This is a genomic window from Glutamicibacter sp. JL.03c (assembly GCF_025854375.1).
Lineage (GTDB): Bacteria > Actinomycetota > Actinomycetes > Actinomycetales > Micrococcaceae > Glutamicibacter.
In genome coordinates this window covers 3,039,657-3,268,286 of record NZ_CP107575.1, presented here as the reverse complement: position 1 = coordinate 3,268,286, position 228,630 = coordinate 3,039,657, and the positions used below count along the sequence as shown (strand labels likewise).

The following is a 228,630-nucleotide window of genomic DNA, read 5'->3' as shown; positions in this document are numbered from 1 at the left end:
AAATCGACCCGGTCCACGACCTGAAGCGTTTGGCCGTTGATGGACACGGCATCGACCTCGGTGGGGTAGGAGCGCTGGATTTCCTGGACCACCCAGGCCTGCCCCTTCGCAGCGGGCGGCTTGATTTCCACCTGCCCGGTGTTGACATTGACTTCCTGCCCGATGGAGAGCATCGTGTCGAAAGCTGCCGGGTTCACGGAGTCCCCGGTGGGTGCCGCGGCAGCTGCATGATGGTGGGCATGCTCGTCAGCGGAACTGTCCCCAGAAGCAGTCAGATCGGTGCTCACCGAGGGGGTGCCCCAATTCAATGCAGTGCGCACTTCACTCACGTTGGCGCCGCCGTAGGTGGACCAGGTGATCCCGGTGGCCGAGAGGAAGAACGCGCCGAGCAGGACCCAGATCCCCAAGGATCCGTGCCAGCTGGCCAGCCGGCGGTAGCCGGTGGCTTGGGTATTGGGGCGCAGGAGGTCTTTTTTGCGTTTGGTGCGCCTGATCCGCACAATCCACAGACCTACGCCGGCAAGGGCGATGATGCCGAGCCAGGAAGCGGCCAGCTCGCTGTACATGCGCCCGGGTTCCCCCAGCTGCAGATTGCGATGCAGTTGGTCGATCCAGGTGCGTAATGGCAGGGCGCCGCTGGTGCCGTAGGCGGTGAGGTCGCCGCGGATGTCAGCAGTGGCGGGGTCCACGAAGTGTCATGAGTGGTCCTTGGAAGAAGAGAAGCGATGAGGGGCGCTAGCGCGTGAAGAGGGGTTCACCGATGAACCCTCCCTCGGCGCAGCCCGGCGGGATGAGGAACACGGCGGAGCCGATGGGCGTGGTCCACTGGTTCAAGGCGTCCAGTTCGGCCAGCCGCTTCTGCAACGGAATGTATTGGCGTTCCACGCTTTTCTGGTAGGACACGAAAATCAGCCCGGAATCGGAAATCTGCGTTCCGCTGGGCTGCTCATCGTAGTTGTAGCCCCGGCGGAAGATCCGCTCGCTGGTGTTCTCCGAGCGCGCTCGCCGGATGTGGGCCTGGTCAGCGATGACCGGGAAGCCCAGGGCCGTGGTGGCGCCGAAATCCGGTTCGTCATGCTCATTGGTTCCGGTGGTTGGTGCGCCGTTGCCCAGGGTGCGGCCGACGCTGAATTCCCGGCCGGATCGATCCACCTCATCCCAGGTGTCAACGTCCATGTGGATGCGGCGGATCACCATGGTGGTGCTGCCGTCCTCATTCCACACCAGGGACGTGAAATCATCGGTGGCCGGTGCCGGGTTCACGGTCCCGTCGACCTGTCCGAACAGGTTGCGCATCGTCGTCCCGCTGGCCTCCGAGCCCCGCGAGCGTCGGAACCCGGTTTGCACCCATTTCACATCGCAGAAGCTGCGGGCATCCTTTAAGAGCATGCGCTGGGCGTGGGCGAGCGTGAAGGGGTCATCCGAGCCCAGATGCAGCAGCAGATGCCCATCATTCCAGCGCTCCTGCAGCCGATCGATGCTGAACTTAGGCAGCGGCTGAATGTCCGCGGCAGAGGAACCAGCCATCTCCACCAGCTTTGGGCCGAAGCCGAAGGTGACGGTCAAGCGGGCCGGCACCGTCCCCAATTCGGGTTCGGTATCCGCCAGGGCCGCCTCGCCCTGGGTCAGCCGGGCCGCATCGTCGGTGAGCAGCCGCAGCAGGCGCATCAGCCCCTCGCGGTCCACGCCGTCGCGCAACGTAAGCGCCAGATAGACGGCATGGGCCTGCGGCGCGGTAGCAATTCCTGCTTGATGCTGGCCGTAGAAGGGGAACACCTCCTGGCCATGGAGTTCCTCGGAGGCTTGCGCCGTGGTGCCGCGCCCGGCCAGCGATTCCACGCCCAGGGTGGCCACGGCCCCCAGGCCGGCGGCGGCCCCGCCGAACAAGATCCCGCGGCGGCTCGGGCGCAGGGCGGAGTCAGATTCTTTGCGTGCCATCAGTGATCGTGGGTGCTTTCTGCCGGGGCATCGTCCAGATCGCCAGGCTCGCCCCCGTGGTAGTTCTCGTTCGCTCCGGCGAAGTCCTTGACCGGAGCGGAGAATTCGAGGGTGCTCTGATCAGAGAACTGCAGCGTCATGCTGACTTCGCTGCCCGGGGCCAGTGCCTTGGGCAGGTCCATGAGCATGATGTGGCTGCCTCCGGGCTCCAGGTGGAGCTCGCCGTGGGCGGGGATGGTGAAGCCACCGGTCTTCTCGCGCATGAGCATGGCCCCGGATTCGTTGGCCACGGTTTCGTGCAGCTCGAGGTCATCGGAGGCCGGGCTGGTGACAGCAGTGACCGTGACGTCCTGGTCGCCGTTGTTCACGATGGTGCCGAAGCCGGCGGTCATGCCATCGTCCACGGCCTTGAGCCAGGGATCTTTCATGGTGGCTGACGCGCCCTGCGCGGGGGTGCTGGTGTCATCAGCGCCGGTGGCGGCGCATCCGCTCAGTGTGACGGCGGCTGCCGCGCACAGGGCAGCGATACGTAGGGTTAGGGAATTTTTCACGGATCATCCTAGGAAGTCTGGAAGCAGCGAGGGTGCTTCACGTCGGGGGTGCTGGAGCCTTCGCGTGGCGCGTGGTGCCCTTTGCGGGCGCGCGGCAAGCAGGGTGCAGCACGGGGAAGGAACGGCCCGGGATACCGGGGCCGTACAGGGTGAAAGCGCAAGCAGGGCAGGGCAGAGCGAACGGGGTGCAAGGCCCGTAAAAAGGGGTCGGGAAATGGATCTGCTGGCCGTGGGCCAGGGCTGCCGTGTCTTAGGCCGTGGTGAACGCGGGCGGGCCGCGGCGGATCACTGACGTGGTGTCAACGGCCAGCGTGGCTGCTGGGATGTCACGCGATTCAACCGCTGCCACGCGTGGCGTGAACGGATGGAAGACGTAGTTGACAAGCGCCAGGACAAATTTCCAGGTGAGAACATCAACGATGCTCGAGATCCCGATCAAGACCTGTTCGCTGCGGTGCAGGACCAGCACCGTGGCCAAGGCCGCGCCCAGGTGGGCGAGAACCATGGTGCTCTCGCCGTGGCTAGCAGCGGCATGATGCGCCACGGAAGTGACGTCGAGGTTCAGCGGCGTGCCGTGATGCAGGTGAGGCCCGCTGGCGGCGGCCACGGAGCTGCCGGAGCCCATCGAGAACAGGAAATGGAATAGCAGCTGGCTGAAGCCGACCATGACGGCCAGGCGCAACAGGGTGAATTGCTTGCCGCTGAGCAGCATGCACACAAGCAGTGACAGGGACAGCGGCAGGGCGATGTTCAGCAGCGAGGGGACCGGGCCGCCCGCGAGCATATGCGAGGCCAGGGAAACGAACGTCGCGAAGAGCGCGGCGCTCGTGCCTCTGAGAGCGCGTGCTGAGCGGGAAGAAGGGGCCACAGAATTAGTATTCCAGATCGCTGGCAAGAATTCGACATTGCGTAGAATTCGGGTGCCACTGGGCCGTTGCTCGTGCGCCGCCGCTGCGGCCAGGGCTTCTGCCTCCAGCCCTGCGGCAGCTCGGTGCGGGGCTACTGCTGGTCGGCTTCGGGGCGTTCTTGCTTCGGTGCGCGCAACTGCCATAGCCCCAGCGCAGTGACGAAGGCCCCGATCAACAGCTGCACGATTGAGCCCGTTATCGAGGTCGAGGGGGAGCCGGTAGCGTCGGCCAGCCGCAGCACCGACAGCACGAGCACGACCAGGCCCGAACCAACGACGAGTAGCCAGGAGAGCCGGTTGTTCCTTGGGGTGTCCTTCATGGGCTGAGCTCCTTTCAGGTCGGTGAGTATGCGTTCACCCACGAGTCTATGAACTGGCCTGTGCCGATGTCGAGCAGTAGCGGCCACTGGAAGCACCGCACCCTGCTGGTACACAGGTTCGCGATGCAGGTTCCGCGGTTAATCTACGCTGGCTGCATGAACTCCAGCCGCAGCCATGATCAGCCCCAGGACTACCAGCTAGTGCTCTTCCGCGATGACTTGCGCACCGCAGACCATCCGGCGCTGTTGGCGGCCCGCGACGCGGGCCCGGTGGTGGGCCTGTACATCCTGGACGAGGATTCAGCCGGGATCAGGCCGCTGGGCGGCGCGGCGCGCTGGTGGCTGCACCACGCACTGGTGAGCCTGCGCGCCTCGCTCGAGGAACTCGGCATTCCGCTGGTGCTGCGGCGCGGAGCCACGGTGGGGATCCTCCAGGAGGTGGTCGCCGAGGGCGCCGTGGCTGCGGTGCACTGGAACCGGCGCTATGGCCAGGCCGAGCGCGCCGTCGACACCGAGCTCAAGAGCACCTTGGGCGAGGCCGGGATCCCTGCGCACAGCTATGCCGGAACCCTGCTGCACGAACCGTGGGAGCTGCTGACCCAATCAGGCACCGGCTACAAGGTGTTCACCGCATTCCATAAGGCCTTGTGCGCCACCGACATCCGCCCACCCCAGCCCGCGCCGCAGCGGCAGGCCTCGCCGCAGGGAAAGAGGCCGCCCGGCGAAGATCTGGAGAGCTGGGACTTGCTGCCCACCTCGCCGGATTGGTCCACTGGCCTGGCCGAAGCATGGACGCCGGGGGAAGCGGCGGCCCATGAGCGCCTGGAAACGGTGCTCGACGAGATCGCGCGGGATTACCAGGACCTGCATGATCGCCCGGACCGCGATGGGACCTCCGCGCTGTCGCCAGCGCTGCGTTGGGGGCACCTCAGCGCGCACCAGCTGTGGCACGAGCTCAGTACGTTGGCCCAACGCACCCCGGGGGCCGCCGAGGGCGCGTTGGGATTGCGCCGCCAGGTGGCCTGGCGGGATTTCTGCTGGCACCTCTACTACCATCACCCGGAACTGCCCACCGAAAACCTGCGGGCAGAGTTTGATGATTTTGATTGGTCCTGGCCCGAGGATTCGGCCCGGGCGGCGCACCTGGCCACGGCCTGGCAGCGGGGCCGCACCGGATTCGCGTTGGTGGATGCCGGGATGGCCCAGTTGTGGCAGACCGGCTGGATGCATAATCGCGTGCGCATGGTGACGGCCAGCTTACTGGTCAAGAATCTGGGGCTGCATTGGAGGGTCGGCGAGCAATGGTTCTGGGACACCTTGGTGGACGCGGACTTGGCGAGCAATACCGCCAACTGGCAGTGGGTGGCCGGCAGCGGCGCCGACGCCGCACCCTATTTCAGGGTGTTCAATCCAGAACTCCAAGCCAAGAAATTCGATCCCTCGGGCAACTATGTGGCCCGCTATGCGCCGTTGGCCGTTGAACCGCTGGTGGATCTGAAGGAATCGCGGCAGGCGGCGCTCGATGCCTACCAGCACATGAAATCTGCCCAGGGAAAGTGATTCGGGGCCCGGCCGCCGGTTGTCTGCACAAGGCAACGGTGGGCAGCTCCTGCCGCTTAATGGCTGGGAGCTGCCCACGCGATGATGCCGGGGAAGCGCAGTGCTGGCTACTGCACGTCGGCGGTTGCCAAGGCTGGCCGCGATGGCAGCTGGTATCTCTTGCTGGCGGCGCCGGAACTGTGCATGGCGGGACAGGAAGGAATCACGTGGGCCACGGCGGTGTGCTGCCAGAATTTCACGCGGAATTCGGCAATGGTCGCCGATGCGACCCGGTCTAAGAACGCGCCGATGGTGGTGGACGCGGGGGATGGGGCAACAACACGCAGCGCCGATTGCGGGGTGGTGATGTGCAGCATGCGCAGTTCTTCGCTGCGCGGGTCGAGCATGGCGACCAGCGCCGCCCGGCCGTGGACGGAGACCATCGCCATCACGTCATGCAGTGGTTCGCTGGGGCGGGTCATCACGATGGGCATGCCCGGGGCCCAGCCAAAAGAAGCTAGGTGGGACTTGCCCTCACGGGTGGCGAGAAAATCGGCGACCCTGACAGCGGTCTGGGTTCTGGCAATACGGCCTGGCATTGTAGATACTTCCCTTTCTTGCATTCCTCAGTGAATATGGTGCTGCGCGGGGTGCGGTTTAGACGGGCCGGAGCCTCGTCGATCACCCTGTGTGCGTGCAGAGCCAAACGCTCCGCACTGGCCCTGGCGGGCCTAGGCCATGCTCAAATCCGCGGATTTTCCTCCTGTCTCCGGCCGCCAGCCTTGGGTGGGGGTCAGGGTCGGGGTGGAGAAGGGGTCATCCAGCCAATCTGTGGAGGCATCGCCCTTGTCCAGCTCTTCGGGTTGTGACAGGAGATTTTCCCGGCCGGCCACCGCGAACTGCAGGTTCCGCACCTCGAACTGGATGCCCAGCAGCTGCTCCATCTGCGGCAACAGGGTGTCATTGACGTACTGCATGAGCTCGGTGACATGTTCCTCGCCCGTCGCGGTGCAGGCCAAGTTGACAATCAGCTTGTCAGGCGTGCCCTGGATGGTGCAGATCGCAGAATGCACCGTGCTTTTGCTTCTGCACTCCTGGGTGCCGAAGGATGCGATGTTCTGCATCCTTGCGATCCATGCTTCGTGGCCCGTAGTACTCGTATCTGCGGGAACTGCTAAATGCTCTTTCATCCTGCGCTCCGGCACTCTTCGGTGTTTCGTAGTAGAATATCTGTAGACTGGCTAACTATTAGACAGGCTACATTATTTTTTTCAAGAGACGCAAGCTGGAATTTCAGAAGAATCAGTGGAAGGCCGGCAAGGCTCTCGGGTGTTGTGCTCGTATCCGATGAAAGGAGTTCTCATGAGTCGCTATGAGGCCAGTGGATATTGGTATGGTGAGGGCCAATCGGCTCCGGAAGCCGTTGACCTGTTGAACCTCATGCGCCGCTACCGTGACGCAGAGCGGAAAATGCGTGCCCAGACTCGCGGATCCATGGGGATGAACGAGACCGACATGACCGCCCTGCGCTTCCTCTTAAGGGCGCACCGCAAGGGCGAGGTGCCCCGCCAGCGCGATTTCGCCGAGGAGCTCGGCATCTCCAATGCCTCGGTATCAGCGCTGATTGATCGGCTCTGCCGCGACGGGTACGCCGAACGGATCATGCATCCGGCCGACCGCAGATCGGTGGGCATTGTTCCGACCCGGCACAGCGACACCGAGGTGCGCGAGACCCTGCAGCAGATGCATGAGCGGATGATGTCCGCCGTCGATGGGCTCAGCGCAGATGAGCGGCGGGCCGCGGCGAAGTTCCTGCATGCCCTCATTGCCAGCGTGGAATGGAATGAGCATGACCTCGGCCAGTCGGCGCAACGCGATCACGAGCTGCGCGATGTCCCAGGGAGCAATCTGACGTCCTCATGACCTGCCCGCTGGAACCCCGCGCCACCTGAGCGCGACGGTCAGGGCAGCGGGTTGCTGGAAAAAACCTCAAGGCAGATGCCGCAGTGCCGCTGCACGCGTAGGTTGAAGCCAAACGGAAACAGGTGACCTCACACAAGTTAGGGTGATTTGAATGCCGCGCAGGCGCATCGATGTCAGTGTCAGCCACGACGAGTTCGAAGATCTCAATAACGCGCTCGAAGACCACCGTGATGGTTTCACGGATCTTGCGAAGGAAGCAGCCAATGGCTTTGGCCTGGAACCCGAGTACTGGTCGGGCCGGGCCAGCGAGGTGCAAAACCTGCTCGAAAAGGTCCAGGAGCATAGCCGCGAAGAAGCTGACACCGCCGACGAGCCGGCGCAGTCCGCGGAGCCCTCGCAGGGGCTGGAGCGCGGTGGGCAACCGGATCCGCGCGACTAGCGCATGCTTGTGACCCGGTGGCACCCGTGCTGCCGACCGCGGGCCCGCACCCCTGATCAGGTGCGGGCCCGCGGTCGATTCAAGTAATCCCTAGGCCCGCTTGCGGGTCAGCAGCCCCCAGAGGACCAGGACCACGAGCGAACCGCCGATAGCCAGCAGCCAGGTCGAGAGCGACCAGAACTGGTTGATTCCCACACCGAAGACCGCGGAGCCGATCCAGCCGCCCACCAGGGCGCCGACGACGCCCAGCAGCAGCGTGGCGAGCCATCCGCCTCCCTGCTGCCCCGGCTTGATGGCCTTGGCGATAGCCCCGGCGATCAGTCCCAAAACGATCCATCCGATGATGCCCATGGTTTCCCCTTTGCTCGGTTTCATGGTGCCTCGGTAACGGGTACCGGCACCGTCTTCCAAATCAGCAAGCTACTAGATGCGCCCTGGCCGTCGCTGGAAAACTGGGTGCCTCCTGGGAGCCTGGTCTTGGCGGTCGCCGGAAAGTCACCATGCTACTTAGCACAGCCCGGGGCGGGCGCGCAACGGGCCCGGGCGGCCACCACACCCTCCGACGTGCCCGGCTAGGCCGTGCGAAACCCCAGGCCCTTCTGCTCCAAGGCGGAGCCCAGGATCCTGATCGCCTTGGGGCCGACCCCATGAATGGAGAGCAGCTCCTTTTCAGTGCACCGGCTGATCTTTTCCAGGCTGTCCAGTCCGGCGAGCTGCAATTCCCGCGGGGCGGTTTTCCCCAGCTCATGGGGCAGGTCTCCGACGGGACGCACATCCGGTGTGGCCATGGGTTCTCCTCCGGTTGCAAACATGCGGGAACTGGCTTCAGCGTACAGACTCGGGCCGGTGGACACCATCCACGGTACGGAGTCGAGCCGTGAGGTGCAGCTCGAAGCAATGAAGCGCTCGGCAGCGAACCTGCTGGTGTGAAAACGGGTCCGTCACCTAGTCCGGCAACGCCAAGGGCCGGTACCGCGAACGCGGTACCGGCCCTTGGCGCAGTGCAGCCAGGTGCTAGCTGGCGGAGGTGGCCAGGCTCAGGCCGCGCAGGCGTTCCATCTGCGGATCGTACAGCGGATCATCCACCACGGTGGCGGCGATTGGATTGCCGAAGTACTCGATGTCCACCGAATCGCCGGTCTCCACCGAGACTGGCAGCCAGGCGTAGGCGATCGGCTTGCGCACCGTGTACCCGTAGGCGGCGCTGGTGACGTAGCCCGAAGCCTTGCCGTTGACGTATACCGGCTCCTTGCCCATGACCACCGAGACACCGTCATCAACGGTCAGGCAGCGCAGGCGCTTGGTGGCCGCGGCGGCGCGCTCGGCCAGGGCCGACTTGCCGACGAAGTCCACGGTCTTGGCGGCCTTGACCGCGAAGCCCAGCCCGGCCTGCTCCGGTTCGTGCTCGCTGGTCATATCGGTGCCAAAGGAGCGGAAGCCCTTCTCCAGGCGCATGGAGTTGAAGGCCTCGCGGCCGGCAGCGATGATGCCCTGTTCCTGGCCGGCCTCGAAGAGCACGTCCCAGAGCTTGGCGCTGACATCTGCCGAGGCATAGAGCTCCCACCCGAATTCGCCGACGTAGGACAGGCGCATTGCGGTGACCGGGAGGCCGGCAATGGAGATCTGCTTGGTGCGGAAGTACTTCAGGCCCTCGTTGCTCAGATCATCGTCGGTGACCTTGGCCATCACCTCTGGCGCCAGCGGGCCCCAGAGGCCGATGCAGGAGGTGCCGGCGGTGATATCGCGCACCGCCACCCACTTGCCCGGGTTGGCGGCGTTGAACTTCTTGGCTTCGCGGTTCAGGTAGGCGACATCCACATTCGAGTTGATGCCGGCCTGGTAGACCTCGTCGGAGATCCGGGCCACGGTGATATCGCTGGTGATGCCGCCGGCGGCATCGAGCAGCAGGGTGTAGCTGACCATGCCCGGGGCACGCAGCATATTCGCCGTGGTCAATCCCTGCAGCAGGTCGCCGGCACCGGGGCCGGTGACCTCGACGCGCTTGAGCGGGGTCATGTCGAACATGGCCACCGCGGTGCGGGTCTTCCAGGCTTCCACCGCCGCGATCGGGGAGTGGAACTTGTTGGACCAGCTATCGCGGTCCGGTGCGGCCCACTCGGCAGGCAACTGGTCCAGCAGCGCGGCATTGGCCTCGTACCAGTGCGGGCGCTCCCAGCCGGTGCCCTCCAGGAAGAAGGCGCCGAGTTCCTGCTGGCGGGAGTAGAACGGCGAGGTGCGCACGGCGCGCGGCGTGGTGCGCGGCTCCAGCGGGTGGCGCACGTCGTAGATTTCCACGAAGTTCTGCTGCGAGGTCTCGCTGACATACTCCTTGGTTCTCTGCACGTCCTCGAAGCGGTTCAGGTCGCAGTCGGACAAATCGGTGCTCGAGGTGCCGGTGGCGATCAATTCGGCCACGGCCTTGGCGATGCCCGGGGCGTGGGTGACCCAGACGGCCTCGGCCGCGTAGAAGCCATCGACGTCCTTGGACTGGCCGACCAGCGAGCCGCCGTCCGGGGTGAAGGAGAAGATGCCGTTGAAGCCGCGCTGGATCTGGGTGTTGCGCAGATCCGGCAGCAGTTCCTGGGTGGCTTCCCACTCGGCGGCGAAATCCTCCGGGGTGAAGTCCAGCGAGGAGGGCATGCGCTCGTGGGTGATCTCCTCCGGGCGGTAGGACTTGAGGGTATCCAGATCCACCGGCATCGGGCGGTGGGCGTAGGAGCCGATGCCGATCCGGTCGCCCCATTCGCGGTAGTAGAGGTCGCGGTCCTGGTAGCGCAGGATCGGGCGGCTGGCGCCGTTGGGCAGCTCGTTCACGCCCGCCAGCGATGGGGCCGGGGTGGTCCAGGCGAACTGGTGGCCCAATGGCAGCAGCGGAATCGAGGTACCGGCCATTTCGCCGATCTTCGGGCCCCAGAAGCCGGCGCAGGAGACCACGATGTCGGCCTCGAAGCGGTCCTCGCCGCAGATTACCGCGGTGACCTTGCCGCCGGTGACCTCGATGTCGGTGACGATGGTGCGGTCGCGGAATTCCACGCCCGCGGCCTTGGCGCGCTCGATGACCAGCTGCGTGCCCTTGGCGGCCAGGGCCAGGCCGTCGCCCGGGGTGAACAGGCCGCCCAGCACCTTGCCTTCGGCCAGCATCGGGAACTTCTCCAGGCACGCCTCGGCGTCGATGACCTCGGCCTCGACCCCGTAGGAGCGGTTCCAGCCGGCGCGGCGGTGCAGGTCGGCCAGGCGCTCTGCATTGGTCGCGATCTCCAGGCCGCCCACCGGCAGGAAGGAGCTGGTGCCGTCGGGTCCGATCAGCGAGCTGAGCTTCTTGATGGTGTACTGGGCGAACTCGGTCATGGACTTGGACGGGTTGGAGGAGTAGACCAGCCCCGGAGCATGTGAGGTGGAGCCGCCGGGAATGCCCAGCGGCCCCTGCTCGATGACCAGGGTGTTGGCGTGGCCCAGCAGGGCCAGCTCGTCGGCCAGGTTGGCGCCGACAATGCCGGCGCCGATGATGATGACCCGAGGGGAAACGGGGGACATGGTGACTCCTTTTAATACAGGGTGGCTATGGGGTGACGGCTACGCGTCGATGACCAGATCTGATTGGGCGGTGGAACAGCACGGGAGGAACTTGCCGGCGGAGATCTCCCGGGCGCGGATGCCGCCCTGGTGATTCATGGCCACTTCGCCGGAGAGCTTGACGACCTTGCACGAGCCGCACATGCCCTCCTGGCAGTTGGCCCCGATGCGCACCCCGGCGCGCTGGGCCGCACCCAGGATCTTTTCCTCGGGATTGATCTTGACGTTGATCCCGGTGCGCACGAAGCTCATGGTGATGGTGCCTTCGCCCACGGTCTCGAAGCCCGAGGTATCCGGCGGGAGCTGCTCGCCGGCTGGTTCGGCGGCCGGCACCGGAGCGTCGGCGGGCACCGCGATCAGCTCCTGGCCGCTGGCCTCGATGGTGCCGGTTTCGTCGTACTCCGGCTCGTACATGCCCAGCTCTGGCGGCTGGCTCTCGTAGAACTCCTCCACCGACTCGGCCACTTCCTCGGCGATGGACTCGGCGAGCACGATTTCCTTCTGGTATTCCAGCAGGGTCTTGCGGTCGCCCGAGAAGAACTCCATGAAGACGGAGGTGTCATCCACCCCGACCTCGCGCAGCAGCTGCGCGGCCGAGTTCAGGTAGCCTTCCGGTCCGCAGGCGAAGACCTTGCGGCCGTTGGCATCCGGGGCGACCTCGTCGATCATCTTCGCCGAAAGCCTGCCGGCGAAGCCCTTCCAGCTCTTGGGCTTGTCGCGGTCGCCCAAGGAGTAGAACACCTTGATGCGGGTATCGACCTTGGAAATGTATTCCAGCTCCTGCCAGAAGGGGAAGTCCCCGGGCACGGTGCCGTGGCAGAGCACGATCACATCGGCCTGGCCGGGCAGGGAGTGGATGGTGCGCACCATGGACATGATCGGGGTGATCCCGGCCCCGGCGGACAAGAACAGGTAGCGGGCCCGGCGGTCCGAGTCGCCCAGGTGGAAGGCCCCGACCGGTCCGAGCATATCCAGCACCATGCCCGGGCGCAGGTTCTCGTGCGCCCAATTGGAGACCAGGCCCTTGGGGTCGCGCTTGATGCTGACATTGAAGGTCCACGGTACGGTGGGCGCGCTGGAAATGGAGTAGCTGCGGTCCACCGTGTCCTCGCCCTCGCCATAGACCGGGAAGGCGATGTTCAGGTACTGGCCGGCGCGGAAGGCCAGCGGCGCTCCGTCGAGGCGGCGGAAGACGAAGGTCATCAGCCCGCCGGCTTCCTCGATGTTCTGCACGCATTCGGCCAGGAACTCCTGCGGGTGCCAGGGGCCTAGGGCCTTGGCGGCACTGGCTGCCTGGTCCTGGGTGCTGAGCACCCGGTTCCACGGCATTTCCAATCCGCGGATGCGCTGCGCGGTGGAGGTTCCCACGATGGTTGCGCCTTGGCTCATGCCAGGTGCTCCAGCACGCGCTGGGTGTACCAGTTGATGAAGGCCTCGACCTGGTATTCGCTCTTCATGTAGGGGCCGGGCTGGTAGGCGGGGCTGCCCGCGCCGGTCTGGCACAGCTCCACGAAGGCCTTGTCCTGGATGTTGGTCTGCTTCCAGGTGTGGGTCAGCTTCTCCAGGTCGTAGTCGACGCCCTCCACGGCGTCATCGGCCACCAGCCAGGTGGTGCGCACCAGGGTCTGGTGCTCGTTGATCGGGTAGGCGCCGAAGGTGATCACGTGGTCGGACTGGAAGTGGAACCAGGAGTTGGGCTGCAGGTGCATGGAGCAGCGGCCCAGGCGGAAGTCGCGCAGATCGCCCAGCAGCTTCTTGGACAGGCGGCGGCCGTCAGGGGAGAAGGACTCGCCCTCGCCATCCAGGGATTCGCGGGAGATGCGGATGCCGGCGATGCGGGTGTCGAGCTCCTCGATGACCTCGTAGGGCAGCGAGTAGCGGCGGCAGCGCTCTTCCAGCGCCTGCTTGGCAGCCTTGTTGCGCTCCCAGACCTCTTCAAGGTGCGGCGGGACCAGCTCGTCGGTCAGGCCCCAGGTCGGGAACAGCGAGCAGGCCAGTTCCGGGTGCCCATCGCAGTGGTAGCACTCGCGGTTGTTTTCCATCACCAGCTTCCAGTTGCCTTCTTCGATGATGTCCTGCTGGTAGGCGACCTTGGCGCTGCCCAGGTCGTGCGGTGCCAGGTAGGGCTCGAAGATCGCGGAGACCTCGTCGAAGTCGGTGGGCGGTTCGGCGGCGAGGCAGACGAAGATCAGGCCCGCGTGGATGCGGCCGTGGGCGCGCTTGAGGGCGAAGCAGTTCTTGTCGAAGTCGATTTCGCCCGGGGAGGAGGCGTGGATCAGGTTGCCTTCGGAGTCGTAGGTCCACGAGTGGTAGCCGCAGACCAGATTGCCGGTGCTGCCTGAGGCCTCGGTCAGCACGCGGGCGCCGCGGTGGCGGCAGACGTTGTGCAGGACGTTGACCCCGCCATCATCGGTGCGCAGCACGATCAGCGAGTGCGGTCCGTAATCCAGCGTGACGTAGTCGCCGGGCTCGGGCACCTCGGCCACGCTGGCGGCAAAGAGCCAGTGGGTGCCGAAGATGGCTTCCATCTCGACTTTGAAGATCGCTGGGTCGGTGTAGAACGGGGCGTCGAGGGAAAAGCCCTTGCGCCGGTTCTGGAAGAGTTCGGTAATTTCGGCGAGCTGTTGAGTCTCCACAGTCGAAGCGAGCTTGCCACGCGTGCTGCGCGCGGCACTTACCGAAGCGGTCATCTGTTACTCCTAGGAACACAGCGCCTGAGCGCCCTTGAGGTGTGGTGGTGCGGTGAGCTGGATCACGGAAATGATCAACCGCATGAATCGAGACTAGGAATAATTAGTGTCCATGAAAAGCGCAAGATATCGAATGAAATCATGCACAATTAGTGCATGATTGATCCACGCTTGAGCACCCTCCGCGTCTTCTCGTCCACCGGCAATGTGGCGCGCACCGCGGAACTGACCGGATACTCTCCCTCGGCGGTCTCGGCGCAGCTGCGCGAGCTGCAGCGCGGCCTCGGGATCCAGCTGCTGGTCAAGGACGGGCGGGGGGTGCGGCTGACCGCTGCGGGGCGGCACTTTGTGGCGGGCCTGGACTCGATTGTGACGCAGTGGGAGCTGCTGATGGCCTCCTCGCGCACCGCCTCGGGGCAGCTGCAGGCAAGCTTCGGCCTCGGCGGATTTTCCACCGCGGCTGCCGAGCTGCTCGCCCCGCTGGCAGCCAAGCTGCGCACCAGCCGGCCGGAGATGGAAGTGCGGCTCATCGAAGCCCAGCCCCAGCGCTGCCTGGACCTGCTGCTCTCCGAGCGCATCGATCTGGCGGTGATCGTTGCCAGCCAATCGCAGACCGGAACCCTGGTGCAGGCCAGGTTCGAGCAGACGGTCCTGCTCGATGATCCGCTGGATGTGGTGCTGCCCGCCGACCATCGGCTGGCAATGAACAAGTCGGTGTCCCTGGAGCAGCTGGCTGATGATCCGTGGATCACCGAGTCTGAGCAGTCGGTCTATCGCGCGCTCTTCGTGGCCGCTTTCACGTCGTTGGGCATCACCCCGCATGTCGCCCACGAGGCGGTGGAATGGGAAACCATGATTGCGTTCATCGGGGCCGGGCTCGGGGTTGGCTTGCTGCCGCGGCTGGCCACCTTGGGCAGTGTCGAAAATGTGGTGCGCCGTCGCATCAGCGGCGTGGCCAAGCCCTCGCGCCGCATCGTCGCGGTCACCCGCAAGGGGTCGCTGGGTTCTCCGATGATCGAGGAATCCTTGAAAATTTTGCAGGACACGGCCAAGGGGATTATTTCCCAGCGTTCCGCCGAAGAACTGGACTGATGCGCCCGGCGGGCCTTCCGACATCTTCGGCGGATCACCTGCCCGGGCTATTGACATGGATCACACTCATGGGGAGACTTTCCTACATCCGATTAGTATCCAACTGATATTTCATGCGAAAGGTCTGGCATGGGCAACCTAGCAGTAAGTTATGCAGGAGCGGGCAAAGTCGAACTGATCGACACCCCGTACCCGGAGTTCGAATTGAAGGATGGCCCGGGAGTCCACCCGGCCAACATCGGGCGCCAAGTCCACCACGGCGTCATCCTCAAGACCATCGCCACCAACATCTGCGGCTCTGACCAGCACATGGTCCGTGGCCGCACCACCGCACCGGAGGGCCTGGTGCTTGGCCATGAAATCACCGGAGAGGTCGTGGAAGTCGGCCGCGACGTCGAATTCCTCAAGGTCGGCGACGTGGTTTCGGTGCCTTTCAACATCTCCTGCGGCCGCTGCCGCAATTGCAAGACCGGGCAGACCGGCATCTGCCTGAACGTGAACCCGGATCGCCCGGGCTCCGCCTACGGCTACGTGGACATGGGCGGCTGGGTCGGCGGCCAGGCCGAATACGTGCTGGTGCCCTACGCGGACTGGAACGCGCTGAAGTTCCCTGACCGCGACCAGGCCATGGAGAAGATCCTGGACCTGACCATGCTCTCGGACATTTTCCCCACCGGCTTCCATGGGGCAGTGGGTGCCGGTGTCACCGTCGGCTCCACCGTCTACGTGGCTGGCGCCGGTCCGGTGGGCATCGCCGCCGCCACCTCGGCGCAGCTGCTGGGCGCCGCAGTGGTCATCGTCGGCGACCTGAACGAGGACCGCTTGGCCCAGGCTCGCGCCATGGGCTGCGAAACCGTCAACGTGGCGCTGGGCGATCCTGCGGAACAGATCGAGCAGATCCTCGGCGTCCCCGAGGTCGACTGCGCCATTGACGCCGTGGGCTTCGAGGCCCGCGGCCACGGCCACGGCGCAGCCACCGAACAGCCGGCCACCGTGCTGAACTCCATCATGGAGATCACCCGCGCCGGCGGTTCCCTGGGCATCCCGGGCCTGTACGTCACCGGAGACCCGGGCGCAGTCGATGAGGCCGCCAAGGTTGGTTCGCTGTCCATGCGCTTCGGCCTGGGTTGGGCCAAGTCCCACACCTTCGTGACCGGGCAGTGCCCGGTGATGAAATACCACCGCGGCCTGATGCATGCGATCTTGAACGACAAGGTCTCGATCGCCAAGAACGTGAACGCCACGGCGATCTCGCTGGGGGACGCCCCGAAGGGCTACGCCGAGTTCGACAGCGGCGTGGCAAAGAAGTTCGTGCTGGACCCGCACGGTCTGATCGGCGCCTGAGACCCGCGCCCATCTGGACTCGTGGCAGCCACCGGGCTGGAGAGCTGGCGTGCCAGCCCGGTGGCCTGCCAGCGCTTGCCCGGCCCTGGGCCGGCGCACCCTTCTACCCCCCCTCAGCATCATGAAGCCACTCGTGATCTGGACACAGGCCGGCCGCCGCGGACCACACCCAACAGGCGCCCCGCCTCTTCCCCCTCCCTGAAGGACATGCTATGAAGAGCACTGAGCAACCTGTCAAAGACCTCGTCAGCGAGCTGCATTCGGCGCGAAGACGAAGGCCCCGGCGCTACCTGAGCAGCGGCACCGACTACTGGGTCTTCGGCATCGCAGGAATCCTGACCCTCGCCTTCATCGCCTGGGGCTTTGCCTCCCCGGCAGGCCTGGGCAGCGTCGCCTCCAGCGCGCTGGACTGGGTCATCACCAACACCGGCTGGGTCTTCGTGATCGCAGCCACCGTCTTCACCATCTTCGTCCTGGTGGTCGCCGCGCGGAATTTCGGGCGCATCCCGCTGGGCAAGGACGAGGAGAAGCCGCAGTTCAGCACCATCTCGTGGATCTCCATGATGTTCGCCACCGGCATGGGCATCGGCCTGGTGTTCTACGGGGTCGGCGAACCGCTGTACTTCTACATGGTGCCGCCGCCGGAAACCGTAGGCGGGCAAACCTCGGCCGCCGTGGGCACCGCCATGGGCACCACCTTGTTCCACTGGACCTTGTTCCCGTGGGCGATGTACGCCATCGTCGGCCTGGGCATGGCCTACGGCAGCTTCCGGCTGGGCCGCCCGCAGCTGTTCTCCTCGATGTTCTCCTCGATCTTCGGCGACCGCGTGGTCAACGGCTGGGGCGGGAAAACCATCAACATCCTGGCCATCCTGGCCACGCTCTTCGGCTCGGCCTGTTCCCTGGGCCTGGGCGCGCTGCAGATCGGTGGCGGCATCCAATCCGCCGGCATCATGTCCTCGGTGGGTTCCGGGGTGCTGGTGCTGATCATCGCCATCCTCACCGCCCTCTTCGTGGCCTCGGCGGTTTCCGGCATCGAGCGCGGCATCCAATGGCTCTCGAATATCAACATGGTGCTGGCCGTGGCCCTGGCCCTGGTGGTGTTCATCGGCGGCCCGACCCTGTTCATCCTGAACGTGATTCCCAACGCCGTGGGTTCCTTCATCGCGGATTTGCCGCAGATGGCCTCGCGCACCGCATCCTCGGGGGACGCGGACATGGCCAGCTGGCTGTCCTCGTGGACCATCTTCTACTGGGCCTGGTGGGTCTCATGGACCCCGTTTGTGGGCTTGTTCATCGCGCGCATTTCGCGCGGCCGCACCATCCGCCAGTTCGTCACCGGCGTGCTGCTGGTTCCTTCGGCGGTCACCCTGCTGTGGTTCGCGATCTTCGGCGGCGGGGCCATCGGCATCCAGGAACGCGCCGAGCGCGGGGGAGAGATGGGAGCGGCGCTGACCAGGATGGTCGACGGCGCACCGGATATCAACTTCGACTCCATCCTCTTCACCCTGCTGGGCAGCCTGAACTTGCCCGGCTGGATCGCCACGGCCCTGATGGTGCTCACCGTGGTGCTCATCGCGATCTTCTTTGTCACCGGCGCCGACTCGGCCTCCATCGTGATGGGGGCGCTGAGCGAGCGCGGAGCCGAAGAACCCACGAAGAAGTCCGTGATCTTCTGGGGCGTTTCGGTGGGTGCGGTGGCCGCGGTGATGCTGCTGGCCGGCGGGGATCATCCGGCGGCGGCACTGAACGGGCTGAAGAACATCACGATTGTCTCGGCCCTGCCCTTTGTGCTGGTGATGCTGCTGCTATGCGTGGCGCTGTGGAAGGACCTGAGCCGCGACCCGCTGGTGCTCCGAGAAAAGGTGGCCCAGGAAGTCCTGGAGCAGGCCGTGGATGAAGGCATCGACCGCCACGCCGGAGAGCATTTCAGCCTGATGACCTCCGAGCAGCCGATTGTCCAAGCGGCCGGCAGCGATCCGGTGATCCTGCCGGCCGCGGAACCGGCGCAGGCGGCCGGTGGCGCGCTGGATCCGGTGCCGGACCCGGCGCGGGACACCGACCTGGAGCCGGAAGGCGCCGGCAAGTAAATGCGGTGTGCGTGGCGCCCCTGGCTTTCGGGCTAAGGGGCGCTGCGCAGCGCCTGCTCGAAGTGGCTGACGTGCTTGCTCACGAGTTCTGCGGCCAGATCCGCGTCGCCGTCCAGGACCGCGCGCAGCATGGCCGAATGCTCCTTGATGTGCTCGGCAATCGGTGGCATCTGGTCAATGACCAGGCACCAGATGCGGGTGACCAGGTTATCCAGGCGCACCAGGGTCTCTTCCAAATGCTTGTTGCCAGCCGCCTTGTAGATCAACCGGTGCATCTGGATATCCAGCAGCAGCAGCGAACGCTGATCCAAGGTGGGGTCCAGTTCATCGATGCGCTGGAGGTAGTTGGCCAGCTGCTCGCGGATTTCGGGATCCTTGTTGGCGGCGGCATTGCGGGCCGCCAAGGGCTCAAGCGCTTGGCGCATCTCTGAAATGTAGTTCAGTTCATGGAAATCCACCGCAGTGGCGAAGGTGCCGCGGCGCGGGTAGGACACCACCAGGTGGTCGGTTTCCAGGCGCTTGAGCGCCTCGCGCATCGGGGTGCGCCCGACGCCCAGTTCCTCGGCAAGCTGCGGTTCGTGGATCGGGTGGGTCGGAGCGATCTCAAGCAGCATCAGGCGGTCGCGCAGCGCCGTGTAGGCGCGGTCGGCCATTGAGCCTTGCTCCGTAATGGTGCTTGAGAATTCCGTCGTCACTGAGAACTCGCTCTCTTCACTGTTCGCATTGATTGTGCCACTAGATAAAGCGTATCGCTTTAAGGTGCATTGACTGATTTCCAGTCGACGAACAGGCACCTGTGGCGCGTGATTCCGATTCGCCTCCGCGGCTGCGGAAACTCCTCAAAAGTTCTTATTGACGCTGTGCCGGGGCACACATAGTATTGTGATCAGCTATTGATATATCAGTTGTCAACGGGGAGTCCCCGAGGGACCGATCACCACGTAATACCCCTCATTTGTTCTTACACCACCACCACGAGCCATGGCGGAGCTAGCGCTAACTCGGCGAACGCAAGGAGCGGCACGATGACCGAACCGAATAACAAATACGTCCTGACCTTCACCTGCGCCGAACGTGCGGGTATCGTGCATGCGGTCACTGGCCTGCTGTTGACCCATCATGGCAATATCCGGGAACTCAAGCAGCATGATGACCAGCGCTCCGGCACCTATTTCCTGCGCATCGAATTCGAGATCTCTTCCAGCGAAGGCAACGCACTGGATATCGCCGAGCTTGAATCCAGCCTCAAGGACCTGGCGGATGAGCACCAGGCCAGCTGGGGCCTGCGGCCAGCCGGACAGAAGAAGCGCGTGCTGATCATGGTCTCCAAGTTTGGCCACTGCCTGCACGATCTGCTGTTCCGCTCGAGGATCGGTGAGCTCCCAGTGGAAATCGCCGCAGTGGTCTCCAACCACCCGGATCACCGCCAGCAGGTCGAGTGGAACGGCATCCCGTTCTTCCACGTACCAGTCACCGCGGCGACCAAGCCCGAGGCCGAGGACAAGCTGATGGAATTGGTGGACCGTTTCGACGTGGATCTGGTGGTGCTGGCCCGGTACATGCAGATCCTCTCCGATGACCTGACCCGCAAGCTCAGCGGACGAGCCATCAACATCCACCACTCCTTCCTGCCATCCTTCAAGGGCGCGAAGCCCTACCACCAGGCGTTCGAACGCGGCGTGAAAACGGTGGGTGCCACCGCGCATTACGTGAACAGCGAGCTGGATGAGGGCCCGATCATCACCCAGAAGGTACAGGAAGTGGACCACAGCTACGAGCCTGAGCACCTGGTCGCCGCTGGCCGCGACACCGAGTGCAAGGCACTGTCCGATGCAGTGCGCTGGCACTGCGAGGACCGCGTCTTCCTGGACGGTTCGCGCACGGTCGTGCTGCGCTAGTTCAGCCAAGAAGAAGGAAAGCCAATCACGGATGACGGGTGCCGTGATTGGCTTTCTGCGTTAATGACGGCCTTGGCCCTTGGATACTACTTCGCTACGAGGGCAGTGAAGGTTGCCGCGGCCACCTCGGTGGCTGCGCGTTCCCAATCTCCCAGCAGGCCGAGCATATTCTGCCCGTCTTCTCGGCGGGGCTCTAGCTGTCCGGACAGGGTGGAGAGCACCGCAGTGCGCAGCTCGGTATTCAGGTTGACCTTGCCCACCCCGTACGCGATGGTGCGCGAAAGATCAGCTGGGGCGATGCCCGAAGCACCGTGCAACACCAGCGGCACCGTGGATGCTGCCTGTATGGCCTCTAGCACCTCCCAATGGATTTTCGGCTCTCCCTTGTAGCGTCCGTGGACATTGCCAATGGCCACCGCGAGCAGGTCCGCGCCGCTGCCTGCCAGGAATCCGGCCACTTGTGCCGGGTCGGTCAGCTGCGAGGCCATCTGCTCAAAGGCCTTGTCTTCGTTACCGGGAAGTGCGCCCAGCTCCGCTTCCATGACGATGTCCGGCCCGACCAATGAACGCACCTGCTGCACGAAAGCGATATTTGCCTCCAGCGTGCCAGCCGAGCCGTCGGCCAGCACCGCGGTGGCACCAGCGCGCACTGCGCGCACGATCAGCTGCTCGTCACTGGCATGGTCCAGCTGGACCGCCACCGGGATGCTGGCCTGCTCCCCCAGGGCGCGCAGGGCAGTGATCAGCCTCAGGCCCGAGGCGGAGCCTGCAGTTTTCGGCGCGACGTTCAGGATGACCGCGCGCTGCTGCGCTTCGGCCTCGGCCACCATGGCCAGGGCTGTGGTGAAGTCGTAGCAGGTGAACGCGGGAACAGCGTGGCCTGCGGCGATGGCCTCAGCGACCATCTGGTTCATTGGCTTGAGCATGGATCAGGCTCCTGCCGCGGTGACGATGGAGTAGACAAGGGCGGTGAGCGCGAAGCCGGCCACGCCCAGGATGGTGGTCAGCACCGTCCAGGTGCGTAGACCATCAGCCACGGACAGGCCCAGGAAGCGGGTGACGATCCAGAATCCCGAGTCATTCACATGGCTCAAGCCGAAGGCGCCAAAGCCGACCGATGCGAGAATCAGTGCGGTCTGCACGGGGGAGTAATCGCCTGCTTCCACCGCGGAAGCCAGCAGGCCTGTGGTGGTGATGATTGCGACCGTGGCTGAACCTTGCGAAGCACGCAGGATGGAAGCCAGGATGAAGGCCATGACAATGATCGGCAAGCCCGCTGATGCCAGGGATTGCGCCAGCACCGTGCCGATCCCCGATTCGGTGAGCACCTTGCCGAAGACGCCGCCAGCACCGGTCACCAGGATCACGATGGCCGCTGGGGCCAGAGCCGAGTCCATGACCTTGCCGGTCTTTTCGCTGCTCCAGCCGCTGCGCACGCCCAGCAGGTAGTAGGAGACCAGCACGGTGGTCAGCAGGGCGATGGATGGCGAACCGACAAAGCCCAGGATGTTGGCGGCGGTGGATTCCGCGTCAACCAAGGTGGTGCCCACGGTGCCGAACATGATCATCACGATGGGCAGCAGGATCATCGAGATGACCATGCCCGAGGTCGGAGCCTTCGTCTTGGCCAGGGTGCTTCCCTTGCCAGTGTCCGTGCTGGCACCAAAGGATTCGTACTGTTCCTGGGTTTCGGGCAGCATCGGGATCTCGCGGCGGTTGATGCGCTTGGCCACGAAGAAGCCGAGCACGCCCAGCGGGGCGCAGAAAGCCAGGCCCAAGATGGTGGCCCAGCCGATATCCGCGCCGAGGATCTGGGCGCCGCCAACCACGCCCGGATGCGGCGGAACCACCACATGGATAGCCAGCATGATCGCGCCCACGGGCAGGCCGATCTTCACTGGGGAAACGTTCAGCGCCTTGGCGAAGCCGTAGATGATCGGCACCAGCACGATGAATCCGACGTCGAAGAAAACCGGGATGGCCAGCAGGAATGCGGCGGTGGTCAGCGCCGCGATTACCCGGCGCGGGCCGAAGAGCGCGGTGAAACGGGTGGACAGCACTTGGGCGCCGCCAGAGATCTCGATGACCTTGCCGAGCATGGCGCCCAGGCCCACCAGCACGGCCACGCTGCCCAGCGTGCCGCCCATGCCGGTGGTGACCAGGCCGGCCACATCCTGGATGGGGATGCCCGCGGCCAGAGCCACGAGGATGCTGACCAGCAACAGGGTAATGAATGCCGGCATCTTGAATTTGATGACGCCGACCAACAGCAGGGCCACGGCGGCCGCAGCGATCAGCAGGAGCATAATCGGGCTCATGACAGTTTCGTCTCCTTTGACGTTGCCAGCGGGGGTTTAGCCCGCGCGATGATGAGGTTAGTTGCCGGTTTCCGGCGCGACGACCTTGATGAGCGCTGAATCGTCGGCTGCGGCCAGCCCGTGGGCTTCGCCCAGCAGGAAGAGCTGCTCCGCGGCGGAAGCCACCGGGGTAGCCAGATGCAGCGCGCGGGCCGCCGTGGTCACGATCCCCAGGTCCTTCACGAAGATATCCAGCCGTGAAAGCACCTCGGCGCCTTCTTCGGTGTAGGCCTCGAGCATGCGCGGCCCGCGGTTGCCGAGCATGAAGGAGCCGGCGGCGCCGGCCTGCAAGGCATCCAGGGTGGTGGCCTGGTCCAGGCCAAGCTGGTCCGCCAGGGCCAGCGCCTCGGCGGCGGCGGCGATATGCACGCCGCACAGCAGCTGGTTCACGGTCTTCAGCGCCTGGCCATCACCTGGCTTGTCGCCCACGATGCTCAAGGTGGAGGCCAGCTGGTCCAGCACCGGGCGGACCTTGGCCAGCTGTTCAGGTTCGGCGCCGACTACGATCAGCAGGTCGCCTTCGCCAGCGCGCACCGGGCCGCCGGAGAGCGGCGCATCCACCAGGCCCACGCCCAGCTCGCCCAGTCGGGCGGCGGTGGCCGGTACGGCATCCAGCCCAACGGTGGAGGTCAGGATGACCACGGCACCGGACTTCAGGTGCTGGGCCACGCCGTGATCGCCGAAGAGCACGGCGTTCAGTTGCTCGCCATTGCGCACAGCCAGGATCAGCGCGTCGGCGCCGGCCACGGCATCGCGGGCGCTAGTAAAGGTGGCAATGCCGGCTTTGCTGGCCAGCTCCATGCGGTCGGTGCTGATGTCGAAGCCGTGGACGGAAAACTTGGCCGCCAGGCGGGTGGCCATGGGCAGGCCCATGGCTCCCAGGCCCAGAACGGCAACTGCGGTGGTGTTCATTTAATGCTCCAAAAGGTTCGGGTGGTGATTAGAAGGTGGCGCTCAGCTTGCGGGTGACAGCGGTGAGCGAGCTGTCATCGCCCACATTGCCGGCGAAGACGATGTACGGGATGCCGGCGGCCGGTCCATCCACGGATTCCCAGAGCGAGACGATGCCCGGGAGCATGGACCCGCGCACGATTGCATGGCGCATTTCCAGGCCGAAGGCCGCGACGTCCGACGAGGTGATCCCGCCCTTGGCGATCACGAAGCGCGGCGGATTAGCATGCAGGGTCCGGTTGACCACGGCGACCACTGCGGCGCTCACGGTCCGGGCGATATCCAGGGACTGGGCGGCATCCTCGGTCTTCACCAGCGTGCGCGAGGTGTGCACGATGACGTCGCCGGTGGCCAGGGCCTGTCCGATCTGCGCCACCTTGGAGGAGATATAGGCTTCGCTTTCCTCCGCGAGGATGGTGGGCACGTCCAGCTCGAAGACCGTGGCGTTCGAATGCACCGCGGTGAGGTCAGCCAGCTGGCGGGTGGTCACTCCGACGTGGGATCCGACCACGATCAGCCCGCCCGCGGTCCGCTGCTCGGAGCCGTTGTCCGCAAAGATTTCTTCGGCGGTGAGCGGCTCGCGCTGCTCTTGGCCGATGCGCGCACGCATGAAGGGCGGGCCCACACGGCACAGCACCCGGGTGCCAGATGCTTCGGCCAGCTGCAGCCCCTCGGCCAGTGCCAGGAGGTCGTTTTCCGTGACGATATCTGCGGTGGCCACCTGTGCGTTGGATGCCTGGGCCAGTGTGCCGGCGATGGACGAAGCGCCAGCGCGGATGGTGTTCAGATCCAAGACCATCACATCCTCGGCGGCTTTGCGGCCGCCGGTCTTCTCGGCGACGTAGTCCGGCAGGTAGCTGGTGCTGAATCCGAAGGTGGCGTCTTTGGCGAATTCGGTGTCGCTGACCTTGGCCAGCTCGCCCTTGCCGCTGCGCATGTAGTGCTCGCCGGCCACGGTGATCCGGCCGGCTTCGCCGAACGCGGGAACCATCAGGATGGCATCCACTGCTTCGTTGGGATCCACTGCGGCCACGGTCGCGGCCAGGGTGTCGGTTTCCAACGGGAAATGCCCGCGGAGGGTGGAGTCGCTGCGGCTGACGAAGGATACGGAAATTCCCGCTTCGCTGGCAGCTTGCAGGGCGGCGCGGGCTACCTGCTCATTGCGGACGGCGGCATCGGAGGCGTCCAGGGAGCGGGTATTGGTCAGGACGTAGACGGCCAGCGGGCGCTCGCCGTCGAGTTCCAGGCCGAAGGCCCACCGGAAATCTTCGACTTCCCAGGCAGTGAGCACCGGCAGGTTGCTGACCGACTGCGTTCCGGTGGGATCGTCATCGAGGACCACCAGCACTCGTCCGGTGGCACGTGCCGCCGCGGCGATCTGCGCGGGGGCCATGTCTCGCTCCGGAAGGTATCCGGCGAGCAAATCGGACTCAAGCATGAACAAGGACTCCTTTGTCATTGGGCAACCCATCAATTTCACAGGTAAGATGTCAGACATCTGGTGTGCAATTTAGTGTCGCATGGATCACTGTCCGCCGCAAGCCGTTCGGGGACATAGACTGGACAAGTCTCGAAGAGGATGGATCATCCCAAAGCTGGAGGAATCGTGGCGCGGAAATCACTGGTGGTACAGGTCGTCGATAGCGTGCTTGACCGCATCGTCAGCGGGGAGCTATCGGTTGACCAGATGATTCCGGGAGAATTGGAACTTTGCGACACCCTGGAAGTCAGCCGGATGACGGTGCGCGAAGCGATCAAGACCTTGGCCGCCCAGAACATCATTCGCATTGAGCGCGGGCGCGGAACCTATGTGAATCCGATCAACATGTGGAATTCGCTGGAGGCCGTGGTTCGTGCCACCACAGCGGGGGTGGGCGCTGCCGCTGCAGCGGTCCAGCTCATTGAACTGCGCCGCATGCTGGAGACCGGCGCCTGCGAATTGGCTGCGGCACGAATCACCGATGAGCAGCTCGAGCACATGGGCGTACTGCTCGAAACCATGCGCGAGGCTCATGCAGCCGGAGACCTGGACCGATTCGTGGATGCCGATCTGGGGTTCCACGACATCATCTTGCACGCCTCGGGCAATGTTTTCGTCTCTGCGCTCTACGAGCCCTTGGGGCGAGTGCTCTCCTCGCGCCGGCGCGAAACCAGCGCCTTCCCGCAGATCCAGGAACACGCGATTCACGAGCACGAACAAATCCTCCGGGCCCTGTCGCTGCGCAACAGCTCCAGCGCGCGCGAGGCCATGGACGAGCATATGCAACAGACCCTGGATGACCTGAACACCTTTGTGCTTGATCGCTAGCTGACCGTGCCCGGCCGGTGGCCAAGCACGCCACGATCGATAGCCTTGGCGCCTTTCCCAAGTGACGTTGGCCAGAGCCCAAGGCGTGGTGCTGATTGCCGTGCCCGGAGTATTCCTCGGTGGATATGGCAGTGCCATCATCAATAGCAAGGTTGACACGCTCACGACCAAGTTCGGGATGGGCCCGAGTTCGCTAAGCTTGGCGGCGCACCCGAGTTTTCCACCCTGAGTGTGAGAGCCTGGGCCGAAGATCATTCTCCAATGCCATCACCGGCTGGCGGCGGCGGTTCTACAGTTGAAGGCAGAGAAAACTGTTCTTCGGCCAACTTCGCAAAGGACCTTCATGACCAGCTTCGCCACGTCATCCCATACCCGCACTGCCACCCGCATCTCGATCGGCTCGGCTGTCCTGGCGCTCGGTATCGGCCTGGCCGGATGCGGCGCCGTCGAATCCTGGGACAAAGCCACCTCTGATGCCTGGGCTGTGACCTATGAAGTCACCGTCACCGGAGGCACGAGCAACAGCCTGAAGGACGTGTCCTACCTTGAAGCCGAAAAGCGTGGCGAGGATTCCACCTCGGTGACTGAAGAATCCGTCAGTACATCGGAAGCCACAGGCAAGAAAAAGAACAAGGTCTGGTCCATAGAGAGCATGGTCACCGCCCAGAAGGATGCATCGGTCGCCGCGACACCAGATAAGGACGGCACCGCGACCTGCCGGGTTCTCTTGGACGGCGTCAAGGAAATCGCCTCCGCAACCGGCGCCCCAGGTGAACGCGTCCAATGCGATGTCACCACTCCGGCCTTTAAGGAGTAGGCGAATCACTGCGCCCCTTGGCTCTTCGGCTGAATGCTGGCTCCAAGCTATTGTTCAGCGATCTCCAGCATTTTGACGGGCTTTTTGAGACCTCCTCCACAGCCGGAACAGGGCCACCGCGATAGAATGGCAGCTGGTCTTTATTAGCAATTCGCACCACAGGAACGGGATTTACAGCAGGGGGCAGTGGAATGGGTGTTGGTTCAACCGGCCACGATCAATCTGCTCAAATCCAAGGTGATTCCGCTCAGGGCGCCCCGAAGTTCACCGAAATACCAGAGTTCCTTCGCCGTATCTGGCGATTGAGCCATGCACGCGTTTTCCGCTATCTTCTGGTGATCAGCGTCATCCAGCTGGTGAACGGCTTGGGTGTCCTGCCAGCCATTCGGTACCTTTTCGGCCTGGCTCTTGAAACCAGCCACCTTGAGAACGTCACCGACCGGACGTACACCGTGCTGTTGAGCCAGCCCATTTCCGTGCTGTTGCTTGCGGCCATTGCCGTTCTGGCTCTGGCCGCCGTGAGCCTCCAATTTGTCGCACTGATTGTGATGGTCAATCGGCAGCAGTCGGGGCGACCGCCAAACCTCGGCGAGATGCTTGCCGACACCCTGACATGTTTGGGCAGGCTGCTCAGCTATCCGTCACCGCTGCTGATGGTCTATTTCTTCCTCGCGCTGCCGCTAGGCGGGCTGGGCCTTTCTTCGGTGCTGATTCAAGGCGTCGGAATTCCCCCGTTCATCACCCGTGAGTATCTGAAGGTTCCGCTCAGCACTGCCATCTACGTATTGATGATCGGCTCCATTCTCTGGGTGAATCTCCGCCTGGTCCTGACCTTGCCGATGATGGTTGTCGGAGAGAAGAAATCGTTGCCGGCGCTGGTCGGAAGCTTGCGTGCAACGCATAAGAACTTCTTCAGATACCTGGTCCTGGTTGGACTGCCCCTGGGCCTGGCAGCATTGTCCGCCTCGGTGCTGGTTGAAGCCCTGGTCTGGATCTCGGACCTTGCAACCAGCCTGAAGACGGAACGAAGCTCGGCTATGATTGCCAGCGTGTGCATCGGGTTGGGCCACACAGCGGGCTTCATGATCATTGGCGGCGCAACAGTTGTTGCCCTCCAGATATTGGTTGCTTTGACCCGGGATCGGCTCGGTCTCACATCGGAATTTGAAGTCCGGACCAAGGACCATCGAACAGTCCCGGCACGTGCTGCCCGTGCTTCGGCGGGAACGGTGGCCTTCGGGCTTGCCGTGGCCGTGAGCTTCTATGCAATGCCAGCTTCGGGGCAAACCGTTTCCGGTGCGGAAGACACCAGGATTCTGGCGCACCGCGGTTATTCTGCCGGTGGTGTCGAGAATACCCTCGGGGCACTGGATGCGGCCGCCCAGCACCACGCGGATTATGTCGAGGCAGATTTCCAGCAAACCAAAGACGGGCATTTTGTTGCCAGCCACGACACCAACTTGCTCATGGTGTCCGGGGTCAACAAGAACATCTACGAGATGACCTTGGAACAAGTGCGAGATGTAACGGTGCGCGAAGGCGGGTTCACCGATCACATTCCCACCATGCAGGAGTATCTTGAACATGCTGACGAGCTGGGGATCCCGGTCCTGGTCGAGCTCAAGGTGACGGGCCATGAATCCAAGGGGTATCTGGACCGTTTCCTTGAAGATATTGATGCCACGGGGACAACCACCAAGAACATCTACCATTCGTTGAGCCCGACGGCAGTGAATGAAATCAAGCGCGAGCGTCCCGAGCTCCGCGTTGGCCTGACTGTTGCCATGAGCGTAGGCAAGCTTCCGCGAGTGAACTGCGACTTCTACACGTTGGAACAGGCATCCTTCCGTCCAGAGCTCTTGGACCAGGCCCACGAGCAAGGCCAGGATGTCTATGTCTGGACAGTTAATGATGAATCCACCATCCGTGAATTGCTGAGCCTGCCGGTGGACGGGATCGTGACCGATGCGGTGGAACTGGCCATCTCCGACCGCCACATGGTGGCCAGCACTCCCGCCTCGGAGTATCGGGTGGGCTATGCGCTGGCCTATCTGGACGTGTTCCGGTAGCCGCCGCACCCGCTGCTTGTGAATAGGCTGTGCGGATCAGCTGAATCCGGCAAACAATGTACAGTTCAAGCAATTGCCGGCCCGGAATGCGCAATACTTGGAGGAAGCATCAATGGCCGCAGGAAGATACTGCGGCCGGAAGGGAATGATGGACGCTTCAGGCGACAGTAGATCTCATAGGTTTTACCCTCTGCCCGGCAGGAATGCCCGTGCGCACCGGATGGTCAGGGGGTGTAGATAATGCAATGGTTCTCGCTGCTCCTGGCGCTGCTCCTCATTCTGGGCTGCGCACTGTTCGTCGCGGCCGAATTCTCGCTGATCACGGTTAACCGCAACCAGGTGAAAGACGCCGCGCAACGCGGCGACCGCCGTGCGGCCGGCGTGCTCAAGGGCATGGGCACCTTGTCCACCCAGCTCTCCGGAGCCCAGCTGGGCATCACATTGACCAACCTGGGCATCGGCTTCCTGGCCGAACCGGCCATCGCGGCGCTCGTATCCGGACCACTGCAGCAGGCCGGGCTCGGCGAGGCCGCCGCCCGGTCGGTTTCCATCGCCCTGGCATTGGTGCTGGCCACCGTCCTGACCATGGTGTTCGGCGAACTGGTCCCCAAGAACCTGGCCATCGCCAAGCCCTTCGAAACGGCCAAGGCCGTGGTGGGCTTCCAGCGCGGCTTCAGCGCCGCGACCAAGCCCTTCCTCGCCTTCTTCAACGGCAACGCCAACTGGATCATCCGCCGCTTCGGCATCGAGCCGCAGGAAGAGCTGGCCTCGGCCCGCTCCGCCGAGGAACTGGTCGCGCTCGCCGGGCACTCCGCCCGCCAAGGGGTGCTGCCCTCGGAAACCGCCGAGATGCTGCGCCGGACCGTGGCCTTCGGGCACCGCCGCGGGCGGGACGCGATGACCCCTAGAGCCAGGATGGTCACCGTTACAGCGCAGCACTCCGTGCATGAGGTGCTGCAGCTGGCCGCACGCACCGGGCATTCGCGCTTCCCGCTGGTTGACGGGTCGGGACACCAGGTGAGCGGCCTGGTCCATATCCGCAGCCTGTTGCCTGTTCCCCATGAGCAGCGCCGGCACACCCCCGTGGGCGGCTACGCCCAGCGGGCCCGCCTGGTCCCGGACACCATCGAGCTCGATGAGCTGATGGACCAGCTGCGCGGCGACGGGCTGCAGCTGGCGGTGCTGATCGACGAGACCGGGGATGTGGCCGGGATGCTGACCCTGGAGGACCTCGTCGAGGAGATCGTCGGGGAAGTGCGCGACGAGCACGATGCCACCGGCACCCCGGTGCAGCCGCTCTCCGAGAACAGCTGGCGGCTGGACGCGGCCCTGCGCCCGGATGAAGCCGGCGAGGTGCTGGGCTGCCAGATCCCGCAGGGGCCGGACTACGAGACGCTGGCCGGCCTGCTGACCGTGCAGCTCGGTGCCTTCGGCGCAGTCGGCGACGAGATCAGCCTCGTGGTGCCGGGCCTGCCCGGTGCGCCGCGCAAGCAGCTGGTCTTCCGCATCCACGCCACCGAGGGGCAGCGCATCGCCACCGTTGACGTGGCCGTATCCGAACTTGATGAAGGGGAGCTGGCGCGATGAGCGATCTGCTGGGCATCCTTGCCACGATAGTGCTGCTCGCAGCGAACTTCTATTTTGTCGGCGCCGAATTCGCGCTGATCTCCGCGCGCCGAAGCATCATCGAGCCGAAGGCCGTGGCCGGCAGCCGCAGCGCCAAGGCGACGCTGTGGGCCATCGAGAATGTCTCCCTGGTGATGGCCGGTGCGCAGCTGGGCATCACCGTCTGCTCGCTGGCGCTTGGCTATGTCACCAAGCCGCTGGTGAAATACGCGGTGGCCGGTCCCTTCGAGGCCCTGGGTGTCCCCGCGGGCCTGATCGACGCGCTGTCCTACGCCATCGCGCTGGTGCTGGTGACCTACCTGCATGTGGTGCTCGCCGAAATGGTGCCCAAGAACATTGCCCTGGCCGGCCCGGGACGCATGGCGCTGATCCTGGGCCCGAGCATGGTCCTGGTGGTGCGCCTGCTGCGCCCGCTGCTGTGGCTGATGAATGCGATGGGCAATCTGGTGCTGCGGATCTTCGGCGTCGCGCCGAAGAACGAGGTGGCCAGCACGTTCACCCGTGATGAGGTCTCGTCCATGGTGGCCGAATCCCGGGAAGGCGGCATCCTCGATGCCCAGGATGAGCAGTTGCTCTTGGGAGCGCTGCACTTCGATGCGCGCAGCATCGAATCGGTGGCGATCAGCTTCGATGCCGTCCAGACGCTACCCGAGCACTGCACCCCGGAGCAGATCGAGGCGGCGGCCGCCCGCGGCTTCTCGAGGTTCCCGCTGCTCCGGCCCGATCGCACCCCGGTGGGCTATGTCCACGTCAAGGACGTGCTTGGCGTCGAGGCGGCGGAGCGATCCAGGCCGCTGCCGCGCAGCCTGGTCCGCGCGCTGCCCTCCTTCGAGCCGCAGCAGAGCGTGCGCACCGCGTTGCGCGAAATGCAGCTGGGCGGAGCCCACCTGGCCCTGGTGCGCGAGCGCGCCACGGGCGCGGTGCACGGCATGGTGACCCTGGAGGACCTGCTCGCCGAGCTGGTCGGCCAGATCAGGGACGAGCCCGCGGGCACCTAGCGCCCGCGGCGCCGGCGTTATCGCCTGCCGATAATGCGTCTTGGCGGGGCCCGGTGCGCCACGGGAGACTGGCACCAGGCCCTGCTGCCGCAGGGAGAACATGCTGTGGAAGGATACCCTCGTGTACTTCATTGTCGTCAAATTCCATGTGAAATCCGAGGCCGCGGAAGGCTGGGAGGAACTGGTCAGGCCGTTCACCGAGGCCACGCGCAACGAGCCGGGCAACCTGTGGTTCGACTGGTCGCGCAGCCTGCAGGATCCTGACGAGTACGTCCTGGTGGAAGCGTTCGCCGATGATGCCGCGGCGGCGCACGTGAACAGCGCCCACTTCAAGCAGGCGATGCTCGACATGGCCCCGGCGTTGCGGGAGACCCCGCGGATCATCAGCCGGCAGATCGAGGGCGATGCCTGGGACCGCATGGGCGAGCTGGAAATCGACTAGCCCGGCAGCATGGCTGACGCCCTTGACACGGCTCCGGGGCCCGAAACGGGCAGGACACAGGTTGAATCTGCCGGTCCCCGTCGACAAGATGGTGGCATGGGATATAACGATTCGCTCGCCGGCCTGGCCTCGGTGCAGAAGGCCTTCGCCCTGCTCGACGTGGTGGCGGCCCACCGCCGGGGCCTGGCCGCGAAGGAGATTGCCAGCGAACTGGCGATGCCCCTGCCCACCGTCTACCGCCTGCTCAAGACGCTGACGCTCTCCGGGCACGTGGTGCACCTGCGCGAGGAGGGCCTGTACGCGCTGGGCTACAAGCTGCATGCCCTGGATACCTCGCTGCGCCGCCAGGTCGGCACCCCGCCGGCGGTGGCCCGGCTCATCCGCGAATTGCATCAGCGGGCCGATGCGGCCGCCTACTATGCGGTGCACCGCGGCGAGGACATCGTCGTGGCCCATGTGGTCGAATCCCCGAACCGCCCGCGCATCACCCCGATGGGCTTCGGCTTCAATGACGCGGCCCACGCCACGGCCTTCGGCAAGGTGCTGTTGGCGGCCATGGAGGCCGAGCGCCGCCAGGGCTACCTTCAGAAGCACGGCATGCCCTCCATGACTTCGGCGACCATCTGCGACCCGGAGCGTTTCGCCACGGAACTGGCCGCGGTGCGCGCCGAGGGCCTGGCCATCGAGCGCGAGGAGTTCATCCGCGGGGCCTCGTGCCTGGCCGCCCCGGTGACCACCCCGGCCGGCCAGGTCGTCGGGTCGGTGGCCGTGTCCATGGATCCGGCCGAATTCCAGCAGCGCCACCTCGAGGTGGCGCTGCTGCTGCGCGACGTGGCCTCCAGGGTCAGCCGCGCGCTGCGGGGTACCTCGCTGCTCGACGCCGGCGGCGCCGGGTAGCCAGCTGCCCCGCACGGGCCTACAGCCTGCCCTGCGCCATCTGCTCGATGAGGTACTGCGCCTGCCGGATGGCCAGCGCCACGATGGTCAGGGTCGGGTTCGCCGCGGCCCCGGTGGTGAATTGCGAACCGTCGGCGATGAACAGGTTCGGCACATCATGGGCCTGCCCGAACGAGTTGAGCACCCCGTCCTCGGGCCGCTCGCTCATGCGGGCGGTGCCCAGGTTGTGCGTCGAGGGGTAGGGCGGGGTATGGTGCGTGGAGCGCGCCCCCACCGCGTCGAAGAGCAACGAGCCCTGCTGGTAGCCGTGCGCGCGCATGGCCGCGTCGTTGGGGTGGTCGTCAAAATGCACGTTCGGCACCGGCAGCCCCAGGCGGTCGGTGACCGTGGTGTTCAGCGTGATCCGGTTGCCCTCCTGCGGCATGTCCTCCCCGGTGATCCACAGCCCCGCGGTGTTCAGGTAGCCATCGAGCAGCGCGGTGAAGTCCGGGCCCCACCCGCCGGGTTCCACGAAGCTGGCCAGGAAGGCCGGTCCCAGTGCGATCGTTTCCATGTAGTAGCCGCCGCAGAAACCGCGCTCGGGATCATGCCGGGATTCGTCGGCGATCAGCCCGGCCATGGTTTCGCCGCGGTGCATGTTCACCGGCTGGTCGAACTTCGCATACACGCTGCCGGTGGTGTGGCGCATGTAGTTGCGCCCCAAGTGCCCCGAGGAATTCGCCAGCCCGTCGGGGAAGAGCGGGGAGGCCGAGAGCATCAGCAGGCGCGGGGTCTCGATGGAGTTCCCGGCCACCGCCACCACGCGGGCCTTCTGCCGCTGCGCGTTCCCGTCGGCATCAATGTAGATGACCCCGTCGACGAGCCCGGCCGCGGTATGCGTGACCTGGATCGCATGGGATTCGGGGCGCAGATCGAGCAAACCGGTGCGCAGGGACTTCGGGATTTCCGAGACCATCGTGGACCATTTGGACTTGTTCTTGTCGCCCTGGAAATTGAAGCCGTCCTGGATGGAGGCCGGCCGCCCGTCATAGGGTTCGGCATTCGTGGCGTAGGGGCCGGTGGCGTAGTGCCGGTAGCCCACCCGGTCGGCCCCGTTGGCCAGCACCTTGTAGTTGTTGTTCGCCGGCAGGGCCGGGCGACCGTGGCGGTGGGTGCTGCCCATCTTCTTCTCGGCGAGATCATAGTAGGGCGCGAGGTCCTCCAATCCCAGCGGCCAGTCCAGCAGGTTCGCCCCGTCGATGTGGCCGTAGGTGCTGCGGGCCTTGAACTCATGCGCCTTGAAGCGCGGGGTGGCTCCCGACCAGTGCGTGGTGGTGCCGCCGACCGCCTTGACGATCCAGGCCGGCAGGTTGGGGAAGTCGCGGGCGATGCGCCACGACCCGGAGGTGGTGCGCGGATCGAGCCAGGCCATCTGGTTGAAGGCGGCCCACTCGTCCTGGTGGTAATCCTCGTTCTTCAGGTAGGGGCCGGCCTCCAGCAGGACCACCTTGACCCCCTTGGTGACCAGCTCGTGGGCCAGCGTTCCTCCGCCGGCGCCGGAACCGATGACCACGACGACCGAGTCGTCATCCTGGTCGTGGGTTGCTGAGAGTGCTTCGTTGCTCATCGGGTGCTTCCTTCCTGCACGATTCCTGAATCGCCGAGGATGTTCTGAACGGGCGCGGTGGCGGCCTCCGGCGCATAGGCCTGGACGGTGTAGGGCAGCGGGCCCAGATCCGGGACCGGTTCGGCGCTTTCCTCGATGCGCGGCTCGGGCAGCCAGCGAAGATCGTTGAAGCCGCGGTGCAGGTAGCCGCCCTTGGAGAAGGACTCGCCCTCATAGCCCAGGGCCTGCTGGACTTCGGGGTCGTCGTAGAGGTTGAGCACCACGGTGCGGCGGATGAAGGCGAAGAATTCCAGATCCGCGATGCGCTTGAGCACCGCCAGCGCCCGGTCATCGGGAAGGTCCAGGAAATGCTCGTCGCTGAGCGTATCCAGGGTCATCAACCCCTGGGCCAGGGCCATGCGGAACCAGCTGGATTCCGCGGAAGCCTCGATGATCTTCTCGCTCATGCGCTCGTAGGGGCCGTCCGGGAAGCTGGCATGCGGAAAGGACACCCGGATGATCCGGGTGAGTATCTGCCGGGCCTCGTCGGAAAGTTCCAGGGCGTTCAGGGATGAGTATTTCGCGGGGAACACCATTGTTGTCACCTCGATTAGTAGACGGTCTGCTCGGCCTGCCGCCCTTGGATCCGGCCGGATCGGGACGTGGGGCCTTAACAGGATTCTGTAGCGTGCGTCACAGTGCCGCCAGTGCCGTTATCGGCTGGTGAGAATGCCCCGGTGCCCTGCGCCGCATCGCGGAAGCGGGCATTCTCGCTGTGCGAGAACGGGGCTAGGCCCGGTGGCCGGGCCGGGGACAAGCTGGGCAGACCCGGGCGGGCGCACCGCCTGCCGGGATGACCGGGCAACAGCTACCAGGAGGAATCACCATGGCAGGATCCACCGCAGGAGTCGCACTCATCACCGGAGCGGGACGGGGGATCGGCAGGGCTATCGCCGAGCGCCTGGCCGAGGACGGGCAGGACATCATCGTCGCCGACGTTCCCGGCGCCCAGGAGAATATCGCTGCGGTCATCGCCGCCGTCCAGGAGCGCGGGCGCCGCGCGGTCGGGGTCACCGGGGATGTGTCGAACCCCGAGGACGTGCAGCGGATGATCGAGGAAGGCACCCGGGAGCTGGGGGACCTGACGGTGTTCGTTGCCAATGCGGGCATCGCGCAGGTTGATGAAATCCTCGATGTAGCCCCCGAGGCCTTGGACCGCATGCTGGATGTGAACATCAAGGGTGTTTTCTACTCCTACCAGCTGGCGGCCAAGCGCTTCATTGAGCAGGGCACGGCCGGGAAGATCATCGGCGCGGCCTCCATTGTGGCCTTCCGCCCCTTCCCGGTCCTGGCGTCCTATTCCGCCACGAAGTGGGCGGTGCGCGGGCTGACGCAGGCCGCCGCGATGGAATTCGCCAAGCACCGCATCACGGTCAATTCCTACGCCCCGGGAGTGGTGGGGACCGCGATGTGGGATCTGATCGACGAGCGGTTGACCGCCCGGGACGGGACCCCGCGCGGCAGCGCCCTGCGGGCCCAGGTGGACAACATCCTGGCTGGCCGGGTGTCCGAGCCGCAGGACGTGGCGAAGCTGGTGTCCTATCTGGCCGGCCCGGATTCGGATCACATGACGGGGCAAACGGTGCTGATCGACGGGGGCATCAATTTCTCCTGAGTGCACCGTGGCCAGGCCAGGCCCCGTGGAATGCTGCGGCACCGCGGGGCCTGGCCGGCTGGCTGCCTGCATTATGGCCGGTCATGCCACGCGGAGCTCATGCGCGACGGTGTTGCATGCTCGCGGGCAACCAATTCGCCGCCCCGGGGTGGGCGGGTGGGCCGATGCCGCATGAGAGCACCGGACCTGCCAAGACCTGGCAGAAGCGGGGGCAATCGCAACTCGCTTCGGCCACCCTGGCAAGCTCTCGACGCGTAGTCCAACTGGCGCGGTCCCGAGTGAATTCCCGGTGCCTATTGCGCATTGGACCTTGGTCAACTAGCATTGTCAGACAATCTGCAATCGAAAGTTGGTTCTGGTGGTCAAATCAGTCGCGGGCAATCTGCAACCGCAAGCTGGGCTCGAGCCTGTGGCTACGATGTCTCGTCGTGATGCAGCGGTGACAGAAATTCGCCGGGCCATTGTCTTGGGAAGGGTCAAGCCCGGAGAAAAGCTGACTGAAGTGCAGATGTCCGAATGGCTGAATGTCAGCCGACCGACGGTGCGCGAGGCGCTTAATAAGGTGGTCCAAGAAGGGCTGGTCATCCAGGAGCCCTACCGAGGGCTGCGGGTGGCATCCATGGACGATTCCATGCTGATTGATCTGGCCAGGACGCGCATGGCGCTGGATACCTTGGCGATCGACGGGATCCTTGCTGACGAGAGTGGGCAACGCTGGAACAAGGTCGAGGAGGGGTGGCGGCAGTACAAGAAGCACGCTTTCGACCCTGATCCGTTTGTCCAGCACATGGGCCACCTGGCCTTCCATGAATCCATCTGGGCAGGATCCGATAATGCCATGCTGCTCAAGCTCTGGCCCGTGACCAGGGCGCACATGACGATCGCACTCGCGCAGGACCAGGCGATTCGCCAGGATCCAGAGCGCGCCTATCATGTGCACGAAGTGCTGATGGGCGTGCTGCGCTCGGGAGATCGCGAAGCCATACGCGAGGCTCTGGAGGAGCACACCATGCACAGCGTCAAGGAACTGCTGGAACTTTTAACCGACAAGGAGAAAACGTAAGTGCGCATATTAGTTGTTGGAGCTACCGGGCATATTGGCCGCGTCGTCGCTCGTGAGCTGGCGCAACGCCATGAGGTGCTCCAGGTTTCCCGGAGCTCGCAAATCAGTGTGGATCTGACTGATCCAGAGTCCATCGCCGGCATGTATGCCCGAATTGGGACCGTGGACGCAGTGATTTCCTGCACCGGAAAGGCCCCGTTCAAGCCTCTGGACCAGCTGAGCCGTGATGACTTCCTCGGCGGCTTCGCGGACAAGGCGCTGGGCCAGATCGAGTTGGTGCGCCAGGGGCTGGAACACCTGTCCGAAGGTGGATCGTTTACCGTCACCTCTGGAATCTTGGCCAGGGAACCAATACGAACCGGAGTCGCGTCGTCGGCGGCCAATGGAGCGCTGGAATCATTTGTCATGGCGGCCTCGGCTGAGCTGCCACGTGGGCTTCGCATCAACGCGGTGAGCCCCAGTGTGCTGCAAAGCGCCCCGGGCTATCACAGCGCCTTCCCCGGTTTTGAGCAGGTGACCGACGAGCAGGTTGGCCGCGCCTACGTGCGCTCGGTCGAGGGCGTTGAAACGGGGAAGATTTTCACCGTCGGCTGATGCCGCACCTGAGCGGAAAGGGCCACGGTTTACCGTGGCCCTTTTTTGCGCCCGGAAACAATCCGCTCGATGCATGGGTGCCGGGTGCGTGCGCTGCACGGGAGGCTATGCAGCCCGTCCCGGGACCGGACCGGGAGAATTTTCGACTTTCTTTGCGAGGGGCTAGACGTGGCCCAGATCACGAGCTATGCTCGATAGCAACGTCAGATTGTTTGACAATCATTCAATCTGAATGGAAGTGATTTGATTGCCATTGAATGGTCTGGAGTCTGCAAAGATGCAGACGCAATAGCTAGGGATGCAGCTCGTTCGGAATCTTCTGAAGGGTTTTCTGCGTGCCACTGATTTGCCAGGGAAACATCATGACTAAGACAAGCAAAGTCGTACTATCCATCGTGCTGGTGGTCGTCGTCGGCCTGATCGGCGGCTACTTCGGTGCCGGCCTGCGTGGGGGCGGGGGGAGCGTGAGCGGTGCTGCTGCTACCGCCGAAGGCGCCTGGCTGCAGAAGATCCGCGAACGCGGCGAACTGCGCGTGGGCATCGCCTCGGCACCGCCGATGACCGCGGAGCAGCCTGATGGCACCATGGGCGGACCGAACGTGGCGCCGCTGCAGAAGCTCGCCAAGGAAATGGGCGTGAAGTATGTGCCGGTGGCCGCCGAATGGAGCAAGATGGTCGCCGGCCTGCAGGCCGATCGCTTCGATGTGGCCGCCTACCTCGACTCGACGTCCGAGCGGTCCCTGGCTATCCAATTCACCGTCCCGGTCTACCGCTACGAAGGCGCCTGGCTGGTCCGGGAAGATTCGGGCCTGAAAACCACCGACGACATTGTCAAGGCGGGGAAGGTCGCCATGGCCACGGGAACTTCCTATGAACGGGCCGTTACCGCCTTGAAGGTCGAGGTCGTCGGGTCGGAGAGCATTCCGCAGGCGGTCACCGCGATGAAGGCCGGCCGTGCCAACGCGGTCTTCGCAGACCTTCCGACGCTTGCCAACGCGGCCCAGCAGGACAAGTCGCTGAAGATCGTGATGCCGAAGCCGGAGCTGTTCGTCCAGGACTCGAACTACGGGGTCAACGAGAACATCGACGCCCGCTCGCTGCAGGTGCTGAACATTGCCATCCAATCAGCGCAAAACGACGGCACGCTGCGCACTGCCTTCGACCAGGCCGGAGTGATTTCCCCGGAAACCCTCGGCGATCTGGAAATGAAGTAGTCCGGCAACGGGGCTAGGAGAAAGTCATGGACTACAACTTTGACTGGAATGTGGTGACATCCAACTTCCCGCGCTTGCTGGAAGGCCTGGGGCTCACCGTGCAGATCACCGTGATCGTGATCTTGCTGTCGATGATCTTGGCGGTGCCGCTGGCACTGATGCGCATGTCGAACATCGAGGTCGTGCGCTGGGTGGCCCAGCTGTACATCGAGATCTTCCGTTGCACCCCGCTGCTGGTGCAGCTGTTCTGGATGTACTACGCTCTGCCGACGCTGACCGGGATCACCATCCCCGGCATGGTCTCCGCGGTCATCGCACTGACCGCCAATCTCACAGCCTTCATGGCCGAGGCCTACCGCTCCGGGTTCCAGGCGGTCCCCGAGGAGCAGGTGGAGGCAGGGAAGATGCTGCGGCTGAGCCGCATGCAGCAGATCCGCTACATCATCATCCCGCAGGCACTTCGCCAGCAACTGCCGGTGATCATGTCGCTGAACATCTCGATCTTCAAGGACACCGCGCTGGTCTCCACGATCGCGGTCGCCGACCTGATGTTCACCGCGAACAAGATCGCTTCCGAATCGTACCGGGCCCTGGAGATCCTCTCCACCGCGGCGTTGATGTACTTCGTCATCGCTTTCCCGGCTTCGCTGATCCTGAGCAAGATCGAACGCAACATGCTTGAAGGAAACAAGAAGGGCAGCACCAAGAAGACCTTGCTGCGGCCGAAACTGGCGGTTGCCGGAAAGATGGGGGCCTCATCATGAGCGAAACGAGCCTGTCACATACGATCTCCGCCGGCATCGGCGAGGTCCTGGTCTCGGCACGCGGGCTGGAAAAGAGCTTCGGGCCGATCCAGGTCATGCGCAACGTCGATTTCGACATGCATGCCGGAGACATCACCGTGATCATCGGCAAGTCCGGATCCGGAAAGTCGACCCTGCTGCGGGCCCTGGCCGGATTGACCGACCCGGATCAGGGAAGCATTGAATTCGACGGGCAGAGCGTCTTCGAGAACGGCAAGCGCACCGCCGCCTGGAACAAGGTCAACTCCCATGTGGGCATGATCTTCCAGAGCTACACCCTGTGGCCGCACATGGACGTTTTGAACAACCTGGTTCTCGCCCCGCGCAAGAAGCTCGGGCTCTCCGCCGCCGAAGCCAAGGACCGCGCCGAAAAGGCCCTGGCCGAGGTGGGCATGGCCCGGCACCTGCGCTCCAAGCCGATCCAGCTCTCCGGCGGCGAGCGGCAGCGCGTGGCCATCGCCAGGGCGCTGATGATGCAGCCGAAGATGCTGCTCTGCGACGAGATCACCAGTGCCCTGGATCCACCGGTCGCGGCCGAGGTGCTCGACGTGCTGCGCCGGCTGAAGGAAGAAGAAGGCATCGCCATCGCCCTGGTCACCCACGACATGGCATTCGCTTCGAAGGCGGCGGACCGGCTGGTCTTCTTCCACGAGGGCGAGATCGCGGTGAACACCACCCCGGACGAGGCGTTCAACCGCACCGAGAACGAGGAATTGAAGAAATTCGTTGACGCGGTCCGCTTCTAGGCGGAACGCGGCAAGCAAGGCATCCACGGAAGGACATCACCACAGTGCACACCCTAGTCATCGGCGGCGGGATCATCGGCCTGACCCAGGCCTACCATCTTGCCCGTGAAGGCGAACAGGTCACCCTGGTTGACGCCCGGGCCACCGGCCTGGGCGCCAGCGAAGTCAACGCCGGCTGGGTCGTTCCGGCCGAGGCCGCTCCAGTCCCCGGACCCGGAGTGGTGCTGCAATCCATGAAGTGGATGCTGCGCCCGGATTCCCCGCTCTACATCCGCCCCTCCCTGGAGCCGGCCTTCGTCAAGTTCATGCTGGGCATGTGGGGCAAGTCCAACCGCAGCGCGCAACGTGCCGGGTTTGACGGGCACCTGCGCCTGGCCCAGGACACCGTGGAGATCTTCGACGAGTACCAGGCCGACGGCATCAACTTCGAGATGCACTCCGAAGGCCTGCTGATGGCCTTCACCCAGCAGGAAATCCTGGAACACCACCTGGGCAACCTGGACTTGCCACGCTCCTATGGCCTGGATCCGCAGGTACTGCTCGGCGATGACGTGCGCAACCATGAACCTCTGCTGGCCGATGTCATCCGCGGCGGCATCTACTACCCGAAGGAACGCCACTTGGATCCCGGAGCCTTGTGCAGGTCGCTGCACGCCAAGCTCGTGGACCTCGGGGTGGACATCGTGGAGAACGCCCCGCTGCAGTCCGTGCAGCACAGCTCGGGCAAGATCAACTCGGTAACCGCCGGGGGACGCAGGATTAGCGCGGACAACTACGTGCTGGCCGCCGGAGCCTGGACCGGGGAACTGTCCAAGCTCTTCGGGCTGCACCTGCCGGTGCGCCCGGGCAAGGGCTATTCGGTGGAGGTGGACCCGCTGCCACTGCGTGGTGCGACCAACCTCTGGGATGCCAAGGTGGCCATCACGCCCTTCGAATCGAGGCTGCGCATTGCCGGAACCATGGAATTCGGCGGACTGGACGAGGACATCAACCAGGTCCGGGTGGACGCCATCCTGCGCGCCCCGGCCAAGTACCTGCGCGGCTTCACCGTTCCGGAGCACAAGGTGGAAGCCAAGGCGGGCATGCGCCCGATGACCCCGGACGGCTTGCCGATCATGGGCCAGCTGCCCCGCTTCCAGAACGGCTATGTCTCCAGCGGGCACGGCATGCTCGGTGTCACCCTGGCGCCGGCCAGCGCCGAGGCGCTGACCCAGCTGATCCGCACCGGGCACCGCCAGCCGAAACTGAACATCTTCGACCCGGCGCGTTTCGCGCGCTCCCACTGACAGCCAAGAACACTACTGAAGAAAAGGAACACATCGACATGTCGAACCGTGCCAAGAAAGAACTCAAGGGCATCCTGGCCGCCGTCACGACCCCGTTCACCGCTGATGGCAGCGCCGTGGACGAAGCGAACCTGCGCGGCCAAGTCGAGCGCCTGATCGCCGGGGGCATCCACGGCATCGTGCCTACCGGCACCTCCGGAGAATTCCTCTCGCTCAGCGACGAGGAATACCGCCGGGTCATCGAGCTCTACGTGGAAGCGGCCGCCGGGCGTATCCCGGTGATTGCCGGCGTTGGCGCCATGACCAATGCGAAGGCCATTGAGCTGGCACAGCATGCCGAGCGCGTGGGCGCCGATGCCATCATGCTGGTTCCGCCGTTCTACGACCCGATGACCTTCGAGAACCTCAAGGCCTTCCTGAAGGCCGTTGCCGAATCCATTGAGCTGCCGATCGTCTACTACAACGTTCCCGGTGCCACCGGTATTGCCCTGTCTGCTGAGGAAATTGCCGAACTCGGCGAGATCGAGGGCCTGGACTACCTGAAGAACACCAGCGACGACGCCGTGGGCTTGACCGAGTTGCTGGTCAAGCACACGGACAAGATCAAGGCCTTCAACGGCTGGGACACCCTGACCTTCCTGGGGGTCAGCCTCGGTGCCGAAGCCTCGGTCTGGGGCGCTGCCGGCGTGGTGCCAGAACTGGCCGCCCGCTTCTGGGACACCCTGGCCGTGCGCAAGGACCTCGCAGCGGCCCGCGAACAGTGGAAGAGCCTCTGGGAGATCTCCGACTTCCTCGAGTCGGTGCCCTACCCGGCAGGGCTGAAGGCTGGGCTGGAACTGATCGGCCACCCGGCCGGGCCGGTGCGCGCCCCGCTGCAGGAACTCTCGGCCGCCGACAAGGCACGGTTCGAGGCCATCCTTGCCAAGGCCGGCGTCCTGCCTGTATCTGCTTAATCATGGAATATATCGACACTATCGAGGTGCACGCCGAGGGTGAACCCGGCCGCATCATCCTCAACGCCGCGGACCTGGTCAAGGGCGAGACCATGGCCGAAAGGCTGGCCTACTGCAAGGAGCACCTTGACTGGCTGCGCAAGCTGGTGCTCCACGAGCCGCGCGGCTACCCGGCGCTGTGCGCGGTGCTGCTGCTGCCGCCGGTGAACGAGGGCAGCGACTTCGGCATCATCGTTTTGGAGCAGGGCGGGTTCACCCCGATGTCGGGCTCCAACACGATCTGCGCGGTTACCGCGGCGATCGAGGGCGGCCTGGTCGAGGCCCGGGGCGCGCAAACCACGGTAGTGGTCGATACGGCCGTCGGGGTCATCACCGCGCTGGCTGCGGTGCGCCCCGACGGCAAGGTCGAATCGGTCACGGTACTCAACGTCCCATCCTTCGCCGTGCAGATCGACGCGCCGCTGCTGCTGCCGGAGTCCGGCCAGGTGCTGGTGGACGTGGTCTTCGGCGGGCAGTTCTTCGCCCAGCTGGATGTGGCCCAGCTGGGCCTGGGGCTCGACCCGGACCGGGGCAAGGAGCTGGCCCGGCTCGGTGCCATGGTGAAAATGGCCGCCGCGCAGCAGCTGCGCGTAGAGCACCCGCTGTTCCCGCAAATCAACGAGGTGGCCCTGGTGATGCTGCACTCTGGTGCCCCGGCACCGGGCAAGCGCAACCAGAACACCGTGGTGCTCTCCAATGGCGTGCTCGATCCGCAGGACTCCGCCAGCTGGGTGGGCGTGCTGGACCGGTCCCCGTGCGGCACCGGCACCAGCGCCCGCATGGCGGCGCTGCACGCCCGCGGCCAGCTGGCCCTGGGCGAGGACTTCGAGCATTACAGCATCATCGGCTCGAAATTCACCGGACGGCTTGTCGGGACCGAAGAGGTGGCCGGCCGCCAGGCGGTGCGCCCCACCATCACCGGCCGCGGCTGGATCACCGGCCGCGCGCAGTGGAGCGTGCACCCCGAGGACCTCTTCCCGCAGGGCTACACGCTCTCGGATATCTGGGCCCCGCAGGGCAACGCCAACTCCGCTGGGAACCCCCGGCTTCAGAATCAAATGCACCAGTAGAAGCACAAGAAAATGAGGAACAGACCATGAGCGAAACCACGCTCAGCGCCCTGGTTCAGGGCCAGTTCATCAATGGACGCGTGACTGAAGGCAGCAGCGGCCAGTACACATCCGTGACGAATCCGGCCACCGGTGCCGAAATCGCCAGCATCCAGCTGGCCGGCACCGCAGACGTGGATGCGGCAGTGGCCGCGGCCAAAGCCGCCTTCGGCCCGTGGTCCACCACGATCCCTGCCGAGCGCTCCGCGGTTCTCGCCAAGTTCGCCCGGCTTATGGAAGAACGGGCCGAAGACTTCGCGCAGCTCGAATCGGCACAGGCTGGCAAGCCAATACGCCTGGCCAGGGAATTCGATGTGCCCGGCACCATCGACAACATCGATTTCTTCTCGGGCGCAGCTCGCAACTTGGAAGGCAAAGCCACCGGGGAGTACTCGGCCGATCACACCTCGTCGATCCGCCGCGAGGCGATCGGCGTCATCGGCTCCATCTCGCCGTGGAACTATCCGCTGCAGATGGCGGCATGGAAAGTCTTGCCGGCCATCGCGGCGGGAAACACGATTGTCCTGAAGCCGGCGGAGATCACTCCACTGACGACGACCTTGTTTGCCCAAATCGCCGCGCAAGCCGGTCTTCCCGATGGCGTGCTTAACGTGGTCGTGGGCAAGGGATCGATCGTGGGAGACTACCTGCTGCGCCACCCGGATGTGGATATGCTGTCCTTCACCGGATCCACCCCGGTGGGGCGCACCGTGCTGGATGCGGCGGCTACCACCGCCAAGCGCGTGCATCTGGAACTGGGGGGCAAGGCTCCTTTCGTCGTCTTCGAGGATGCCGATCTGGAAGCGGCAATCCACGGTGCGGTAGCCGGTTCGCTCATCAATTCCGGCCAGGACTGCACCGCGGCCACGCGTGCCATTGTGCACCGCAGCCTGTACGAGGAATTCATCGACGGGGTCTCCAAGCTGTACGCGCAGGTGAAGATCGGGGATACCACCGATCCAGCCACCGATATGGGTCCACTGGTTTCCATGGCGCACCGTGAGAAGGTGGCGGAGATGGTCGAGCGCGCCCGCGGCTACGCCCGAGTCATCGGCGGCGGCATCCCGGAAGGAGAGCAATTCGCCAACGGCAGCTACTACCTGCCCACCTTGGTGGCCGACGCGACCCCGGACTCGGAGATCTTCCGCGAGGAGGTCTTCGGCCCGGTCCTGGCCGTCACTCCATTTGACACGGATGAGGAGGCCATCGAGCTGGCCAACGACACCCCCTACGGGCTGGCCGCCAGTGCCTGGACCACCAACGTGTACCGGGCCAACCGGGCCACCCGGGAAATCCGATCGGGCTGTGTCTGGGTCAACGACCACATTCCGATCATCTCCGAAATGCCGCACGGGGGAATGAAGCAGTCCGGCTTCGGCAAGGACATGTCCACCTACTCGCTGGACGAGTACACGGTGATCAAGCACGTGATGTTCGACTTGACTGGCGACGCCAGGAAGGAATGGCACCGCACCATCTTCAGCGTCGACTAGACGCTGACGAATACTGGCTGGGCGCACCGGCACCTCATCACCGGTGCGCGCAGCCGTGTGTTTCCCTGCAACAACCCACCACACCGTCGCCCCTGGAGGACGTGAAGTGAACATTGATGCTTTCCTTGAAGAGAAATTCGGCTCATTCGCAGAATCGTTCTCTGCCATCATCTTTTTCGAGATCCCGCTCTTTGGCACACATATCCCGGTGATTGTCACGTGGATCGTGGTGTGCGGGCTGTTTTTCACCGTGAAGCTGCGGGCCTTGAACCTGAGGGGCATGAAACACGCGTGCGATTTGGTACGCGGAAAGTTCCCGCAGCCCAACGCGCCAGGGGAAGCCACGCATTTCCAGGCATTGGCCACCGCCGTCTCCAGCACAGTCGGATTGGGTACCATCGCAGGAGTGGCCATAGCCATCACCGTTGGGGGGCCGGGCGCTGTGTTCTGGATGTTCATTGCCGGATTCTTCGCAATGAGCACCAAAATGGCTGAATGCCTGCTCGGGGTGGCGTTCCGCCGGATCAGCGACGGGAAGATATCCGGTGGGCCGATGTACTACTTGAAGAGCGGCTTGGCCCATATGGGCCATCGTAAGCTCGGCGCGTTCCTGGCCGCCGGCTGGGCCGCGTGCATGATGATCGCAGCCATGGGCACCAATGCGTTCCAATCCAATCAAGCGACAGCGCAGCTGGTTTCGATCGCTGCGGGGAGCGCCGCCGGGGATTTCCTCGCGTCAAATAAATGGGTGATCGGAGTGGTGTTGGCCGTCTTTGCCGGAGCCGTGATCATCGGCGGTGTGCGCTCGATTGCCAAGGCCGCAGGGGTTCTGGTGCCCTTGATGACCGTCTTCTACTTCATGGCCTGCGCAGTGGTGCTGCTGGTGAACATCACCGAGTTGCCTGGCGCGCTGATGCTGATCCTCTCCGAAGCCTTCAAGATGGATAGTGCAACCGGCGGGGCGATCGGCGCATTGATCATCGGTTTCCAGCGTGCCACCTACGCCAACTCGGCCGGCGTGGGAGATGCTCCCATCGCGCATTCGATCGTGAAGACCAACCGCCCTGCCACCGAGGGCCTGGTTGCCGGTCTGGAACCTTTCGCGGATACGGTGATCCTGTGTTCGATAACAGCGCTGACCATCGTGGTCACCGGGGCTTGGAACGACCCGGCTAACGTCGGCGCTGACGGAGTGGTGATCACTTCCAACGCTTTTGCCTCGGCAGTGTCCTGGTTCCCCTACGTCCTCACTGTGGCGGTCGTGCTCTTCGCCTTTACCACCATCATGTCGAATTCCTACTACGGCATGAAGGCCTTCTGCTACTTTTTCAAGGACAACCCGATAGCTGAAACCGTCTACAAGTGCTTCTTCCTGTGCTTCACCGTGATCGGAGCCGCGGTCTCGCTGGACCCGGTGATCTCCTTCGCCGACTCGATGTTCTTCCTCATGGCGGTCTTCAATGTTATTGGCTTGTACTTGATGTCGGGGCTGATCAAGCGTGAATTCATCGACTATTGGCAGCTCTATACCAGCGGGAAACTCGACTTGGAATCCATGACAGCGCCGAAAGATATCACCGAGATGCTCGACGCCCGCTACGAAGTACCCCTCGAGATCGTGTCCCGCAAATAAACAACATCCAAAGAGCTATCATTTCCACTGCCCTACATGAGAAAGGCATGAAACATAATCATGATCCTGGAAAATATTGAGACCTACGGCGCTCGCCGTTTCGAGGGAAAGACCGCCCTGGTCACCGGTGGTGCCGGTGGCATCGGCGCGGCCATCTGCGCCAGGCTGGCTGTCGAAGGCGCTACAGTAGTCATCGCTGACACGAATCGCGAAGCAGCCGAGACGCTGCAGAACGAGCTGCGTGCTGCCGGTTACCAGGCGGCCACCGCGGTCTTCAACCTCACTGATGCCGAGGCCTGCGCCAGCGCGATCGAGGAAGTCGTCGCAGAGCATAGCCAAATCGACGTGCTGGTGAACAATGCCGGGATCAACCGGCGCGGACCACTGCTTGAACTCAGTGACGAGGACTGGGATTTGTCCTTCGCAGTGAACCTGGACTCCCTGTACCGGCTCTCCAAGCTCGTGGTGCCGCTGATGCAGGCCCAGGGTGGTGGATCCATCGTGAATACCGCCAGCCAATGGGGTATCAGCCCGGCTCCGGGTCACATCGCCTACAACGTGACAAAGGCAGCCGTTGTCTCCTTTACCAAAAATCTTGCCCGCGACTATGCTCCGGACAAGATTCGAGTCAATGCCATCGCCCCGGGCGAGGTGCTGACCCCTATGGTCGAGGCGAATCTGGCGCGCACGGGACGCTCTGTGGAGGACCTGGATTCGCTGGTGCCCTTTGGGCGGGTGGGACGCCCGCACGAGATTGCCGCGCTGGTGGCTTTCCTGGCCAGCGACGAGGCACCGTACCTGTGCGGCAGCGTCGTTGAAATCACCGGCGCCCAGGCGGTGGCCTAAATGGCGGGGCTGCTGGAAGGCAAGGGCCTTGTTATCACCGGTGCCTCGCGCGGCATCGGCCTGGAGATGGTGCGCGCCGCGCATCGAGAAGGTGCGCGCATCGTGGCGCACGCCGGGCGAAGCGCCGCCACGGCCGCCAGCGTGAGCGAAGAATTCGGCGGCAGGGTGACCGCTCTGGCCGCGGACCTGACGGATGCCTCCGCACGTCGCGCGTTCTTCGCTGCCAGCGTGGCCGAATTGGGGCAGGTGGATGTGCTGATCAACAACGCCGGAGCCTGGCTGGATTCGCCGGTGGATGATCCGAAAGCCTGGGCTGAAGGCTGGGCGAAGAATCTGGAGCTGAATCTGCAGGCGCCAGCGGACCTGTGCCGGGAGGCCATCGAGCATTTCCGCGGGCAGGGTGGCGGTGCGATCATCAACGTGACCAGCCGGTCTGCGCACCGGGGCGATGACGCCGAGCATCTGGCCTATGGGGCCGCCAAGGGCGGATTGCAGTCGCTGACCAAGGGCATTGCCCGCGGCTATGCCAAGGAGGGGATCCTCGCCTACGCCATTTCCCCGGGGTGGGTGGCCACCGAGCTCTCCAGCCACCTGGCCGCCGACGACCCGTCGATCACGGCCCTTCCGCTGGGAGAAATGACCCCGGCCAGTGATGTCGCCGAGCTGGCGGTCTTCCTGGCCAGTGGCCGGTCGCGGCACCTGACGGGGGCTACGGTGGACATCACCGGCGCCGACTACGTGCGCTGAGCGGTGATCGCTGTCCTGCGGGAAAGCGCGGACAGGACCTTGGACCAAGAGCAAGAGGAGCAAGCATGAGTGATGACACCAGGCCGGCGGGCGAAACAGCCTTCGGATCGCACCAGCTGCACGGCTTCATTGAACGCTGCATGCAGGCGGTTGGCGCCAGCGCCGAGGACAGCGCCTACATGGCCCGCCACCTGATTGCCTCGGAACTGGCCGGGCATCCTTCGCATGGGTTGCGGAGGCTGCCCGAATATGTGGACCGCTCGGTCGAGGGGATCACCAATGCGGCGGCCCGGAGCACGATTGAGAAGGATCGCGGGGCCCTGGTGACCATGAATGGCCAGCGCGCCCATGGGCACTTTGCCTTGCGCGACGCGACGCAGCTCGCGGTGGAGCGGGCGAAGGAGCATGGTATCAGCGCGGTGACGGTGCGCAATAGCGATTTCGCCGGACGCTTTGCCCCGTTCTGCGAGGATGCCGCCGAGCAAGGTGTCATCACCTTGGTCTTCGGGAACAACAATGGCTCGCTGCAGTCGGTGCTCCCGCCGGGCGGAACCCAGCCACGGCTGTCGACCAACCCCATAGCCGCCGGTGTGCCCCGGGCCAAGGCCCCGCATCTGGTGCTGGACTTCGCTACCAGCGAGGTGGCATCGGGCAGGCTGCATTTCGAAAAGGACAGCACCGGCAGCGCACCGGACACCTGGACAGGTCCCGGCGGGTACCTGAAGGCGTTCGGCGGATTCAAGGGCTTCGGGCTGGGCCTGCTGGTCGAAGCCCTGGGTGGTGCGCTCACTGGATCAGACACGGTATCAGCCCGGCAGAGCGAAGAAGCCCAGGGGACGCTGATCATCGCCTTGGACGTCGCGCAGCTGCGCGACCTGGAGGACTACACGGCCCAGGTCGAGGAATTCATTGCCCACGTCAAGAGCTCCGAGCTGGAACCCGGGGCCCGTGCGATCCGTGCGCCGGGAGAGAACGCTCCGTCGCCCGAGGCAATGGCCGAAGACACGGTAATCCGGCTCAATGCAGTCACCACCGGGCAGTTGCATCGCATTGCCCGGCAGCTGGGCATCGAGCCGCCGGCCAGCAGATAGCGGCAGGTGGCCCAAAGCTGCTAGCGGGCTGGTCCAGTGGTCTCGAATGGCGAGTTCGTGCGGGAAAGCACCATGGTCAAAAGTGCTCCGAGGAGTGCGAACGCCACGGTCAGGGTCCAGGTGGATTTCCATCCTCCGCTGAACGTGGCCAATAAGGCCAGCAGCATCGGGCCGGCGAAATTGCCGATGTTGAAGATCTGCTGGCTCAAGCCCATGGACGCTGGCCCCGAACCTCCGGCAGGGGCCAGATCCACGATGACCCGGGTCATCGTGGTGGGAATGCTCGCGCCGGCAAGCGAGAACAAGCCCACGCAAAGCATCTGGACCCACACCAGCTGCACTGGGTAATCCACAACGAAGGTCAGCATCGACGTCAGGGACATCAACGCGAAACCGGCCAGGAGCAGGGTTCGCCCGTTGATCCCGTGGTGCAGCAGGCCTCCGCAGACAATGGCGCCGACGGCGTTCAGGCCCCCTACCACGGCAGAAGCCAAACCGCCGGCCACCGGCGTGAGGCCGAAATCCTCATAGATTGTGGGCAGGAACCCCACTACTGCCATCCATTGCACCGTATAGCAGCCGAAGATGAGTCCTGAGATCCACACGCGGGAGGAACGGGCGGTGATGGCGATGCGCTGGACGGCCTCGCGCAGGGCCGCCGGTCCCGACGGGCGGTCCGCGGCGACGAACTTCAGGATCAGTGGAATGGGCAGCAAAGTGATGGCCGCGAGGACGGCCCACCACAGGTGCCACGGCATATGCTGCAGGGCCAGTGCGGTGCAGAAGACCCCGAGGAAAGTGGCCATGCCCATGTAGGCGGCCCACCAGCCCACGGCCATGTTCAAGTTCTTGGCGGGCGCATGCAGCCGGACCAGTCCCGGTCCCATGACGGTGGCCATGATGACGCCGGCACCTTCCAGCGCGCGGGTGGCCAGCAGCCATGGGGCGCTGGGCGAGACGGCCCCCAGCGCGCTGCCGGCAACCAGCAGGAGCAGGCCGAGAATCAGCGTGCGGCGTTGCGAGATCACTTCGGCGAGCAGCGAGACCGCCAGGCCTCCGAGCATGCCGGCCACTTGCACCACTCCGAGCAATACGCCGGAGAAGATCAGCGAGAAGCCCAGCTCGTCCTGGATCACGGTCAGCGCCGGGGAGAGCTTCCAGATATGCAGCCCTGCCATAACGCCGGAGGCCACGATGATGATCCAGGCTGTGTTGGTCCGCTGCTGGGACTGCCCCATTCTCGCTTGCACTGCCGCCGTTTCCTCCTTGCTCAAAACGCGCCAGCAGGTGCCCGACGCTACGATCCTCTTCGGATTGTGGCACGCGGGCAGGAAAGATCCTATGCATATGTCAATGAATAAGAATGGGCGCCGTGACCTGGCTGCGTTGCCGTGAACTGTGGGGCAGGTACCAGGCGTGCTGCTATCAGCTAAGGATCACGGTCAGCAAGTGCACGTTGCTCCGGTGGCTGGTCCGCGAGCCACCACGTCTGGCTTCACCTGCCCGATTCAGCTGGCAAGGCGATGCGCAAGCGGGCTTGAGGGTAATTCACGAATTTACCCGCTGAGCTTCCCTGGCATTCACCGCCGCAAGCTCCGCGCGGTTGGAATTGGAGAATTCCATTGCCTGGTCCAGAGTTGCGCGGTCGCCGCTATGCGCGGCTGAGCGCGCCATCGCCAGTGCGGAATCGCGAAGAGTGACGCGGTCGTGGCGCAGCTGGGTGATTCCCCTAGCTGAATAGGCTTTGATCACAACCTTGCCATGATCCGACAAGGTAGGCATTCCGGCCTTTTTGGTAACGGCCGCAAGTTCACAGAGCCCTGCCGGTGATGCTCAGGGCAGCCATACGGGCACTGTATGGACTTCTATCCAGTCTTGCATCACTACGTTGGCGGCCAGCGAAATCCAGTCCCGATGGATTCGAGAAGCCATCTCCACCCTTGCCCAGGGTGATGTGCGCTGAAATACCCGTGCTGCAGGCCCCGTACATGCGGAGCAAAGAGGGTCCTGTTGAAATCTTCGGAATGATTAGGGCGATCAAAAGTTCGGGCGGCTATTCCGATGTGCCGTCTTGATTAGGATGGCTGCCCGTCCTCATTAAATCCCCAGAGCTAGTGCCCGCCGAGCTTTCCTCCCAGGCGCTCGCGCATCTTCGCACTGGCCTGGTTCAGCCCTTCGATCTGGACATTTTTGCCGTACTTCCCGTATTTGCCGGTGATCGAATCCAAGGCAGCGATGGTCGAAGCGTCCCAGAGATGCGAGCTATGCATGTCGATGACAATATTTTGCGGGTCTTGAGCATAGTTGAACTGCGAGTACAGGTCATTGGAGGAGGCGAAGAACAGTTCGCCGTTGACCACGTACTTGGCGATCTTCTCTTCGAAGTGCTCCTCGATGCTGCGGGTGACCGTCACCAGATGGGCCACCCGGTTGGCGAAGAGCACCATGGCGGTGAGCACGCCGACCCCGACGCCGATAGCGAGATTGTGGGTGGCGACGGTGAATGCCACGGTAATGAGCATGACGGTGGTTTCGCTCTTGGGCATCATGCGCAGCGTGGAGGGCCGGATGCTGTGCCAATCGAAAGTGGCGATGGAAACGAAAATCATCACCGCAACCAGCGCGGCCATCGGGATCAACGCCACCACGTCGCCGAGCACGACGACCAGGATGAGCAGGAAGGTGCCGGCCAGGAAGGTGGAGATCCGGGTCCGCGCCCCGGAAGCCTTCACGTTGATCATGGTTTGCCCGATCATCGCGCAGCCGCCCATGCCGCCGAAGAATCCGGTGATGATATTCGCCGCGCCCTGGCCCCAGGATTCCCGGGTCTTGTCCGAGTGGGTGTCGGTGACGTCATCAACCAGCTTGGCGGTCATCAGGGATTCGAGCAGGCCCACGAAGGCCATGGCCAGCGCATAGGAGAAGAGCACCTGCAGGGTTTCGAAGGTCAGCGGCACATGGGGGATGAACAAGCTTGGCAGGGACTCGGGAAGCTGGCCCTTGTCGCCCACGGTGGGCACGGCCACGGAGGCGAGGACGGTGATCCCGGTGAGCACCACAATGGCCACCAACGGGGCTGGGATTGCGGTGGTCAGTTTGGGCAAGCCGAAAACAATCAGCAATCCAAGGCCCACCAGCGGGTAGACCAGCCATGGGACGCCGAGCAGCTCGGGGACCTGGGCCAGGAAGATCAGGATGGCCAGCGCGTTGACGAAACCGACCATCACCTGCCGCGGGATGAAGCGCATCAGCTTGGCCACGCCCAGCAGTGCCAGGATCACCTGGAAGACCCCGGCCATGATGACCGCGGCGATGAAGTAGTCGGTGCCGTGGCTGGCCACCAGGGGCGCGATGACCAGCGCGATCGCGCCGGTGGCGGCCGAGATCATGGCGGGGCGGCCGCCGAAGAAGGAGATGGACACTGCCATGGTGAAGGAGGCGAACAGCCCGATGCGCGGATCCACGCCGGCAATGATGGAGAAGGCAATGGCCTCCGGAATCAGGGCCAGGGCTACTACCAGCCCGCCGAGCACCTCGGTCTTCAGCAGGCGCGGGGATTTCAGCGTGCGCAGCACGGATTGGCGTTCAAGCGGAGCCAAGGCTGACGGCTCCGAACTGGTGATTGGGCTCATTAAAGAGCTCCCTTCGATGCAGGGCGGGCGGGTAAAGACCGGGGAACGCTGGGGTTGCGTAGAATTCTTGGGGGTGCGCGTCATTGCGCCGCGGATGATTCGAAAGGCGCCAGGCTGGCATGAATCATCCCGCTTAACTCTAACCTAACGTAAGGGTAGGGTTTAAATTCAGGACTTGGAGGACGGCATGGACGAATCGGCAACGGGGCACGCAGGCGGCTCGATGCATATCGGGGACATGGTTGAGGCCACCGGGCTTTCGCACCGGACCATCCGCCACTACGACGAGGTGGGGCTGTTGCCGGCCAGCACCCGCAGCGAAGGCGGTTTCCGGATCTACCGCGATTCGGACTTGCAGCGCATGCTGGTGATTCGCTCGATGAAGCCCCTGGGATTCAGCCTCGAAGAGATGGGCGAGCTGCTTGACGCGGTGGACGCGCTCGCCGGTAACCCGCAGGACACCGCGGCGCGGGCCAAGCTCGATGACTACATCCAGCGAGCCAGCGCCAAGCGGGACAAGCTGGAATTGAACCTGCAGCGTGCGGATTCATTCATCGCTGATTTGCGCACCAAGTAGGATCGGTCGGCGGGTAGGGAAGGCTGCGGGGGAGTTGAAGGGCGTAGAAATCCAGATCACCGGCATGGCCGAAAGTCATTGGCAGGATGTCTCGCGCATTTACGGACAGGGGATCGCGACCGGGCTGGCTACCTTTGAATCCCACGTCCCGACCCGGGAGTCATTCTTTGGCGGGAAAATCCCCGCGCTGTCACTGGTCGCGGTGGATCTGGAGGGGCATGTGCTCGGCTGGGCTGCGGCCGCGCCGGTTTCAGCACGCCCTGCCTACCGCGGGGTTATCGAGCATTCAATCTATGTGGATCCGGACTCTGCCGGCCAGGGCATAGGGCGGGCGCTGATGGGAGAGCTCATTGGCAGGGCCATCGCGCAGGGCTATTGGATGCTTCAGTCGGCAATTATCACCCACAATGAGGCCAGCCGGAAACTGCACGTCAAGCTCGGGTTCAGGGAAGTGGGTTTCCGGGAACGGATAGCACAGGTCGCGTCCGGGCCGCTGGCAGGGCAGTGGATGGATACCTGTCTCTACGAGCTGCGCCTCTGAACCTGCAAGGCAAGCCTAGTTTTTGGGCAGCAGTGTGGAGCCCAGTGATTCCAGTGCTCCAGGCACGACAGAAAAATATGCCCACACACCGCGCTTTTCGCGGTGCAGGATTCCGGCATCCACCAGGATTTTCAGGTGGTGGGAGACGGTGGGCTGCTTGAGCCCCAGGGGTCCAGGCAGGTCGCAGACGCAGGTTTCAGCGTCTTGGTTCGAGGAGACGATCGAGAGGATGCGCAGGCGATTGGGGTCGCTCAAAGCCTTGAAGCGAGCGGCCAGCAGTTCGGCTTCCTTGGGCTGCAGCATGCCCTCGCCGTGCGCCGGAACGCAGCACGACGCATCGATGCTTTCGGCCGGCTGTGGAGGTTCATTCAAGTTGTGCGTGCTCATGTCCCGCGCTCTCTGGGGTGCTCCGTTAAGAGATTGACAAACGTCGATATATTTCATCATACTCAAGATATCGATGTTCGTCGATGTCTATCTTTGGAGTGATGAAGTCAGTGACAGCCGCGCCTGTGCCCGATACAGCCCCTGTGGCCCAGAAACTGTCTTTCCTGGACCGCTATCTCGCCCTCTGGATCCTGTTGGCCATGGCCGCCGGACTGGGCCTGGGACGAATCTTCCCGCAGCTCGGCGAGCTACTGGACCGCTTCACCGTCGCCGGTATTTCTGTGCCCATCGCCATCGGCCTGCTGGTGATGATGTACCCCGTGCTGGCCAAGGTCCGCTACAACGAAACCGGTCGCGTGCTGGCCGACAGGAAGCTGATGATCACTTCCTTGGTGATCAACTGGATCCTGGCCCCTGCCTTCATGTTCGTGCTGGCCTGGATCTTCCTGGCAGACCTTCCCGAATACCGCACCGGGCTGATCATTGTGGGCCTGGCCCGCTGCATCGCCATGGTGTTCATCTGGAATGACCTGGCCTGCGGCGACCGCGAGGCGGCCGCCGTGCTGGTGGCCATCAACTCGGTCTTCCAGGTCATCGCCTTCGGCGCGCTGGGCTGGTTCTACCTGCAGGTCCTGCCATCCTGGCTGGGCCTGGAAACCACCAGCGCGCAATTCTCCGTCGCCGCCATCACCGCTTCGGTGCTGGTCTTCCTGGGCATCCCGCTGCTGGCCGGCTTCCTGACTCGAACTTTTGGCGAAAAAGCCAGGGGACGCGAATGGTATGAAGGAAAGTTCCTGCCCAAGATCGGTCCGTGGGCACTGTGCGGGCTGCTGTTCACCATCGTGCTGCTCTTCGCCCTGCAGGGCGATAACATCATCTCCAAGCCGCTGGATGTGCTGCGCATGGCCATCCCGCTGCTCACCTACTTCGTCGTGGTCTTCGGCGCCGGCATGCTCATCGGCCGCGCACTTAATCTCGGCTACCCGCGGACCACCACGTTGGCCTTCACCGCGGCCGGCAACAATTTCGAACTGGCCATCGCCGTGGCTATCGCGACCTTCGGCGCCACCAGCGGCCAGGCCCTCGCCGGGGTAGTGGGCCCACTGATCGAGGTGCCCATCCTGGTTGCTCTGGTCTACGTGGCCCTGTGGTCACGCAAATTCTTCCCCTCCACTCAACTCGCCACCACGTCAGCCTAAGGAACAACATCATCATGACTGATAGGAACAAGCCCTCGGTGCTCTTCGTCTGCATCCACAATGCTGGCCGCTCGCAAATGGCTGCTGCCTACCTTGCGCACCTTTCCGAGGGGCGGATCGAGGTTCGGTCGGCAGGCTCCGCGCCCGCCGATTCCGTCAACCCCGCGGCCGTGCAGGCGATGGCCGAGGAAGGCATCGACATGTCGGCGGAAACTCCGAAGATCCTCACCATCGAAGCGGTCAAGGAATCCGACGTCGTGATCACCATGGGCTGCGGGGACACCTGCCCGATCTTCCCCGGCAAGCGCTACGAAGACTGGAAGCTGGATGATCCGGCAGGCCAGGGCGTTGAAGCGGTGCGCCCGATCCGCGATGAAATTCGCAGCCGGATCGAGTCCTTGATTTCTGAGTTGCTGCCAGCAAACTAGCCATTAACCTCCCATTTCCCAGCCAAGGAGCTTTCCATGAGCCAGTCCCATCCAGTGATTGTCGTCGGTGCCGGGCCTGTCGGCTTGGCCACCGCGGCGCACCTTCGCGAACGCGGGCAGGAAGTCCTGGTTCTGGAGGCGGGGGAGCACGCGGGCGCCGCCATGCAGCAGTGGGCGCACATCAAGCTCTTCTCACCCTGGCGGTACAACATCGACACCGCCTCCCGGCGCCTGCTGGAAAACCCACGCGAAGGATATGCGGGGGACTGGGAAGCGCCTCAGCTCAGCAAGCTGCCCACCGGCGGCGAGCTGGTGCGCGAGTACCTGGAACCACTGGCGGCCCATCCTGAATTGGAACCGCGCATTCGCTACGGACACCGCGTGGTGAAGGTCAGCCGTGTGCTGGAAGATGGCCGAGGCGCCGACAAGGCACGTACCGCTGGACGCAATGACGCGGCCTTCCTGGTGCGCGCGGAAACCGCTGAGGGCCAGATCGACGTCATCGGCAGGGCCGTGGTGGATGCCAGCGGCACCTGGAACCAGCCCAACCCGGTCGGCCGAGCCGGCATCGAGGCCATCGGCGAAGCCGAAGCCCGCGAACGCGGTTTCATCGTGGGCGGCTTGCCGGATCCGCTGGGCGCGGACGAACCGGAATTGGCCGGGAAGTCGCTGCTGGTGCTCGGTGCCGGGCACTCGGCGGCCAACACCATCATCGCCCTGGGCCGCTTGCAGAAGAGATACCCGGACACCACCATCCTGTGGGGACTGCGCGGGACGGCCAACACCATCCGCCTCTATGGAGGCGGAGCCGCTGATCAGCTCCCAGCACGGGGCCAGCTGGGCACCAGCTTGCGCCGACTTGTGGAGAACGGCAACGTGCAGGTGCTGGAAAATGTTGCCGTCGCCTCCGTGACATCGGGGAAGCAACTGGCGGTGACCCTAGGGGATGGCCGCGAGCTGGCCGTAGACCGCATTATCGCGGCGACCGGTTTCCGCCCGGATCTGCAGATGCTCTCCGAGCTGCGCCTGGATCTGGATGAAAGCGTGGAAGCACCGCGCCAGCTGGGGCCGCTGATTGATCCGGAATTCCATAGCTGCGGCACGGTCAGCGCCCACGGTGAAAAGCTGCTGGCGCATCCTGAGAAGGGTTTCTACATCGTAGGAATGAAAAGCTATGGCCGCGCGCCCACCTTCTTGCTGGCTACCGGCTATGAGCAAGTGCGTTCAATCGCCGCCGCGCTCTCCGGGGATGCCCACGCCGCTGACCGGGTCGAGCTGCAACTGCCGGAGACGGGTGTTTGCTCCACGGATCTGGCTGGCTCCTGCGATGCGCCGGAGCCAACGGGTTCCTCGTGCTGCACCAGTGGTCCGCAGCCGGTGGTCCTCGGGGTGCCGACCGGAACGTTGCACGGGAACACGCAGTTGGCCGGGCGGGCCATGAACACGTAGAAGCCACCGGGCCAGCGTGCCGCATTGCAGGGGCCTGCGAGCAGGCCCGGGGCGCCCCCGGATGAGTCGACACACAATTTCTGCGCTCAAGGGTCAACGCTTATCCTGTACCGTACGCAAAATGTCTGCAACAACCCCTGCAGTTTGAACTTTTCCCAAGTGAGGCAGCCATGGCAGAAACACAAGGCCCCCCATTACCGGCGCAGCCGGACCCCCAGAATCCCTCCAACCCCGGGACAGAACCCAAGAGACTTCGATCACGCCACGTTATGATGATCACCCTTGGTGGCATCATCGGCGCAAGCCTGTTTGTCGGTTCGGGCAACGTTATCCGTTCGGTGGGACCCGCCGCCATCATCTCCTACCTCATCGGAGGACTGCTGGTCTTCCTCGCCATGCGCATGCTCGGCGAGATGGCAGCCGCTCGCCCTGCGATCGGTTCCTTCATGGAATATGCCCGCGTGGGGCTCGGCAACTGGGCCGCCTACCTGGTGGGCTGGCTGTACTGGTATTTCTGGGTCGGCGTGCTCGCCTACGAGGCGGTGCTTGGCGGTGAGACCCTGAACTCCTGGTTCGCGTTCCTCCCCGCCTGGACCTGGTCGTTGATCCTGATCTTGATCTTCATCGGCACCAACGCCATCTCGGTGCGCACCTTCGGTGAAGTCGAATTCTGGCTGGCCAGCATCAAGGTCCTGGCCATCGTGGTCTTCCTCGGTGCCGGCCTGCTCTTTGCCTTGGGCCTGTGGCCTGATACCACGATGTCGGTCAGCAACCTGTGGGCGCACGGCGGCTTCGCCCCCAATGGCTTCGGCGTGGCGCTCACCGGTGTGGCACTGGTGATTTTCTCCTACTTCGGCACCGAGATCGCAGTGATGGCCGCCGCCGAGTCGGAGAATCCGGCCAAGGGAATCAAGCAGGCCACCAGCACCGTGGTCTGGCGCATCCTGCTCTTCTTCGTTGGCGCGGTATTGATCATTACCATGGTGATTCCATGGGACGAGCTGCCTGAGCCAGTGAACGTGGCAGCGGCCCCATTCACCAAGGTCTTCGAGCTGCTCGGCCTGCCCGGAGCGGCGATGATCATGCAGCTGGTGATCTTCACCGCGGTGATTTCGGTGCTCAACTCCGGACTGTATTCGGCCTCGCGCATGTTCGCCGCGCTGGCTGACCAGGGCTTCGCCCCCAAGTTCGTGGCCCGACGTTCCAAGAACGGTGTCCCGCTGTGGGCGCTGGTGGCATCCACCTCCGGTGCAGTGATCGCGACCATCGTGAACTTCGCTGCTCCTGATTCCGGAGTCTTCGACTTCATCATGAATTCTGCCGGCCTGGTGGCCTTGTTCGTCTACGTCTTCATTGCGCTGACGCAGATGCGCATGCGCCAGAAGATGACGCCCGAAGAGGTGGCGGGATTGAAGCTGAAGGTCTGGCTGCACCCGTGGCTGAACATTCTGCTGTTTGCCGCCATCGCCGGCGTGCTGGGAGTCATGCTCAGCTCGGAGAGCGGCCGGACCCAGGTGTGGACCAGCCTGCTGGCCACCGCCGTGCTCGTCGCCCTCTGGCCGCTGGTGCGCAAGAACCTGAAGAAGCGCGGCACCCAGGATGATGCTTCCGTGGCCCTGGAACGCAACGAGAGTGAGCGCGTCAGCGAGCACTAGGAGCCATCGCGCAACAAGCCATCGCCCCCAACCATTGATCATGGTTGGGGGCGATTGGCGTTGTGGCCCAGGATGAACTGGCAGGTGCCGCACTTCCTGATGGACACCGGCATTTGGCACGCTTGCAGCGCGGCCGCGGCGGTTTCAGGGAATGCCGGTCACCGTGGAATCCTAGGCTGCGTCAAAGGTCGGGGCGCTGCGCGCTGCGCTCCCTTCCTGGAAGAGGCAACTGAAGTGGTGGGTTCCCGAGCCCACGATGATTGGCTCGGAACCGTCGGGCAGGCAGACTTCCGCGGAGGTTGACGAGGGAACGATGACCTCCAAGGCGAAGCTTTCCCCGTCAAGGGTCCAGGAGGAGGAGGCCACGCCGTAAGGAGTCTCAAGCCGGGTGCGTGCCCAGGACAAGTCCTTGGTCGGCACCGGGGCGATCCGCTGACGGCGGTAGCCCGGAGCGGCAGGGGCCAGTCCGCCGACCCTGCGGTGCAGGAAGTCGGCCACCGCGCCGAAGGCATAGTGGTTGAAGGAAGTCATGCCGCCAGGATTGATCGAGCCGTCGGGCAGCATCGAATTCCAGCGTTCCCAGATGGTTGTAGCCCCCATGGTTACCGGGTAGAGCCACGACGGGCATTCTTCTTGCCGCAGCAACTGCCACATGGTGGCCGCCTGGCCGGTCTGCACCAGAGCGTCGCAAATGTGCGGGGTGCCGAGGAAACCCGACCCGATATGGAATCCGTCTTCCGCGACCTGGGCTGCCAGCAGGGCACCAGCATGCTCCTGCTGCTGCGCAGACAGCAACCCGAATCGGATCGCCAGGGCATAGGCGGTTTGCGAGGGGAAAGCAGCTCTTCCGCTGGGGGTCACATACTCCTGGCGGTAGCGTTCCGCGCAGCGTTCGAATAATTCGGCATAGTAGCGCTCATCCGCGCTGCGCCCCAGGGCTTGCGCGCTGTCACGCATGATCCGCGCCGACTGGGCGAGGTAGGCGGTGGCGACGGCTTGCCACGGCAGGCGTGCCGCCCACGGCTGGTCATCCGGAGCCGCCGAATCAAGCCAGTCGCCAAAGGAGAACCCGCCACTGGCGAAATCGAGCTGATCGCCGGCGCGGCGCAGCATGGCGTGGACCCACCGTTCCATGCTGTCCCATTGGCGTTCGAGGATGCCGATGTCCGCGTATCGCTCGTACAGGGTCCACGGCACGACGGTGGCGGCATCGCCCCACCCCGCTTCAGCATCAAGGGGAGGCATCGAGGGGTCGACGTCCACCCAGGGGATGTAGACCGGCACGTTGCCGTTGGGCAGCTGATCGGCTGCGAGGTCGGCGAGCCAGCCGGAGAGCATCCCGGAGCAGTCGTAGAGGTAGGCGGCGCTGGGAGCAAAGGCCATCAGATCCCCGGTCCACCCGAGCCGTTCGTCCCGTTGCGGGCAATCGGTGGGAACGTCGAGGAAATTTCCGCGCATGCTCCACACCACGTTCTCATGCAGTTTGCTCAGCAATTCATCCGAGCAGTCGAACTCGCCGGTACGGGCCATGTCGGTGTGCAGGACCACGGCTTGCAGCGCGTCGAGGCCCATTTCTCCGGGCCACCCTTCGACTTGGACGTAGCGGAAGCCATGGAAGGTGAATTCGGGTTCCCACTGCGCGGCGTTGCCATCGCTGATGTACTCATCGGTCGCTTGGGCTGAGCGCAGGGGCCGGGTGCCCAGCTCGCCATGTTCCAGTACTTCGGCATGCCGGAAGGTGATTTTCTGCCCGGCGCCCATGGCGGGGATCTGCACCCTCAGCCGGCCGACGAGATTCTGGCCGAAATCCACGATGGTGGATCCAGAGGGGCTAACCAGCCGCGCCACCGGAGCGACGAGCCCGGTTTGCCTGACCGCCGGTCCTTCAGGGGCCACCAGGGTGCTGGTCTCGAGAGCTTGTATCGTTACCGGGGTCCAGGCGCTGTCATCGAATCCTGGTTCGTCCCAGCCGTCGGGCACGCTCCGGGCATCGGTGGTCTGCCCCATGTAGAGGTCCGCTCGGATGACCGGCCCCAGCGTGCTGCGCCAGGAATCATTGGTGCCGAGGATGGACAGTGTTCCGTCGGCATGCCGTACTTCCAGCTGCGCCAAGGCAGCTGTCGTCTCGCCGTAGAGACCACGCAAGCCCCCGAAACCGAGGAAACCGCGGAACCAGCCATCAGCCAGGTGGATGCCCAGCGCGTTGGCACCGTGGCGGAGCTCGGCGGTGACATCCCAGGTGCGGTAGCGCAGGCGCTGGTCATAGCTGCTCCAGCCGGGATTCAGGGCATCCTCGCCGATGACTTGGCCATTAAGATGCACCGTCATGATGCCCCGGGCCGTGGCACGCAGGCGGGCCGAGCGGATTTGCCCGTGTTTTGCGATCCGGGGCGCGAGGTCGATTTCCCCGCGCAACAAGGCCGCGGGTTCGCCGTTGTTGCCCGCGGGAGGCAGGTGCGGGCTGATGGCCGAGGCGCGGAACAGTGCCGGGTCAAGCAGTCCGGTTTCCAGTACCGTTGGCTCGCTCCAGGGCGAGGGATCGTGATCAGCGCCCCAGACTCGCACGCGCACCGCCCGTGCGGCACGCGAGGGAAGCTCTTGGGCGGGCCAAGGGATAAGGATCTGCTGCGGGGAGTCGATGCGCCCGGTGCGCTGCAATTCCCCGGTTTCCTGGTTGCTGATTTCCAGCTCGTACCCCTGCTGGAACCAGCCGCCCAGGGCGGTGTCGGTGATCCAGGACAGCCGCGGCGCGGCCTCCCCGATGCCCAGGGGTTCGCGGTGGTGCTCAATGGTGACGGGGCGTACGCGGACGGTCATGGATGTTCCTTGGGGGGTCGGGGTTCACGAGCAAGGGGGTGTGGGCTGGGATCCTAGAGCGGGCGCTGGAGGTAGCCGTTGATGTAGTCGCGGATCCCTTCGGCCATGTCGACGTCCATGCCTTGCAGCCAGAGGGCTTCCAATCCTTCGGTCATGGCCAGGGTGTTGAGGGCCGCGGCGCGTGGCTCGACTCCGGGCAATAGCCCGTCTTGGAGCAGGACTTCCGAGTAGGACTGCGTGACAGCGTCGGCGATTCTCCTCAGCCGTTCATGGAAGTACTGGTGTGCTGGGTGCGTGCTGTCCACGGCTTCGGTGGACAGGTTGCGGTAGAGCTGGACGACGCCGCGCTGCTGTGCTTGGACGCGGGAGATTTCGACGAGCGCGGCGAGGAAGTCCCTGCCGGTTTTGCCCTGGAGCTTCTCTTCCGCCAAGGCATCTCGTTGCTGGAGCACGGCCGTGAGCAGGGCCAGCTTGCCACCGGCAAAATGATGCAGCACACCGGTCTGGCTGATGCCCACCATGCGCGCTATCTCATTGACGGAACTGGCGGTGTAGCCGTTTTTTGCAAAGAGCGTGAAGGCGGCGTCGAGGATCTGCTCGCGTCGTTGTGCTGTTTTCCGGTAGGTGCCCCTGGTGCCTGTCATACCTGAACTGTATCAGCGATCACACGAAAACATGTAACCCTTTAAGTTTTCGTGTTACAGTGATCTGCATCACCGGCCGTTCGGGAAATGGCGGTGCTTACCGGCCCCATTGCAGTGGCCCCAAAGGTTAAGGAAACCTCACCATGACACACCCAGCCCAAGGGGAATTTCTCTCCCCGCCCACCGATGACGCAGGGCAAGAACACACAGGTCCGATGGCCACGGCAACCCACCGCTCTCGTCGGGTCTTGGTCTTTTTTCTCGTGCTCGCCATGATCGGCGCCGGCGCCGCCCAGATGTCGGCGGCCTTGCTGACGCTCACGCTCAAAGCCACCGAGCTCAACGCCTCGGCCGCGACCACCACGATCTCCATTTCCAGCGCGGTGGCCGGTGTGCTGACCCTGGCCGCGCTGCCCCTGGTGGGGGCGCTCAGCGACCGCTCGCGTTCACGCTGGGGACGGCGCCGGCCCTATCTGCTGCTGTCGGCGCTCGCCTTCACCATCGGTGGCGTGCTGCTGGTGGCAGCCCGGAACGTACCGGTCTTTGTCGCAGCCCACCTGCTGATCACCCTGGGATTCGTGACCGCGAGCGTGACGATCATCGCGTTGCTCACCGACCAGCTTCCCGATGATCGCCGTGGTGCCCCGACCGCGCTGTTGAGCATGGGCACGCCCCTGGGTGCCCTGATCGGCATGGCGGTCGCGGTGCCTTTTGGCGATCACCTGCTTCCGCTGGTGGCGATCCCGACCGCACTGGCCGTCATTGGCGTCCTCAGCCTGGCCTGCATTGTCCGCGACCCGCACCACCCCGAGCATCGCCCGCGCAGCACCCCCGCCCAGCTGCTCGGCATTTTCTGGGTCAATCCAATCCGCCATGCCGATTTCGCCTGGGTCTTCAGCTCGCGGATGCTGGTGTTCTCCGGTGTGGCTGCCCTGAATGGATACCAGGCGATCTACATGCTCCAGCGATTGCATTTGCAGCCCGCATCCCTGGGTACCGCGATCCTTTTGACCGTAGTGCTCAATGCAGGAATCACCATGCTGGTAGCTCCGGTCATTGGCAAGATCAGCGACCGGCTGAACCTGCGCAAGCCCTTCATCCTTGCCGCGGCGGTGATCCTGGGTATCGGATTGGTCCTGGCTTCCTTCGCGCCAAACCTGCCAATGTACTTGATTGCCTGCACTGTCGTCGGCTTGGGCCAAGGCGTCTACTTCGCCGTAGAACTGGTGCTGGCGACTCAAATCCTTCCCGACAAGAAGAATCCAGCCAAGGACCTGGGCATCCTGAAAATCGCGGATAACCTGCCGGTCACCATCGTTTCGGCGGTTGCCCCGTTCCTGCTGGCCATCGGCGCAGGGACAACGGGACCGAACTTCTCGGCACTGTTCATCGCCGGTGCGCTGTCGAGCATACTCGGCGGATTCTGCATCCTGCTGGTGCGCGGTGCGCGCTAGCCGCCGACCACGAAATTCACCACATCACCACGAGCCGAAAGGACATTGGCCCATGACCCACTACCCAGAGAATTTCCTATGGGGCGTTGCTACCGCGGGACATCAGAATGAGGGGAACAATTCGCACAGCGATATCTGGTTCCTGGAGCATCTCCAGCCGACCCTTTTCAGCGAGCCGTCCGGTCGTGCCTGCGGCGCCTATGAGCGCTATGAAGCGGACCTGGACCTGGTCGCCTCGCTGGGGCTCAACGCGTTCCGCTTTTCTATCGAATGGGCGCGGATCGAACCCGAACGCGGAAAGACCATCGGGCGGGAACTGGACCATTATGAAGCGGTGGTCGACGCGGCCCTGCAACGGGGGCTGACCCCGCTGGCGACGTTCAACCACTTTGCGGCGCCCCACTGGTTTTCGGCCGCCGGCTCCTGGCTGGCCAGCGACGCGGCGGAGCGCTTCGCTGACCAAGTCGATCGGGTCATGCAAAGAATCGGAGACCGCCTCGGAGCCGCCGTGACCATCAATGAGCCGAATCTGGAGCAGCTGCTGCAGGCTGGCGGCAAGCTCCCGCCCGAGGCGGAAGCCCTCAAGAGGCAGATGCTCCGGGAGGCAGCTCGCGCCGCGGGAACCGAGAGCTACTATGCGTCCAATGTGATTCCCTCGGATGTCCAAGAAGAGTTCCAAGCGGCCTTCACCGTGGCGCACCGGACAGCAAAATCTGCCATCAAGGCCCAACGCGGCGACTTGCCCGTGGGAGTCTCCATTGCAATCGCCGACGAGCGTGCGCTGCCCGGCGGCGAGGAACGTCGAGATGCCCGCCGCGCCGCGGTCTATGATCATTGGCTGCGCGTGGCCCGCGACGATGACTTCATCGGCGTGCAGAATTATGAAGCCTTCCTGCACGGTCCCGACGGCGAGGTCCCGCAGGAAGGAGTGCGCAATGGCATGGGGTCCGTTGTTGATCCCACCGCCCTCGCCGGTGCCGTGCGCTATGCCCATGAAGTCTCCGGGGTGCCGGTGCTGGTCACCGAGCATGGCATTCAGATTGCCGATGACGCAATCCGTGCGCAGTTCATCCCGCAGTCCTTGGCCGCCCTGGAACAGCAGATCGCCGCAGGCACACTGGTGCTTGGCTACTGCCACTGGACGCTGATGGACAACTTCGAGTGGATCTTCGGCTACGCACCGAAACTGGGCTTATTCGAGGTTGACCGCGACTCATTGGAACGCACCCCCAAGTCCAGCGCCGCGGCCTACGCCACGGTCGTGCACGCAGCGCGTCAGCTGGCAGGGGCCCGCGGCTAGAGCGGCGGGGCAAAGACCCGGGCCCTCGGGCCACAGCCATCGGTGGCCAGCAGGCCCAGCGATGGCTGTCGTCACTTTTATGCTCAGGTCCAAGGATTCGGCGACCTCCTGGGACCGATGCATTGAATTCCTGGAGCATGAAAGCAAGATGCTGTTCTGGCCGGATGACCGTTTCTTGGCGGGCCAGACCCCAGGGCATCCGCCTCCGGAGGCGTGGTCGAGGAAAGCGCTAATCGAGTGCCCTCCAGGTGCTTGCTCAACGCCGTTTCCCTGCGTCGATGCCCGAGAATCGCTCCCGCATTTTCGCGCGCTGTCTGATACGAGGAGGTGGCCCATGAAGAACCTGCCTGATCGCGGCAGCCTGCGCGCTCGTCAGCAGCATGCCGGAGTCCGAGTTCTTCCACAACGATGACATCACGCTATTCGCCGCCGGGTATCCGGTCCACTCCAAGCGGGACCGAATTGGTGCACAAGCAATGGTAGCCGGGTCAACGAGATCTCACGCGTTCGGCTGTGCTTACTAGGCCGGCCAGCGCAGTCAGCCCTGCAACGAGCGCGACCGGCAGCCACACGATACCCGTGATAAGCGCGCCCGCCACCGCCGTGCCTGCGGATCCAGCAGCGATCTTCAGGGCGCCAACCCAGATGAACACCTGCCCGCGGGCCTCGGCCGGCGCATGCTCGCTGCGCGCAGCAAGCGTTGCAGCGAAGAACAAGGAATTCGCGATTCCCGCTATGCCGAAGGACACCAGGACCGATACGAATCCTGGAACCATGAGCACCACGGCCAGACTGGCCGCCACAACAAGGGCAAGCACCGCAGTGAGCCGATCTGATTCTCCCCTCAGCGGCCACGCCATGAGCACCGCGGAACCCGTCAAGCTTCCGACTCCGTAGCCGGCGACCAAGGTGCCAGCCAGCGCGGCGCTTCCGAGGGATGGAGCAACCGCCACCGCGTAAATTGGCAGCACGGCCACCGCGAACGCCACAACGACGGTCAGCGAGAGAGTCCGCCGCAACGGCCCCGATCGCCAGATCACCAGCAGTGTGCGCCCCGGCGAGGGAACGTCCGCGGCGGCAACCTGGGGATCCTGTCGAGGAAGAATGAGCACGCCTCCGGCGCCGGCGATCGCGGCGGCCGCGAGCGCGAGTGTCGCCGTCAGCGGCCCAGGGCCGGCGGCGATCCAGGCGACCGCCGCCGGGCCGAGGGTGCCGCTGAGGCCATAGCTTGCGACATCCCAGCCCTGGGCGCGGCGTTGGCTTCTCTGCGACGGGCCCGCGATCGAAGGCAAGCGGCTGCTGACACCGCCGGTGAGCATCGGCCCGAACAGGCCCGATACGATCAGCAGCACCGCTGGAACAGCAGCCCACGTGACGGGCAGCAGCAGGCCGGCAGCACCCAGCAGCACACCGTGGACTAGTGCGGCGAGGGCGATGACCTTCCGCCCGTCCCGTGCCGTGTCGAGGCGGCGCGCGATGAACGGACCCAGCAGGTGTGGCGCGGTGATCGAAGCGCCGAGCAGCCCCGAGACCCAACCGGGCAGGCCTGAAGCCTGGGCGAGCAAGACGATCGCGACCACCGCGCCGCCATCGGCCGAGCGCACTAGCGTCGAAGCGGCGACGTACCGGGCAAGCGCCCACCCTCGGCCCTTCTCGGCGGGATCAGCGACTTCCTCTGCGCTTTCAGTCGAGGCCGAGTTCATCGACCACCTCGCTCACTCGCACACGCTGCGCCTCGGTGAGTCCCAGAAGAGGCAACGGCAGGCTTCGTGTTGGAGCAAGGCCGAGTTGCTCTGCAATCGCGGCGACTACTCGCAGGCTCCCGCCGAACTCTGCGAACAGCTTGAAGATCGGCGCGAGACGTTCAGAGGCAGCTATGGCATCGTCCGCTCTTCCTTCCTGGGCCGCGCGGGTGATGGCGAGCGACTGCACGGGGAGGGTTCCACCGATGACGGAGTACCAGGCGTCGCAGCCGGCATTCAGGCCCGCCGCGGCGAAGGCATCTCCCGATACGCCGATGGTCAAGTGGGCCGGGACCACGGCACGGATGGCCGCGATGTGCTCGCGGGCCGCTGCCGGGTCGGCTGGAACGCCCGGGATCTTGATCGAGCCGATGCCTGGGAGCTCGGCGATGCGGGCGTAGAGTTCGTTGGTGAAGGAGAAGTGCGTGGTACCCGGATTGTCGTAGACGATCACCGGCAGCTCGGTGCGCTCGGTGACCGTGCGGAACAGCTCGAAGACGTCAACATGCGTCAGAGGCTGGTAGGTCATGGGCGCGAGCAGCACTCCTGCGGCACCGGCCCGCTCGGCGGCTTCGACATTCGCGAGCACCTGCGAGGTGCGCAGGGCACCGACCCCCACGAATACCGGCGTGGATCCCGCGTGCTCGACGGCGAGCCGGGAAACCCGTGCGCGCTCCTCGGCGCTCAAGTAGGCGTACGAGCCAGTCGACCCCAGGGCCGTGATCGAGTCGACACCTGCCGCGGCGAGGCGTTCGACGAGGCCGACGAATGCGCGCTCGTCGATCCGGTCGTCCGAGAGAGGGGTCAGAGGGAAGGCGCTGAGGCCTGTGAAGTTGCTCAATTGTTCTCCTAGTTGGTTGCGGAGGCGGTTAGGGAGGAATGCGATCAGAGGAGCTTCTACGAGTTCCTCACCGGGTGAGCGGTGTCGCTATTGGCGCGGTGTCCGACTTCTTCGCTGACGCCGAGGTAGTGACGGAAGCTATAGATGGTCGGCTGCCACATGCTGGGGTCGATGTGCTGGGTGCCTGGCACGACGATCCGTGGATCGGCGTGGATCCTCAGCACCTCTACCTCGGCCATGCAGTATTCCCCGGCCCCTGGTGTCGCTTTGCACAGCCTGCCCTCGAATTGGAGAGCGCACTCGCGCACACGGGATGGGCCCACGACATCAGACGGCTGAGGCGTGAGGTCTGCCCGGGCGAACTTGTCCGGTTCGTACGTGTAGCGATGACGCTTGGTGGCCGGCACGGGGTCCATTCCCGTGGTGTCGGCGATTGACTCCACCGATTTCCACTTGTCCGGCGAGGGAAAGTTAACGGTGATGTCTGGGCGTTCCAGGAGGTTCTTGATAGTTCTCCCCTGGTTGAGCAGGCCGATCACTATCATGCGCCCGAGCGACCAGTATGACGAGGCCACCGAAAGGTTTGTGGTCCCGTCCGGGTTTTCGGTGCATAGAAGCATGACCGGGGTGCCGACGTACAAGACGCTGGGTTCGACGATGATGTGTTCAGTAAGTTGCAAGGGCTGCACTTTCTGGATTGGCCCCAGTCAGAGAACTCCTGGCGGCGAAATGATTCAGAGCGGGTTGTCGGACAGCCACTGCAACACCTGCAGGGCATGGGTGTTCGGCGGGAAGATCGGGTAAAACACGTGCTCGATCTGTCCATCGCGGATGATGAGGGTCAGCCGGGAATACAGCCGCTCGTGGCCGGAGGCCGCGAAGGTCGGCAAGCGCAGCGAGTCAGCCAGCACCATTTTCTCATCGGAGATCATGCCGAAGGGCAGGCGCAGCCGCTCGACGACTTCCGCCTGGTATGCGGTACTTTGGCTGGACAAGCCGAACACCCGCTCCGCACCGGTGTCTCGCAACTGCTGGAAGTGGTCGCGGAAGTTGCAGGCCTCGGTGGAGCATCCCCGTGCTCCTGGAATGGAGTCCCATCCTTCTGGCAGGTCGACTCCGGGCCGGCCGGTCAGCGGGTACAAGTAGAGGACGGTGCGGCCCGGACCGAGAGCTGAAAGTTCGACAATCTGGCCTTGGGTGCTGGGCAGCTTCAGTTGGGGCACCAATGACCCCGCTAGGTGATCCACCGCCCCGTCGTCCACCGGAACGGGCAGGCCTGGGGGCAGAGTCGTGAACTCGAGCACAGCGTTGAGTTGGGTGAAGGAGCGGCCGGCACTTTTTTCTAGCCGCTGCTGCAGGGCCGCTCGGCGAGTCGAAAGTGCGTCGATCATGCGATCAACCTCGGCGATCGAGTCGCGATAGACCGCCAGGGAGCTCACGCATTCATCCCCGTGATCGTGTCCGAGGTCCAAGCACTCGACGAACGGCCCGGCCTTCAGCGGCGAGATGCCGATTTCACTGAGTTCGCGGATTTCGACCACAGCCCGGACGTGATCGTCGTTAAAGGTCCGATAACCGTTGGGCTCTCGTTCCGCCTCGATCAGGCCAAGTCGTTCGTAGTAGCGGACCGCCTTGATCGACACTCTGGCCCTTTTCGCCAGTTCACTAATGCGCATCCAGCACCTCCTGCAGTACAGGTTAAACCTTGCCCTTGAGGTCAAGGTCAAATCCCTGGTGCTAGCGCATCGAAGGTGGTGCTGGAGCGCCGAGATCCTAACCCTGCCAACGTCGGGGCAGTCATCGAACGTGTGCACGAGGCAGCCCATGGCGCCTGGGAACGACCTGCCGCACCTGCGCTATTGGGTCGGATTCTGCATCGAACCGAGCCTCGTGACGGAGGGGATCGGCCAGGACGGCTTTGCTCCGCGATTGCCAGCCGCCGCAGGGGCGACCATGCGCAGGGCATTGAATTGCACATCGTGTGCGCTGCCGGTCAACGGCGAGTTGCGCCTTGGCGGGCGCAACGACAGGAACACCAAGGGACACGGTGAAAATATGCCGGCTGATCGCAAGAAGAACGCCCATTCAACCACTCGAGCACGAAGATCATCACCGGATCGGTAACTCGGTGCCGCCGTGGGGAGCAATGGGAGATTGCGGAGCGCAGGGCTGTTCTTTGGGCGCGCCGGCCCTACCAGGCCGCGATGTGACTCATGGATGCCAGGCGCTGCCCGGGACAGCCAGACGGGGCGCGTCAGTGTTCACCCCCTAGGGCCATGCTTCAGCCAATGCAGAAGGACCCCTCCATGGGCGGGGAAATTCCGAGGCCGGCGAGCCATTGCCTCGCCGGCCTCGGGCCATCGTTGATCAGGCTGCGCTACTGCCGCGTGCTCACACCAGTGAACCGGTCTTGTTGCCCAGGCACAGACGCAGCGCGTCCATGACTCCGGCGAGGTCATCGCCCTGCCAGCCCACGTGCTGGTCCGGGCGGATCAGCACGGCGGAAGCTGCCCACCGGGATTCTGCCGGGAAAAAGGAAGTGTCGATGACGCGCACGGCCAAGGGGAGGCCGGCCGCGCCAGCCGCGGCCTTGATCTCCTCGATCGCCATGGCACCATCTGCCTCGGCGGCATGCTGGTCAATGAGCAAGGTGAAATCCTGGCCGAGCTGGTCGTACAGGCAGCTGCCCGGTGCCAGCCATGCGTGCGGCAGCAAGCATCCGGGAGCAGTGCTGGGCGTGTAGCTGATCGGATGCGAGGCCGGGGGCTCGCTGCCATCGGCCGCGATGATCGGCGACCCGGCATAGTGGTAGCCCAGTACCAGACCCAGCGAATGGAACTCGCTGGCCTTGACCTGCAGATGGGTTTGCGCCGACGCCCTGGCCGCGTCGGCCTCGGAGCCCGGGGCGTTGAGCAAGGCACTGGCAAAGTCGTAGGCCAGGGACTTGCCATTCTGCGCCGCTTCGGCGATGGTCCGCTCGGCGACTTGGCGCCGTTCCAGCTCATAGGAAGCCAGCAGGGCCGGGGGTGCCCACCCGTGCAGGACGGCCGCCAGTTTCCATGCCAGATTGCTGGCATCGCCAATGCAGGTGTTGAAGCCATGACCGCCCCAGGGCGGATTCAGGTGGGCCGCGTCTCCCACCAGGAAGATTCCGTCGCGGCCATAGGAGCTGGCCAGAAGCATGCGGGCGGTCCACGGGTCGGTGGCCTGGATCTGCAGGTCGATGTCCGCGCCCACCATGGTCCGGATGGAGGAGGCCGCATCAAAGTCCGGATCATTGCCGTCGGCGCCCTGGATGATCGCCCACCACGAATCGGCCAGATCCATCGGACCGATCATTCCGCAGACGCCTTCGGAAAGGACCCAGTACTGCACCGCCGGGTCAAGCTCCACCGTGCGTGCCAGGTCGGAGGAGGTGAACACGGCGCTGACATTGGAGAGCGCGGCGGAACCGCCAACCATGGGGATGCCCATGGATTTGCGCACCACGGAGCTGGCTCCGTCGGCGCCGACGACGAAGTCGGCCCTTATGCTGAGCGTTGTGCCGTGCGCATTCTCGGCAGTGACCTCATGCTGTGGGGAGCCGAAGGCCGTGGTGCCCTCAAGTTGCCTCACGCTGCTGGTCCGATAGCCGAACCAGGTGGTGATCAGCGGGTTCTTGGCGACCGCTGCACGCAGCACCTCTTCGACGAGGGGTTGCGGGATCTGCTGGCCGCATTCGGGCTGCCAGCGGTACGGGCCCTGGGCAAGCTGGAAGGCTTCATGGAATCGGGTGATCTCGTAGCCGGTGAGGGTCGAGCAGAAAATGACATCCTGCGAATAGCTGGTGGGCAACGGGGCAGCTTGACGCAGCGCGTCGGCCAGCCCGAGGCGCCGCAGGTGGGTCATGGTGCGCGCATTGGTGGTCTTGGCCCGCGGGCGAAGCCGGTCGATCTCCTGCCGGGGCTCGATCAGCACGGATTCGATGCCGCGCTGGGCGAGGTCCAAGGCCAGGAACAGGCCGCTGGGACCGCCGCCGCTGATCACCACCGGCGCGCCGGCTGCTCCTGCAGGTCGTTGCTCGTTGTTCGTCATGGGGATTCTCCTAGGATTGCTTGGAAGCTGGCAGCGGTGCTGAGGCCGAGGACGAGTCGTTCGCCAGCCCCCGTGCGGGGCTCACCCGTGGCAGGGTCAGCATCATGATGGCTCCGAAAATCGCCGGGATGGCGAAGGCTATTGCGGCGCCGGCGACGCCGGTTCCGGTGGCGATAATCAGCGCGCCATAGGTGGGACCCGCGATGGCGCCGAGCCGTCCAATGGCCAGCGCCCAGCCCAAGCCGGTGGCCCGCATGGAGGTTGGATAGAACTGCGCGATGTAGTCGTTGATCTGGTTTTGCGTGCCCATGCCCCCGAATCCGGTCAGCGCCACCAGCAGCATCATCAGCGCGGTGGGCGGGTTGGAGGTCATCAGCATCAGGGCCGCTGCGGCCGTGACGAAGCCGGTAACGATCAACGGCTTCACGCCAAGACGCTGGCTGGCCAAGGAAGCAAGCACCGTGCCGAGCATCGCGCCGACGGAATACGCCAGGAGGAATGAGACCGAGGAGCCCAGGCCATATCCCGCGTTGCGCATGATCTGCGGCAGCCACGTGCTGACCCCGAACATCGTGAGCATGGACAGCAATGTCACCAGCCAGATACGCAGTGAACGGGCCCCGAACGCCGCGCCGAACAACTGCCGGGTCGGGCTGGCCGCCACGGAGCTGTTCGAGGTGCGGACGGCGGCGTCGGGCGAGGCCAGGCCGTAGGCGGTGAAGATCTTCTCTGCCTGGGCCGCGCGTCCCACCGTGGTGAGGAAGGCGGGCGATTCCGGAAGATACTTCCAGGCCAGTGCCGCCGCGATGAATCCGAAGGACCCCAGCGCGTAGACCGGACGGAAGGAATAGGTTTCGATCAGCAGCATGGAGCTCAAGGACGCGGCAATGGTTCCCAGGGCCGGACCGGTGAGCACGATCCCCAGTGTCAGGGATTTCTTCTCGGGCACAGCGAATTCGTTGGCCAGCGCCACCGCGGTCGGCAGCAGCCCGCCCACGCCGAAGCAGGCAACAAAGCGCGCGGCCGCGAAGATCTCCCAGGTCGGTGAGAACGCGCAGACCAGCATGAAGCTGGAAAAGAGCAGGACCGAGCCGATCAGGATCTTTCTCCGCCCCAGCTTGTCGGTGAGCATTCCCACCACGAGGGAGCCGGCGAGCATCCCGACCAGGGCCAAGCTGCCCACGGTTCCCGCCTGCGCGGCGGTGACATTGAATGGCTCCTGGCCGATCAGTGCCGGCAAGGTGGTGCCGTAGACGTACAGGTCATACCCATCGGCGATCAAGCTGAGCCAACAGATGAAGTACACGATCGTTCGTGACCGGTGGGTGGAGGATGGTGCGGTCATCATTGACTCCCTTTCCAAGACGGTGGACGCGGGCCCGAAGCGGTGGCCCTGCAAGAATCTTGGTGTTTTTGACAACCCGGCAGGGACAGTGTTTCAATCAATGAAACACAATTTGTGTGCTGAATCACGCTGGGGGTACGCCGATGAAGAGCGCAGGGGGACGGCCGGCCCAGGGCGAGCCCGTGATTGATCGGGCGTTCATGATCCTCGGCGCGTTCCAGGGCACCCGGCGAATCCTGTCGATGTCCGAGATCACGAGATTGACGGGCATTCCCAAGGCGACCACGTGGCGGCTGGTAGGACAGCTGGCCAAGTGGGGCGCGCTGGAAAAAGCCGACGACGGGCGCTATGTCATCGGCGTGCGCATGTGGGAATTGGCATCGCTGGCACCACGCGGGCATGGGGTGCGAGCCATCGCCCTGCCCCACCTCGAGGACTTGTACGCTGCCACGGGCCACCACGTGATCCTGGCGATTCGCGACGGGAGCGAAGCGGTGATGGTGGACCGGCTTTCCTCGCCGCAGGCCCCGGAGGTGGCCTACCGTGTTGGAGGGCGCATGCCCTTGCGGAGCACCGCCGTGGGCCGCGTGCTCCTGGCACATTGCCCGCTGGCCGAGGCGAATGCGATTCTCGCCAGCGCCCAGGACAGCGAAGCGGGCGGCGACACCCTGGATGAAGCCGAGATGCGCCAGGTCTTGGCGCACGTGAAGCGCACCGGGTTCAGCGTGGTGCGCCGGACCCTGCCGAGCAGGACCCTTTCCGTGGCAGCTGCCATCAAGGATGCCAATGGCGCAGTGGCGGCCGCGCTGTCGGTGGTCATCCCCGAGGGGGCGGCGGCCCCGCAGGCGCTGTGGCCCGCCGTGGGCACGGCCGCCAGGACCATTTCCCGGAGCCTGGGATACAGTTCCCCGTCGTCTCCGGGGTACGTTCCGGAGTTCCGGCTATAGCTGCAGGCTCACTGCTGTTGCCACTGGTTCACCCAGGCGCGGCCATAGTCATTGCCGTGCGGCGTCCTCATGACCGTATGCACATGGAAGCGCTGCGGGGTCTGGTAATCGAGGAATACCCCGCAGTGATGGTCCAATTCGACGATGATCACCGGGGATTGAATGCGGTAGTAGAAAACGTCTCCCGGGGCGCTTGCGCCAATCCAGGCAAACCAGGTCTCGTCCAGATGCTCGCGCAGCTCACGCGCCCGCGCAGCCCGGGGGCCGCTGGGCAAAGGGGAGATGAACTCGTCGAGGATCTCGAGCACCAGCTCCCGGGAGCCGACCTCCATGTCAGCCACGCAGATCCCTTCCAGGGGGATGACCCGGTTGTCCTGGAAGGCCCCGGCCAGATGCCGTTCGTCGCCGGGGTGCACCCGGCCTTCGGGCATGGCTGGATCGACCATCTGCTCGTACAGCGTCGCTGCGCTGCGCAGTTCGGGGGACAGCGTGGCCATCAACTCGGTGGCGAGGCCGACGCGCCGGTCGAAAGCCCGCAGCCCGCGGTCCGGCCCTTCATCGATTTCATTGGGTTCTGCCCCGAAGAAGACCGGGCCGAGTGCCATGCGCCCGTCCACCACAAGGCAATTGACCGCGCAGTGATGGCCGTAGAGCTGCCAGCCCCAGGGCTGTGTGGGGTGCGGAGTGCCGTAGAGCGCGAAGTTGTAGCTGAATTCGTTCAAGAGCGATTCCAGGCCAACGGTTTTGCCAAGGAAGCCGTTGATCAGCATCATGCCGTGGGCCAGCTCGTAGCCTTCTGGGCTCAGTGAGGCCGCCATGAGTTCCAGGACCTTGGTGCGCACCGCCGGCGGCTGGAACTCCAGGCGCAGCCCGGTATCGAATTGCATGAATTCCGGGTTGGCCCAGGTCTGCCACTGTGGGGCGTCAACCGGGTGCATCAGCGTGGCCTGGTCTTCGGGGCCCAGTTCTGCAAGCAGTGCCCCGGCGGCCTCAAGCATCGCGCCCAGCGGAGCCGCTTCGCCGGGACGGGCGGGCTCGAGGCGATGAAGCCCTTCCCGCAGTTCGCCCGCTTCGGTGACCCCCTTGAACGGTTGGAGATAGAGCGGAGTCCAGCCCTTGATGAGCTCGCCGGTGAAGCTGCCTTCTTCCCTCGCGGCTTCCCGGTATTGATACGCGTCCAGCTCCTTGATCCGGGCGATGCGGGGGTGGCCTTCGGGGAAAAGGTACTGGCGGAATTCTGCGCTCATGGTTCATTCCTTCGGAATCTATGGGAGGGGGAGACTTAGCCGGACCAGCCTATCGAGTGGTGCGCTGCGGGGATCCCGGGCTGTACACGGACCGGAATCTATGTCATGCTCCAATTCAAGCATAAAAGGTGCGAATCTTTTAGACCTTTTAGAAAATCGTGAATCGTGACGGAGGCAAACGCATGAGAATCATTGGCGTGCAACGCGAGAATGGGCAGATTCAGGTCGCATCCCTGGCCGAGGACGGCGAATCAGTGGAAATCCTGGGCGGATTGGAGGAATTCTGGGCTGCGCCGGCCCGCCATCTGCAGAGCGCCGGCCAGGGGCAGGTCCTGCCAGCCCGAGACCTGCCCTTCGTACCTCCGGTGCTGCCCGGGGCCAGGGTCATCTGCATCGGGCTGAATTACCTCAAGCACGTGGCCGAAGGCTCCTACCGGGATGCCGAACTGCCCCAATACCCCACGCTCTTTGCGCGCTGGACGCAATCGCTCACCGTCGATGGCGCCGAGGTGCCCGTGCCGGCGGGAGAGGCCGGGTTGGATTGGGAAGGGGAAATCGTGGCCTGGATCGGCGATACCCTGGTCGACGCCACCGCAGACGAGGCCTTGAAGGCAGTCCTGGGCTATTCCGCATTCAATGACCTCACCGCCCGGCGGGCGCAGAAACTGACCTCGCAATGGATTCTCGGGAAGAACGCGGATCGCTCCGGTCCCTTGGGCCCCATGGTCCCGGCCGCTGAAGTCGGCGACTTGCGCGACGGGTTGCAGGTTGTCACGAGGGTCAACGGGGAAATCGTGCAAAATGGCAACACCGATGAAATGGTGTACACGCTCGGGGAAACGCTGGCACATATCTCGCAGACCTTCACCCTGAGGCCCGGCGACCTTCTGGCCACCGGAACACCCTCCGGAGTCGGGTATGCCCGCGACCCGCAATGGCTGCTGCAGCCAGGGGATACCGTGGAAGTGGACATCGAACGCCTTGGCACGATCAGCAATACGATCGTGGGCAACGAGGCCCGGCACGCCGTGCGCTCCGAAGTTGCCGCAAATCCCGCGTAATCGGTCGAACCTGGCCAGGCAGCGGCCTATCACCGGCGCTTTGCGCCGGTGATAGGCCGCCCAGTGCTGTACCCCGCCGCTGACGCCAGTGGCACCTAGTCCGGGGAATTGTGCTCCTGGACGATCCCGGGCAGATCCCTCTCGCGGGCGTCGATAATCGATTCAACTAATTTCTCGTGGACCTCCACCCGGCGGCGCCGATACCCGGCGCCCGCAGCCGTATTCTCATCCAGCAGGGCCCCGGCGGAAGACTGCTGAAGGTAGCCCAGGGTCGAGAGGTACACGGCCCGCGCCATTTCGTTGGGGCAGATCGCGGCGATATCCCGATGCAGCGCCCAATTTGCCTGCATGAACGCTTCCCAATCGTGCTGGGCCTCGCGCAGCAGCTGCAACGATCGGCGCAAGCGCAGCACATCGTCATCGGTGCGATGGCGTGCGGCCTGCACCGCAATGAAGAGTTCAAGGGCCTCACGCAGCTCGATGGCCTCCTGCGTCGCGGTGGCTGAGCTTGCGACGTTCAACAGGGTGTGGCGCAATTGCACCACGGGGGTGCGCTGGGCGAGGAAGAGGCCGCCACCGCGGCCCGGCCGGATTTCCAGCATTCCGCGCTCGCGCAACAGCCGCACCGCTTCGCTCACCGTGGACCTGGCCAGCCCGGTTTGCGCGCGGATCTCGTGCAGCGTGCCGACCATGTCTCCGGGAACCAGCTGGCGCTGCCGGATGTCTTCCTCAATGGACAGCGCGAGCTCTTCGGCCCGCGAACGGGGCAGGCTCCGCCGGAGCTGGCTTTCAGAAGTCATCGAGGCAAACTCCGGTTGCTGACGTGGTGCTGGCAGTGGACACTCCGTTCACCGCACTGGGTCGACATCGGAGGATGCATCCACTATATCGGCAGGACCCGCGCTGGCGGCTTCGTCGCGTCCGCAAGCGCGATCCGGGTCCCCGGTGCGGGCGGTGGCGATCCGGAGGAATGATTCAAGCTCGGGGGACAGCTTTTCATCCCGGGTGGCCAGCAGCACCCACACCCGCAGTTCGGTGTCCAGCGGCACAAAACGCACGCCGGGACGAGCATAGGAGGAAATCACGGAGGAGCCAGCGATGTTCATGCCGATGCCGGCCGATACCAGCTCCATGGCTTCGTCGGCCGAATCCACCAGGTGCTTGATGGTGCACTGCTGCGGCAGCCGAGGATCAATGGTTTCGTACCAGTAGCGCCCCGGGGCGTGGCCGGCAGGCTGCGTCTGTGCCGGCCCGATCAGCGTCTCGCCCAGCAAGTCGTCCACGGTGACGCGATCCCGGGCTGCGAAGCGGTGGGCTTCGGGCATCGCCACCACCAGCTCCTCGCCCCACAACACCGAGGTCTTCAGCCCCGGGTAGCTGGCGCCCGGGTTCAGGTCGAAGACGAAGGCGCAGTCCGCCTCGCGGCGCTCCACCGCCTGCAGCCCGCCGGTGAATCCGCTGGGCCGCAATCGCAGGTCCACCCGTGGCATGCGCGCGGTCGCCGCCTGCAGGATGGCCCGCAAACCTGCGCTGGCCGCCGGGGTCCCCAGATGCAGCACGGACTTCTGGGGCGAGCGCGACCAGTCGAGGATTCTTTCGGAAGAGTTCAAAGTCTCGCGGGCCATGGGCACCAGTTCCAGCCCCTTGGCGGTGAGCAGGACGGTGCGCGGGCTGCGCTCGAAGAGCTTGCACTCCAGCTGGCGTTCCAAGGCGGAAATCTGGCCGCTGAGCGTGGAGGGACTCAGATGCAGCAGCCCGGCGGCCCGCGCAAAATGCAGGGTATCGGCCACCGCGATAAAACAACGCAGCTGGTGCAAGGTAAGATCCACGCTTCGACTGTAGCGCATGCGTGGCAGGGAACCGGGCCGTGCCAGCGCCACAGCCCGGCCGGCTGCTTCGGATCTGCCGAACGCCGGTTCGGTTTTTCCTGATGGCCAGCGGCACCATGGACCCCCGAAAATTGACTGCATGACTTCTTCATCGTCAAACCATGCCGTGCGCAGCTATCTTTCCGTTGACTACGCCGGCGCAGAAAGTTCCGCGCTGCTGATGGATCTGCACGTTCCGGCGGACGCGCCGGGCGAAGTCCCGGTGGTCATCTGGCTGCACGGCGGCGGCTGGTTCACCGGCGACCGCACGCTGGCCCCGGACCTCGCAGCCTGTGCCGCACGCACCAAGATGGCCTTTGCCTCCATTGACTACAGGCTCTCGGGCGAGGCCAAATTCCCGGCGCCCCTGGACGACGTGATTACCGCGATCAGGCATCTTCGGGCCCGCGGAGCGCAGTGGGGCATCGACGGGGCGCGCATCGGCGTATGGGGTGCTTCGGCCGGTGCCCACCTGGCCGCCCTGGCAGCGCTGAAGGCCTCGGCACCGGCCCCCGAGGCACCGTCGGACGCGCAGGTCGCCTGCGTGGTGGCCTGCTATCCACCGGTGGACCTGGAAATGATCATTGCCCAACGCCCGGCCGGGCGCAGTTGGGAGCAGACACCCGAAGGGCGCCTGCTGGGCGTGGATCCGGAGACCGGCCCCGGCCAGCTGGTGGCCCAGCAGGCATCCCCCTTGGGCCACGTTTCCGCCCAGGCCCCGGCCTTCTTGATCTGCCACGGGACCGCGGATGAACTGGTGCCGCCGGTGCACTCCCAGATGCTGTTCGAGCGCCTCGAAGCCGAGTCGGTGCCCGCCGAACTGTACCTGCTCCAGGATTATCGCCACGGATTCATCAACCCGCCCGGGCGCCTGGACGTGCAGCTGGCTGCCGTCATGGATGATGGCCGGCTGGAGGCGGAGGTCCGTGCGCCCGCCCTCGCCCGCAATACCCGGCAGCCCGGAACCCGGGACACCACATTCGGATTCGCGGAAATCGAGAATTTCCTTTCCGCGCACCTTCAAGCCGCCAATCCACACCGTCAAACACCACGAGGACACAGCGAATCATGACCCAGATCGATATAGAACGCATGCACCGCTTGGCGCCTGTCATCAACGCCCTGCCCGGGGAACCGGTGCCCTATTACCTGGCATCGGGCGAAGGCGAACGCCATGAAGTCGATGGCCAGCTGGTCACCGTGGTCGCGCGCACCCAGGATACCGGCGGGCTCTTTGAAGCCGCGTTCATCCTGGGCTCGGCCGGTGCGCACAGCACCGGCTCCGCACTGCACGCGGTGCAGCGCTCATTCTTCGTCGTGGACGGCAGCGTGCAGGTCACCGTTGCCGGGACGACCCGCATCCTGGCCCAGGGCGACTCCTTCCATGTGGCGCCGGGCGAGAGCCTGGAATACCGGATGCTGGGCCACATGACCCGACTCTTCTTGTTCAGCGCGCCCGGCGGCGCGCTGGCGGACTTGCTCGCTGGGGCGGAGCGCACCGAACGCCACCTGTTCACCATGGACTCTTTGAACCCCGGGGATCTGCAGCTTCCCGAGGGCATCGGTGCCGCGGCGTCATTGGATTTGCCTGACGGAGGTGGCGGCTACTTCCTCAGCGCCGGGGGAGGCGAGCACCGGGCCTGGCCCGATGCGCTGAACAGCTACCTGGCGCGGCCAGCCAATACCGGCGGCCGCTACTTCGCAGTCAATACGCTGGCCGCGGTGCAGCCCTACATCATCCGCCATTTCCACCGCCTGCACACCGAGAACTTCATTTGCCTCTCCGGACGCGTGTGGCTGTGGGTCAATGGCCACGAGGTGCTCCTGACGGCCGGCGATTTCCTGCACGCTCCGGCCGGGACCGTGCACAGCTTCGCTATCGGTGCGCACAATACCCAGATGCTCGGGCTGCTCACCGGCGGGGTCTTCGAGAAATTCTTCGATGTGACCTCGGAGCCGGCCAAGGCGCCGGTGTATTCCGAGGGGCTGGTTGATCCTTCCACGGTGATTGCCGGCATCCAGGCGAATCCGGATCTCGACCTGCAGGTGGTGGGGCCACCGCCTGAGCGCACCCTCGCGCCCGGGCTGTAGCACCGGCCCGCGAGAACCTGGCGTCCCCGCGGCGTGGCGCGGATCAGAGTCCGCCGGCTACCCGCAGGGTCGCACCGGTGGTGTACGAGGCGTCCTCGGAGAGCAGCCACGCGACCGCGCCAGCAATTTCCTCGGGAACGCCGGGGCGCCCGAGCGGGATGGAAGCAGCCACTTTTGCCGGGCGCTGCGGGTCCTTGTGGAAATCCGTCCACACCGTACCGGGCTCGACGCAATTGACGCGGATGCCATCCTCGGCCAGTTCCTTGGACAGCCCGAGGCTCAGCGCCGCAATGCCGGCCTTGGCCGCAGCATAGTGGACGTACGTGCCGGGACTGCCCAGGGTCGCGGCGCAGGAACCGATGAGCACCAGGGAACCCTGCGTGGCAGCCAGGTACCGGGTGGCTTCCCGAGCCGTCAGGATGGCGCCGTAGAGATTTACTTCGAGATCACCGCGGATCTCCTCGGGATCCAGCTCCTGCAGGGAACCCACTGCTTGGACCGCACCGGCCGAGGCCACGACGCCGCGCAGCGTTCCAAGCCCTTGGCTGGCTGAGAAGAACTGCGACACCGAGCCGGGATCGGTGACATCGAGTTGCAGTGCCATCGCTTGCTGGCCCAGTGCGCGGACCTCCTGCGCCACGTCCTGGGCGGCCTCCTCGTTGCTGCGGTAGCCGATGGCAACATGGTGGCCGGCTTGGGCCACCCGCTGGGCGATCGCCGCGCCGATGCCCCGCGACCCTCCGGTGATGGCGATGACGGACTCAGAAGTATGCATGGGCCCAGTCTAGCCACGGCATCTGCCCCTCGGGCACCCTAGGCCGCCAGAGCGCAGGGATGCTGCCCCGCACGCAATTCCCGCGCCGCCACAGCATGGACCGTGGGGCATCGTCGGCTCCCGAGGGCCTGGAAGGCTTAGGGTTGAGCTGATGCGTATTTCAGAAGCTGAAGCCCGGCCTGGTGTTCCCGCGACCGCCTTGAGGTACGGCGCGCCTGAAGGGCCGCTTACCGCGGGACCCGGAAATAGGAAAGGCCGGGCATGCGGGTACTAATCCACTGGTGGGAGCGCCACCAGGCGCTCCTCTATCTCCTGGCCATCGCCGGGGGTGCGGCCCTCGGCCTGATGTCCCCGCCCGCGGTACCGGTGATGCAAGAGCTCATCGAGCCATCGCTGATGCTCTTGCTCTTTTCCACCTTCATGGCTGTGCCGCTGGCAGAGGCCGGCAAGGGTTTCCGCGACCTGCGTTTTCTGGGAACCGTGCTGGGCGTGAATTTCGCAGTGATGCCGTTGGCGGCGTGGGGACTGTCTCGATTCGTGATGGATGACCAAGGGCTGCTGCTCGGTGTGCTGCTGGTGCTGCTGACCCCCTGCATTGACTACGTCATCGTGTTCACGGGCTTGGCCGGTGGGGCCCAAGCCCGTCTGCTGGCCGCCACGCCATTGCTGATGCTGGTTCAAATCCTGTTGTTGCCCCTCTACCTGTGGTTATTCGCCGGTTCGCAGGCACTGGCGGCAATCCAGATTGCGCCGTTCATTCGAGCATTCATCCTGTTGATCATCATCCCGCTGGCCGCAGCCGCCCTGGTTCAACTGCTGGGCCGGAAAACCCGGGCCGGGCAGGCCATTGGCGAAACCATGGGCGCGGCCATGGTGCCGCTGATGATGGGAACGCTGGCGGCAGTCGTGGGTTCGCAGATCCCCACGGTGGCCACCCAGCTTGCTTCCCTGGCCCGGGTGGTTCCGCTCTACCTGATTTTTGCCGTCATCGCCGTGCTGGTGGGAAGCGGTGCCGGAAAGGCCGCAGGGCTCGATGCCGGTGCCACGCGGGCGGTCATGTTCTCGGCCACCACACGGAATTCGCTGGTGGTCCTGCCCATGGCCCTGGCCCTGCCGGCAACCTTTGCTTTGGCGCCGATGGCAGTGGTGACCCAAACACTCGTTGAACTGGTGATCATGGTGGTGATGATCCGGCTGGTCCCTCGATTGGCCAGGGAAACATGAAACCCGGGGCCTGATGGCCGCACGGCAGCCCCATGGAGAGATCCGGCAGAAGAGCAACTACTTCAAACGCAGTGCATGGATCGGTTCAACCAGACGATGTTCCCAGTACTCGAAAACGGGACAGTGGATGAGAGAAAGTTTTCGAGTCCAAGGAGCGTCACGTCCCTCTTCTTATCCCGTGTCGGAGGGCTCAGTGCCCGTATCAATGGTGATCCGTGCCAGGCGGGTGATGATGCTTACCGTCGTTGCCGGCCATCGGAACTTCAGGAATCCAACGGCCGGGACTTGGAATCCCGGCCGCCGCGTAGTGGTTACTTCGTCGGCTCCCGGGGCAGATCGATGGGTTCCAGCGCCGCCTGCTGCCGGCGCCCACCTCGCTGGGCCCCGGCACCAGCACAGACCACCAAGACGATGCCCAGTACTTGGAACCAGGTTGGCGTCTGGGACAAGACGAGCAGGCCCATCAGCACACCGAAGGCCGGTTCGATGGATAGCAGGGTGCCAAAGGCGCTGTGGGTCATGCGCCGCAGGGCCAGCATCTCCAAGCCGAAGGCGATCACCGGGGTGATCAAGGCGATGCCGGCCGCGGCGGGCAGGACCCACCAGGTGAAATCTCCGTGAAGGGTTTGGGGCAGCCCGACGGGCAGGGTGGCGAGGGCGGCGACCGGGATGGTCAAGGACAGGCCGCTGATTCCTGAGAATCTGTCGCCCACGTGCTGCGTGAGCAGGTTGTACAAGCCCCAGCAGGTCCCGGCCCCCAGAGCGAACAGCACCCCGACGCCGTCGATTTCCCCGTGCCACGGCTCGGTCAGCAGCACCACGCCGATAATGGCGATGACCGGCCAGATCAGCGCCTTGTGGTGCTTGCTCATGAGACCGGCGACGGTCAGCGGCCCCAGGAACTCGATGGACACGGCGGTGCCCAGCGGAATGCGGGCCACCGCCTCGAGGAACAGGGCCGTCATATATCCGGTGACCACGCCCAGGGCGATGAGAGCTGGCACGTCTTGTTTGCGGATGGCCTTGAAATCCGGGCGCGCAATGACCCAGAGGAACACGATGCCAAAGCTCATGCGCAACCATGCGGTACCGCCGGCGCCGACCTGTTCAACCACGGAGACGGACAACGCGTTGGATAACTGGACCGCGAGCATCGCCGCGATGGCCAAGGTCCACGGTGGCAGGCTGTGGATGGAACTGCGTGCTGTCATTGGGCACCTATGATCCGGCGCGAAACCTGTACCGCGGGGCCCAGCGATTCCAGGGCCTGGCCCAAGGCTTCCCCGGCGGCGTCGAGCTCGGCATCGGCCATCGGCTCCAGCGCATCAAGGATGAAGAAGGCCGTGGTGGTGTTGCCCGAGAGCGCGGTGCGCTGGCCTTGGCGCCAATTCCAGCGGCGGCAGGTCACCCCGGTGCCATCGCGCCAGATCACTTCGCCAGCCGCGGGGTGCTCGATGACCGTTTCGCCGGCCGCGCGCGTATCGAAGGCTTCGTCTCCCACCGCGCGGGTGAGGCGGGCCGGACCGTCATACAAGTCAAAATCCTCGCCACCGAGCGGAACCTGGTGGAGCACGCTGATGGCGTTGTAGATATCGGTCAGGGCATTGACCCGAGGCAGGCCATCGGCGGCCCGGCGAGTGAGGGCTTCCAGGCTGTTACGGGTGCGCTGCGGCTTCGCCCCAAAAGCCCGGTAGGCTTCGCGCCACGCGCTGATGTGCGGCAGCTGATCCACCGGCGTAGTGGACAGCAATTCGCTGGCGTGGGCTTCGGCGCGTTGGATCAGGCCATCGGCGAGGGTGGTATGGGCCTGTTGATCCAGTCCCTCAACGACCAGCAGCAAGGCGCGGTAGTCCGGGCGGAGCGCGTAAATGCTGGGATCAACGCTGCAGGCGTAGAGGAATTCGGTGGGGGTGAGATTATGTGGCATCGCTATGCTCCTTCTTGTGTCCGTGGCCTACGCCGGGTTCGTAGACGCAGAGGCTGAACGTGGCGGAGATTTGGCCCTGATTTTCGTAGGAATGATCAACGTCGCTGAAGAACGATAGGGCGTCTCCGGCCTGCAACTGGTGGGACTGGCCGCCGACGTGGACGGTGAGGGAGCCTTGGTGCAGGTGCAGCAGTTCGCGCGTTCCAGCGCTGTGGGCTTCGCTTTCGTGGCGCTCGCCGGCAGCCATCGTCCAGTCCCACAATTCCACGACATCAGGGGCTTCGGTGCCGGCGACCAGGATGCCCTGGCCACCGTTATCCCCGGTCCACAAGGTGGCGCCTTCCCCGGCCCGGGTGAGGCTGGTGGTGCGGGGTTCCGGTGGTTCGACCAAGGCGGGCAGGCCTACTCCGAGGGCATCGGAGAGCCGCAGCAGGATGCTGACGCTGGGGTTGGCCGTTCCCTGCTCGACGTTGACGAGCATGCGCCGGCTGATCCCGGCGAGCTCGGAGAGCTGGTCCAAGGTCCAGCCGTTGTTCTTGCGTTCGCTTTTGACCCGTGCCCCGATGCTTCGGGCGAGCTGTTCCGCGCTGGTTTCCATAAGTGCATCATAATGCACTGAAAGTGCACTGTCTAGAATGCGGTACCCGCATCGGTTCCGGTGAAGACGATAATTCACGACATGTTGGTGCAACCAAGGGATGTGGCATCTATGGTGGGAGCAACGCGCCTCGTACACCACCTCTGGAGTATTCGTGACCGAGCCTGCAGCATCGCCAAGGATGGCTGCATTCACGTCGCTGAATCCCTGGCAGTCCACTGCATGGTGTTTGCGCGTCGAAATCGAGCTTCCGGGAAGGCGCTGAATGAAGATGACCGATGTGCGACTGGCAGAAGCAGGGCACCACGCCGTCCTCACCTGGCGGCCTCTGGCGCTGGCCTACCGGTTTGCGGCTCTCATCCTGATCCTGGCAGGCATTCTGCGGATATCGGGGATCCTGACAAGCGCCCCGGTCTGGAACAGCTTCCTGTTCTACACGGTGCTCAGCAACCTGCTGTGCCTGGCCTGGACGGCGGGGTTGATCATCGCCACCATCAAGGACCTCAGGAGCGCCGGCGTCCGCGGCTGCTCCACGCCGTCAGCGCGCCTGGGCGGGGCGGTCATGCTGGCCATCACCGTCACCTTGCTGATCTACCTGGTTGTCCTCGTGCCGCAAAGCTTCCGGCAAGGCGGGGACTACGTCCCGTTTTCCCTGACCGATAACCTCATCCACATCATCAGCCCTCTGCTGATCATCGTCGACTGGCTGGCCTTTGCTCCCAAGGGCCAGTTCCGCTGGACGGATCCGCTGCTGTGGGCACTGATCCCCTATGGGTACCTGGCCTTCGCCTTTGCCTATGGAGCGTCCGGCGGCGAATTCTATCCGGGCGTGAACTACCCCTACCCATTCATGAATGTGGCAGAACTGGGAGTGGGCGCGGTGGCGTTGTGGATCGTCGGACTGACCGTTTCGCTGCTCGGCGTAGCCTATCTCTACGTTGCCGTGGATCGATGGCTGGGGCGCCAAGCCGGACGGGATGGCGTGCGCACCCAAGTGCGGTAGCAGGCCTTCGGCGCAAGGGCTGCGTCGCAGGCACCCCCTTGAGCCGAGCTGCGCTCCCAACCTGCATGGAGTCCGGGAGTTTGCTGCTGCTGATAGCCAGATTGCCTCCGTGCTGCCTAGGGTGGCAGCACAGCAGGATCAACAGCAGCAGAATGCGAGTCATCAACGATGGACAGTGCCGGTACCCTGAAGCCCCTCGCCACCCCGACCGTGAGACTGGGGCGACTCTTCGATGCGCCCGACCTCCAGATCTTCGCCAAGCTCGATTCGCTGCAACTCTCCGGGAGCACCAAGGAGCGCACGGCAGCCAGCCTGCTCGATGCCTTCATCGCCTCCGGGCGGCTGGCACCCGGCGGCCTGGTCATCGAATCGACCTCCGGGAATCTGGGCATTGCGCTCTCCCGCCAATGCGTCGTGCGCGGCCTGCGATTCATAGCCGTGGTCGACGAGAACGCCAACCGCTCGGCCCTGCAGATCATGCGGGCCTACGGGGCGCGGGTGGATTTGGTGCGCGACCCCTCAGATGGCAACAAGCTGGCGGCCCGGCGCCAGCGGGTCCAGGATCTGCTGGCCGAGCATCCCGGGGCGGTGACCACCAACCAGTATGGTTCGCCGGATAACCCCGCGGCGCACTATTCCTCGACCATGCCGGAAATCATGGACGCCGTCGACGGGCAGCTGGACTACCTCTTGGTCGCCACCAGTACCACCGGCACCTTGCTGGGGTGCCAGAACTATGTGCGGGAGCATCGCCTGCCCACGCAGCTGGTCGCAGTGGACGCTGTGGGCTCGGTGCTCTTCAACGGAGATGCTGCCGTGCGGCGCCTGCCGGGATTGGGTGCCGGTGTGGTTCCCGAGCTGTCCCTGCAGGCGCAGCCGGATCGGGTGATGCGCATCGCGGAGATGGACATGGTCCGGGGCTGCCGGCGGCTGGCCCACCGCGAGGGCATCCTGGCTGGCGCTTCCACCGGGGCCATCGTCGCGGCCATCGAACAGCTGCTGCCGCAGATTCCCGCCGGATCACGACTGGCCTTCCTTGTCCATGACTCGGGGGTGCCCTACCTGCACACCGTGTACGACGATGAGTGGGTCGCGGGGAATCTGGGTGAACTGCAGGAGGCGGGACTCGCCTCGTGACGCGGATTGCCATGATCGGCGGCGGGCCGAAGTGCCTCTTTGCGCTGCTGGAACTGCACGAGCAGCTGCGGGCGCTGCCCGGCGCGGCGGTCGCGGTGGATGTCTATGACCCATACCCTCCGGGAGCCGGACGGGTATGGAATACCGCCCAGCCGCAGGAGCTGCGGCTGAACGTCAATGCCCGCATCATCGACGCATCCTTCAGCCTCGGACCCTGGTCTTTCGACCAGTGGCGGCGCGGGCAGCCGGGTCTGGACAGCGACGACCCCTTCCCGCCGCGCGCGCTGGTGGGCCAGTACCTGCGGGGGCAATTCGAGAGGTTGGCCGAGGGCGGCTTGCTGCGCATCCAGCATCGGGCGAGCATCGCCAAGACCCTGCGGCGCGTTGCCGTCGGCTGGGAAATCAGCACCGGCCAGGGCGCGGAAACCTACGACGAAGTCGTGGTGGCCACCGGCCATGGTGCCACCGGCCAGGACTCCGATCCCTCGTGCGCCATGGGGCTGCCCGCGACCGCGCTGACCGTGCAGCGCTGCGATGCGGCGGATAGGAGCATCGCCGCGGGTCGCACGGTGCTGATCAAGGGGGCCGCGCTGACCGCCTTTGACGTGGTGCTGGCCTTGACCGAAGGCCGCGGCGGCCGTTGGCAGGAAGGCCCAGGCGGTGCAAGCCCGGCACTGCGCTATCTGCCCAGCGGCCACGAGCCTTCCACGATCATCATGACCTCGCGCCAGGGAATCAGCATGGCTCCCAAGCCCCTGGAGTCAGGCCCCGAGGTGCAACGCCAGCTGGAGGCCTATCGCAGTGGCGTGCGCGCCTGGGGCCTGCGGGAGGAAGGCACCCCCAGTCAGCTGCGGGACCTGCTGCTCGATGGCGCACTGGCCATCGCGCGCGTCAGCGGCGCCGATGCCAGCCGTCAGGCCCTGGAGCAAACGGCTCGCCACGGCATCTGCGAGCAGATGGCAGCCTTGGGCAATCCTCTGGAGCAGCTGCGATACAGCGTCGAGGCCAATCGCGGGCTGAAGGCCAAGACCCCGGATTGGGTCTGGGGTGTGCTCTGGTCGGGTCTGTACCCGGAATTGGTATCGGTGCTCTCCCGCTACCCCTGGGATGCCACCAGCCGCAAGGAGTTCACCGCACTGGCCGCCAACCTGGAGCGGCTGGCCTTCGGCCCGCCAGAACCCACGGCACTGAAACTATTGGCCCTGCACGAGGCGGGAATGCTTCGCCACGAGATCGCCGGCAGCCGCAGCGCCGGTGACCTGGGGCGCAACGAGGTGGTCAGGGTGAACGCCGTGACTGTAGCCCCCGGCATCCTCAACGCGCCGGCTCCCGAGGGGGTTCCGTCCAGCAAGCTCTTCGGCGCCCTGCTCGGCCGGGGCGAGATCATGGTCAGGCCCGGGGAGCGGGGAATCTTCACCGACACCGACGGAACCTGCCTCGATGCGCGCGGTCACCGCAACGAGTCCCTGTCCGCACTGGGCCGCCCCACCGAGGACCCCACCCTGGGCCACGACACGCTCAACCGTGCCCTGCACCCCGAATACCGGCGCTGGGCCCGGAGAATCGCGGCCCAGGCGGCCGCCAGCAACCAGAAAGCCATCTCCTCATGCCACCCATGATGCACGGAACCATGCCCCTGACCGCACGGACTGAACAGTGGATGGAGCAGCTCGTGGAGAACCCGCAGCTGTGCCAGGAATTGATCCGCGACTACGGCTCGCCGCTGAACCTGCACGACTACGGCGCCATGGCGCGGAACATCGCCGAATTGCGCGAGGCCGCCACCGGGCACGGCATCGACTTCCAGATCTATCTGGCCCGCAAGGCCAATAAGACCCTGGGCGCCATCGATGCGGCGCGGGCCGAAGGCTGCGGAGTGGATGTGGCAAGTTTCCACGAACTGGAGCAGTGCCTGCAGCGCGGGGTGGCCCCCGAATCCCTGATTGTCACCGCCGCGGTGAAATCCCGCGCCCTGCTCCAGCTGGCGGTGGAGAACCGCGTGGTGCTGAGCCTGGACAATGCCGATGAAGTCCACGAGCTGGGGGAAGTCGCCGGGGCATCGCGGGCCCCGGTGCAGGTCGCGGTGCGGCTGGCCTCCGGGAACCCGCGGATCCCGGTGACCCGGTTCGGTCTCAAGGCGGCGCAATGGCTCGAAGTCCTGGCCCAGCCCGAGAACTCCGGGCTGCTGGAAGTGGTGGGCGTGCACTTCCACCTCAATGGCTACAGCGCCGAACAGCGGGCGATGCTGATCCAGGAGTCCCTGGAGTTCGCCGATGCCTTGCGCTCGCAGGGCCATGCCGTGGAATTCGTGGACATGGGCGGGGGCATCCCCATGTCGTATCTGCCAGAGGCCCAGCAGTGGAACGGATTCTGGCAGGCGCTGGCCGGCCTGCCCGCCGGCGATGAATCCCTGACCTGGAAATCCGACCGCCTGGGGGCCACCGGGACGCAGCCCAGCACCGCGGTGTACCCCTACCACCAGGAAGTGATCCGCGGCCCGTGGCTGCACGGCATCCTCGCAGCCCGAAGCGCCGACGGGACCCGCTCTGTGGCGCAGATGCTCCGGGAACGAGGCATCCAGCTGCGTTGCGAACCGGGACGCTCCCTGCTCGATGGCTGCGGGCTCACCCTGGCCGAAGTCGCCTTCACCAAGCAGCGCAGCGATGCCGTGGCGCTGGTGGGCCTGCACATGAACCGGACCCAATGCCGTTCCACCTCGGCCGATTTCCTGGTCGACCCGATCCTCATCAAGGCCGGCGGGCAGCCGGCGGCCGGCACTGTCGCCCAGAGCGGGTTCCTGGTGGGCGCCTACTGCATCGAGGAAGAGCTGATTCTGCGCCGCCGGTTCGAATTCCCGCACGGTGTGGGCCGCGGCGACATCGTGGCGTTTTTGAACACCGGCGGATATCTCATGCACATTATCGAAAGCGCCTCGCACCAATTGCCGCTGGCCAAGAACCTGCGCCGGGAGCAGGGGCGCTGGGTCCCAGATGGCATCGATGAGGTGCACCTGGGCTGACCACCACGAACGGTTGGAACGCTGGCACCGGGTTAATTGACGGATGCCCGTTTCACGGCAAGAATCAAGATATGACGCGAACCATCACAGCGCCGGGTCGTTTCGATATTGCTTCGTTGGTGCAGGGCCGCTTTTTCATTGCGTTCGTGCTGGTGTTCACCGGGTGGAGTCTGCTGTCCACCGTCTGGGGACTGGACAGGCTGGATAAGGCAACGCTGGCCCCATGGATCCAGGCCCGCAGCTACGCGGGCCAGATCGCCGAGGCCTTCGCCATCATCACCCACCCTGCCCTGGTCTTCGCCGTCATCCTGGCCATGGCATTGTGGTCCTGGCGCCGCCGGATGCGCCGGCTGGCCGGCGCCCTGAGCGCCGCCTCCCTGGTGATCCCGGCGACCGCGGCCATCCAGCTGATGACCCAGCAGCCCAGGCCCGCGTCGCCCTTCGAGGATTCGCTGACCTACCTGTTTTCCGGCTATCCCTCCGCCCACATGGTGGCGGTGACCGTGCTGGCCTGGGTGCTGGCCACCCTGGGCCAAGCCAGGCGGCTGGCCACCAGCTCGGCCCTGCGCTCGCGGAGTGTGGCGGCCTTGCTGGTCTTCCTGGTGCTCGCCGACCAATGGGTGATGCGCACCCAGTCCACTAGCCAGCTCATCGGCGGCATCCTGCTCGGGTTGACCTGGGCCAGCGGGGTGCTGGTGGTCACCGGCGTGGGGCCGATCCTGCAAGGCTGGGCCGGGCTCGGGCTGCCGGCGGAGCAGAATGACAAGCGCGCCGCGGTGATCTACAACCCCACCAAGGTGCTGGACTTCGGCCTGTTCCGGCGCCGGGTGGAGTACGAGCTGCAAGCCGCCGGGTGGAAGCCGCCGCTCTGGCTGGAAACCGAACGCGAGGACCCCGGGGTGAAGATGGCGCAGCAGGCCATCGACGCCAAGGTGGATGTGGTGATCGTGGCCGGAGGCGATGGCACCGTGCGGGTGGTCTGCCAGGAACTGGCCGAACAGGGAATCCCGGTGGCGCTGATTCCTGCCGGCACCGGAAACCTGCTGGCCCGGAACCTCGGTGCTTCGCTCGACGAGAGCGAAGCGATCCGCACCGCGCTGGCCGGCAGGGCGGTGCCGGTGGATTTGATCCGCTGCACCACCGATGCCGGCGAATCGGTGTGCGCGGTCATGGGCGGGCTGGGCTTCGATGCCAAGATCATGGGCAATACGAATGCCGACCTGAAGAAGACCATCAAGGCCGGGGCCTATGTGGTGGCCGCCGCCCAGCAATTCAGCCTGACGCCTTTTGACTGCACCGTGAAAATCGACGGTGAGCCGGTCCAGGATCACTCTTCGATCATGACCCTGGTGGGCAACGTGGGCCGGCTGATGGGCGGCATCAACCTGATCCCCGCGGCGGTGCCCACCGACGGGAAGATCGACGTGATGGTCGCCTCGCCCACCGGCGCCCGGGAACTGGCCTCCCTGGCCCGGGGCATTGTGCTGGGCACCGACGCGAAGTCGCTGGACTACCAGCAGGGACAGGTCATCGAGATCCATGCCGATCAGCCCGTGGCCTGCCAGCTTGATGGGGACTATGCTGGCACCTCGCGGTTCTTCCGTGCCGAGGTGATGCCCGCGGCGCTGGCGATCATGCTCGATGCCGAAGGGCCCCGGCCCTGGCAGGGCTGAGCGGGCGGCCGGGCGCGGGCTAGCCCACGTGCACCCAGGGGCGGCGTTGCAGGTTGGGTTCGGCCTCGCGCAGCACCTCGCGGGTCAGCGGGGCGATCTCGCCCTGGCCCAGGAAGATGAACTTGGCCAGGTTCAGCAGCGGATTGCCCTCGGTCCAGCGGAAGTAGATGTGCGGCATGACCTCGTAGTCATCCCTGATCGCCATGGCGATGGCGGCAATCGCGGTGGACACCGAGGGGGCGGTGGCCTCCAGGATCCACTGGCCGTGCCGGGTGATGCCGCGCACCTCGATATCCTGGGCGAAATCCGAGTAGTCGCTGACCTTGATCTCCAGGAACGCCACCGGTGCCCGCTGGGGGATGTGGCTGGCGAGGACGGCATGCTGGTGCTTGTGGATATAGCGCCGTTTCGAGGTCTTGACCGGTTCGTGGGCGATGAGCCGCAAGAGCCCGGCGCTGCCGGCCTGCCGGATGATCGCCACCGCCGGCTCGTCGAACCTCACCGAGGTGGCGCGCAATTCGGTGGAGCGGCGGAAGCGGGAGAGCAGCGATACCAGCAGCACCGCGGCGATGAAGAAGGCGGCGATCTTCAGCCCGTCGGGACGCTCGACGCAGTTGGCGATGGTCGTATAGGCGAAGACCAGGCTGGTGGCCCCGAAGAGCAGCGCCTTGCCCTTCTCGCCGCGCCGCCGCGCGGAGATGGTCACCGCGATGGCCGCCGAGCTCATCAGGACCAGCACGCCGGTGGCGTAGGCGGCCCCCTGCGCGTCAACGCTGGCCTCGAAGTGGATAGTGATGGCGATCGCGACCAGCAGCAGGACCAGGACCAGCGGGCGCACCGCGCTGGCCCAGGCCGGGGCCATGCCGAAGCGCGGCAGGTACCGGGGGATCAGGTTGAGCATCCCGGCGAGCGCCGAAGCACCGGCGAACCAGAGGATCAGGATGGTGGACAGGTCGTAGGCGGTGCCGAAGGCATCGCCCATCAGGTGATGGGCCAGCCAGGACAGGGCCCGGCCGTTGGCCGCCCCGCCGGGCTGGAACTCCTGGGCGGGAATCAGCACCGTGGTCACGATGGAGGAGAGTACCAGGAAGCCGCTCATGATCAGGGCCGCGGTGGTCAGCAGCTTCTTGGCGCCGCGGATCCGGGCGGCGGGGTTCGCTTCGGTGTCCCCGGGGGCCGAGGCGATCTGCGGCATCACCGCCACCCCGGTCTCGAAGCCCGAAAGGCCCAGGGCCAGCTTGGGGAATACGATCAGGCAGACCAGCAGCATCATCAGCGGATCCCCGTGGGCGGTGAACAGGGAGTCCAGCCAGCGGGTGATGGACACCGGGTTCTCGATGATGCTGGCGGCCGAGACCACGATGATCACCAGGTTCAAGGCCAGGAAGGAGAAGACCAGGGTCACGGCAATCCAGATGACCTCGGTGAAGCCGCGCAGGAACAAGGCCCCGAGCAGGATCAGCAGGACCAGGGTGATGGGCACCTGCTTGCCGGTGAACCATTCGGGGGTGAACGGGTTCTCGATCAGGTGCGCCGAGGCGTCGGCGGCCGAGAGGGTGGCGGTGATCATGAAGTCGGTGGCCGCGAAGCCCAGCAGGACCAGGACGAAGACCTTGCCCTTCCAATGCGGCATGAGCCGTTCGAGCATGGCGATGGACCCCTGGCCGTGCGGGGATTCCGTGGCGACCCGGCGGTAAACCGGCAGGGCGGCGCAGAGCGTGACGGCCACCAGGATCAGCGTGGCCAAGGGCGCCAGGGCTCCGGCGGCCAGCGCGGCGATGGCCGGCTGGTAGCCGAGGGTGGAGAAGTAGTCCAGGCCGGAGAGGCACATGACCTGCCACCAGGTGGCTCCGGCCTTGCCTCCGCTGCTGGAATGTTCCTGGCCGACGGAACCATCGGTCAGCCATTGGCGCAGGCGCGATGGCACCGTGGTTCCAGGTGCCTTCATCGACCCCGGGGCCGACGCAATCTTTGTCTTCACGAAGCAGTACAGTACGCCGATCTTGGACGCTTGGCACCACTTCCCGCAGCGAATTATTCCCCGCCTTGTCAGAGGTGGAATCCGGGAGACTTTGGCGGCTTGGGCGCGGAAGCGGCGGGGCGTGGTGCGTGGCAGAGGGTCGCGTAGGTGACAGCAGGAATGCATGGTGGGAATCGCTAGTGAAATGGGATTTTAAAATCAAGGAGATAGCCTGATTCGCTGGCGCCGGGTCCCGGCCGAAGGGTGCTGTATGGGCGCCAGCCACAGGGTAGGAGCCAGCGGAAAACATGTGTCCTTGGCCATAAAAACGCCCTGGTATCAAGGGCGCATCAAGATTCTTCCGCAGCCCATTAAGCGGGCATTAAGACCGGGGCGGGTCCAGCGGCGCAGGGCGTGCAATGGAACTGTGCCGGCAGCACCCGCCGGTGCGATGATCCATCCGCTCTCGCGTGAAGGTGGCTTGCACCATGTCCTTGAATCTCCAGCGCTCCCCGGGGCGTGGCCAGCCCCTGCGCGTGCTGGCCGGGGGTCTTCACCGCGCCCTGCTGGGCAATCCGGTGCGCCTGGTGCCCCTGGGCTTCCTGGCGGTGATCGCCGTGGGCACCCTGCTCTTGCTGCTGCCGGCGGCACGGGTCCAGCCGGTGGCTGGCGGCTTCATGCCGGCGCTGTTCACCGCGGTGTCCGCGGTGAGCGTGACGGGCCTGGTGACCGTGGACACCGCCACCTACTGGACCCCGCTGGGGCAGGGCATCATCCTGGCGCTGATCCAGGTCGGCGGCTTTGGCATCATGACCCTCAGCTCGCTGCTGGCCCTGCTGGTGCGCAAGCATTTGGGGCTGCGCACCCAGCTCGTGGCCGCCTCGGAGACCCAGGCCATGAACCTCGGCGATGTGCGCCGGGTCCTGCTGTTCGTGGCGAAGACCACCCTGGCCATTGAAGCGGCCGTCGCGGCCGTGCTGTCCGCCCGCTTCTGGGTCATCAACCCGCAGGACCCGGCGGCCGCGCTCTGGAACGGGGTCTTCCACTCGATATCGGCGTTCAACAATGCAGGATTCGCGCTGTTCAGCGACAGCCTGATCAGCCATGCTGGTGATCCGTGGATCATGATCCCGCTGTGCTGCGCGGTGATCCTGGGCGGGCTGGGGTTCCCGGTGATCCATGAGCTCTTGCGCCGGCCACGGAAGAAGTGCTGGTCGGTGCACACCGTGCTGACCCTGTGGGGCACCGTGGGGCTGCTGGTGGTGGGGGCCGTGCTGCTGGGGCTTTTTGAATGGAACCGGCCCGAGACCCTGGGCCACCTGGAGCCCGGGGAGAAGACACTGGGCGTGCTGGGGCTGAGCGTCTTCCCGCGCACCGCCGGATTCAACAATATCGACTACGGGCAGGCCTCCTCCGAGTCCCTGCTGGTGACCGAAGCACTGATGTTCATCGGCGCAGGCAGCGCCAGCACCGCCGGCGGCATCAAGATCAGCACCTTCTTGGTGCTGGCCTTCGCCGTGTGGAGCGAGGCGAGGGGCCACGAGCAGATCACCGTGGGCCGCCGCGCCATCGGGCCGGCAATCCAGCGCCAAGCGCTGTCGGTGGCCCTGCTGGGCCTGGGCGCGGTGGTGGGCGGCTCGTTGCTGTTGCTGCTGCTCACCGAGCATCCACTGGAGAAGATCCTCTTCGAATGCATCTCGGCCTTCGCGACCGTCGGGGTGAGCACCGGGATCACCGCAGCGCTGCCGGCCAGCGCGCAATGGGTGATCATCTGCCTGATGTTCATCGGCAGGGTCGGGATCGTGTCCGCCGCGGCGGCCCTGGCGCTGCGCCACCGGCGGCTGCTGTTCCGCCTTCCCGAGGAGCAGCCGGTCATTGGCTAGGCGATGCGCGGTGCCCGCCCGGGGGTATTCCGGTACGATCGCTTCGTACCGGCCCGGATCACCAACACCAAGGAGCAGCATGGATGTCTCTGACGCGGCGCCGCAGGCCCACCCGCTGCTGATCGTGGCGCTCTCTGGACGCAGCGGCTCCGAAGCACTGCTGCGCCGTGCCTGCCGCGAAGCCTCCAAGATGCCCGGTGCCGAGGTCATGGCGGTCCACGTTCCGCAGCGCGGCGTCGGTTCGCCGCCGGACGCCCTGCAGCCGGAATTGGCGCGGCTGCGCGCGCTGGCCGATGAGGCCGGGGCCAGCTGGCACATGGTGCTGGGCCAGGGCCTGGGCGACGCACTGCTCGGCTTCGCCCGCAGCATCCAGGCCACGCACCTCATCGTCGGAGCACCATGGCCCGATGGCCCGCGGAAGAACCGGGAAGAACCGGTCTGCGTGCAGCTGCTGGAGCAGGCCACCGAGCCCACCGACCCCAGCATCCTGGTCTTTCCCCTCCAGTCCCAGCCCGCAGCGCCAGCCCGCCGCACTCGGCACCGCGCCGGCGGACAGCACCGGCTCGGCGCCGCACGCCGGGTTCTCGGCTGGTTGCTGGCTCTCACCGGCCCGCTGCTGCTCGCTGCCGGGTTCCTCCTCGGCGGGCTGGAAAGCGAGCTGCTGACCCTGAATTTCCTGAGCCAGCTCACCCTCGTGGTCTTCGTGGCGTTGCTCGGAGGCTGGTGGCCGGCACTGACGGCCGCCCTGCTGAGCACCGCGATCCTGAACTGGTTTTTCACCCCGCCCACCGGGCAATGGCATATCCACGAGCCGTTCAACATCCTGGCCCTGGTGCTCTTTCTCGTGGTCGCCGCCGGCGTGGCCCGGGTGGTGGACATCGAGGCGCGGCGCACGGCCGAGGCAGGCCAGGCCCGGCATCAGGCGGACACGCTCTTCGAGCTGTCCGGCGGGGTGATCCGCGAAGGGTTGAGCGTGCCGGCGCTGCTGGAATGGCTCCGCCGCTCCTACCAGCTGCAGGGCGTTGCGCTGGTGCAACGCGGTACCGGCCCCGCGTCTGAGCAGCAACTGGTAGCCTCGGCCGGCGCCCCGCCGGCGGATGCGCAGTCCAGCGACTACACCGTCACCGTGGATGCGGAGCATCTGCTGCTGATCAATGGAAACCCCCGGGAAGCCTCTGACCAGGGAATCTTCGAGGCTTTTGCCGGGCGCATCTCCGCCGTGCTGCAGCAGCGGGCACTGGCCGAGGCGCGCCTGAACGCCCGGGAACTGTCTGCCGGCAATGAAATGCGCACGGCGCTCTTGGCCGCGGTCTCCCATGACCTGCGCACGCCGCTGTCCGGGATCAAGGCCTCGGCCTCCAGCCTGCGCCTGCAGGATGTGGTGCTCAGCGAACAAGACACCGCGGACTTGCTGGCCACCATCGAGGAATCGGCGGACCAGCTCAGCGAACGCATCGAGGATCTGCTGAGCATGAGCCGGATCCAGGCCGGGGAGCTGGTCGTGCATCGCAGCCCCCTGCAGGTCGAGGACCTCGTGGCGTCGGCGCTGCGCGATGTCTCCGGGATCCTGCGTCCGTCGCATATTCAGCTGCACCTTCCCGATGATTGCCCCCGGGTCAGCGCCGACTACGGGCTGGCCGTGCGGGTGCTGGCCAATCTGCTGGAAAATGCTGTGCGCTACGGTGGGGAGCAGCCGCTGCAACTGCGCGCCGTGCCCCTGCGCAAGGCCGTGCAGATCCAGGTCATCGACCATGGGGTCGGTGTGCCCGAGGCCGAGAAGGACCGGATCTTCCGGCCCTTCCAGCGGCATGGCGACCGGAGCAACACCACCGGATTGGGCTTGGGACTGGCCGTGGCCAGGGGACTTGCCGCTGGCATGGATGGGGACGTCCACGCCCAGGACACCGCAGGGGGAGGAGCCACCATGGTGTTCACCCTGCCGATTTTCGAGGAAGCAGCATGAGCACCACCGTGTTGATCGTGGAAGATGACCCGCAGATTGCCCGTGCGCTGCTGGTGAATCTCAAGGCCCGCGGCTACCGCACCTTCCATGCGGCTACCGGACTGCAATGCCTGCAGCTAGCGGCCGATGCGCATCCGGATGTGATCCTGCTGGATCTGGGCTTGCCGGATCTGGAGGGCGGAGATGTCATTGACGGCATTCGCGGCTGGTCCAGCGTGCCCATCATTGTGGTGTCCGCCCGGCATGAATCCCATAGCAAGGTCGACGCCCTGGATCGGGGCGCCGACGATTTCATTACCAAGCCCTTTTCCATGGATGAGCTATTGGCACGTTTGCGTGCCGCGCTGCGCCGGGCGCTGCCGGATCCGGGGCAAGCCGTGGTGGAAACCTCTGACGGGCGACTGCGCATCGACCTCTCCAGCCACCAGGTCACCATTGACGGCGAACCGGTCCGGCTCACCCGCTTGGAATGGCGGGTGCTGGAGGTGCTGGCCAGCAACCCGCATCGCCTGATAGGCGGCACCGAATTGCTCACCACCGTGTGGGGGCCGGAATATGGCGAAGAAGCGAACTACCTGCGGGTGTACATGTCGCAGCTGCGCACCAAGCTGGAACCCGAGCCGTCGAATCCCCGGTATTTCCTGACTGAATTGGGTATGGGGTACCGCTTCACTCCGTAGGGCCTGCGTCCTAGAAGGTTTTGCCCGAGTAGCCGAGCTTACGCGAAATCTGGGCTGCCGTGGAACCCATCACTGACTTCAGCGCCTTCATGCGCTCGTCCGGCATATACGGGTTGGTGGCGGACATGCTGATGGCGGCAATGATCTTCCCGCTGCCATCGCGGATGGGCGCGGCGACACAGCGGATGCCCGGTTCATTGTCTTCCAGATCCAAGGCGATGCCTTCGCGTGCGTAGGTTTGCATCCGGGCCAGGAAGGCTTCCTTGGTTTGCTCCGAAGCTTGTTCCACGGGGGATTCCGCATCAAAGGCTGATTCCCAGCGTTCGGGGGAATCAAGCAGCAGCGCCTTGCCGATGCCGGTGCGGCTCAGCGGCATGCGCTGGCCCACCCGCGAGCGCATCTGTGCCCCGCGGGTACCGAGGACCTTGTCGACGTACAGCACCTGGGCTTCGTCTTCCACCGCGAGGTGGACGGTGTCCTGGTACTTGCGGGCAAGCTCTTCGAGGAGGGGCTTGGCGATTACCGGGACCGGGCTCTGGTACAGGGCGTGGAAGCCGAGCTCGATCAGCGCCGGTCCCAGGCTGAAGTCGGTGCCGTGGGTGCTGCGCAGGAATCCGCGCTGCACCAGAAGCTTGACCATGCGCTGCGCCGCGCTCTTGCCGATGCCCGCGGCGGCGGCGACGTCATTCAAATTGGTGGCCCCGCGGCCGACGGAGTGCAGGATGTCCAGCCCGCGGGCCAGGGTGAGCGTCCCGGGTGGGGGAGCATCTGCCGATTCACCTGCAGTTATTTCAGGTTCTCTGGCCACGCTGTGCTCCTTCGGCAAAATTGATGAATTCCTTTCATCCCACTATATACAACACCTTTTGAACTATTGGGATGAGTCGGTCACTATTCACATGTGAAGAGGCGCACACCGCGAGAACATCGTGCGCTCCACGAAGCGGAAACAGGAGACATGACAAACATCGCCGAAGCCCAGCTGATTGCCTTGGACTGGGGAACCACCTCTGCCCGTGCCTACCTCATGGGCAATGGCGGAAGTGTAGTGGCGGAACGCAGCCTGCCGCTGGGGATCATGCAAGTTGCGGCCACCGCGCAGGCGGAATCTTTGACCCTCGCCCGGGCCTTCGAGGTGACGCTTGGTGAATTGTGCGGGGACTGGCTCGAAGCCTTCCCGACCATCCCGGTCATCGCCTGCGGCATGGTGGGCAGCCAGCAGGGCTGGGTCGAGGCGGCCTACCGGCCGGTGCCGGCAGATCTGGCCGACCCATGCGCGCAATTGGCCACCGTCGAAATCGCGCCAAGCCGGTTGCTGCATATCATCCCCGGAGTCCTGGACAACAAAGAACTTCCCGATGTTATGCGGGGTGAAGAAACCCAGATCCTGGGAGCCATGGAACTTGGTGGCCAGCCTGGACAGGATCCTGAGGATCAAGTCTTCCTGTTGCCCGGGACGCACTCGAAATGGGTCAAGGTTTCCGGCCGGACCATCACCGAGTTCTCCACGTCCATGACGGGGGAAACCTACGCGCTGCTCAGCTCGCAATCCATCCTCTCGAAACTCATTGAACCCTCCAGCACGGTGCAGTGGTCCGCATTCGAGCGGGGTGTGCAGGTGGCGCAGTCGCCGCAGGGCGCAGCCGATCTCATGCTGACCGCATTCTCGGCGCGCACCCTGGTGCTGACCGGTCGCCTGGAGGAAACCGAAGTCAGCGACTATCTTTCGGGCCTGATGATCGGCGCGGAAATCCGCTCCGTACTCGGACTGCCGACGACTGCGACGGCCCCTGCGCTGACCATCTGCGGTAACAAGGAGCTCAGCGCACGCTACACCCGGGCGCTGGGGATTTTTGGAATCGAGCAGGTGCGAGAGCTGCAAGGCACTGCGCCGCGAGGCATCTGGGCCTTGGCCTGCGCCCAGGGACTCGTGCCTTCGGTGTTTGCCTAGGCACCGGAACTGATCACACTTCTCAAGGAAAGGTATTGCCATGCACGACCCGAAGACCACCCTGCACGAAAAGGGACTCGTCGCCATTCTGCGCGGCCTTCAGCCCGCAGAGGCCCAAGCTGTGGGAGAAGTCCTCTACGCCAGCGGCTTCCGTTCCCTGGAGGTGCCGTTGAACTCGCCGCAACCGCTCAAGAGCATCCAGATTCTGCGCAGTGCATTGCCCAACGACGCCGTAGTGGGCGCCGGAACAGTCCTCAGCGTGGAGCAAGTGCGCTCATGCCACGACGCAGGCTCGCAGATTATTGTGTCGCCGAATACCAACGTGCAGGTGATCCGCGAGACGGTGGCGCTGGGAATGGATTCGTTCCCGGGGGCGGCCACGCCGAGCAACGCCTTCGACGCCATCGAGGCCGGAGCGAAGAACGTCAAGATTTTCCCCGCGGAACAGGTGGGCCTCGCAGGCTTCAAAGCCTGGACCGCTGTCATTCCCGCCGGGATCGGCCTGATCCCGGTTGGCGGCATCAATGAGGAAAACATGGGGCAGTGGGTCCAGGCCGGAGCCACCGGTTTTGGCATTGGCTCGTCCCTGTACAAATCCGGCCGAAGCCTCGATGAGCTGAAAACCAGGGCAGACAAGCTTGTATCTGCCTACCGAATGATCCATGAGATGAGGACGCCTGCATGAAAATCACGAAACTGACCACGTACATGGTGCCGCCTCGCTGGCTGTTCCTGAAGATCGAAACCGACGAGGGGATTGTTGGCTGGGGCGAGCCAGTGCTCGAAGGCCGTGCCTCCACGGTCGCTGCAGCCGTTGAAGAGCTCTCGGATTACCTCATCGGCCAGGACCCGCGGAACATCGAAGACCTGTGGACCGTTATGTACCGCGGCGGCTTCTACCGAGGTGGCGGCATCATGATGAGCGCCTTGGCGGGCATCGACCAGGCGCTCTGGGATATCAAGGGCAAAGCCCTGGGAGTCCCGGCCTATGAACTGCTCGGCGGCAAGGTCCGCGACAAGATCCGCGTCTATTCGTGGATTGGCGGCGACCGTCCGTCGGACACGGCTGCCGCGGCGAAGGCAGCGGTTGATCGCGGATTCACCGCGGTGAAGATGAACGGCACCGAGGAACTCCAGTACATCGACACCTGGGACAAGGTGCAAGGATGCTTGGAGAATGTCCAGGCGGTACGCGACGCCGTGGGTGAAAACGTGGGCATCGGCGTCGATTTCCATGGCCGTGTCCACAAGCCGATGGCCAAGGTACTGCTCAAGGAACTTGAACAGTACAAGCTGATGTTCATCGAGGAACCAGTGCTCAGCGAGAATGTGAACTCAATGCTCGAGCCATTGCGCAATTCCAGTACCCCAATCGCCCTGGGCGAGCGTTTGTTCTCGCGCTGGGACTTCAAGGACGTCCTGGCCAGCGGAGCGGTGGACATCATCCAGCCGGATCCTTCGCACTGCGGTGGCATCACCGAGGCGCGCAAGATCGCGGCCATGGCTGAAGCCTATGACGTGGCGGTCGCATTGCACTGCCCACTGGGCCCGATCGCCCTGGCGGCAAACCTGCAGATCGATGCCGGTGCGTATAACGCCTTCATCCAGGAGCAATCCCTGGGAATTCACTACAACAAATCCAACGATCTCCTTGATTATGTCAATGATCCTTCGGTCTTCGCCTATGAGGATGGCATGGTCGCCATTCCTGATGGTCCCGGCCTTGGCATTGATGTCAATGAAGAGTACGTCATTGAACGCGCAGCTGAAGGTCACCGCTGGCGCAACCCAATTTGGCGTCACAAAGATGGTTCTTTCGCAGAATGGTAAATCATATGTCTCAGTCGACAATGTCGTCAGCTGCAGCACTCAAGGGCGCTGACAAAGCTACAAAGATGCGCTACGCCGTAGCGTTCATGTTGTTCCTCACCGTGGTCATCAACTACATGGATCGCTCCAACCTTTCGGTTGCAGCTCCCTTGATCTCTGAAGAATTCGGCCTGGACACAGCCCAGCAGGGGTTGCTGCTCTCAGCCTTTGGCTGGACCTATGCTGCCATGCAGCTGCCCGGCGGCTGGCTAGTAGACCGGGTGCAACCCCGGTTGCTGTACCCCATCTGCTTGGTGCTCTGGTCCCTTGCCACCATCTTCATGGGCATGGCCGGAAGTTTCGTGGCCTTGATTGTCCTGCGCCTGGCCGTAGGCGGCTTTGAAGCGCCGGCCTACCCCATCAACAACAAGGTAGTCACTGCGTGGTTCCCCGAACGTGAACGCGCCACAGCTATCGGTTTCTATACCTCGGGCCAGTTCATCGGCCTGGCATTGCTGACCCCAGTCCTGCTGTGGTTGCAGCATGCCTTGACCTGGCACTGGGTCTTCGTAGTGACCGGTGCCGTCGGTGTCATCTGGGGCCTGATCTGGTTCCTCATGTACCGCAATCCCGTGGATTCCAAGAAAGCCAATGCTGCAGAAGTCGAGTACATCCGCCAAGGCGGGGGATTGGTTGACCTTGGCAGCTCCCAGGCCAAGACCCCCGCGCGAAAGCTGAGCAAATCAGATTTCGCTCTGGTCCTGGGCCGTCGCAAGCTGTGGGGCATCTACATTGGACAGTTCTGCCTGACTTCCACACTGTGGTTCTTCCTGACCTGGTTCCCCACCTACTTGGTGACTTACCGCCACATGGACTACATCAAGACCGGCTTCCTGACGTCGTTGCCATTTATCGCAGCGTTGGCCGGGGTTCTGATCAGTGGTGTGCTCTCCGATTTCATGCTGAAACGCGGAGCCAGCCTCGGCACCTCGCGCAAGCTGCCAATCATCACCGGGCTCCTGCTGTCCATGAGCATGATTGGCGCAATCTTCACCGATAGCACCGCGCTGGTCATCACCTTCATGTCCATTGCCTTCTTCGGCAATGGGCTGGCCTCGATTACCTGGTCCCTGGTGTCCGCGCTGGCACCATCGCACTTGATTGGCTTGACCGGTGGCATGTTCAACTTCATTGGCAACCTCTCATCGATTGCCACTCCAATAGTTATTGGCTTGCTGGTCTCGGCGACCGACTTCGGTCCGGCCTTCATCTATATGACGGTCATTGCCGCGGTCGGCATCCTCTCCTACGTCTTCTTGGTAGGCAAGGTTCAGCGCGTCGAGAGTTAAGACGCACGTTCAATCTGGAGAGGCCACGCTTCGTTTTCTTCCTAGAAGTCGAAGCGTGGTCTTTTCTGTTTATGTGCGCCAACTGGCTATGGAAATTACTCAACGTTTCCGCTCTACTACGCTGTTTTATCCGTCTGCCTGCAAAGTGTCAGTGTTGGCAGATAAGATCACTAGTAACGGTCGTAGTCGATTAATGTAGACGTCAGTGGAGAATTAGGTTGAAGAAGCAAATCAAGGTTGTCGGGGCCGTAATTGTACGAAACGATGAGATTCTTTGCGCGCGTCGCGGATTCGGCGGCAGCCTCGGTGGCATGTGGGAGTTCCCAGGGGGCAAAATCGAAGCCGGCGAAACTCCTCGACAGGCACTTGAACGGGAAATTCAGGAAGAGCTACTCTGCACCATTACGGTGGCCGAAGAAGTTACTAGCACGACTCATGAATATGATTTTGGGATCGTGACTCTGACGACCTTTTATTGCGAATTAGTTGAGGGGGAGCCGCAGCTGACGGAGCACGAAGCTACAAAGTGGCTAAAGCGCGGCGAACTGGACACCTTGGAATGGGCTCCTGCCGATATCCCCGCTGTTGAACTCATTATGGCAGCATGACGTCGTCTAGCCCTGATATCTCATTTACCGGTGGGCTTTCCGGCGATGTCACCTATGGTTTTTTGGACAGTAAGAAACAGTCTCGTCGCCACCATCATCCACGTGTAGTCCTTAACGCGGACGGCAATACGGTTCTACGTATCCTGCGTGAGGAACTGGCGCGATGCGATGAATTCATTTTCTCCGTAGCTTTCGTGACACCTAATGCAATCGCAATGCTCAAGCAGGAACTTCTGGAGTTCTCTGGTCGCGGCACTATCATCACCTCGGATTACCTGGGGTTCAACTCGCCGTCTGCCTTCAGCGAGTTGCTGAACCTGGGAAACCTTGGCATTGACGTGCGAATTCATAGCGCTGATGCTTTCCACCCCAAGGGTTATATTTTTAAGTCGACTGACGTGGTCACAGCTATGATCGGAAGTTCAAACCTTACCGGCAACGCTATTGTCAAAAACCATGAGTGGAATCTGAAGGTAACCGCGGCGAACGACAGCGACTTGGCCGGACAGCTGGCAGACCTTGCTGGAAACCAACTCACGGAGTCTCAATCCCTGAGTCAGGAATGGATTGATCTCTATTCGGCGCAGTACACGCCTCCACCGCCGCGCAAGAGGATCGAGGCTGCCAAGAAACTTGAGCAAGCAGATGAGCAGCTCATCGATGAAGTCGCCGCAGAGCTTTCCGAATCCATCGGCTTAGGCGGCTACACCAATTGGGCTGATCATCTCATGCCGATTCTGCCCAACCAAATGCAGTCTGAAGCCCTCAAGGCATTGGAGAAGGTGCGCCTCAGCGGTGAATCCAAGGCCATTGTCATTTCGGCAACCGGCACAGGCAAAACAATACTGTCGGCGCTTGAGGTGCGAGCTGCCCACCCAGAGCGATTCTTGTTTGTTGTTCATCGCGAACAGATCCTGGATAAGACGATCAAGGAATACCGCCGTGTTATTGGCGGAGATCCAGAACAGTTCGGCAAGCTGGCAGGAGCCTCCAAGCAGAGCGACCGAAAGTATGTTTTCGCGACGGTTCAGACTCTGTCGCTAGATTTGGTGTTGCAGTCGATAGAACCCGACGCCTTTGACTACGTTATTGTCGATGAAGCCCATCGAGTTGGTTCGCCGACCTACAAAAAAGTCCTGTCGCACCTGCAACCGTCGTTTTTGCTCGGACTAACGGCTACTCCGGAACGAAGCGACGGATTCAACGTATTCGAGTTCTTCGACTACAACGTTCCATACGAAATCCGGCTGAATCATGCTTTGGAAGAGAACATGCTCAGCCCGTTCCACTATTACGGGATTGCGGACGTGACCCTTGACGATGAATCGATTCGCGATAGCTCCGCGGATCTCTCGCGCCTGGTGACACCGGATCGTGTGCACCACGTAGTCGATGCGTTGACGAAATACGGGCAAGCCGGCGTTTCGCCCAAGGGCCTGATCTTCTGCTCTCGCAAGGATGAAGCGAACGCACTGTCTGCTGCTTTGAATCAGCAACAGTTACGCGGAAAGCCTCTGCGGACGGTGAGCCTTAGCGGCGAGGACTCGGTTGAACGACGTGAACGAATCGTCGCTCAGCTAGAAGCTGGCGAACTCGACTACATCTTGACAGTGGACATCTTCAATGAAGGTGTGGACATCCCGACTGTGAATCAAGTTGTGATGCTAAGACAAACGCAGTCGGCGATTGTCTTTGTTCAGCAACTAGGCCGAGGGCTTCGCAAAGCACCGAAGAAGGACTACCTGGTAGTCATTGATTTCATTGCCAATTACGCGAACAACTACATGATTCCCATTGCGTTGTTTGGCGACGAGTCTCTAAACAAGGAATCGCTTAAGGAAAAGCTGATCGCCACGGAGCAAGCCGGTGTCATGGCCGGACTGTCGAGCATTCGCTTCGATAAGATTGCTCAGCAACGAGTCCTTGAATCTATTCGCACTACCCCTTTGGACAGTATCCAGAAGCTTCGGGGTTCAATGCAGGCAATGCAGAACCGCGTTGGGCAAGCGCCTCGGCTCTTTGACTTCTATCGTTTTGAATCGGTCGACCCTGTTCTCCTTGCTACAAAGAAGGAGAACTATCCGACGCTCGTGAAAAGTCTGCTCAGGATTGATCACGATCTAAGCAGGGATGAGCTGCGCGCACTGTCTTTGCTATCGCATGAAGTGCTGACGTCCAAACGAATCCACGAGTTTGTCCTGGTTCGAGAGTTGCTTTCTCGAGAGTCAATTACGTTGCTTGAGTTTGAATCGGCACTGCGGGAGCATGGGGAGGAGCCCACTAAACGTCAAATGCTCAGTGTGGTGGAAACTCTCAATCTCGCTAATCACGCGCAAGTCGACCAAACACGGTATGGAATTCAGTTAGCCACCATTTCGAACGAGACAATTTCTGCTGATCGGGGCTTCATTCACGCATACCGTACACACGGTTCTTTCACCGATGAAGTCGACGATATTATCCAAACGGGTATGGCTTTGGTCGATGACCGATATGCCGGAGGGCGCCCATTCCTCGTTGGCGGACAGTATTCTCGTAAAGAGGTCACGCGGCTACTGGGGGTTCCACGAAAATGGACGTCTACCTTATACGGTTACAAAGTCGATATGGATTCAAGGACCTGCCCGATCTTCGTGACGCTCCATAAATCCGATGATGTCTCGGCCAGCACGGCGTACCAAGACGAACTTGTGGACCCGTCTCATCTGCGGTGGTTCACGAGGTCACGTCGTACCTTGCGCAGCGATGAAGTTCGACGCATAGTCAATAATGAGGTTGACCTTCATGTGTTTGTGAAAAAAGACGACGCTGAAGGAACCGAGTTCTTTTATCTAGGCCAAGCGGACTCACGAAACGCAGAACAGACGCGAATGCCTGACAAGGACAACGTGCCGCTGGATGTAGTTACGATGGACCTGCATTTTGAAGAGGCCATCGACAGTGCGCTGTATGACTATCTAAGCCCGAATAGTGACCTTACCTAGCCGCGAGCAAGGCTGCATCGGTGTGTATTTAGCTTGATCATTCGACGAAAGTAGAGGAATGAGTGGCTCTGGTAGGCGATAAAAGTCCGTCTGGAGCAAATGTGTCTATGACACGCTTGCTCATCGATTGTGACACCGGCATCGACGATGCCTTGGCCTTGGCGTATCTGTGCTCGCTCGGTCACGTGCAGTTCGAGGCCGTCACGAGCACCCCAGGCAACGTTGATCTCGAGCAAGTCGAGGCTAATAATCGAGCACTGCTCAAGCTCTGTGGAAAGCCAAAAATCCCGGTTCTAATTGGCGCCCGTGAACCAATTGAGATCCCACTCGTGACAACCCCAGAGACCCATGGTCCTCAGGGGGTAGGCTACGCGACGCTTCCCGATCCAGGCTCAGGCCCTTCGGCAAGCGATGACGCCGTTGACTATTGGATCGAAGCAGCCCGCGCCAACCCCGGTGAGCTTACAGTTCTTTTGACTGCGCCACTAACCAACTTCGCGCTGGCGCTGCGTCGCGAACCGAAGCTGCCGTGGTTGCTCCGCAAAGTCGTCATCATGGGTGGCGCCTTCTACCACCAAGGCAACACCACTCCAACAGCCGAGTGGAACACCCATGTAGACCCGCATGCTGCCAAGGAAGTCTTTGCCGCCTACACCGCAGCGGCTGAACAGGGCCTCGAATCCGAGAAGCTGCCAATCGTGTGCTCTCTGGACACCACCGAACGTTTTGAAATGCAGCCAGAGTTCCTGACGGAACTGGCTGAACAATCAGGATGCGAAGAACCAGAATTGGTTCTAGCCAGTGACCCCGAAGGCACACTCAGCAAAGCGTCCAACCCACTGGTACGCTACCTTTCTGATGCCTTGCGGTTCTACTTTGAATTCCACCGGCACTACGACCAGGGCTACATTGCTCACGTCCACGACTACTTCGCGGCCGGCGTAGCAGCGGGAACCCTGGAATATGAAACCCGTCCCGCCACTATCGATGTCGAGACAGAATCACAATTACTGTTTGGAACCACCGTGGCAGATTTCAGGGGACTCTGGGGCAAACCAGCAAATGCCCATGTGGTCTCCCAAAACGATCCAGAAGCAGGCTTTGAAGAACTGGTTCAACGCCTCGGTGCGCTGGCTCGAAAACTAGACAAGGATTCATAGTCGCCAAGACGAGTGAGCTAGAATCGTCTACCGGGTCGAGGTGACATAGACCCGCAGCTCGCGCGCGCCAGCCTGAACTTTGGTGCGCAGTCATACTCGTACCTCAGGACTGCCTCATCATGTCATCTAATCTTCTGTTGCCCGACGAAACTTCGTCGCAAACACTTCGCCGCCGCCTCATGGCTATCGCTGGAACTGTCATCCTCGTGGCCACCTACATCACCTTGATTACAACTCAGCCCATGGGAATTGTTGAGGGTCTGGGACAGGGCGTTGCTCTGGGCACCTTTGCTGCTTACCTTGTAGCCGCAGTTCTTCTGCTGTTGGCCGTGTTGCCTGATCTTCCGGTCTCCACGTTGACCCTGATTCCGGTGGCTCTGGTCCTGAATATCATCCTCGGCCAGTTTGTCGGCTCGGTGATGATTCCTCTGTACATCGACTCCATCGGTACGGTCATCGTGGGCTTCCTCGCTGGCCGTCGAGCCGGCGCCGCCACCGGTGTATTGAGCACCCTGGTGTGGTCGTTGTTCGCGCCTACCGTTCTGCCGTTCGCCGCCGGCGCTGCACTTGTCGGTTTCCTGGCTGGAACCGCTGCACGATTCGGTGCACTGCGCCGGATCTACTTGGCACCAGTTGCCGGTCTAGTTGCCGGCGTTCTGGTTGGCGTGGTTTCCTCGCCGGTCGCGACTTTCGTTTACGGTGGCACGTCGGGTGTGGGCACCGGCGCCTTGGTGGCCGCCTTTAGCTCCATGGGCGACTCGCTGCTCTCTGCTGTCACCAAGCAGGCATTGATTTCGGATCCCGGGGATAAGGCAGTGGTTTTCCTGGTCGCAGCCCTTCTGGTCTACGCGCTGCCAAAGCGCTTGAGCGGCAGCTTCGCCTTTGTCCGCCGCTACAACGTCTTGGGAAAGCGCGTCGGCAAGTAAGCGACAACCCATGCCCCGCACCATCAAACTTCACCCATTCACCATTCTGGCTATCGCGGTAGCAGTTATCACCATGACGACTGCTGCCAGCCTGTGGTGGTTGAGCTGCGCTGTCATGGCACTGTGCCTGCTCATCGCGGGATGGGCGGGGCACCTGAAAAAGTTGGCAGTTCTCAGCGGTGCCATGCTCCTGCCAACATTCCTTTCCTTGCTGTTGATTCATGGGCTGGTCTCCCGCGATCAGTCACCTGCCATCGCGCAGTGGGGCCCGCTGCGCGTGACCGTTCATGGCCTGGAAGTGGCGTTGTCGCTGGGCCTGAGGACGGCAGTTCTTGTCGTGGTCGGTCTGCTCTGCGGGTTGCTCATCGACAGGCATCAGTTGGTAGCAGCCATTGATCTCTCGCCAGTTCCGCCGCAATTGGGATACCTCTTGGCTGCAACGTTGTTCTTGCTGCCGCAAATGGCCGAGAAGCAACGCCAGATCGGTGAAGCCCAGACTCTGCGCAAAGTGGCAGCAGGGAAGGGCATCGCCGGCTGGTTCCAACGCGTGCGATTACGCGCGGTTCCACTGGTGCTGGCATCCATGCAGGATGCCCAAGACCGCGCGGTTCACCTGTCTGCACGCGGATTCCCAGCCACCAGCGCTCGGACTCGTTTGCGAACCGTGCCTGATTCATCAGCACAGCGTGGCATCCGCTGGACGGCCACGGTGTGCGCCGTGCTAGGTCCGATGCTGATCTTGGTGCTCGCACGCATTGGGGGCCAATAGCCATGGAGCGAAAACTCTCCCACCTGTCCACCTCGGTGCTTGGCTTGAACTTGGGACGCTACACGTACGCGGATACCCAGGATGCTGTCCTGCACAACATCCAGTTGGATGTGCGCCCTGGAACCCTGACCGTCATTTCTGGCGATTCGGGCTCAGGAAAATCAACGCTCGGCGCAATCCTTGCCGGCCTGCTTCCGCGCCATGGCATGGACGAACTAGCCGGATCCATCGAAGTTGGCCACACGAGGATCGAATTCTCTGCGTCGTCGGCCCCACGCGTCGATGTCGCCCAGTGGGCCAAGCATGTAGGCCTCTTGCCGCAGGATGCAGGACACTATCTATCGGGTATCCGGGGGACAGTCGCTGAAGAGCTGGCCTTCTCCTTGGAAAACGCCGGTGTCCCAAGGGAGCAGATGCAGCAGCGAGTCTCCGACCTTGCGCAGAATCTTCATCTTGAACACTTATTAGAGCGCCACCCGCAACAGCTATCCGGGGGCCAAGAACGACTCGTGGCTTTGGGTGCCCTGGCCATGAGTGAGCCTGATGTCCTGGTCCTGGATGAACCGCTGGCCGGGCTAGACAAGCATGCCACCGTCGTCGTTTCCGAGATGATCGAGCTGCTCCGTGCCCGCGGGACGGCACTCGTGGTGCTTGCGGATTCGCCAGGAAGCTGGGCCCGCGAGGCCGATGAGCTGTGGCGCCTGAACCAGGGGACGTTGCACCGTAATCCGGTCGAAGAACCGCTTACGTGCATTAGCCTGCCAACAGGTGGACGGCAGATGGCTGCCAATGCACCAGTCTTGCTGACCATGGACTCTGTACAGCTCGCCTATCCTGGTTCCGCAGCGCCCGCGGTGAACAATCTGAACCTTCGCCTCAGCGCGGGGGAATGTCTGGGCCTGGCCGGGGCAAACGGCTCCGGCAAGACGACGGTCCTCAAGGCCATTGCCGGATTGCTGAAGCCAGAATCCGGAACATTGACGCTGTCCGGAGAGTCCGGCTTGTTGCTGCAGAATTCCTCTGATCAGCTCTTTGAACGGACGGTCCTGCGGGAAGTGGCATTTGGAATTCCCAAGAAGAGTGCACTGCGGCAGCGGGTTCCTGAACTGCTTTCGCGGCTCGGCCTCGAATCCCATGCGCAAACCCATCCCTATGAGTTGCCTGCCTCTGCGCGCAGGCTGGTGGCTCTGGCCACCGTTCTGATCCATGAGCCACAGATCTTGCTGCTTGACGAGCCAACAGAATCCTTGGATGAAGCCGGAGAAGCGTCACTTCAGGAAGTCATCGCTTCGGTGCTGGATCGCGGGGGAGCGGTGGTTCTTTCCACCCATGACGAGCAATTCATGCGCCGAGCAAGCCACCGAGTGCACCATATGCAGTGAACGTGATCTAACAGACAAAGGTTTGATTGACACGTCATCGACTTTTGGGATGGATCGGAGTAGCGTCGAAAACATGAGGCCGACGGAGATCCCGTGACCATCGAAAAACAGAAAGTGAGTGCACTATGGCTCAGTATGATGTGGCAGATCGTTCGGCAGTAGTTACCGGCGCCGGATCAGGTATCGGAGAAGCAATTGCAATTCTCCTGGCCGCCAACGGAACCAAGGTGGTCGTCCAGGATCTGAACGCTGACGCCGCCCAGGGTACCGTGGACACCATCAAGGCCGCCGGCGGAGAAGCCGTAGCTGTCGCGGGAGACGCAAGCTCCTCCGAGGTCATTGACGAAACCATCAAGGCAGCCAACGCCATGGCCCCGCTGAAGATCGGAGTCAACAACGCAGGCATCGGCGGCCGCGCTGCCAAGGTGGGCGAGCTCACCGATGAGGACTGGGACAAGGTCATCTCGATCAACTTGAATGCAGTCTTCCGCGGAACCCGTGCCCAGGCCAACGCCATGAGCCAGAACGGCGGCGGTTCCATCGTGAACATGGCCTCCATCCTCGGCTCCGTGGGGTTCGCCGGCAGCTCCGCCTACGTGTCCACCAAGCACGCCGTGGTGGGCCTGAGCAAGACCGCCGCAGTCGAATACGCCACCGACGGCGTGCGCGTGAACAGCGTGGCTCCCGGATTCATCGAGACCCCGCTGCTGAAGCAGATGCCAAAAGACGCCTATGATGCCCTGGTCTCCAAGCACCCCATTGCCCGCTTGGGCCAGCCAGAGGAAGTCGCTGCGCTCGTAGCCTTCCTGGCCAGTGACGCTGCATCCTTCATCACCGGCAGCTACCACCTGGTTGACGGCGGCTACACCGCAATCTAGCGCAACCGCCTGTCGTGAATGCGGTGCATGCTAGCTCCGCATCCTCGGCGTCGGGCGTTGGGTGCCGTTAGCCAGCTCATATTCTCTGCTGTGGTGGAATAAGTTGTTTGCGACGGTAGTTACGCAATGCAACTACAATTTCCACGTCAGGAGTCCAACCCATGGATCTGTTTTCCCCAGTAGCCCTCGGCGACCTCAAGCTGTCCAACCGCCTGGTCATGGCGCCGCTGACCCGTTCCCGCTCCGGCAAGGACGGCGTTCCCAATGCTGACGTCGTCGAGTACTACCGCCAGCGCGCTTCCCTCGGCCTGATTGTCAGCGAAGGAACCTACCCGAGCTTTGCCGGCCAGGGCTTCGTCCGCCAGCCAGGCCTGGTTACCGAAGAACAGGTTGCCGGGTGGAAGAAAGTCACCGACGCAGTGCACGCCGAAGGCGGACTCATTGTCGCCCAGGTCATGCACGCAGGACGCGTCACCCACCCGGACACCACCGGAGCCGAGCACGTGGAGGCGCCAAGCGCCATCGCCGTTGAGGGCGAGTCCCGCACCTACACCGGCAAGCATGCTTATCCGGTTCCCCACGCACTGGGCACCGAAGAACTTCCAAGGATCATCGAAGAGTTCGTGGCTGCTTCGCGCAACGCCATTGCCGCAGGCTTTGACGGCGTGGAATTGCACGGCGCCAATGGCTACCTGCTGCATGAATTCTTGGCACCATCGGCTAACACCCGCACCGACAATTATGGTGGTTCCCCTGAAAACCGCGCACGCTTTGTCATCGAGGTAGCTACCGCGGTGGCCCACGCTATCGGTGCCGGCAAGACCGCACTGCGCATTTCGCCAGAGCACAATGTCCAGGGCGCTGTGGAAAACGATCGCGCGGATGTATTGGCTACCTACACCGCGCTGCTGGAAGGCATCGCCCCACTTGGTCTGGCCAACTTGAGCATCCTGCACCATGAACCTTCCGGTGAGCTGGTTCAGTCGCTGCGCAAGACCTTCGGCGGACCGGTGCTGCTCAACACTGGCTTCGCAGAAATCACCACTTATGAAGAAGCCGCGCGCGTGGCCGCCGAAGGCTGGGGCGACGCCGTAGTTGTTGGCCGCCCCGCGATCGCCAACCCGGACCTGGTGCGCCGTTGGAAGGAAGAGCTGCCGCTGAATGAACCAGACTTCGCCACCTTCTACACCGAAGGCCCAAAGGGATACATCGATTACCCATTCTGGGAGAACTAGTCTCCGGATGTCGGTCCTGTGATTCAAAGGCTGCCGTCTCCCGCTCGTGAAGTGACCTGAAGACGGTGGCTTTTATCTGGGTTTCCTCGGACATGCTGAGGTTTGCATTTCTGGAGGGATCCCCCAGTCACTGATGATGTCATTCCTCAGGCGGAAGATGTAGGTGCTCGAATACTGACTTGCCGTCTAATCCGGGTTCCGCAAGCCAAGCGCCGATGCCCACCGAGACTTCGTTGAGTCCGCGATCCACGAGTTCCGAGAATGCGCCGATCTCCATCTGAGTGTATGCGAATACGGGAGATAGGATATTTGGAGTCTTCGGAAGAATTGACGCTATGTCTCCTAATCCGAGATGCAGCCAGCCATTTCTAAGCTTTCGGTAACGCTCAGAAATCACCAACTGCAAGTCAGCAGAATTGGAAAGGTCCTGAATGTAGGCTTTAGCGATTGGACCAAGTCTTTCAAGTCGGTTGCCGAGCTGTTGCAAGGAACGAACGGCATGGTGAAGGACAATAAAACGGTGTTTCAGTGAGGCCACCCTACATGGTTGGCAACAATCGGCCCACGCCCATCGTAGAGCGGACTGTATTGTGGAGTGAATACTGACGAGGGCCAAAGCAATTTCGGTTCTTAGTTCGCCACCGAAAGTAGAACGAACTAAGTCTGCAATATCGCCGTCCCACCATGTCACTGTTGGCTCGGGTTGTTTTCCATGTTTCATGAGCTCTTCAACGTTCATGCTTGTTAGGGCGCTCGCCATCTGCCCTATTCCCATTGCGAGCTTGCGAACATGAGGTCCAATCTTGGTCAGGTCGGCGGCACGATTTGGCGGAAGGCCTACCATAAAGTGTCCGGTAACGTTTGTTAACAACACTTCGGATCCATCCGTTACTACAGACAGGTCATCACGAAGGAAATCGAACTCTGGACCACGTCGATCTTCAGGGTAGTACGCTAGCGTTGTGGCTGCGGCAAGAACGCGAAAATCGCTGATTACACTATCGATTTGCGTTTCGCGACCATCAAAGTATTTTCCGCCATGACGGGCGGCAGCTGCGATTTCGTCTTCCCAGTCAAGGTCTAGTCGAGTGTCGTGTACGTCATGCAGATTCTTCTGGGTTTCGAATGCGATCATTGCACCCCATTGCGAGAATGGCCAGGTTCGAGGATGGCTTTTTGAATTCATCAATTGGCCACACACGTAGCGGAGGTCGCTGGTGGCTATCGCCAATGAAAGTTGTTGGTGTGACTCCATGCCACGCGATTCTATATGCATTCACCTACCCATTGGTTTAAACTATTGTCTTGGAAATATTGGACCAGGATTTTCATCAAACAGTATTAAAAGGTTGCTGTGAAATCAAGTGCCCGGTGGAATAATCAGACTTCCTCCCCAGAAATTGGACTGTGAAACTCGGAATGATTTTGGCCTGTTTTCGCTCCGGCTAAGTAATTGTACGAGATTTTGATGAGAACAGGGCTTAATATCTGAATCGCCCGGTGACCTATGCGGTTCCTGCCACACGGTGAAGAGACTTTGAATATTCGTCTAGCACTTTCAGAACCCCATCATGTTGCCAGATCCGGTTCCTACTTCGTCCAGATTTTTCAACTAGCACGCCCCGTTCGGCCAGTTGACCGAGAGCACGCTGGATTGCGGCGTCGCCCAAGGAAAGCTGGCTTTTCAGGTAGCGGGCGTTCACGACAGGTTGAGAAATCAGTCGAGGAAGGATTCTCCACGCGGCGGAGCTTGAACGCAATCCGGCCAACTTTGTGGCCGAATCAGCTAGCTGCGCGGCAAGCGAATCAATTAAGTCCTTGCCGGTGTTTGCTGCAAAAATTGAGGCGTTAATGAAGACGTGGATGATTGGTGCCGCGTTTCCTTCACGGAAGGCTTTTAGCGCATCAAAGTAGGCAGTAGTGTCTCGCAATAATCCAGCGGAAATTGGTGCAGTGGTGTACTGGGTTATACGTCGGTTGCGAAGCACGCTGTGAACTAGGGCTCGGCCAGTTCGCCCATTGCCGTCCACAAATGGATGGATGGTTTCAAATTGCGCATGGGCAATTGCCGCTTGGATTATGGCCGGCAGATCGGTGCGAGCAATGAATTCAGTGAGGTCTTCCAACGCGTCCTGAACCAGACCGTGGTGCGGTGCTACGTAGATGGATCCGCGAGGTCCGGCGGTGTCCGAACCACGGATCCAGACAAGTTCACTACGGAGTTTTCCGGCTTCGTCTTCCATGCCAACTTGTTGCTTCATCAAGCTTTGATGCATGGTGAGGATGCTGTTGAGGTTGATCTCTGAGGCAAGTTCAAGCGCGGATTCCATCGCGTGGACGTTGCCAACAACTGTGCGGGCATTGGCTTTATCGCCTTCATCGATTTCCGCTAGCGCGAGTTGACGTGCTGTTGTAGTCAACTGTTCAATCTGGCTGCTTGAAGAGCTTTCTGTTCGGAGAAGGACGCTGGACATTGGGCCGAGTTCAGGGTTGTCGTTGCCAAGTTTCAGAAGCGAGTAGACGTCGAAATCCTGGAGCGAATGCAGCGCTTCTTCTAGGCCTGGGATCTTCAACGCTTGTGGTTGAGGCGACCAGTCGGCAATGCGGGCGGGCAACGCAGACAAGTAGGGACCGGTTTGCCGCCGAACTTCAGCGTTGGAGAAGATGTGCGGATTCGTTGGCTTCCAGAAGTGTTCCTGATACTCCAGAGACGGGAAACTGATCGCCGGATGGGCGTTATTAGAATCAACCATGGGTGCCTCCGAAGTTATAATAAGGATTATCTTACTATCACTTTCTAAGAAAGTGATAGTAAGGATCCGTCTTGCTATCACTTTCCGTTTGCTGCATTGTGGACCAGACGCTATCGACCGAGCGATGGAAGCCGAACTCTTCATTGGCGAGATTGCATGACCTCGGCCCAGATCGAGCACAAGACCTGATTCAGCCGCTGATAAATCCTCAGAACCTAAGCAAACAAAGCCGCGGTTTTCCGCCCATCTTGCGAGCAGAAAACGGCGGCTTCATCCGATTTTCGAACTTACCCGAACCAAGGCTTTTCTGCGGCTTCCAGCGTTCCATCATGCTTGGCCATGTTCAGCCACTGATTGACGTACTCCTGGAATTCATCATCGCCCAGAGGCAGGAGGTAGGCCTTTTGCGAGAAATTGAACGGCTTGTCCGGGTGAACCGCACAAAGTTCTGGATGCTCGTGGGCCACCCAGCGGGTTTCCGAAGCATCGGTGGTCATGACATCGGCGCGTCCGGCGATGATTTCGTCGAAGATCTTGTTGTTGTCGTCAAAGCGAATGATCTCGCCGTCGGGGTAGTTCGCGTCGGCAAACTTCTCGTTGGTGCCCCCAATGGGAGTGATGGAGCGGACCCCGGGCTGATTGATTTCCTTGATGGTGTCGTACTTGTCCACGTTTTCACACAGGGTAATGGGTGTCTTGCCCTCATCCAGCGTCGCTTCGCTGTAGTAAGCCTGCTGGGAACGTTCAAGGGAAATCGACACCCCGCCCACGGCGATATCGCACTTGGAGGTGAAGTCGGGCATGAGATCTTTCCACGTGGTCTGGATGAACTCGGGTTCCACGTTCAGTGATTGCGCCAGATTCTTGGCCATGTCGATATCGATGCCGGACCACTGGCCAGACTGCGGGTCAAGATAGGTGAACGGGCGGTAATCACCGGTGGTGCAGACCTTGAGCTTCCCTGCCTCGCTGACACTCGTCAGCCGGGATGCTGCCTCTTGATGGGGCTGCTCGCCGCTGTCGGCCTCCTGCGACGGCGCAGAACACCCCGAGACCAATAGGACGGCACCCAACGCAAGCAAGGATGCATGGCGGATAAAGGACGAGATCTTCTTTGAACGCTCAGTCATAGCCTAGAACCTATTAGTTCCATCCCGGCCACACAAGAACATGGCGCTGAGCTTACGCGCCGATGGTCACCGGGAGGCAGCGGAGGCAGCCGTGGCATCCAGTGCGGCGACGAGGTCCTTGCTGTGCTGGTGCTCCGCAGCGGTCAAGAATTCGCCCAGCGGACGGTGCTCTACGAGCCTGCCTTCATAGAAGACTGCGACATCATCGCTGACATAGCGAATCACGTCCATGTCGTGGGAGATCACGACCAGGCTCAGCCCCATGGTGTCGCGCAGCTCAAGCAGCAGATCAAGAATGTGGCGCTGGGCCACCGAGTCCAAGGCCGAGGTGGATTCATCGCAAATCAGCACCTGGGGTTCGGTCAGCAGCGCTCGGGCGATGGCCAAGCGTTGCAGCTGCCCGCCGGAACACTGGCCCGGACGGCGCTGAAGCAGTTCTTCTGGCAAACCGACTTGGGCCATGGCTTGTGCCATGCGCTTGCTCGCCTGGGCTGGGGCCATTTGCTGGACTGCGGCGCCCATGCTGGTGCGGATATCCAGGCGGGGGTCGAAGGACGAATAGGGTTCCTGGGCGATGATCTGCACGCGGGTGGCCACGTCATCGTTGTGCTCGGTGATGATGCGCCCGGTGGTTGGCTGTTCCAATCCAGCCAGCAGCCGCGCAATGGTGCTCTTGCCGGAGCCGGAACGGCCCACAACACCAAGCACCTGCCCGCCGTGGAGGCGCAGGCTGGTGGGTTCCAAGGCGGCAGGTCCCTTGCCGCGGCGCGTGTAATTCTTGCTGGCATCCACGGCCGCGAGCAGGCATCGGGAGTTCTCGGTGCGTGGAGCGCGCGCCGCCGGAAGCGTTGCTTCAACCAGCTCGCGCGTCTTGGCATGCCGGTCCTTGGAGAAAATCTGGGCGGTGGGGCACTGGTCTACGATCTTCCCGTCGCTGACTACCACCACGCGGTCCGCGATGTGCTGGATGCTGGCGATGTCATGGGTGATGAACAGGACGCCCACGCCGCGCTCTTGCTGCTTGCGGCGCAACAGCTGCAGGACTTCCGCCTTGAGAATTGAATCCAGGGAGGAGGTGGGCTCATCGGCCAGAATGAATTCGGGGTCAGCTGCCAGGGCGATGGCCAGCATGGCACGCTGGGCCATGCCGCCGGAGAGCTGGTCCGGCCGCTGGCTGGCGATCTGCGCCGCCGGCGCCAGTCCCACCTCGTCAAGCAGGGCGATCACCCGGTCTTCATGCGCTCGTGCCTTGCCCCAGCCATGGGCGCCCATGGCCTCGAGCAGGTGGGCGCGGATGGTCATCCGCGGATTCATGACGCGCTTGGGCTGCTGGAAGAGCATGCTGATGCGCTGCCCGCGCACCGCGTCCATGGCCTTATCGCCAAGCTGGTCAAGGCGCTGACCGTCAAGCAGGATCTGCCCCTCGGCTCGCAACTGCTCGGGAAGCAATCCCATAATCGCTTTGGTCAACAGGGTCTTGCCCGACCCAGAGCGTCCCACCACCGCCACCAGTTCGCCTGAGCGCAGCGCGCCGCGTGCCTTGGAGAGCAGCAGTTGCTGCCCCGAGCTGACCGACAGGTTGGTGAATTCCAGTTCCTTAGCCACGGGTATCCACCTTCGGTTCACTATCCAGGATGTCGTCTCCGCCCAGGACGTGGGTGATGCGGTTGCCCAGCAGTGTCACGCTGAAGCTGACCAGGAAAATCGCTGCTCCGGGTGCAATCAGGCCCCACGGTGAGCGGATGGCATGCGGTTGCGCCTCGGCGAGCATGGAGCCCCAATCCGACTGCGGCGGCTGGACCCCGATGCCGAGGTAGGACAGCGAGCCGAGCAGGACCAGCAGCAAGCCGAAGCGCAATGCGGCCTGGGCCAGTACCGGGCCGGCCACAAACGGCAGGACGTGGTGGCGCAGGATGAACCAGCGCGATGCGCCCACATGCCGTGAGGCTTCGACATGGTGCGTGGAGAGCGCCTGGGCAGCCATCGAGCGCACCAGCCGCGCGGTGGGTGTCCACGCCACGACTCCCACCGAGAGCACCATGGTGAAGAACCCGGGACCCATCACCGCGATGATCAACAGGGCAATGACGATTTCGGGCAGGGCCAGCAGCAAGTCGTTGATGCGCAGGAAGATTTCATCCACCCAGCCACCACGCAACGCACTGAGCAGCCCCAGCACCGTGCCCACAAGCAGGGAGAACAGGGTGGTGATCAGCGCGACGGACAGGGAGAATTGGCCACCATGAAGCACCCGGCTCAGGGTGTCGCGGCCCAGCGCGTCGGTACCCAGCAGATGCGCCGGGCTGGGGCCCTGCAGCCGGTCAGCCAGGACCTGCGCGTCTGGATCATAGGGCGCAATCCATGGGGCCGCGATGGTCAGGACCACGACCAGCAGCAAGATGAAGGCCGGGGCGGAGCAGAGGATTCTTGATGCTGTGCGCTTAGCCATGTCGAACTCCAATCCGCACGGTGGGGTCGCTGAGCTTGTGGACCAGGTCAATGATCCCGGTGACCAGCACGGCGCAGGTCACCACGACCACCACGCCGCCCTGGGCCACGGGGATGTCGGCATCGGTGATGGCATCGAAGATCAGCCGTCCCATGCCGGGAATGGCGAAGATGACCTCGACAATGACCGAGCCGCCCAAGAGGCCGGCGAACCAGACCCCCACCATGGTCCACAGGGGAAGCAAGCCGTGCGGGACCACGTGCCGCGTGAGCGCCTGGGTGCGGCTCAAGCCGCGGGCGCGAGCCGCCAGCACATGCTCGGAGCCCAGGGCCTGGAGCACGCCCGAGCGCACCGCCACGGTGAAAAAGCTGATGGGGCGCAAGGCCAGGATCAGTACCGGCAGCACCAGCGAGGCCGGGGAATCGTAGCCGGCGGAAGGCAGCAACGACCAGCGGACCGCGAACAGCAGCACCAGCAGCGGCGCCAACGCGTACTCGGGGATGGCGATGAGCGCATGGGTGGCCGAGGTGATCAGCCTATCGGGCCAGCGTCCGGCGCGCGTGGCAGAGACCACGCCGAGAACTACGGCCACAATGATCGCCAGCAGCAGGGCGCTGCCGGCCAGCGAGAGGGTGACACCGATGGCGGGCACCACCTGGTCGGCGACCGGGGTCCCGGAGATGTGCGACAGGCCCATGTCCCCGGTGGCGAAGCGTCCCAGCCACCGGCCGAACTGCACCAGCATGGGATCGTGCAAGCCGAATTGCTCGGCGTAGGCCTGCACCGTGGCCTCATCGGCTTCCCCGAAGTCCATCCGGGCGCGCAGCAAATTGCGGACCGGGTCCCCGGGGGAGACAAACGGCACGAGGAACACCGCGAAGGAGGAAAGCAGAACGGCTGCGCCGAGTCCAATGACTCGGCGCAGCACGGTGGCAAGGGGCGACACGTTACTTGGTTTTCGCCAGGTCCTTGGTCATCACATAGCGGGTCAGCGGATCCTGGACATAGCCCTGGACCTTGGAGCCGACGCCGTCGATGGCCTGCTCATTGACCAGCCACACGTTCGCGGCATCCTCGGCGAGGATGTCGCCGGCCTGGCGGTAGAGATCGTGGCGCTTGGTCTGATCCTTTTCGGCCAGTGCCTGGTCGATCAGCTTGTCGTAGTCCTTGTTGCAGTAGTGGCTCAGGTTGTAGCCACCCTGGCAGGTGTAGTCCGCCTGCAGGAACCCGATGGGGTCGGCAATGTCGATCATGCGGTTGCGCTGGCTAAGGATCATGTCGTACTTGCCGGCCAGCACATCCGGCTCCACCGCGCCGTAGGACTTGGTGACCACGTTGGCCTGCAGGCCAATCTGCTTGAACTGCTCCTGGATGATGGCGGCCACTCCGGCGAATTCGGCGCGTTCGGTGATGGCGATGATCTCCAGCGGCTTGTCCTGCTGGTACCCCGAAGCCTCGACCAGCTTCTTGGCTTCCTCGATGTTCACCTGGGGCACGGCCAGATCCGGGTTGGCCCAGGGCTCGCTCGGGGCGAACGGACCGGTAGCCGGCTGGGCGGCGCCCTCGTAGACGCTGGCGGCCATCGCCGGCAGATCCAGGGCCATGGTGGCGGCCTTGCGCAGATCCACGTTGTCGAAGGGAGCGCGGGAGTTGTTCAGGTACAGCGTCGAGGTGCGTGGCGAATCGGCCTTGAGCACGCTGACCTGGTCATCGGCTTCCAGGGTGGCCAGGCTGGTGGCCGGGATGGACATCGAGATGTCGGCTTCCCCGGTCTGCACCTGGGTGGCCCGGGTGGCGCCCTCGGTGATGTAGCGGATTTCGCCGCCGGCCAGTTTCACCTCTCCGTCCCAGTAGTTTTCGTTGCGGTCCAGGGTCAGGGACTGGCCTGCCTTTTCGGAGACCGGGGCAAAGGGACCGGTGCAGTGATTCATCGGGTCGATGCCCGTCTTGGTGTATGCGGCGGGGGAGAGCACGCCGGCATTCACGCTGGCCATGCGGTAGGGCAGCAGCGGGTCGGCGGCCGGGGTGGTCACCCGCACGGTGTCGGCATCCACTGCGTCAACCTGCTTGATGGTCTTCGGGTTCACAGCGCGGGCCGGCGCGGTGGCCTCCAGCACGTGATTCAGCGACGCGGCCACGGCCTTGGCGTCAAAGGCGGTGCCGTCCTGGAAGGTGACGTTCTTGCGCAATTCGAATTCCCAGACGGTATCCGAGGTCTGCTTCCACGAGGTGGCGAGCATCGGCTCGATCTGCTTGGTGCCCTGGTCGTACTTGGTCAGGGTTTCCAGGCAACCGGCGATGGAGAGCACGTAGGCGTCATCGCTTTCCAGGGCCCAGTTGGAGACCGGGGCGCGGAAGTTGGCGACGACTACTCGTGCCTCGGAGTCCGCGGCGGCCTGTGGGGCGGTGGTGGCGGTGGAGCTGCACGAGGTCAGTGCCAGGGCCGTGGCGGCAAGGCCCGCGGCGACGCTCAATCGTCCAAGTTTCATGGAAGTCCTTCGGCAATACGTGATGAATTGGCATCTTATGGATGAGAGCCTAGGTAAGCTTACCCTAATTCAGTTGTAGTCCGGCCGGGGGAAAAGCCCGGCATCACCGTGCTCGGCGCACTAGGAATCCGTCCCGCGCTGCAACCAGTGCTGAGTAGCGGGAAGTTGGTGGGGGAAGTGGAAGATCTCGTGCAATCCGCCGGAGATGTGCGCTAGCTCATACGTCATGATGCGGTCGCAATCGCAGCGCAACAACGCGCGAGCCCTGCCAGGACGCCAGCAGCAGGGGAATGATCAGCACCAGCCACGGTGCGAAGTCCAGCGCGCTCTGCGAGAGCAGCCAGCCGAAAAGCATGTTGCCAAGAAGCACCGCCACCCCGCCGCAGGTGGAGAGCAAACCGAAATAGGCGCCGGTGGGATGTTTGCCGGCGAACTTCGAAACCAAGCTCAACGCGGTGGGGTGCACGCTCATATGGCCCAAGGTCATCAAGGTGACCGCGCAGAGGATCCTCACCAGGCCGCTCTCATCTCCAAAGAGCGAGGACGGAACGAAGGCCAGCACGCTGAAGCCAAGAGCACTCAAGACATAGCCGCTGCGCAGTGTGGTGGCCGGGCCAATCCTGGCCGCCACCCACGCAAGAGGCAGCTGCAAGCCCAGGGTCATGATGGAGATCCAGGCAAAGATCAGCCCCAGCCATTCGGTAGGCATCTCGTGGCGTTCGAGCTCCAAGGGGATCGCCAAATACAGCTGGTTGTAGGCCAGCAGATCCGAGGCATGCAATGCGCAGAAGCTGACGAACTGGCGGTCCAACAGGGACTGGCGGAAGCTGCCGCGCGGTTTGACGGCCTTGGCATCCGAGACGGTGCCGGCCAGGTGAGTGCTCACCGGCTCGGCCCTGCGCAAAGTCAGAGCCAAGAAGATGCCAATGGCTACGAAGAAGATCGCACCGAATCCAGCCACTGTGGAAAAGCCCCAGCCCCACAGGGCCGAGCCGACCAAGGGGCCGGTGACCGCCCCGATTTCCCCGGTGATGCTCAGCCAGGCGAAGAGCGTTGCCCGGCGCACCTGGTGGTGCTCGCCCTGGTCCCGCGCGGACTGTGCCGCGGCCACCAAGATGTTCAAGCCCGGGGAAAATAGTGCCCCGCCAAATCCGGTGAGCAAGGTGCCCAGGATGAATAGCCACAACACCGGGATGCTGGCCCACAAGGAGGCCGCCAAGGTGAGGAATCCCGCAGCCCGCACGGCGCATCCGATCAGGATCATGGTCCGAGCGCCAAAACGGTCGGCCAGGGTGCCGCCGGCAAGGAACAATCCTTGCTGGGCAAAGGTGCGGATGCCCAGGATCAGTCCGACGGCCGTGGAAGCCACAAGGAAATCATTGGTCAGCACCACCGCGAGGAAGGGCACCACCGCGTAGAAGCCGATATTGAACAGCGTCTGGGTTCCCAGCAAGACCGGGATATTAGATGGCGCCGGCGTGAGGCGCGCAGGGTGTTGAGAACTCATGAACTGTGGCGGGCGATCTGTCGAGGGGAGCCTCTGGGCGATTCCTGCCGGGCAGGAAGAGGTAAGACTGCAATTTTATCCAATGCCGGGGCGATTTTCCCGGTGCCCTGTCCGCCGGCGCCAGATGTCAGCTATTCGTGGTGCTGTTGGGTGGTCCGAGGAATTCGGTGACCGTGCCGAGGACCTGCTCCGCCGAGTCCAGCTCGCACTCCCAGACGGTCAAGGACTGCCAGCCCAGTGCCAGCAAGTCGTTGCGATTGCGCTGGTCCCTGGCTTGGTTCCCGTCCAGCTTCGGATTCCAGTACTCGGTGTTGGACGAGGGGCGGTGGCGTCCGGTGGGGCAATCGTGCCCGTGCCAGAAGCAGCCGTCCACAAAAACGGCCTTGCGCTTGGCTGTGAAGACCAGATCCGGGGAGCCGGGCAGCTTGCCGCCGCGAAGGCGGATCTGCGGATGCTCCTGGCGCAAGGACTGGCTGATACCGGAGGGCAGTGCGCCATGCAGTCGATACCTGTAGCCAGCGGCGTGCAGCAATCGGCGCAGGAACAGCTCGGGGCCGGTGTTCTTGCCCCGGATCCGCGACATGAGCCGCGAGCGCTGTTGCGCCGACATGATGTCCATGCTCCATGGTGCCGCTGGTGTGGCCCGGGAGACAAGCAGTTGCCGGAAGCCCCGGCCGGCTGCTAGGTGCCGGGGGCGAACGGCCGGCCCGGGAGATGGGGCGCGGGCCGCTCGACGGCGATCACGCACAGGGTCATGCCGGCCGCCGCGGCCACCACCGGCAGCACTGAGGGGAGGAACAAACCAGCAGTGATCAGGGCCACCGCGGTGAGGAATGTGGCATTCCGCCCCGGGGAGAGCTGCCGGCGCAGGACCAGCAGCCAGAGGCCCATGGCAAAGAGAGCCACTGGGATATTCAGGGTGGATGCCGCGGCGATGCCGGAAAGTTCTGATGCCCCTCCGGCCACGTCGATAGCTACCTCAACGCCGGCGGAGAAGGCGCCGGCCGCGGCGAAGATGAAGTAGTGGAAGTACCCGTAGGTCAAGGAGGAACGCAGCGAATGGATCAGATGATGGTGGTCGCGGGAGAAATAGATCCACCACATGCCGGCGGCTGTGATCAACCCGCAGACAGCGATGACCATCAGCAACCCGAGGTGCTCGATGGTATGCAGGCTTTCCACTACGGCATTGGCCGAGGCCAGGATCGATTCGCCGAGCAGGATGAGGGTGAACAGCCCGTAGCGCTCGGTGATGTGGTGCGGATGCCATGGGGTGTGGCGATGGGATTCGGCCCAGGCCGGTACGCAGAGTTCCGCGATCACCAGAACGAAAAAGACGATGAAGCCAGCTTCTTCGGGCAGCATCAGGCGGGCTAGCCAGGCGGCCTGCACCACGGTGATCCCTACGGCATAGCGGATGGCGGTGGTGCGCAGCTCTGCGGCGCCCATCGCCACCCTGATCCACTGTGCCACCAGGGCCAGGCGCATGATCGCATAGCCGAGGGTGATCACCAGGAAATCGTGCTCTGCAACAGCCTGGGCCGCGCCCGAGGCAAGGACCAGGACTCCGGCCATCTGGAGGAAGGTGAGCAGCCGATAGAGCCAATCGTCGGTGTCGAAGGACGTTGCCAGCCAGCTGAAGTTCATCCAGGACCACCAAATGGAGAAGAACACCATGAGGTAGCCGATGACCCCGGCACCCAGATGATCCTCCACGGCCATGTGATGCAACTGCACCGAGGCGAAGGACACGGCAACCACGAAGACCAGATCGAAGAACAGTTCCAGCGGGCTGGCCACGCGATGGGGTTCTTTCGGGTCACGGGGCAGCATGGGGCGCAGGAGCCGAGGAGATGTTGAATTCACGATGTCCACTTTCCGTATCGAGCAACGCTGGGGCAGCGGCCAGCGCGGAATGAATCCTGATGCTGATACTAGTGGTTCTGCGCGGCGGATCCGCTTAATGGGCAGGTGGCCAGTTGCACGTAGGTACGGCGTCGATTTCCGGTCAGGAAACCAGCATGCCGGCACCGCCGGTGATGTCCGCGAGCTCCGAACGCGAGCAGGGGGCATCTGCAGCATCGCGGTAGCGCTCGCCGGCTCCGTGGCGGAAAGCAGGGTTGGCCGCTACGTGCCGCCCTGGGTGGTGATGCCCGGGACGAGTGCCGCGATGCCCAGGCGGATGCCTCCAATAACCGCATCGATACCCTCAAGGGGAATAGGCCGCACCGGCTGTGGCATCAGCACCAGCGCCGCCCGGCAGCATAGAAGCGGCCGGCGGGCCGGTTGCGGAATCATCGGGACTGCCCCCAAGGCAGTCCCGATTCCAGAAGTTGCAGGTCCCAGCTGTTCGCCACGCGTCGGGAACGCAGGAACATGGGCACTAGCGTCGTGGCTAGTGGTGGTGTTCTTCCTGCTTCATCTTGTCGATGATGCCTGGGTCAATGTCTTGCGTATGGTGGGCTCCATGCTCGGAATGCGGTACCGCCAGATGCCCCGCGGAGGAGGCGGCCAAACCCGTACTGGCGATCGCGGACACCACCACTGATGCGGCAAATATGCTCCCCACGACTGCAAGACTGCTGGATCGAGCGGGTCCGCGCGTCGATTTGAGTTGCCGCTTTCGCTGCCACATGATGGCTGCCAGCACAGATAGCTCCAGCAGTAGCAGTGAACCAACGGTGAGATCCAGGAATTGCTCTCTTCCCGGGATCCCTGCGAGGCCCAGGGCGATGCTGGCCAGATGCGCTATCGAGACTACCGCCAGGCAGCGAACCGCGAGCTTCGTGGCTGGAGCCGTGCCCTTGCGCAGGCTGGCCACCGCATAGACCAGTGCTAGCAACGCCCAGGCGGCGGACGCTATGGCGCCGAGCCACACCCACCAGGGAGCCGCGGAGGCTCCGAACGATAGCCCTGATGCCAAGCTGGAGGAGGACGCCGCGGCCAGCGCCGCGATGCCCAACCCGGCGATGCCCGCGTAGATGCCGTCGACGGCACCGGAGCCTGCCACCGCATCTTGCCCTTGGGTGGTGGGTTCGATGGCAGGCTCCCCGGCGATCCGGGAATTCATGACCGTGCGGTACGGGCTGCGGGCGCCTTGTCCTGGGACAGGCCTACCGACAGCAGGACAATCGCGCTGGCCAGGTGCAGGACGTTATCGGCACCGTTCAAGGCAATGATATTCAAGGATGTCGATGCCAGGAAGAGCCCCAAGATGCCCACAAGAAGGTAGACGGCGCCCACGGTCGTGTTGGCGAGCTTGGCGGCACTCACGGATCCGAGTCCGGCGATGAGCAGTACTGCGCCAATGGCCAGGTGGATGACGTTATGCAGTGGGTTGACCTCGAATATGATCAACTTGCCACCCTCTGTGGCGAAGAAATCCACGCCGGCGGTGACAAGGAACCCGAGCAAGCCGACGAGGAGATAGACAGCTCCGAAAATCGTTGCGAGCAAGCGGTTAGGTGATGTGCGCATTGCAATCAGTCCTTCCTTGGACACGGAGTGGATTCCGTGTCGGGTTGTGCAGGGTCCGGAGGGAACCCTGTGGGAGTACTTCGGAGAAGGAGCGAGGGCGGATTGGCCGTGGTTGGAATTATTTGCCTTTATTGCTCGCCTGCACGGCCAACGGGCACAGTGGGCTTCGGACGCCGGGCTCAGTCTGGAGGGCGTGGCCGTTCGCCAGCTACGAACATGGCCCGCTATTTGGGAAAAAGGCTATGGTGCGCCCCTGCGAAGTGACAGTGTTGGAGGCAGGCACAACAACTTTGATCAGAAGGAGCAGCATGAGCATGTACGCAGTGACCAATCCAGCCACCGGTGAAGTCGAAGCAGAATTTGCCACAGCCAGCGACGAGCAAATCCAGCAGGCCCTATCGAGCACGGATCAGGCCTATCAGGCATGGTCGGTGTCCGCGCTGGATGACCGGGTGGCCTTGCTCAACCGCGTGGCGGACATCTACGAGGCCCGCGCAGAAGAACTTGCCGCGATCATCACCCGGGAAATGGGCAAGCCGATCAAGCAGTCGCTGGGAGAAATCAGCATCGTGGTGGCCATCTACCGCTACTACGCGAAGAATGGCCCGAAATTCCTGGAGGACGAAGAGCTGGAGATCGCTTCCGGCGGCCGCGCGCTAGTGCGCAAGGAATCCGTGGGCGTGTTGCTGGGGATCATGCCGTGGAACTTCCCGTACTACCAGGTGGCCCGGTTCGCCGCTCCCAACCTGATGAACGGCAACACCATCCTGCTCAAGCATGCCCCGCAGTGCCCGGAATCGGCGCTGGCCATGGAGCAGATCTTCCAGGACGCCGGCGCCCCGCAGGGTGCGTACGTGAATATCTTAGCCACCAATGACCAGGTGGCCGACATCATTGCCGACCGCCGGGTGCAGGGGGTTTCGCTGACCGGTTCGGAGCGAGCCGGTTCGGCGGTGGCGGAAATTGCCGGGCGCCATCTGAAGAAGGTCGTGCTGGAGCTGGGCGGTTCTGACCCGTTCCTGGTGTTCGCGGACGCCGACATCGCCCGCACCGCCAAGCTGGGGATGCGCGCTCGCTTCGGGAACACCGGCCAGGCCTGCAATGCGGCCAAGCGCTTCATCATCGACTCCTCGGTCTACGAGGACTTCTCTGCGGCGCTGGTGGACCAGGTGGCCGGCATCAAACTCGGGGATCCGACCCAGGGGGAGAACTTCCTCGGCCCGTTGTCTTCGGCCGCGGCGCGCGATGGCCTGGCAGCCCAGGTCCAGGATGCCATCGACAAGGGGGCGACGGTGCTGGCCGGCGGCAAGCCGGTCGATGGGCCCGGCGCCTTCTATGAGCCGACCATCCTGGCCGGGGTCACCGAGCAGATGCGTGCCTTCTCCGAGGAGCTCTTCGGCCCGGTGGCGGTCTTGTACAAGGTGGACGGCGAAGATGAAGCCGTGGCACTGGCCAACAACACCGATTACGGGCTGGGCGCCTCCATCCACACCCAGGATCTGGCGCGGGCTGAGCGCATTGCCGGCCAGTTGAGCAGCGGCATGGTGTCGATCAACGAGCCCTCCGCCTCCTCGCCCGAGCTGCCTTTTGGCGGGGTGAAGCGTTCTGGCATCGGCCGTGAGCTGGGCAAGTACGGCATGGATGAATTCATCAATCGCAAGCTGGTCAAAATCGCCGGACGCTAGATCGGGCGATGCGCCGCGGCGCTCCGGTGAAGTGCAGGATACCCCTGCTTCACCGGAGCGCCGCCACGTGGACATCGGTTCTTCGTCCTAGAGGCCGAGCGACTGCCGCAGGCGCGTAACGTGGCCCGTGGCATCCACCCCGTATTCAATCTGGGAAATCTTTCCATGCGGATCGATCACCGCGGTGGAGCGCAGGGTGCCGGCAAAGGTCTTCTCGCCGACCGTCTTTTCGCCGAAGGAACCGTAGGCCTTGGCCACGGCATTGTCCGGGTCCGAGAGCAGCGGGAAGTTCAGGGATTCATCGTCGGCGAAGCTGGCCAGCGCGTCGGGGGCATCGGGGGAGATGCCCAGTACCGCGTAGCCGGCCGCCTGCAGCGAGCCCAAGTTGTCGCGGAAGTCGCAGGCCTCCGTGGTGCAGCCGGGGGTGGCGGCCTTGGGGTAGAAGTAGACGATGACGCTCTGCCCTGCATAGTCAGCCAGCGAGACGGTCTTGCCGTGGGCGTCGTCGAGGCTGAAGGCTGGTGCGGCATCGCCGGGCGCGAGGGCGGGGGTGGACTCGGACATGATCTCCAACTTTCGTATTGCGGGATTTTATTTTCATTCTAAGCCCGGGGTGATGGGTCCGCTAGGTTCCACGCGAACTTTCCTGCAAGGTTGCTGGAGCGGCCTGCGGCGGCCCGGACCACTTCCTAGGGTGGGAGAAGGAACCATTCCAGGAATACAGCGACGATCAGGGGTGCCGATGAACCTGCCAGAATCCCCGGCCAGTGTGGTCGGACTGATAGCCGACCCCGGCACCGCCGATGCCATCGCGCAACGGGTGGCCCCGCGGGTTGAACGGGCCCTGGGCACGGCGCATCCGGGCGCCGGCGCCTGGGATGTGCGCGTCGCGCCGTTCTCGTTGCCGCTGGGCGACTCGGGCACCGTGGATCTGCGGGACAAGGTGCCGCAATTACGCGAAAAGCACGGCTGGGACTACATCATCTACCTCACCGATGCCCCGCACTATGTCCGGCAGCAGCCGGTGCGTTCGGTGATCGCCGCCGACACCGCGTCGGCCGTGCTGTCCCTGCCCAGCCTGGGCCTGGCCCGGACCCGCGCGGTGGCCATAGCCCTGGTCGAGGTGATTGGCGAACTAGCGACCGGCCGCCAGCCTGCCGGCCCGCTCACGCCGTGGGGGCGGGCCCTGAGCGTGCACCACAGCGGACTCTACGACGAAAGCGGGAAGGGCCGGATCTCGAGCATCACCGGGCTGCGCGGCCGGCTGCTGCTCATCGCCGGGATGGTGCGCAGCAATCGGCCGTGGAAGCTGGTCCCGCGGCTCACCTCGGCGATGGCCGGCGCCGTGGCCACCGGCGCCTTCGGCGTGTTCTACACCAGCATCTGGTCCATGGCCGACTACCTGTCCGTGCACCGGCTGTCGCTGATCACCCTCGCCAGCATCACCATCCTCACGCTCTGGCTGCTGCTGCATAACCGCCTGTGGGAAAGCCCCAAGGGCGGGCGGCGGCGCGAACGCCTGCTCGTCTACAACGCCGCCACCGTCTTGACCGTGGGCTACGCCGCCGCCGCGATGTACCTGCTGATGTTCCTGGCCCTGCTGGGCGCCTCGCTGATCGTGATCGACCAGCAGTACCTGGCCTACCAGCTGCGCCACGAGGTCAATTTCTCGGACTACGTGAACCTGGCCTGGCTGGCCTCCTCGCTGGGCACCATGGGAGGCGCCATCGGTTCCAGTTTCGACGATGTCGCAGAAGTCCAGCGGGCCACCTTCAGCCAGCGCGAGTACGAGCGACGCAACATGGACTTGAACATCACCACCGGCGAGGACGAATCGGACTGAGCCCAGGTACTAGGGCTGGTTCTTGCCCCCGTTCACGTGCACCGTGGATCCGAGAATGTAGGACGCCTCGTCACTGGCCAGGAACACATAGGCGGGGGAGACCTCCACCGGCTGCCCGGCACGGCCCAGCCAGGTATCGTGGCCGAACTCCGGCAGTGCCTCGATCGGCTGGCCATCCGAGGGCTGCAGCGGAGTCCAGATGGGGCCGGGCGCCACGGCATTGACCCTGATGCCCTTCTTCGCCGCCTGGGAAGCCAACGACTTGGTGAAGTTGCTGATCGCGCCCTTGGTGGCCGCATAATCCATCAGGTGATCCGAGGGATCAAAGGCCTGGATGGAGGTGGTGTTGATAATCGATCCGCCCTCGGGCAGCACCTTCAGGGCCGCCCGGCTCAGCGCGAACATGGCGAAGATGTTCACGTCGAAGGTCGCCTCGATCTGCTCGTCGCGCAGCTGCTCCAGCGACGGGACGCTGACCTGCTTCCCGGCATTGTTCACCAGGATGTCCAGCCCGCCCAGGGCCTTCGCCGCCTCGTCCACCAGGGAGTCGCGGTAGGAGCGCTCCCGCAGGTCTCCGGGCAGATGCTGCACCTGGACCCCGGCCTCGTCCAGGATCGACGCAATCCGGGTGGCGTCGGGTTTCTCCGCGGGCAGGTAGGCCAAGGCCACGTCGGCCCCTTCGCGGGCGAAGGCGATGGCCACCGCCGCCCCAATGCCCGAATCGCCACCGGTGATCAAGGCCCGCTTCCCGGTCAGCCGTCCCCGGCCGCGGTAGCTGCGCTCGCCGTGATCGGCGCCCGGTTCAAGGTGCTGATCCAGCCCGGGTTCGGGCTGGCGTTGTTCCGGCGGGCTGATGCGTTCCTTGCCGGCGCGCTGCGTATCCTGCGATCGGTGCTCGGACATGTGCTTCCTCCTGAACTGGCGATGGGACGCCCGGGTGCCTGGGCTGATGGCGTCCGTCGTTGCCCAGTGTTCCGCCGCCCGGATAGCAACTGAACACGCAACCGGGGTTTTAGCGTGAATGGCCAGCTTGCATCCGGCGTTAATTCAGCTTCCTGCCGGGTTCCGGGAATCGTGCTAGGGACCGAGTCTGGGATTTGGCGCAAAGACTTGGGGGTCTGCTATCAACCGGGCGGCATATTGCCTACGGTGGAGATCCAACCCAGGGCGAGGAGGAGAAGCATGGCCAGCAATTCGCAGAGCAGCATCAAGGACGAGGAACTGTATGAGGAACTGCGCGAAGAAGGCAACTCCAAGCAGAAGTCCGCACGCATCGCCAATGCCGCGGCCCGCGATGGGCGTTCGGCCGTCGGAAAGCGGGGCGGGAAATCCGGTGATTACGAAGACTGGACCGTGCAGGAGCTTCAGAAACGAGCCAAGGAGGTTGGCATCGAAGGACGATCGAAAATGCGGAAGTCAGAACTGATCGACGCGTTGCGCAACTCCTGAACCACCCACCGGTCGAAAGGCAGGGACATGGCCGAACGAGACGACGCTGAGCCTGAGGATCGTGAACAGCGCCAAGAGCAAGTAGTCCGCGGCAAAAAGATCAACGACGCCGCGGAGCAACCAGCAGATGAAGATGAGGACCGCTTTGATGCGGGATAAGCCGAAGAACGCGTGAAAGGAACTGGCATGCAGGAAAACCAGGCAGGGAAGAGCAGCCACCGTCCGGGACTATGGCTCATGGTCGTCGGCGGGCTCCTGGCAGTGGGATTCGCTATTTACGCGGTGCTGGCAGCACCGGACAGCACTTCCGGTCCGCTGTGGATCGTGGTGGGCTGGGGCGCACTGGTGTTCCTCTATGGCCTGTATCGGATGATCCGCGGCCGGAGCAGCATCGATCACCGTGCCGGAGGCACGGACGCGAACGGAATGTAGCGCGGCCAGCCGATAGCGGGTTGTTGCCGTAGCCTCACCACGGAAAGGAAGAAGATCATGGGAATCCTGGACAAAGCCAAAGACCTCATCTCCCACGCCACCGACCGGATCAAGGACCCGGACAAGGACGTAGTGGAGAAGACCTGGCCGGCGGGCCAGCCCGATGACGAGCATCTGCCCGGTGGCGAGGCCGACTCGGGCACGGACGTCGATAACGGCGACGGGCAGCCTGTCCAGCCGCCGCAGCCCACGCAACCGGTGAACGGTGCCGATCCCGAGCTGGATGATTCGATTGAGGACCAATACGATCCGGGCTTGGACGACGAGCACCTGTAGCCGGGCGCCGGGGCGGACTCCCCGTCCCGGCGACCACCGCATCAGCACGCCATGCCAACGAAATGGGGAACCGCATGACCTTGAATAATTCGGAATTCGATCAGGTACGCCAGGATCTGGACGTCGATGAGCCGCTCGATGGGCGCGATGGGCAGCCGGTCGAGGGCTCCTCGGATGAACCCTCGGCACTGGACGCCGAGGATCCGCTGCACGGGGTGGAGCAGATCATCGAGGAGAACGACACCGCGGTGCTGGCTACGGATGAGGCGACGGCCGCTGAACCAGCGCAGGGCATCGACCCGGAACAGCCCTGAGGGCAACGGGCCGCCCCGGGCCCAGGGACCTGCGTCGGCTTCGCGTAGTTCAGCGCGAGCGCAGCGGAAAGCCAGTAGTGCCAGCAAGTTGGCGATGGCGCGTAGCGGGCCATCCTGTGCGTTTGGGCCAGATGCTTGAGCTTGCTGGCGCACAGTGCCAGTGTGGATGAAGGAGGGATAGAACATGAGTACCCAGGACGTTCTCGACAAGCAGCAAATCAGCGAGTATCTGAAGGACCTTCCGCACTGGCGCGAAGTGCCCGGAGCCATCGCGGCGGTCTACCAATCCACCACGGCAGCGCAATCCATCGAGCTCTTGAGCGAGATCGCCGGGGCCGCCGAGCTGGATCAGCACCACCCCGACGTGGACTGGCGGTATAACAAGATCTTTGTCACCACCACTTCCCATGATGCCGGTGGCAGGGTCACCACCCGGGATATTGCCTTGGCCGCAAAGATCTCCGAGCGGGCCGAGGCGCTGGGCATCAGTGCGCAGCCGGAGCTCATCGGGGTCGTTGAAATCGCCATCGACACCGCGGACCGGAAAGCCATCGGTGCCCAGTGGGCCGCGGGCCTGGGGTACAAGGAGGCCAGTGACGGCAGCCTGGTGGACCCCAACCATCGCCTGCCGTCCATCTGGTTCCAGGAAACCTCCACGCCGAACCCGAATCGGCTGCACATGGATATCTGGGTTCCGCATTCGGCCAGCGGCACGGTGCTCGACGCCCTGAAGGGCGCTGGGGCGGAACTGGATGGGGAATCCGCCCCGAGCTTCACCGTGGCCACGGACAGCCAGGGCAACCGGTTCTGCGTCTGCACCGAACAGGATCGGTGAGCCGGCCTCCCAGCAGGTGAGTTCAGGGTTGGCGCAAATCAATCGCGAGGATGATTCTACTTGTCGGTGGTGGACACTAGACTGGCAATCGTCCTTCAATCAGCGCGCCCTTAATCCGAAGCGGCGCGGTGCCGGAGGGCCTGATGCCAGCGAGGATTAACCACATGCTTCTCAAGCTCATCTTGAAACATTCCAGGCCCTACACGGGCTGGATCATTGCCGTAGTCATCTTGCAGTTGGCCACCACCATGGCCACGCTCTACCTTCCCAGCCTGAACGCGAAAATCATCGACGTGGGCGTCGTGACTGCCGATGTCGACTACATCTGGCGCACCGGCGGCCTGATGCTCATCGTGGCCCTCATCCAGGTGGCCACCGCCGTGGCCGCCGTGTACTTCGGGGCCAAGACCGCGATGAGCGTGGGCCGGGACATCCGCCAGTCCGTCTTCGAGAAGGTCTCCACCTTCTCGGCCCAAGATGTCAACAAGTTCGGTGCCGCCACCCTGATCACCCGCGGCACCAATGACGTGCAGCAGATCCAGATGCTGACCTTGATGGCCCTGAACTTCATGATCAATGCCCCCATCATGTCCATCGGCGGCGTGGTGATGGCCATCCGCGAAGACCCGGGATTGTCCTGGCTGGTCTGGGTTTCGGTCCCGCTGGTACTGATCGTTGTCGGCCTGCTGGTCATCAAGCTCATGCCGCTATTCCGTGACATGCAGGTGCGCATTGACGGAATCAACGGGGTGCTGCGCGAGCAGATCACCGGTATCCGCGTGGTGCGTGCCTTCGTCCGCGAAGAACACGAAACCCAGCGCTACGACGAGGCCAACCAGAAACTGACCGACCTCGGTGTCAAGGTCGGCAACCTGTTTGTCTTGATGTTCCCCGCCATCACCATGATCCTGCACCTGTCCACCGCCGCGGTGCTCTGGTTCGGCGGCCACCGTGTGGATAACGGCCAGGTGGAAGTAGGCGCGCTTACCGCCTTCTTGCAGTACCTGCTGCAGATCCTGATGGCCGTCATGATGGGCACCTTCATGGCCATGATGATTCCCCGCGCGATGGTGTCGGCCGACCGCATCTGCGAGGTCCTGGACAGCGAGCCGTCCATGCAGGATGCCGCAGACCGCGAGGTCCTGCTTCCAGAACCGGGCACCGTGGAATTCAAGAATGTGACGTTCGGATACCCGGGCGCCGAGGCCCCGGTGCTCTCCGGCATTTCCTTCACCGCCAAGCCGGGGCAGACCACCGCCATTATCGGTTCCACCGGTGCGGGCAAGACCACCTTGCTGAATCTCATTCCACGGCTCTACGACGCTACGGAAGGCGAAATTCTCATTGGCGGTGTGCCGCTGAAGGAACTGGGGCGCGAGGCGATCTCGAAGAACATCTCCGCCGTTCCCCAGCGCCCGTACCTGTTCTCCGGAACCATCGAGTCCAACTTGCGCTTTGGCGCCCAGGACGCCGAGGACGAGGAGCTGTGGCAGGCCCTGCGGATCGCGCAAGCCGATGGCTTTGTCGCCGAGCGCGAAGGGCAGCTGGCATCGAAGATCTCCCAGGGCGGCACCAATGTGTCGGGTGGCCAGCGCCAGCGCCTGTGCATCGCACGGGCCTTGGCCGCCAAGCCCAAGACCTATCTCTTCGATGACTCGTTCTCGGCGCTCGACGTGAGCACCGATGCGAAATTGCGGGCGGCCCTGGCCGAACCGACCAAGGACGCCGCCGTGATCATCGTGGCCCAGCGCGTCTCGACCATCACCGAGGCCGACCAGATCCTGGTCTTGGACCATGGGGAAATCGTGGCCCGGGGTACCCACGAAGAACTGCTGGAATCCTCGGAAACCTACCAGGAAATCGTGACGTCCCAGCTGAGCGTGGAGGAGGTGGCCTAAGTGGCGAAGAAACAGAAAAATGCGCAGCCGGAGCAGCTTGATAGCGAGCTGGCTGCCATTGATGAATTTGAAGTAGCCGCTGGTGCCGATGACTGGAGCGGTGGTGCTCCAGCGCGCAAGGCTGAGCACTTCTGGCCATCGGCCAAACGCCTCGTTGGCCTGATGTCGCCCTACAAGTGGGGCATGGTTCTGGTCTTCGCGCTGATCACCGTGTACGTAGTGCTATCGGTGGTTGCTCCCCGGGTTCTGGGCAAGGCCATGGACGTGATCTTCGCCGGCCTGATCGGCAAGAACATTCCTGCTGGCACGCCGGCCGATGTTGTCATCCAGCAGCTGCGGGATTCTGGCCAGGGCACCCAGGCGGACATGCTCTCCAAGGTGAATTTTGTCCCCGGGCAGGGGATCGACTTCACCCAGCTCTCGCAGTTCATCCTGATTGTGCTCTCGATGTATTTCGTGGCCTCGCTCTTCTCCTGGGCCTCCGGATGGCTGCTCAATAGGCTGGTCATGCGCGTGGTCTACAACCTGCGCAAGGATGTCGAGGACAAGCTCAACCGCCTGCCGTTGAATTATTTCGATACCCGCCAGCGTGGGGATGTGCTCTCCCGTGTGACCAATGACGTGGACAATATCCAGAATGCCCTGCAGCAGGCACTGAGCCAGCTGGTGCAGTCCATCATGACGGTCATCGGCATCGTCATCATGATGTTCGTCGTCTCCTGGCAGATGGCGCTGATCGCATTGGTGGCGCTGCCGCTGTCCGGCGTTGCCGCCGGGGTGATCGGTTCCAAGGCGCAGAAGCTATTCACCGCGCAGTGGAAGAACACCGGTGCCCTCAACGGGCAGATCGAGGAGTCCTTCTCTGGCCACGAGTTGATGAAGGTCTTCGGCCGCGAAGAAGACATGGTGGATCGCTTCACCTCCCGCAACGAAGAGCTGTACAAGGCCAGCTTCGGTGCGCAGTTCGTTTCGGGCATGATCATGCCGGTGATGAACTTCGTTTCCTACCTCTCCTACGTCGGCATCGCCGTGGTGGGCGGCCTGCGCGTGGCTTCGGGCGCGATGAGCCTTGGCGATGCCACCGCTTTCATCCAGTACTCGCGCGAGTTCACCCAGCCGCTGGGCCAGATCGCCGGCGTGGCGAATATGCTGCAGTCCGGTGTGGCCTCGGCCGAGCGGACCTTCGAGCTGCTGGACGCCGAGGAGCAGGACCCTGAGGATGCCCAGGCCACCTTGCCCGAGCGCACGGATGGGCATGTCTCCTTCCAGAATGTCTCCTTCTCCTACACCGCGGAGAAGCCGCTGATCGAGGACCTGTCCTTTGACGCGGATCCGGGCCATACCGTCGCCATTGTCGGACCGACCGGGGCCGGCAAGACCACCCTGGTGAATTTGGTGATGCGCTTCTACGAGCTGAACTCCGGGAAGATCATGGTGGACAACCATGACATAACCCAGCTCTCGCGTGCTGATCTGCGGTCCAAGGTGGGCATGGTGCTCCAGGATGCGTGGCTCTTTGGCGGCACCATCATGGAGAACATCCGCTACGGACGGCTGGATGCGACCGATGAGGAAGTCATCCAGGCCGCCAAGGCGACCTTCGTGGACCGCTTCGTGCGTGCTTTGCCCGATGGCTATGACACGATCATCGATGAGGAAGGCACCAACGTGTCGGCCGGCGAGAAGCAGCTGATCACGATCGCCCGCGCATTCGTGGCCAACCCCTCGCTGCTGATCCTCGATGAGGCCACCAGCTCGGTGGGCACCCGCACCGAATTGCTGGTGCAGCAGGCAATGGCTGCCCTGCGCAGCGATCGCACGAGCTTCGTGATTGCCCACCGGCTCTCCACGATCCGCGATGCCGACACCATTCTGGTGATGGAAGCGGGCAAGATCGTAGAGCAGGGCAACCATGAGCATCTGCTGAAGACCCAGGGCGCGTACTACCGCTTGTACCAGTCGCAATTTGCCGGGCCGGCCGAGGACGTCGATGCGAATCCGGACACCGCAGCCGTGGCCTCAGTGACGGCCGGCGTGCCGATCGTCGCTGACCTGGCTCCGAACGCGCAGGAGGACACTGAATAGGCGTTGGCCCACCGAAGGCCCCGGCGCCGGCAGACCTGAACTGGGTCCCGGCGCCGGGGCCTTCGGCCTTGCCCGGCAAGGCCCGCCGGAGAGGCCCGTACTAGGGCCGGCGGTCATCGATGACCGCCGCCGGCAGCGATAGTGGTGCAATAGGATCATGATGCTTAGGCAGTTGGAATATCTTGTGGCGCTGGCCGGGGAGCAGCACTTCGCGCGCGCCGCCGAGCTGTGCGCCGTCTCGCAACCGGCATTATCCGAGGGGATCCGGAAGTTGGAGCGGGAGCTGGGCGTGCCGCTGGTCCGTCGCGGCCATGCGTTCCAGGGGTTGACCGTCGAGGGCGACACCGTGCTCCGATGGGCGCGAAAGCTCCTCAAGGACCACGAATCGCTGAAGCAGGAGGTCCTTTTCCATCGCGATGGGCTGAACGGCACCCTGCGTGTGGGTACCGTGCCGGCAGCGTCCTCGACGGTGGTGACCCTGACCGATGCCTTTGCCCGGGAACACCCCGAGGTGAGCATCAAGATCAAGGGCAGCCTGCACTCCTCGGAGATCATCCGGCAGATCAGGAACTACGAGTTGGATGCCGGGCTGATCTACACCGAGCCCGATGACGTTGCAGGGCTGCGCATTCATCGGCTGTATGTCGAAGAGCATGTGCTGATCACCGCGCCGGGGATGCTGGGGCGCAGGACCAGCAGGTCGTGGGCCTCTGCGGTGGACTTGCCATTGTGCTTGCTGGACTCGTCGCTGCGTGGGCGCCAGGTTCTGGATCATGCGCTGGCCGAACATGGCTTGAAGGTCACCCCGAGAATCGAATGCGACTCCGTTGTTACGCTCCTGGCCCATGTCTCCACGGGGCATTGGGCCAGCATCGTTCCACGCCAATGGCTGCCGCCCATTGGCGCTCTTCCCGGGCTGGAAATAACCCGCCTGGATAACCCGGAAGTGACCTCGCAGATTTCGTTGGTGATGGAAGATGTCAGTCCGTTAAGTTTGATGTCAGTAGCGTTAAGCGAGCTAATTTTGGAAAAATTCCCTCAGTCTAAAATCCTCTGAGTTGGGATGATAATTATTATTTATGAACCGATATGGTGCGATTCTTTGAATTGATCAACCCTGACGCTGGAAGCTGGTAGCAGTCTTGGCCAGCAGGAAGCCCGGACATGTCCACACGTGCGAGGAGTTTCCAATGGGTGCAAAGAACGTCAATGCCGTTGAGGAATCCGTGTAATGCACACAACGCCCCCAACGGCTCAGGGCCTTGTGCCACGACTCAGGTCGAGGGTGGACTCGCTGGTCTCCTGGCGGCTGCTGGTGGTGGCCCATAGCCCGGAAATCCGTCCGGCCCTGCGCGTGGGCATCGGTCTGGGCATACCGGGTACGGCACTGCTGCTCACCGACCGCATCGACTTGCTGGCCTATGCCGTCTTTGGTTCTGTCGTCGGGATGTACGGTCGCGACCCGCACCGGTGGCAACGGTTCAAGAACCAGCTGCTCGGAGCGGGGTTGATGCTCTGCGCGGGAATCTGCGGAATTGCGCTCGCGCCGGTCGGATTGCGCGGGTGGTCCCTGCTGGCCGGTGGCATTCTTTGCGCGGTGCTCAGCTCGATGGTTGCCGACCGCCACGGCCTGAAACCCGGTGGCGCGTTCTTTCCACTTTTCGCCTTCGGGGCACTGGGCACGCTGCCGGTCGGCGAAACCCTGGCCCTCGACGGACTGATCGCCTTCGTCGCCACCGCTCTCTTCAGCATCCTGCTCGGGCAAATGGCACGCTTTGGACCCGCTGCCGAACACGGAATCCAAACACAGGCCTTGCCGTGGCCGAATATCCTGCGCAGAGCCGGCACCTATCTGGTCGTCATCGCCGCGGCCGGAAGCATTGGCATCGGGTTGCAGGTGGAACACCTGCAGTGGACCATGGCCGGCGCCGCTGTGCCCTTGGCTGCTGGCAATGCCCGGGGAATGATCAAGCGCGGCACCCATCGCATCATGGGGACCCTGGCCGGCATCGGCGTGCTGCTCGCCCTGCAGCTGATGGAACCCAGCGAATTCTTCATCGGCTGCTGCATCATCGGGCTGATCTTCCCCACCGAGGCCTATATGGTGCGCAACTACGGTCTGGCGCTGAGCTTCTTCACGCCGCTGATCCTGCTCATGCTTCAATTGGCCAATCCGCGCATCGGGGCCCAAATGGTGTGGGACTGCGCCATGGGCAACCTGCTGGGCGTGCTGGTCGGGATCCTCATTGCCGGCGCCATCGAGCGAACGCCTCGCTTGCAGTATTCCAGCGGAGACGTGGGGTGAATTTTCACCCTGTGCCGGCACCCCGGGAGACCACGGTGTCCACCGGAGGGTGCGCGGTTCCGGTCATCCAAGCGGGGCTTCGCAGCGCCAGCCTGCAACCAAGAAAGCCTTGCTGGGGAATCCCACGAAAGATGAAACGGGATTACTTAGCCAGAAAATGGTGCTCGCCAGAAAGTAAATAAATGATTAAATCCCTATTCTTTTTCCCTTCAGCCAACATAAGCTGGCCGTGAACTCGCATTTTTCATCGAGGAAAGGAAAAGGGAAGCATGTCAGATACATCCGTGCCTACTGCGGGCGCAAAACTTTCGGCAGAATTCTTGGGCACTTTCGTGCTGGTCTTCGGTGGCTGTGGTTCGGCCATCTTCGCGGCAAAAGTCATCGCGGATCACACCATCAACATGGGCATCGGATTTGTCGGTGTATCCCTGGCCTTCGGCTTGACCGTTCTGGTCATGGCCTTCGCCGTTGGCCATATTTCCGGTGGGCACTTCAACCCGGCGGTGACCTTGGGGACCGCATTTGCCGGACGCACCCCCTGGAAGGACGTCGGGCCATACATCGTCACCCAGGTGGTGGCCGCCTCCGCCGCTGGTGCTGTGCTGCTGTGGATTGCCTCGGGCAAGGAAGGCTTCAATGCCGTTGAATCGGGATTCGCCTCCAACGGCTATGGCGACCGCTCCCCGGATGGCTATTCGCTCGCCGCCGCACTGGTTGCCGAAATCGTCCTCACGGCGATCTTCCTCTACGTGATCCTGGGATCCACCGATGAACGTGCGCCCAAGGGTTTTGCGCCGATTGCCATCGGCCTGTCGCTGACCCTGATCCACCTGGTCTCGATCCCGATCACCAATACGTCGGTGAACCCGGCTCGTTCGCTGGGTGTCGCCTGGTTCGCCGGTGCCGAAGCCTTGGGTCAGGTATGGCTATTCATCCTCGCTCCGGTCATCGGCGCGGCCATTGCCGGACTCACCTACAAGTTGCTCTTCCCGGCCTTTGCCGACAAGGCGCGGGAAGGTTTCGACCGCAACTAGGCTCCGAATTTCCCGTTGCACCCAGGCAGTTTCCGGGCCCGGATGGCATCACTGATGGCATCCGGGCTTTGCCGTGCATGCTCCCTGCCGCGACGGTGATCTACGTCTGCTCGCTCACTGTTGAGGGATTTCCACAGCTCAGGCCATTAGGCTTGTACCATGCAACAATGGCCAGAGCACCCAGTTCAGTACATGGCGGTAAGGCCTCGGCAGCGGGTATTCAATGCCGGAAAGTTCAGCAAAGGCGACGTGTTCACCGCCATTGCCTACGTCATCTTCTTCATCGGGGGCGCCGCTGGCCTGATTGCGTTGATCCCGGGTTACATGTCAGCCTTCCCCACCCAGGACCAGGCGCTGTTCGGCATCAACCTCATCTTGTACGTCAGCTTTTTCATCCTGGCGATGATCCAGTGCGGAGCGCAGTTCTTCGAATCCTTCAAGACCATGCGCTACCACCCGTGGGCCAAATGGCTGATGCTGCCCGGTGGGTGGCTGCTGACCATCATGGCCAATGCAGTGATCGCGGGTTTGACCGGGCAGGTGGTCACCAGCGAGAACCAGGCGGCCCTGGAGGACATGGCCACCTCGGTGCCACTGCCGGTCATGCTGGTGGTGACCGCGCTCTTCGGCCCGTTTGTCGAAGAATACTTCTTCCGCCACCTGCTCATCGGCAAGCTTTCACGCAAACTCAATGTCTGGCTCTGCCTGCTGATTTCCACCGTCCTGTTCGCTGGCATTCACTTCGTCGGGGCCGGCGTGGGCTCATGGCTTGAAGTGGTGCCCTATTTCATGCTCGGCATCTCCATGGGCCTGGCCTACATTCTCAGCGGCAAGTCGATGGCCTACTCCTACCTGCTGCACGTGCTGAATAATACCGTCGCGCTCCTAGTGGTCTACCTGCTCTATCCGCTACTTCCTGCAGGAGTCTAAACCGGTGCCGTTCGCAGGACATGAACCACGCACCCCTGCCTATAGGGGCATGCTGCTGGCGCTCTTCGCCAGCGGCGTAGCCACCTTCTCGCAGCTCTATGCCGTGCAGGGGTTGCTGCCAGTGATCTCCAGCTACTTCCAGATCACTTCGTCCCAAGCCGCGCTGGCGGTCTCTTCGGCGACCTTGGGGCTGGCCCTTGCGGTGACGCCATGGGCCATTATCTCGGATCGGATTGGCCGGCGCAGGGTCATTTGTGCGGCGCTGGTCGCCTCGGTACTGCTGGGACTGCTCAGCACCCAGTCGCCGACATTCGAGTCGCTCGTCGTCATCCGGTTCTTTGAAGGCATTGCCCTGGCCGGGGTGCCCGGATCTGCCCTGGCATTCCTCGTGGATGAGGTCAGCCCCAGGGCCGTGGCCGTAGCCAGCGGCACCTACATCTCGGGAACCACCTTGGGCGGGCTGGCTGGACGTCTGGTGGCCAGTTTCGTCGGAGAGCCCGCGGGGTGGCGGTGGGGGATCGCCGCGGTGAGCATCATGGCCGGACTGGCCACGCTGTTCTTCTTGTTCAAAGCTCCCGCGGCCCAAGGCTTCGCGCCCATTCGGGACCAGAACCTCAAGGCGATCGCCGCGAAGTTCGGCCAAGCGCTGCGCGGGAAGATGATCCTGGTCTATGCCCAGGGCTTCTTGCTCATGGGCGGTTTCGTCGCGGTCTACAACTATCTGGCGTTCCGGCTGGAAGCGCCTCCCTATCTCATCCCATCATCCCTTGCGGCCCTGGTGTTCTTGGCGTATCTGTCGGGAACCTACACCTCGGTGGCCAGCGGGAAGGTGGTGGCCAGAATTGGGCGCCGCAATACGCTGCGCCTGAGCATCGTGTGCAGCGCCGCGGGGCTGGCCTTGACCCTTGCGGGCCATCTCATCGTCATTGTTGCCGGGCTGCTGGTCTTCACCGCGGGCTTCTTCGCGGCCCATGCGGTGGCCAGCGGCTGGGTTCCGGTGCTCGCCTCAGGCGCGCGAGCGCAGGCCTCGAGCCTCTACAACCTGTTGTACTACGTCGGATCCTCGGTGCTGGGCTGGCTCATCGGCATCCCATTCATGCACTACGGGTGGGGCAGCGTCGTGCTCTCGGTGGTCGCGCTGCAGGCGGTGGCGATGGTCTTGGCCTCGTTCCTTTCCAAGCGCGATCCGTCATTAGGCAAAGACTAGATATTCCTCAAGGGGAATATCCAAGTTCCCCGTCAGATCAGGTCAGATGATCGAATTCTCCCGACACCCAGCGGGCGTAGCGATCCGCGGAAAACTGGACAATCCGCTGCGCATCCGAGCGGACGCAACTGGCGAAGTTGTTGTAGAGGCGGTCAAATTCGAGCTCTTCCAAGCTCTTGGCCATGCGGCGGACCACCGGCGCCGAAAGCGGAATCCGGTTGGGGTAGCTGCGCAGAAAAGTCACGTTGCCATCAGCCACCGGGAAGACGGCATCTCCAGCCAAGAGCACACCACGCCCATCGGCGCCGGCCTGCCAGCAGGCGACGGTGCTGCCCGGGAAGTGCCCGCCCAATTGCTTCAGCGTGATGCCGGGCAGGACTTCAAAGGCATCCTGCCAGAGCTTGACCGCCGAAGATGAATACTGGACCCACTGGGCATCCGCCTGTGCCACGTAGATCGGGACGCCGCCAAATGCCTGGCTGTACTGCTGCTGCACCCCGTACATGTGCGGATGGCTGGCAACGATCCCGGCCAACCCGCCACAGGACTGCAGCCAGGCGATGATCTGCTCGGTGATCAGCCCCGGAACATCGAAGAGCAGATTGCCGCCGGTGGTCTGAACCAGCAAGGCGCTTTGCCCGATGCCGATTTCCGGGGACGCGATGGCCGTCAGCCCGGGTTCAAGTTCCGTGAGGGTCAGCTCGTGGCCGCCCGCCACCAGATCACCGGTCCGAATCCAGCGTTGGGTGCCTCCGGGAAGGTATTGGCGCTCGTCGGCGCAGATCGGGCACAGCCCCTCAGGCTGCGGGCCCGGAGGGAACTCCACGGCGCATCCTGCGCACTGCCACTGATCGAGGTGCTCTTGGCTCATGGGCTCGGCTGCTCTTTCTGGCCGCGTCCCCACGGCCTCTTGGGTTGCTTCCAACCTAGTGCGTTTCCACTCCATCCGGTAGACGGCATCTGCCTGAGGCATCTCGCCCAGCGATATTAAATGGTGAAAGGGCGCGGCGCTTCGTAGAGTGGTGTGCGTGAGTTCCTCAACCCCCACCGATTCCCCGAAGAACATTTCCCGGCAGATCCTGGCCCTGGCAGTTCCTGCCCTGGGCGCGCTGATCGCCGAGCCGCTCTTCCTGCTCGCTGATTCGGCCATCGTCGGCCATCTTGGCGTGGATGAATTGGCCGGTGCTGCCCTGGGCACCACGGTCCTGCAGACCGCGGTGGGGCTGATGATCTTCCTGGCCTATGCCACCACCCCTGCGGTGGCGCGCGCGATCGGTGCGGGGCGTCCCGGGCAGGCGATGGCCGCCGGACGCGATGGCATGTGGTTCGCGGTGGTCCTAGGCGTGGTGCTCTCAGTGCTGGGATACCTCACCGCCAGGCCCCTGGTGCAGGCCATGGGTTCTGTGGGGCCGGCCATGGATTTTGCGGTGGACTACATCCACTATTCGCTGCCGGGGCTGACCGCGATGCTGCTGGTATTGGCTGCCACCGGCGTCTTGCGCGGAATGCAGGATACCAAGACCCCGCTGGTGGTTGCCACCGCCGGTTTCGGCTTGAATATCGTCCTGAACTTCGCCCTGGTCTACGGGGCAAACATGTCCGTGGCCGGTGCCGCCCTGGGCACATCCATCGCCCAGTGGATCATGGCAGCGGTCTACCTGTGGATGCTCTTGCCTCGGATTCGCCAGCAAGGTATCCCGCTGGCGCCCAGCTGGGCCGGTTTCATTTCCACCGGGCAGGTCGGCTCCTGGCTGATGCTGCGCAACCTGACCATGCGCGCGGCCTTGCTGTTGACTGTCTTCGTCGCCACCAGCTCCGGAACCCAGACCCTGGCAGCACACCAACTGGTCTTCACCATCTTCAGCTTCCTGGCTTTTGCGCTGGATGCGCTGGCCATTGCGGCCCAGGCGATGATTGGCCAGGAGCTGGGGCGCGGGGATGCGGTGCGGGTCCGCAAGCTCACCGGCGTCATGAGCCGCTGGGGGATCTGGTTCGGGGTGGCTACCGGCCTGCTGCTGCTTGCCACGTCATGGGTTTTCCCGATGATGTTCACCCCCGATGAGCAGATCCGCGAGCTGACCACGGTGGGACTGTGGGTGCTGGCCTTGTCCCAGCCGCTGTGCGGACTGGTCTTCGTGCTCGATGGGGTCCTGATCGGCGCCGGGGATGCCCGCTACCTGGGCCTGGCCGGCGTGGTGAACCTGCTCGTCTACGCCCCGATGCTCTGGGCGGTCTTGGCCTTCACCAGCGATCCGCGCTCGGCCATCTGGTGGATCTGGGTCGCCTTTGCGCTGGGATTCATGGCCTCCCGCGGCATCACCTTGTGGGTGCGGGCGCGCGGCACCGCGTGGATGCGCCTAGGGCACTAGCCAGGGGGCTGCCATCACCTCGCCACAATCACGGCGGCATTGCATGAGCTGAATCGGGCCACACACCCTGCTGATGAACGGATCGCCCTGCAGGGCGGCGCTGCGGCCGCCCTGGGAGCGGCGAACAAGTGCAGCGCAGCCAACTGCCGCTACATCGACCCGCCAGTATGAGCCGGTCCGGGGAAGAATCTGGCTAATCCGTAGAGCAGCTCCGGATTCCACCATGACCAGTCATGCCCGCCGCTCAGCGACTCGAAGTCCACTTGGCCTGCCGGCGGAAATTCGCGGAGGTGTTCAATCAGGCGCAGACACCCTTCATGGATATCCGTTTCATAACAGCCAGCCTGGATCAGCACCGTGCTGTGTTCCGGCAGCGCCGTGATGCTCTCGGTGAGGTCGGTATGCCAGAGGGAAGGAGACTGGGCGAGCGCGCAACCCACCAGATCAGGGTAGCGGCAGAGCATCAACAGGGCCGCAAGACCACCAAAGGAAGCACCATTAATTAGCACGTCGTCGCGGCGTAGCGAGATCCGGTAGCGGCTTCGTGCCCACGGCAGGAACTGCTCCGCAATCGACCTGGTAGTTCCCCCGAGCACGGGGAGTTCCTCGCCCCGGATCTGGACGGTGGTGCTGTCGATGAACAGCACATGCAGCGGGGCAAGCTCTCCGGAGGCAATGGCCGCATCCAGCGATTGAGCGGCCGCAAGGAACCGGGCGTAGGTGGCACCGTCGTGCACAATGGCCAGTGGCGTCGGCCCGTCCGCCTGGGTCGGCACGTACATCCACAGATCTCGGGGACGCTGGCAATTTTCATCATAAAGTTCGTGATGATGCAGCCGGGGGTGCTTGATTCCAGGTCCTTGTCCCGGCTCTCCCCAGCCCCCGACCGCAGGACCAGGGCGGTGCCAGTCCGGCGTCGCAGTCGCCAGCGAGCCCGGAATCCGGCTGGCAGGGGCATAGGCCAAGGACAACGGGGCGCCATTCATGCTTGCCCCCACCAACTGGTTGAGTTCATCAATTCCTCCGGCATCGGCGGCCAGCCGGATAGGCCGGCGTTCGGTCGCGAGGCGCCATGCAGGCAGACCGGCGCCACGGTGCGTGGTGATGCGGTAGCCAGCCCGCCAATCGGCGGGAACCTGCAAGGTCACAGCCCACAAGCCTTCCGCGATTTTCTCAAATTCGCTGGCGTCGAGATCACGGTGATCCACCAGCGCATTGGCGGACAAGATTGCTGCGGTCAGCGGTGCAGGCTGCCCATCATCAGCCAACAGGAAATGGGCATACACCAGGGCAGGATCTGCCGTTGCTTCAAAGACCGGGGTGTGCAGCTCGCCGTTGCGCAGCGCGTGCTTCCATGCGCCTAGTTCTCCTGCTGACCGAGTGTCACGCAGGTAGCCATAATGGCGCAGGGACCCCGGTGCGGTGCCGGGCCTAGTGCGCATGTTCTTCATGGCCGGGGCGTTCGTAGGCCATCTCATCGGCGACGCGGTCATGGTCCGAATCATGGGCATAGGACACCTCATCGAGGGTCCGATGCCAATAGCCGATAATCAGGCGGTTCGCCTTGGGTATTTCGGCCTGTGCGGCCCAGGAGCGGGCAAAACGGACCACCTCGGATTCGGCCGACACCCACAGGTGGATCTGCTGCGGATGTGCTACCTGATAGCTTTCCATGGCGTTAATCAGGTGATGGGTACTGCCCGCTGGGGCGCCGGCACGCGATAGCCAGGTGATGCGCATTCCTGCCGGCGCGCGCAGCTCGTGGATCTCCTGGGCGTCGGCCACCTCGATGAACACCTCGCCTTCCTGGTTCTCTGGCATCTGCTCAAGGGTGTCGCTGATCGCCGGCAGCGCAGTTTCATCGCCGAACATCAGAGCTGTGCCCCCGGGCTTGAGCACCCGTCCGCCGCCGCCAAAAGCGCCGAGCCTGCTTCCCGCACTGATCCTCTCCACCCATGCGCTGGCCAGTCCTTCGTCGCCGTGGCGGACGAAGTCGATGGCCATCCGCGAGGTTTCGGCATCAAGCCAGCGAACCGTGTAGGTCCTCACCCGCGAGCGCTGGTCTCCGGCAAAGGCCCACCGGCCGGTACTGGCATCACGCTGGGGGAAATCCAATTCTTGCCCGGGACGGGGGAAGTAGATCTTGATATTGGGGACAGCTGGCCCGTCGGCGGCATAGTCGCGTACGCCCTTCCCGTGGAAGACGACTCGGCGCATCCGCGGGGTGTAGTCCAGAATTTCTTCGACGATCAAGGTATGGGCACTCACAGGGAAGACTCCTCTCGGGGTAATGAATATTGGGGATTGCTAGCGCCGTGCAGGAGCCCGGGTCAGCAGGAAGAGCAGGTAGAGGCCGCCGCCGAGTGCAGTGGCCATGCCGATGGGCATTTGCCACTGCATGGGCAGCTGCTGCAGCGCCACGTCACAGCCGAGCAGCAAGACGGCGCCGGTGAGCGCCGCGGGCACAATGGGTACGTTGCGCGAACCGATCAACTGGCGAATAATCGCTCCCGAAGCCAAGGCGACGAAGGCTACCGGTCCGGCGGCCGCGGTGGCCGCGGCACTGAGGCAGACCGCGGTGAAGATGGTTACGCGGCGCACGGTTTCGGCCCCCACGCCCAGGGCGCGCGCAGCGTCGTCGCCCATTTCCAGCAGGGTCATCCCGGTGGAATGCCACAGCAGCACCGGCAGGAGGAAAGCCAGGGCCAGCAGGACCAGCAGCGCATCGGACCAGCTGCGTCCGCCCAGTGAACCGGTGAGCCAGAGGTTGGCCTGGGCCGCCAGCTCTGCGTCTCCCTTGGCCAGGAGCAGCGTATTGGCAGCCGAGAGCATGGCGCTGACCCCGATGCCGACGATGACCAGGCGCTGGCCCCCGGTACGCGCTCCGGCGTAGGACAGCAAGTAGACCAGCCCCGCGGTGAGCAGCCCGCAGGCCATCGCCGCACCCGCCGTGGCCAGGGCACCGGCATTGAACACGACGATCTGCGCCACCGCGCCGGTGGCGGCCCCGGTGGTGAAGCCGATGATATCGGGGCTGCCCAACGGGTTGCGGGCGATGGATTGGAAACTCGCTCCGGCCGCGCCCAGGGCAGCGCCCACGCCGATCGCGGTCAGCACGCGCGGTGCGCGGATGGAGCCAATGACCAGCAGATCCCGTTGGCTGCCGCGTCCGGTCAGGGCGTGCAGGACCTCTGGAGGCGAGAGCCTGATGGTTCCGGTGCCCAGCGCCACGATGGCCAAGACGCACAAGAGCACCCCCAGGGTGATCATTACCGCATGTTGGCGAGCTTTCGTGTAGCGGCTTCGTGCCATTAGCTGCCTGCCTTGAGCATGCGTCGGGCCAGGAGGATGAACAGTGGTGCGCCGATCAGCGCACTCATGGCCCCGGCACCGACTTCATCGGGCCTGACGAGTATTCGGCCGAGGATATCGGCAATGAGCAATGCGAGTGCTCCCAGGGCCATGGACAAGGGAAGCAGTCGTTGATGGCCGGCTCCTACCAACATGCGCGCGGCGTGCGGGGCGGCCAGGCCGATAAAGCTGATGGGTCCGGCCGCCGCGGTGGCGGCTCCGGAGAGCAGGACTATGCCCAGCAGCCCGAGAGCCCAGGCGCGCTGCGTGCTGATGCCCAGGGCCTTGGCCGAATCCTCGCCCAAGGACAGTGCATCAAGGGTGCGCGACATGCCCAGGGCCAGCACTGAACCTATCAGGATCACGACCAGAGTGGCCGGCAGGACATCGTAGCCGCGTCCCTGCAGTGAACCGGTGGCCCAGGAAGCGTATTTGGTTTGGTTTTGCGAAGTTCCGCCGATGATCAAGATGGTGGTGGCCGCCGCGAGCATGACCGAGAGTCCGGCTCCGGCCAGGACCATGCGGGAGAGGTCATTTCCCCGGGTGCTGCGCTGGCCGAGCACAAAGACGGCGATGGCGCTGGCACCGGCGCCGATAAAGGCAAAGAGCATCAGCACCGCCGGCTGGATCACTCCGAGGGTGATCGCGATGGCCACCGCAAAGGCGGCTCCTGAATTGACGCCGAGCAACCCCGGCTCGGCCAACGGATTGCGAGTGAGCGATTGCATGAGCGCTCCGGACAGCCCCAGTCCCGCGCCGACCAGCATGGCCAGGAAGGTACGGGGAATGCGCAGCTCATGCACGAGCAGATGCTCGGTATTGGAGGGGTCGAAGTCGGTGATGGCACGCAATGATTCGCGCAGCCCGATGGACGCGGAGCCGACAGCAAAGGAACAGGCGATCAGGATGCAGAGCATGGCCAAGGCCGCCGCCCACCACAGCAGTGGTGCGCGGCGTCCGGGTGTGGGGCGCGGTTGGAACACGTGGCCTTACTTTGCCAAGGAAGGGAAGTCGTTCTCGAAGTAGTCCAGGATCTGGTTGGATGAGTAGTAGTCCAGGCGGAAGGAGTTGGCCAGCGGGAAGACATTCTTGCTCTTGACCGAAGGCAAGTTGGCCAAGGTGGGATCCGCAAGGAAGCTCTTGGCGGTGTCCTCGGTGGCCGCAATCAGGAAGGTCGCATCGCCGGTGGCCGACTTGGCCAGGCCCTCGTAGGAGGTGAAGACGAAGTCATCACGCTTCTGCGGGTTGGTGTTGTACTCTTCCGGGGGCTCGACGACGTCAAATCCCAGGGCCGAGATCAGCCGGGAGTGCGGACCGGTGGTCTTGCCCACCGGGGATGCTGAGCCCTTGTTGTAGGACACGATGGAGGCCGTGGTGCCAGCAGGAATTGCCAGCTTTTCCTTGACCTGTGCTGCGCGTTCGTCGAATTCAGAGATGATCTTCTCGGCTTCAGCCTCGTGCCCGGTGGCCTCAGCCAGTTGGCGGGTCAGTTCTGGCCAGTCCTTGTTGGAGTAGTTCACCACGATGGTGGGGGCGATCTCCTTGAGCTGGTCGTAGTGGTCCATCACCGAGTCGGCACCGGATGTCGAGACCACAATCAGGTCCGGGTCCTGGGCGATGATCGATTCCAGATCGAAGTTGCCGATCTTGTACAGAGGCTGCACGTTGGCGGCGGTGGCCGCTTCACCCCACTGGGTGAAGAAGCCATGGGAATCGGCTTCGGGACCTGGGGTGGTGATGGTCGTGGCCACCACCGGAGCATCGATGGCCAGCAGGGAACCGGTGGCGGACATCGCGGTGTTCACGATGCGCTGGGGCTGCTCCTCGAGGGTCACCGAACCTTTTTCATCGGTGATGGTGCGTGGCCATTGTCCCTGCGCAGCGGCCGGGGACTGGGTTTGGCTGGGGGCGGTTGTCGCGGAGCTGCTGGCGGTGCAGGCCCCGAGGCCCAGCATCAGGGCCGCGGCTACCGCGCTCGAAGCAATCGTTCGAAGGTTGAAACGCACCTGGAGGCTCTCCTTAGGCGTCGTGCCCGTGGTGGATCCTGAGTGGTTCCGCGGGGCAAGGGGCGAGTAATAACGAGACAGAACAATATCGTTAGCAAGTTAGGTTCCCCATACACCGGATTGCGGCTTCGCCGGGCAAATTCCGTGCTTCCGGCGCGCAGAAACCGCGGTGCCCCCCACAGCAAAGTTGTCGTTAAATGATATTTCGCTGTCCGGAATCCGGATGCGGACGTACAGCACCGGGTCTCAGTCCGCGGGCTCGGTGCAAGGCGCGGGAAAAGTTCGAGACATGTTCATAGCCCACGCAGCGGGCGACAAAGGCCAGCGGGAGGCCGGCGGCCAGCATCCCCTCAGCACGCTGCAGGCGATAGGCCCTCCACCATCCGGCGGGTGAATCGCCGGCGGCATCACGCCAGGCGCGTTGCAATTGGCGCAGGCTCATTCCGTGCGTGGCGGCCAGGTCGGCCAGCTGCCCCCGTGCTGCCAAGTCGCGGGTCAGCTGCTGCGCAATAGCGCTCAAATCGTCGCGTTCAGGCCAGCGCAAGCCGGGGAAGCCACCCAGGGTTTCAAGCAATCGGAAGACGGCGCGCCGCTCGAAGTGGGGCGGACGCAGGGCGGTGATGTGTGCAATTGCTTCACGCAGCAGCAGCGGTTCGTACTGTGCCGGCACGCGCAGCGGCAGGCGCAACGTGGTGCAGTGATCCTCCGGCGACAGCGGCATGCTCAACGGGAAGAACAGTGCGCCGGAGTCGATAGCCAGTCGCACAGAAAACCCATCCGGGATGATCAGCAGTTCGCCAGCCTCCATGCGCTGGCTATGGACGCGAGTCCCGGCCTCCCCAGGCTCGGCCAGGCTGATGGTGCCCCGGCCCTGATAAGCCCACACCGCATAGCGCTGATGGGGAAAGCGCATCCACCGGGTGGACAGCGCTGGGACTGGACGCCAGCGCCCTCCATCGCCAGCTGGCGGGTTGCCCACGGCGATCCGGCGACGGACCTCCCGGTAGCCCACGCCGTATGCGGCGCTCAGGTGGCGGCGCAGTGTGCGCGGCGAGAGGCCAACAAGTGCCGCCAGCTCGTCGAGGGTGCGTGTCGGGTCCTGCCCCAGCAATGTTTGGACCCTGGCCAAGGCAGGGCGCTGGACGGCAGGGGCGAGGGTGGCCGGAACACGAAACCGGTCAACCAGGAAATGCTCCACATGATCCACGATGCGAGCGATGGGCACCTGCCCGCGATGCAGCGGGGACAAGGTGAGCAGCATGAAGTAGAACATCCACCCCGTGTGCCCGGGCGGGACTTCGATTCGCCGTAGCGCATCCCCGGCCCGCCGGGTGTGCCGGGCCGGTATCAAGATGGCCACCGCCAGGCTGTCGGCAGCATGTTCGACCATGTGCGCCCGGCGGCGCGGAATCCACAGCGCTTGGCCCCGCTGCAACTCGATCACTTCATCCTCGAGATGGACTTGCGCGGTGCCCTGATGCACCCAGACCACGATGGAATAATCCAGATTGCACTTCCATGGGACCTGCACCGGCAACGTGGGCCAGGCATAGGCCACCGGGCTGTGCTGCATGGGAGGACTCCTGGGGACGGCGGGCGGTCTACCCATAGTGTATCGGCGGCATGCGGGGCTATACTCTGCGGTATGCAGCTCCCAGAGATCAATTACCTCGCCGTTATCGCGGCCACCGTTGCGAGCATGATTGTTGGCTTTGTCTTCTACCACCCCAAGGTGTTGGGCACCGCGTGGATGCGCGCGGTGGGGCATGATGAGCGCACCGTCGAGGGCGGCTCGCCCTGGATCTACGCGGTGCCGCTGGCCGGCAGCTTCCTGACCGCGTGGGTGCTCGCCGGGGCGGCCTGGCTGTCGTTCTCGTTCTATGGGGGATCGTTCTTCGGCAACGCCATGATCGGTTCGATCATCCTCTTCGCCGGGCTCACCGCGGCCCGCATTGTGGTGCATGATGCCTTTGATCCGCGGAAGTTCGCGGCGACGGGCTACACCCTGCTCAATGAGGCGCTCACCATCCTGGCCATGGCCCTGGTCATCGGCCTGTGGCCGCCGGCCTGAGCGGGGCGCTTGCGCAGTGCCCGTGGCTTGCCACGTGCAGCCGCAAAATCACCGAACGTCATCTGGGACCCGGAACCCGGCACACAGGCCACCAACCACTAGGCTGGAAGCACTGACCGTTGCGGGCCGGCCCAGTGCGCGATGCCCGGAGCCCCATCGAAGGAGCGAGGTTGCCCATGGGACATCTGGAACGCCGCAGGCCGAACCCTGCCGAACTGGCCAGCCTCATCAGATTCAGGGCCCCGACGTTCAAGCGCCGTGCTGCCCGGCTGAAGGCCGCCGCTGACATCTGGGACCTGCGGGCCATCGCCAAGCGGCGCACGCCCGCCGCGGCCTTCGACTATGTGGACGGGGCCGCGGGCCGGGAGATCACCGCCCGGCGGGCCCGCCAGGTCTTCGACTCGGTCGAGCTGATTCCGCGGATACTGCATGGAACGGCCCAGTCGGACATGGCCACCACCATTGCCGGGGCGCCGTCCAGGCTCCCCTTTGGCATCGCCCCCACGGGCTTCACCCGCTTCATGCAGTCCGAAGGCGAGATCGCAGGATCGCGGGCGGCACAGCAGGCGGGGATCCCCTTCAGCCTCTCTACCATGGGCACGCGCTCAATTGAAGAGGTCGCGGCCGCCGCGCCCGAGGGCCGCAACTGGTTCCAGCTGTACCTGTGGAAGGACCGGGAGAAGTCCAAGGCCCTTCTCCAGCGGGCCGCCGCGGCAGGTTTCGACACCTTGCTGGTCACCGTGGATACCCCCGTTGCCGGCCAGCGCCACCGTGATACGCGCAATGGCATGACGATTCCCCCGGAACTGACACTGAAGACCCTCGTGGACGCGTCGTATCGCCCGGAATGGTGGTTCAACTTCCTGACTACCGATTCGCTGAAGTTCGCCTCGCTGTCCGACTCCTCGGCGGACTTGCCCACCATCATCAATTCCATGTTCGACTCCTCCTTGGACTTCGATGACCTGAAATGGATCCGCGCCTTGTGGAAGGGGAAGCTCTTCGTCAAGGGCGTGCTCACCGCCGAGGATGCGGCCAAGGCCGCAGCCGCCGGCGCCGACGGCCTGGTGGTCTCCAATCATGGTGGCCGCCAGCTGGACCGCGCCCCGGTCGCCTTTGAGGCGCTGGCCGAGGTGCGCGCCGAAGTCGGCGAGGGACTGGAGATCATCCTGGATTCGGGCATCATGTCCGGGGCGGACATCGTCGCCTCGCTCTGCGCGGGGGCCGACTTCGTGCTGATTGGCCGGGCCTACCTCTATGGGCTGATGGCCGGAGGGCAAGAGGGAGTCACCCGAGCGATCGAATTGCTGGCCAAGGAAGTGGAAGTGGCCATGCAGCTGATGGGCGCCGCCTCGATCAAGGACCTCGGTGAGTCATCGATCCGCAGGCGGCATGCTTGCCAGGACACGGCGTGGGTTCGCCCCAGCGCCCAGACAGGAGCGTAGCGGCATGTGGAAGACCTCGGCATCACGGGCCACCTTGATATCGCTGGCGGTTCTTGTGGCGGCGGTCGGGCTGTGGAATCTCGCGGCCCACGAGCTGCTGGCAGGTGTGGCCTTCCTGCTCATGGCCCTGGTTTACCTGCTCTACGCGGCATCACGAGCCCGCAGGAATTCCCGGCCCGGTCGGACGACGAAGCATCAGGGACCGTAGCCGCCGAACGCATGGGGCGCTTGCTGAACTGGCGGTTAGTTCTATGCACGGTAGAATAGAAATTGTGCCTGCACCAAAAACCACCCCCACCCAAGCCCAAGAAGTTTTCCGCCCGGTCTTCCTGCGTGGACTGACCGCCCTGGCCTACGCGCTGCTCTCCATTTTCTGGATTGGAGCTGACGAGAAGGCGCTGGCCTATTCGACGGCCGGCTTCCTCGTCGTCACCGGCGTATTCATGTGGCAATACGTGACGGTGGGCAGTGCCCCGGAGAAGTCCCGTGGCGCCTACGCGGCCGGGGCAGGGTTGATGCTGCTGGCCGGCATCGCCACCATCTTTGTCACCTCGGTGGCCTGGATCGGGTACATCGCGGCCTTCGCTTTCCTGGTGAGCGGCATTGCCGAGCTGTATGTTTTCGCCAAGCTGCGAGAAGCCTTCCCGCCGTTCAGGAACCAGTTGATTACCGGTGCGGTCGGCGTGATCTTGGCCATTGCCCTGTGCTTCAGTGGCGGCATGGACGCGCACGCGCTCTTCGGGCTGATTGGCGGCGGAACCATTGTCCTTGCGGTCTTCGAGCTGATTGCCGGATTCGGCCATCGCCACGAAATGAAGGCGGAAGCCGCGCCTGCGGCTGATACGCCGGAGCAAGAAAACAACTAGTCTTGAAGTCTGCAGGAAAAGTAGAAACGGAGGTCCTGGTGGGAAACAACAAGAAGAAGCAGCCGTGGAGCCAGTCGATCAAGGGCCCACTGAGTTTCTCGCTGATCTTGGCGATCATTGCAGGAGTCGTCGGCCTGATCAGTTCCACCGGCGGATCCCAGAATCCCCTCCGATTCGATATCGGACTGGCCTGCTTCGGCATTACCTTCATCGCCTGCCTGCTGATCATCTCGGTGATGACCATGGCAGGCAAGGAAAATGATCCAGACCTGGGCAAGGGGACCGGAGTGAATCGGTCCTCAGCCAATCCGGACAAGAAGTTTGAAGACTGAGCATAAAGAATAACCACGCAATAGCGCGCCGGGACTGTCCCTTATCGATAGTCCTGGCGCGTTCTTGTTGGCGACAACACGCATCAAGGATTCCCCGTGAGTAGTACCAGCACCACCCCGACGCCAGGCTCCACCCCGCTGGGCCAGCAGCTGCGCCGACGCAAATCCATCAACGCGATGGCCAAGGACGCGGCCAGCAACGCCGGGCTCGGGTCGCTGAAGCGCTCGCTGGGCGTGATGCAGCTGGTGATGATCTCGGTGGGCGCCACCCTGGGCACCGGCATTCTGGTCATCCTCGGTTCAGCGGTTCCGGTCGCCGGTCCTGCCATCTGGATTGCCTTCGTGCTGGCCGGGATCACTGCGCTGCTCTCCGCGGTATCCTACGCCGAAATGGCTGGCATGGTGCCGGTCTCCGGATCCAGCTACTCCTATTCCTACGCCACCCTGGGCGAAGGGGTGGCCTGGATCTGCGGCTGGTGCCTGGTCTTGGAATACGCGGTGTCCGCCGCCGCGGTGGCCGTCGGCGCCGGGGCCTACGTCAACCAGACCCTGCAGATCTTCGGGCTCTCGCTGCCCGAGTCCCTGGCCGGCGGGCCGGCCGATGGCGGGGTGATCAATCTTCCGGCGTTGCTCGTGGTGGTGCTGGCCACCGCGCTGCTGGTGCGCGGCGCCCGGGAATCCGCGATGGCCAATACCATCATGGTGCTGGTGAAGATCGCGATCCTGGTCTTCTTCGTGATCGTTGCCTTCACCGCCTTTGACGCCGGGAACTTCGCCCCGCTGCTGCCGATGGGCGCAGCCGGGGTCACCGGGGCCGCCTCGATGGTCTTCTTCTCCTACATCGGTTTTGATGCGGCCTCCACGGCCGGGGAGGAAGCGAAGAACCCGCAGAAGGACCTGCCACGCGCCATCATGATCGCGATGCTCCTGGTCACGGCGATCTACGTGCTGGTGGCGGTGGCCGCGATTGGCGCCCGCGAGTGGGACTGGTTCGCCGATTCCGAGGCGGCCCTGGTGCAGATCGTCGCGGAGATCACCGGGCAGCGCTGGCTGGTGCTGGCCTTCGCGCTGGCTTCGGTCATCGCCATCGTCTCGGTGGTGCTCACCACCCTGTACGGACAGACGCGCATCTTGCTGTCCATGGGGCGCGATGGCCTGGTTCCGCGCTTTTTCGCCAAGGTCTCGCCCAAGACGCACACCCCGGTGATCGGCACCTGCGTCACGGGCCTGTTGGTCGCCATTGCCGCATCGTTGATTCCCTTGGGCCAGTTGGCCGAGGCCACCAGCATCGGCACACTGTTCGCCTTCGCGCTGGTCGGCGTTTCGGTGATGTATCTGCGCAGGACCCAGCCGGATACTCCCCGCACCTTCCGCGTGCCGCTGTATCCGGTGACACCGATCCTGGGCATTGCCGCCTGCCTGTTCTTGATGTTCAACCTGGCCGGAATCACCTGGGTGGTCTTCGGGCTGTGGATGATCGTCGGCGCCGGCATCTACCTTGGCTATGGGCGCCGCCACTCACGCTTGGGTTCCCTGGACGCCGCGGCCTACCACAAGGAGCTGGAGCTCTAGAGTTTGTGAAATCGACCTGGCAGCACGGGGAATCAATGAGCGTATTGTTCTTTTTGGCGAGTGACAGGTACTTGTGATCGGCTAAATTACGGATCGTTCGCCCATGATCGGGCGCTCATGGATATGCTGTGTGCTGGAAGACCATCGCAGATTCAAAGGAGCATCATGCAGCAGGATCCGATCAGCACCGCAGACCTGTACGACCAGCACGGTGAAGCCCTGCAATCCATCTCGGCGCAATTCCAGGACTTCGGCGGACGGCTATCTTTCCACGGCCCGGCACGCACCGTGAAGTGCCATGAAGACAACGGGCTGATCAAGGAGATCCTGAGCTTCCCGGGTAACGGCGCGGTCCTGGTTGTCGATGGCGGAGGGTCGCTGCGCTACGCGTTGATGGGCGACATGATTGCTGCCAGCGCAGAAGCCAACGGCTGGGCCGGAGTGATCATCTACGGTGCCGTGCGCGACCGCGCGGCCTTGGCGGAACTGGAACTGGGCATCAAGGCCTTGGGAAGCAATCCACGCAAAACCGTCAAGCGCTCGCATGGCGCCGTGGATGAAGTGCTGAGCATCGGCGACGTAAAGGTACGCCCCGGTGCCATGGTCTACGCGGATATCGACGGAATCCTCGTCGAACACTAACCGTGCCGGATTCTTAGCGTTCCCGGTCTGCTGCCGGTTCCCATTCGGCGCGGAACTCCTCGGTGCTCAGGTTCTCGAGGTCCTCGCGGATCTGCACAATCAGGCGTTCGGCCTCTTCCAAGCTGGAGGTGGTGATGCGCAGCATCACCGAATCATCAGCGCGGGAATGGACCACGACCTGGGGTTCATTGGCTTCGAACTCGCCATCGCCCAAAGTTGCCGACGCCAGCGCGACCACCCAGCGTCCGGCCGCCATCAGCGGGTTGCTGTGAGCAGCTTCCAGCCGTGCCTCGTAGTCGTCTGAAGCGTGTGTTTCCTGAGTCATGACCTGCCCTTTCAACTGCTGCACCACCGATGTGCCGGTGGTGTGTTCATCATAGGGTGCTGATGGGGTTTAATGCGAGAACGCGCCGTGGCGTTCGCCAGCAGTTGAGCTCTACCAGGAAGACTTGCCGGCCTTGCGGGCTCGGTAGGCGCGAACGTGCTCGCGGTTGGCGCAGTTGCCGATATCGCAATAGAGTTTCGAGCGGTTGCGCGAGAGATCCAGCAGGGCATTCCGGCAGTCGGCAGAAGCGCAGATCCGCAGCCGCTCAATGCCGCCAGAGCGGATGACTTCGGCCAGCGCCATGGCGGCATCCACCGCCAAGCGGTCGTACAACGGCGTGCTGGTGGTGGTCGCATGCAGGTGATATCCGAGCTTTTCGCTCTTGACCAGCTGCGGCTGGGCATTGGCGTTGCGCAGGATTTGGTTGACCTTGAATACGGCCTCTTCCTCGCTGCCGGTCCAGACGCCCTTGAGCTGGGAGCGCAGCTGGCGGATGGAACGCAGCTCCGCCTGGTTGTGCGCGCGGGACCCCTCGAAGTTTTCGGCATCGAGGAATTCGTCCAGATCAGCGACGGTGGAGAGCATGTCGACGATCTGCACCTCGGTATTCAAGAGGTTCACGACGCTCTTCAGCGAAGCGACGATATCGGGGGCAAAGGTCATAATTCGTTCCTGGGCGAGGGGTGGATTGACTGCCTCTCAAGCCTAACCGTATCGTCATGCCCATAGGCATTGTTGCCCCTTGTGCGGGGCTTTGAATTCTTCGTGAAAGACATCCACACCCATGAGCGAAACCACCGGCTCGCAGTTGCCTGCAGGCGCCCGGGAACTACCAGCGCACGGCGGCAGCCAAGCCAGGGGAATCTGGATTGCCTTGGCCTCCTCAGCGGCCTTTGGAATTTCCGGTTCCTTTGCCAGGGGCCTGTTCGAAGCAGGCTGGAGCCCGACCGCAGCGGTCGCCGCGCGCATGGCCGGGGCAGCAGTAGTGCTGGCCATCCCGGCTGTTCTGGCGATGCGTGGACGATGGGTGCTGGTGCGCACCAATTGGCTGTCGATTCTGCTCTTTGGCCTCTTTGGCGTGGGAGCCTGCCAGTTGTGCTACTTCTTGGCCGTGCAGCGGCTGGATGTGGGTGTGGCACTGTTGCTTGAGTATCTGGCTCCGGTGCTTATCGTCCTGGTGCTGTGGGTGCGGCATCAGAAGCGGCCCTCGGCAGCCACCATAGCCGGGACGCTGTTGTCCCTGCTGGGCTTGATCGCTGTGCTGGATCTGACCGGAACTTCAAAAATTGATCCGATTGGAGTCCTCTGGGGTCTCGGGGCGGCCGTCGGGCTGACCGTCTACTTCTTCATCAGCGCCAAGGTCGACGGGGCGCTGCCGCCGATCATGCTCTCCGCAGGCGGCATGGCCGTAGGGGCCATCACGATGCTGCTGGTAGGCGCCTCGGGAATCCTCCCGATGACCTTTGCCGCAGGCAGCGGATCCTTCGCCGGATTCCAGACTCCTTGGTGGGCTGCCCTGGTCGGGCTGATCATGATCGCCACGGTGTTCTCCTACACCACCGGGGTGATGGCGGCACGGGCATTGGGCTCCAAGGTGGCCAGTTTCATCTCGCTGACCGAGGTATTGTTCGCGGTGCTCTGGGCGTGGTTGCTGCTCTCGGAATTGCCGGGACTGGTGCAGCTCTTTGGCGGCCTGCTGATTGTCGCTGGCGTGGTGCTGGTGCGTGTTGACGAACTGCGGGCCTTGCGCAAAGGGCAGTGATCACCGCGGCGTCCTGTGCGCTCGATGGCAATGACGCTGCACGCAATGGCAATATTCTTCCTGTGATCCACGGCACACTGAATCCTAGGATTCGCGGTCCACACCGAGGCGGGCCGCCGGAAATAGGGGAAGCAGGTTTGCCGTGGGCAAGGTATCTGTCATTGTGGTCGGTGCTGGTTCGGCAGGATCGGTGGTTGCCCGCCGGTTGATCGATGCCGGCGCCGATGTGACCGTGTTCGAGGCCGGGGGAGAAGACACCAATCCCGCCATCCACGACCTGTCCCGGCTGGGCGAATTGTGGCACAGCCCGGACGACTGGGACTACTACACCACGCCCATGGAGGGCACCGCTGGCAAGAAGGTGCACCTGCCGCGCGGCAAGGTCCTGGGCGGTTCCCATGCCTTGAACGCGACCATCTGGGTTCGATGCGCGCAGCAGGACTTCGATGGCTGGGCCCAGGACTGCGGTCCTGAGTGGGCGTGGGACAAGGTCTTGCCGGTCTACCGGGACATCGAGGATTTCTCCGGAGGCGGCAGCGCTGTCCACGGTACCGGCGGGCCCATCCCGGTGGACAATGACTACCAGCTCGATGAGATCCACGCCTCGATTATCAAGGCGGCCGAAGAATCCGGTGTTCCCTTCAATCCCGACTACAACTCCGGGACGCTCGATGGCGTCTCCAAGGAGCAGGTCAATATCGTTGACGGGCAGCGGATCAATACCTGGAAGGCGTACCTGAAGCCGGTGCGCGGGCAAGCCACCATTATTACCGGGGCAGAAGTGCACTCGGTGATAGTCGAGGACGGCGCGGTCACCGGGGTCAACTACCGGCAAGATGGGCAGATGCACCAGCTGACCGCGGATCATGTGGTGCTCAGCGCAGGCGCCTTGGGTTCCCCGCAGATCCTGTTGCGTTCGGGTATCGGCCCGGCGGCCGAACTGCAGGAAGCCGGAGTGCAGGCCGTTCATGATCTGCCGGGCGTGGGCAAGAATCTGCACGATCACCTTTTGGCCCCGGTGATCGCCACAACGACCACGCGGGATATCCCGGCCCCGCGCCAAGGTGTCTCGGTTTCGCAGTCGCACCTCTTTGCGAAGTCCCGGGAGGATCTCGAGATTCCTGATACCCAGCCGATCTTCTTCGCCGTGCCAATGTATTCGCCGGGCATGGAACCGGTTGATGGCACCGCATTCACCTTGCATTCGGGAATTGTCACCCCGTATAGCCGAGGCGAACTCACGCTCAGCGGACCGGGCCTGGATGATCCAGTGAATATCGATTTGAACGCCCTGGCCGACCGGCGCGACATGGAAGCGTTCCTTTTCTCCATCAAGCAGTGCCGCCAGATGGTCCAGCAGGATGCCCTTGCCGGAGCCTGGGGCGCGCAGGAAATCTATCCCGGGCCTGAAGTCCAGGATGATGCGCAGCTGGAAGAGTACATTCGCAATAACGCGGTGACCTACCACCATCAGGTCGGTACCTGTGCCATGGGAATCGATGGGAAAGCCGTGGTGGATCCCGAGCTCAAGGTGCGCGGTCTTCGTGGGCTGCGGGTCATTGATGCCTCGATCATGCCGAAGATTACTACCGGCAACACCAACGCGCCGTCCATCTTGATCGGTGAGCAAGGGGCCAGGTTCATGCTCAATGATCTCGAATTGGAGCAAACCCTGAACGCTACTTCGGTGTGAGTTGCGCCAAAAAATGACTCCGTAGGAAATTGTTTCCCCATGAATTGATATTTTGGAGGGATGAGCGACTTCTTGATTCCGCAGTTCCAATGGAACTCCCTGAGCTATCTGACATCCCGTGCCGGACGCATCGGCACCCGGGAGCTGACCGAACTCATGGAATCGGAGTCCTTGACCCGCAACCACTTCATGGTTGTCTGCGCACTGGCCGAATTCGGGCCGATGGCGCAACATGAACTGGCCAAACGCTCCCAGCTGAACCGCGGCCACCTCGTGGCCTACCTTGATGAGCTCGCCGACCGGCAGATCCTCGAGCGCAGCGTCGACCGGCTGGATCGCCGCCGCAAGATCATCAGCCTGACCGAGGCGGGCAAGGAATTCACCGCCCGGGCCACGGCCGCGGCCGAACGCAGCGAGGCAGAGGTCTTTGGTGCGCTGGATGCCCAGCAGCAGCAGGCCCTGCGCTCGCTGCTCCAGCTGGTCGCCACCCAGGAAGGCCGGGCGGGCGCATGAAACGGCATGTCCAAGAGGTGCTCACCCGGGCCGTGGTGGTGGCCCCGCCGCGGCCTTCGGTGATTCCGGCCGCCAAGTCCGCTATCGCCCTCGGTGTTCCGCTGGTGCTGGTCGCCGTCGGCGGCCACCTGGACTGGGCGATGTATGCGGCCTTTGGAGCTTTCGGTGCGGTCTTCGGGCGCTACTCTGCTTACGCGCCACGATTCTGGCAGCAGCTTTCGGTAGGGCTGGTGCAGGTGGCCTCCATGCTGCTGGGAACCTATTTCTCGATGATCCATGCGCCCTTCATCATCTGCGCGCTGGTGCTCGGGGCGATTGGGTTCGGTGCGAACTACGTTTCGCAGGCCGCCGGCTGGATGCCCCCTGGCCCGACTTTTGCGGTCTTCGCCGGGGGCGCCTGCATCACCATCCCGGCCACAAGCTCGTCCTTCCTCGGGGTGCTGCTCGTGGGCGGCGGAACGATGCTCTTCAGCCTGGTGTTCATGCTGGGGCTCTCGCTACGCCGGGCCAATCTCGGCCACACGCTGCGCGCGGGCTTCACCTGGGCGCCCGGGCCCCGGGCCGTGAGCGCCTCGGTGCACATGGCAGTGGGCGTGCTGCTGGCCGGGATGGCCGCCGCACTGCTCGGCGACGGCCATTGGTACTGGGCCAGCCTCGGGGCAATAGCGGCCGTAACGGGAGTCGATGCCTATGCCCGGGTGGCCCGGGGACTGCAGCGCAGCGTCGGCACGTGTGTCGGTGTGCTGCTGGCCGCAAGCGTGCTGGTGTTCGATCCGCCGATTTGGGTCATCCTGGTGGCGGCGATTGCCTGCCAGGTCTGCATCGAGCTGGTGATCTTGCGCAATTACGCCCTCGGGATGGTTTTCGTGACCGTCACCGCCTTGTCCATGGTCCATCTGGTCAGTCCTGAACCCGTTGCCAGCCTGCTCGTTGACCGCGTGGCCATGACCGCGCTGGGCGCCGGGGTGGGGGCGGTGCAGAGCATCCTCATCGGGGCGCTGGCCTCACGCCGGTGTGAGCGCTGAAACCACGCCCGGCTGCTGACTCCACGACCCAGGCGGCAGCGCGCAGGAGGGAGTCACACAGATCAGCAGGCAAACGGCAGACGCCTGCCGGATGTGCCGGACGCGGAGGCTGATCTGGGCCCAGCGGCACTCGAGCTGGCTGCCTTCCAGGAGGATGGCGTGGCGCATGGCAACTTACTTTGCCAAGAGCGACTGATCCGCCGTGCCCCGGAAAGGCAAGGCCAGCTCGTTGCGCTGGGACCGATGGCCACCCATGCAGCTTGGTGATCTGCGAAGCGACCAGAGAGCTGCTGCTTGAACCCGACTACTGGGCCAAGCCTGTTCCTGCGTCGCCAGTCCATGGCGAGGGCGGGTCTCGCCCTTCGCGCACTCATGGTGACCTCCATCACATTATGCGCAGAAGGTTCGATGTGATGCAAATCGCACGCGCAGAAATGGCGTGGACACGAGAACTGGTTCTCGTGTCCACGCCATTTCTGCGCTGGTTCATCGCCGGGAGGGCTGGCAGCTACCTGCCAAAGCTGCGAAGGCGCAGCGAATTGGCGACGACCAAGACCGAGCTGGCCGCCATGGCGGCGCCAGCAATCATCGGATTGAGCAAACCCAAGGCCGCGATCGGGATGCCGGCGGTGTTGTAGGCGAAAGCCCAGAAGAGGTTCATCTTGATCGTGGCCAAGGTCTTGGCCGAGAGATCAATGGCGGCGCTGACCTGATGCAGGTCATTGCCCATCAACGTGATGTCGGCGGCCTCGATCGCCACGTCGGTGCCTGACCCCATGGCGATGCCCAGATCGGCCTGGGCCAGGGCGGGAGCGTCGTTGACGCCATCGCCCACCATGGCCACCACCTTGCCCTGATCCTGCAGGGAGGAAATGGCCTTGGCCTTATCTGCGGGGAAGACCCCGGCGAACACATCCTGCGGATCGATGCCGACCTTGGCCGCCACCTTCGTTGCCACCGACAGGTTATCCCCGGTCAGCAGGACCACCCGCAGGCCGCGTTCCTGCAACTGGGCAATGGCCGCCGCGGACGAGTCCTTGATCTGGTCCGCAACCGAAATGACGGCCTGGAACTGCTGGTCAACGGAGACCAGAATCGCCGTGGCTCCGGCCGCCTCGGCCTCCGACAAGAGCGCGTGCGCCCCGGAATCCAGTACCGTTCCCGAGGATTCCAGCCAGCTGGGCCGGCCGACAACGACTTTCTTGCCATCAACGGCACCCATGACGCCGCCGCCGGGTTCCGAACGGAAATCGGTGGCCTCAGCCAGCGGGCCGCGCTGGGCGCCGGCCCGGGCAATGGCCTGGGCGATCGGGTGTTCCGAGTGGTGCTCGACGGCAGCTGCCAATGCGAGAATTCCATCGGCATCAACCCCAGCGGCCGGGAAGGTCCCCACGTGGGCCATGACGCCGGTGGTCACGGTGCCGGTCTTATCCAGGACAATGGTGTCCAGCTTGCGGGTGTCCTCCAGGACCTGCGGACCGCGGATCAAGATGCCCAGCTGGGCGCCCCGTCCGGTGCCGACCAGCAGGCCGATTGGAGTCGCCAATCCCAAGGCGCAAGGGCAGGCGATGACCAGCACGGCGACCGCGGCGCTGAACGCCTGATACGGATCCGAGCTCGCCAGCCACCAGATCACGAAGGTGAGCAGCGCGATGGCCAGAACAATTGGCACGAAGACAGCGGAAATCCGGTCCGCCAGCCGGGCGATGGGAGCCTTGCCGGATTGCGCCTCGGAGACCAGCTTGCCCATCTGCGCCAGGGTCGTTGCGGAGCCGACGCGCTGGGCCTCGACCACCAGCCGCCCCGAGGTATTCAAGGTGGCGCCGGTGACTTCGGAGCCGGCCTTGACCTCCTGCGGCACCGATTCGCCGGTGAGCAGCGAGGTATCCACGGCGCTGGAACCTTCAACCACGGTGCCGTCGGTGGCGATCTTCTCGCCCGGGCGCACCACGAAGTGTTCGCCGACCTGCAGCTGGGCTGCCGGAATCTTGACCTCTTGGCCATCACGCAGCACCACCGCATCCTTGGCCCCCAGGTTGAGCAGGGACTTCAGCGCATCCGAGGCCGAAGACTTGGCGCGATGCTCCAGATAACGGCCGAGCAGCAGCAAGGTGGCCACGACGCCGGCGGTTTCGAAGTACAGCGCGTGCTCGCTCATCGCCATGCCGGTGTGTGCGGTCATCTGCGGATCAAGGATCAGCTGGATGGCCGAGAACAGGTAAGCGGCCAGCACGCCCAGGGAGACCAGGGTGTCCATGGTGGACGAGAGGTGCCGGGCATTGATCGCCGCGGCCTTGTGGAACGGCCAGGCACCGTAGAAGACTACCGGCGTCGCCAGCGCGAAGGCTACCCAGCCCCAGTGCGGGAACTGGGCTGCCGGGATCATGGAGATCACGAACAGCGGGATGCTGAATGCCGCGGAAATGATCAGACGCAGCAACAGGTGGTTGGGGACCAGATGCTCATGCCCGGCATGCTCGCCATGGTCCTCGTGTCCATGGGCCGCGGGCTGTTTCAGCGTGGCGGTGTAGCCGGCGGCCTCTACGGTGCTGATCAGCGTCTGGTCGCTGACCTCGCGCGGCACCTGGACCTTGGCGGTCTCCAGGGGGAGGTTGACCGAGGCGGTGACCCCGGGCAGCTTGCCGAGTTTGCGTTCAACCCGGTTCACGCACGATGCGCAGGTCATGCCCTGGATATCCAGGTCGACGGTGCGTGATTCGGGCAGCGCGTGTTCTGGCGCGTGGGAAGACATTGTTCTACCTTGCACTTTCCTGCCACTGGTTGGTGGCTTGGCGCCTGGCTGGTGGAGCTAGGCGTTGATGGCTTCGACGGTGTAACCGGCCTCGTCGATGGCTTCGCGGATGCTCGATTCGCTGAGCTTCTCGGTTGCGGTGACGGTGGCGGTGGAAACGCCCTGGGCGTCGAGGATGACGTCGACGTGCTGCACGCCGGCCAATTCCTTGAGCTCTTCGGTGACCGAAGAGACGCAGTGGCCGCAGGTCATGCCGGAGATCTTGATCTCCGTCTGGGTGGTGAGCGCGGTGGCCTGATCACGCGTGGTGATCTGCAATCCCCGGGTAGCGCTGGTGCTGTTCTCGGAAGAGCATCCGCAGTTGCAGTTGTGGCTCATGATCTTGCTCTCTTTCGATGAATTTTGTGTGAATCTGACTTCGGGGTCCGGGCGCTCTCAGCGCACCAGTCGGGAGATCGCAGCTGTGGCCTCGGCGATCTTGTCCTGGACGATGCTCGGGTCTCCGGTTTCGATGGAGGACTTCGCGGCATCAACAACGCAATGGCCGATGTGGTCATCGATGAGTTGCACGCTGACCTTGTGCAATGCCGCGTTGATGGCAGAAATCTGGGTCAGGATGTCGATGCAGTATTTGTCTTCGTCGACCATCTTGGCGACGCCGCGCACCTGGCCCTCGATGCGCTTGAGGCGACGTTCCAGTGCGGACTTGTCCGCGTGATAACCGTGATGCTGTGCCTGGGCATCCGGATTCTGGGTGGTATCCATACTTCGATAATACCCCTAGGGGGTATAAAGTCAAGTACCCCCAGGGGGTATCTTATCTCCCCGCACAAGCAGGGGAAGCACGATAGGATTTCACACGTGAGCCACAACGACCTGCACGTGCGTCCGATTTCCAGCGCCGAACACTCAGCCTTTCTTGAAACCGCCCGCGACGTCAGCTTCCTGCAGCGTCCTGAATGGGCCCGCGTCAAGGGCGGCTGGCGTGGCGAATCCCTCGGATTCTTCGACCAGGACGAGCTGGTCGGCACCGCGCTGGTGCTGCACCGCGCAGCCCCGGTCATCAAGAAGACCCTGGCCTACGTCCCCGACGGCCCGGTCATCGATTTCCAGGCCCACCCCGCAGAAAATGTTATCCGCCCGCTGGCTGCCTACCTCAAGAACCGTGGCGCCTTCCAGCTGAAAATGGGACCGGGCCGCGAAGTGCGCACCTGGGCCGCGTCGGCAGTACGCAAGAACCTCGGCAAAGAAGGCTTCGCGCAGCTGGCCGACCTGGACCTGAAGAGCAGCTCCGAGCAAGCCTTGGCGCTGAACGACGCCCTGCTGGACCTGGGCTTCACCAAGGAAGACGTCGGACTGGACTTCGGCGCAGGCCAGCCGGAATACGTGGCCCGCGTTGCCCTGCAGGATGAAGAAGGCAACCAGCTGGACGTGGATCAGGTGATGGCCAGCTACTCGGCCACTACCCGCAACGAGACCCGCAAGGCCCTGAAGAGCACCCTGGAAATCGAGGTGGGGGACACCGCGGACATGGCCCGCTTCCATGCCCTGTACAACCACACCGCAGACCGCCAGGAATTCACCGGCCGACCGCTGAGCTACTTCGAGACCATGCATCGTGTGCTCAACGAAGCGGTGCCAGGATCCTGCACCCTCTACATCGCCAGCAACGAAGGCGTGGATCTCGCGGCCTCCATCGTGATCCGATCCTCCAATCTGGCCTGGTACCTCTACGGCGCTTCCTCCTCGGAGCAGCGCAAGATCTTCGCACCCAAGGCCATCATGAACCGCATGGTGGAAGATTCCATCGCCGCCGGCTGCCGCTACCTGGACCAGGGCGGTGTGAGCGCCACCCTGGACAAGGAACACCACCTTTCGGGCCTGACCAAGTTCAAGACCAATACCGGATGCGACATCGTGCAGACCAACGGGGAGTGGGACCTGGCGCTGAACAAGCCACTGGCCTGGGCCTTCGAAAAGTACATGAACTGGCGCAAGAAGTAGGGAATCCAGCACTGTGGCAATTGATCCAACCCAGCCATTCGTCCCCGTCATCCTCGGCGGCGATATCGGCACCTACACCCTGGCCCGCGAATTCTACGAGGCCTACGGCGTGCGTTCGGTCGTGCTCCCTGCCGCCGGCAACGGGGTCATCGAGCATTCGGTAGCCATCGAACTGCGCCCCATCGGTTCCATGGCTGACGAGACCCGCGTCGTGGCGGCGCTGCGGGATCTGGCCACCGAGCTGAAGGCAGAATCCGGGCGCCCGCTGATGCTCTTCGGATCGCTGGACTTCCACATCATGCTCATTGCCAAGCACCGCGGGCAGCTCGAAGCCCAGTACGTGATTCCCTACCCGGAATTGGAGACCATCGAAGCGGCCGCGTTGAAGGAGAACTTCTACGCCCTGGCCGAGAAGCTGGACATCGCCCACCCGCGCACCGCCGTGTACTATCCGGGCTCCGATCTGGAAAGCATGGCCAAGGACCTCACCTATCCGGTGATCGGCAAGCCTTCCAGCTCGGGGGACTGGATCGCGGCGAAGTTCGAGGGCAAGCAGAAGATCCACACCATCAACTCCCGCGCCGAGCTGGAAACCCTGCTGGGCAAAATCGATGGCAGCGGCTACAGTTCCGGCTACATCCTGCAGGAATATGTCCCCGGCGGGGACGACGCCATGCGCCTATGCACCTACTTCGCCACCCAGGACGGCAAGGTCATCTTTGCCGGCTACGGTGAAGTGGTCATCGAGGAGCATGCGCCGCTGGTACTGGGCAACTCGGCCGCAATCGTGACCGGGCAGAACGACCAGATGGCCGCCGATGGCGCCCGCATGCTCGAAGAACTGGGCTGGCGCGGCATCGCGATGATCGATGCGAAGCATGACCGCCGGGATGGGAAGATCAAGTTCTTCGAAATCAACCCGCGCCTGGGCCGGAACCACTTCTACCTCACCGCTGCTGGCGTGAACCCGGCGCGTTTCTACGTCACCGAGTTCCTCGGCGCCGACTTCGATGCTGCTGATCCGCACACCGACGCCGTCATGGAAACCGCGGCCGGGATACTGCAGCTACGCCGAGAGCAGCTCTTCACCGTTCTGCCTCATCACCTGTTGCGCCGATTCCTCGACAGCGAGACCGGCAAGAAGGCCGCCGCGCTTCTCAAGGCGGGCAAGGTATCCAACCCGCTGAAGTACTCGGCGGAAAACAACCCACGCCGCAAGCTCTACCTGGTACTGAATGCGGTCAACCATTACCGCAAGTACAAGAAGTTCCCGCCGCGCGCCCAGTAATCCTGGGCTCAGGGACGTTCTCGTGACGGTTGCTGGCCGACAGCACTGGGAACCGGCCAGCCATCGAGGGCCTGGAGCCAGGGGCTTTGGTCGACTTGGCCGCCGTCGAGGATATCCAGGCTCACGGGCGAATCACCCTGCCTTGGAGTAAGCTCCACCGTCCCGAAACCTGTCCTCGCCGCAACGCTCAGCATGGTCGTTTCATCCGGGTCATTGGCGGTGGACATGGCCTTCCACTTCAGGGCCGACAAGACGCTGTCGCCCGCGGGGATCACCACGCGCTGGGCCCTGATGTCTGCCATCGGTTCGATAGCCATGTCCTTCTGCTGCTCTCCTTGGGCGTTGCGGAATTCTATCCGCGGGTATCCCTGGATTGCGCAGGATCCAGTGGAGATGTTCTTGGCATACAAAGCCATGTATCTGGAGCCCACCGCGGCATCCGGAGCACCGAGGGACAGCTCCACATCATCTGCGGCGCAGGCTGGGGCCGAAGGATCCTTCGGCCACGGTGCCACGCCATCGGGCAACCGGGCGGGGCGGGCGATGAGGGATTCAGGCAGCTTGCCGCCAACCCAGCCTTCGGTCACCTTCGCATAACCTGCGCTGCTGAGGGTAAACGCGACCGGTTCATCCAGCGGCGCATGCTGGGACAACCAGTCTTTGAGCCTGCCGGTTTTTTGGGAATCTTCTTCTTGATTTGTGTGCAGCGATAGCCCACCGGAATCAAAGACCACGCTGTCCACCCCATCGAGGCCGGCTGCTTCCAGAGCCAGATCAAACTCGGCGGTATTCAAACGCTGATCCGAGCTGTACCTCAGCGAAGAGTCTTCGAGCGCCAGGGTGACGGGCATTTCCTGCTGGGCAGCGTAATCGCCCAGGATCTCAAGCGTCGGCAGGTCCCTTGCCACGGCGGAACCTTGTCCCACGCTGTGGGCTCCGAGCTTGAGCAGGGAAAAGGCTTGGATAATGCGTTCTTTGACCTCGTCACTGTCGGTGACATCGAGCGGGTACAGCACGAGATCCGGGATAGCTGAATCTTGCGGCTCCCCGGCGACAAAACGGAGCGAACTGTGCGCCTTGGACTGCTCGCTGGCAAGTGTCCGTATCCGGGATGAAGCCCACTGCGCTATCTCGCCGGCTTGTTCTGCATCGAGGCTTTCATCGAGTTCCACGGTCCATGACGCCAGTGAAGAGTTTCCGTCTTTGGCATCGATGGCGGTGGTTTCAAAACCGACCTCAGCCGAGTCGATGCCTTCCCGGTGCTCCAGCTCCGAAGCCAGAACGCAGTACTCCTCGGGCGCACTACAGGGCTGGAGCACATCCCATGGCTTCCAGAGAAGCACGACGGCCACTGCGAGAACGAGTATCGCGATGATCGTGCCAAGCCGCAGTGGTTTCATCTAGCTACCGTACCAAAGCGGGAAAGAATCAGAGCTGCCAGCGGGTAGAGTTTCAACCACACGTACTTTGAAAGCGAGACCCCCATGAGTTTGAAAGATCGACTGCGCGAAGACAGCATCGTCCACCTGAAGGCAGGAAACGAGCTGGAGAAAACCACCCTGCGCAATATCCTCAGCGCCATTGGCACCAGGGAGAAGTCGGGCAAGAACCCCAGCGAACTCAACGACCAGGACGTCGAGAACCTGTTGCGCAAGGAAGTGGGCAATCGCGAGGAAACCGCGGCGCTGGCTGCCAAGGACGGTCGTGCGGATCTTGCGGAACGGGAGCTGGCCGAGGCGGCGTTCATCTCGACTTACCTGCCGAAAATGCTTGATGAGGCAGAAGCCCAGGGCATCGTGGACAAGGTCATGGCTGAGCTCGCGGCGGATCATGAGCTGACCATGAAGGATATGGGCCAGGCGATGAAATTGGTTGGCGCCGAAATTGCTGGCCGTTTTGATGGCAAGGCTGTCTCGCAGATGGTTCGCGCCAAGCTGGGCTAATCTCCGGCTGGCATGAAGGGTCGTTCTTCGGGACGGCCCTTTGCCGTACCTCTACCTTTCACGGGCGAGCCCGTTGAGACCTATCCACCGAAAATTCCCACTTAGAGAATCTAACTCGGAATTTTGGGGTAAAATTTAGAGTAAGAAATCCTAACTCGAAAAATTTTTCAGGGAGAACCATGAATTGGCCGGCTCATGAAGAAGAGACCCGAGCATGGTCCCCCGCCGGTAGAGTGCCACGCGAAGACCGGATGGTCGACGAGATCAAGGTAGCTATCCCGCCAAAAATCGCTTCGTTGGACTATGCGCCGACAATGGAAGTGATTCTGGAATCGGAGAAGGCGACTGCCAAGATTGCGTCGCTCAACAATGAATCTGGGCATCAGCTGGCAGCTGTTAGTGGGTTTCTTCTGAGGAGTGAAGCGGTCTCATCCTCCAAAATCGAACATGTTAATGCCGAACGTAATGACTTCGCAAAGGCCACTGCTGGGCTCAAGGCAAGCAAAGAAGCCCATTCAATAGTCGCAGCCACGATGGCTATTCAAAAGATGATTGAGCGTGCTAGCGACGGAGCTATTTCTCTGGACTCGGTGCTTGAAGCGCACCGCATCCTCATGAAAGATGACCCAGTCGACGCCAGATACGCCGGCAAAATTCGTGACGTACAGAACTGGATAGGCGGTTCAGACTACTCGCCGCGTGGCGCAGTACATGTCCCACCTCCTTACGAGATGGTGCCGGAATTGCTTGAGGATTTGCTTCAGTACGCAAATCGTGACGACGTTCCCGTTATGGTCCAAGCTGCGGTAGCTCACGCCCAGTTTGAATCTATTCACCCATTTACCGACGGAAACGGTCGAATAGGTCGCGCTCTCATAGGAGCCATTCTGAGAAGACGGAATCTGACAACGGGTCCTGTCATCCCAATTGCTTCAGCAATGGTGGCAAACGTAAGTCGGTACTTTGAACTCGTCAACAATTACAGACGTGGAGAAGTGACCGAATTTGTTCTCTACCTGTGCCGGTCAGCTATCCACGCAGTTGAATCCTCGAATGAATCCATCGAAGCCCTACGCGCCTTGCCCGATGAATGGCGCGCGCTTGCTGGCACTAGCCGGAATAGCGCGGCGGATAAGATCATTGGAAAGTTGCTAGATTATCCCGTGATCGACTCGTACCAGGCCTCGGTTTTTGCTGGCGTCAAAGAAACATCTGTCTACTATGCGTTGGACCAACTCGTGGAGTGCGGGGTGCTCACTCTTGTTTCACAGAGCAAACGTTATCGTGCTTGGGCGGCTGTGGACGTCTTGGACGAGGTGGATCGGCTGAACGCACGCCTTCAAAATCCGTAGACGCCCTGCGTGCTAGCTGGCTACTTCTCCCGCGGTCCCGTTGAATTCGACGTCTTTTCCAAAACCAAGATCGGCTCGGCTGCCGGCGACCCGGCCAGCTAAAGCAGCGTTCAAACTGCCGGTGGCGGCGCGGTTTCGGCTGCGGCGAAGAAACGGGTATTTTTCGCTGACAAAGTCATCGACCTGCTCTTTGCGACTCACCAGGACCAATTCGGTGCCGCTGCCGCTGTGCTGGCTTTCTTCCTGGTAGAGCCCGCGGATGCGTTCGGCCACCTGCAGGTAGAAACTGCGCTGGAACTCGCGGCGCTCGATGACCTTTTCGGAATCGGTCCGATCCCATGCCAGATATTTGCCTTCTTCGCTCCACCAATGGCTCATCGCCACGCTGGCCTGGATCACCAATGAAGAGAAGAGATTTTTCACGGTGCTCACGTCGGACTCGTGGCCGATGATGTACAAACGGCAGAAGTTCGAATAGTTCGTCTGCAACATCGTGACGGTCCTGAAGGCATGGCCAACGGAGGACAGCCCGTCGCGTTGGCCCAGCCGGTAGGTGCCGCGCATATCGAAGTGCTCTTCAACGATTGGTTCCTTCTTCTTGCCAGGACCAATGGGCTGGGCATCCAATTCGGCGCGCCCAATTCCATAACGGACCATGAGCCGTTCGGCGTGTTCCTGGAAGGTCTGGGCCTCTGCCGGGAAGTTGGTGTTTTCCGCCTTGTTCAACAGCAGCGCGATGCGTTCTTTCAGTCGCTGAAGCTTTTGTTCAGAGGTGCTCATGACGTCTTCTTTCCGGGGCGTACGAAGGGTAGCGAAGCGGCTTGTGCTGGGGCACGGCACCAGTGTCGCAGGTCATCAGTAATGCTGCTTGCCGGGGTGTGGGTAACTGTTTGGAATCGACTCTAGCCGGTGATGCGATCCGCGCGTAGAGTGTAGGCACCAAGCAGGTCCAGCATGCCCCGGATCCTTGATCCGAGGCTGGTTTAGGAGAGGTTCTGATGGGTGATTTTCGGACATACACGATGGAAGAGCGGGCCACCTACCTGGCTCCTTCATGCGAGCGGTGCGGTCAGCATCGTCACGTTGTGTGGGAAAAGGTCGAAGGGACGGAAACCTACAAGCCGCGTGATGCCGGATGCTCCAATGAAGCCTGCACCGCGTAGGCGATAAACCAGTACAACCCATCGCTCAGGTATTTACTTCAGCCGGATTCCCAGAGCAGCAGAGATGCGCTCGGCGGCTGTGGCGAGTACCTGGGCGATATGGTTTTCATCCAATTCCAGCGGCGGGTAGATCACCGCAATGGCCGCCGGCTTGCCCTGCGGCAACAGCAGCGGTACGGCGATGGAATGAAGCCCCGGGATCACCTCGTCGTGGCTGAACTCAAAGGCCTTGGCCGGATACTGCTCCGGGTTGAGCTGCGAGCGGATGACCCGTCCCGGCGCTCCATTATCAATGGGGTGACGTGTTCCCGGACGCTGTGCCACCGTGGCATCGGCCATGCGAGGCTCGGCGGTGCTCAAGGTGACGGCAGCTTCGCCGTCGAAGACTACGAGCAGCGCGGTCATTCGAAGTTCATCGGATACCGAGGCCAAATGCGGGGCCGCTGCCGACTGCAGGGACTTGGCCACATTGCGGGCCAGAGCGCCAAGGCGTGCGCCGAGTTCCAAATCACCGGAGGGCATGCGCTCAACAAAGCCGTACTGTTCAAAGGTCTTGACCAGGCGGTAGGCCATGGAACGGTGGATCCCCAATTGGGCAGCCAGTTCGGCCACGCTGATGGGTGCCGCCGATTCGCCAATGAGGGTCAGGGCTTCGAGCCCGCGGCCCAAGGTCTGGGATCCGCCTTCGGTGGATTTGGTCATTGCTTCATCATTTCATCCCGCCCGCCGTTGGCCCGGCAAGGTACTTCTGGCAGTGTTCATTTTCTTGCTCACAGCCTAGCTCACTGCGGGAATGCGGAATTTCATATCGGTCGTTTAAGAAACACTGGAGGCTGGCTACGTCGTTTAGCCTGCCTCTAGTGGAGATTGATCATTTCGAACCGGGGTCCTGAATTAGCGGATCGGTGGATCAGCCGGCAGCAGGTGCTCGCCGGTGCGGTCGGTGGCCAGGGCCAGCGAGGAGATGTACTGCTTCTCCCCGTTAGGGCCGGGCACTGCGGAGGCCAGCATGTCCGGGCGTTCGAAGCGCAGGCCGGTCACGCAGCAGGTGTACAGCTTATCGCTCGGGTTGCCGTCGGCATCCAGGAGCGGGCTGTCGATGCCGTCATCGCCGCGGCGCAGGTAGTAGCGGCCCTTGGTGATGATGGCCAGCACCGGTGGCAGCAGCAGTGCCAGGCCGACGGCCACCAGCGGGCTGAAAGGCTGGATCTGCGGGCCAAGCAGCCCGAAGAACACTGCAATGGAGGCGATGGCGGAGACGAGCATCGAAATGAAGCCCACCGGGTTCACCGCGTAGAGCATGCCGCGGCGGAACTCCGGAACCTTGGGGGAGAGCTTGAGCAGGTACTTGTTGATGGCGATGTCGCTGGCTACCGTGACCACCCATGCCATGGCGCAGTTCGCGTAGAAGCCGAGCACGGTGTTCAGGAAATCGAACATGTTTGATTCCATGAGAATCAGTGCGATCCCTAGGTTCACCAGCACGAACACCATGCGGCCCGGGTAGGTCTTGGTGACGCGGGTAAAGGAGTTGGTCCATGCCAGCGAACCGGAGTAGGCGTTGGTGACGTTGATCTTGATCTGCGAGATGACCACGAGGATCACGGCCAGGCTCATGGCCAGCCAGGCTGGCATCATTTCCCGATACACGCCGAGGAACTGGTGGACCGGTTCATTGGCGGTGGCCGAAGCTTGCGGGTCCAGCGTGGCGATCAGGTAGACGGCGATGAACATGCCGGTGATCTGCTTGATGGCACCGAAGATGACCCAGCCCGGGCCGCCGAGGATCACGGCGGTCCACCAGCTGCGGGCGTTGGCGGCGGTCTTGGGCGGCATGAAGCGCAGGTAGTCGATCTGCTCGGCGATCTGCGCCATCAGGGAAAGGCAAACGCCTGCGGCGAGCATGGCCGAAGCGAAGTTCACGCCCTGGCCATTGCCCTGCTCGCCGGCGTAGTTCACGAAGGTATCGACGGATTCCGGGTGGGTGGCGACGAGGTAGACCATGGGGACAACCATCAGGATCAGCCACAGTGGCGTGGTCCAGACCTGCAGCTTGGCCAGGGTTTTCATGCCGTAAATGACCAGCGGGATGACCATGAGGGTTGAAATCGCATAGCCCAGCGGTTTCGGTATGCCCAGGCCCAGTTCCAGCCCCTGGGCCATGATGGCGCCTTCGAGGGCGAAGAAGATGAAGGTGAAGGTGGCGAAAATGACGTTGGTGACGATTGAACCGTAGTAGCCGAAACCGGAACCGCGGGTGATCAGATCCAGATCAAGGTTGTAGCGGGCCGCGTAGTAGGCCAGCGGGAAGCCGGTTACGAAGATGATCACCGCGGCGATCAGCACGCCGGTGACTGCGCTCGCCGTGCCGTGGGCCAGAGCGATGTTCGCGCCGATGGAGAAGTCGGCTAGGTAGGCGATGCCGCCCAGGGCGCTGGTGGCCACCACCGACGGAACCCATCGGCGGTAGGAACGTGGGGCGAATCGAAGCGTGTAGTCCTCCAGGGATTCCTTGGCGGCGTTCAGTTGCCCCTGACTGGTTCCGCCGGAAGTGATGGCCGGTGCCTGCTGTTGTTCATTCGTCGCTGTCATGTGCCTGAGCTTATGGAGCCGATGTTTCGCCGGGTTCGGCGCTTCTGTGTCCGGCACGTAAATTACGTCGGCCCCGCGTGAACCCTTGGTTACGTGGGCGGCTTGCCGGTGCTGTGCTCAAAACAGGCATGGTCAGGGGTGGCTTCGCGGAAAAGAGTGGCGGAGCATGGTGTAAGAGGTCACATTCGCGCTACACTTGTATCTATAGTTAGAACAGTGTCGCAACTATAGAGACAATGAAGTTGTTGTGGCACGGAACTAGGAGTCACACCATGCAGATTCACCACCGGGGATATGTCTCGGGAGATCCACGCGTCAAAGAAGCCGCAGGCTACGGAATTAACCGGGCAACAGAAATCCCGGACGAAATGGACGTGCTGATTGTCGGCACCGGACCGGCAGCCTCCGTGGTGACAGCACAGCTCTCCCGTTTCCCCAGCATCAACGTGCGCGCCATCGAAATGCGACCGGGACGTTTGGCAGTCGGCCAGGCTGACGGCATCCAGGCCCGCTCGGTGGAGACCTTCCAGGCCTTCGGCTTCGCCAACGAAGTCATCGAAGAGGCCTACCGCAATGTGGAGATGTGCTTCTGGACCCCGGACCCCGAAAACCCGCAGAACATCAAGCGCCATTCGCGGGCAGCCGATGATTCCACCGGCATGAGCGAATTCCCCCACATCTACGTGAACCAGTCGCGCATCCTGGACTACTTCCTGCGCGATGCCGAACGCGCCCCCGGCAAGGTCACCCCGGACTATGGGGTGGAATACCTGGGCTGCGAGATCGACCCGGACGCCGACTACCCGGTTACCGCGCACATCAAGTATGTTGCCGGAGAACGCGCTGGCGAAGAGCGCACCGTGAAGGCCAAGTACCTGGTCGGCGGCGACGGCGCCCGCAGCCAGGTGCGCCGCTCGCTGGGCCACAAGCTCCACGGCGATTCCGCCCTGCATGCCTGGGGTGTCATGGATGTGATGGTCAATACCGATTTCCCGGACATCCAGGTCAAATGCTCCATCCAGTCCCACGACGCGGGCAATATCCTGTTGATCCCGCGCGAAGGAGGCTACCTGGTCCGCTTCTACGTGGACCTCGGCGAGCTCACCGCGGAGGACGCCGGGGCCATCCGCAATACTCCGGTCGAAGACATCGTGGCCACCGCCAACCGCATCATCCACCCGTACACCATGGACGTGAAGAACGTCGCGTGGTTCTCGGTCTACGAAGTAGCCCACCGCATCACCGACGGCTTTGATGACGTGTCCGATGAAGAACGCGGCACCCGTAGCCCACATGCCTTCATCATGGGCGATGCCTGCCATACCCACTCGGCCAAGGCCGGCCAGGGCATGAACGTCTCGATCCAGGACGGCTTCAACCTCGGTTGGAAACTCGCCGCGGTGCTCGAAGGCCGCGCCCCGGAAACGCTGCTGGATACCTATGCCGAAGAGCGCAAGGTCATTGCCCAGAACCTCATCGACTTCGACAAGGAATGGTCCTCGCTGATGGCCAAGTCCGTAGACGACTGGGAGGACCCGGACGAACTGGAGAAGTACTACACCAAGACCATGGAGTTCCCAGCTGGCTTCATGACCCAGTACACTGAATCGGCCATTACCACCGGTCTGGAGCACCAGGATCTGGCCGCAGGATTCCCGGTAGGCAAGAGGTTCAAATCCGCCGAGGTGATCCGCCGTTCCGATAACCGCTGGCGCCACCTGGGCCACCTGCAAGAGGCCGATGGACGCTGGCGCATTTACGCCTTCGCCGATGCCGCGGCTCCGGCCTTGGAAGGCACCGCCATGGCAGAGTTCGCCACCTGGTGGGAGAAGGACTCCGCCTCGCCGCGCAACCTCTACACTCCGGTTGATGGGGATCAAGACGCGGTCTTCGATACCAAGGCCATCTACCAGCAGGACTACACCGAGGTGGAATTGCATGATGTGCCGAAGATCTTCCAGCCGCTGAAGGTTCCCTACGGACTGCATGACATTAACCAGGTATTCGCCGCAGGTCATGGACGGTACATCTTCGAAGAACGCGAAGTCAGCCGGAGCGGCGCCATCGTCGTGGTCCGTCCGGATCAGTATGTTGCTGGCATCTTCCCGCTGGATGCCCGCAAGGAAATCAGCGAGTTCTTCGCCCGGAACATGTTGCCGATCGGCGGTTAGAATTCCTGAGCTGACTCAAAGATCCGGCTTATCCCTGTAGCGTTCAATGTTGCTTGCTCAATACGAAGTCCGGGGTGAGTAGTGCGCCGAATCGGAAGGCTCATTTGTAGGTAGATGAGATTGCGCAAGGCAATATCGAGCAACCGGTGTTCTGTCCACAAGTGACTTCAAATTCTCATTCACGTTGTTTTTGGCAGTACGCTCTGGGATATGTCAGAGAATGATGAGCTGATCCCTGTGGGATATTCACAGTTTCTGGGTGATCTAAAAACAAGGGTTTTCGCGGCCCAACGGTAGGTCCAGCGAGCAGTGAACAGTGCACTGATTGATCTCTATTGGAGTATTGGTCAGCGAATTTTGGAAGAACAGGAACGTCAGGGGTGGGGCAACGCCGTCATCGCACGACTAGCGGACGACTTGCGCCGAGCATTTCCCGAAATGACCGGTCTGTCGCGTAGCAACCTGCAGTACATGGGAGCCTTTGTCGCGCGTTGGCCTCAGTGGGATGGAAATGTCCCACAGTCTGTGGGACATTTCCATCCCACTGAGAACATGAATTAAAAGCAGAATCCCGGCCGTTTGATCAGTCTTTTGCAAAGACTACAGGGACGGTTCCGGGATGTTCCCTTCGATTATAGTCGAGGTGGATATTGTTGGGCAGTCTACATTCCTGGGACTTTTTGCGAGTTTCATTTAGGGGCAGCGCGCCTCAGGCACTATCTACTTGAGTGCCATGAAGATCAAAACCGCGCGATGCTCCTTTATGAATGGAACTCTGCTATATCCGCGGCGTTCTGGGCGTCTCTGGGCGATTTGGAAGTGGGGCTGAGAAATGCCATTGACCGGCAGATGAACTTGCGGGATGAGGCCAAAGGACGAGCAGGAAATTGGATCTTCGATGAGTCACGGGAGCTAGGTCGTGACTCCGGCAGAGGACATCGGACTCATGGATATCCATACGCCGACATTGACATAGCGATTTCTCGGGTGCGTAGAAATCGTATGCCTTTGGACCCAGGCCAGATCATCTCTGAGATCTCGTTCGGGTTTTGGCACCAGATGGTTTCAATAAGTCAGATGTTCCTCTGGCCAGACCTCGTTGCGGCGTTCCCATATATGAAAGGACGTAATCAACTTCTGGGAAGCACAAAAGTTGGTGCGCTACGCGAATTACGAAACAGGATAGGTCATCATCACCGAATCTGGGCTTCAGATCTGAATCAAAGATTTGAAGACCTCGTAGCCTTGGCAAATTATATAGATCCCGAATTCGGTCAATGGATCAAAACTGAAAGCCAAGTGCCGCTTCTTTTGTCGAAGCGGCCTAGGTGAATTTGGCCAAGCCCAAACTGCAGGCATGGCACGCACCCAACCCTTACCTTCATTCGCCTGACGCCAACGCGCAGCTAGTGCCACCTACAACTCGTCCTGTCGTACGCGGCTGATAATGTCTGGGCATGAACGCGTTCTTTGATTCATTGCCGGTGCGCCGAATCGCGGAGCATCCCAAAGCACCCATGGACCGCACCGATTGGGCGGCCCAGATCCCCGCGGTGCGCCAGATCCTGGATGAAGGCCTGGAATTGGGGCAGCTGACCGTGCTGGTCGGGGAAAACGGTGCCGGCAAATCTACGCTGGTTGAAGGCATCGCCGGCGCCTTCGGTTTAAATCCCGAGGGTGGAACGCAAAACTCCATGCACCAAACCCAATTGACCGAATCAGGGCTGTCATCGCATCTGACACTGGAACGCGGCGCCGGCGCTTCCAAGGCCGGCGTCTTCCTGCGGGCCGAAACCATGCACGGACTCTTCGCCTATCTGGGGTCCATCGGCTCACGCGGCAAGCACAACTTCCAAAGCCACGGCGAATCCTTCATTGAATTCTTCACCCAGCGCTCCAGCGTCAACGGGCTCTGGGTTTTCGACGAAGCCGAATCAGCGCTTTCCTTCAATGGCTGCCTGATGTTGCTCTCGCACATCTCAGACCTCTTGCGCAGCGGATCCCAAGTCATCCTTTCCACCCACTCGCCGATCCTCGCCTCCTTGCCGACTGCGACAATCTACGAAATCGGCCAGTGGGGGATCCGCGCGGCCAGTTATGACGAACTGGAAATGGTCAGCAACTGGCGGCTGTTCCTCGATGCGCCGGGCCGGTTTCTGCGGCACTTCGACGCCTAGGTTCATTAAAGCATCCCTCGGTTATTGAGCCGCGCGCTCTTCCCCTAAGCTTTTAAGCAAAGGACGATGAAGGGGACGCACCATGGCACAGAAGCGCTCAATTTGGGCTCGGATTTTCGGAATCGGCAAGGCGAATGCCAATGCGGCACTGGATGCCCTCGAAGATCCAAAGAAGATGCTGGACCAGACGGTCCGCGACTACACCAATAACATTGCCCAGGCCGAGCAGGCCGTGGCCCAGACCATCGGCAATCTGCGCATGGCCGAGGATGACCTGGCCAAGCTGCAGCAGGAAGCCACCGAATGGGGCGCCAAGGCCGTGGCGGCTTCCAACAAGGCCGACGAATACGCTGCCGCGCAGGACGCTGCCAACCAGCAGAAGTTCAACCAGCTGGCCACCGTCGCGATCCAGCGCCAGATGTCGGCGGAAAAGAAGGCGGTCTCGCTGCAGTCCACCGTGAGCAGCCAGCGCGAAGTGGTCGACAAGCTCAAGACCGGGCTGAACACCATGCAGTCCAAGCGCCAGGAACTGGTCGCCAAGCGTGATGAACTGGTGGCTCGCGCCCGCAACGCCAAGACGCAGTCCCAGATGATGGACACCTTGAAGGCCCTGGACGTCTCTGATCCTTCCAGCGAGATCAGCCGTTTTGAGCAGAAGATCCGCCAGGATGAGGCCAAGGTCCGTGGCGCCCAGGAACTGGCCGCCTCATCGCTGGACGCGCAGTTCGCGCAGCTCGAAGATCTGGGCGCAGCCACCGAGGTTGATGCGCGGCTGGCCGCGCTGAAGGCGAGCAACAATCCCGAAGATGTCATCGAGCAGGCGCCGGCAGGCCCAGAGCTGGAGGCAGCGGCCCCGGACCTGTCCGAGGTCGAAGCGCGTCTGGCCGCGTTGAAGAACAAGCAGGCCTAGCCGCTGCAACAACCAACAACAGCGCGAGCCGCCAAGGATTCACAATCCTTGGCGGCTCGCGCTGTTGCCAGGTGGAGGCTAGTGCTCCCACGGGCTGAGGCCCGAATCCTGCGGGTAGAAGGCCGCCCGGCCCGCCGAGACATCCACCGAGATCTTGTTCGGCGAATCCATGTCCGTGGCCAGCAGGTTGCTCACGTCACCGGCCTCGACATTCTGGCGCAGATCGTAGGTGCCATCGGGCAGCTCCAGTTCCAAGGCTCCGGCACTCACGTTCGCGGTGATGTCCTGTGGCGCCGTGCCCGAGAGGCTACCGCTCAAATGACCGGCGGAAATATCGAATTCGGCCTGCTTGACATCTTCCAGCGACACCTCGGCCCGGCCGGCGCCCAAATGGACCTTGGCGCTCTGCGCGGTGCCGGACATATCCAGCTGGCCGGCGCCCACCTCGATGGCCAGGTTCTTGTAGGAGCCCACGGCGGTGAAGTCCCCGGCGGCCAGTTCGAAGGAGGCGTCCAGGCTGCCGTCATTCATCGACTCGGGCAGGGTCAGCACGGCGGTATTCTCGTAGGAACCGCAGCCGAAGAAGCACCAGTTATCCCAGGAATCCGGCGAATCCACCACGAGCCTGCTGCCTTCGCGCTTCAGTTCCCAGTCCCGGGAATTGGAGCTGTCCACCTCCAGCGTGGCCTCATCGACCTGTGCGAAACGCAGGTCAAAGCTGCCCGAGCCGGCCGTGATCTGCAGGCCGCTGACCCCCTCGACGCTGGCGTTCTGGGTGGTGCTATCCCGATTGAGGGCAGCGAAGGCGCTGCGCGCGGAGCTGATCAGCAGGGTCAGGATCACCAGGCCGCCGATCACGGCCAGGGTGATATTCAATGCCGTGCCGTTGCCGCGCGGATTGCCTTCGGGCGTCGGCGGAAGCGGTGGCATCTCGGTGGTGTGCGTGTCGGTCATGATCCGTTCCTCTCTGTGCTGTTGCTGCCCAGGTTTTGTATATGCGCCAGGGCTGCCAGCACACGCCGGTTGCCCGTTCCATCGGCTTCGAGGCCGAGCTTCTGGAAGATGGAGGTGATGTATTTTTCGACGCTGGCTTCCGAAAGGAACAGCAGCGCGGCGATTGCCTGATTGGATTTTCCTTCGGCCACCGCGGCCAGGACGCTGCGTTCCCGATCGGTCAGCCGCTGCATCCGCTCCTCGTGGTTGCGACGGGTCAAGAGCTGCGCGACGACTTCCTGGTCCAGGATGGTTCCTCCCGCGGCGATCTGTTCCAAGGAGGCGAGGAACTCGTTGACGTCGGCGACCCGGTCCTTGAGCAGGTAGCCGATGGATCCGGATTGCGTGGAGATCAATTCCGAGGCGTAGCGTTCCTCGACATATTGGGAGAGCACCAGCAGCGGCAGATCCGGGTACTTGGCCCGCACCTGCAAGGCCGCGCGGATCCCCTCATCGGTGTAGCTCGGCGGCAATCGCACATCCAGGATGGCGATCTGCGGGAAGTCCGCTTCGGACGCCGTGCCCAAAAAGCCCATCAGCCCGGTGGCATCGGGCAGGTCGGCGACCACGCGGTGCCCGCTGTGATCCAGCAAGCGCACCAGCCCTTCGCGCAGCAGGACCGAGTCCTCGCAAATCAGTACACGCATGGCACGCTCACTTCCAGTGTTGTTGGTCCGCCGGCCGGGCTGTCGAGCTGCAGGGTTCCACCGGCAGCCACCACCCGGTTGTTGATGCCATCCAGCCCGCCGCCGGGGGTGATGCGGGCCGAGCCCACGCCGTTGTCTTCAACCCGCGCCCACAAGTGCTCTTGCCCGCTGTGCCCGCGTACCCGCACGGTGACCTGGCAGCGCTGGGCCCGCGAATGCTTGGCCGCATTGGTCAGCGCTTCGGCGATGGCGAAGTACATGGCCGCCTCCGCCACCCGCGGGTAGCGCCCTTCAAGCTGCACATCGAGCTGGACCGGTATGCGGGAGCGTCCGGCCACCGCGGACAGCGCCGCATCCAGGCCGCGGTCATCGAGCACGGAGGCGTAGATGCCGCGGGTAAGCTGGCGCAGCTCGGTGATGGCCGACTTGGTGGAGGCATGGGCCTCCGCCACCAATTCCTTGGCCTGCTGCGGGTTGCTGTCGATCTGCTGATGGGCCAGGCCCAGGGTCATCGCCACCGAAACCAGCCGGGGCTGGACGCCGTCGTGCAGGTCGCGTTCGATCCGGGTGCGCTCCACCTCGGCGGCGCGTACCGCTCCCTGACGCTGCACCGTGGTGCTGCGCACCTGTTCGGTCAACTGGGTTTCGCGGGCCAAGGACCCGATGATGCCCACGGTGACGCTGCGGTGCAGGAACGCGGTGCCGATCACGATGCCGGCGCCTGCGATCGCCAGCAGCATCAGCCAGGGTGCCTGGGCGGCCGGGGTCTGCAGGGAAAAGGGCCCGGCGACCGTGTCCACAGTGGTGAGCGGGGCGAAGGAGATGATGGCCAGGTGCACTGTCCATTGCAATACACCGAGCATGATCGTGCCGAGGATGCAGGAGAGCACCAGGCTGCCCAGCGAGGCCCACATGCGCCCATCGGCCAAGGCCCGGCCCAGGGTTTTCACGTACCCGCCAAAGCCGGGACCGCGGCGTGCCGGCCAGCCCAGCGGGATCGCGTCGATGCCGTAGAGCCCGCTGATGCGCAGGATCTCGGTGCGGGCCACCGCGAACAATGCGTAGAGCAGGCCCACCAATACCAGCAGGCCGATGCCCAGCAGCGGGGTCAGCCCGATGCCCATCGCCAGCCAGGCGATCAGCAGCGAAAGCCCGATGGTGCCGAAGGTGCCGAGCACCGCCAAATGCAGCAGTGTGAAGCCTAATTTCAGTGGCGGGCGTCCGGTTCTGGCGCCCGGCAGAGCCCAAGGTGTCGAAGTCATAATTCAACAGTAGATTGCGCGTCGTGGCGCGGGTACCGAGGGAACCGGAGAAGTTCGGTAGGGAAAACCCGAACTTTTCAGCCGGGGCCTCTGGCGATGGATCGTGTTTGAGCGCAAGATGATGGCATGGATACCGTCCAATCCCTGAGAATCGAACCGCTGACCGAGTCGCGGATGGAAGACTTTGCCGCGGTGGTGAATCCGAATCATCGGCAGAAGCACTGCTGGTGCTTGTCCCACCGGCTCAGTGCCCGGGAAATCCGGGAACGCGGCGGAGAAGACCGCTATGAAGCGATGTGCTCGCTGGCCCGAGAGGAGATCGCCCCGGGAGTCATCGCCTATCTTGAGGACCAGCCGGTGGGGTGGTGCAGCATCTCGCCGCGGGCGCAGATCCCCAGGCTGGAGAACTCGAAGCTGATCCGGCCCGTGGATGAGCTGAAGGTGTGGAGCATCATCTGCATGGTGGTGCGCGCCGGCTACAGGCGCAGGGGAGTGAACCGCCAGATGGTGCTCGGTGCGCTGGGCTACGCCAAGAGCCTGGGCGCTCCTGCGGTGGAAGCCTACCCTGTGGACCCCGAAGGCCGGATGGATTTGACCATGGCCTTTGTCGGGACCCGCACAATGTTCGAGGAAGCCGGCTTCGAAGTGGTGGGCATCAGCGATGCGGTGGCCAGCCGAATGCCGCGGTTGATCATGCGCAAGATGCTGTGACCTGCCGATGCCGATGCCGATGGAGGACCGGCGGCTACCGTTTTTCGGTGAGGGCCTGCACGCCTAGCAGTCCTTGCTCATCCAAGCTCTTGCGGAAGTAGGAGGAGATCGCAGTTTTGGCCGCGTCGCCCGCTGCGACCGGATCACCGGCTTCGATGGCATCGAATATGGCGCGGTCCAGGGAGACGACTTTTTTCATTGCCCGCGTCTCGTTATCGGCATGGCTCATTTGATCGTTCATGACCTGCAGGATCGCGCCGGCCACTGCCTCGCCGCAGATCCGCAGGATGCTGTTGTGGCTGGCTTCCCATACCGCGGCGTGGAAATCCAGATCGGCCCGGTTGAATGAATCGGAACCGGTGCTGGATTCGACTTCCATGCGTTCGACGGCGTCGCGCATCGCGGCCAGCTGCTCATCGTTGTGCATCACGGCGGCGAGCTGGCAGGCGGAGCTTTCCAAAACGATGCGGAATTGCACCAGCTCGTCGAGCGACAGTGAAGTGATCCGGGTGAGGTTGGCGAAGGATCGTCCCAGGTGATCCGTGGATACCGGCAGGACGACCGGACCGCTGCGTCCACCGGGTTTGGATGCGATCAGCCCCTGGCTCTGAAGAACTCGCAGTGCCTCGCGCACCGTGGGACGGCTGACCGAGAACTGCGTCATCAGCTCGCGTTCGCTGGGCAGATGCTGCCCCGGCTTGATCTCCTTGGACAGGATCGCTTCTTCGATCTGCTGGACAACTCGCTCGTAGGTCAGCGTTGGCACGGCCGGCGTAAAAGTCAGCTTGCTCATGTGGAGCCTTCCTTGGATCGAAAACACTCGGTTGAGGACAAAGATATCCCAGCTGTCGCTTCAAGAACATGCAAAATCGAAAACTTCTCAAACTGGTAAGACCAGAAAACTTAGTAGAAATATCAGCATGGATGGTGTTTCATGGATCACATCACTCATTGGCACGTTGAACGATGGAGAATCATGAGCTCGAAGAAAAACCTCTGCCGGTTGGTTACCACAGCACTAGTTGGCACGCTGGCCTTGAGCGCGTGCTCTGCCGGATCAAGCTCGACCGCGACCGACGACGCTAGCCAGAAGACTTCGGTCACAGTGGCATTGACTGGAGAGCCGGTCAACCTCGATTTCACCACGACCGCGGGCGCAGCTATTCCCCAGGCGCTCATGTCCAATGTCTACGAAGGACTGGTCGAGATCGACCAGGAAGGCAAGATCCAGCCCCTGCTGGCAGAATCGTGGGAACTGAGCAACGGCAACAAGACCTACACGTTCAAACTTCGAGACGGCGTCACGTTTTCCAACGGCGAAGCATTCACCGCCGATGACGTCAAATTCAGCATCGACAGGGTCAAATCCGATGCCTGGGTCTCCAGCCTGAAAGCCAAGATGGACATCGTCGATTCGGTGAAAGTCGTCAGCGACACCGAAGTGGCGGTCACCCTCAAGAAGCCGAGCAATGCCTGGCTCTTCGACATGGGAACACTGGTCGGAGCCATGTTCGACCCGAGCGGCGTGGACGACTTGGCCAGCACCGCCATCGGCACCGGCCCTTATGAAATCGAGGCATGGAACCGCGGCCAGTCCATCGACTTCGCCACGCGCGAGGACTACTGGGGCGAAAAGCCAGCAGTCGAGAAGGCGACGCTGCGCTATTTCGCGGACGCGGTGGCGACCACCAACGCCTTGCAATCCGGTGACGTGGACGTCGTCTACAACATGCAGTCCCCGGAACTGCTTTCCTCCTTTGAATCCAATGACCAGTTCCAGGTGCTGGAGGGAACCTCCAACGGAGAAATCGTGTTGTCGATGAACAACAAGAAAGCCCCATTTGATGACAAGCGAGTCCGCCAAGCGGTCATGCATGCCATCGATCGCCAGGCCGTCGTCGATACGGCGTGGAATGGCTATGGAACCGTCGTCGGCGGGCCAGTGCCGACCACTGATCCGTACTACGAAGACCTCAATGACGTTTACCCCTACGATCCCGAGAAAGCCAAGAAGCTTTTGAAGGAAGCGGGGGCAGAAGACCTCAGCGTGACGTTCACCGTGCCGACCCGTCCTTACGCCACCGCGGTGTCCGAAATCGTCGTCTCCCAGCTGGCCGATGTGGGCATCAAGGCAAGTATCGAATCCGCCGAATTCCCTGCGGTATGGCTGGACCAGGTCTTCACCAAAAAGGATTACCAGATGTCGGTAGTCCTGGCGGTGGAAAGCCGCGATGTCCTGGCCATGTTCAATAATCCGGACTACTACCTGGGCTACGACAACTCGAAGATCAAGGACCTGGCGGCCACAGCCGATGCGGCCGATGAAGGCGGCTACGTTGACGGGATGAAGCAGGTCGTACGCACCATCGTCGACGACGCTGCCGCGGACACCCTGTTCATCTTCCCGAACATCGTTGTCGCCAAGTCGGGAGTCACTGGAATTCCAGAAAACTCCGTCACCGAAGCGCTGGACCTGACCGAAATCGGCTGGAACTGACAAGCTGCCGATGCCTGAGGGGAATCGCTGATGGGACTTCGAATACTGATTAATGTGGCGAGATTCGCCGTCACGTATGTGGTGGCTACCGTGGCGGTGTTCTTCTTCATGAGAGCCATCCCCGGTGATCCTGCCCAGATCGCCTTGGGCGTGAATGCGACGCCAGAGCTGTTGGCCAAGACCCGCGCGGAATTCGGCACGGACCGTCCGCTGATCGTCCAGTACTTCGACTGGGCGCTGGGTCTGCCGTTTGGCGACTTCGGCACCTCGTATGTCACGCGGCAAGATATCAGTCCGCTGATCCTGGACCGGGTGCAGGTGAGCCTGATCCTTGTCGTCTTGGCGATGATCGTGGCCTTGGCTATTGCGGTGCCCTTCGGAACCTACGCGGCGGTCAAACACCGCAACCCCAGCGGCATCGTAATTAGCGGAATCAGCCAGCTGGGAGTCGCCGTTCCCAACTTCCTCGCCGGAATTCTGCTGGTCGTGGTGTTCGCGGTGGGACTGGGCTGGCTGCCGGCCAACGGGTGGACCCCGCCCGGCGTTGATTTTGCCGATTTCCTGGCGCGCGTGATCTTGCCGGTGCTCGCCCTGGCCTCGGTCCAGGGTGCCATCCTCACCCGGTATGTCCGTTCGGCAGTCATGGAAGTCATGAGCGAAGACTATCTGCGCACCGCCCGGTCCAAAGGGCTGGGCAAGCTGCAGGCCCTGGTCAAGCACGGCCTGCGCAATGCCTCGATTCCGGTGCTGACCGTCACCAGCGTGCAGCTGGCGGCATTGATCATCGGAGCCGTCGTCATTGAACGGGTCTTCGTCATTCCCGGTTTGGGATCCATGCTGCTCGATGCCGTCGGAAACCGCGATCTGCTCACCGTCCAATCGGTAGTCATGGTGCTCGTAGCCATCACGCTGATCATCAATCTGCTCGTCGACGTGCTCTACACGATCCTTGATCCGCGCATCAGAAAGGGAGCGTAATGACACAGGAACAAGTGGTGGCCAAGCCTGCCAAGCGCAAGCTGTCATCGACGTTGATCGTGGGCGGCACGCTCGTCGCCCTGGTGCTGATCGCGGCCCTGGTCTCCTTTATCTGGACCCCCTATGATCCTGTCCAAGCGGTCCCCGCCGACCGTTTGCAAGGTGCAAGCGCCCAGCATCTGATGGGCACCGATCGATATGGCCGTGACGTGTTTTCAGGGGTGCTCTACGGGGCACGCATCACCTTGCTGGTCGGCCTCGTCGCAGTCGGCATTGCCTTGCTGATCGGCACCCCGCTGGGCATCCTGGCCGGGATGCGCGGTGGGGTGACCGAGGAAATCACCATGCGCGGCGCCGATATCCTGCTGGCTTTTCCGGCGCTGCTGGTAGCCATCATGTTCGGCGCGGTGTTCGGGGCCAGCACCCTGACCGCCATGCTGGCCATCGGCATCGGATCGATACCTGGCTTCGCCCGCGTTGCCCGCAGCGGAACACTGCAGGTGATGAGCACCGAATACATCATGGCGGCCAAGGCAGCGAGCCAAAGCAGCTGGAGGATCGCCAGGCGCCACGTCTTGCCCAATATCATCGGCATGGTTGTCGTCCAGTGCTCCGTCTCCTTTGCCATCGCTGTACTGGCTGAAGCGGCATTGTCCTTCCTCGGGCTGGGCACCCCGCCACCGGTCCCATCCTGGGGACGCATGCTCCAGGAATCGCAGCAGTTCCTCGGCACCTACCCGATGCTGGCGGTCTGGCCAGGTATCGCGATCGCAACGGCTGTTTTGGGCTTCACCCTGCTGGGCGACGGCTTGCGTGACCGGTTCGACCCCAAACTGAACGGAGAGCGCTAACCATGGCAGACAACGACGCGCGCTCTAATCTGCTGGAGGTCTCCAGCCTGACGATCAAGACCAAGACCCGCACCTTGGTCACGGACTTCAACCTGAGCATGAAACGCGGGGACCGGGTCGGCCTGATCGGCGAATCCGGTTCCGGCAAGTCGATGACCACTTCTGCGTTGATGGGCCTGTTGCCCGAGGGAGTCAGCGCCCAGGGGTCGATCCAATTGGCCGGCCATTCCGGAAACCTGTTGGAGGCCAGTGACAAGGAACTGCAGAAGATCCGTGGCAAGGACATGGCCATGGTATTCCAGGAACCGCTGACCGCTTTGAACCCCTTGATGAAGGTGGGGAAGCAGGTCGCGGAGATCATGAGCACGCACAAGAGCGTGGGCAGCAAGGCTGAAGCGCGCCAACGTGCCATTGAACTGCTGGCTTCGGTCAAATTGCCGGATCCTGAACGCGCCGCCCGGTCTTATCCGCATCAGCTTTCGGGCGGCCAGCGGCAACGCGCCATGCTCGCCATGGCGCTGGCCAATGATCCGGGGCTGCTGCTGTGCGATGAGCCGACGACAGCACTGGATGTGACGGTGCAACGCCAGGTGTTGGATTTGATCCAGGAATCCGTGGCCGAACGCGGCACCGGATTGCTGTTCATCACCCATGACTTGTCTGTGGTGGCCAATGTCTGCGACCGGGTTCTGGTGATGAACAATGGGTACATTGTCGAAGAGGGAAGCACCGAAGAAGTCTTCAGCAACCCGCAGCATCCCTATACGCGCGGCCTGCTGGCAGCCTCGGATTTGAATGCCACCGATGCCGATGGACGGCTATTCACGGTGGCCTCGGCCGCGGCCTATGTGCCGCCATCGCTGGATGATCCGCTGCCAGAAGCCATCGCCGAAACCAGGGTTTGGGAGCCAGATCAGCAAGTTGCCGCTGGCGGCAAGGAACCGGTGATCAGCGTCAAGGATCTTGTCCGCACCTACCCGGTGGGCCGCACGTCGCTCTTTGGCAAGCCGGGCGAAGTGCAAGCGCTGCGAGGCATTTCCTTCGACGTGGCCGCAGGCCAACGATTTGGCGTCGTGGGCGAATCGGGATCCGGGAAGTCAACCCTGCTGCGAATTCTCGCCGGGCTCGACCAGCCGACCTCAGGCAGTGTGCAAGTGGCCGGCAACCAAATCGCTGGTGCCAAGGAAAAAAACCTGCTGCAACTGCGCCAGCAATTGCAGATCGTTTTCCAGGATCCCATGGGGTCCCTGGATCCACGCATGAAAGTCCGGGACATCATTGCCGAGCCTTTGCTGGCTCCGGGGCAAAAGGTCGACAGCGCCAAGCTCCGGAAACAGGTGGCTGACATGCTCGGTGCGGTGGGGCTGCCGGCCGATGCCGCTGAACGCTTCCCGCACCAGTTCTCCGGCGGGCAGCGCCAGAGGATCTCCATTGCCCGGGCATTGATCTGCGAGCCCAAGGTGCTCGTCGCTGATGAGCCTGTGAGCGCGCTGGATGTCTCGGTCAGGGCCCAGGTGCTCAACCTGCTCTCCGATCTGGTCGATGACTATCAGCTGACCTTGGTCTTCGTCTCCCATGACCTCTCTGTCGTGCGCTATATCTGCGACAACGTTGTGGTGATGAACCACGGAGAGATCGTCGAGAGCGGAACCACCGGGCAAATCTATGACAATCCGCAGCACAGCTACACCCGTACGTTGGTGAATTCATCAATGTCGCTTCGCGAGGAACTAGCGACTCGCTAGGAACACCGCGTACATCGAGAGGTTCACATGTCACAAATATCAGAGCATTCCACAGCGCTGCACCAGCTCTCGGCTCGAGAACTCGGTGCCGCCTACGCCGCGCGCGAACTATCACCCGTGGAGGTCGCCCGCTCGGTGATCAGCCGTGTCGAGGAACGCGAGCCGGTTCTCAACGCGCTGTACAAGTTCGACCCCCAGGATGTGCTGCGCCAAGCCGAGCAGAGCGGGCAACGCTGGGCCAGCGGAGCACCCCGAGGTGCCTTGGATGGAGTGCCGGTCACGGTCAAGGAGAATATTGCCCGGAAGGGTATTCCGATGCCCTCGGGAACCGCGCTGGCCAACCCCAAGGTGCCCGCGCAGAACGCTCCGATCACCGATCGGATTCTGGAAGCCGGAGCGGTCATCGTCGGCTCCACCACCATGCCGGACTGGGGCATGCTCTCCTCCGGAGTATCCAGCCTGCACGGTATTACCCGCAGCGCGTGGAATCCGGATTGGACCACCGGCGGATCCAGTGCCGGGGCCGGGGCCGCGGCAGCTGCAGGCTACGGGCCATTGCATGTCGGCACGGATATTGGAGGCTCGATCCGGCTGCCGGGCGGATGGCAGGCGTTGGCCACGCTCAAGCCGAGCGCCGGCCTGATACCGCTGGATATTCCGTATATCGGCAGGGCCGCGGGGCCGATGGGCCGCAGCGTCGCCGATATCGCCCTGTTCATGTCGATTCTCGCTCAACCCGATCTTCGGGATTATACGACCAGGCCTTATCCGGCCATGGACTGGACGGCGGAACCTATCGACGTGCGGGGCCTGAAAGTCGCCGTCCACCTCGATGCCAACGCCGGCGCGGCCGTCGAGCCGGAAATCGTTGCGGCCGTTTCCACTGTCGCTGATCTCTTCGCATCTTCCGGGGCACAGGTGGAAGTGCTCAATCCCTTCATTGATCAACAGATGCTTGACCGGCTGGATGGTTTTTGGCGGACACGATCGCTGGCGGACTACCGGGAGCTTCCAGCAACAGAACAGTCCAAGGTGCTGGACTATATCGTCGCGTGGTGCACCGATGGCGGGAAGTATGATGGCGCGGATACCATCAGGAACTTCGGGGCCATTGACCAGATGCAGAAGGCGACGATTGCCGCCACCAACGCATTCGACATCGTGATTTCTCCGGTGTCCCCGATGGCGGCCTTCCCTGCCGAGCAACCCATGCCGCATCCTGATCCTCACGCCACGATGAGCCACATCGGCTTTACCGTTCCCTACAACATGTCCGGGCAGCCAGCTGCAACAGTGAACTGCGGATTCACCAGTGACGGAAAGCCCATCGGCGTGCAGCTCTCCGGGCGGGTAGGAGCAGATGGCCAGGTGCTGAAGGCTGCCAGTTGGTACGAATCGCAGCGGCCTGCAACCGCTGTACCCAATTGGCTGGAGCTGGAGTAGTTCTCGGCAGTCCTGCTATCCGGTGGTGCTGCCGAAGGAGGCAAGAGCGGACAAGGCGGTTCGTTCTTCCTCCGCCAGCAGATGTCCGTAATACTCGAAGAGGCTGCTACGCGCCAAGTGCTCCGCCAAGTGGGCATTCTGGTCGCGGATTGCCTGGAATACCCGGGCATGGTGGTCAATGGTGCGTTGCATCAGCGCGTGATCATCTGCGCTCTGCTCAATGTTTGTGGCAATGAGCTGCTCAATGGAGTCGCGTACGGCTTGCGCAGAAATACGCAAGAGCGCGTGGCCGCTGGCGTTGGCCACAACATCATGGAAATCCAAGTCTGCATTGCTGAAGGATTCCTGGCCTTGTGTCCGGGCCGCGCGCATCCGGGCCATGGCCTTTTCGAGCTGCAGCAGGTCGGCTTCGGTACGCCTCGTGGCGGCCAGCGAGTTGGCAGATGACTCCAGGGTCATGCGGTAGATCAGCAGATCAGCGAGGCTTGAGGCCGAGGTTGCGGCCAGCCTGCTGATCATTTTCCGCAACGGGACGGAGGTCGGCGCCATGATCACTGCCCCGCGGGGATCGCCTGGACGAGAGGCTATCATCCCGTTGCTTTCCAGCACGCGCATGGCTTCGCGAACCGAGGAGCGGCTGACCTGGAAGGTCGTCACCAGTTCGCGTTCGCCCGGAAGGTGCTCGCCGGCTTTGAGCTCGCCGGAGAGCACCTGTTGCTCGATGTGGTTCACGATGGCTTCGAATGCCCGTGCTTTGGGGGCATCTGCCGACTGGGGTAGCTGTGCCATGGGCTGTTTCCTCCCTGATCCGGATCAGTTCGGCGGTGTGAAACGTCCGTCGATGGCGGTCCAGCCGCCATCAACGCTGAGCACGGAACCGGTCACGAAGCTCGAAGCGTCGGAAGCCAAGTAGACGATGGCGCCAGCCATTTCCTCTGGTTTGGCCCACCGCCCAAGGGCGCTCTTATTGGCGTAGGCGTTGTACCATTCTTCATTGGCCTTGATTTGCGCGGTCAGCGGGGTTTCAACTACGCCCGGGGCGATGACATTCACGCGTACCGCGTGCTCGCCGAATTCTGCGGCTGCTGTACGGACCAGCTGCACGAGTGCGGCCTTGGTTGCCGAGTAGACGCTCTGTCCGGGCTCTACAACGGAAGCGCGGATTGAAGCCACGCCGATGATGGACCCGCCGCCATTGGCTGCCAGGCGGGGAGCGAAGGCCTGGATCAGCGAGAACGAGGCGCGCAGATTCAAGTTCACGACTTTGTCGAATTCATCCATGGTGTAATCGACAATGCGCTTGCGCACGTTCATCGCGGCGGTGAACACCAGAGCGGAGATGTCTTGGTACTTTTCTGCGGCTGCTTGGACTGCTTCCTGGTCCAGGACGTTGAGCTTGATGGCCGTCGCGGTGTCGCCTAGCATGCTTGCTGTCTCTTGAGCTGCTTCTTCGTTGAGATCTGCGCAGATGACCTGGGCATTGTGGGCGTTGAGGGCAAGGGCTGCTTCGCGTCCGATGCCGCTGCCGGCTCCGATTACCAGAACGCGGCGTGAGGAGAACTGGAATAACTGTGTGTAGTCCACGAGGGCTTCTTTCTGTGCAGGTGTTTAGGGACGAATCAGGGCCATGCGCGTGACCGTGAATTCCTCGATGGCGAAGCGAGGGCCTTCACGGCCGATGCCGGAATCCTTGACTCCTCCATATGGCATGATGTCGGACCTGAAACCGGGGATCTCATTGACAACCACTCCGCCGACCTTGAGCGTGTCGATAGCGCGGAAAGCTGTGTTGAGCGAGCTGCTGTAGATGGCGGCCTGCAATCCATACCGGGAGTCGTTGAGCACTTCAAAAGCCGTATCAAGATCGGGAACCGTTTCCAGGCAGACAACCGGTCCGAAGATCTCTTCGCTCCATAACGCCAGGTCCCTCGGGACGTCGCGAACCACGGTCGGCTGAAGGGACCGTCCTTCGAGTGCGCCACCTGCCAGCACTTGAGCGCCTCGTTCTACGGCATCGTTGAGCCAGCCCAGAATCCGTTGGGTTGACGCCTCATTGATGACCGGCGCTACCCGGGTGTCTGCGGCGCGCGGGTCACCTACAACAACTTCCTTGATCCGCGCCAGAAGATGGGTCTGGAACTCCTGGGCTATTTCCTGGTCCAGCAATACACGCTGGATGGAGATGCAGGCCTGGCCGTTGGCATAGAACCCACCGCGGAGCACAGCGTCTACGGCATCTGGAATGCTGGCATCCGCCGCGACGATGAACCCGGTATTGGAGCCAAGCTCGAGCACGGTTTTACGTGGTGCGGCATTCCTGGCGATCTGATGTCCGACGGCGGCGGAACCGGTGAAGGAAACCACCGCCGAGCGTGGATCGCCCACCAGCCGCTCGCCCACATCGATGCCGCCGGTGACAAGCTGGACTGCGCTACGGCCAACGCCGTATTCAGCCAGGACCTCGCGGATGATGTGCACGGCCCATAATGTGGCGAGCGGAGTATTGGGCGCCGGCTTGAGGATGATCGGGCATCCAGCGGCGATGGCCGGTGCCAGCTTGTGGCTTGCCAGCAGCAGCGGGTAGTTGAAGCCCGCGATGCCTATGACAATTCCTGCCGGTTTGCGAACCCAGAAGCCCATCATGCCTTCGCCTGCGGGCTGCAGATCCAGCGGCACCGTCTCGCCATGAATGTGGGCGACTTCTTCGGCCGCCGAAGACCAAGTGGTGAGGGTTCGAGCTACTTCCACCCGGCAGTCAACCAATGGCTTCCCGGTTTCCAGGACCAGAAGGTTCTCCAGTTCGCCGCGATGCTCCGCCAGCCGATCATGCACGGATGACAAAATGGCACGGCGCGTACCAGTGCTCAGGTGTTCGACCTCGGCCGCAACTTGCTCGGCGGCATTCAAGGCGTGCTCGGCATCTTCCACGCTTCCCACCGGTGCTGTGGCAACCACCGAGGAGTCGTAGGGGAAGACAATATCAACGCCCTCTCCACACGGAACCCACTGGTTGCCGATTGGCAGGCCTTCGGGATAAGCATTCAGATAAGTCGACACCATTCCTACTTTCGAGACGCCGTTAGTGGAAGTTTTACTGGTCAGACCAGTAGGTGATTCAAGCTAACCTGTGATCTAGCTCGCAGTCAATGAATTTGCTCAATTTTACGCCAAAGACGGCCAGAATCGTCGAAATCATTGACAACCGGACGGGGTGCTGGAACAGAATTGGTCAACAAGATGCCTCTGGATACCAAGCCAGATATGGGCAAGAATCCGATGCCGGGCGGTGCAGATGTCAACGAAGTGGCGCAGCAGCATCTCTTTGGCGGCTGAAACCGCGGGCCTGATCAGTGAACGCATTTTCTCCGGGTGGTACGAGCAAGGGGAACAGCTGCGGCAAGCATCCTTGTCGGAGCAATTGGAAGTGAGCAGAACCCCCTTGCGGGATGCGTTGAACCTGCTGGAAAACGACGGGCTGATCAAGTTCGATGAATCTGGCCGAGCCACCGTGAAAGCAATGACGTCTCGTGCCCTCAAGGATGCAATGCACTACCGGCGAATGATCGAAACAGGGGCGTGCGACCTCTTGCAGCGCAATGACGCAGCCGTACAGCTTGCCGATTTCCAGAAGTCTTTGGCAAGCCTGGCTAGCGACCCATCGCCTCGAAACCGGTCAAGATTTCACACAGAGCTGCTCGAATGCACGCGCAATGATCACCTGCGCCGCGGCGTGCCGATGGTGCGGCTGACAGAGGAGGTCTGGCTGCCCGCCCGACCCTGGTATCGGGAATTCGAGAACCAGCTATTTCGATTTACCGAGGTGGCCAGTGAAGCGATCGTGCACGGTTCGGTGCCCGATGCGCGCCGCGAGATCAAGAACTACTTCGACCAACTGCTCCAACTTATCGAGAACAATGAAAGGACCACGCTATGAACAGCTACTCCATCGCAGTAGTACCCGGAGACGGAATTGGTCCCGAGGTCATGGATGGCGCGCTAAAAGTGCTGGCGGCCGCAGAAGAGACGTTCGGCATCGGCCTGGAATACCACCGCTACGCAGCGGGGGCGCAACATTATCTGGCCACTGGAGAACTATGGAACCGCGACCTTGAACAACAACTTCGAACGCACGATGCCGTGCTCTTCGGGGCCATGGGAGACCCGTCGGTGCAGCCGGGAATCCTGGAACGAGGATTCATCCTCGCGATGCGGCAGGCCTTCGAGCAAGCGGTCAACCTGCGCCCGGTCAAGCTCTATCCCGGCGTAGCGACTCCGATCGCTGGCCTCACGCCGGAACGCTGCGATGTGGTCATCGTGCGTGAAAACACCGAAGGAGCCTACGTCGGCCAGGGGTCGACGATCCATGCCAATACGGCCAATACCGTTGCTGTGCAGGAGTCGGTCAATACCAGGGCAGGCATCGAGCGAGTCGTCGAATATTCCTTCAAGCTCGCCATGAGCCGCCGCCGGAAACTGACGCTCTGCCACAAGAAAAACATCCTCATCGAAGCCGGAAAACTCTGGCAAGAAGTCGTTGATTCCGTGGCAGCACGATACCCCGAAGTCCAGGTGGACTACGTCCACGTTGATGCCATGTGCTTCCACCTTCCCATTGCGCCGGAAAAGTTCGACGTCGTGGTCACGGATAACCTGTTTGGCGATATCATCACGGATTTGGGCGCTGTCATCCAAGGTGGCCTAGGTGTTGCCGCTAGCGGGAACCTGAACCTTGATGGCTCGGCTCCGAGCATGTTCGAAGCGATTCACGGATCAGCGCCGGACATTGCCGGCAAAGGCTGGGCGAATCCGGTAGGCGCGATTCTCTCAGCGGCGATGATGCTGGCCCATCTCGGGGAAAAGACCGCAGCGCAGGCCATCGAAACCGCAGCGGTGACCGTGCTGAAGGATTTGCCGGAACTGGCCGGTCCGGGAATGGGAATGACTACCAATGAGGTTGCCGCAGCAATTTCCTCGCAGGTCCGCGCTGATTTCACCAAGGTGGAAGGGCTCTCGGTGATGGAAAGCCTGGCAAATAGCCGCTGATGCCTGCGTGCTGATGGAACCCGGCCGTTGGTTCAATGTCCACTTGCCGGTGCCCCGGCGTTTGCCAGCTATCAATCAGGTCTTCAGCCAGTGCCGATAGCGTCCCTACCATGGGACGGCTATTCATGGCGCTAGGGGACTCCTTCACCGAAGGCGTGGGGGACTGGGAGCCTCGGCTGCCCAATGGCGTGCGTGGCTGGGCCGATCGCGTGGCCAAGCAGCTATCCAAGGCCGATCCGCAATGGCAGTACGTGAACCTGGGCATCCGCAGCCGCCGGCTGGAGCAGATCGTCAAGGAGCAGATTCCGGTCGCGTTGGCCCTGAAGCCGGAAGTGATCACCTTCTACGCTGGCGGCAACGACATCTTGGAGTTCCGCAAGGATATGAAGCTTTTCCTTGAACGCTACTCCCAAGCCGTCGCCGACCTGGTATCCACCGGGGCCAAAGTCCTGCTATTCACCGGCTTTGATATCCCGGTGCATCCGGTCTTGGCCCCGTTCAAGAGGCGGAACTGGCGCTTCAACGAGTGCGTGCGCGAGTTGGCGCTCAGGTATCCCGAGAACGTGGTGCTCGTGGATTACTGGCAGTGGGATGTCTACCGCGACAAGCGCATGTGGGATACCGACAAGTTGCATATGAACCGTGCCGGCCACCGCTACATGGCGATCCGCATTCTGGAGATCCTCGGCTCGGAACACCACCTGGAATTCGATCCGCTCGGGGAGTGCCAGCGGGTGGGTTTCTGGCAGGCGACCCAGCGTGATGTCGAATGGCTCAGGCAGTGGGTGCTGCCGATGTTCGGACGACGGATGCGGGGAGTGACCTTGGGTGATGAGCTTCAGCCGAGGTGGCCGGAACCGGTGTACCCGTCCAAGGGGATGAAAAAGCAATTCCGCAAACGCCGCGCGGTTTCATCCGCACGGCATTTGCGGAATTCAGAAGTGTCCTAGCCTGGCCGCGGCTCTAGCCTGCGGAGGCTTCCATGGACTGCAAGGCTTCGGGGCTCATCCACGAGATTTCCCAGACGTGGCCGTCGGGATCCTGGACAGCGGCCTGGTACATTCCGGGGAAGGGCTCGTCGGCCGGGCGGTAGATGCTGCCGCCGCCGGCCTGGGCGCGGGTGACAAAATCGTCCACGCCTTCGCGGGTATCAGAGGACAGCGCGTTGAGCGCTTCGCGCTGGCCGGTGCCAAGTCCGGGCTTGTCCCCGTTGACCAGGAAGCTGGCGAAGAATTCCTGCTGCAGGCTCATGACGAAGATGTTCTCATCGATGATCCACGAGGTGGCATTCTCGTCGGAGAAGGCAGGATTCTTGGCGAATCCCAGTGCCTCATAGAACTTGTCTGCTGTGGCTAGATCCGCGGTTGGTAGGTTGACAAAAATCATCTGGCCCATGGTGGTGGCTCGCTCCTGTCGAGGCGGGTGCTGCTTGATGGCAACTACTACTTTGCGTCATGCATCCTGCCAGATCAAGAGCATCGGGCGGACTGCAGCGAACAAACAACGAGGCCCCGAGCTGTACACCAGGACGGTGCGACAGCGCGAGGCCTCGGGAATACCCTGGCTGCAGTGCGGGCTGAGGGCAATGGGAGTGAAAGGCTAGATCAGCGACTTGGTGATTTCCAGCGGAATGCGGTCACGGGTGTAGGTGATGTGGTCGTAGCCGTGAGGCTCAGGCTGGCCATCTTCGCCGATGTTGACGAACACGATCTTTTCGATGGTGAGAATCGATTCCTGGGTGAAGATGTTGCGGACTTCTGCTCGCAGGGAGATCGAGGTTCGACCGAAGTCGATGGCGGTCAGGCCCATCTCGATGAGGTCGCCTTCTTTGGCGGAGGCGATGAAGTTGATCTCGGACATGAACTTGGTGACAACATGCTTGTTGCCCAACTGGATGATGGAGTAGATCGCTGCTTCCTCATCGATCCAGCGCAGAAGGCTGCCACCGAACAGCGTGCCATTTGCGTTCAGATCTTCTGGGCGAACCCACTTGCGCGTATGAAATGTAATACCCTTAGCCATGCTCAAAATGCTAAGTCAGGCAGGGGTGGATGCGCTGTAAGTTGCTCCACATTGTCACCCAAAACACAAAGTCTCGCCAATGGGCGCAGCGCTGTGCTACCGGCCACGGACCGTCGATGGGTGTTCGATGATGCCAAGTGGTGTTGCTGTTGGTAGTCTCATGTCAGGCAAGTCCAGATCGTCGTTGGAAGCAGCATGGGAGGGTGAGCGTGAACTATCCGTCGGAGGGCAGCAACGAGACCATCCCAACTGACTTCGACGACGTGGTTCAGCAGGTATCTACTGGTGCGCTGGAACATGATCGGATCGATCAGCTGCTTAACGAAGCCCATGAGCGCTATGCCGATGTTGATGAGGGGCTGCTGGCCCACTACATCCCGGTTCTCGGCCAGGCCGACCCGAATCTCTTTGGCATTGCCATGTCGCATGTCGGTGGTTCGGTGCATTCGGTGGGTGATTGCGGATACCGGTTCTCCATCCAGTCCATTTCCAAGATGTTTGTCTATGCCCTGGTCCTGCAGGAGCACGGGCGTGAACTGGTCCGCGAACGCATCGGCGTGAACAATACCGGCATGTCGTTCAACTCGGTCATGGCCTTCGAGCTGAACAACGGGAACCCGATGAACCCGATGGTCAATGCTGGCGCCATTGCGACGACTTCACTGATTCCGGGAAGAACTGCGGCCAAGAAGTGGGAGAACGTCCGTGAAGGGCTGTCGGCTTTTGCCGGTCGTTCACTAAGCCTGGATGACGAGGTGTACCACTCCGAATCGCTGGCCAATGAACGCAACAAGGCCCTGGGCTACTTGCTCAAGAGCAATGGCCGGCTCGATGATGATCCAACGGACGCCGTGGACGTGTACACCAAGCAATGCTCGTTGAACGTCACCGCCCACGACCTTGCCATCATGGGTGCCACCTTGGCTGATGGCGGGGTGAACCCGGTGACCGGCCAGCGGGTAGTGGACGCGGATGTTTGCCGCGATACCTTGGCGGTCGTGGCCACCAGCGGACTCTATGAACGTTCGGGCGAGTGGCTCTTTGAAATTGGCATCCCCGCGAAGTCGGGAGTGTCCGGCGGCATCGTGGCCGTGGCCCCCGGCAAGGGTGCCATCGGCGCGTTTTCGCCGCCGTTGGATATGGCGGGGAATTCCGTGCGGGCCCAATTGGCTATCGGCCAGCTATCCAGGGCGATGGGCCTGAACCTCTTCGCCTCGGCTCCCAGCCGGCTCGGCTAGCAATTATTCGCTCGCTTACGGTTTATTCTTCGTCTTTCGACCGCCTGATCGGATGTAATAATTGGCCGATCGGCAGTAGATCTTGGCCATCTGTCACGGAGCCGCCCCTTGGCGCCTTCTTGTCATCATTGTTCTTCATAAAGAGACTAGTCAATAGCGATATTTTGGCTATCTGCAATCGAGCTTCGCGAGTCCGTGACGAAGGTATTCCGCGGCCCTGGTTCTTCCTTCCCAGTCCTCGATGGGGTGGCGGACCTGAGAGGGGTTGTGGATTTCAATAGACAAGCTTTACTTAAAGTGCGAGTAGTCATGCAGCTTGACCTTTGAGGACGGAAATTCATGAAGAAGGTAACCAAAGCCACCATTGCCGCCGTCGCCGCCGGAGCGCTGCTACTGGGCGGAGCCGGAACCATCGCGCGCTGGCAGGCGCAGCAGACCATTGACGCCGGCACAGTGGAAACTGGCCACTTGAACTTGACCACTGGCGGACAGGGCGTCTGGCAGGACATCAGCGATCCCGCGGCCCCCGAGGCGTTCGACCCGGATGCACACCAGCTGGTCCCCGGGGATGTGGTGGCCTTCAGCCAGACCGCAACGATCGATGCTGAAGGCAAGAACATTGCTGGCCGGCTGACCGTGGACCAGGCCGCAACAGGACTGGGAGCCCTGGAAGGGTACGTCACCGTTTCCTTGCAGGTGGATGCCTCGGCAGACGGAATTACCGAGGAACCCGATGGAACGCTCAGTTTTGCCGAGCCGGGGAGCTATTCAGTGCCATTCCTGATTACCGTCACCTTCGCTGAGGGCGGAGACGGAGACACCCCGCCGACAACCTACGACCAAACCCTGGACCTGGAAGCCTTGACCCTGACGCTGGATCAAGTGCGCGCCTAATCATGGAATGCGGATCGGTTGGAGTATGCCCAAGCCCTTGAAATTCACGGTGTTCGCCCTGGTGCTGCTGATGCTGGGCATCAGCGCCCAAAGCACGGCGGCAAGCTGGCGTGCCGAAAGCATCGTGGATCCACCGGCGCTCAAAACTGGTTCACTGTCCTTGCTGGCTGGCGGCAGCGTGGACTATCCCTTCGCAACTCTCTCTGGCAGCGGGCTGGTGCCTGGATCGTTCACGCAGGCACCGCTGGTGATCAGCAATGCCGGTTCTGTCGACTTGGCATACAGGTTGAATGGGGCCGTCAATACCCTGCCCTCGCCCAGTGCTTCGGATCAAGCGCTATTCGGTTCCCTGCAGTTGAGTGTTTATTCCGGGATGGATTCGGCGGCCTGCGAGGCTGACCAGGCGTTGGCCGGGGTCCAGCTCTACCGTGGGGCAGTGGGGGCTAATGCGTCATTCGCCACCGCCAGGGTGCTGCGCGCCGAGCCCGCGGCCGCCTCGGAAACCCTGTGCGTGCGACTCTCGTTGCCAGCGGGAGCAACACAGGGCGCGGCCGGCGGGAAAGCCGCCGTCACGCTGACCTTCGCGGGGCAGCAGGGATGAATCGGCGACCACGGGCAAGGCCTCGGAGCACGCCGGAACGAACGGGGTTCTTCTGGTGGTGCGCCCAGGTGCTGTCGTGGCTGGCGCTATTTGCCGTCCTGGCTCTGGTTGCGGTGATGGTCATCGTGCCGCGATTGGGTGGAGCCACAGCCTATACGGTGCTCACCGGCTCGATGCGTCCGCAATTCCCGCCCGGGGCATTGGTGGTGGTGAAACCGGTCGACCCGCAGCACCTGCGGACCGGTGATGTAGCCACCTATCAACTGGAATCCGGTCGACCGGAGGTTGTGACGCATCGCGTGGTAGCGGTCGCTTCAACCTTGGATGGCCAGCAGCAGATCATATTCCGCGGGGACGCAAACAATGCCAATGACGACCCGGTCCGCGCCGAGCAGATTCGAGGCAAGCTCTGGTACTCGGTTCCACTCCTGGGGCATGTGAACAGTGCCTTGTCCTTGCAGCAAAGGACCTGGCTGACGTGGATCGTGGCGGGCGGCCTGATGGCCTATTCGCTGTCCATGTTTGCCGGGGCATGGCGTGATCGGCAGCGGGAGCACGCATGAAAAGGCGGGAGCGGGTGGCCATCTGCATGGCGTGTCTGGCGGCAATGCTCTGTGCCGGGTGGCACCTGGCGGCCCCGGCCACGGCGGAGGACACCGCCCCGGGGCTGAGTTTCAGCCTCGATGGCCAGGACTTCTCCCCGGTTCCACCACCAGTTTTCGGCGGCGGCGACATATTGGCGCCGGGGGGAGAATCCACCGGTTCCTTCCAGGTGCGCAACGATCGCGACAGCGCTGTCGAGGTCAGCATCCGGCCCATCGCGCCCGATGCTTCAACGCAGCTGTACTTCGTGGCCGCCGGGAGCAAGGTGATGGTCCTGGATCCACTAGAGGTCGCAGAGTTCGAATTGAAGCTGGGTCTGCCCGAGTCGGCGAGCAACGCCTCGCAGGATCGGAAAGTTCCTTCGCTTAAGGTCGAGGTGACTGCCGCGGAACTCGATGCCGGCGGTGAACCGCGGCCGCCAGATGGCCCCGAGCACCTGGTTGATACCGGGTTCAGCGGTTCCCTGATCGGTGCGGCCGCTGGTGCGGCGGTGGTCGGCTTGTTGCTGCGGGGAGCCGCGCGGAAAAATACGGACAAGGCCACGGCAAGGGGGCGGAACGATGAATGAGCGATCATTGCGGATCAAGGCACTGTTATCCCTGGGCATCCTGGTGGGGTTCGGTACGGTCTCGACCCTGGCCTCGTGGACAGGTCAGGCCACGGCCACCGCGAATGTGAGTACCGCAACCGTGGCGCTGGGTGTTGGTGCTTCCGCGGGAACGGCCACGTCAACCAGTTACCAGATGCCCATCACCGGCAGCAGCCTGTTCCCCGGGGCGAGTTCGGGTTCCACGGTCACCGTGAAGAACACCGGTTCAATTGCCGCGCCCTATGCCTTCCAAGGCCGAGTCATCGAATCCGGGTCCGGGACCCTGGGTGCTGGGCTGGGCGTCATCGTGAAAACCGGGGCAACGCTCAGCGGCACCGGATCGAGCGTGACGTGCTCGGGCGGTACCACGCTGCTCACCAAGAATGCGGGGGCTGCCTTCGGCGGCGCCACCACTGCCCGGCCGTTGGCTTCCGGGGCCAGTGAAACCTTGTGCGTGCAATACTCGCTGCCACTGAGCGCAGCGAACGCCTTGCAGGGCGCCTCGACCACCATCGAATTAGAATTCACGTCAACCGTGGGGTCATGACATGGATACAGGACGAATCACCGGGGTTACGGGCACCGCGCTGGCGCGGTTTCAGCGGCTGGTGCTCAATGCCTGTGCCGTCGCGGGCACCCTGTGCCTGCTGATGGCGTTGCTTGCCCTCGTGTTCGGAATCAAGCCGCTGGTCTTCGTGTCCGGATCCATGGGGCCCGGCATCCCGAGCGGCTCCCTGGGGCTCGCGATTCCCACTCAGGTTGCCGATATCAGTCCGGGAGATGTGGTCTCAGTCGTCAACAGCGAGGGCCAGCGCATCACCCATCGCGTCGTGGAGAATATTCCGCAGGGGCTCGTGCTCAAGGGTGATGCCAACCCCGTTCCGGATCTGCAGCCCTACCCGGTTTCCTCGGTCGACAAGTTGATTTTCAGTGCTCCGCTGCTGGGCTATGCGGTCAATTGGATGAGCCAGCCGTGGGCCTATTTCCTGGGTGGGGTGCTCTGCGCGTACCTGTTGTATCTGGCCTTTATCGCGCCTGGGAAAACATCGGATCCGCCGAGCGGCCAGGGAAGGAGCCGCCGAGGCGCAAGACGCCGGCGAGGAACCGGACCGAAGGCGCCTGACGATGCCGGCACCGCCATGAGGATAGGACTCAGGAATGCCGTGCTGATCGGTGTGGTCGCAGCCTGCCTGCTCGGCCTGGGGATGAAAGCCCCGGCCCCGGTGGTGACGGACGCCGCATTTCTCGGCAGCGCCAGGGCCACGGCCTCCCAGCAGGCCGCCACGCTCGCCCCGCCAGCGAATACGACCTGCACGAATAATGCGGGCAACAACCAGAACATCAGATTCAACTGGCAGACGGCGGGAATCGCTCCCACCGGATTCCTGGTGACGGCAAAACTCAATGGGGGCACGGAAGTCAAAAGCGAGGCCTTGGGAGCGTCGGCGCGAAGCTACACCACGGGCATCGCGTCCAGCAACGGCCTGCTCGGGTCGCTGCTGGACCTGCTCGTGGGGTTCGACCGCACGTTCACCGTCTCCATCTACGCGCAGTACAATTCCTGGCAGTCGGTGCCGGTGAGCTTCACCCAGGTGCACGCCACTGCGGGGCTTTTGGGTGCTAACAAGCAGTTGACCTGCACGCTTCACTAGGCGCGGGGTACCGAGCGCAGTCCTTCGAGAATGACGTCCAGGCCCAGCAGGAAGGTGGACTGGGCGCGCTGTGCGCTGGGGAGCCCTGCGTCCAGTGCCTCTGTGAACTGCGGGCTGGAGCTGTCATCGGGCTCCCATACCTGTTGCGGTGCGGCGGCGTCGAGGGCGGAGCCAAGCACGAAGGAATCGATGATCGTAATTGCCTGCAGGCGCCGTGTTGCCTCGAACCCTGCCTGGCTGAAGGCCTCGGCCAGTGCATCGTAGACCCGCAGGGTCGTGCGATCGCGCACGGTGTGGCTGGTCAGCAGCGGAATCAGTCGAGGGTGCTTCGAGTATGAACTCCAATAGGCGGTGGCGATCAGCCGCACAGTCTGCTGCCAGCTTTCCGGTTGGCTTTCGGGCAAATCAATGACCGCCATGGCCCGGCCTCGCATGAGCTCCACGATCTCATCCTTGCCTTGCACGTGGTTGTAGAGCGAGGATGCGCTGACCGAGAGCGACGTGGCGAGCTGGGGGAGGGTGAATTCCCCGTGCTTGTCGACCAGTGCCAACGCGGCCTCGGCGATGACCTCGGGATTGAGCTTCGGCTTTGAGGGGCGTGCCATGGTGAAAGCGACCTTCCTGGAATTGCGTCTTATCAGAGCATACCGAATTTAAACGAAAAAGATTCGTTTTAGCCTTGCGGGTTCCGCCGGCAACTGCCTATAGTTTAAACGAATAGCATTCGTTTAATTGCTGGGAGAGCAACCATGAAGGAAATACTCGCACTTGACGCCCCTGCCTCGCCGGCCCGCGCCACCGCTCCTGAGCGCGGAGAAATCACCGTGGCTCTGGTCCAGCACCGCTGGCAGGAAGACCCGCAAGCGCTGCGCGATGAACTGGAGGACGGCATCGCCCGCGCCGCATCCCACGGCGCGCAGATCGTCTACCTGCCAGAAGTCACCCTGAGCAAGTATCCGGCCTTCGTGATCCCGGATCCCGAAGCCGCCGACGAGACCGCCGAGGATCTCGAGACCGGCCCGACCCTGGTCTTTGCCCGCGCGATGAGCGCCAAGTATAACCTGCATGTGCACATTTCGCTGTTCCGCAAGGCCCCGTCCGACGATGGCCTGGGCCTGAACACCGCCGTGGTCGTCTCGCCGGAGGGCGAGATCGTCGCGCTGACCAACAAGCTGCACATTCCGCGCACCGCCGGATACTACGAAGACAAGTACTTCCGCGAGGGACCGGCAGAAGATCCCTACCCGGTGCACCGCGTGCCCGCGCTCGGCGATCTGGCTATGGGCCTGCCCACCTGCTGGGACGAGTGGTTCAGCGAACCGCCGCGCATCTACTCGCTGGCTGGCGCCGACCTGCTGGCCTACCCCACGGCCATCGGCTCGGAGCCTGACCACCCGGACTTCGACACCGAGCCGCTGTGGCGCCAGACCATCATCGGCAACGGCATCGCCAACGGCCTGTTCATGGTGGTGCCCAACCGCTGGGGCGATGAGGGAGCGCTCACCTTCTACGGCTCCTCCTTCATCTCCGATCCCTACGGCCGCATCCTCGCCCGCGCCCCACGCGATGAATCCGCGGTGCTGGTCGCCACCCTGGACCTGGACGCCCGCCGCGACTGGCTCACGCTCTTCCCGTTCCTGCGCACCCGCCGCCCCGAGACCTACGGCGCGATGACCCGGCAGCGCAATGACTTGGCCCTGGGCGAGCAGGAGGAAGGCGCGCATGTCTAAGCTCTTCATGCCTGCTGAAACCGAGGCGCATCAGCGCATCTACATGGCCTTTCCCTCCGGCGGCTACACCCTGGGGGACACCGAGGAAGAGGCCGAGGCCGCCCGCGCCACCTGGGCCAACGTGGCCCGCGCGGTGGCGGGATTCACCCCGGTGACCATGGTGGTCGACCCGTCGGCCGAGGTGGACGCCCGCCGCCACCTGGGTGACACCGTCGACTATGCGATCCATGAGCTCGACGACGCGTGGATGCGCGATATCGGCCCGACCTTCGTGCGCGACGAAGAGGGCACGTTGTCGGCCATCGACTGGAATTTCAATGGCTGGGGTGCCCAGTCCTGGGCCGCCTGGGGCAAGGACTCGAAGATCGCCGCCGCGCTGGCGCAGCGCGAAGGCGTTGTGCGCGTGCCATCGACGATCACCAACGAAGGCGGCGGCATCCACGTGGATGGTGAGGGCACCATCCTGGCCACCCGCAGCGTGCAACTGGATCCGGGGCGCAATCCCGGCGCCACCGAGGCTGGCATCGAAGCGGAATTCGCCCAGCAGCTCGGCGTCTCCAAGGTCATCTGGCTGGATCGCGGGCTGACCCGCGACAACGAGGAATTCGGCACCCGCGGGCACGTGGATATCGTCGCCTGCTTCGCCGCCCCGGGCGTCGTGCTCTACCACGACCAGCAAAACCCGGAGCACCCGGACTTCCTGATCTCCCGGGAAGTCCGCGAGCGGCTGGAAGCATCCACGGATGCCCAGGGGCGCAAGCTCCAGCTGATCGGGGTCCCGGCGCCACGGATCCTGCGCGACGCGCACGGCTGGGTGGACTACTCCTACATCAACCACCTGGTCACCAATGGGGGTGTCATCGCCTGCGCCTTCAATGACGAAAATGATGCCGAGGCAGCCCGGATCCTCGCTGAGGCCTACCCGGGCCTGAAGGTTGTGGCGGTGGATGCCACCGAGCTCTACGCACGCGGTGGGGGAATCCACTGCATCACCCAGCAGGTCCCTGCCCGCTAGCTGCCAGGTGCGCCTTGCCGTGTACGAAGTCCCCGGGCGCCAGCGCCCGGGGACTTCGTGCCTCTATATATTTTGAGGCAGGATGCGCGCCGCGCACCCCAAAGCGGTGGTGGGATGGCCGTTTCGTGCCCCGTGCGGCTGCCGGGGCGGCGTTGGGCCAGGACGATATATGAAACTTATTCATTTTTCCCTTGCCTGAGAGCTGGATCACTCCCTATCATCTTAAATGAATTTGATTCGTTTTATGATCTGGAGGGTTCACGATGAACGCACTCGCACGCGGCACCGAAGACAAGGCGCCGGTGATATGAACGGCGGAGGCAAAACCAGCACCTTGAGCACCAGCCCGGTCACCGAAACGGGCAAGGGATTGACCGCCGGGCAGATCGGCCTGTTCACCGCGATCATCATCGGAGTCTCCACCATCGCCCCGAGCTATGTCGTGGCCAGCACCCTCGGTCCCACCGCCGAGGCGGTGGGCACCCACCTCCCGGCAATTTTCATCCTCGGCTTCATCCCGATGTTCCTGGTGGCCCTGGGCTATCGCGAACTGAATCGCGCGATGCCGGATAACGGCACCACCTTCACCTGGGTGTGGCGGGCCTTCGGGCCACGCGCCGGCTGGATGGGCGGCTGGGGCATGCTCGCGGCAAATATCATCGTGCTCTCGAACCTGGCCGGGGTGGCGGTGGACTTCTTCTACTTGTTCCTCGCCCAGCTCACCGGCAATGATTCACTGGCCGACCTGGCATCCAACCCGTGGATCAACGTGGCTACCTGTCTGGTGTTCATGTTCGGGGCGACCTGGGTCTCGGTGCGCGGCCTGCATGCGGCCTCGCTGGTGCAGTACCTGCTGGTCGGATTCCAAGTTGTGCTGCTGTTGTGGTTCTCCATCGCGGCCTTCGCGAAAGCCGCACCAGCCGTGGAATTCTCGCCTGAATGGTTCAACCCCATGGGCATCGATTCCTTCTCCGCCATGGCCATCGGACTGAGCTTGTCGATTTTTGCCTTCTGGGGCTGGGACGTCTGCCTGTCCATGAACGAGGAAACCAAGAATGGCGAGCGGACTTCCGGACTGGCCGCCGGATTCACCGCGGTGATCGTGCTGGGGATCTACCTGCTGACCTCCGTGGCGGCCACCGTCTATGCGGGCGTGGGGGACACCGGGCTCGGCTTGGCCAACCCGGAGGGAATCGGCAATGTATTCGCCTCGCTGGGCGGGCCGGTGCTGGGCCCGGCCGCGATCCTGCTCTCGCTGGCCACCTTGGCTTCCTGCGCCGCCTCGTTGCAGTCCACGATGATTTCGCCAGCCCGTTCAATGCTGGCCATGGGCCATCATGGCGCACTGCCCGCGGCCTTCACTCGGATCCACCCGAAGTTCGGTACTCCCGCTTTCTCCACGATCGTCGCCGCGGTGATCTCCACCGTGTTCTACGCGCTGATGCGCTTCGTCTCCACGAACGTGCTCAACGATACGATCCTGGCACTGGGGATGATGATCTGCTTCTACTACGGCATCACCGCCTTCGCCTGCGTCTGGTACTTCAGGCATACCCTGCTCCACTCGGCGCGCAATCTCTTCACGCGCGGACTGGCTCCGCTGCTGGGCGGCATCGCCCTGGTGGCCGTCTTTGCGCAGACCATCATCGATTCGCTGGATCCGGCCTACGGCTCCGGCACCGAGATCGGCGGGGTGGGCCTGGTGTTCCTGGTCGGGGCCGGCATTCTGGTGCTCGGTGCCGCGTTCCTGGTCGGCGCGCGCAAGCGCCGCGCGGGCTTCTACACCTCACGGCCCGAAACCAGGTACGTGAAGGTGCAAGACCACTCCTAGCAGACGCCTCGTCCCGCATTTGCCGCAGGCAGCTTCGGCAGGTGCGGGACGCTCAGGCTTCAGGCCAACCCGGCCTGCGCCCTGCGCTCGAGGAACACCGGGGCCCCGATCGTGCGCGCCGCGCTGAAGGCGGGGATGGGTGCGGTCCGGCCGCTGGCCAGCTGTGCGAGATGTTCGCCGATGGCCGGCACGAATTTGAAGCCATGCCCGCTGAAACCGGCACCGACGGTGACCGGACCGAGCCTGTCGAGGATGAAATCCTCGTCCTCGGTGTTGGCATAGGTGCAGGAGATCGCTGCGAAGTCCTGCGGATTCACGCCGGGCAGCCACCGCTGCGCATACTGCTGCAAGGCAACCAGCTGGTCTTCGATCACCAGGTGCGGGCGCTGCTCGGGATCGATGATGCGTCCCGAACCGTGCCAGCCGACCTTGATGCCCGCCCCCGGGGTGTGCATGCCATAGACGGGGCCGAAGACCGGGGAGCCGATGTCGCGACCGCTGTGCAGGCTGTGATTGAACCCGGGGAAATTGCCCGGCTCCGCGCGCAGGGCAAAATGCACCGGATGCTCCTCGGTGACATGGATGGCAGGCAGCGGCAAGGATCCTCCCAGCTGCCGGGTCCAGGCTCCTGCGGTGAGCACGACGTGCCGGGCGAGCACCCGCTGCTCGCCCTGCGTGGTGCGCACCGCCACTGCCACCTGGTCCTCGCTGAGAACTTCGAAGCCGGTGACCTGCTGCGAATGCCTGATGCTGGCCCCGGCTTCGGCGGCCAGCCGTTGCAGGGCCGCCACCGTCGCATCGGCATTGATCTGCCCGCCAGCTGGAATGTGCAGCACCTCGGTTTCGAACCTCATGCCGCTAAAGCGTTCCTCGGCCTCCTCGATGCCCAGCAGCTCGCTGCTGAAGCCGGCCGAGGCCAGCACCTGGTGCATGTGGCGCTGTTCGGCAACGATGCCGTGGTTCACCAGGCCGGTGCGGTGCAGCAGCTCGGTGCCGGCCTGCGTGGAGAGTTCGTCCCACAAGATGTTGGCCCGCTGCAGCAAGCGCAGGTACTCGGGCCTGGCGTAGGCAGGGTTGAAGTTCCGTGTGGTTCCATGCGACGCGCCGTTGAGGTGCCCGGGTTCGAAGCGTTCCAGCAGCAGCACTTCGTGGCCGAGCTGTGCCAGCGAGAGGGCGGTGGCACTGCCCATGGCCCCGCCGCCAATGATTAAGAATTCTACGTCGTTGCTCACTTCTCCAGCCTAGGACCCTGGTCAGCTCGCCGTCAGGTCAACGGACACATTGGCAGTGCACTAACGTAATAGTTGAGGAACAACAATGATGTGGGGGCAGTGTGGAGCAAGGCGTGCAACTGGCGGCGGTGATCTCGCTGGCGGCAGCGGTGTTCGTTGGAGCGTCCACCCAACGCATCTCTGGAATGGGCTTCGCCCTGGTGGCCTCGCCATTCCTCGTGCTCATTCTCGGACCGCACGCGGGAATCACGCTGGTCAATCTGCTCGGAGCCTGCAGCAGCCTGATGATTTTCGTGCAGGTCTTCCGCCAGGTCGAGTACGGGAAAGTCGCGCTGCTGCTGCTTCCGGCGATGCTCATGACCCTCCCCGGCGCTTGGGTTGCAGCGCGAGTGGAAGGGCCATGGCTGTCCATCGGCATCGCGGTCATGGTGATTCTCGCCCTGGTTTCCAGCTTCCTGGTGCGCAACCTGCCTGCGGCCCAGGGCAAGCCGATGGCCATTGGCGCGGGCGCGATTTCCGGTTTCATGTCGGTGACCGCCGGGGTTTCCGGGCCGGCCATCGCAGGATACGCTGTGGCCAGCCGGTGGCCGCAAGCGAAGTTCGCGATCTCGGTCCAGTTGTATTTTCTGGTGTTGTCCAGCACCTCGCTGCTGGCCAAGGGCGGATTGCCGCACCTGCAGTGGAGCCAGTGGGCCGCCTGCTTTGGGGCGATGCTTATCGGGATCCTGTTGGGGAACTATCTGGCCCCGAAGATCCCGGCCAAGTACAGCCGGGCCTTCGTGGTGCTCATCGCCTTTGCCGGAGCCATCAGCCTCATGGCCGAAGGCGTCGTGGCGCTCGCCGGCCACTAGGCCACGGGGCCAATGAGAGAATGGGGTCCGTGCCATACCTGTATCCCGATGCCGCCGTGACCCACCGAATCACCGAACTCGACATTGAACGCCGGGCTTTGTGGGCCGGCCTGATCTGCTCTGTTTTCGGGCTCACCGCAGGGCTCATCTTTTTCGCCGGCGAGAATCCTGCGCTTTTCGGACGCTGGTCGGTGGGATGGGTGTCAGCGGTGTGCGGCGCGACCGCGGCGGCCGCCATGAGCGCCTATGCTTTCCGCTCTATCCTCCGGCACCGCGAACCCTGGCTGCGGCATATTCCGGTGTGGCGGCAATTGGTGACCGGGACGGGGCTGATCCTGGTGCATGCGGCCAGCTCGGTGATGACCATCCTGGTGGTCTTCCACCTGTTCCAGCAGGCCTTCTTCGGACTGCACTTTGACGTGCTGGCTGGTGCCCTGGCGGTTAGCGCGGTGACCGGGCTGACTGCCTACCTGTGCCTGGTGGCCACGGCCCGGACCAGTGCCGAAACCCTGTCGGTGGTGCTCGGGATGTTCATGGCGGCCGGGGTGCTGATCAGCATGCTGCTGGCCGAGGAGCAGGGCTGGTGGCGCAGCATGTTCTCCTTCTTGGGCACCACGCAGGCGGGCCGAGGCTCGTTCTGGACCTTCAACCTGACCCTGGTGATTTCGGGTTTGGTGCTGGCGGCCTTCACCGAATTCTTGACCCGTGATCTGGTGCTGCTCTCGAAAACCTACCGTTGCCGGCCGGCCTTGCGCAGGTACAAGCTGGCCAGGAGCCTTCGTCCGCGCCCCCGGGTGGTGCGGTGGTGCCTGGTCGTGGTGGCCACGGCCATTATCGGCATCGGCCTGGTGCCGGTGAATGTGTCGATGCAGGTGCATTCGGGCTTTGTCCAGTTGGCTTCGGTGGCCATGATCATCCTGCTGATGGGTACCGTCGTGCTCCTGCCGGGTTATCCTGCGGTCTTCCACATGATGTCCTATGCCGCGGTCGGAGCCCTCTGGGCGGCCTTCATCCTGTGGCACGAGTGGTCGTACTACAATTTGACGGGTTTCGAGCTGGCGGTCGTGGCCATCATGTTCTCCTGGATTTCGGTGTTCATCCGGACCACCGCGGCCATGACCCGCGACGGAAAGGAGCCCCAGCACCCCGGAGCGTCACAATATCCGTCAAAAGACTGAGGACGTGGGTGCTGCTGGATCGGTAGCCTGTAGGCATGCTGATCACGGAAAAGCTCTACTTGCTGATGGCCAATAACCACCCCAAGCCCGAAGCGGTCATGTCGCAGGCGCGGTACGGAATGAATGCCGCGGTGCTGTCGGACTTGATGATCGCGGGCAGGATCGCCTTCAGCGAGGATCCGGATTCGCGGATCAAGTTCATTGGCGCCGGCCCCTGCCCCGATCCGGTGCTGGCAGAACCGCTGGAAAAGCTGGAGCGGAAGTCCATCACCTCCCTTGGTGCCGCGGTGAAGGTCCCCTCCCTGTGCAATGTGCGGCGGGTGACGGATTCGCTGGCCAAGCAGGGCATCCTCGAATACGGTTCCAAGACAATGCTCGGCCTGGGCAAGGAACGCGTTCACGTGCTCAATGAGCAGATCGAACGGCAGATTCGCCACGATCTTGCCGCTGAAATCCAGGGCGAGAGGATCCCTGGCGTCATCGATTGCGCGGTGCTTTCGATCCTGCACGCTACCGGAACCACGCAACAGGTTCTGGCCGATGAGCTTACTTCGATGAGCGGACCCCAGGCACGCGAACGCATTGTCGAAATCGCCCAGGACTCCCCGGCAGCCGATTCTGCGCAACGCGCCGTGGCAACGATGAACGTCATGATCACCAATGAGCGCATCATTCCGGCTGCGGCGAAATCCAGCTGATGCCCATGCAACGGCGGTAAGCTGGTCCGGCATCGATGGCGGCCTCTACGGCAGGCGGTGGCACAGGCACAATCATCCGTGCCCTAACTCACCGCCAAACCTGCGCGGATACGTGAAACAATGGGTAGTAATGACTTCCAGCGATTCCACCACACTGACCGCCGTTGAGCGCAAGGCACTGCGTACCGAGCAGGCCGCTGCTCAGCGTGCCCAGCAGCTGCGCATTTCCAAATCCCGCGCCGAAGCCGAAGGCCGTTCGCAGGTTATCCCCACCGCCGAAGGCTGGAAGCAGGAGATGGGCGCCGATGGCCGCCCGGAACTGCAGTTCTCGACCAAGCGCCGCGTCTCCCAGCCGCCAACGCACCTGGCCGACCTCACCCTTGCCGAGCGCCAGGCCGAGCTGAAGGCCCTGGGCTTGCCGGCCTTCCGCGCCAAGCAGCTCTCCGTGCATTACTTCCAGCACTACACCACCGATCCGGAGAAGATGAGCGATCTTCCCAAGGAGCGCCGCGAGGAACTGGTCAACGCCATGTTCCCGAAGCTGCTCACCGAGGTCAAGCGCCTGGAGACCGACGATGGCAAGACCATCAAGTTCCTGTGGCGCCTCTTCGACGGTTCACTCGTCGAGTCCGTGCTGATGCGCTACCCGAACCGCATTACCCTGTGCATCTCCTCGCAGTGCGGCTGCGGCATGAACTGCCCGTTCTGCGCCACCGGCCAGGCAGGCCTGACCCGCAACATGTCCACCGCGGAGATCCTGGACCAGATCGTCCAGGCCAACCGCGTGATCGCCGAAGGCGGCCTGGGCGGCCAGAAGCACCCTGATGAGCGCGTTGGCAACATCGTGTTCATGGGCATGGGCGAGCCGCTGGCCAACTACAAGCGCGTCATGAACGCCGTGCACCGCATGGTTGCCGAAGCGCCTGAGGGCCTGGGCATGAGCGCCCGCGGCATCACCGTGTCCACCGTGGGCCTGGTTCCAGCCATCCGCAAGCTGGCCGACGAGAACGTCCCGGTGACCTTCGCGCTGTCCCTGCATGCGCCGGATGACGAACTGCGCGACGAGCTGATCCCGGTCAACTCGCGCTGGAAGGTCGACGAAGCACTGGATGCCGCGTACGACTACTACGTGAAGACCGGTCGCCGTGTCTCCATCGAGTACGCGCTGATCAAGGACATGAACGATCACGAGTGGCGTGCCGAAATGCTGGCCAAGAAGCTCAACGCCCGCGGACGCGGCTGGGCCCACGTGAACCCGATTCCGCTGAACCCGGTTCCCGGTTCCATCTGGACCCGCAGCGAGCCGGATATCACCTCGAAGTTCGTTCGCCGGCTCGATGAGCTCGGCGTGCCAACCACGTTGCGTGATACCCGCGGCAAGGAAATCGACGGCGCTTGCGGCCAGCTGGCGGCCGACGGCGACAAGTAGCGCATCACAGGAATCGGGGCCTCACGGCCCCGATTCCTGCTTAAGCGAGGCTTGCTGCACGCGCCTACAGTTTTTCCTGCGCATCGGTGCCGCGCACTGCCGCGGTATAGCGCCGCTCGAATTCCGCGGCGCTGACCATTTCCCGTTCGACCCGGAACGAGGATTCGGGGATTCCCAGCACCGCGGCAATCAGGGTTCGGGTGTAGCTGGCGATCTTGCGCGATTTCCGGGTGCAAGTCACCTGGTCGATTTCTGGGACCCAGATGTTCCACCATCCGCCCTCTTTGCCGACTACTGCTTCAAATACTCTGTCTTTGCTCACTGATCGTCCTTAGAATTCCGGTGCCGGCGCTGCTGGCGGCCGGCGTCCGCCAGAAACCAGCAGCTGCCGATCGCTCTCTGGTACCAGTCTCCAGAAATTCCGCGTCACCCACAATGACTTGGAGCGATATTTGTCCGCCGTTGGTCAGGGATGTTACCGACGTGAAAACTATTTTGCGCACCTCCGCAAAACTGTTGACGCAAACTATTTACCCGAATACCTTTGATGTGATACTGATATATCAGGTACGTTGTTAGCTTCGTCACAAGGGGTCCATGTGGGTAGTCAAACCTCATCGCAAGAACTTTCGGCCGTCGGAACCAAGGGGAGAATGCTGCGCATCCTCACCTACGCCGGCGCAATCATCGCCTTCCTCATCGGTTCGGGATTCGCCACGGGCCAAGAGATCTTGCAGTATTTCAGTTCCTACGGATACGCAGGCATATTTGGCACAGGTCTGCTGGTGCTGATACTCATGGGCTACGTGGCCGTTGAGTTCTTCATCGTGGGGCAAGCCCGGAAGTTCGAGAAGCCATCAAGGATCTTCCACTACTACTGCGGTAAATACCTGGGCACCTTCTTCGACTACTTCTCCATCCTTTTCGTCTTCCTGAGCTTCACCGTCATGGTGGCCGGTGCCGGTGCGGTATTCGAGGAGCATTACGGACTGTCCAAATACTTTGGAGGCATTGGGCTGGCGGTCGTGGTAGGCCTGAGTGTCTGGTTCGGCCTGAAGAACCTGGTGGACGTCATCGGCAAGATCGGCCCGTTGATCGTGGTGGTGGCCATCAGCCTGGGGCTGCTGGGCATCCTGCGCAATCCCAGTGGAATCGCCGAAGGCCAGGCCCTGTTGCCAACCCTTGAGCTGACACAAGCCTCAACCAACTGGTTCATGTCCGGGCTGTCCTACGTGGGCTTTTGCATGCTGTGGCTGGCTGCGTTCCTGACCGCGCTGGGCAAGACCGCGCGCAATCGCAAGGAAGCCGTCGCAGGTGCGCTGACCGGTTCAACCGTCTTCTCACTGGCTTGCGTCATCGTAGGCCTGGGATTGCTGGCTAACATCACGCGGGTCGGGGGAACGGAAATTCCGATGCTGGTCCTGGCCTCCGATATCAATCCGGTGCTTGCCGCGGGCATTTCAGTCATGATCCTGGCGGGAATCTACACCACCGCGGTACCCCTGCTCTGGACAGTTTCTTCTCGTTTCTATGCAGACAAGACGACCGGCTTCAAATACCTCACCGTCGGGCTGGCCTTGCTGGGCACCATCATCGGCCTGCTGCTGTCGTTTTCGCAGATGGTCAATCTGGTGTATGTCGTCAATGGCTACGTGGGAATCCTGCTGCTGGTATTGATGCTGGCCAAGACCGTGACACGGGCGGTGCGCCGCCAGCCGGTATAGCCACCAGCTGGCCGCCGGGATAGCCAAGGTAGCATGGACTGCTGGAGTAGCCATGCGGAGCGATCCGCGCCACCAACTCGTGAGGACGCTATAGTGCAGGTATCCCGGCGTGCCCAGGTCGCACCCTTTGAAGTGATGCAGATCGTCGAACAGGTCAGCCAGATGCGACAGGCCGGCTACGACGTGATCTCCCTGTGCGTCGGCGAACCTGGCGGCGGAGCGCCGGCCGCGGTCAACCAGCTTGCGGCGCAGCTGCATGGCGAGCAGGCCGACTTCGGCTATACCTCCACGGCAGGGCTGGCCGTAACCCGCGAAGCCCTCGCCGAGCACTATCACCGCCGATACGGCGTGCAGATCCCGGCGAAGAATTTCGTGATGACCACCGGATCCTCCGGCGCCTTCCAGCTGGCTTTCCTTGCCGCTTTCGACGCGGGGGATGTGGTGGCGCTGGCCCGACCCGGTTATCCGGCCTATGCCAATATTCTTCGCGCCCTGGGCCTGGCGGTGGTGGATCTGCCGACTACTGCGGAGCAACGCTTCCAGCCGACCATCGCGAATCTTGAACAGGTCCTGGCGGAGCACGGACGCCTTGACGGGCTGGTGGTGGCTTCGCCGAATAACCCCACCGGCACGATGTTCAGCGCCCAGGAACTGCAACTGCTGGCCCAATGGTGCCAAGCACATGATGTCCGGCTGATCAGCGACGAAATCTACCACGGCATAGAATTCGATCCCCAGCGCCAGGGACACACCTCATGGGAGTTTTCCCAGACCTCATTGGTGGTCTCGTCCTTCTCCAAGTACTGGGGCATGACCGGATGGCGCCTGGGCTGGATGATCGTTCCCGACGATCTGCTGCCCGCCGTGGATGCGCTGGCCTCCAACCTGGCACTCTGCGCGCCCGCCCCGGCCCAGCGTGCCGCGGTCGCCGCCTTCACCCCGCAGAGCCTGGACGAGGCCGACGCGCGGGTCAGGGAATTCGCGCGGACCCGCCAGCTGGTGCTGGGGAATTTCGAGAAGCTGGGTATCGAACAGGCTGCGCCTGCAGACGGGGCGTTCTACCTTTATGGCAAGCTCGCCCCAGAGATACTGGATCATTTTGGTTCGGCGTCCGGCTACTGCCAGGAAGTTTTGGACAATGCGCACGTTGCCCTGACTCCGGGCGGGGACTTTGACCCCTTCGAAGGCCACCTGTTCATCCGGCTGTCCTTCGCCGCCGGCTATGAGCGCGTGGCCGAGGCCTTGGAACGGGTGGATGCTTTCCTGCGGCGGAGCCTCGCGGCGAGCTAGATGTTCACAGTTCGTGGACCATGATGGTGCGGGGCGACTTCGGCGTTGGACAGTAGTGGCGAGAGCGGTGAAGGCACCGCCCTCGCCACTACAGCGCTAAGGAGTTCAGATGTCCGAATTGCCCAGGCCAGTGATCCACGAATGCTTGCCGTGCTACCTCTATCGGGTGGCCTCGGATGTGGCCTGCGATGGAAGCTTGCGGATGCTCAGTTTTTATCGTGATGAATGCGCTCCGAGAGCCTGCGCGCTGGAGAAGAAAATGCGTGTGCTCGGTGGATATTGCGATTGCGAAGTCCTGCTGAACGTGGTGCGCCCGGCGACCACTGAAGCGATGCGCCTGATCGATGCGGGCGAGGACCTGGTCTGCAAAGGGGTACGCCGCGGCACCATTCAACCTTGCGAAAATTGGTTGATGCGCCACGGCGTACAGTGGGGTGGCGGCCGTTTTGGCCGCCGAAGTGCTTAGAAACTAGTCTTCGATCTTCTTGTGTGGCTTGCGGGCCTTGAGCAATTCGATGCCAATGGGGATCACCGAGATGAGAACAATCAGGATGAAGATGATGTCAATGTTCTCTTCGATCCACGTGAACTGGCCCAGCCAGTAACCCAGCAGGGTCACGCCGATACCCCAGAGCGCGGCGCCAATCAGATTGAAGCTGACGAAAGTCTTGTGATCCATCTTCGCGACACCAGCGATGACCGGGACAAAGGTGCGAACCACGGGGACAAAGCGTGCCAGAATGACCGCGCGTCCGCCGTACTTCTCGAAGAATTGGTGGGCTCGCTCAACATTCTTCTGCGAAAAGAAACGCGAATCGGGCCTCTTGAAAATGGCCGGGCCGGACTTCCGGCCGATGATGTAGCCGGTTTGGTCGCCGGCGAACGCGCAGACGAAGATTGCCAGGGCAAAGAGCCACAATGGCACGTGGATGGTGCCGGTGGCGATGAGCATGCCTACGGTGAAGAGCATCGAGTCGCCAGGCAGGAAGAAACCCACGAGCAACCCGGTCTCGGCGAAGACAATGGCGCAGACCAGCAAGACAACCCACGGCCCGAGTTCCGGGTTATTCAGGAAGACCGCCGGGTTCAGCCAATCTGGCAGGAACGCGGCGCCGATGGTCGGCTGGGCGTAATCCGTCACGAAAGAAAGAAAAGATGATTGATCTAGCACAGGAAAAATCCTACGGGATGCCGCTGTGAGTTTCCCATAGGGCTATCCGGAAGATCGCAGGCCGGATTCCCTGATCGCCAAGGGGATATCGGCATTTTGTTCGTTGACCCGTACCGATGCATCTTGAACCGCTCTTGAACAAGGCCGGGATGACGTTACCAAAATCACAGGGAAGATAAACCTTCAGGCCAGATGGTTGTTTTGTTGCAACTTTCTTTCCCGACCCATGACATCGGTCATGGGCAGAACATGACAATCCGCTCTTCTGGAAGCCGATGATGACACCGAGAATTGAATTATGGAAACACGAACGCAAGCCGAGGCCATATCGCTGTCGGCGGTGAGGAAGACCTTTGTCTCCCAGCACGGCAGAGTCGAAGCAGTTAAAGGCATCAGTCTTCAAATTGCCCAGGGCCACATCGTCGCATTGCTCGGACCCAACGGGGCAGGCAAGACGACGACGGTGGACATGATCCTCGGGCTCACCGAACCCACCGATGGCACAGTTCACGTCATGGGGCGTCCACCCCGCCAGGCGATCACTGCCGGCCAAGTTTCAGCAGTCCTGCAAACCGGAGGCTTGCTGCGCGACCTGACCGTGCAGGAAACCGTGAAAGTCATCGGCAAGATGCATGCCAGGGCCGACCGCGTCCAGGAGGTCATGGAGCGGGCCGGTCTGGCAAAAATCGCTCAACGCAAGGTGGGCAAGTGCTCCGGCGGCGAGCAACAACGAATCAAATTCGCACTGGCACTGCTGCCGGATCCCGACGTGTTGATCCTTGACGAGCCCACGGCCGGAATGGACGTGATGGCGCGCCGCGAGTTCTGGCAAACCATGCGCAGTGAAGCTACCGACGGTCGAACCATCATTTTCGCCACGCACTACTTAGAAGAGGCGCAGGCCTTCGCCGAGCGTACCGTGCTGATGAGCCAAGGGAACATCGTGGCCGATGGCGCCACCGAGGAATTGCGCCAGCTCATCTCCGGCAGATCCATTAGCGCGACGTTCCCCTCGGAATCTGAGGCCCAGTTGGCCCTTGGATTCGATGAGTCGGTGTCCTTGAATGAACGCCATGGCCTGCGCTACCACTTCCACTGCGCCGACTCCGACCAGTTCGCGCTGGCCTTGTTGCAGCAGTATCGGGCCAGGGACATCGAGATTGCTTCCCCGAGCCTGGAAGACGCATTTATCCAACTCACCCAGGACGCATCATGATGGCAACGTATATCCGGGTCGAATTCGCCCGGCACTTTCGCGACGGCTACAACCTTATTTTCGCGTTGCTGCTACCGGCCGCCATGTATATTCTTTTCGGCAATATACCCAGCTACACCGAATCGGACCTCGGCGCCGGCAACGTCAAGTTCTATCTCATGATCTCCATGGCCGCCTATGGGGCTGCGGTGAGCACCGTGTCCATCGCCGGGACTGTGGCCACGGAGATCATGCAGGGTTGGGGGCGGCAAATAGCCTTGACCAAAATGCCGCCCGCAGCATTCGTCGGCAGCAAGATGATCGTCGCCGCCACGGTAGCCGCGGTCTCAGCGGCGATCGTTTTTGCCTTGGGGGCCATCACCGGGGCGAGAGTGAACGAGTCGTGGATTTGGGGCATCAGCTATCTGATCACCTTGATCGGAGCGATGATGTTCGCTTGCTACGGCATTGGTGTGGGCATGATGTTCAAATCAGAATCTGCCCTGGGCCTGGCCTCCGGGCTCATGGTGTTCTTCGCATTCTTCGGCAACGTGTTCATGCCCTTGGAAGGGGCCATGCTTGATGCGGCCCGGTTTACCCCGATGTTTGGCTACGTCGCATTGGCGCGGTACCCGCTGCTCAAGGATATTCCTGACGGTGTGCCCATGGCACCGGACCCATTATGGATGATGGCCACTAACCTAGTGCTATGGGCAATGATCTTCGCCGTCTTCGCGGTATTCGCCACGCGCAGGTCCAAGGCGCGCCAATGAGCCCGGGGCAAGAGAACGCACTCGAAGATGAACAGCAGTTCTGGAAGCGCCGGGGCTGGCTCATCTCCGGTGTGTGGGTCGTCTTCTTGATCTTCCCGATTCTGGATCTGGTCAATACGCCGTACCCGATGCCGGTGAGGGTCATCGGGCTGGCGCTCGTGGGCGTATTTGCCGCGGTGTACCTGCACGCTTACGCCAAGTACTCATGGGTGGTCGGGCAAGGCGGGACCAGGGATTCCATGGCCTTGGCGAGCTTCACCATCCTGGCGCTGATCCTTGTGCTGGCGATTCCTGTCGCCGGGGTCAGCTCACTGGGCCTGATGCCTTTTGTCACGTCCTATGCCGCGTTCCTGCTGACCAAGAAATGGACCATTGCGACCTACACCGTGGCGGCGCTGATCTGCTTGATCCTGCCGTTGGTCCTGCGACAGTTCAGGGACTCGTTGTTCCTGATCGGACTGAATCTGGTCATGATGGTTGTGTACGCGATCACCGTGGCAGCCATTACCCGGGCGGTGGCAGCCGAAGAGATGCGTGCCGACTATCTGGTGGTTGCCGAGCAGGAGCGTGTCGCACGGGATGTTCATGACGGAATCGGCCACTCGCTCACCGCGCTCAATCTCAAGGCGCAGCTGGCGATGCGGTTGCTGGATGCCCAGCAGTACGAGGGGGCTCGCGCCGAAATGCAGCAGCTGTCCGATCTGGCAGTGCAGGCCCTGGACTCTGTGCGCACCACGGTGCAGGGGCTGAACCGGCAGGATCTGCACGCCGAACTGGCCCAGCTGCGCCAAGCCTGCCAGGACAACGGCCTGAGCTTCACAGTGGTCGGCAATCCAGACGTGATCCCGCTGCGATTCAGATCGCACACGGCCTGGATCCTGCGCGAAGCCCTGACCAATGTCCTGCGGCATGCGCACGCCAGTGCCCTGCGCATCCACTTTGGCGCAGACCACGTGAGCGTGGATGATGACGGGGATGGCCTGGGCGCCAGCGTTGCCGGCCACGGTATTCGAGGCATGCAGGAGCGGGCCCGGCAGATCGGGGCCACCGCCCTAGTGGAAGCCTCGGGCATGGGTGGCACACTGGTGCAATTGACCTTTCACCACAGCAGCCAGGAGACCGCATGATCAGGGTATTAATCGCTGATGACCAGCACCTGGTGCGTGGGGCCCTCGCGGCCCTGCTGAACCTGGAAGCCGACCTTGAGGTGGTCGCGGAATGCGCCGACGGCGATCAGGTGCCGGGGGCCCTGGCTTCGCACCCGGTGGATGTGGCCCTGCTTGATATCCAGATGCCCCGGCTTGATGGCCTGAGCCTGGCGGCGACGTTGCAGCGGACGCACCCCGAAGTCAAGGTGCTGATCCTGACCACTTTTGATCGTCCCGGATACTTTCGGCAGGCCTTTGAAGCCGGAGCCAGCGGGTTTCTTGTCAAGGATGCGCCACCGGCCGAATTGGCCGCGGCCATCCGCAAGGTGCATGCCGGGGATAAGATCATCGATCCGCAACGGGCGATGCTCAGTGTTGAGGCCCGGCGCAACCCGCTCACCGAGCGTGAACGGGAAATACTGGCCCACGCGGCCAGCGGGGCACCGGTCTCGCAGATCGCTGCGCTGGTGCACCTCTCCGCCGGGACGGTGCGCAACCACCTGTCCAACGCCATCGGCAAGACCCAGACGGCGAATCGGATTGAAGCGGCCCGCACGGCTCACGAGCAGGGGTGGATCTAGCGGGTCGCGAAGTGGGCAATCAGGCCGATGACCCAGATGGACGAGGCCAGCAGCACGCAGCCGAACTCCACCACGATCCCCAATCCCATGGCCTTCAGCGCCGCCCACGAGGAGCTGAACGCACCGGAGACTTCGCGGCGACGCACGCTTTCCCCGGCGAAGAGCCCCACCGCAAAACCGATGAACAGCCCCAGCACCGGGATGATGAAGGCGCCGGCAATGGCGCCGATGACCGCAAAGAGGATCGAGCCCTTGGGGACCTGATGCTCTTTGAGCTTTTTGCCGGTGAGCACCGCCGAGGCCGACCAGCCCAGCACCGCGATGGCCATGCCCAGGCCGGCAGCCCACCAGGAGGCCGGCGAACCGAGCAGCCAGCCCCACCCCAGCAGGGTGCCGATGGTTAGCAGGGAACCGGGCAGTACCGGGAAGATCGTGCCAAAGGCCGAAATGACCAGCAAGATTCCAGCAAGAATTGTGTAAATAATCTGTGTATCCACCCACCCAGTGTGGCACGGTGGGAAGTGGATCAGCGCGCGAACGCGGGAGGACTCGATGGCACAGGCAGGACGCATCACGGTGGGCATCGAGAATTCGAATGCCACCGTCATGCTGGATAACCCCGCACAGTACAACGCGCTGACCAAGGACATGTGCCTGCAGCTGGTGGGCGCCTTCGCCACCCTGGCTGCCGATCCGGCGGTGCGCACCATCGTGCTGCGTGGCGTGGGCTCCAGCTTCTGCTCCGGGATCGCCATCGACCAGATGGATCGGGTGCTCTTTGATCCCGATGAGCAAAGCGCGCTCATTAACCACTTTGATCTGGTGGACCGCAGTATCCAGGCCTGCGGCAAAGCCACCATCGCGGTGGTGGAAGGCAACTGCTATGGCGGCGGATGGCAGCTCGCCTCGGCCTGCGACATCCAGCTGGCCAGCGACCAGGTGCGCCTGGCGATCACCCCGGCCAAGATCGGGCTGCTCTTCCCGCGCCCGGGGATCGAAAGGCTGGTGCGCACCGTGGGGGAGCACCGAGCCAAGTACCTCTTGTTTTCCGGCGCCCGGCTGCCGGCGGGGGACATCACCAGCTGGGGCCTGTTCACGCGGGTGGTTCCGCAGGCCGATCTCGAAACCCAGCTGGCGCAGCTGCTGGAAGAACTGCACGCCAACTCGCAGTACTCGATCGAGCGAACCAAGGAAGCTATCGCCCTGGCGGTCGCTGGCGAGGGAAGCGATGGCTGGTGGGACGCCGTGTGGGAAGAGAATGCGGGCAACGCGGATTTGGCTGAGGGGCGCGCGGCCTTTCTGGCGCACCGCGCCCCGAAGTTCTCCTCCTAACCCGCTAGTCTCCCTTGAACTGCGCGACCAGCTCGCGCTTGAGGATCTTGCCCGAGGGGCCCAGCGGGAACCGCTCGACGATCTGGATATGCCGCGGGTACTTGTAGGCAGCCATCTGCTCCTGGGCCCAGGCGCCTAGCTGCTCGGGGCTCAGCGAAGACCCGGCCTTGAGCGTCACCGAGGCGACGATCTCCTGGCCATGCTTCTCATCTGGCACCCCGTAGACCGCCGCATTGGAAATCTCCGGGTGGCTGGTGAGCACCTCTTCGACTTCGCGAGGGTACACGTTGTAGCCATTGCGCAGGATCATGTCCTTGGTGCGATCCAGGATCCGCAGGTAGCCGTCCTCGTCCTTGGTGCCCAGATCCCCGGTGCGGAACCAGCCATCCACCACGGCTTGTGCGGTGGCGTCGGGGCGGTTGAGGTAGCCGGCGAAGAGGTTGTGCCCGCGCACCACCAATTCGCCCAGTTCCCCGCGGGGCAGCAGGCGGATTTCATCGGGGTAGGCCGGATCGGCGATCTCCACGTCGACGCCCCACACCGGGGTGCCCACGGTGCCCGGCCGCGGTTCGCGCCCCACATGGTTGAAGCAGGCCACCGGGGAGGTTTCGGTCAGCCCGTAGCCCTCGTAGATCCGCGAACCGAAGCGCTGCTCGAAGGCGGTGAGCACCGACAGCGGCAGCGAGGCGCCGCCCGAGATGGCATACCGCAGCCTCTTCGGAGTGCCTTCGCGCTGGGCACCGGCCTCCAGCAGGGCCACATACATGGTCGGAACGCCGAAGAACACGTCGATGTCCGCCTCCAGCACCAGGTCCAGGGCCGCTTCGGCGGTGAACTTGGGCAGCAGCATCACCTCGGCGCCGATGCGCAGGCCGGTGTTCAGCACGCAGGTCTGGCCGAAGGTGTGGAACAGCGGCAGGCCGCCGAAGAGCTTGTCGCCCTGGCGGATGTCCATGGTGTTCAGCAGCGTGGAGTGGGTCTGCTCGATCAAGGCCAGGTGGGTGCCCAGGGCGCCCTTGGGCTTGCCGGTGGTGCCCGAGGTATAGAGGATCGTGGCAATGTCCTCGGCCCGGCGCGGCAGGTAGGTGGTGATCGGGGTTGCCTGGGCGGCAAAATCTTCAAGCCGGTTCCCGGCGCTGGCATCCGGGTCCATGACGGACATCAGACGGACCCCGGAGTGCTGCGCGCCCTTGGCGCCTTCGCCCAGCAGCCCGGCGGCGCAGATCAGCAGCTTCGCTTCGGCGTCTTCGAGCACGTAGGAGATTTCGCGGGCCTTGAGCAGCGCGTGGATCGGCACCACGGTGGCGCCCAGGGACAGGATGGCGTAGTAGGTCCGGGCAAAATCGGTGACGTTCGGAATGAGCACCGCGACCCGGTCGCCCTCGGATATGCCCTGCTCTTTCAGCGCTCCGGCGTAGGCCCGGGTTTCATCCCAGAGTTCCCGGTAGGTGGTGCTCTGCCCATTCATGGTGATGGCGTTCAAGCCGGGATAGCGGGTGGCGCCCTCGGCGAGGATTGCAGCCACCGAGAGGGTGATATTGGAAGTGCTCATTGACGTCTCCTCGTTGCGGGCGAAATCGGCATGTGTCTCGCGTCACAAACCAGCGTAATGGAACTGCGGTTCAAATCAAGATATCCGGTTTCGTAATAATCCCTATTTATGCTTCGAATCCGTTGCTGATCTGCAGGGAGCAGGAATAGACTCAGCCCATCGAGCTGGATTGATCGCGGAATGGGGTAGCGATGCCGGGAGCCAGGGAACCGCGGGCCGAACCTTGCTGGGCGGATCTGCTCACCAGCGATCTGGGCAGTGCCGTCGAATTCTATTCACGCCTCTTCGGCTGGCGCTTTATCGATGGCCCCGAGGCCCGCGCGGAAGGATACCTGCCGGCCTACCTCGAAGACCAGCTGGTTTCCGGCCTCGTGCACAACGAGAGGGACTCGGGTGCGCACGATGTCTGGACCACCTATCTGAATGTGGCCGACGTCCATGCGGCCACCTTCGCCGCGCGGCTGCATGGCGGCACGGTCCACCTCAAGCCGCTGGAGATCCCCGAGCAGGGGACGCTGGCGATGATCAGCGACCCCGAGGGCATGGGCGTTGGCCTGTTCCAGGCTTTTGATGCCGGCGAACTGCACTCCGCGAGGCGCCACGGCACCCGCATCTGGAGCGAGCTGCACACCAAGCATTTCGACGCGGTGGCGCGCTTCTATCGCGAGGCCCTGGGCTGGGAGCTGAGCACGGTTTCCGATGCGCCAGAGTTCCGCTATTGCACCCTGGGCCAGGGCTCGGAGGCGCTGGCCGGAATTTTTGACATCGCGGGCCAGGGCCCGGAAGCGCACGCCGGATGGCGGACCTATTTTGCGGTCGATGACGCGGATTCGAGCGTGGCGCTCGCCGAGTCCCTGGGAGGGGCGGTCATCCGGGAGCCGCAGGATTCCTTCTTCGGGCGCATGGCCGTGCTGCAGGATGCCACCGGCGCCGAGTTCTCGATCATCCAGCCAACGCAATACCGGACCTGAGCACCGTGCGGTCGCGCGCAGCCGCCGCGTCCGTGTATGTGAAACCGTGGGCGAATGCAAGTGTTGAACTGCGCTGGGGGCTGCACCATAATTGGCTCGGAAAGCGGTTTCCAATGACGGGAATCGCGTTGATCTTGCATGGAAGGGATCATCGTGTCATCAATTTCAAAGAAGCTCCCAGTACTCTCGGGTGCGGTCGCCGCACTGGCCCTGGCCGCAACGGGAGCTCAAGGCGCCGTGGCGCAACCCGCCCAGCCAGCGGAAGCCAGCGTTTTCATGACCACCGACCAAGCCCCGGGCTGGGCCTCGCAGAACGGCGGCACCACCGGCGGCGCCGGCGCCGACGAGCGGTCCACCTACACCGTGGCCAACCGCCAGGAGCTGATGGCGGCCCTGGATAACCACGGGGAGCGCGACCAGCCGAAGGTCATCTACGTTTCCGGGAGAATCCAGGGCAACCAGGCCGCCGACGGCACCTTGCTCGGGGAGCAGGACTACGCACCGGGCTACGACGTGTCCAAGTACCTGAGCTGCTTCGGCGAGGACGGGACCTGGAGCGACCAGAGCCACGAGTACTGCGGCCAGCAGCGCCGCGCCAGGGTCACCGGCAGCAATGCGCTCAAGCGCCAGGCGGAGATCTCCATTCCGAGCAACACGACCCTGGTGGGCTTGGGCGGGGATGCCGGCTTCGTCCAGTCCAACCTCATGCTGCACCTGGCCCACAACGTCGTGCTGCGCAACCTGTCTCTGGAAGCCCCGGTCGACTACTTCTCCTCCTGGGATCCATGGGACGGCGAGGATGGCGCCTGGAATGCCCGTTTCGATGCGATCTCCTCGGTC

215 protein-coding genes (2 of these 215 running past the window's edge) are annotated in these 228,630 nt (G+C 63.2%); 130 read left to right on the top strand and 85 right to left on the bottom strand.

Annotated features, from left to right (window positions below; translation table 11 throughout):
- From OF385_RS15150 to OF385_RS15130, 5 genes are all read right to left on the bottom strand, one after another.
- A protein-coding gene (locus tag OF385_RS15150; RefSeq protein WP_319019149.1) for a PepSY-associated TM helix domain-containing protein crosses the window boundary here: on the bottom strand, positions 1–689 show its 5' portion. The gene continues 373 nt to the left of window position 1, outside the view; the window shows 689 of its 1,062 coding nt (coding positions 1–689); its start codon is at positions 687–689; its stop codon lies off the left edge, out of view.
- A 46-nt stretch (positions 690–735) separates the two neighbouring features.
- Complete coding sequence (locus OF385_RS15145) at positions 736–1,938, bottom strand: Dyp-type peroxidase (RefSeq protein ID WP_264276134.1); 1,203 nt, start codon at positions 1,936–1,938, stop codon at positions 736–738.
- Positions 1,938–2,489: a copper chaperone PCu(A)C gene (locus tag OF385_RS15140; protein WP_264276133.1), complete on the bottom strand. Its 552-nt coding sequence runs from the start codon at positions 2,487–2,489 to the stop codon at positions 1,938–1,940. The genes OF385_RS15145 and OF385_RS15140 overlap by 1 nt, the downstream gene beginning before the upstream one ends.
- Positions 2,490–2,739: 250 nt before the next feature.
- Entirely contained in the window at positions 2,740–3,357 is a 618-nt protein-coding gene (locus OF385_RS15135) for a hypothetical protein (RefSeq protein WP_264276132.1), read from the bottom strand.
- Between the two features lie 131 nt (positions 3,358–3,488).
- Positions 3,489–3,716, bottom strand: coding sequence for a hypothetical protein (locus tag OF385_RS15130; RefSeq protein WP_264276131.1), 228 nt, complete (start codon positions 3,714–3,716; stop codon positions 3,489–3,491).
- Between the two features lie 156 nt (positions 3,717–3,872).
- Between OF385_RS15130 and OF385_RS15125 the strand changes: the two genes are divergently transcribed.
- Positions 3,873–5,276 (top strand): cryptochrome/photolyase family protein, encoded by a 1,404-nt coding sequence (locus OF385_RS15125; RefSeq protein ID WP_264277949.1) that lies wholly within the window; start codon positions 3,873–3,875, stop codon positions 5,274–5,276.
- Between the two features lie 107 nt (positions 5,277–5,383).
- On the opposite strand, the gene OF385_RS15120 is transcribed toward OF385_RS15125, so the two are convergent.
- Together OF385_RS15120 and OF385_RS15115 are read right to left on the bottom strand one after the other, a co-directional pair.
- The gene (locus tag OF385_RS15120) at positions 5,384–5,854 is read right to left on the bottom strand and encodes a hypothetical protein (RefSeq protein WP_264276130.1); all 471 of its coding nucleotides are present in this window, start codon (positions 5,852–5,854) and stop codon (positions 5,384–5,386) included.
- Between the two features lie 132 nt (positions 5,855–5,986).
- Positions 5,987–6,379 carry a hypothetical protein gene (locus OF385_RS15115; protein WP_264276129.1) on the bottom strand — a complete coding sequence of 131 codons (393 nt, stop codon included), beginning with the start codon at positions 6,377–6,379 and terminating at the stop codon, positions 5,987–5,989.
- 238 nt (positions 6,380–6,617) lie between these two features.
- Between OF385_RS15115 and OF385_RS15110 the strand changes: the two genes are divergently transcribed.
- Positions 6,618–7,178: a MarR family winged helix-turn-helix transcriptional regulator gene (locus OF385_RS15110; protein WP_264276128.1), complete on the top strand. Its 561-nt coding sequence runs from the start codon at positions 6,618–6,620 to the stop codon at positions 7,176–7,178.
- Positions 7,179–7,329: 151 nt separating this feature from the next.
- Positions 7,330–7,617 (top strand): hypothetical protein, encoded by a 288-nt coding sequence (locus OF385_RS15105; RefSeq protein WP_264276127.1) that lies wholly within the window; start codon positions 7,330–7,332, stop codon positions 7,615–7,617.
- 90 nt (positions 7,618–7,707) lie between these two features.
- Here OF385_RS15105 and OF385_RS15100 read toward each other — a convergent pair whose 3' ends face one another.
- The 5 genes from OF385_RS15100 to OF385_RS15080 all read right to left on the bottom strand — a co-directional run bounded on the left by OF385_RS15100 (position 7,708) and on the right by OF385_RS15080 (position 13,880).
- Positions 7,708–7,968, bottom strand: a complete 261-nt coding sequence (locus OF385_RS15100) for a GlsB/YeaQ/YmgE family stress response membrane protein (RefSeq protein ID WP_264277948.1) — start codon at positions 7,966–7,968, stop codon at positions 7,708–7,710.
- Between the two features lie 221 nt (positions 7,969–8,189).
- Complete coding sequence (locus tag OF385_RS15095) at positions 8,190–8,405, bottom strand: hypothetical protein (RefSeq protein WP_264276126.1); 216 nt, start codon at positions 8,403–8,405, stop codon at positions 8,190–8,192.
- 226 nt (positions 8,406–8,631) lie between these two features.
- Entirely contained in the window at positions 8,632–11,151 is a 2,520-nt protein-coding gene (locus OF385_RS15090) for a GcvT family protein (protein WP_264276125.1), read from the bottom strand.
- 39 nt (positions 11,152–11,190) lie between these two features.
- Positions 11,191–12,579, bottom strand: coding sequence for a flavin reductase family protein (locus OF385_RS15085; protein ID WP_264276124.1), 1,389 nt, complete (start codon positions 12,577–12,579; stop codon positions 11,191–11,193).
- Complete coding sequence (locus OF385_RS15080; protein WP_264276123.1) at positions 12,576–13,880, bottom strand: aromatic ring-hydroxylating oxygenase subunit alpha; 1,305 nt, start codon at positions 13,878–13,880, stop codon at positions 12,576–12,578. The genes OF385_RS15085 and OF385_RS15080 overlap by 4 nt, the downstream gene beginning before the upstream one ends.
- Before the next feature lie 156 nt (positions 13,881–14,036).
- Between OF385_RS15080 and OF385_RS15075 the strand changes: the two genes are divergently transcribed.
- The 3 genes from OF385_RS15075 (at position 14,037) to OF385_RS15065 (ending at position 18,406) form a co-directional block, all read left to right on the top strand.
- Complete coding sequence (locus OF385_RS15075) at positions 14,037–14,972, top strand: LysR family transcriptional regulator (protein WP_264276122.1); 936 nt, start codon at positions 14,037–14,039, stop codon at positions 14,970–14,972.
- Positions 14,973–15,101: 129 nt separating this feature from the next.
- Positions 15,102–16,316 carry a formaldehyde dehydrogenase, glutathione-independent gene (fdhA, locus tag OF385_RS15070; protein WP_264276121.1) on the top strand — a complete coding sequence of 405 codons (1,215 nt, stop codon included), beginning with the start codon at positions 15,102–15,104 and terminating at the stop codon, positions 16,314–16,316.
- Positions 16,317–16,528: 212 nt separating this feature from the next.
- The gene (locus OF385_RS15065; RefSeq protein WP_264276120.1) at positions 16,529–18,406 is read left to right on the top strand and encodes a BCCT family transporter; all 1,878 of its coding nucleotides are present in this window, start codon (positions 16,529–16,531) and stop codon (positions 18,404–18,406) included.
- A 32-nt stretch (positions 18,407–18,438) separates the two neighbouring features.
- Here the strand turns inward: OF385_RS15065 and OF385_RS15060 are convergent, their stop codons facing one another.
- The gene (locus OF385_RS15060) at positions 18,439–19,059 is read right to left on the bottom strand and encodes a GntR family transcriptional regulator (RefSeq protein ID WP_264277947.1); all 621 of its coding nucleotides are present in this window, start codon (positions 19,057–19,059) and stop codon (positions 18,439–18,441) included.
- Positions 19,060–19,431: 372 nt separating this feature from the next.
- Between OF385_RS15060 and purU the strand changes: the two genes are divergently transcribed.
- Complete coding sequence (gene purU, locus OF385_RS15055) at positions 19,432–20,304, top strand: formyltetrahydrofolate deformylase (RefSeq protein ID WP_264276119.1); 873 nt, start codon at positions 19,432–19,434, stop codon at positions 20,302–20,304.
- A gap of 86 nt (positions 20,305–20,390) precedes the next feature.
- Here purU and OF385_RS15050 read toward each other — a convergent pair whose 3' ends face one another.
- Genes OF385_RS15050 through OF385_RS15035 form a run of 4 tightly spaced genes read right to left on the bottom strand, consistent with a single transcriptional unit; the run spans position 20,391 to position 25,050 of the window.
- A complete protein-coding gene (locus tag OF385_RS15050) occupies positions 20,391–21,230 on the bottom strand; it encodes a class II fructose-bisphosphate aldolase (RefSeq protein WP_264276118.1) in 840 nt (279 codons plus the stop codon).
- A gap of 3 nt (positions 21,231–21,233) precedes the next feature.
- On the bottom strand, positions 21,234–22,622 hold the full coding sequence (locus OF385_RS15045; protein ID WP_264276117.1) for a GntP family transporter: 1,389 nt from the start codon (positions 22,620–22,622) through the stop codon (positions 21,234–21,236).
- 57 nt (positions 22,623–22,679) lie between these two features.
- The gene (locus OF385_RS15040; protein WP_264276116.1) at positions 22,680–23,573 is read right to left on the bottom strand and encodes an NAD(P)-dependent oxidoreductase; all 894 of its coding nucleotides are present in this window, start codon (positions 23,571–23,573) and stop codon (positions 22,680–22,682) included.
- A gap of 28 nt (positions 23,574–23,601) precedes the next feature.
- Positions 23,602–25,050, bottom strand: a complete 1,449-nt coding sequence (locus OF385_RS15035; RefSeq protein WP_264276115.1) for a four-carbon acid sugar kinase family protein — start codon at positions 25,048–25,050, stop codon at positions 23,602–23,604.
- A 168-nt stretch (positions 25,051–25,218) separates the two neighbouring features.
- Between OF385_RS15035 and OF385_RS15030 the strand changes: the two genes are divergently transcribed.
- From OF385_RS15030 to OF385_RS15000, 7 genes are all read left to right on the top strand, one after another.
- Positions 25,219–25,920 (top strand): FadR/GntR family transcriptional regulator, encoded by a 702-nt coding sequence (locus tag OF385_RS15030; protein ID WP_264276114.1) that lies wholly within the window; start codon positions 25,219–25,221, stop codon positions 25,918–25,920.
- Positions 25,921–26,263: 343 nt separating this feature from the next.
- Positions 26,264–26,737, top strand: a complete 474-nt coding sequence (locus OF385_RS15025) for a hypothetical protein (protein WP_264276113.1) — start codon at positions 26,264–26,266, stop codon at positions 26,735–26,737.
- 302 nt (positions 26,738–27,039) lie between these two features.
- Positions 27,040–28,806: a glycerophosphodiester phosphodiesterase gene (locus OF385_RS15020; protein WP_264276112.1), complete on the top strand. Its 1,767-nt coding sequence runs from the start codon at positions 27,040–27,042 to the stop codon at positions 28,804–28,806.
- A gap of 240 nt (positions 28,807–29,046) precedes the next feature.
- Complete coding sequence (locus OF385_RS15015) at positions 29,047–30,393, top strand: hemolysin family protein (RefSeq protein ID WP_264276111.1); 1,347 nt, start codon at positions 29,047–29,049, stop codon at positions 30,391–30,393.
- Complete coding sequence (locus OF385_RS15010; protein ID WP_264276110.1) at positions 30,390–31,430, top strand: hemolysin family protein; 1,041 nt, start codon at positions 30,390–30,392, stop codon at positions 31,428–31,430. Before OF385_RS15015 ends, OF385_RS15010 begins: the two co-directional genes overlap by 4 nt.
- Before the next feature lie 121 nt (positions 31,431–31,551).
- Positions 31,552–31,872 carry a putative quinol monooxygenase gene (locus OF385_RS15005; protein WP_264277946.1) on the top strand — a complete coding sequence of 107 codons (321 nt, stop codon included), beginning with the start codon at positions 31,552–31,554 and terminating at the stop codon, positions 31,870–31,872.
- A 96-nt stretch (positions 31,873–31,968) separates the two neighbouring features.
- Positions 31,969–32,769, top strand: a complete 801-nt coding sequence (locus OF385_RS15000) for an IclR family transcriptional regulator (RefSeq protein ID WP_264276109.1) — start codon at positions 31,969–31,971, stop codon at positions 32,767–32,769.
- 19 nt (positions 32,770–32,788) lie between these two features.
- On the opposite strand, the gene OF385_RS14995 is transcribed toward OF385_RS15000, so the two are convergent.
- Both OF385_RS14995 and OF385_RS14990 read right to left on the bottom strand, forming a co-directional pair.
- Positions 32,789–34,375, bottom strand: coding sequence for a GMC family oxidoreductase (locus OF385_RS14995; RefSeq protein ID WP_264276108.1), 1,587 nt, complete (start codon positions 34,373–34,375; stop codon positions 32,789–32,791).
- The gene (locus tag OF385_RS14990; protein ID WP_264276107.1) at positions 34,372–34,950 is read right to left on the bottom strand and encodes a hypothetical protein; all 579 of its coding nucleotides are present in this window, start codon (positions 34,948–34,950) and stop codon (positions 34,372–34,374) included. The genes OF385_RS14995 and OF385_RS14990 overlap by 4 nt, the downstream gene beginning before the upstream one ends.
- Before the next feature lie 290 nt (positions 34,951–35,240).
- On the opposite strand from OF385_RS14990, the gene OF385_RS14985 reads away from it, so the two are divergent.
- The 14 genes from OF385_RS14985 (at position 35,241) to OF385_RS14920 (ending at position 49,646) form a co-directional block, all read left to right on the top strand.
- Positions 35,241–36,029, top strand: coding sequence for an SDR family NAD(P)-dependent oxidoreductase (locus tag OF385_RS14985; RefSeq protein ID WP_264276106.1), 789 nt, complete (start codon positions 35,241–35,243; stop codon positions 36,027–36,029).
- A 418-nt stretch (positions 36,030–36,447) separates the two neighbouring features.
- Positions 36,448–37,092, top strand: a complete 645-nt coding sequence (locus OF385_RS14980) for a GntR family transcriptional regulator (RefSeq protein ID WP_264276105.1) — start codon at positions 36,448–36,450, stop codon at positions 37,090–37,092.
- Positions 37,093–37,686, top strand: coding sequence for a short chain dehydrogenase (locus OF385_RS14975; protein WP_264276104.1), 594 nt, complete (start codon positions 37,093–37,095; stop codon positions 37,684–37,686).
- A gap of 362 nt (positions 37,687–38,048) precedes the next feature.
- Positions 38,049–38,900, top strand: coding sequence for a substrate-binding periplasmic protein (locus OF385_RS14970; protein WP_264276103.1), 852 nt, complete (start codon positions 38,049–38,051; stop codon positions 38,898–38,900).
- 26 nt (positions 38,901–38,926) lie between these two features.
- Positions 38,927–39,664 carry an amino acid ABC transporter permease gene (locus tag OF385_RS14965; RefSeq protein ID WP_264276102.1) on the top strand — a complete coding sequence of 246 codons (738 nt, stop codon included), beginning with the start codon at positions 38,927–38,929 and terminating at the stop codon, positions 39,662–39,664.
- Positions 39,661–40,449 (top strand): amino acid ABC transporter ATP-binding protein, encoded by a 789-nt coding sequence (locus OF385_RS14960; protein ID WP_264276101.1) that lies wholly within the window; start codon positions 39,661–39,663, stop codon positions 40,447–40,449. Before OF385_RS14965 ends, OF385_RS14960 begins: the two co-directional genes overlap by 4 nt.
- Positions 40,450–40,493: 44 nt before the next feature.
- Positions 40,494–41,735: an NAD(P)/FAD-dependent oxidoreductase gene (locus OF385_RS14955; RefSeq protein ID WP_264276100.1), complete on the top strand. Its 1,242-nt coding sequence runs from the start codon at positions 40,494–40,496 to the stop codon at positions 41,733–41,735.
- Between the two features lie 38 nt (positions 41,736–41,773).
- On the top strand, positions 41,774–42,688 hold the full coding sequence (locus tag OF385_RS14950) for a dihydrodipicolinate synthase family protein (protein WP_264276099.1): 915 nt from the start codon (positions 41,774–41,776) through the stop codon (positions 42,686–42,688).
- Positions 42,689–42,690: 2 nt separating this feature from the next.
- Positions 42,691–43,797, top strand: a complete 1,107-nt coding sequence (locus OF385_RS14945; protein ID WP_264276098.1) for a proline racemase family protein — start codon at positions 42,691–42,693, stop codon at positions 43,795–43,797.
- 26 nt (positions 43,798–43,823) lie between these two features.
- Positions 43,824–45,329, top strand: a complete 1,506-nt coding sequence (locus tag OF385_RS14940; protein ID WP_264276097.1) for a gamma-aminobutyraldehyde dehydrogenase — start codon at positions 43,824–43,826, stop codon at positions 45,327–45,329.
- A gap of 106 nt (positions 45,330–45,435) precedes the next feature.
- Positions 45,436–46,962 carry an alanine/glycine:cation symporter family protein gene (locus OF385_RS14935; protein WP_264276096.1) on the top strand — a complete coding sequence of 509 codons (1,527 nt, stop codon included), beginning with the start codon at positions 45,436–45,438 and terminating at the stop codon, positions 46,960–46,962.
- A gap of 60 nt (positions 46,963–47,022) precedes the next feature.
- Positions 47,023–47,808, top strand: coding sequence for an SDR family NAD(P)-dependent oxidoreductase (locus OF385_RS14930; RefSeq protein ID WP_264276095.1), 786 nt, complete (start codon positions 47,023–47,025; stop codon positions 47,806–47,808).
- Complete coding sequence (locus tag OF385_RS14925) at positions 47,809–48,555, top strand: SDR family NAD(P)-dependent oxidoreductase (protein WP_264276094.1); 747 nt, start codon at positions 47,809–47,811, stop codon at positions 48,553–48,555.
- A gap of 65 nt (positions 48,556–48,620) precedes the next feature.
- Complete coding sequence (locus tag OF385_RS14920) at positions 48,621–49,646, top strand: Ldh family oxidoreductase (protein ID WP_264276093.1); 1,026 nt, start codon at positions 48,621–48,623, stop codon at positions 49,644–49,646.
- A 20-nt stretch (positions 49,647–49,666) separates the two neighbouring features.
- Here OF385_RS14920 and OF385_RS14915 read toward each other — a convergent pair whose 3' ends face one another.
- The 3 genes from OF385_RS14915 to OF385_RS14905 form a co-directional block, all read right to left on the bottom strand.
- Positions 49,667–50,896, bottom strand: coding sequence for a CynX/NimT family MFS transporter (locus OF385_RS14915; protein WP_264276092.1), 1,230 nt, complete (start codon positions 50,894–50,896; stop codon positions 49,667–49,669).
- A gap of 298 nt (positions 50,897–51,194) precedes the next feature.
- Positions 51,195–51,428, bottom strand: a complete 234-nt coding sequence (locus tag OF385_RS14910) for a hypothetical protein (RefSeq protein WP_264276091.1) — start codon at positions 51,426–51,428, stop codon at positions 51,195–51,197.
- Positions 51,429–51,757: 329 nt separating this feature from the next.
- The gene (locus OF385_RS14905; protein ID WP_264276090.1) at positions 51,758–53,278 is read right to left on the bottom strand and encodes a SulP family inorganic anion transporter; all 1,521 of its coding nucleotides are present in this window, start codon (positions 53,276–53,278) and stop codon (positions 51,758–51,760) included.
- Between the two features lie 187 nt (positions 53,279–53,465).
- Between OF385_RS14905 and OF385_RS14900 the strand changes: the two genes are divergently transcribed.
- Together OF385_RS14900 and OF385_RS14895 are read left to right on the top strand one after the other, a co-directional pair.
- Positions 53,466–53,855: a MerR family transcriptional regulator gene (locus OF385_RS14900; protein WP_244652218.1), complete on the top strand. Its 390-nt coding sequence runs from the start codon at positions 53,466–53,468 to the stop codon at positions 53,853–53,855.
- Between the two features lie 34 nt (positions 53,856–53,889).
- Complete coding sequence (locus tag OF385_RS14895) at positions 53,890–54,396, top strand: GNAT family N-acetyltransferase (protein WP_264276089.1); 507 nt, start codon at positions 53,890–53,892, stop codon at positions 54,394–54,396.
- 15 nt (positions 54,397–54,411) lie between these two features.
- On the opposite strand, the gene OF385_RS14890 is transcribed toward OF385_RS14895, so the two are convergent.
- Positions 54,412–54,783, bottom strand: coding sequence for an ArsR/SmtB family transcription factor (locus OF385_RS14890; protein WP_264276088.1), 372 nt, complete (start codon positions 54,781–54,783; stop codon positions 54,412–54,414).
- A 101-nt stretch (positions 54,784–54,884) separates the two neighbouring features.
- On the opposite strand from OF385_RS14890, the gene arsB reads away from it, so the two are divergent.
- The 4 genes from arsB to OF385_RS14870 all read left to right on the top strand — a co-directional run bounded on the left by arsB (position 54,885) and on the right by OF385_RS14870 (position 59,514).
- Positions 54,885–55,982 carry an ACR3 family arsenite efflux transporter gene (arsB, locus tag OF385_RS14885; protein ID WP_264276087.1) on the top strand — a complete coding sequence of 366 codons (1,098 nt, stop codon included), beginning with the start codon at positions 54,885–54,887 and terminating at the stop codon, positions 55,980–55,982.
- A gap of 14 nt (positions 55,983–55,996) precedes the next feature.
- Positions 55,997–56,410, top strand: coding sequence for an arsenate reductase ArsC (locus tag OF385_RS14880; RefSeq protein ID WP_264276086.1), 414 nt, complete (start codon positions 55,997–55,999; stop codon positions 56,408–56,410).
- Between the two features lie 36 nt (positions 56,411–56,446).
- Positions 56,447–57,859 (top strand): FAD-dependent oxidoreductase, encoded by a 1,413-nt coding sequence (locus OF385_RS14875; RefSeq protein WP_264276085.1) that lies wholly within the window; start codon positions 56,447–56,449, stop codon positions 57,857–57,859.
- 269 nt (positions 57,860–58,128) lie between these two features.
- Positions 58,129–59,514, top strand: coding sequence for an amino acid permease (locus OF385_RS14870; RefSeq protein WP_264276084.1), 1,386 nt, complete (start codon positions 58,129–58,131; stop codon positions 59,512–59,514).
- A 171-nt stretch (positions 59,515–59,685) separates the two neighbouring features.
- On the opposite strand, the gene OF385_RS14865 is transcribed toward OF385_RS14870, so the two are convergent.
- Positions 59,686–62,331, bottom strand: a complete 2,646-nt coding sequence (locus OF385_RS14865; RefSeq protein ID WP_264276083.1) for a glycoside hydrolase family 78 protein — start codon at positions 62,329–62,331, stop codon at positions 59,686–59,688.
- A 53-nt stretch (positions 62,332–62,384) separates the two neighbouring features.
- Positions 62,385–62,975: a TetR/AcrR family transcriptional regulator gene (locus OF385_RS14860; protein ID WP_264276082.1), complete on the bottom strand. Its 591-nt coding sequence runs from the start codon at positions 62,973–62,975 to the stop codon at positions 62,385–62,387.
- 143 nt (positions 62,976–63,118) lie between these two features.
- Between OF385_RS14860 and OF385_RS14855 the strand changes: the two genes are divergently transcribed.
- Together OF385_RS14855 and OF385_RS14850 are read left to right on the top strand one after the other, a co-directional pair.
- On the top strand, positions 63,119–64,429 hold the full coding sequence (locus OF385_RS14855; protein ID WP_264276081.1) for an MFS transporter: 1,311 nt from the start codon (positions 63,119–63,121) through the stop codon (positions 64,427–64,429).
- Positions 64,430–64,481: 52 nt separating this feature from the next.
- Positions 64,482–65,729, top strand: a complete 1,248-nt coding sequence (locus OF385_RS14850; RefSeq protein WP_264276080.1) for a family 1 glycosylhydrolase — start codon at positions 64,482–64,484, stop codon at positions 65,727–65,729.
- A gap of 488 nt (positions 65,730–66,217) precedes the next feature.
- Here the strand turns inward: OF385_RS14850 and OF385_RS14845 are convergent, their stop codons facing one another.
- The 6 genes from OF385_RS14845 to OF385_RS14820 all read right to left on the bottom strand — a co-directional run bounded on the left by OF385_RS14845 (position 66,218) and on the right by OF385_RS14820 (position 73,734).
- The gene (locus OF385_RS14845) at positions 66,218–67,432 is read right to left on the bottom strand and encodes a YbfB/YjiJ family MFS transporter (RefSeq protein ID WP_264276079.1); all 1,215 of its coding nucleotides are present in this window, start codon (positions 67,430–67,432) and stop codon (positions 66,218–66,220) included.
- Complete coding sequence (locus tag OF385_RS14840; protein ID WP_264276078.1) at positions 67,413–68,312, bottom strand: dihydrodipicolinate synthase family protein; 900 nt, start codon at positions 68,310–68,312, stop codon at positions 67,413–67,415. Before OF385_RS14840 ends, OF385_RS14845 begins: the two co-directional genes overlap by 20 nt.
- A 56-nt stretch (positions 68,313–68,368) precedes the next feature.
- On the bottom strand, positions 68,369–68,992 hold the full coding sequence (locus tag OF385_RS14835; protein WP_264276077.1) for a flavin reductase family protein: 624 nt from the start codon (positions 68,990–68,992) through the stop codon (positions 68,369–68,371).
- A gap of 54 nt (positions 68,993–69,046) precedes the next feature.
- A complete protein-coding gene (locus OF385_RS14830; RefSeq protein WP_264276076.1) occupies positions 69,047–69,988 on the bottom strand; it encodes a MerR family DNA-binding transcriptional regulator in 942 nt (313 codons plus the stop codon).
- Between the two features lie 715 nt (positions 69,989–70,703).
- Entirely contained in the window at positions 70,704–72,386 is a 1,683-nt protein-coding gene (locus tag OF385_RS14825) for an FAD-dependent monooxygenase (protein WP_264276075.1), read from the bottom strand.
- 10 nt (positions 72,387–72,396) lie between these two features.
- The gene (locus OF385_RS14820; RefSeq protein ID WP_264276074.1) at positions 72,397–73,734 is read right to left on the bottom strand and encodes an MFS transporter; all 1,338 of its coding nucleotides are present in this window, start codon (positions 73,732–73,734) and stop codon (positions 72,397–72,399) included.
- 140 nt (positions 73,735–73,874) lie between these two features.
- Between OF385_RS14820 and OF385_RS14815 the strand changes: the two genes are divergently transcribed.
- Positions 73,875–74,678 carry an IclR family transcriptional regulator gene (locus OF385_RS14815; RefSeq protein WP_264276073.1) on the top strand — a complete coding sequence of 268 codons (804 nt, stop codon included), beginning with the start codon at positions 73,875–73,877 and terminating at the stop codon, positions 74,676–74,678.
- An 8-nt stretch (positions 74,679–74,686) separates the two neighbouring features.
- On the opposite strand, the gene OF385_RS14810 is transcribed toward OF385_RS14815, so the two are convergent.
- Positions 74,687–75,925, bottom strand: coding sequence for a DUF3500 domain-containing protein (locus OF385_RS14810; RefSeq protein WP_264276072.1), 1,239 nt, complete (start codon positions 75,923–75,925; stop codon positions 74,687–74,689).
- 182 nt (positions 75,926–76,107) lie between these two features.
- Between OF385_RS14810 and OF385_RS14805 the strand changes: the two genes are divergently transcribed.
- Positions 76,108–76,986 carry a fumarylacetoacetate hydrolase family protein gene (locus OF385_RS14805; protein ID WP_264276071.1) on the top strand — a complete coding sequence of 293 codons (879 nt, stop codon included), beginning with the start codon at positions 76,108–76,110 and terminating at the stop codon, positions 76,984–76,986.
- A gap of 95 nt (positions 76,987–77,081) precedes the next feature.
- Here OF385_RS14805 and OF385_RS14800 read toward each other — a convergent pair whose 3' ends face one another.
- Complete coding sequence (locus OF385_RS14800; protein WP_264276070.1) at positions 77,082–77,786, bottom strand: FadR/GntR family transcriptional regulator; 705 nt, start codon at positions 77,784–77,786, stop codon at positions 77,082–77,084.
- 48 nt (positions 77,787–77,834) lie between these two features.
- Positions 77,835–78,815, bottom strand: a complete 981-nt coding sequence (locus OF385_RS14795) for a LysR family transcriptional regulator (protein ID WP_264276069.1) — start codon at positions 78,813–78,815, stop codon at positions 77,835–77,837.
- A 139-nt stretch (positions 78,816–78,954) separates the two neighbouring features.
- Here OF385_RS14795 and OF385_RS14790 point away from each other — a divergent pair, with 139 nt between their 5' ends.
- Entirely contained in the window at positions 78,955–79,926 is a 972-nt protein-coding gene (locus OF385_RS14790; protein WP_264276068.1) for an alpha/beta hydrolase, read from the top strand.
- Positions 79,923–80,945, top strand: a complete 1,023-nt coding sequence (locus tag OF385_RS14785) for a cupin domain-containing protein (RefSeq protein WP_264276067.1) — start codon at positions 79,923–79,925, stop codon at positions 80,943–80,945. Before OF385_RS14790 ends, OF385_RS14785 begins: the two co-directional genes overlap by 4 nt.
- Positions 80,946–80,988: 43 nt before the next feature.
- Here the strand turns inward: OF385_RS14785 and OF385_RS14780 are convergent, their stop codons facing one another.
- Positions 80,989–81,720 carry an SDR family NAD(P)-dependent oxidoreductase gene (locus tag OF385_RS14780; RefSeq protein ID WP_264276066.1) on the bottom strand — a complete coding sequence of 244 codons (732 nt, stop codon included), beginning with the start codon at positions 81,718–81,720 and terminating at the stop codon, positions 80,989–80,991.
- Positions 81,721–81,981: 261 nt separating this feature from the next.
- On the opposite strand from OF385_RS14780, the gene OF385_RS14775 reads away from it, so the two are divergent.
- On the top strand, positions 81,982–82,944 hold the full coding sequence (locus OF385_RS14775) for an arsenic resistance protein (RefSeq protein ID WP_264276065.1): 963 nt from the start codon (positions 81,982–81,984) through the stop codon (positions 82,942–82,944).
- 311 nt (positions 82,945–83,255) lie between these two features.
- Here OF385_RS14775 and OF385_RS14770 read toward each other — a convergent pair whose 3' ends face one another.
- The 3 genes from OF385_RS14770 to OF385_RS14760 are packed head-to-tail and all read right to left on the bottom strand — an operon-like array spanning position 83,256 to position 85,469.
- Positions 83,256–84,155 carry an EamA family transporter gene (locus tag OF385_RS14770; RefSeq protein WP_264276064.1) on the bottom strand — a complete coding sequence of 300 codons (900 nt, stop codon included), beginning with the start codon at positions 84,153–84,155 and terminating at the stop codon, positions 83,256–83,258.
- Positions 84,152–84,871: a B3/4 domain-containing protein gene (locus tag OF385_RS14765; protein ID WP_264276063.1), complete on the bottom strand. Its 720-nt coding sequence runs from the start codon at positions 84,869–84,871 to the stop codon at positions 84,152–84,154. Before OF385_RS14765 ends, OF385_RS14770 begins: the two co-directional genes overlap by 4 nt.
- Positions 84,861–85,469, bottom strand: a complete 609-nt coding sequence (locus OF385_RS14760; RefSeq protein WP_264276062.1) for a helix-turn-helix domain-containing protein — start codon at positions 85,467–85,469, stop codon at positions 84,861–84,863. The genes OF385_RS14765 and OF385_RS14760 overlap by 11 nt, the downstream gene beginning before the upstream one ends.
- A 271-nt stretch (positions 85,470–85,740) precedes the next feature.
- Here OF385_RS14760 and OF385_RS14755 point away from each other — a divergent pair, with 271 nt between their 5' ends.
- The 5 genes from OF385_RS14755 to OF385_RS14735 all read left to right on the top strand — a co-directional run bounded on the left by OF385_RS14755 (position 85,741) and on the right by OF385_RS14735 (position 92,301).
- Positions 85,741–86,472: a Pr6Pr family membrane protein gene (locus OF385_RS14755; protein WP_264276061.1), complete on the top strand. Its 732-nt coding sequence runs from the start codon at positions 85,741–85,743 to the stop codon at positions 86,470–86,472.
- Between the two features lie 168 nt (positions 86,473–86,640).
- Positions 86,641–87,609, top strand: coding sequence for a pyridoxal-phosphate dependent enzyme (locus OF385_RS14750; RefSeq protein ID WP_264276060.1), 969 nt, complete (start codon positions 86,641–86,643; stop codon positions 87,607–87,609).
- Complete coding sequence (locus OF385_RS14745; protein ID WP_264276059.1) at positions 87,606–89,228, top strand: FAD/NAD(P)-binding protein; 1,623 nt, start codon at positions 87,606–87,608, stop codon at positions 89,226–89,228. Before OF385_RS14750 ends, OF385_RS14745 begins: the two co-directional genes overlap by 4 nt.
- Entirely contained in the window at positions 89,216–90,628 is a 1,413-nt protein-coding gene (locus OF385_RS14740; RefSeq protein ID WP_264276058.1) for an alanine racemase, read from the top strand. The genes OF385_RS14745 and OF385_RS14740 overlap by 13 nt, the downstream gene beginning before the upstream one ends.
- A gap of 71 nt (positions 90,629–90,699) precedes the next feature.
- Entirely contained in the window at positions 90,700–92,301 is a 1,602-nt protein-coding gene (locus OF385_RS14735) for a bifunctional phosphatase PAP2/diacylglycerol kinase family protein (RefSeq protein ID WP_264276057.1), read from the top strand.
- A 19-nt stretch (positions 92,302–92,320) separates the two neighbouring features.
- Here OF385_RS14735 and OF385_RS14730 read toward each other — a convergent pair whose 3' ends face one another.
- The gene (locus tag OF385_RS14730; protein ID WP_413468165.1) at positions 92,321–94,249 is read right to left on the bottom strand and encodes an amino acid transporter; all 1,929 of its coding nucleotides are present in this window, start codon (positions 94,247–94,249) and stop codon (positions 92,321–92,323) included.
- A gap of 500 nt (positions 94,250–94,749) precedes the next feature.
- Here OF385_RS14730 and OF385_RS14725 point away from each other — a divergent pair, with 500 nt between their 5' ends.
- The 3 genes from OF385_RS14725 (at position 94,750) to OF385_RS14715 (ending at position 98,787) form a co-directional block, all read left to right on the top strand.
- Positions 94,750–96,144: a TrkH family potassium uptake protein gene (locus OF385_RS14725; protein ID WP_264276056.1), complete on the top strand. Its 1,395-nt coding sequence runs from the start codon at positions 94,750–94,752 to the stop codon at positions 96,142–96,144.
- 79 nt (positions 96,145–96,223) lie between these two features.
- Positions 96,224–98,107, top strand: a complete 1,884-nt coding sequence (locus OF385_RS14720) for an ATP-binding protein (protein WP_264276055.1) — start codon at positions 96,224–96,226, stop codon at positions 98,105–98,107.
- On the top strand, positions 98,104–98,787 hold the full coding sequence (locus OF385_RS14715; protein ID WP_264276054.1) for a response regulator: 684 nt from the start codon (positions 98,104–98,106) through the stop codon (positions 98,785–98,787). The genes OF385_RS14720 and OF385_RS14715 overlap by 4 nt, the downstream gene beginning before the upstream one ends.
- Before the next feature lie 10 nt (positions 98,788–98,797).
- Here the strand turns inward: OF385_RS14715 and OF385_RS14710 are convergent, their stop codons facing one another.
- Complete coding sequence (locus OF385_RS14710; protein ID WP_264276053.1) at positions 98,798–99,595, bottom strand: IclR family transcriptional regulator; 798 nt, start codon at positions 99,593–99,595, stop codon at positions 98,798–98,800.
- 150 nt (positions 99,596–99,745) lie between these two features.
- Between OF385_RS14710 and OF385_RS14705 the strand changes: the two genes are divergently transcribed.
- The 12 genes from OF385_RS14705 (at position 99,746) to OF385_RS14650 (ending at position 113,838) form a co-directional block, all read left to right on the top strand.
- Entirely contained in the window at positions 99,746–100,738 is a 993-nt protein-coding gene (locus OF385_RS14705; protein ID WP_264276052.1) for a 2-dehydro-3-deoxygalactonokinase, read from the top strand.
- A gap of 40 nt (positions 100,739–100,778) precedes the next feature.
- Positions 100,779–101,423, top strand: a complete 645-nt coding sequence (locus OF385_RS14700) for a 2-dehydro-3-deoxy-6-phosphogalactonate aldolase (RefSeq protein WP_264276051.1) — start codon at positions 100,779–100,781, stop codon at positions 101,421–101,423.
- Positions 101,420–102,568, top strand: coding sequence for a galactonate dehydratase (dgoD, locus tag OF385_RS14695; protein WP_264276050.1), 1,149 nt, complete (start codon positions 101,420–101,422; stop codon positions 102,566–102,568). The genes OF385_RS14700 and dgoD overlap by 4 nt, the downstream gene beginning before the upstream one ends.
- 65 nt (positions 102,569–102,633) lie before the next feature.
- The gene (locus OF385_RS14690) at positions 102,634–103,896 is read left to right on the top strand and encodes an MFS transporter (protein WP_264276049.1); all 1,263 of its coding nucleotides are present in this window, start codon (positions 102,634–102,636) and stop codon (positions 103,894–103,896) included.
- 218 nt (positions 103,897–104,114) lie between these two features.
- Positions 104,115–104,504 carry a (deoxy)nucleoside triphosphate pyrophosphohydrolase gene (locus OF385_RS14685; RefSeq protein WP_264276048.1) on the top strand — a complete coding sequence of 130 codons (390 nt, stop codon included), beginning with the start codon at positions 104,115–104,117 and terminating at the stop codon, positions 104,502–104,504.
- Positions 104,501–107,488, top strand: coding sequence for a DUF3427 domain-containing protein (locus OF385_RS14680; protein WP_264276047.1), 2,988 nt, complete (start codon positions 104,501–104,503; stop codon positions 107,486–107,488). The genes OF385_RS14685 and OF385_RS14680 overlap by 4 nt, the downstream gene beginning before the upstream one ends.
- A gap of 107 nt (positions 107,489–107,595) precedes the next feature.
- A complete protein-coding gene (locus OF385_RS14675; RefSeq protein ID WP_264277944.1) occupies positions 107,596–108,648 on the top strand; it encodes a nucleoside hydrolase in 1,053 nt (350 codons plus the stop codon).
- 119 nt (positions 108,649–108,767) lie between these two features.
- The gene (locus OF385_RS14670) at positions 108,768–109,574 is read left to right on the top strand and encodes an ECF transporter S component (protein WP_264276046.1); all 807 of its coding nucleotides are present in this window, start codon (positions 108,768–108,770) and stop codon (positions 109,572–109,574) included.
- A gap of 10 nt (positions 109,575–109,584) precedes the next feature.
- A complete protein-coding gene (locus tag OF385_RS14665) occupies positions 109,585–110,343 on the top strand; it encodes an energy-coupling factor transporter transmembrane component T family protein (RefSeq protein ID WP_264276045.1) in 759 nt (252 codons plus the stop codon).
- Between the two features lie 2 nt (positions 110,344–110,345).
- Positions 110,346–111,725, top strand: coding sequence for an ABC transporter ATP-binding protein (locus tag OF385_RS14660; protein WP_264276044.1), 1,380 nt, complete (start codon positions 110,346–110,348; stop codon positions 111,723–111,725).
- Positions 111,726–111,850: 125 nt separating this feature from the next.
- Positions 111,851–112,603, top strand: a complete 753-nt coding sequence (locus tag OF385_RS14655) for an SDR family NAD(P)-dependent oxidoreductase (RefSeq protein ID WP_264276043.1) — start codon at positions 111,851–111,853, stop codon at positions 112,601–112,603.
- 161 nt (positions 112,604–112,764) lie between these two features.
- Complete coding sequence (locus OF385_RS14650) at positions 112,765–113,838, top strand: alkene reductase (RefSeq protein ID WP_264276042.1); 1,074 nt, start codon at positions 112,765–112,767, stop codon at positions 113,836–113,838.
- 139 nt (positions 113,839–113,977) lie between these two features.
- Here the strand turns inward: OF385_RS14650 and OF385_RS14645 are convergent, their stop codons facing one another.
- The 12 genes from OF385_RS14645 to OF385_RS14590 form a co-directional block, all read right to left on the bottom strand.
- Entirely contained in the window at positions 113,978–115,093 is a 1,116-nt protein-coding gene (locus OF385_RS14645; protein ID WP_264276041.1) for a hypothetical protein, read from the bottom strand.
- Positions 115,094–115,343: 250 nt separating this feature from the next.
- Positions 115,344–116,591 carry a Fic family protein gene (locus OF385_RS14640; RefSeq protein ID WP_264276040.1) on the bottom strand — a complete coding sequence of 416 codons (1,248 nt, stop codon included), beginning with the start codon at positions 116,589–116,591 and terminating at the stop codon, positions 115,344–115,346.
- A 287-nt stretch (positions 116,592–116,878) separates the two neighbouring features.
- Positions 116,879–117,721: a transporter substrate-binding domain-containing protein gene (locus tag OF385_RS14635; protein WP_264276039.1), complete on the bottom strand. Its 843-nt coding sequence runs from the start codon at positions 117,719–117,721 to the stop codon at positions 116,879–116,881.
- A 66-nt stretch (positions 117,722–117,787) separates the two neighbouring features.
- Positions 117,788–119,326, bottom strand: a complete 1,539-nt coding sequence (locus OF385_RS14630; protein WP_264276038.1) for an ABC transporter ATP-binding protein — start codon at positions 119,324–119,326, stop codon at positions 117,788–117,790.
- Entirely contained in the window at positions 119,319–120,170 is an 852-nt protein-coding gene (locus OF385_RS14625; protein WP_264276037.1) for an ABC transporter permease, read from the bottom strand. Before OF385_RS14625 ends, OF385_RS14630 begins: the two co-directional genes overlap by 8 nt.
- Positions 120,163–121,116 (bottom strand): ABC transporter permease, encoded by a 954-nt coding sequence (locus OF385_RS14620; protein ID WP_264276036.1) that lies wholly within the window; start codon positions 121,114–121,116, stop codon positions 120,163–120,165. The genes OF385_RS14625 and OF385_RS14620 overlap by 8 nt, the downstream gene beginning before the upstream one ends.
- Position 121,117: 1 nt before the next feature.
- Positions 121,118–122,659, bottom strand: a complete 1,542-nt coding sequence (locus OF385_RS14615; protein ID WP_264276035.1) for an ABC transporter substrate-binding protein — start codon at positions 122,657–122,659, stop codon at positions 121,118–121,120.
- A 217-nt stretch (positions 122,660–122,876) separates the two neighbouring features.
- Complete coding sequence (locus tag OF385_RS14610; protein ID WP_264276034.1) at positions 122,877–124,166, bottom strand: MFS transporter; 1,290 nt, start codon at positions 124,164–124,166, stop codon at positions 122,877–122,879.
- Between the two features lie 127 nt (positions 124,167–124,293).
- A complete protein-coding gene (locus tag OF385_RS14605) occupies positions 124,294–124,776 on the bottom strand; it encodes a very short patch repair endonuclease (protein WP_264276033.1) in 483 nt (160 codons plus the stop codon).
- A 71-nt stretch (positions 124,777–124,847) separates the two neighbouring features.
- Positions 124,848–126,032 (bottom strand): low temperature requirement protein A, encoded by a 1,185-nt coding sequence (locus OF385_RS14600; RefSeq protein WP_264276032.1) that lies wholly within the window; start codon positions 126,030–126,032, stop codon positions 124,848–124,850.
- A gap of 529 nt (positions 126,033–126,561) precedes the next feature.
- A complete protein-coding gene (locus OF385_RS14595) occupies positions 126,562–127,236 on the bottom strand; it encodes a hypothetical protein (RefSeq protein WP_264276031.1) in 675 nt (224 codons plus the stop codon).
- On the bottom strand, positions 127,233–127,643 hold the full coding sequence (locus OF385_RS14590) for a DUF4383 domain-containing protein (protein WP_264276030.1): 411 nt from the start codon (positions 127,641–127,643) through the stop codon (positions 127,233–127,235). The genes OF385_RS14595 and OF385_RS14590 overlap by 4 nt, the downstream gene beginning before the upstream one ends.
- 308 nt (positions 127,644–127,951) lie before the next feature.
- Here OF385_RS14590 and OF385_RS14585 point away from each other — a divergent pair, with 308 nt between their 5' ends.
- Positions 127,952–129,328, top strand: a complete 1,377-nt coding sequence (locus tag OF385_RS14585) for an NAD-dependent succinate-semialdehyde dehydrogenase (RefSeq protein ID WP_264276029.1) — start codon at positions 127,952–127,954, stop codon at positions 129,326–129,328.
- 87 nt (positions 129,329–129,415) lie between these two features.
- On the opposite strand, the gene bcp is transcribed toward OF385_RS14585, so the two are convergent.
- Positions 129,416–129,892: a thioredoxin-dependent thiol peroxidase gene (bcp, locus tag OF385_RS14580; protein ID WP_264276028.1), complete on the bottom strand. Its 477-nt coding sequence runs from the start codon at positions 129,890–129,892 to the stop codon at positions 129,416–129,418.
- 178 nt (positions 129,893–130,070) lie between these two features.
- On the opposite strand from bcp, the gene OF385_RS14575 reads away from it, so the two are divergent.
- The gene (locus tag OF385_RS14575) at positions 130,071–131,171 is read left to right on the top strand and encodes a hypothetical protein (protein ID WP_264276027.1); all 1,101 of its coding nucleotides are present in this window, start codon (positions 130,071–130,073) and stop codon (positions 131,169–131,171) included.
- Between the two features lie 9 nt (positions 131,172–131,180).
- On the opposite strand, the gene OF385_RS14570 is transcribed toward OF385_RS14575, so the two are convergent.
- Complete coding sequence (locus tag OF385_RS14570) at positions 131,181–132,074, bottom strand: SDR family oxidoreductase (protein ID WP_264276026.1); 894 nt, start codon at positions 132,072–132,074, stop codon at positions 131,181–131,183.
- Between the two features lie 279 nt (positions 132,075–132,353).
- On the opposite strand from OF385_RS14570, the gene OF385_RS14565 reads away from it, so the two are divergent.
- From OF385_RS14565 to OF385_RS14500, 13 genes are all read left to right on the top strand, one after another.
- Positions 132,354–132,620 carry a Rho termination factor N-terminal domain-containing protein gene (locus tag OF385_RS14565; protein WP_264276025.1) on the top strand — a complete coding sequence of 89 codons (267 nt, stop codon included), beginning with the start codon at positions 132,354–132,356 and terminating at the stop codon, positions 132,618–132,620.
- A 27-nt stretch (positions 132,621–132,647) separates the two neighbouring features.
- Entirely contained in the window at positions 132,648–132,779 is a 132-nt protein-coding gene (locus OF385_RS14560; protein ID WP_264276024.1) for a hypothetical protein, read from the top strand.
- Positions 132,780–132,806: 27 nt separating this feature from the next.
- The gene (locus tag OF385_RS14555) at positions 132,807–133,052 is read left to right on the top strand and encodes a hypothetical protein (RefSeq protein WP_264276023.1); all 246 of its coding nucleotides are present in this window, start codon (positions 132,807–132,809) and stop codon (positions 133,050–133,052) included.
- A 57-nt stretch (positions 133,053–133,109) separates the two neighbouring features.
- Complete coding sequence (locus OF385_RS14550) at positions 133,110–133,388, top strand: hypothetical protein (RefSeq protein ID WP_264276022.1); 279 nt, start codon at positions 133,110–133,112, stop codon at positions 133,386–133,388.
- Positions 133,389–133,462: 74 nt separating this feature from the next.
- A complete protein-coding gene (locus tag OF385_RS14545) occupies positions 133,463–133,702 on the top strand; it encodes a hypothetical protein (RefSeq protein WP_264276021.1) in 240 nt (79 codons plus the stop codon).
- Positions 133,703–133,886: 184 nt separating this feature from the next.
- Positions 133,887–134,537, top strand: coding sequence for a 4a-hydroxytetrahydrobiopterin dehydratase (locus OF385_RS14540; protein ID WP_264276020.1), 651 nt, complete (start codon positions 133,887–133,889; stop codon positions 134,535–134,537).
- Between the two features lie 164 nt (positions 134,538–134,701).
- Positions 134,702–136,435, top strand: coding sequence for an ABC transporter ATP-binding protein (locus OF385_RS14535; protein ID WP_264276019.1), 1,734 nt, complete (start codon positions 134,702–134,704; stop codon positions 136,433–136,435).
- Complete coding sequence (locus OF385_RS14530; protein ID WP_413468027.1) at positions 136,436–138,520, top strand: ABC transporter ATP-binding protein; 2,085 nt, start codon at positions 136,436–136,438, stop codon at positions 138,518–138,520.
- A 157-nt stretch (positions 138,521–138,677) separates the two neighbouring features.
- Positions 138,678–139,577, top strand: coding sequence for a LysR family transcriptional regulator (locus OF385_RS14520; RefSeq protein WP_319019145.1), 900 nt, complete (start codon positions 138,678–138,680; stop codon positions 139,575–139,577).
- A 174-nt stretch (positions 139,578–139,751) separates the two neighbouring features.
- Complete coding sequence (locus OF385_RS14515) at positions 139,752–140,825, top strand: FUSC family protein (RefSeq protein WP_264276018.1); 1,074 nt, start codon at positions 139,752–139,754, stop codon at positions 140,823–140,825.
- Between the two features lie 269 nt (positions 140,826–141,094).
- Positions 141,095–141,859, top strand: a complete 765-nt coding sequence (aqpZ, locus tag OF385_RS14510; protein ID WP_264276017.1) for an aquaporin Z — start codon at positions 141,095–141,097, stop codon at positions 141,857–141,859.
- A gap of 159 nt (positions 141,860–142,018) precedes the next feature.
- On the top strand, positions 142,019–142,789 hold the full coding sequence (locus OF385_RS14505) for a CPBP family intramembrane glutamic endopeptidase (RefSeq protein ID WP_264276016.1): 771 nt from the start codon (positions 142,019–142,021) through the stop codon (positions 142,787–142,789).
- 4 nt (positions 142,790–142,793) lie between these two features.
- Positions 142,794–143,996, top strand: coding sequence for an MFS transporter (locus tag OF385_RS14500; RefSeq protein ID WP_264276015.1), 1,203 nt, complete (start codon positions 142,794–142,796; stop codon positions 143,994–143,996).
- A gap of 37 nt (positions 143,997–144,033) precedes the next feature.
- On the opposite strand, the gene OF385_RS14495 is transcribed toward OF385_RS14500, so the two are convergent.
- Positions 144,034–144,867, bottom strand: a complete 834-nt coding sequence (locus OF385_RS14495; RefSeq protein ID WP_264276014.1) for an MBL fold metallo-hydrolase — start codon at positions 144,865–144,867, stop codon at positions 144,034–144,036.
- Positions 144,868–145,024: 157 nt separating this feature from the next.
- On the opposite strand from OF385_RS14495, the gene OF385_RS14490 reads away from it, so the two are divergent.
- Positions 145,025–146,365, top strand: a complete 1,341-nt coding sequence (locus OF385_RS14490) for an MATE family efflux transporter (RefSeq protein WP_264276013.1) — start codon at positions 145,025–145,027, stop codon at positions 146,363–146,365.
- Between the two features lie 149 nt (positions 146,366–146,514).
- Here the strand turns inward: OF385_RS14490 and OF385_RS14485 are convergent, their stop codons facing one another.
- The 6 genes from OF385_RS14485 to OF385_RS16760 all read right to left on the bottom strand — a co-directional run bounded on the left by OF385_RS14485 (position 146,515) and on the right by OF385_RS16760 (position 152,164).
- The gene (locus tag OF385_RS14485) at positions 146,515–147,807 is read right to left on the bottom strand and encodes an alpha/beta hydrolase-fold protein (RefSeq protein ID WP_264276012.1); all 1,293 of its coding nucleotides are present in this window, start codon (positions 147,805–147,807) and stop codon (positions 146,515–146,517) included.
- Positions 147,797–148,633, bottom strand: coding sequence for a siderophore-interacting protein (locus OF385_RS14480; RefSeq protein ID WP_264276011.1), 837 nt, complete (start codon positions 148,631–148,633; stop codon positions 147,797–147,799). The genes OF385_RS14485 and OF385_RS14480 overlap by 11 nt, the downstream gene beginning before the upstream one ends.
- 39 nt (positions 148,634–148,672) lie before the next feature.
- Entirely contained in the window at positions 148,673–149,635 is a 963-nt protein-coding gene (locus tag OF385_RS14475) for a FecCD family ABC transporter permease (protein WP_264276010.1), read from the bottom strand.
- Positions 149,636–149,676: 41 nt separating this feature from the next.
- Positions 149,677–150,699 carry a FecCD family ABC transporter permease gene (locus OF385_RS14470; RefSeq protein WP_264276009.1) on the bottom strand — a complete coding sequence of 341 codons (1,023 nt, stop codon included), beginning with the start codon at positions 150,697–150,699 and terminating at the stop codon, positions 149,677–149,679.
- Between the two features lie 6 nt (positions 150,700–150,705).
- Complete coding sequence (gene fepB, locus OF385_RS14465) at positions 150,706–151,722, bottom strand: Fe2+-enterobactin ABC transporter substrate-binding protein (RefSeq protein ID WP_264276008.1); 1,017 nt, start codon at positions 151,720–151,722, stop codon at positions 150,706–150,708.
- Positions 151,723–151,915: 193 nt separating this feature from the next.
- Positions 151,916–152,164 carry a helix-turn-helix domain-containing protein gene (locus OF385_RS16760; protein ID WP_413468164.1) on the bottom strand — a complete coding sequence of 83 codons (249 nt, stop codon included), beginning with the start codon at positions 152,162–152,164 and terminating at the stop codon, positions 151,916–151,918.
- 1,203 nt (positions 152,165–153,367) lie between these two features.
- On the opposite strand from OF385_RS16760, the gene OF385_RS14455 reads away from it, so the two are divergent.
- The 7 genes from OF385_RS14455 (at position 153,368) to rraA (ending at position 158,650) form a co-directional block, all read left to right on the top strand.
- Entirely contained in the window at positions 153,368–153,793 is a 426-nt protein-coding gene (locus OF385_RS14455) for a DUF1761 domain-containing protein (protein ID WP_264276006.1), read from the top strand.
- A 176-nt stretch (positions 153,794–153,969) separates the two neighbouring features.
- Positions 153,970–155,238 (top strand): alpha-hydroxy acid oxidase, encoded by a 1,269-nt coding sequence (locus OF385_RS14450; protein WP_264276005.1) that lies wholly within the window; start codon positions 153,970–153,972, stop codon positions 155,236–155,238.
- 4 nt (positions 155,239–155,242) lie between these two features.
- A complete protein-coding gene (locus tag OF385_RS14445) occupies positions 155,243–155,446 on the top strand; it encodes a hypothetical protein (RefSeq protein WP_264276004.1) in 204 nt (67 codons plus the stop codon).
- A 64-nt stretch (positions 155,447–155,510) separates the two neighbouring features.
- A complete protein-coding gene (locus OF385_RS14440) occupies positions 155,511–156,104 on the top strand; it encodes an HdeD family acid-resistance protein (RefSeq protein WP_264276003.1) in 594 nt (197 codons plus the stop codon).
- A 38-nt stretch (positions 156,105–156,142) separates the two neighbouring features.
- Entirely contained in the window at positions 156,143–156,436 is a 294-nt protein-coding gene (locus tag OF385_RS14435; RefSeq protein WP_264276002.1) for a hypothetical protein, read from the top strand.
- 96 nt (positions 156,437–156,532) lie between these two features.
- Positions 156,533–158,008 carry an amino acid permease gene (locus tag OF385_RS14430; RefSeq protein WP_413468026.1) on the top strand — a complete coding sequence of 492 codons (1,476 nt, stop codon included), beginning with the start codon at positions 156,533–156,535 and terminating at the stop codon, positions 158,006–158,008.
- Between the two features lie 165 nt (positions 158,009–158,173).
- On the top strand, positions 158,174–158,650 hold the full coding sequence (gene rraA, locus OF385_RS14425; RefSeq protein WP_264276001.1) for a ribonuclease E activity regulator RraA: 477 nt from the start codon (positions 158,174–158,176) through the stop codon (positions 158,648–158,650).
- A 13-nt stretch (positions 158,651–158,663) separates the two neighbouring features.
- On the opposite strand, the gene OF385_RS14420 is transcribed toward rraA, so the two are convergent.
- Both OF385_RS14420 and OF385_RS14415 read right to left on the bottom strand, forming a co-directional pair.
- On the bottom strand, positions 158,664–158,975 hold the full coding sequence (locus OF385_RS14420) for a hypothetical protein (RefSeq protein ID WP_264276000.1): 312 nt from the start codon (positions 158,973–158,975) through the stop codon (positions 158,664–158,666).
- A 111-nt stretch (positions 158,976–159,086) separates the two neighbouring features.
- Positions 159,087–159,638, bottom strand: coding sequence for a CGNR zinc finger domain-containing protein (locus OF385_RS14415; protein ID WP_264275999.1), 552 nt, complete (start codon positions 159,636–159,638; stop codon positions 159,087–159,089).
- A gap of 121 nt (positions 159,639–159,759) precedes the next feature.
- Here OF385_RS14415 and OF385_RS14410 point away from each other — a divergent pair, with 121 nt between their 5' ends.
- The 4 genes from OF385_RS14410 (at position 159,760) to OF385_RS14395 (ending at position 163,968) form a co-directional block, all read left to right on the top strand.
- Positions 159,760–160,737 carry an EamA family transporter gene (locus tag OF385_RS14410; RefSeq protein WP_264275998.1) on the top strand — a complete coding sequence of 326 codons (978 nt, stop codon included), beginning with the start codon at positions 159,760–159,762 and terminating at the stop codon, positions 160,735–160,737.
- Positions 160,738–160,879: 142 nt separating this feature from the next.
- The gene (locus tag OF385_RS14405; protein WP_264275997.1) at positions 160,880–162,430 is read left to right on the top strand and encodes a GMC family oxidoreductase; all 1,551 of its coding nucleotides are present in this window, start codon (positions 160,880–160,882) and stop codon (positions 162,428–162,430) included.
- A 60-nt stretch (positions 162,431–162,490) separates the two neighbouring features.
- Positions 162,491–162,943, top strand: a complete 453-nt coding sequence (locus OF385_RS14400) for a MarR family winged helix-turn-helix transcriptional regulator (protein WP_264275996.1) — start codon at positions 162,491–162,493, stop codon at positions 162,941–162,943.
- Positions 162,940–163,968, top strand: coding sequence for an FUSC family protein (locus OF385_RS14395; RefSeq protein WP_264275995.1), 1,029 nt, complete (start codon positions 162,940–162,942; stop codon positions 163,966–163,968). Before OF385_RS14400 ends, OF385_RS14395 begins: the two co-directional genes overlap by 4 nt.
- A 508-nt stretch (positions 163,969–164,476) precedes the next feature.
- Here OF385_RS14395 and OF385_RS14390 read toward each other — a convergent pair.
- From OF385_RS14390 to OF385_RS14380, 3 genes are read right to left on the bottom strand one after another with little or no spacing between them, the layout of a single operon-like run.
- The gene (locus OF385_RS14390; protein WP_264275994.1) at positions 164,477–166,720 is read right to left on the bottom strand and encodes a heavy metal translocating P-type ATPase; all 2,244 of its coding nucleotides are present in this window, start codon (positions 166,718–166,720) and stop codon (positions 164,477–164,479) included.
- A 57-nt stretch (positions 166,721–166,777) separates the two neighbouring features.
- Entirely contained in the window at positions 166,778–167,098 is a 321-nt protein-coding gene (locus OF385_RS16655) for a heavy-metal-associated domain-containing protein (protein WP_319019141.1), read from the bottom strand.
- A gap of 57 nt (positions 167,099–167,155) precedes the next feature.
- Complete coding sequence (locus OF385_RS14380) at positions 167,156–167,485, bottom strand: metal-sensitive transcriptional regulator (protein WP_264275993.1); 330 nt, start codon at positions 167,483–167,485, stop codon at positions 167,156–167,158.
- Between the two features lie 96 nt (positions 167,486–167,581).
- Here OF385_RS14380 and OF385_RS14375 point away from each other — a divergent pair, with 96 nt between their 5' ends.
- Both OF385_RS14375 and OF385_RS14370 read left to right on the top strand, forming a co-directional pair.
- Positions 167,582–168,724, top strand: a complete 1,143-nt coding sequence (locus OF385_RS14375; protein WP_264275992.1) for a lipid II:glycine glycyltransferase FemX — start codon at positions 167,582–167,584, stop codon at positions 168,722–168,724.
- Positions 168,725–168,737: 13 nt separating this feature from the next.
- Entirely contained in the window at positions 168,738–170,012 is a 1,275-nt protein-coding gene (locus OF385_RS14370) for a carbamoyl-phosphate synthase (RefSeq protein ID WP_264275991.1), read from the top strand.
- A gap of 8 nt (positions 170,013–170,020) precedes the next feature.
- Here OF385_RS14370 and OF385_RS14365 read toward each other — a convergent pair whose 3' ends face one another.
- A complete protein-coding gene (locus tag OF385_RS14365) occupies positions 170,021–171,412 on the bottom strand; it encodes a DUF4232 domain-containing protein (protein ID WP_264275990.1) in 1,392 nt (463 codons plus the stop codon).
- Positions 171,413–171,496: 84 nt separating this feature from the next.
- Between OF385_RS14365 and OF385_RS14360 the strand changes: the two genes are divergently transcribed.
- A complete protein-coding gene (locus tag OF385_RS14360) occupies positions 171,497–171,955 on the top strand; it encodes a GatB/YqeY domain-containing protein (protein ID WP_264275989.1) in 459 nt (152 codons plus the stop codon).
- Between the two features lie 251 nt (positions 171,956–172,206).
- On the top strand, positions 172,207–173,307 hold the full coding sequence (locus OF385_RS14355; RefSeq protein ID WP_264275988.1) for a Fic family protein: 1,101 nt from the start codon (positions 172,207–172,209) through the stop codon (positions 173,305–173,307).
- A gap of 12 nt (positions 173,308–173,319) precedes the next feature.
- On the opposite strand, the gene OF385_RS14350 is transcribed toward OF385_RS14355, so the two are convergent.
- The 3 genes from OF385_RS14350 to OF385_RS14340 form a co-directional block, all read right to left on the bottom strand.
- Positions 173,320–174,087, bottom strand: a complete 768-nt coding sequence (locus OF385_RS14350) for a DUF2786 domain-containing protein (RefSeq protein ID WP_264275987.1) — start codon at positions 174,085–174,087, stop codon at positions 173,320–173,322.
- 416 nt (positions 174,088–174,503) lie between these two features.
- On the bottom strand, positions 174,504–175,172 hold the full coding sequence (locus tag OF385_RS14345) for an IclR family transcriptional regulator (protein WP_264275986.1): 669 nt from the start codon (positions 175,170–175,172) through the stop codon (positions 174,504–174,506).
- Positions 175,173–175,364: 192 nt separating this feature from the next.
- Positions 175,365–177,062, bottom strand: coding sequence for a purine-cytosine permease family protein (locus OF385_RS14340; RefSeq protein ID WP_264275985.1), 1,698 nt, complete (start codon positions 177,060–177,062; stop codon positions 175,365–175,367).
- Between the two features lie 272 nt (positions 177,063–177,334).
- On the opposite strand from OF385_RS14340, the gene OF385_RS14335 reads away from it, so the two are divergent.
- From OF385_RS14335 to OF385_RS14320, 4 genes are all read left to right on the top strand, one after another.
- On the top strand, positions 177,335–179,233 hold the full coding sequence (locus OF385_RS14335; RefSeq protein WP_264275984.1) for an FAD-dependent monooxygenase: 1,899 nt from the start codon (positions 177,335–177,337) through the stop codon (positions 179,231–179,233).
- A gap of 309 nt (positions 179,234–179,542) precedes the next feature.
- Entirely contained in the window at positions 179,543–179,794 is a 252-nt protein-coding gene (locus OF385_RS14330) for a DUF1016 N-terminal domain-containing protein (RefSeq protein ID WP_264275983.1), read from the top strand.
- 896 nt (positions 179,795–180,690) lie between these two features.
- Positions 180,691–181,410 carry an AAA family ATPase gene (locus OF385_RS14325; protein ID WP_264275982.1) on the top strand — a complete coding sequence of 240 codons (720 nt, stop codon included), beginning with the start codon at positions 180,691–180,693 and terminating at the stop codon, positions 181,408–181,410.
- 82 nt (positions 181,411–181,492) lie between these two features.
- The gene (locus tag OF385_RS14320) at positions 181,493–182,320 is read left to right on the top strand and encodes a PspA/IM30 family protein (protein ID WP_264275981.1); all 828 of its coding nucleotides are present in this window, start codon (positions 181,493–181,495) and stop codon (positions 182,318–182,320) included.
- A 78-nt stretch (positions 182,321–182,398) separates the two neighbouring features.
- On the opposite strand, the gene OF385_RS14315 is transcribed toward OF385_RS14320, so the two are convergent.
- The 3 genes from OF385_RS14315 to OF385_RS14305 are packed head-to-tail and all read right to left on the bottom strand — an operon-like array spanning position 182,399 to position 185,222.
- A complete protein-coding gene (locus OF385_RS14315) occupies positions 182,399–183,274 on the bottom strand; it encodes a DUF4097 family beta strand repeat-containing protein (protein ID WP_264275980.1) in 876 nt (291 codons plus the stop codon).
- Positions 183,271–183,960: a response regulator transcription factor gene (locus tag OF385_RS14310; RefSeq protein WP_264275979.1), complete on the bottom strand. Its 690-nt coding sequence runs from the start codon at positions 183,958–183,960 to the stop codon at positions 183,271–183,273. Before OF385_RS14310 ends, OF385_RS14315 begins: the two co-directional genes overlap by 4 nt.
- The gene (locus OF385_RS14305; protein ID WP_264275978.1) at positions 183,948–185,222 is read right to left on the bottom strand and encodes a sensor histidine kinase; all 1,275 of its coding nucleotides are present in this window, start codon (positions 185,220–185,222) and stop codon (positions 183,948–183,950) included. Before OF385_RS14305 ends, OF385_RS14310 begins: the two co-directional genes overlap by 13 nt.
- A 126-nt stretch (positions 185,223–185,348) precedes the next feature.
- Here OF385_RS14305 and OF385_RS14300 point away from each other — a divergent pair, with 126 nt between their 5' ends.
- Positions 185,349–185,933, top strand: a complete 585-nt coding sequence (locus tag OF385_RS14300; protein WP_264275977.1) for a GNAT family N-acetyltransferase — start codon at positions 185,349–185,351, stop codon at positions 185,931–185,933.
- A gap of 34 nt (positions 185,934–185,967) precedes the next feature.
- On the opposite strand, the gene OF385_RS14295 is transcribed toward OF385_RS14300, so the two are convergent.
- Positions 185,968–186,726 carry a FadR/GntR family transcriptional regulator gene (locus OF385_RS14295; RefSeq protein ID WP_264275976.1) on the bottom strand — a complete coding sequence of 253 codons (759 nt, stop codon included), beginning with the start codon at positions 186,724–186,726 and terminating at the stop codon, positions 185,968–185,970.
- 183 nt (positions 186,727–186,909) lie between these two features.
- Here OF385_RS14295 and OF385_RS14290 point away from each other — a divergent pair, with 183 nt between their 5' ends.
- Genes OF385_RS14290 through OF385_RS14270 form a run of 5 tightly spaced genes read left to right on the top strand, consistent with a single transcriptional unit; the run spans position 186,910 to position 193,447 of the window.
- Complete coding sequence (locus OF385_RS14290; protein WP_264275975.1) at positions 186,910–188,430, top strand: ABC transporter substrate-binding protein; 1,521 nt, start codon at positions 186,910–186,912, stop codon at positions 188,428–188,430.
- Positions 188,431–188,460: 30 nt separating this feature from the next.
- Positions 188,461–189,408: an ABC transporter permease gene (locus OF385_RS14285; protein WP_264275974.1), complete on the top strand. Its 948-nt coding sequence runs from the start codon at positions 188,461–188,463 to the stop codon at positions 189,406–189,408.
- Complete coding sequence (locus OF385_RS14280; protein ID WP_264275973.1) at positions 189,408–190,259, top strand: ABC transporter permease; 852 nt, start codon at positions 189,408–189,410, stop codon at positions 190,257–190,259. The genes OF385_RS14285 and OF385_RS14280 overlap by 1 nt, the downstream gene beginning before the upstream one ends.
- A gap of 2 nt (positions 190,260–190,261) precedes the next feature.
- On the top strand, positions 190,262–192,004 hold the full coding sequence (locus OF385_RS14275; protein WP_264275972.1) for a dipeptide ABC transporter ATP-binding protein: 1,743 nt from the start codon (positions 190,262–190,264) through the stop codon (positions 192,002–192,004).
- Between the two features lie 27 nt (positions 192,005–192,031).
- Positions 192,032–193,447 carry an amidase gene (locus OF385_RS14270; protein WP_264275971.1) on the top strand — a complete coding sequence of 472 codons (1,416 nt, stop codon included), beginning with the start codon at positions 192,032–192,034 and terminating at the stop codon, positions 193,445–193,447.
- Between the two features lie 15 nt (positions 193,448–193,462).
- Here the strand turns inward: OF385_RS14270 and OF385_RS14265 are convergent, their stop codons facing one another.
- Genes OF385_RS14265 through OF385_RS14255 form a run of 3 tightly spaced genes read right to left on the bottom strand, consistent with a single transcriptional unit; the run spans position 193,463 to position 196,507 of the window.
- Positions 193,463–194,236 (bottom strand): FadR/GntR family transcriptional regulator, encoded by a 774-nt coding sequence (locus OF385_RS14265; RefSeq protein WP_264275970.1) that lies wholly within the window; start codon positions 194,234–194,236, stop codon positions 193,463–193,465.
- Positions 194,237–194,260: 24 nt separating this feature from the next.
- On the bottom strand, positions 194,261–195,031 hold the full coding sequence (locus OF385_RS14260; RefSeq protein WP_264275969.1) for an SDR family NAD(P)-dependent oxidoreductase: 771 nt from the start codon (positions 195,029–195,031) through the stop codon (positions 194,261–194,263).
- A 24-nt stretch (positions 195,032–195,055) separates the two neighbouring features.
- Complete coding sequence (locus tag OF385_RS14255; protein WP_264275968.1) at positions 195,056–196,507, bottom strand: aldehyde dehydrogenase family protein; 1,452 nt, start codon at positions 196,505–196,507, stop codon at positions 195,056–195,058.
- A 135-nt stretch (positions 196,508–196,642) separates the two neighbouring features.
- Here OF385_RS14255 and OF385_RS14250 point away from each other — a divergent pair, with 135 nt between their 5' ends.
- The 4 genes from OF385_RS14250 (at position 196,643) to OF385_RS14235 (ending at position 199,440) form a co-directional block, all read left to right on the top strand.
- On the top strand, positions 196,643–196,780 hold the full coding sequence (locus tag OF385_RS14250) for a hypothetical protein (protein ID WP_264275967.1): 138 nt from the start codon (positions 196,643–196,645) through the stop codon (positions 196,778–196,780).
- Complete coding sequence (locus OF385_RS14245; protein ID WP_264275966.1) at positions 196,770–197,381, top strand: GntR family transcriptional regulator; 612 nt, start codon at positions 196,770–196,772, stop codon at positions 197,379–197,381. Before OF385_RS14250 ends, OF385_RS14245 begins: the two co-directional genes overlap by 11 nt.
- Positions 197,378–198,490: a 3-isopropylmalate dehydrogenase gene (locus tag OF385_RS14240; protein WP_264275965.1), complete on the top strand. Its 1,113-nt coding sequence runs from the start codon at positions 197,378–197,380 to the stop codon at positions 198,488–198,490. Before OF385_RS14245 ends, OF385_RS14240 begins: the two co-directional genes overlap by 4 nt.
- Positions 198,491–198,600: 110 nt before the next feature.
- On the top strand, positions 198,601–199,440 hold the full coding sequence (locus tag OF385_RS14235; RefSeq protein WP_264275964.1) for an SGNH/GDSL hydrolase family protein: 840 nt from the start codon (positions 198,601–198,603) through the stop codon (positions 199,438–199,440).
- 13 nt (positions 199,441–199,453) lie between these two features.
- Here the strand turns inward: OF385_RS14235 and OF385_RS14230 are convergent, their stop codons facing one another.
- Both OF385_RS14230 and OF385_RS14225 read right to left on the bottom strand, forming a co-directional pair.
- A complete protein-coding gene (locus OF385_RS14230; protein ID WP_264275963.1) occupies positions 199,454–199,885 on the bottom strand; it encodes a VOC family protein in 432 nt (143 codons plus the stop codon).
- Positions 199,886–200,089: 204 nt separating this feature from the next.
- Positions 200,090–200,512 (bottom strand): acyl-CoA thioesterase, encoded by a 423-nt coding sequence (locus OF385_RS14225; protein ID WP_264275962.1) that lies wholly within the window; start codon positions 200,510–200,512, stop codon positions 200,090–200,092.
- Positions 200,513–200,721: 209 nt separating this feature from the next.
- Here OF385_RS14225 and glsA point away from each other — a divergent pair, with 209 nt between their 5' ends.
- From glsA to OF385_RS14190, 7 genes are all read left to right on the top strand, one after another.
- On the top strand, positions 200,722–201,750 hold the full coding sequence (gene glsA / locus OF385_RS14220; RefSeq protein ID WP_264275961.1) for a glutaminase A: 1,029 nt from the start codon (positions 200,722–200,724) through the stop codon (positions 201,748–201,750).
- Between the two features lie 339 nt (positions 201,751–202,089).
- Positions 202,090–202,644 carry an alternate-type signal peptide domain-containing protein gene (locus OF385_RS14215; RefSeq protein ID WP_264275960.1) on the top strand — a complete coding sequence of 185 codons (555 nt, stop codon included), beginning with the start codon at positions 202,090–202,092 and terminating at the stop codon, positions 202,642–202,644.
- Between the two features lie 25 nt (positions 202,645–202,669).
- On the top strand, positions 202,670–203,245 hold the full coding sequence (locus OF385_RS14210) for a hypothetical protein (protein ID WP_264275959.1): 576 nt from the start codon (positions 202,670–202,672) through the stop codon (positions 203,243–203,245).
- A gap of 68 nt (positions 203,246–203,313) precedes the next feature.
- Complete coding sequence (locus OF385_RS14205; RefSeq protein WP_264275958.1) at positions 203,314–203,808, top strand: signal peptidase I; 495 nt, start codon at positions 203,314–203,316, stop codon at positions 203,806–203,808.
- The gene (locus tag OF385_RS14200) at positions 203,805–204,416 is read left to right on the top strand and encodes a hypothetical protein (RefSeq protein ID WP_264275957.1); all 612 of its coding nucleotides are present in this window, start codon (positions 203,805–203,807) and stop codon (positions 204,414–204,416) included. The genes OF385_RS14205 and OF385_RS14200 overlap by 4 nt, the downstream gene beginning before the upstream one ends.
- Positions 204,409–204,984: a hypothetical protein gene (locus tag OF385_RS14195; protein WP_264275956.1), complete on the top strand. Its 576-nt coding sequence runs from the start codon at positions 204,409–204,411 to the stop codon at positions 204,982–204,984. The genes OF385_RS14200 and OF385_RS14195 overlap by 8 nt, the downstream gene beginning before the upstream one ends.
- A gap of 1 nt (position 204,985) precedes the next feature.
- Positions 204,986–206,089, top strand: coding sequence for a signal peptidase I (locus tag OF385_RS14190; protein WP_264275955.1), 1,104 nt, complete (start codon positions 204,986–204,988; stop codon positions 206,087–206,089).
- Here the strand turns inward: OF385_RS14190 and OF385_RS14185 are convergent.
- On the bottom strand, positions 206,086–206,694 hold the full coding sequence (locus tag OF385_RS14185; RefSeq protein WP_264275954.1) for a TetR/AcrR family transcriptional regulator C-terminal domain-containing protein: 609 nt from the start codon (positions 206,692–206,694) through the stop codon (positions 206,086–206,088). The two genes, OF385_RS14190 and OF385_RS14185, sit on opposite strands and share 4 nt — an antisense overlap.
- Positions 206,695–206,838: 144 nt before the next feature.
- On the opposite strand from OF385_RS14185, the gene OF385_RS14180 reads away from it, so the two are divergent.
- The 3 genes from OF385_RS14180 to OF385_RS14170 all read left to right on the top strand — a co-directional run bounded on the left by OF385_RS14180 (position 206,839) and on the right by OF385_RS14170 (position 210,665).
- Positions 206,839–207,819 (top strand): nitrilase-related carbon-nitrogen hydrolase, encoded by a 981-nt coding sequence (locus OF385_RS14180; protein ID WP_264275953.1) that lies wholly within the window; start codon positions 206,839–206,841, stop codon positions 207,817–207,819.
- The gene (locus tag OF385_RS14175; protein ID WP_264275952.1) at positions 207,812–208,834 is read left to right on the top strand and encodes an agmatine/peptidylarginine deiminase; all 1,023 of its coding nucleotides are present in this window, start codon (positions 207,812–207,814) and stop codon (positions 208,832–208,834) included. Before OF385_RS14180 ends, OF385_RS14175 begins: the two co-directional genes overlap by 8 nt.
- Before the next feature lie 307 nt (positions 208,835–209,141).
- Entirely contained in the window at positions 209,142–210,665 is a 1,524-nt protein-coding gene (locus OF385_RS14170; RefSeq protein ID WP_264275951.1) for an APC family permease, read from the top strand.
- A gap of 59 nt (positions 210,666–210,724) precedes the next feature.
- Here OF385_RS14170 and OF385_RS14165 read toward each other — a convergent pair whose 3' ends face one another.
- Positions 210,725–211,897: an FAD-dependent oxidoreductase gene (locus OF385_RS14165; protein WP_264275950.1), complete on the bottom strand. Its 1,173-nt coding sequence runs from the start codon at positions 211,895–211,897 to the stop codon at positions 210,725–210,727.
- A 113-nt stretch (positions 211,898–212,010) separates the two neighbouring features.
- Between OF385_RS14165 and OF385_RS14160 the strand changes: the two genes are divergently transcribed.
- The 4 genes from OF385_RS14160 to rlmN all read left to right on the top strand — a co-directional run bounded on the left by OF385_RS14160 (position 212,011) and on the right by rlmN (position 216,053).
- The gene (locus OF385_RS14160) at positions 212,011–212,748 is read left to right on the top strand and encodes a sulfite exporter TauE/SafE family protein (RefSeq protein WP_264275949.1); all 738 of its coding nucleotides are present in this window, start codon (positions 212,011–212,013) and stop codon (positions 212,746–212,748) included.
- 29 nt (positions 212,749–212,777) lie between these two features.
- Positions 212,778–213,926: a hypothetical protein gene (locus OF385_RS14155; RefSeq protein ID WP_264275948.1), complete on the top strand. Its 1,149-nt coding sequence runs from the start codon at positions 212,778–212,780 to the stop codon at positions 213,924–213,926.
- Between the two features lie 35 nt (positions 213,927–213,961).
- Positions 213,962–214,624, top strand: coding sequence for a GOLPH3/VPS74 family protein (locus OF385_RS14150; protein ID WP_264275947.1), 663 nt, complete (start codon positions 213,962–213,964; stop codon positions 214,622–214,624).
- A gap of 130 nt (positions 214,625–214,754) precedes the next feature.
- Positions 214,755–216,053, top strand: coding sequence for a 23S rRNA (adenine(2503)-C(2))-methyltransferase RlmN (gene rlmN, locus OF385_RS14145; RefSeq protein ID WP_264275946.1), 1,299 nt, complete (start codon positions 214,755–214,757; stop codon positions 216,051–216,053).
- 64 nt (positions 216,054–216,117) lie between these two features.
- Here rlmN and OF385_RS14140 read toward each other — a convergent pair whose 3' ends face one another.
- Positions 216,118–216,375 (bottom strand): hypothetical protein, encoded by a 258-nt coding sequence (locus OF385_RS14140; RefSeq protein WP_264275945.1) that lies wholly within the window; start codon positions 216,373–216,375, stop codon positions 216,118–216,120.
- A gap of 331 nt (positions 216,376–216,706) precedes the next feature.
- Here OF385_RS14140 and OF385_RS14135 point away from each other — a divergent pair, with 331 nt between their 5' ends.
- From OF385_RS14135 to OF385_RS14125, 3 genes are all read left to right on the top strand, one after another.
- Positions 216,707–217,777, top strand: a complete 1,071-nt coding sequence (locus OF385_RS14135) for a hypothetical protein (RefSeq protein WP_264277939.1) — start codon at positions 216,707–216,709, stop codon at positions 217,775–217,777.
- Positions 217,778–217,870: 93 nt separating this feature from the next.
- Positions 217,871–219,067 (top strand): pyridoxal phosphate-dependent aminotransferase, encoded by a 1,197-nt coding sequence (locus OF385_RS14130; protein WP_264275944.1) that lies wholly within the window; start codon positions 217,871–217,873, stop codon positions 219,065–219,067.
- 109 nt (positions 219,068–219,176) lie between these two features.
- On the top strand, positions 219,177–219,533 hold the full coding sequence (locus OF385_RS14125) for a DUF2695 domain-containing protein (RefSeq protein WP_264275943.1): 357 nt from the start codon (positions 219,177–219,179) through the stop codon (positions 219,531–219,533).
- A 3-nt stretch (positions 219,534–219,536) separates the two neighbouring features.
- On the opposite strand, the gene OF385_RS14120 is transcribed toward OF385_RS14125, so the two are convergent.
- A complete protein-coding gene (locus OF385_RS14120; protein WP_264275942.1) occupies positions 219,537–220,208 on the bottom strand; it encodes a DedA family protein in 672 nt (223 codons plus the stop codon).
- Between the two features lie 328 nt (positions 220,209–220,536).
- Between OF385_RS14120 and OF385_RS14115 the strand changes: the two genes are divergently transcribed.
- From OF385_RS14115 to OF385_RS14100, 4 genes are read left to right on the top strand one after another with little or no spacing between them, the layout of a single operon-like run.
- Entirely contained in the window at positions 220,537–221,454 is a 918-nt protein-coding gene (locus OF385_RS14115; RefSeq protein WP_264275941.1) for an ABC transporter ATP-binding protein, read from the top strand.
- Complete coding sequence (locus tag OF385_RS14110; protein ID WP_264275940.1) at positions 221,451–222,206, top strand: ABC transporter permease; 756 nt, start codon at positions 221,451–221,453, stop codon at positions 222,204–222,206. The genes OF385_RS14115 and OF385_RS14110 overlap by 4 nt, the downstream gene beginning before the upstream one ends.
- Positions 222,143–223,333 carry a sensor histidine kinase gene (locus OF385_RS14105; protein ID WP_264275939.1) on the top strand — a complete coding sequence of 397 codons (1,191 nt, stop codon included), beginning with the start codon at positions 222,143–222,145 and terminating at the stop codon, positions 223,331–223,333. The genes OF385_RS14110 and OF385_RS14105 overlap by 64 nt, the downstream gene beginning before the upstream one ends.
- Positions 223,330–223,935 (top strand): response regulator transcription factor, encoded by a 606-nt coding sequence (locus tag OF385_RS14100; RefSeq protein ID WP_264275938.1) that lies wholly within the window; start codon positions 223,330–223,332, stop codon positions 223,933–223,935. Before OF385_RS14105 ends, OF385_RS14100 begins: the two co-directional genes overlap by 4 nt.
- On the opposite strand, the gene OF385_RS14095 is transcribed toward OF385_RS14100, so the two are convergent.
- Positions 223,932–224,432: a DUF456 domain-containing protein gene (locus OF385_RS14095; protein ID WP_264275937.1), complete on the bottom strand. Its 501-nt coding sequence runs from the start codon at positions 224,430–224,432 to the stop codon at positions 223,932–223,934. The genes OF385_RS14100 and OF385_RS14095 overlap by 4 nt on opposite strands.
- Positions 224,433–224,487: 55 nt before the next feature.
- On the opposite strand from OF385_RS14095, the gene OF385_RS14090 reads away from it, so the two are divergent.
- Positions 224,488–225,267: an enoyl-CoA hydratase/isomerase family protein gene (locus OF385_RS14090; protein WP_264275936.1), complete on the top strand. Its 780-nt coding sequence runs from the start codon at positions 224,488–224,490 to the stop codon at positions 225,265–225,267.
- A 4-nt stretch (positions 225,268–225,271) separates the two neighbouring features.
- Here OF385_RS14090 and OF385_RS14085 read toward each other — a convergent pair whose 3' ends face one another.
- Positions 225,272–226,819 (bottom strand): long-chain-fatty-acid--CoA ligase, encoded by a 1,548-nt coding sequence (locus tag OF385_RS14085; protein ID WP_264275935.1) that lies wholly within the window; start codon positions 226,817–226,819, stop codon positions 225,272–225,274.
- A gap of 191 nt (positions 226,820–227,010) precedes the next feature.
- Here OF385_RS14085 and OF385_RS14080 point away from each other — a divergent pair, with 191 nt between their 5' ends.
- Together OF385_RS14080 and OF385_RS14075 are read left to right on the top strand one after the other, a co-directional pair.
- The gene (locus OF385_RS14080; RefSeq protein ID WP_264275934.1) at positions 227,011–227,790 is read left to right on the top strand and encodes a VOC family protein; all 780 of its coding nucleotides are present in this window, start codon (positions 227,011–227,013) and stop codon (positions 227,788–227,790) included.
- Between the two features lie 153 nt (positions 227,791–227,943).
- Positions 227,944–228,630: the start of a polysaccharide lyase family 1 protein gene (locus tag OF385_RS14075; protein ID WP_264275933.1), read on the top strand. The gene runs 747 nt beyond the window's last position; 687 of the gene's 1,434 nt are visible here — the first part of the coding sequence; the start codon lies at positions 227,944–227,946; its stop codon lies off the right edge, out of view.

What these genes read in the sequence shown, in the direction of transcription:
- OF385_RS15145 (WP_264276134.1), bottom strand. Translation starts at nt 1,938, where the DNA reads ATGGCACGCAAAGAATCTGACTCCGCCCTGCGCCCGAGCCGCCGCGGG.
- OF385_RS15130 (WP_264276131.1), bottom strand. Translation starts at nt 3,716, where the DNA reads ATGAAGGACACCCCAAGGAACAACCGGCTCTCCTGGCTACTCGTCGTT.
- OF385_RS15125 (WP_264277949.1), top strand. Translation starts at nt 3,873, where the DNA reads ATGAACTCCAGCCGCAGCCATGATCAGCCCCAGGACTACCAGCTAGTG.
- OF385_RS15120 (WP_264276130.1), bottom strand. Translation starts at nt 5,854, where the DNA reads ATGCCAGGCCGTATTGCCAGAACCCAGACCGCTGTCAGGGTCGCCGAT.
- OF385_RS15115 (WP_264276129.1), bottom strand. Translation starts at nt 6,379, where the DNA reads ATGCAGAACATCGCATCCTTCGGCACCCAGGAGTGCAGAAGCAAAAGC.
- OF385_RS15110 (WP_264276128.1), top strand. Translation starts at nt 6,618, where the DNA reads ATGAGTCGCTATGAGGCCAGTGGATATTGGTATGGTGAGGGCCAATCG.
- OF385_RS15105 (WP_264276127.1), top strand. Translation starts at nt 7,330, where the DNA reads ATGCCGCGCAGGCGCATCGATGTCAGTGTCAGCCACGACGAGTTCGAA.
- OF385_RS15100 (WP_264277948.1), bottom strand. Translation starts at nt 7,968, where the DNA reads ATGGGCATCATCGGATGGATCGTTTTGGGACTGATCGCCGGGGCTATC.
- OF385_RS15095 (WP_264276126.1), bottom strand. Translation starts at nt 8,405, where the DNA reads ATGGCCACACCGGATGTGCGTCCCGTCGGAGACCTGCCCCATGAGCTG.
- OF385_RS15090 (WP_264276125.1), bottom strand. Translation starts at nt 11,151, where the DNA reads ATGTCCCCCGTTTCCCCTCGGGTCATCATCATCGGCGCCGGCATTGTC.
- OF385_RS15085 (WP_264276124.1), bottom strand. Translation starts at nt 12,579, where the DNA reads ATGAGCCAAGGCGCAACCATCGTGGGAACCTCCACCGCGCAGCGCATC.
- OF385_RS15080 (WP_264276123.1), bottom strand. Translation starts at nt 13,880, where the DNA reads ATGACCGCTTCGGTAAGTGCCGCGCGCAGCACGCGTGGCAAGCTCGCT.
- OF385_RS15075 (WP_264276122.1), top strand. Translation starts at nt 14,037, where the DNA reads ATGATTGATCCACGCTTGAGCACCCTCCGCGTCTTCTCGTCCACCGGC.
- fdhA (WP_264276121.1), top strand. Translation starts at nt 15,102, where the DNA reads ATGGGCAACCTAGCAGTAAGTTATGCAGGAGCGGGCAAAGTCGAACTG.
- OF385_RS15065 (WP_264276120.1), top strand. Translation starts at nt 16,529, where the DNA reads ATGAAGAGCACTGAGCAACCTGTCAAAGACCTCGTCAGCGAGCTGCAT.
- OF385_RS15060 (WP_264277947.1), bottom strand. Translation starts at nt 19,059, where the DNA reads ATGGCCGACCGCGCCTACACGGCGCTGCGCGACCGCCTGATGCTGCTT.
- purU (WP_264276119.1), top strand. Translation starts at nt 19,432, where the DNA reads ATGACCGAACCGAATAACAAATACGTCCTGACCTTCACCTGCGCCGAA.
- OF385_RS15050 (WP_264276118.1), bottom strand. Translation starts at nt 21,230, where the DNA reads ATGCTCAAGCCAATGAACCAGATGGTCGCTGAGGCCATCGCCGCAGGC.
- OF385_RS15045 (WP_264276117.1), bottom strand. Translation starts at nt 22,622, where the DNA reads ATGAGCCCGATTATGCTCCTGCTGATCGCTGCGGCCGCCGTGGCCCTG.
- OF385_RS15040 (WP_264276116.1), bottom strand. Translation starts at nt 23,573, where the DNA reads ATGAACACCACCGCAGTTGCCGTTCTGGGCCTGGGAGCCATGGGCCTG.
- OF385_RS15035 (WP_264276115.1), bottom strand. Translation starts at nt 25,050, where the DNA reads ATGCTTGAGTCCGATTTGCTCGCCGGATACCTTCCGGAGCGAGACATG.
- OF385_RS15025 (WP_264276113.1), top strand. Translation starts at nt 26,264, where the DNA reads ATGACCAGCTTCGCCACGTCATCCCATACCCGCACTGCCACCCGCATC.
- OF385_RS15015 (WP_264276111.1), top strand. Translation starts at nt 29,047, where the DNA reads ATGCAATGGTTCTCGCTGCTCCTGGCGCTGCTCCTCATTCTGGGCTGC.
- OF385_RS15010 (WP_264276110.1), top strand. Translation starts at nt 30,390, where the DNA reads ATGAGCGATCTGCTGGGCATCCTTGCCACGATAGTGCTGCTCGCAGCG.
- OF385_RS15000 (WP_264276109.1), top strand. Translation starts at nt 31,969, where the DNA reads ATGGGATATAACGATTCGCTCGCCGGCCTGGCCTCGGTGCAGAAGGCC.
- OF385_RS14995 (WP_264276108.1), bottom strand. Translation starts at nt 34,375, where the DNA reads ATGAGCAACGAAGCACTCTCAGCAACCCACGACCAGGATGACGACTCG.
- OF385_RS14990 (WP_264276107.1), bottom strand. Translation starts at nt 34,950, where the DNA reads ATGGTGTTCCCCGCGAAATACTCATCCCTGAACGCCCTGGAACTTTCC.
- OF385_RS14985 (WP_264276106.1), top strand. Translation starts at nt 35,241, where the DNA reads ATGGCAGGATCCACCGCAGGAGTCGCACTCATCACCGGAGCGGGACGG.
- OF385_RS14980 (WP_264276105.1), top strand. Translation starts at nt 36,448, where the DNA reads ATGTCTCGTCGTGATGCAGCGGTGACAGAAATTCGCCGGGCCATTGTC.
- OF385_RS14970 (WP_264276103.1), top strand. Translation starts at nt 38,049, where the DNA reads ATGACTAAGACAAGCAAAGTCGTACTATCCATCGTGCTGGTGGTCGTC.
- OF385_RS14965 (WP_264276102.1), top strand. Translation starts at nt 38,927, where the DNA reads ATGGACTACAACTTTGACTGGAATGTGGTGACATCCAACTTCCCGCGC.
- OF385_RS14960 (WP_264276101.1), top strand. Translation starts at nt 39,661, where the DNA reads ATGAGCGAAACGAGCCTGTCACATACGATCTCCGCCGGCATCGGCGAG.
- OF385_RS14950 (WP_264276099.1), top strand. Translation starts at nt 41,774, where the DNA reads ATGTCGAACCGTGCCAAGAAAGAACTCAAGGGCATCCTGGCCGCCGTC.
- OF385_RS14945 (WP_264276098.1), top strand. Translation starts at nt 42,691, where the DNA reads ATGGAATATATCGACACTATCGAGGTGCACGCCGAGGGTGAACCCGGC.
- OF385_RS14940 (WP_264276097.1), top strand. Translation starts at nt 43,824, where the DNA reads ATGAGCGAAACCACGCTCAGCGCCCTGGTTCAGGGCCAGTTCATCAAT.
- OF385_RS14930 (WP_264276095.1), top strand. Translation starts at nt 47,023, where the DNA reads ATGATCCTGGAAAATATTGAGACCTACGGCGCTCGCCGTTTCGAGGGA.
- OF385_RS14925 (WP_264276094.1), top strand. Translation starts at nt 47,809, where the DNA reads ATGGCGGGGCTGCTGGAAGGCAAGGGCCTTGTTATCACCGGTGCCTCG.
- OF385_RS14920 (WP_264276093.1), top strand. Translation starts at nt 48,621, where the DNA reads ATGAGTGATGACACCAGGCCGGCGGGCGAAACAGCCTTCGGATCGCAC.
- OF385_RS14910 (WP_264276091.1), bottom strand. Translation starts at nt 51,428, where the DNA reads ATGCCTACCTTGTCGGATCATGGCAAGGTTGTGATCAAAGCCTATTCA.
- OF385_RS14905 (WP_264276090.1), bottom strand. Translation starts at nt 53,278, where the DNA reads ATGAGCCCAATCACCAGTTCGGAGCCGTCAGCCTTGGCTCCGCTTGAA.
- OF385_RS14900 (WP_244652218.1), top strand. Translation starts at nt 53,466, where the DNA reads ATGGACGAATCGGCAACGGGGCACGCAGGCGGCTCGATGCATATCGGG.
- OF385_RS14890 (WP_264276088.1), bottom strand. Translation starts at nt 54,783, where the DNA reads ATGAGCACGCACAACTTGAATGAACCTCCACAGCCGGCCGAAAGCATC.
- arsB (WP_264276087.1), top strand. Translation starts at nt 54,885, where the DNA reads ATGAAGTCAGTGACAGCCGCGCCTGTGCCCGATACAGCCCCTGTGGCC.
- OF385_RS14880 (WP_264276086.1), top strand. Translation starts at nt 55,997, where the DNA reads ATGACTGATAGGAACAAGCCCTCGGTGCTCTTCGTCTGCATCCACAAT.
- OF385_RS14875 (WP_264276085.1), top strand. Translation starts at nt 56,447, where the DNA reads ATGAGCCAGTCCCATCCAGTGATTGTCGTCGGTGCCGGGCCTGTCGGC.
- OF385_RS14870 (WP_264276084.1), top strand. Translation starts at nt 58,129, where the DNA reads ATGATGATCACCCTTGGTGGCATCATCGGCGCAAGCCTGTTTGTCGGT.
- OF385_RS14865 (WP_264276083.1), bottom strand. Translation starts at nt 62,331, where the DNA reads ATGACCGTCCGCGTACGCCCCGTCACCATTGAGCACCACCGCGAACCC.
- OF385_RS14860 (WP_264276082.1), bottom strand. Translation starts at nt 62,975, where the DNA reads ATGACAGGCACCAGGGGCACCTACCGGAAAACAGCACAACGACGCGAG.
- OF385_RS14855 (WP_264276081.1), top strand. Translation starts at nt 63,119, where the DNA reads ATGACACACCCAGCCCAAGGGGAATTTCTCTCCCCGCCCACCGATGAC.
- OF385_RS14850 (WP_264276080.1), top strand. Translation starts at nt 64,482, where the DNA reads ATGACCCACTACCCAGAGAATTTCCTATGGGGCGTTGCTACCGCGGGA.
- OF385_RS14845 (WP_264276079.1), bottom strand. Translation starts at nt 67,432, where the DNA reads ATGAACTCGGCCTCGACTGAAAGCGCAGAGGAAGTCGCTGATCCCGCC.
- OF385_RS14830 (WP_264276076.1), bottom strand. Translation starts at nt 69,988, where the DNA reads ATGCGCATTAGTGAACTGGCGAAAAGGGCCAGAGTGTCGATCAAGGCG.
- OF385_RS14825 (WP_264276075.1), bottom strand. Translation starts at nt 72,386, where the DNA reads ATGACGAACAACGAGCAACGACCTGCAGGAGCAGCCGGCGCGCCGGTG.
- OF385_RS14820 (WP_264276074.1), bottom strand. Translation starts at nt 73,734, where the DNA reads ATGATGACCGCACCATCCTCCACCCACCGGTCACGAACGATCGTGTAC.
- OF385_RS14815 (WP_264276073.1), top strand. Translation starts at nt 73,875, where the DNA reads ATGAAGAGCGCAGGGGGACGGCCGGCCCAGGGCGAGCCCGTGATTGAT.
- OF385_RS14810 (WP_264276072.1), bottom strand. Translation starts at nt 75,925, where the DNA reads ATGAGCGCAGAATTCCGCCAGTACCTTTTCCCCGAAGGCCACCCCCGC.
- OF385_RS14805 (WP_264276071.1), top strand. Translation starts at nt 76,108, where the DNA reads ATGAGAATCATTGGCGTGCAACGCGAGAATGGGCAGATTCAGGTCGCA.
- OF385_RS14800 (WP_264276070.1), bottom strand. Translation starts at nt 77,786, where the DNA reads ATGACTTCTGAAAGCCAGCTCCGGCGGAGCCTGCCCCGTTCGCGGGCC.
- OF385_RS14790 (WP_264276068.1), top strand. Translation starts at nt 78,955, where the DNA reads ATGACTTCTTCATCGTCAAACCATGCCGTGCGCAGCTATCTTTCCGTT.
- OF385_RS14785 (WP_264276067.1), top strand. Translation starts at nt 79,923, where the DNA reads ATGACCCAGATCGATATAGAACGCATGCACCGCTTGGCGCCTGTCATC.
- OF385_RS14780 (WP_264276066.1), bottom strand. Translation starts at nt 81,720, where the DNA reads ATGCATACTTCTGAGTCCGTCATCGCCATCACCGGAGGGTCGCGGGGC.
- OF385_RS14775 (WP_264276065.1), top strand. Translation starts at nt 81,982, where the DNA reads ATGCGGGTACTAATCCACTGGTGGGAGCGCCACCAGGCGCTCCTCTAT.
- OF385_RS14770 (WP_264276064.1), bottom strand. Translation starts at nt 84,155, where the DNA reads ATGACAGCACGCAGTTCCATCCACAGCCTGCCACCGTGGACCTTGGCC.
- OF385_RS14765 (WP_264276063.1), bottom strand. Translation starts at nt 84,871, where the DNA reads ATGCCACATAATCTCACCCCCACCGAATTCCTCTACGCCTGCAGCGTT.
- OF385_RS14760 (WP_264276062.1), bottom strand. Translation starts at nt 85,469, where the DNA reads ATGGAAACCAGCGCGGAACAGCTCGCCCGAAGCATCGGGGCACGGGTC.
- OF385_RS14755 (WP_264276061.1), top strand. Translation starts at nt 85,741, where the DNA reads ATGACCGATGTGCGACTGGCAGAAGCAGGGCACCACGCCGTCCTCACC.
- OF385_RS14750 (WP_264276060.1), top strand. Translation starts at nt 86,641, where the DNA reads ATGGACAGTGCCGGTACCCTGAAGCCCCTCGCCACCCCGACCGTGAGA.
- OF385_RS14740 (WP_264276058.1), top strand. Translation starts at nt 89,216, where the DNA reads ATGCCACCCATGATGCACGGAACCATGCCCCTGACCGCACGGACTGAA.
- OF385_RS14735 (WP_264276057.1), top strand. Translation starts at nt 90,700, where the DNA reads ATGACGCGAACCATCACAGCGCCGGGTCGTTTCGATATTGCTTCGTTG.
- OF385_RS14730 (WP_413468165.1), bottom strand. Translation starts at nt 94,249, where the DNA reads ATGAAGGCACCTGGAACCACGGTGCCATCGCGCCTGCGCCAATGGCTG.
- OF385_RS14725 (WP_264276056.1), top strand. Translation starts at nt 94,750, where the DNA reads ATGTCCTTGAATCTCCAGCGCTCCCCGGGGCGTGGCCAGCCCCTGCGC.
- OF385_RS14720 (WP_264276055.1), top strand. Translation starts at nt 96,224, where the DNA reads ATGGATGTCTCTGACGCGGCGCCGCAGGCCCACCCGCTGCTGATCGTG.
- OF385_RS14715 (WP_264276054.1), top strand. Translation starts at nt 98,104, where the DNA reads ATGAGCACCACCGTGTTGATCGTGGAAGATGACCCGCAGATTGCCCGT.
- OF385_RS14705 (WP_264276052.1), top strand. Translation starts at nt 99,746, where the DNA reads ATGACAAACATCGCCGAAGCCCAGCTGATTGCCTTGGACTGGGGAACC.
- OF385_RS14700 (WP_264276051.1), top strand. Translation starts at nt 100,779, where the DNA reads ATGCACGACCCGAAGACCACCCTGCACGAAAAGGGACTCGTCGCCATT.
- dgoD (WP_264276050.1), top strand. Translation starts at nt 101,420, where the DNA reads ATGAAAATCACGAAACTGACCACGTACATGGTGCCGCCTCGCTGGCTG.
- OF385_RS14690 (WP_264276049.1), top strand. Translation starts at nt 102,634, where the DNA reads ATGCGCTACGCCGTAGCGTTCATGTTGTTCCTCACCGTGGTCATCAAC.
- OF385_RS14680 (WP_264276047.1), top strand. Translation starts at nt 104,501, where the DNA reads ATGACGTCGTCTAGCCCTGATATCTCATTTACCGGTGGGCTTTCCGGC.
- OF385_RS14675 (WP_264277944.1), top strand. Translation starts at nt 107,596, where the DNA reads ATGACACGCTTGCTCATCGATTGTGACACCGGCATCGACGATGCCTTG.
- OF385_RS14670 (WP_264276046.1), top strand. Translation starts at nt 108,768, where the DNA reads ATGTCATCTAATCTTCTGTTGCCCGACGAAACTTCGTCGCAAACACTT.
- OF385_RS14665 (WP_264276045.1), top strand. Translation starts at nt 109,585, where the DNA reads ATGCCCCGCACCATCAAACTTCACCCATTCACCATTCTGGCTATCGCG.
- OF385_RS14660 (WP_264276044.1), top strand. Translation starts at nt 110,346, where the DNA reads ATGGAGCGAAAACTCTCCCACCTGTCCACCTCGGTGCTTGGCTTGAAC.
- OF385_RS14655 (WP_264276043.1), top strand. Translation starts at nt 111,851, where the DNA reads ATGGCTCAGTATGATGTGGCAGATCGTTCGGCAGTAGTTACCGGCGCC.
- OF385_RS14650 (WP_264276042.1), top strand. Translation starts at nt 112,765, where the DNA reads ATGGATCTGTTTTCCCCAGTAGCCCTCGGCGACCTCAAGCTGTCCAAC.
- OF385_RS14645 (WP_264276041.1), bottom strand. Translation starts at nt 115,093, where the DNA reads ATGGAGTCACACCAACAACTTTCATTGGCGATAGCCACCAGCGACCTC.
- OF385_RS14640 (WP_264276040.1), bottom strand. Translation starts at nt 116,591, where the DNA reads ATGGTTGATTCTAATAACGCCCATCCGGCGATCAGTTTCCCGTCTCTG.
- OF385_RS14635 (WP_264276039.1), bottom strand. Translation starts at nt 117,721, where the DNA reads ATGACTGAGCGTTCAAAGAAGATCTCGTCCTTTATCCGCCATGCATCC.
- OF385_RS14625 (WP_264276037.1), bottom strand. Translation starts at nt 120,170, where the DNA reads ATGGCTAAGCGCACAGCATCAAGAATCCTCTGCTCCGCCCCGGCCTTC.
- OF385_RS14615 (WP_264276035.1), bottom strand. Translation starts at nt 122,659, where the DNA reads ATGAAACTTGGACGATTGAGCGTCGCCGCGGGCCTTGCCGCCACGGCC.
- OF385_RS14610 (WP_264276034.1), bottom strand. Translation starts at nt 124,166, where the DNA reads ATGAGTTCTCAACACCCTGCGCGCCTCACGCCGGCGCCATCTAATATC.
- OF385_RS14605 (WP_264276033.1), bottom strand. Translation starts at nt 124,776, where the DNA reads ATGTCGGCGCAACAGCGCTCGCGGCTCATGTCGCGGATCCGGGGCAAG.
- OF385_RS14595 (WP_264276031.1), bottom strand. Translation starts at nt 127,236, where the DNA reads ATGAATTCCCGGATCGCCGGGGAGCCTGCCATCGAACCCACCACCCAA.
- OF385_RS14590 (WP_264276030.1), bottom strand. Translation starts at nt 127,643, where the DNA reads ATGCGCACATCACCTAACCGCTTGCTCGCAACGATTTTCGGAGCTGTC.
- OF385_RS14585 (WP_264276029.1), top strand. Translation starts at nt 127,952, where the DNA reads ATGAGCATGTACGCAGTGACCAATCCAGCCACCGGTGAAGTCGAAGCA.
- bcp (WP_264276028.1), bottom strand. Translation starts at nt 129,892, where the DNA reads ATGTCCGAGTCCACCCCCGCCCTCGCGCCCGGCGATGCCGCACCAGCC.
- OF385_RS14575 (WP_264276027.1), top strand. Translation starts at nt 130,071, where the DNA reads ATGAACCTGCCAGAATCCCCGGCCAGTGTGGTCGGACTGATAGCCGAC.
- OF385_RS14570 (WP_264276026.1), bottom strand. Translation starts at nt 132,074, where the DNA reads ATGTCCGAGCACCGATCGCAGGATACGCAGCGCGCCGGCAAGGAACGC.
- OF385_RS14565 (WP_264276025.1), top strand. Translation starts at nt 132,354, where the DNA reads ATGGCCAGCAATTCGCAGAGCAGCATCAAGGACGAGGAACTGTATGAG.
- OF385_RS14560 (WP_264276024.1), top strand. Translation starts at nt 132,648, where the DNA reads ATGGCCGAACGAGACGACGCTGAGCCTGAGGATCGTGAACAGCGCCAA.
- OF385_RS14555 (WP_264276023.1), top strand. Translation starts at nt 132,807, where the DNA reads ATGCAGGAAAACCAGGCAGGGAAGAGCAGCCACCGTCCGGGACTATGG.
- OF385_RS14550 (WP_264276022.1), top strand. Translation starts at nt 133,110, where the DNA reads ATGGGAATCCTGGACAAAGCCAAAGACCTCATCTCCCACGCCACCGAC.
- OF385_RS14545 (WP_264276021.1), top strand. Translation starts at nt 133,463, where the DNA reads ATGACCTTGAATAATTCGGAATTCGATCAGGTACGCCAGGATCTGGAC.
- OF385_RS14540 (WP_264276020.1), top strand. Translation starts at nt 133,887, where the DNA reads ATGAGTACCCAGGACGTTCTCGACAAGCAGCAAATCAGCGAGTATCTG.
- OF385_RS14535 (WP_264276019.1), top strand. Translation starts at nt 134,702, where the DNA reads ATGCTTCTCAAGCTCATCTTGAAACATTCCAGGCCCTACACGGGCTGG.
- OF385_RS14520 (WP_319019145.1), top strand. Translation starts at nt 138,678, where the DNA reads ATGATGCTTAGGCAGTTGGAATATCTTGTGGCGCTGGCCGGGGAGCAG.
- OF385_RS14515 (WP_264276018.1), top strand. Translation starts at nt 139,752, where the DNA reads ATGCACACAACGCCCCCAACGGCTCAGGGCCTTGTGCCACGACTCAGG.
- aqpZ (WP_264276017.1), top strand. Translation starts at nt 141,095, where the DNA reads ATGTCAGATACATCCGTGCCTACTGCGGGCGCAAAACTTTCGGCAGAA.
- OF385_RS14505 (WP_264276016.1), top strand. Translation starts at nt 142,019, where the DNA reads ATGCAACAATGGCCAGAGCACCCAGTTCAGTACATGGCGGTAAGGCCT.
- OF385_RS14495 (WP_264276014.1), bottom strand. Translation starts at nt 144,867, where the DNA reads ATGAGCCAAGAGCACCTCGATCAGTGGCAGTGCGCAGGATGCGCCGTG.
- OF385_RS14485 (WP_264276012.1), bottom strand. Translation starts at nt 147,807, where the DNA reads ATGCGCACTAGGCCCGGCACCGCACCGGGGTCCCTGCGCCATTATGGC.
- OF385_RS14475 (WP_264276010.1), bottom strand. Translation starts at nt 149,635, where the DNA reads ATGATCACCCTGGGGGTGCTCTTGTGCGTCTTGGCCATCGTGGCGCTG.
- OF385_RS16760 (WP_413468164.1), bottom strand. Translation starts at nt 152,164, where the DNA reads ATGAGCCTGCGCCAATTGCAACGCGCCTGGCGTGATGCCGCCGGCGAT.
- OF385_RS14455 (WP_264276006.1), top strand. Translation starts at nt 153,368, where the DNA reads ATGCAGCTCCCAGAGATCAATTACCTCGCCGTTATCGCGGCCACCGTT.
- OF385_RS14450 (WP_264276005.1), top strand. Translation starts at nt 153,970, where the DNA reads ATGGGACATCTGGAACGCCGCAGGCCGAACCCTGCCGAACTGGCCAGC.
- OF385_RS14445 (WP_264276004.1), top strand. Translation starts at nt 155,243, where the DNA reads ATGTGGAAGACCTCGGCATCACGGGCCACCTTGATATCGCTGGCGGTT.
- rraA (WP_264276001.1), top strand. Translation starts at nt 158,174, where the DNA reads ATGCAGCAGGATCCGATCAGCACCGCAGACCTGTACGACCAGCACGGT.
- OF385_RS14420 (WP_264276000.1), bottom strand. Translation starts at nt 158,975, where the DNA reads ATGACTCAGGAAACACACGCTTCAGACGACTACGAGGCACGGCTGGAA.
- OF385_RS14415 (WP_264275999.1), bottom strand. Translation starts at nt 159,638, where the DNA reads ATGACCTTTGCCCCCGATATCGTCGCTTCGCTGAAGAGCGTCGTGAAC.
- OF385_RS14410 (WP_264275998.1), top strand. Translation starts at nt 159,760, where the DNA reads ATGAGCGAAACCACCGGCTCGCAGTTGCCTGCAGGCGCCCGGGAACTA.
- OF385_RS14400 (WP_264275996.1), top strand. Translation starts at nt 162,491, where the DNA reads ATGAGCGACTTCTTGATTCCGCAGTTCCAATGGAACTCCCTGAGCTAT.
- OF385_RS14395 (WP_264275995.1), top strand. Translation starts at nt 162,940, where the DNA reads ATGAAACGGCATGTCCAAGAGGTGCTCACCCGGGCCGTGGTGGTGGCC.
- OF385_RS14390 (WP_264275994.1), bottom strand. Translation starts at nt 166,720, where the DNA reads ATGTCTTCCCACGCGCCAGAACACGCGCTGCCCGAATCACGCACCGTC.
- OF385_RS16655 (WP_319019141.1), bottom strand. Translation starts at nt 167,098, where the DNA reads ATGAGCCACAACTGCAACTGCGGATGCTCTTCCGAGAACAGCACCAGC.
- OF385_RS14380 (WP_264275993.1), bottom strand. Translation starts at nt 167,485, where the DNA reads ATGGATACCACCCAGAATCCGGATGCCCAGGCACAGCATCACGGTTAT.
- OF385_RS14365 (WP_264275990.1), bottom strand. Translation starts at nt 171,412, where the DNA reads ATGAAACCACTGCGGCTTGGCACGATCATCGCGATACTCGTTCTCGCA.
- OF385_RS14360 (WP_264275989.1), top strand. Translation starts at nt 171,497, where the DNA reads ATGAGTTTGAAAGATCGACTGCGCGAAGACAGCATCGTCCACCTGAAG.
- OF385_RS14355 (WP_264275988.1), top strand. Translation starts at nt 172,207, where the DNA reads ATGGTCGACGAGATCAAGGTAGCTATCCCGCCAAAAATCGCTTCGTTG.
- OF385_RS14350 (WP_264275987.1), bottom strand. Translation starts at nt 174,087, where the DNA reads ATGAGCACCTCTGAACAAAAGCTTCAGCGACTGAAAGAACGCATCGCG.
- OF385_RS14345 (WP_264275986.1), bottom strand. Translation starts at nt 175,172, where the DNA reads ATGACCAAATCCACCGAAGGCGGATCCCAGACCTTGGGCCGCGGGCTC.
- OF385_RS14340 (WP_264275985.1), bottom strand. Translation starts at nt 177,062, where the DNA reads ATGACAGCGACGAATGAACAACAGCAGGCACCGGCCATCACTTCCGGC.
- OF385_RS14335 (WP_264275984.1), top strand. Translation starts at nt 177,335, where the DNA reads ATGCAGATTCACCACCGGGGATATGTCTCGGGAGATCCACGCGTCAAA.
- OF385_RS14325 (WP_264275982.1), top strand. Translation starts at nt 180,691, where the DNA reads ATGAACGCGTTCTTTGATTCATTGCCGGTGCGCCGAATCGCGGAGCAT.
- OF385_RS14320 (WP_264275981.1), top strand. Translation starts at nt 181,493, where the DNA reads ATGGCACAGAAGCGCTCAATTTGGGCTCGGATTTTCGGAATCGGCAAG.
- OF385_RS14315 (WP_264275980.1), bottom strand. Translation starts at nt 183,274, where the DNA reads ATGACCGACACGCACACCACCGAGATGCCACCGCTTCCGCCGACGCCC.
- OF385_RS14310 (WP_264275979.1), bottom strand. Translation starts at nt 183,960, where the DNA reads ATGCGTGTACTGATTTGCGAGGACTCGGTCCTGCTGCGCGAAGGGCTG.
- OF385_RS14305 (WP_264275978.1), bottom strand. Translation starts at nt 185,222, where the DNA reads ATGACTTCGACACCTTGGGCTCTGCCGGGCGCCAGAACCGGACGCCCG.
- OF385_RS14300 (WP_264275977.1), top strand. Translation starts at nt 185,349, where the DNA reads ATGGATACCGTCCAATCCCTGAGAATCGAACCGCTGACCGAGTCGCGG.
- OF385_RS14295 (WP_264275976.1), bottom strand. Translation starts at nt 186,726, where the DNA reads ATGAGCAAGCTGACTTTTACGCCGGCCGTGCCAACGCTGACCTACGAG.
- OF385_RS14290 (WP_264275975.1), top strand. Translation starts at nt 186,910, where the DNA reads ATGAGCTCGAAGAAAAACCTCTGCCGGTTGGTTACCACAGCACTAGTT.
- OF385_RS14285 (WP_264275974.1), top strand. Translation starts at nt 188,461, where the DNA reads ATGGGACTTCGAATACTGATTAATGTGGCGAGATTCGCCGTCACGTAT.
- OF385_RS14280 (WP_264275973.1), top strand. Translation starts at nt 189,408, where the DNA reads ATGACACAGGAACAAGTGGTGGCCAAGCCTGCCAAGCGCAAGCTGTCA.
- OF385_RS14275 (WP_264275972.1), top strand. Translation starts at nt 190,262, where the DNA reads ATGGCAGACAACGACGCGCGCTCTAATCTGCTGGAGGTCTCCAGCCTG.
- OF385_RS14270 (WP_264275971.1), top strand. Translation starts at nt 192,032, where the DNA reads ATGTCACAAATATCAGAGCATTCCACAGCGCTGCACCAGCTCTCGGCT.
- OF385_RS14265 (WP_264275970.1), bottom strand. Translation starts at nt 194,236, where the DNA reads ATGGCACAGCTACCCCAGTCGGCAGATGCCCCCAAAGCACGGGCATTC.
- OF385_RS14255 (WP_264275968.1), bottom strand. Translation starts at nt 196,507, where the DNA reads ATGGTGTCGACTTATCTGAATGCTTATCCCGAAGGCCTGCCAATCGGC.
- OF385_RS14240 (WP_264275965.1), top strand. Translation starts at nt 197,378, where the DNA reads ATGAACAGCTACTCCATCGCAGTAGTACCCGGAGACGGAATTGGTCCC.
- OF385_RS14235 (WP_264275964.1), top strand. Translation starts at nt 198,601, where the DNA reads ATGGGACGGCTATTCATGGCGCTAGGGGACTCCTTCACCGAAGGCGTG.
- OF385_RS14230 (WP_264275963.1), bottom strand. Translation starts at nt 199,885, where the DNA reads ATGGGCCAGATGATTTTTGTCAACCTACCAACCGCGGATCTAGCCACA.
- OF385_RS14225 (WP_264275962.1), bottom strand. Translation starts at nt 200,512, where the DNA reads ATGGCTAAGGGTATTACATTTCATACGCGCAAGTGGGTTCGCCCAGAA.
- OF385_RS14215 (WP_264275960.1), top strand. Translation starts at nt 202,090, where the DNA reads ATGAAGAAGGTAACCAAAGCCACCATTGCCGCCGTCGCCGCCGGAGCG.
- OF385_RS14210 (WP_264275959.1), top strand. Translation starts at nt 202,670, where the DNA reads ATGCCCAAGCCCTTGAAATTCACGGTGTTCGCCCTGGTGCTGCTGATG.
- OF385_RS14200 (WP_264275957.1), top strand. Translation starts at nt 203,805, where the DNA reads ATGAAAAGGCGGGAGCGGGTGGCCATCTGCATGGCGTGTCTGGCGGCA.
- OF385_RS14195 (WP_264275956.1), top strand. Translation starts at nt 204,409, where the DNA reads ATGAATGAGCGATCATTGCGGATCAAGGCACTGTTATCCCTGGGCATC.
- OF385_RS14190 (WP_264275955.1), top strand. Translation starts at nt 204,986, where the DNA reads ATGGATACAGGACGAATCACCGGGGTTACGGGCACCGCGCTGGCGCGG.
- OF385_RS14185 (WP_264275954.1), bottom strand. Translation starts at nt 206,694, where the DNA reads ATGGCACGCCCCTCAAAGCCGAAGCTCAATCCCGAGGTCATCGCCGAG.
- OF385_RS14180 (WP_264275953.1), top strand. Translation starts at nt 206,839, where the DNA reads ATGAAGGAAATACTCGCACTTGACGCCCCTGCCTCGCCGGCCCGCGCC.
- OF385_RS14175 (WP_264275952.1), top strand. Translation starts at nt 207,812, where the DNA reads ATGTCTAAGCTCTTCATGCCTGCTGAAACCGAGGCGCATCAGCGCATC.
- OF385_RS14170 (WP_264275951.1), top strand. Translation starts at nt 209,142, where the DNA reads ATGAACGGCGGAGGCAAAACCAGCACCTTGAGCACCAGCCCGGTCACC.
- OF385_RS14150 (WP_264275947.1), top strand. Translation starts at nt 213,962, where the DNA reads ATGCTGATCACGGAAAAGCTCTACTTGCTGATGGCCAATAACCACCCC.
- rlmN (WP_264275946.1), top strand. Translation starts at nt 214,755, where the DNA reads ATGACTTCCAGCGATTCCACCACACTGACCGCCGTTGAGCGCAAGGCA.
- OF385_RS14135 (WP_264277939.1), top strand. Translation starts at nt 216,707, where the DNA reads ATGCTGCGCATCCTCACCTACGCCGGCGCAATCATCGCCTTCCTCATC.
- OF385_RS14125 (WP_264275943.1), top strand. Translation starts at nt 219,177, where the DNA reads ATGTCCGAATTGCCCAGGCCAGTGATCCACGAATGCTTGCCGTGCTAC.
- OF385_RS14115 (WP_264275941.1), top strand. Translation starts at nt 220,537, where the DNA reads ATGGAAACACGAACGCAAGCCGAGGCCATATCGCTGTCGGCGGTGAGG.
- OF385_RS14110 (WP_264275940.1), top strand. Translation starts at nt 221,451, where the DNA reads ATGATGGCAACGTATATCCGGGTCGAATTCGCCCGGCACTTTCGCGAC.
- OF385_RS14105 (WP_264275939.1), top strand. Translation starts at nt 222,143, where the DNA reads ATGGGCAATGATCTTCGCCGTCTTCGCGGTATTCGCCACGCGCAGGTC.
- OF385_RS14100 (WP_264275938.1), top strand. Translation starts at nt 223,330, where the DNA reads ATGATCAGGGTATTAATCGCTGATGACCAGCACCTGGTGCGTGGGGCC.
- OF385_RS14090 (WP_264275936.1), top strand. Translation starts at nt 224,488, where the DNA reads ATGGCACAGGCAGGACGCATCACGGTGGGCATCGAGAATTCGAATGCC.
- OF385_RS14085 (WP_264275935.1), bottom strand. Translation starts at nt 226,819, where the DNA reads ATGAGCACTTCCAATATCACCCTCTCGGTGGCTGCAATCCTCGCCGAG.
- OF385_RS14080 (WP_264275934.1), top strand. Translation starts at nt 227,011, where the DNA reads ATGCCGGGAGCCAGGGAACCGCGGGCCGAACCTTGCTGGGCGGATCTG.